The 230,686-nt window shown below is 49.1% G+C and carries 209 protein-coding genes, 7 tRNA genes and 1 pseudogene (1 of these 217 running past the window's edge); 122 read left to right on the top strand and 95 right to left on the bottom strand.

What is annotated here, in order from left to right; translation table 11 throughout:
- The 3 genes from ACTHSX_RS01710 to ACTHSX_RS01700 form a co-directional block, all read left to right on the top strand.
- Positions 1–421 carry the 3' end of a DUF4178 domain-containing protein gene (locus tag ACTHSX_RS01710; RefSeq protein ID WP_440376490.1) on the top strand. It extends 1,274 nt beyond the left edge of the window, so the window shows 421 of its 1,695 coding nt (coding positions 1,275–1,695); its start codon lies beyond the left edge, outside the window; its stop codon occupies positions 419–421.
- Complete coding sequence (speD, locus tag ACTHSX_RS01705) at positions 418–780, top strand: adenosylmethionine decarboxylase (protein WP_293208066.1); 363 nt, start codon at positions 418–420, stop codon at positions 778–780. Before ACTHSX_RS01710 ends, speD begins: the two co-directional genes overlap by 4 nt.
- Positions 781–978: 198 nt before the next feature.
- Positions 979–2,583 (top strand): NAD(P)-binding protein, encoded by a 1,605-nt coding sequence (locus tag ACTHSX_RS01700; protein WP_440376491.1) that lies wholly within the window; start codon positions 979–981, stop codon positions 2,581–2,583.
- A 62-nt stretch (positions 2,584–2,645) separates the two neighbouring features.
- On the opposite strand, the gene ACTHSX_RS01695 is transcribed toward ACTHSX_RS01700, so the two are convergent.
- Together ACTHSX_RS01695 and edd are read right to left on the bottom strand one after the other, a co-directional pair.
- Positions 2,646–3,284: a bifunctional 4-hydroxy-2-oxoglutarate aldolase/2-dehydro-3-deoxy-phosphogluconate aldolase gene (locus ACTHSX_RS01695; protein ID WP_440376492.1), complete on the bottom strand. Its 639-nt coding sequence runs from the start codon at positions 3,282–3,284 to the stop codon at positions 2,646–2,648.
- Positions 3,285–3,374: 90 nt separating this feature from the next.
- The gene (edd, locus tag ACTHSX_RS01690) at positions 3,375–5,210 is read right to left on the bottom strand and encodes a phosphogluconate dehydratase (RefSeq protein WP_440376493.1); all 1,836 of its coding nucleotides are present in this window, start codon (positions 5,208–5,210) and stop codon (positions 3,375–3,377) included.
- A gap of 482 nt (positions 5,211–5,692) precedes the next feature.
- Between edd and zwf the strand changes: the two genes are divergently transcribed.
- The 5 genes from zwf (at position 5,693) to pgi (ending at position 11,571) form a co-directional block, all read left to right on the top strand.
- Positions 5,693–7,138: a glucose-6-phosphate dehydrogenase gene (gene zwf / locus ACTHSX_RS01685; RefSeq protein ID WP_440376494.1), complete on the top strand. Its 1,446-nt coding sequence runs from the start codon at positions 5,693–5,695 to the stop codon at positions 7,136–7,138.
- A gap of 63 nt (positions 7,139–7,201) precedes the next feature.
- Complete coding sequence (gene pgl / locus ACTHSX_RS01680; RefSeq protein WP_440376495.1) at positions 7,202–7,897, top strand: 6-phosphogluconolactonase; 696 nt, start codon at positions 7,202–7,204, stop codon at positions 7,895–7,897.
- Positions 7,878–8,858: a glucokinase gene (locus tag ACTHSX_RS01675; RefSeq protein WP_293214066.1), complete on the top strand. Its 981-nt coding sequence runs from the start codon at positions 7,878–7,880 to the stop codon at positions 8,856–8,858. The genes pgl and ACTHSX_RS01675 overlap by 20 nt, the downstream gene beginning before the upstream one ends.
- Before the next feature lie 77 nt (positions 8,859–8,935).
- Positions 8,936–9,784 (top strand): DNA-binding transcriptional regulator HexR, encoded by an 849-nt coding sequence (gene hexR / locus ACTHSX_RS01670; protein WP_049352085.1) that lies wholly within the window; start codon positions 8,936–8,938, stop codon positions 9,782–9,784.
- 143 nt (positions 9,785–9,927) lie between these two features.
- Positions 9,928–11,571: a glucose-6-phosphate isomerase gene (pgi, locus tag ACTHSX_RS01665; protein ID WP_440376496.1), complete on the top strand. Its 1,644-nt coding sequence runs from the start codon at positions 9,928–9,930 to the stop codon at positions 11,569–11,571.
- Between the two features lie 51 nt (positions 11,572–11,622).
- Here the strand turns inward: pgi and ACTHSX_RS01660 are convergent, their stop codons facing one another.
- The 7 genes from ACTHSX_RS01660 to ACTHSX_RS01630 all read right to left on the bottom strand — a co-directional run bounded on the left by ACTHSX_RS01660 (position 11,623) and on the right by ACTHSX_RS01630 (position 19,753).
- Positions 11,623–12,720 (bottom strand): NnrS family protein, encoded by a 1,098-nt coding sequence (locus ACTHSX_RS01660; protein ID WP_440376497.1) that lies wholly within the window; start codon positions 12,718–12,720, stop codon positions 11,623–11,625.
- Between the two features lie 295 nt (positions 12,721–13,015).
- On the bottom strand, positions 13,016–13,630 hold the full coding sequence (locus tag ACTHSX_RS01655) for a CadD family cadmium resistance transporter (RefSeq protein WP_223168748.1): 615 nt from the start codon (positions 13,628–13,630) through the stop codon (positions 13,016–13,018).
- Between the two features lie 309 nt (positions 13,631–13,939).
- Positions 13,940–14,632, bottom strand: coding sequence for an ATP-binding cassette domain-containing protein (locus ACTHSX_RS01650; protein WP_009310824.1), 693 nt, complete (start codon positions 14,630–14,632; stop codon positions 13,940–13,942).
- The gene (locus tag ACTHSX_RS01645; RefSeq protein ID WP_440376498.1) at positions 14,632–15,429 is read right to left on the bottom strand and encodes an ABC transporter permease; all 798 of its coding nucleotides are present in this window, start codon (positions 15,427–15,429) and stop codon (positions 14,632–14,634) included. Before ACTHSX_RS01645 ends, ACTHSX_RS01650 begins: the two co-directional genes overlap by 1 nt.
- Before the next feature lie 103 nt (positions 15,430–15,532).
- Positions 15,533–16,453 carry an FRG domain-containing protein gene (locus ACTHSX_RS01640; RefSeq protein WP_440376499.1) on the bottom strand — a complete coding sequence of 307 codons (921 nt, stop codon included), beginning with the start codon at positions 16,451–16,453 and terminating at the stop codon, positions 15,533–15,535.
- 345 nt (positions 16,454–16,798) lie between these two features.
- Positions 16,799–17,776 (bottom strand): ABC transporter substrate-binding protein, encoded by a 978-nt coding sequence (locus ACTHSX_RS01635; RefSeq protein ID WP_440373445.1) that lies wholly within the window; start codon positions 17,774–17,776, stop codon positions 16,799–16,801.
- A 57-nt stretch (positions 17,777–17,833) separates the two neighbouring features.
- Complete coding sequence (locus tag ACTHSX_RS01630) at positions 17,834–19,753, bottom strand: TonB-dependent receptor (protein WP_440376500.1); 1,920 nt, start codon at positions 19,751–19,753, stop codon at positions 17,834–17,836.
- A gap of 323 nt (positions 19,754–20,076) precedes the next feature.
- Between ACTHSX_RS01630 and fumC the strand changes: the two genes are divergently transcribed.
- Positions 20,077–21,465 carry a class II fumarate hydratase gene (gene fumC, locus ACTHSX_RS01625; protein ID WP_070607969.1) on the top strand — a complete coding sequence of 463 codons (1,389 nt, stop codon included), beginning with the start codon at positions 20,077–20,079 and terminating at the stop codon, positions 21,463–21,465.
- A 50-nt stretch (positions 21,466–21,515) separates the two neighbouring features.
- On the opposite strand, the gene ACTHSX_RS01620 is transcribed toward fumC, so the two are convergent.
- Together ACTHSX_RS01620 and argH are read right to left on the bottom strand one after the other, a co-directional pair.
- Positions 21,516–22,040 (bottom strand): hypothetical protein, encoded by a 525-nt coding sequence (locus ACTHSX_RS01620; protein WP_440376501.1) that lies wholly within the window; start codon positions 22,038–22,040, stop codon positions 21,516–21,518.
- Positions 22,041–22,208: 168 nt separating this feature from the next.
- The gene (gene argH, locus ACTHSX_RS01615; protein ID WP_049331616.1) at positions 22,209–23,588 is read right to left on the bottom strand and encodes an argininosuccinate lyase; all 1,380 of its coding nucleotides are present in this window, start codon (positions 23,586–23,588) and stop codon (positions 22,209–22,211) included.
- Between the two features lie 93 nt (positions 23,589–23,681).
- Between argH and ACTHSX_RS01610 the strand changes: the two genes are divergently transcribed.
- On the top strand, positions 23,682–24,719 hold the full coding sequence (locus ACTHSX_RS01610; protein WP_049331614.1) for a sensor histidine kinase: 1,038 nt from the start codon (positions 23,682–23,684) through the stop codon (positions 24,717–24,719).
- Between the two features lie 200 nt (positions 24,720–24,919).
- The gene (acnB, locus tag ACTHSX_RS01605) at positions 24,920–27,505 is read left to right on the top strand and encodes a bifunctional aconitate hydratase 2/2-methylisocitrate dehydratase (protein WP_440376502.1); all 2,586 of its coding nucleotides are present in this window, start codon (positions 24,920–24,922) and stop codon (positions 27,503–27,505) included.
- A gap of 183 nt (positions 27,506–27,688) precedes the next feature.
- Here acnB and ACTHSX_RS01600 read toward each other — a convergent pair whose 3' ends face one another.
- Positions 27,689–29,083: a DEAD/DEAH box helicase gene (locus ACTHSX_RS01600; protein ID WP_440376683.1), complete on the bottom strand. Its 1,395-nt coding sequence runs from the start codon at positions 29,081–29,083 to the stop codon at positions 27,689–27,691.
- Positions 29,084–29,511: 428 nt separating this feature from the next.
- On the opposite strand from ACTHSX_RS01600, the gene ACTHSX_RS01595 reads away from it, so the two are divergent.
- A complete protein-coding gene (locus ACTHSX_RS01595) occupies positions 29,512–29,844 on the top strand; it encodes a hypothetical protein (RefSeq protein WP_440376503.1) in 333 nt (110 codons plus the stop codon).
- A 205-nt stretch (positions 29,845–30,049) separates the two neighbouring features.
- Here ACTHSX_RS01595 and clpX read toward each other — a convergent pair whose 3' ends face one another.
- Entirely contained in the window at positions 30,050–31,315 is a 1,266-nt protein-coding gene (clpX, locus tag ACTHSX_RS01590; RefSeq protein WP_440376504.1) for an ATP-dependent Clp protease ATP-binding subunit ClpX, read from the bottom strand.
- 314 nt (positions 31,316–31,629) lie between these two features.
- Here clpX and ACTHSX_RS01585 point away from each other — a divergent pair, with 314 nt between their 5' ends.
- Together ACTHSX_RS01585 and ACTHSX_RS01580 are read left to right on the top strand one after the other, a co-directional pair.
- Positions 31,630–32,538 carry a serine hydrolase gene (locus tag ACTHSX_RS01585; RefSeq protein WP_432761053.1) on the top strand — a complete coding sequence of 303 codons (909 nt, stop codon included), beginning with the start codon at positions 31,630–31,632 and terminating at the stop codon, positions 32,536–32,538.
- Between the two features lie 109 nt (positions 32,539–32,647).
- Complete coding sequence (locus tag ACTHSX_RS01580; protein WP_440376505.1) at positions 32,648–33,421, top strand: M48 family metallopeptidase; 774 nt, start codon at positions 32,648–32,650, stop codon at positions 33,419–33,421.
- A 63-nt stretch (positions 33,422–33,484) separates the two neighbouring features.
- On the opposite strand, the gene ACTHSX_RS01575 is transcribed toward ACTHSX_RS01580, so the two are convergent.
- Positions 33,485–33,979 (bottom strand): DMP19 family protein, encoded by a 495-nt coding sequence (locus tag ACTHSX_RS01575; protein WP_440376506.1) that lies wholly within the window; start codon positions 33,977–33,979, stop codon positions 33,485–33,487.
- Between the two features lie 113 nt (positions 33,980–34,092).
- On the opposite strand from ACTHSX_RS01575, the gene ACTHSX_RS01570 reads away from it, so the two are divergent.
- Together ACTHSX_RS01570 and ACTHSX_RS01565 are read left to right on the top strand one after the other, a co-directional pair.
- Positions 34,093–34,290: a zinc-finger domain-containing protein gene (locus tag ACTHSX_RS01570; protein WP_204788175.1), complete on the top strand. Its 198-nt coding sequence runs from the start codon at positions 34,093–34,095 to the stop codon at positions 34,288–34,290.
- A 3-nt stretch (positions 34,291–34,293) separates the two neighbouring features.
- Entirely contained in the window at positions 34,294–34,650 is a 357-nt protein-coding gene (locus ACTHSX_RS01565; protein WP_440376507.1) for a hypothetical protein, read from the top strand.
- A 6-nt stretch (positions 34,651–34,656) separates the two neighbouring features.
- Here ACTHSX_RS01565 and mutY read toward each other — a convergent pair whose 3' ends face one another.
- On the bottom strand, positions 34,657–35,691 hold the full coding sequence (gene mutY, locus ACTHSX_RS01560) for an A/G-specific adenine glycosylase (RefSeq protein WP_440376508.1): 1,035 nt from the start codon (positions 35,689–35,691) through the stop codon (positions 34,657–34,659).
- Between the two features lie 162 nt (positions 35,692–35,853).
- On the opposite strand from mutY, the gene ACTHSX_RS01555 reads away from it, so the two are divergent.
- Positions 35,854–36,894 (top strand): zinc-dependent alcohol dehydrogenase family protein, encoded by a 1,041-nt coding sequence (locus tag ACTHSX_RS01555; RefSeq protein WP_049335428.1) that lies wholly within the window; start codon positions 35,854–35,856, stop codon positions 36,892–36,894.
- A gap of 69 nt (positions 36,895–36,963) precedes the next feature.
- Here ACTHSX_RS01555 and trmA read toward each other — a convergent pair whose 3' ends face one another.
- The 4 genes from trmA to ACTHSX_RS01535 form a co-directional block, all read right to left on the bottom strand.
- Positions 36,964–38,046 (bottom strand): tRNA (uridine(54)-C5)-methyltransferase TrmA, encoded by a 1,083-nt coding sequence (gene trmA / locus ACTHSX_RS01550; RefSeq protein WP_440376509.1) that lies wholly within the window; start codon positions 38,044–38,046, stop codon positions 36,964–36,966.
- A gap of 117 nt (positions 38,047–38,163) precedes the next feature.
- The gene (pta, locus tag ACTHSX_RS01545; protein ID WP_440376510.1) at positions 38,164–39,666 is read right to left on the bottom strand and encodes a phosphate acetyltransferase; all 1,503 of its coding nucleotides are present in this window, start codon (positions 39,664–39,666) and stop codon (positions 38,164–38,166) included.
- Between the two features lie 475 nt (positions 39,667–40,141).
- Complete coding sequence (locus ACTHSX_RS01540; protein ID WP_004519377.1) at positions 40,142–40,777, bottom strand: DUF805 domain-containing protein; 636 nt, start codon at positions 40,775–40,777, stop codon at positions 40,142–40,144.
- Positions 40,778–40,795: 18 nt separating this feature from the next.
- Positions 40,796–41,104: a hypothetical protein gene (locus tag ACTHSX_RS01535; protein ID WP_003745794.1), complete on the bottom strand. Its 309-nt coding sequence runs from the start codon at positions 41,102–41,104 to the stop codon at positions 40,796–40,798.
- 168 nt (positions 41,105–41,272) lie between these two features.
- On the opposite strand from ACTHSX_RS01535, the gene ACTHSX_RS01530 reads away from it, so the two are divergent.
- Positions 41,273–41,584: a helix-turn-helix domain-containing protein gene (locus ACTHSX_RS01530; RefSeq protein WP_003745796.1), complete on the top strand. Its 312-nt coding sequence runs from the start codon at positions 41,273–41,275 to the stop codon at positions 41,582–41,584.
- 101 nt (positions 41,585–41,685) lie between these two features.
- Here the strand turns inward: ACTHSX_RS01530 and prfA are convergent, their stop codons facing one another.
- The 6 genes from prfA to ACTHSX_RS01500 all read right to left on the bottom strand — a co-directional run bounded on the left by prfA (position 41,686) and on the right by ACTHSX_RS01500 (position 47,424).
- Positions 41,686–42,762, bottom strand: coding sequence for a peptide chain release factor 1 (gene prfA / locus ACTHSX_RS01525; RefSeq protein ID WP_049329850.1), 1,077 nt, complete (start codon positions 42,760–42,762; stop codon positions 41,686–41,688).
- A gap of 155 nt (positions 42,763–42,917) precedes the next feature.
- Positions 42,918–44,186 (bottom strand): Nramp family divalent metal transporter, encoded by a 1,269-nt coding sequence (locus tag ACTHSX_RS01520; RefSeq protein ID WP_440376511.1) that lies wholly within the window; start codon positions 44,184–44,186, stop codon positions 42,918–42,920.
- Positions 44,187–44,472: 286 nt separating this feature from the next.
- Entirely contained in the window at positions 44,473–45,240 is a 768-nt protein-coding gene (locus tag ACTHSX_RS01515; RefSeq protein ID WP_440376512.1) for a TatD family hydrolase, read from the bottom strand.
- A gap of 6 nt (positions 45,241–45,246) precedes the next feature.
- Positions 45,247–45,660 carry a hypothetical protein gene (locus ACTHSX_RS01510; protein ID WP_440376513.1) on the bottom strand — a complete coding sequence of 138 codons (414 nt, stop codon included), beginning with the start codon at positions 45,658–45,660 and terminating at the stop codon, positions 45,247–45,249.
- A gap of 51 nt (positions 45,661–45,711) precedes the next feature.
- Positions 45,712–46,695, bottom strand: coding sequence for an asparaginase (locus ACTHSX_RS01505; protein WP_440376514.1), 984 nt, complete (start codon positions 46,693–46,695; stop codon positions 45,712–45,714).
- 66 nt (positions 46,696–46,761) lie between these two features.
- Positions 46,762–47,424 (bottom strand): DedA family protein, encoded by a 663-nt coding sequence (locus tag ACTHSX_RS01500; protein ID WP_440376515.1) that lies wholly within the window; start codon positions 47,422–47,424, stop codon positions 46,762–46,764.
- A 251-nt stretch (positions 47,425–47,675) separates the two neighbouring features.
- Between ACTHSX_RS01500 and ubiD the strand changes: the two genes are divergently transcribed.
- The gene (gene ubiD, locus ACTHSX_RS01495; protein WP_440376516.1) at positions 47,676–49,154 is read left to right on the top strand and encodes a 4-hydroxy-3-polyprenylbenzoate decarboxylase; all 1,479 of its coding nucleotides are present in this window, start codon (positions 47,676–47,678) and stop codon (positions 49,152–49,154) included.
- Between the two features lie 267 nt (positions 49,155–49,421).
- Here ubiD and ACTHSX_RS01490 read toward each other — a convergent pair whose 3' ends face one another.
- The 4 genes from ACTHSX_RS01490 to nirK form a co-directional block, all read right to left on the bottom strand.
- Positions 49,422–51,515 (bottom strand): AsmA family protein, encoded by a 2,094-nt coding sequence (locus ACTHSX_RS01490; protein WP_440376517.1) that lies wholly within the window; start codon positions 51,513–51,515, stop codon positions 49,422–49,424.
- Between the two features lie 178 nt (positions 51,516–51,693).
- Positions 51,694–51,963, bottom strand: coding sequence for a 30S ribosomal protein S15 (rpsO, locus tag ACTHSX_RS01485; RefSeq protein ID WP_003679932.1), 270 nt, complete (start codon positions 51,961–51,963; stop codon positions 51,694–51,696).
- 210 nt (positions 51,964–52,173) lie between these two features.
- Positions 52,174–52,929, bottom strand: coding sequence for a formylglycine-generating enzyme family protein (locus tag ACTHSX_RS01480; RefSeq protein ID WP_440376518.1), 756 nt, complete (start codon positions 52,927–52,929; stop codon positions 52,174–52,176).
- Positions 52,930–53,102: 173 nt separating this feature from the next.
- Positions 53,103–54,260, bottom strand: coding sequence for a copper-containing nitrite reductase (gene nirK, locus ACTHSX_RS01475; protein WP_440376519.1), 1,158 nt, complete (start codon positions 54,258–54,260; stop codon positions 53,103–53,105).
- A gap of 400 nt (positions 54,261–54,660) precedes the next feature.
- Here nirK and ACTHSX_RS01470 point away from each other — a divergent pair, with 400 nt between their 5' ends.
- From ACTHSX_RS01470 to ACTHSX_RS01460, 3 genes are all read left to right on the top strand, one after another.
- On the top strand, positions 54,661–56,916 hold the full coding sequence (locus tag ACTHSX_RS01470) for a nitric-oxide reductase large subunit (protein ID WP_440376520.1): 2,256 nt from the start codon (positions 54,661–54,663) through the stop codon (positions 56,914–56,916).
- A gap of 95 nt (positions 56,917–57,011) precedes the next feature.
- Positions 57,012–57,911, top strand: coding sequence for a 50S ribosomal protein L3 N(5)-glutamine methyltransferase (gene prmB / locus ACTHSX_RS01465; RefSeq protein ID WP_440376521.1), 900 nt, complete (start codon positions 57,012–57,014; stop codon positions 57,909–57,911).
- Between the two features lie 225 nt (positions 57,912–58,136).
- Positions 58,137–58,874: a toxin-antitoxin system YwqK family antitoxin gene (locus ACTHSX_RS01460; protein WP_003686026.1), complete on the top strand. Its 738-nt coding sequence runs from the start codon at positions 58,137–58,139 to the stop codon at positions 58,872–58,874.
- A 46-nt stretch (positions 58,875–58,920) separates the two neighbouring features.
- Here the strand turns inward: ACTHSX_RS01460 and ACTHSX_RS01455 are convergent, their stop codons facing one another.
- Positions 58,921–59,481: an adenine phosphoribosyltransferase gene (locus ACTHSX_RS01455; RefSeq protein WP_070591027.1), complete on the bottom strand. Its 561-nt coding sequence runs from the start codon at positions 59,479–59,481 to the stop codon at positions 58,921–58,923.
- A gap of 168 nt (positions 59,482–59,649) precedes the next feature.
- Between ACTHSX_RS01455 and gmk the strand changes: the two genes are divergently transcribed.
- From gmk to ACTHSX_RS01440, 3 genes are all read left to right on the top strand, one after another.
- Positions 59,650–60,267, top strand: a complete 618-nt coding sequence (gene gmk, locus ACTHSX_RS01450; protein WP_003686079.1) for a guanylate kinase — start codon at positions 59,650–59,652, stop codon at positions 60,265–60,267.
- 52 nt (positions 60,268–60,319) lie between these two features.
- Complete coding sequence (gene rpoZ / locus ACTHSX_RS01445) at positions 60,320–60,526, top strand: DNA-directed RNA polymerase subunit omega (RefSeq protein ID WP_003682294.1); 207 nt, start codon at positions 60,320–60,322, stop codon at positions 60,524–60,526.
- Between the two features lie 104 nt (positions 60,527–60,630).
- Positions 60,631–62,787 carry a RelA/SpoT family protein gene (locus ACTHSX_RS01440; RefSeq protein WP_440376522.1) on the top strand — a complete coding sequence of 719 codons (2,157 nt, stop codon included), beginning with the start codon at positions 60,631–60,633 and terminating at the stop codon, positions 62,785–62,787.
- A gap of 119 nt (positions 62,788–62,906) precedes the next feature.
- On the opposite strand, the gene ACTHSX_RS01435 is transcribed toward ACTHSX_RS01440, so the two are convergent.
- From ACTHSX_RS01435 to ACTHSX_RS01425, 3 genes are all read right to left on the bottom strand, one after another.
- Entirely contained in the window at positions 62,907–63,068 is a 162-nt protein-coding gene (locus ACTHSX_RS01435) for a hypothetical protein (protein WP_039861975.1), read from the bottom strand.
- A 75-nt stretch (positions 63,069–63,143) separates the two neighbouring features.
- Positions 63,144–63,605 carry a recombination regulator RecX gene (gene recX, locus ACTHSX_RS01430; RefSeq protein ID WP_063076013.1) on the bottom strand — a complete coding sequence of 154 codons (462 nt, stop codon included), beginning with the start codon at positions 63,603–63,605 and terminating at the stop codon, positions 63,144–63,146.
- A gap of 102 nt (positions 63,606–63,707) precedes the next feature.
- Complete coding sequence (locus ACTHSX_RS01425; RefSeq protein WP_311457833.1) at positions 63,708–64,421, bottom strand: phosphoglycolate phosphatase; 714 nt, start codon at positions 64,419–64,421, stop codon at positions 63,708–63,710.
- Positions 64,422–64,842: 421 nt separating this feature from the next.
- Between ACTHSX_RS01425 and ACTHSX_RS01420 the strand changes: the two genes are divergently transcribed.
- The 4 genes from ACTHSX_RS01420 to ACTHSX_RS01405 all read left to right on the top strand — a co-directional run bounded on the left by ACTHSX_RS01420 (position 64,843) and on the right by ACTHSX_RS01405 (position 68,506).
- A complete protein-coding gene (locus ACTHSX_RS01420; RefSeq protein ID WP_039861976.1) occupies positions 64,843–66,108 on the top strand; it encodes a Glu/Leu/Phe/Val family dehydrogenase in 1,266 nt (421 codons plus the stop codon).
- Between the two features lie 160 nt (positions 66,109–66,268).
- Complete coding sequence (locus ACTHSX_RS01415; RefSeq protein WP_049329867.1) at positions 66,269–67,084, top strand: FKBP-type peptidyl-prolyl cis-trans isomerase; 816 nt, start codon at positions 66,269–66,271, stop codon at positions 67,082–67,084.
- Positions 67,085–67,180: 96 nt separating this feature from the next.
- A complete protein-coding gene (purN, locus tag ACTHSX_RS01410) occupies positions 67,181–67,807 on the top strand; it encodes a phosphoribosylglycinamide formyltransferase (protein ID WP_070749076.1) in 627 nt (208 codons plus the stop codon).
- Positions 67,808–67,837: 30 nt separating this feature from the next.
- Positions 67,838–68,506 carry a DUF3108 domain-containing protein gene (locus ACTHSX_RS01405; protein WP_314596784.1) on the top strand — a complete coding sequence of 223 codons (669 nt, stop codon included), beginning with the start codon at positions 67,838–67,840 and terminating at the stop codon, positions 68,504–68,506.
- Between the two features lie 57 nt (positions 68,507–68,563).
- Here the strand turns inward: ACTHSX_RS01405 and ACTHSX_RS01400 are convergent, their stop codons facing one another.
- On the bottom strand, positions 68,564–70,057 hold the full coding sequence (locus ACTHSX_RS01400) for an Rne/Rng family ribonuclease (protein WP_440376523.1): 1,494 nt from the start codon (positions 70,055–70,057) through the stop codon (positions 68,564–68,566).
- A gap of 237 nt (positions 70,058–70,294) precedes the next feature.
- Here ACTHSX_RS01400 and grxC point away from each other — a divergent pair, with 237 nt between their 5' ends.
- From grxC to recG, 3 genes are all read left to right on the top strand, one after another.
- Positions 70,295–70,552, top strand: a complete 258-nt coding sequence (gene grxC / locus ACTHSX_RS01395) for a glutaredoxin 3 (RefSeq protein ID WP_003684090.1) — start codon at positions 70,295–70,297, stop codon at positions 70,550–70,552.
- Between the two features lie 21 nt (positions 70,553–70,573).
- Positions 70,574–71,008: a protein-export chaperone SecB gene (gene secB, locus ACTHSX_RS01390; protein ID WP_003682271.1), complete on the top strand. Its 435-nt coding sequence runs from the start codon at positions 70,574–70,576 to the stop codon at positions 71,006–71,008.
- A 101-nt stretch (positions 71,009–71,109) separates the two neighbouring features.
- On the top strand, positions 71,110–73,149 hold the full coding sequence (gene recG / locus ACTHSX_RS01385) for an ATP-dependent DNA helicase RecG (RefSeq protein WP_440376524.1): 2,040 nt from the start codon (positions 71,110–71,112) through the stop codon (positions 73,147–73,149).
- A gap of 70 nt (positions 73,150–73,219) precedes the next feature.
- Here the strand turns inward: recG and gdhA are convergent, their stop codons facing one another.
- On the bottom strand, positions 73,220–74,554 hold the full coding sequence (gdhA, locus tag ACTHSX_RS01380) for an NADP-specific glutamate dehydrogenase (protein WP_440376525.1): 1,335 nt from the start codon (positions 74,552–74,554) through the stop codon (positions 73,220–73,222).
- Positions 74,555–74,967: 413 nt separating this feature from the next.
- Here gdhA and ACTHSX_RS01375 point away from each other — a divergent pair, with 413 nt between their 5' ends.
- On the top strand, positions 74,968–75,762 hold the full coding sequence (locus ACTHSX_RS01375) for a thymidylate synthase (RefSeq protein ID WP_049348902.1): 795 nt from the start codon (positions 74,968–74,970) through the stop codon (positions 75,760–75,762).
- Positions 75,763–75,821: 59 nt separating this feature from the next.
- Here the strand turns inward: ACTHSX_RS01375 and ACTHSX_RS01370 are convergent, their stop codons facing one another.
- A complete protein-coding gene (locus ACTHSX_RS01370) occupies positions 75,822–77,261 on the bottom strand; it encodes a transferrin-binding protein-like solute binding protein (RefSeq protein WP_440376526.1) in 1,440 nt (479 codons plus the stop codon).
- Positions 77,262–77,623: 362 nt separating this feature from the next.
- Here ACTHSX_RS01370 and smc point away from each other — a divergent pair, with 362 nt between their 5' ends.
- Positions 77,624–81,109 (top strand): chromosome segregation protein SMC, encoded by a 3,486-nt coding sequence (smc, locus tag ACTHSX_RS01365; RefSeq protein WP_440376527.1) that lies wholly within the window; start codon positions 77,624–77,626, stop codon positions 81,107–81,109.
- Between the two features lie 93 nt (positions 81,110–81,202).
- On the opposite strand, the gene ACTHSX_RS01360 is transcribed toward smc, so the two are convergent.
- The 3 genes from ACTHSX_RS01360 to pmbA all read right to left on the bottom strand — a co-directional run bounded on the left by ACTHSX_RS01360 (position 81,203) and on the right by pmbA (position 84,455).
- On the bottom strand, positions 81,203–81,712 hold the full coding sequence (locus ACTHSX_RS01360) for a cold-shock protein (RefSeq protein WP_440376528.1): 510 nt from the start codon (positions 81,710–81,712) through the stop codon (positions 81,203–81,205).
- A 154-nt stretch (positions 81,713–81,866) separates the two neighbouring features.
- A complete protein-coding gene (locus ACTHSX_RS01355) occupies positions 81,867–83,036 on the bottom strand; it encodes a glycosyltransferase (protein WP_440376529.1) in 1,170 nt (389 codons plus the stop codon).
- A gap of 87 nt (positions 83,037–83,123) precedes the next feature.
- Positions 83,124–84,455: a metalloprotease PmbA gene (pmbA, locus tag ACTHSX_RS01350; protein WP_440376530.1), complete on the bottom strand. Its 1,332-nt coding sequence runs from the start codon at positions 84,453–84,455 to the stop codon at positions 83,124–83,126.
- Positions 84,456–84,579: 124 nt separating this feature from the next.
- On the opposite strand from pmbA, the gene yjgA reads away from it, so the two are divergent.
- From yjgA to ACTHSX_RS01330, 4 genes are all read left to right on the top strand, one after another.
- A complete protein-coding gene (gene yjgA / locus ACTHSX_RS01345; protein WP_070645101.1) occupies positions 84,580–85,113 on the top strand; it encodes a ribosome biogenesis factor YjgA in 534 nt (177 codons plus the stop codon).
- Between the two features lie 71 nt (positions 85,114–85,184).
- Positions 85,185–85,895: a hypothetical protein gene (locus ACTHSX_RS01340; protein WP_440376531.1), complete on the top strand. Its 711-nt coding sequence runs from the start codon at positions 85,185–85,187 to the stop codon at positions 85,893–85,895.
- A 102-nt stretch (positions 85,896–85,997) separates the two neighbouring features.
- Positions 85,998–87,698, top strand: a complete 1,701-nt coding sequence (recJ, locus tag ACTHSX_RS01335) for a single-stranded-DNA-specific exonuclease RecJ (RefSeq protein WP_440376532.1) — start codon at positions 85,998–86,000, stop codon at positions 87,696–87,698.
- A gap of 17 nt (positions 87,699–87,715) precedes the next feature.
- Positions 87,716–88,651: a DMT family transporter gene (locus ACTHSX_RS01330; protein WP_440376533.1), complete on the top strand. Its 936-nt coding sequence runs from the start codon at positions 87,716–87,718 to the stop codon at positions 88,649–88,651.
- 94 nt (positions 88,652–88,745) lie between these two features.
- Here the strand turns inward: ACTHSX_RS01330 and ACTHSX_RS01325 are convergent, their stop codons facing one another.
- Positions 88,746–90,227 (bottom strand): aldehyde dehydrogenase family protein, encoded by a 1,482-nt coding sequence (locus ACTHSX_RS01325; protein ID WP_288970965.1) that lies wholly within the window; start codon positions 90,225–90,227, stop codon positions 88,746–88,748.
- 341 nt (positions 90,228–90,568) lie between these two features.
- Here ACTHSX_RS01325 and adhP point away from each other — a divergent pair, with 341 nt between their 5' ends.
- Entirely contained in the window at positions 90,569–91,612 is a 1,044-nt protein-coding gene (gene adhP / locus ACTHSX_RS01320; RefSeq protein WP_440376534.1) for an alcohol dehydrogenase AdhP, read from the top strand.
- A gap of 68 nt (positions 91,613–91,680) precedes the next feature.
- Here adhP and ACTHSX_RS01315 read toward each other — a convergent pair whose 3' ends face one another.
- Positions 91,681–92,604, bottom strand: a complete 924-nt coding sequence (locus tag ACTHSX_RS01315; protein WP_440376535.1) for an RluA family pseudouridine synthase — start codon at positions 92,602–92,604, stop codon at positions 91,681–91,683.
- Positions 92,605–92,813: 209 nt separating this feature from the next.
- Between ACTHSX_RS01315 and ACTHSX_RS01310 the strand changes: the two genes are divergently transcribed.
- Positions 92,814–93,116: a hypothetical protein gene (locus ACTHSX_RS01310; protein WP_440376536.1), complete on the top strand. Its 303-nt coding sequence runs from the start codon at positions 92,814–92,816 to the stop codon at positions 93,114–93,116.
- Between the two features lie 55 nt (positions 93,117–93,171).
- On the opposite strand, the gene ACTHSX_RS01305 is transcribed toward ACTHSX_RS01310, so the two are convergent.
- Entirely contained in the window at positions 93,172–93,678 is a 507-nt protein-coding gene (locus ACTHSX_RS01305; protein ID WP_440376537.1) for a hypothetical protein, read from the bottom strand.
- Positions 93,679–93,935: 257 nt separating this feature from the next.
- On the opposite strand from ACTHSX_RS01305, the gene hisS reads away from it, so the two are divergent.
- The 21 genes from hisS (at position 93,936) to ACTHSX_RS01200 (ending at position 114,288) form a co-directional block, all read left to right on the top strand.
- Complete coding sequence (gene hisS / locus ACTHSX_RS01300) at positions 93,936–95,231, top strand: histidine--tRNA ligase (RefSeq protein ID WP_440376538.1); 1,296 nt, start codon at positions 93,936–93,938, stop codon at positions 95,229–95,231.
- Positions 95,232–95,861, top strand: a complete 630-nt coding sequence (locus ACTHSX_RS01295; protein WP_440363217.1) for a YfgM family protein — start codon at positions 95,232–95,234, stop codon at positions 95,859–95,861.
- Positions 95,862–96,002: 141 nt separating this feature from the next.
- The gene (der, locus tag ACTHSX_RS01290) at positions 96,003–97,460 is read left to right on the top strand and encodes a ribosome biogenesis GTPase Der (RefSeq protein ID WP_049331367.1); all 1,458 of its coding nucleotides are present in this window, start codon (positions 96,003–96,005) and stop codon (positions 97,458–97,460) included.
- Positions 97,461–97,757: 297 nt separating this feature from the next.
- Positions 97,758–98,054, top strand: a complete 297-nt coding sequence (hfq, locus tag ACTHSX_RS01285) for an RNA chaperone Hfq (protein ID WP_036493792.1) — start codon at positions 97,758–97,760, stop codon at positions 98,052–98,054.
- A 78-nt stretch (positions 98,055–98,132) separates the two neighbouring features.
- Entirely contained in the window at positions 98,133–98,702 is a 570-nt protein-coding gene (locus ACTHSX_RS01280) for a tRNA (mnm(5)s(2)U34)-methyltransferase (protein WP_049329895.1), read from the top strand.
- A 55-nt stretch (positions 98,703–98,757) separates the two neighbouring features.
- Entirely contained in the window at positions 98,758–99,132 is a 375-nt protein-coding gene (locus ACTHSX_RS01275) for a SirB2 family protein (RefSeq protein ID WP_003681989.1), read from the top strand.
- Positions 99,133–99,147: 15 nt separating this feature from the next.
- Entirely contained in the window at positions 99,148–99,636 is a 489-nt protein-coding gene (gene folK, locus ACTHSX_RS01270) for a 2-amino-4-hydroxy-6-hydroxymethyldihydropteridine diphosphokinase (protein ID WP_440376539.1), read from the top strand.
- Between the two features lie 96 nt (positions 99,637–99,732).
- Entirely contained in the window at positions 99,733–100,368 is a 636-nt protein-coding gene (locus tag ACTHSX_RS01265) for a deoxynucleoside kinase (protein WP_049350657.1), read from the top strand.
- A 36-nt stretch (positions 100,369–100,404) separates the two neighbouring features.
- On the top strand, positions 100,405–100,848 hold the full coding sequence (locus ACTHSX_RS01260; RefSeq protein ID WP_003683206.1) for a peroxiredoxin: 444 nt from the start codon (positions 100,405–100,407) through the stop codon (positions 100,846–100,848).
- Between the two features lie 74 nt (positions 100,849–100,922).
- Entirely contained in the window at positions 100,923–101,801 is an 879-nt protein-coding gene (gene xerD, locus ACTHSX_RS01255) for a site-specific tyrosine recombinase XerD (RefSeq protein ID WP_440376540.1), read from the top strand.
- Between the two features lie 227 nt (positions 101,802–102,028).
- Positions 102,029–102,229: a (2Fe-2S)-binding protein gene (locus tag ACTHSX_RS01250; protein ID WP_003681978.1), complete on the top strand. Its 201-nt coding sequence runs from the start codon at positions 102,029–102,031 to the stop codon at positions 102,227–102,229.
- A gap of 149 nt (positions 102,230–102,378) precedes the next feature.
- A complete protein-coding gene (locus ACTHSX_RS01245; RefSeq protein ID WP_070461515.1) occupies positions 102,379–102,612 on the top strand; it encodes a glutaredoxin family protein in 234 nt (77 codons plus the stop codon).
- A gap of 69 nt (positions 102,613–102,681) precedes the next feature.
- Positions 102,682–103,290: an SMC-Scp complex subunit ScpB gene (gene scpB, locus ACTHSX_RS01240; protein ID WP_440376541.1), complete on the top strand. Its 609-nt coding sequence runs from the start codon at positions 102,682–102,684 to the stop codon at positions 103,288–103,290.
- A 250-nt stretch (positions 103,291–103,540) separates the two neighbouring features.
- Positions 103,541–105,556 (top strand): BCCT family transporter, encoded by a 2,016-nt coding sequence (locus ACTHSX_RS01235; RefSeq protein ID WP_440376542.1) that lies wholly within the window; start codon positions 103,541–103,543, stop codon positions 105,554–105,556.
- A gap of 199 nt (positions 105,557–105,755) precedes the next feature.
- Positions 105,756–107,417: a DNA repair protein RecN gene (recN, locus tag ACTHSX_RS01230; RefSeq protein ID WP_440376543.1), complete on the top strand. Its 1,662-nt coding sequence runs from the start codon at positions 105,756–105,758 to the stop codon at positions 107,415–107,417.
- A gap of 114 nt (positions 107,418–107,531) precedes the next feature.
- Positions 107,532–108,488: a glutathione synthase gene (gene gshB, locus ACTHSX_RS01225; RefSeq protein ID WP_293203684.1), complete on the top strand. Its 957-nt coding sequence runs from the start codon at positions 107,532–107,534 to the stop codon at positions 108,486–108,488.
- A gap of 68 nt (positions 108,489–108,556) precedes the next feature.
- Entirely contained in the window at positions 108,557–108,940 is a 384-nt protein-coding gene (locus tag ACTHSX_RS01220; protein WP_440376684.1) for a diacylglycerol kinase, read from the top strand.
- A gap of 131 nt (positions 108,941–109,071) precedes the next feature.
- Positions 109,072–109,551, top strand: coding sequence for a copper chaperone PCu(A)C (locus ACTHSX_RS01215; protein WP_314596841.1), 480 nt, complete (start codon positions 109,072–109,074; stop codon positions 109,549–109,551).
- A 126-nt stretch (positions 109,552–109,677) separates the two neighbouring features.
- Positions 109,678–110,781 (top strand): tRNA 2-thiouridine(34) synthase MnmA, encoded by a 1,104-nt coding sequence (gene mnmA / locus ACTHSX_RS01210; protein ID WP_440376544.1) that lies wholly within the window; start codon positions 109,678–109,680, stop codon positions 110,779–110,781.
- A 92-nt stretch (positions 110,782–110,873) separates the two neighbouring features.
- Positions 110,874–112,529 carry an AMP-binding protein gene (locus ACTHSX_RS01205; protein ID WP_440376545.1) on the top strand — a complete coding sequence of 552 codons (1,656 nt, stop codon included), beginning with the start codon at positions 110,874–110,876 and terminating at the stop codon, positions 112,527–112,529.
- Positions 112,530–112,653: 124 nt separating this feature from the next.
- Positions 112,654–114,288 carry a CTP synthase gene (locus ACTHSX_RS01200; protein WP_049348005.1) on the top strand — a complete coding sequence of 545 codons (1,635 nt, stop codon included), beginning with the start codon at positions 112,654–112,656 and terminating at the stop codon, positions 114,286–114,288.
- A 62-nt stretch (positions 114,289–114,350) separates the two neighbouring features.
- Here the strand turns inward: ACTHSX_RS01200 and ACTHSX_RS01195 are convergent, their stop codons facing one another.
- Complete coding sequence (locus ACTHSX_RS01195) at positions 114,351–115,097, bottom strand: carbonic anhydrase (protein WP_440376546.1); 747 nt, start codon at positions 115,095–115,097, stop codon at positions 114,351–114,353.
- 389 nt (positions 115,098–115,486) lie between these two features.
- Here ACTHSX_RS01195 and ACTHSX_RS01190 point away from each other — a divergent pair, with 389 nt between their 5' ends.
- Positions 115,487–116,602 carry a porin gene (locus ACTHSX_RS01190; RefSeq protein WP_440376547.1) on the top strand — a complete coding sequence of 372 codons (1,116 nt, stop codon included), beginning with the start codon at positions 115,487–115,489 and terminating at the stop codon, positions 116,600–116,602.
- Positions 116,603–116,665: 63 nt separating this feature from the next.
- On the opposite strand, the gene ACTHSX_RS01185 is transcribed toward ACTHSX_RS01190, so the two are convergent.
- A complete protein-coding gene (locus ACTHSX_RS01185) occupies positions 116,666–117,277 on the bottom strand; it encodes a CNP1-like family protein (RefSeq protein ID WP_070590962.1) in 612 nt (203 codons plus the stop codon).
- A 109-nt stretch (positions 117,278–117,386) separates the two neighbouring features.
- On the opposite strand from ACTHSX_RS01185, the gene ACTHSX_RS01180 reads away from it, so the two are divergent.
- The 3 genes from ACTHSX_RS01180 (at position 117,387) to pyrC (ending at position 119,351) form a co-directional block, all read left to right on the top strand.
- A complete protein-coding gene (locus ACTHSX_RS01180) occupies positions 117,387–117,611 on the top strand; it encodes a sulfurtransferase TusA family protein (RefSeq protein ID WP_003681929.1) in 225 nt (74 codons plus the stop codon).
- Positions 117,612–117,623: 12 nt separating this feature from the next.
- A complete protein-coding gene (locus tag ACTHSX_RS01175) occupies positions 117,624–118,217 on the top strand; it encodes an NMCC_0638 family (lipo)protein (protein WP_440376548.1) in 594 nt (197 codons plus the stop codon).
- Positions 118,218–118,316: 99 nt separating this feature from the next.
- The gene (gene pyrC, locus ACTHSX_RS01170) at positions 118,317–119,351 is read left to right on the top strand and encodes a dihydroorotase (protein WP_440376549.1); all 1,035 of its coding nucleotides are present in this window, start codon (positions 118,317–118,319) and stop codon (positions 119,349–119,351) included.
- 133 nt (positions 119,352–119,484) lie between these two features.
- On the opposite strand, the gene ACTHSX_RS01165 is transcribed toward pyrC, so the two are convergent.
- Positions 119,485–120,048 (bottom strand): RBBP9/YdeN family alpha/beta hydrolase, encoded by a 564-nt coding sequence (locus ACTHSX_RS01165; protein WP_440376550.1) that lies wholly within the window; start codon positions 120,046–120,048, stop codon positions 119,485–119,487.
- A 234-nt stretch (positions 120,049–120,282) separates the two neighbouring features.
- The gene (cysD, locus tag ACTHSX_RS01160) at positions 120,283–121,224 is read right to left on the bottom strand and encodes a sulfate adenylyltransferase subunit CysD (protein WP_440376685.1); all 942 of its coding nucleotides are present in this window, start codon (positions 121,222–121,224) and stop codon (positions 120,283–120,285) included.
- Positions 121,225–121,413: 189 nt separating this feature from the next.
- Here cysD and trhA point away from each other — a divergent pair, with 189 nt between their 5' ends.
- Entirely contained in the window at positions 121,414–122,040 is a 627-nt protein-coding gene (trhA, locus tag ACTHSX_RS01155; RefSeq protein ID WP_440376551.1) for a PAQR family membrane homeostasis protein TrhA, read from the top strand.
- 58 nt (positions 122,041–122,098) lie between these two features.
- Here the strand turns inward: trhA and ACTHSX_RS01150 are convergent, their stop codons facing one another.
- Positions 122,099–123,529 (bottom strand): alanine/glycine:cation symporter family protein, encoded by a 1,431-nt coding sequence (locus ACTHSX_RS01150; RefSeq protein WP_440376552.1) that lies wholly within the window; start codon positions 123,527–123,529, stop codon positions 122,099–122,101.
- 366 nt (positions 123,530–123,895) lie between these two features.
- On the opposite strand from ACTHSX_RS01150, the gene ACTHSX_RS01145 reads away from it, so the two are divergent.
- On the top strand, positions 123,896–124,624 hold the full coding sequence (locus ACTHSX_RS01145; RefSeq protein ID WP_300481257.1) for a YebC/PmpR family DNA-binding transcriptional regulator: 729 nt from the start codon (positions 123,896–123,898) through the stop codon (positions 124,622–124,624).
- Between the two features lie 60 nt (positions 124,625–124,684).
- Here ACTHSX_RS01145 and ACTHSX_RS01140 read toward each other — a convergent pair whose 3' ends face one another.
- From ACTHSX_RS01140 to tgt, 4 genes are all read right to left on the bottom strand, one after another.
- Positions 124,685–125,176 carry a disulfide bond formation protein B gene (locus ACTHSX_RS01140; protein ID WP_440376553.1) on the bottom strand — a complete coding sequence of 164 codons (492 nt, stop codon included), beginning with the start codon at positions 125,174–125,176 and terminating at the stop codon, positions 124,685–124,687.
- A 205-nt stretch (positions 125,177–125,381) separates the two neighbouring features.
- A complete protein-coding gene (locus tag ACTHSX_RS01135; protein ID WP_049351158.1) occupies positions 125,382–125,780 on the bottom strand; it encodes a c-type cytochrome in 399 nt (132 codons plus the stop codon).
- A gap of 120 nt (positions 125,781–125,900) precedes the next feature.
- Positions 125,901–126,911: a ferrochelatase gene (gene hemH, locus ACTHSX_RS01130; protein WP_440376554.1), complete on the bottom strand. Its 1,011-nt coding sequence runs from the start codon at positions 126,909–126,911 to the stop codon at positions 125,901–125,903.
- Between the two features lie 85 nt (positions 126,912–126,996).
- Positions 126,997–128,112 (bottom strand): tRNA guanosine(34) transglycosylase Tgt, encoded by a 1,116-nt coding sequence (gene tgt, locus ACTHSX_RS01125; protein ID WP_440376555.1) that lies wholly within the window; start codon positions 128,110–128,112, stop codon positions 126,997–126,999.
- Positions 128,113–128,349: 237 nt separating this feature from the next.
- Here tgt and ACTHSX_RS01120 point away from each other — a divergent pair.
- The 12 genes from ACTHSX_RS01120 (at position 128,350) to accD (ending at position 138,843) form a co-directional block, all read left to right on the top strand.
- Positions 128,350–128,426 (top strand) — tRNA-Val (locus ACTHSX_RS01120).
- Between the two features lie 52 nt (positions 128,427–128,478).
- Positions 128,479–130,389 carry a threonine--tRNA ligase gene (thrS, locus tag ACTHSX_RS01115; RefSeq protein WP_440376556.1) on the top strand — a complete coding sequence of 637 codons (1,911 nt, stop codon included), beginning with the start codon at positions 128,479–128,481 and terminating at the stop codon, positions 130,387–130,389.
- Between the two features lie 25 nt (positions 130,390–130,414).
- Positions 130,415–131,026, top strand: a complete 612-nt coding sequence (locus ACTHSX_RS01110) for a hypothetical protein (protein ID WP_440376557.1) — start codon at positions 130,415–130,417, stop codon at positions 131,024–131,026.
- Positions 131,027–131,103: 77 nt separating this feature from the next.
- Positions 131,104–131,625, top strand: a complete 522-nt coding sequence (gene infC, locus ACTHSX_RS01105) for a translation initiation factor IF-3 (RefSeq protein ID WP_308881586.1) — start codon at positions 131,104–131,106, stop codon at positions 131,623–131,625.
- A gap of 143 nt (positions 131,626–131,768) precedes the next feature.
- Complete coding sequence (rpmI, locus tag ACTHSX_RS01100; protein ID WP_003675505.1) at positions 131,769–131,966, top strand: 50S ribosomal protein L35; 198 nt, start codon at positions 131,769–131,771, stop codon at positions 131,964–131,966.
- Between the two features lie 12 nt (positions 131,967–131,978).
- Positions 131,979–132,338, top strand: coding sequence for a 50S ribosomal protein L20 (gene rplT, locus ACTHSX_RS01095; RefSeq protein ID WP_003675502.1), 360 nt, complete (start codon positions 131,979–131,981; stop codon positions 132,336–132,338).
- Between the two features lie 248 nt (positions 132,339–132,586).
- Positions 132,587–133,576 (top strand): phenylalanine--tRNA ligase subunit alpha, encoded by a 990-nt coding sequence (gene pheS / locus ACTHSX_RS01090; protein WP_314596870.1) that lies wholly within the window; start codon positions 132,587–132,589, stop codon positions 133,574–133,576.
- Between the two features lie 102 nt (positions 133,577–133,678).
- Positions 133,679–136,042: a phenylalanine--tRNA ligase subunit beta gene (gene pheT, locus ACTHSX_RS01085; protein ID WP_440376558.1), complete on the top strand. Its 2,364-nt coding sequence runs from the start codon at positions 133,679–133,681 to the stop codon at positions 136,040–136,042.
- 114 nt (positions 136,043–136,156) lie between these two features.
- On the top strand, positions 136,157–136,459 hold the full coding sequence (locus tag ACTHSX_RS01080) for an integration host factor subunit alpha (protein ID WP_003680933.1): 303 nt from the start codon (positions 136,157–136,159) through the stop codon (positions 136,457–136,459).
- The gene (locus ACTHSX_RS01075) at positions 136,443–136,790 is read left to right on the top strand and encodes a hypothetical protein (RefSeq protein WP_440376559.1); all 348 of its coding nucleotides are present in this window, start codon (positions 136,443–136,445) and stop codon (positions 136,788–136,790) included. The genes ACTHSX_RS01080 and ACTHSX_RS01075 overlap by 17 nt, the downstream gene beginning before the upstream one ends.
- 326 nt (positions 136,791–137,116) lie before the next feature.
- Entirely contained in the window at positions 137,117–137,902 is a 786-nt protein-coding gene (gene trpA / locus ACTHSX_RS01070; protein ID WP_070607841.1) for a tryptophan synthase subunit alpha, read from the top strand.
- A gap of 74 nt (positions 137,903–137,976) precedes the next feature.
- Complete coding sequence (gene accD, locus ACTHSX_RS01065) at positions 137,977–138,843, top strand: acetyl-CoA carboxylase, carboxyltransferase subunit beta (RefSeq protein WP_440376560.1); 867 nt, start codon at positions 137,977–137,979, stop codon at positions 138,841–138,843.
- Between the two features lie 65 nt (positions 138,844–138,908).
- On the opposite strand, the gene ACTHSX_RS01060 is transcribed toward accD, so the two are convergent.
- Together ACTHSX_RS01060 and ACTHSX_RS01055 are read right to left on the bottom strand one after the other, a co-directional pair.
- On the bottom strand, positions 138,909–139,355 hold the full coding sequence (locus ACTHSX_RS01060; protein WP_107810836.1) for a hypothetical protein: 447 nt from the start codon (positions 139,353–139,355) through the stop codon (positions 138,909–138,911).
- Complete coding sequence (locus ACTHSX_RS01055; protein WP_107810835.1) at positions 139,355–139,825, bottom strand: hypothetical protein; 471 nt, start codon at positions 139,823–139,825, stop codon at positions 139,355–139,357. Before ACTHSX_RS01055 ends, ACTHSX_RS01060 begins: the two co-directional genes overlap by 1 nt.
- A gap of 134 nt (positions 139,826–139,959) precedes the next feature.
- Between ACTHSX_RS01055 and ACTHSX_RS01050 the strand changes: the two genes are divergently transcribed.
- Complete coding sequence (locus ACTHSX_RS01050; RefSeq protein WP_036491893.1) at positions 139,960–140,340, top strand: helix-turn-helix domain-containing protein; 381 nt, start codon at positions 139,960–139,962, stop codon at positions 140,338–140,340.
- Between the two features lie 295 nt (positions 140,341–140,635).
- Here ACTHSX_RS01050 and ACTHSX_RS01045 read toward each other — a convergent pair whose 3' ends face one another.
- From ACTHSX_RS01045 to ACTHSX_RS01020, 6 genes are all read right to left on the bottom strand, one after another.
- The gene (locus ACTHSX_RS01045; protein WP_036490300.1) at positions 140,636–141,082 is read right to left on the bottom strand and encodes a GatB/YqeY domain-containing protein; all 447 of its coding nucleotides are present in this window, start codon (positions 141,080–141,082) and stop codon (positions 140,636–140,638) included.
- Between the two features lie 102 nt (positions 141,083–141,184).
- Positions 141,185–141,397 (bottom strand): 30S ribosomal protein S21, encoded by a 213-nt coding sequence (gene rpsU / locus ACTHSX_RS01040; protein WP_003680926.1) that lies wholly within the window; start codon positions 141,395–141,397, stop codon positions 141,185–141,187.
- A 277-nt stretch (positions 141,398–141,674) separates the two neighbouring features.
- Complete coding sequence (locus ACTHSX_RS01035) at positions 141,675–143,522, bottom strand: transglycosylase SLT domain-containing protein (RefSeq protein ID WP_440376561.1); 1,848 nt, start codon at positions 143,520–143,522, stop codon at positions 141,675–141,677.
- 178 nt (positions 143,523–143,700) lie between these two features.
- On the bottom strand, positions 143,701–144,168 hold the full coding sequence (locus ACTHSX_RS01030) for an FxsA family protein (RefSeq protein WP_440376562.1): 468 nt from the start codon (positions 144,166–144,168) through the stop codon (positions 143,701–143,703).
- Positions 144,169–144,335: 167 nt separating this feature from the next.
- Positions 144,336–145,850, bottom strand: a complete 1,515-nt coding sequence (locus ACTHSX_RS01025; RefSeq protein WP_440376563.1) for a polyamine aminopropyltransferase — start codon at positions 145,848–145,850, stop codon at positions 144,336–144,338.
- A 127-nt stretch (positions 145,851–145,977) separates the two neighbouring features.
- A complete protein-coding gene (locus tag ACTHSX_RS01020) occupies positions 145,978–147,048 on the bottom strand; it encodes a porin (protein WP_440376564.1) in 1,071 nt (356 codons plus the stop codon).
- 327 nt (positions 147,049–147,375) lie between these two features.
- Here ACTHSX_RS01020 and ACTHSX_RS01015 point away from each other — a divergent pair, with 327 nt between their 5' ends.
- From ACTHSX_RS01015 to ACTHSX_RS00995, 5 genes are all read left to right on the top strand, one after another.
- Positions 147,376–148,995: an ABC transporter substrate-binding protein gene (locus ACTHSX_RS01015; protein WP_440376565.1), complete on the top strand. Its 1,620-nt coding sequence runs from the start codon at positions 147,376–147,378 to the stop codon at positions 148,993–148,995.
- A gap of 75 nt (positions 148,996–149,070) precedes the next feature.
- Complete coding sequence (locus ACTHSX_RS01010) at positions 149,071–150,867, top strand: aminopeptidase P family protein (RefSeq protein WP_440376566.1); 1,797 nt, start codon at positions 149,071–149,073, stop codon at positions 150,865–150,867.
- A 233-nt stretch (positions 150,868–151,100) separates the two neighbouring features.
- Positions 151,101–152,021: an oligopeptide ABC transporter permease OppB gene (oppB, locus tag ACTHSX_RS01005; protein WP_036472303.1), complete on the top strand. Its 921-nt coding sequence runs from the start codon at positions 151,101–151,103 to the stop codon at positions 152,019–152,021.
- A gap of 72 nt (positions 152,022–152,093) precedes the next feature.
- A complete protein-coding gene (oppC, locus tag ACTHSX_RS01000; RefSeq protein ID WP_003683112.1) occupies positions 152,094–153,002 on the top strand; it encodes an oligopeptide ABC transporter permease OppC in 909 nt (302 codons plus the stop codon).
- Between the two features lie 24 nt (positions 153,003–153,026).
- The gene (locus tag ACTHSX_RS00995; RefSeq protein WP_440376567.1) at positions 153,027–154,631 is read left to right on the top strand and encodes an ABC transporter ATP-binding protein; all 1,605 of its coding nucleotides are present in this window, start codon (positions 153,027–153,029) and stop codon (positions 154,629–154,631) included.
- Between the two features lie 84 nt (positions 154,632–154,715).
- On the opposite strand, the gene ACTHSX_RS00990 is transcribed toward ACTHSX_RS00995, so the two are convergent.
- Positions 154,716–155,993 carry an O-acetylhomoserine aminocarboxypropyltransferase/cysteine synthase family protein gene (locus tag ACTHSX_RS00990; protein ID WP_188209121.1) on the bottom strand — a complete coding sequence of 426 codons (1,278 nt, stop codon included), beginning with the start codon at positions 155,991–155,993 and terminating at the stop codon, positions 154,716–154,718.
- Positions 155,994–156,190: 197 nt separating this feature from the next.
- Between ACTHSX_RS00990 and ACTHSX_RS00985 the strand changes: the two are divergent.
- Positions 156,191–156,399, top strand: a pseudogene (locus ACTHSX_RS00985) (IS30 family transposase); the annotation flags it as partial.
- A gap of 246 nt (positions 156,400–156,645) precedes the next feature.
- On the opposite strand, the gene ACTHSX_RS00980 reads toward ACTHSX_RS00985, so the two are convergent.
- Together ACTHSX_RS00980 and yaaA are read right to left on the bottom strand one after the other, a co-directional pair.
- Positions 156,646–156,736 (bottom strand) — tRNA-Ser (locus tag ACTHSX_RS00980).
- A gap of 79 nt (positions 156,737–156,815) precedes the next feature.
- Positions 156,816–157,595 carry a peroxide stress protein YaaA gene (yaaA, locus tag ACTHSX_RS00975; RefSeq protein WP_440376568.1) on the bottom strand — a complete coding sequence of 260 codons (780 nt, stop codon included), beginning with the start codon at positions 157,593–157,595 and terminating at the stop codon, positions 156,816–156,818.
- A 170-nt stretch (positions 157,596–157,765) separates the two neighbouring features.
- On the opposite strand from yaaA, the gene ACTHSX_RS00970 reads away from it, so the two are divergent.
- On the top strand, positions 157,766–158,155 hold the full coding sequence (locus ACTHSX_RS00970) for a RidA family protein (protein WP_440376569.1): 390 nt from the start codon (positions 157,766–157,768) through the stop codon (positions 158,153–158,155).
- Between the two features lie 70 nt (positions 158,156–158,225).
- Positions 158,226–159,056 carry a symmetrical bis(5'-nucleosyl)-tetraphosphatase gene (locus tag ACTHSX_RS00965; RefSeq protein ID WP_063068237.1) on the top strand — a complete coding sequence of 277 codons (831 nt, stop codon included), beginning with the start codon at positions 158,226–158,228 and terminating at the stop codon, positions 159,054–159,056.
- 54 nt (positions 159,057–159,110) lie between these two features.
- Here the strand turns inward: ACTHSX_RS00965 and ACTHSX_RS00960 are convergent, their stop codons facing one another.
- Positions 159,111–160,484, bottom strand: coding sequence for an FAD-binding oxidoreductase (locus ACTHSX_RS00960; protein ID WP_440376686.1), 1,374 nt, complete (start codon positions 160,482–160,484; stop codon positions 159,111–159,113).
- A 95-nt stretch (positions 160,485–160,579) separates the two neighbouring features.
- Positions 160,580–160,834: a hypothetical protein gene (locus ACTHSX_RS00955; protein WP_188209117.1), complete on the bottom strand. Its 255-nt coding sequence runs from the start codon at positions 160,832–160,834 to the stop codon at positions 160,580–160,582.
- A gap of 515 nt (positions 160,835–161,349) precedes the next feature.
- On the opposite strand from ACTHSX_RS00955, the gene ACTHSX_RS00950 reads away from it, so the two are divergent.
- From ACTHSX_RS00950 to ACTHSX_RS00935, 4 genes are all read left to right on the top strand, one after another.
- Positions 161,350–161,832, top strand: a complete 483-nt coding sequence (locus tag ACTHSX_RS00950) for an FKBP-type peptidyl-prolyl cis-trans isomerase (RefSeq protein WP_003683125.1) — start codon at positions 161,350–161,352, stop codon at positions 161,830–161,832.
- Positions 161,833–162,049: 217 nt separating this feature from the next.
- Positions 162,050–166,336 (top strand): 1,4-alpha-glucan branching protein GlgB, encoded by a 4,287-nt coding sequence (glgB, locus tag ACTHSX_RS00945; protein ID WP_440376570.1) that lies wholly within the window; start codon positions 162,050–162,052, stop codon positions 166,334–166,336.
- A gap of 144 nt (positions 166,337–166,480) precedes the next feature.
- Entirely contained in the window at positions 166,481–168,466 is a 1,986-nt protein-coding gene (gene glgX, locus ACTHSX_RS00940) for a glycogen debranching protein GlgX (RefSeq protein ID WP_440376571.1), read from the top strand.
- A gap of 314 nt (positions 168,467–168,780) precedes the next feature.
- Positions 168,781–171,261 (top strand): glycogen/starch/alpha-glucan phosphorylase, encoded by a 2,481-nt coding sequence (locus ACTHSX_RS00935; RefSeq protein ID WP_440376572.1) that lies wholly within the window; start codon positions 168,781–168,783, stop codon positions 171,259–171,261.
- A 129-nt stretch (positions 171,262–171,390) separates the two neighbouring features.
- Here ACTHSX_RS00935 and ACTHSX_RS00930 read toward each other — a convergent pair whose 3' ends face one another.
- The gene (locus tag ACTHSX_RS00930; protein ID WP_440376573.1) at positions 171,391–172,884 is read right to left on the bottom strand and encodes a surface lipoprotein assembly modifier; all 1,494 of its coding nucleotides are present in this window, start codon (positions 172,882–172,884) and stop codon (positions 171,391–171,393) included.
- 3 nt (positions 172,885–172,887) lie between these two features.
- On the opposite strand from ACTHSX_RS00930, the gene ACTHSX_RS00925 reads away from it, so the two are divergent.
- A complete protein-coding gene (locus ACTHSX_RS00925; protein WP_010357722.1) occupies positions 172,888–173,019 on the top strand; it encodes a hypothetical protein in 132 nt (43 codons plus the stop codon).
- Between the two features lie 83 nt (positions 173,020–173,102).
- Here ACTHSX_RS00925 and ACTHSX_RS00920 read toward each other — a convergent pair whose 3' ends face one another.
- The 3 genes from ACTHSX_RS00920 to ribBA form a co-directional block, all read right to left on the bottom strand.
- Positions 173,103–174,062 carry a Slam-dependent surface lipoprotein gene (locus tag ACTHSX_RS00920; protein ID WP_440376574.1) on the bottom strand — a complete coding sequence of 320 codons (960 nt, stop codon included), beginning with the start codon at positions 174,060–174,062 and terminating at the stop codon, positions 173,103–173,105.
- A 280-nt stretch (positions 174,063–174,342) separates the two neighbouring features.
- A complete protein-coding gene (gene tdfG / locus ACTHSX_RS00915; RefSeq protein WP_440376575.1) occupies positions 174,343–177,963 on the bottom strand; it encodes a TonB-dependent receptor TdfG in 3,621 nt (1,206 codons plus the stop codon).
- 253 nt (positions 177,964–178,216) lie between these two features.
- A complete protein-coding gene (ribBA, locus tag ACTHSX_RS00910; protein WP_440376576.1) occupies positions 178,217–179,572 on the bottom strand; it encodes a bifunctional 3,4-dihydroxy-2-butanone-4-phosphate synthase/GTP cyclohydrolase II in 1,356 nt (451 codons plus the stop codon).
- Positions 179,573–179,762: 190 nt separating this feature from the next.
- Here ribBA and ACTHSX_RS00905 point away from each other — a divergent pair, with 190 nt between their 5' ends.
- Together ACTHSX_RS00905 and ACTHSX_RS00900 are read left to right on the top strand one after the other, a co-directional pair.
- Positions 179,763–180,374 carry a DUF4230 domain-containing protein gene (locus ACTHSX_RS00905; protein WP_440376577.1) on the top strand — a complete coding sequence of 204 codons (612 nt, stop codon included), beginning with the start codon at positions 179,763–179,765 and terminating at the stop codon, positions 180,372–180,374.
- 1 nt (position 180,375) lies between these two features.
- Positions 180,376–180,834 carry a GIY-YIG nuclease family protein gene (locus ACTHSX_RS00900; protein ID WP_295846946.1) on the top strand — a complete coding sequence of 153 codons (459 nt, stop codon included), beginning with the start codon at positions 180,376–180,378 and terminating at the stop codon, positions 180,832–180,834.
- Between the two features lie 167 nt (positions 180,835–181,001).
- Here ACTHSX_RS00900 and ACTHSX_RS00895 read toward each other — a convergent pair whose 3' ends face one another.
- A complete protein-coding gene (locus ACTHSX_RS00895) occupies positions 181,002–182,249 on the bottom strand; it encodes an N-acetylmuramoyl-L-alanine amidase (RefSeq protein ID WP_440376578.1) in 1,248 nt (415 codons plus the stop codon).
- Positions 182,237–182,707, bottom strand: coding sequence for a tRNA (adenosine(37)-N6)-threonylcarbamoyltransferase complex ATPase subunit type 1 TsaE (gene tsaE / locus ACTHSX_RS00890; RefSeq protein WP_063076419.1), 471 nt, complete (start codon positions 182,705–182,707; stop codon positions 182,237–182,239). Before tsaE ends, ACTHSX_RS00895 begins: the two co-directional genes overlap by 13 nt.
- Before the next feature lie 171 nt (positions 182,708–182,878).
- Here tsaE and pheA point away from each other — a divergent pair, with 171 nt between their 5' ends.
- The 3 genes from pheA (at position 182,879) to prfH (ending at position 186,139) form a co-directional block, all read left to right on the top strand.
- Positions 182,879–183,967 carry a prephenate dehydratase gene (pheA, locus tag ACTHSX_RS00885; RefSeq protein ID WP_440376579.1) on the top strand — a complete coding sequence of 363 codons (1,089 nt, stop codon included), beginning with the start codon at positions 182,879–182,881 and terminating at the stop codon, positions 183,965–183,967.
- A gap of 397 nt (positions 183,968–184,364) precedes the next feature.
- On the top strand, positions 184,365–185,498 hold the full coding sequence (locus ACTHSX_RS00880; RefSeq protein WP_440376580.1) for an RNA ligase RtcB family protein: 1,134 nt from the start codon (positions 184,365–184,367) through the stop codon (positions 185,496–185,498).
- A gap of 2 nt (positions 185,499–185,500) precedes the next feature.
- Positions 185,501–186,139, top strand: a complete 639-nt coding sequence (prfH, locus tag ACTHSX_RS00875) for a peptide chain release factor H (protein ID WP_440376581.1) — start codon at positions 185,501–185,503, stop codon at positions 186,137–186,139.
- Between the two features lie 84 nt (positions 186,140–186,223).
- Here the strand turns inward: prfH and ACTHSX_RS00870 are convergent, their stop codons facing one another.
- The 6 genes from ACTHSX_RS00870 to ACTHSX_RS00845 all read right to left on the bottom strand — a co-directional run bounded on the left by ACTHSX_RS00870 (position 186,224) and on the right by ACTHSX_RS00845 (position 194,355).
- Positions 186,224–187,453 (bottom strand): HlyD family type I secretion periplasmic adaptor subunit, encoded by a 1,230-nt coding sequence (locus tag ACTHSX_RS00870; protein WP_070607767.1) that lies wholly within the window; start codon positions 187,451–187,453, stop codon positions 186,224–186,226.
- Positions 187,454–187,541: 88 nt separating this feature from the next.
- Positions 187,542–189,758 carry a type I secretion system permease/ATPase gene (locus tag ACTHSX_RS00865; protein ID WP_440376582.1) on the bottom strand — a complete coding sequence of 739 codons (2,217 nt, stop codon included), beginning with the start codon at positions 189,756–189,758 and terminating at the stop codon, positions 187,542–187,544.
- Positions 189,759–189,801: 43 nt separating this feature from the next.
- On the bottom strand, positions 189,802–191,031 hold the full coding sequence (locus ACTHSX_RS00860) for a TolC family protein (RefSeq protein ID WP_440376583.1): 1,230 nt from the start codon (positions 191,029–191,031) through the stop codon (positions 189,802–189,804).
- Between the two features lie 304 nt (positions 191,032–191,335).
- Positions 191,336–192,595 (bottom strand): RsmB/NOP family class I SAM-dependent RNA methyltransferase, encoded by a 1,260-nt coding sequence (locus ACTHSX_RS00855; RefSeq protein ID WP_440376687.1) that lies wholly within the window; start codon positions 192,593–192,595, stop codon positions 191,336–191,338.
- A 35-nt stretch (positions 192,596–192,630) separates the two neighbouring features.
- Positions 192,631–193,500: a DUF1853 family protein gene (locus tag ACTHSX_RS00850; RefSeq protein ID WP_440376584.1), complete on the bottom strand. Its 870-nt coding sequence runs from the start codon at positions 193,498–193,500 to the stop codon at positions 192,631–192,633.
- Positions 193,501–193,539: 39 nt separating this feature from the next.
- On the bottom strand, positions 193,540–194,355 hold the full coding sequence (locus ACTHSX_RS00845) for an RNA methyltransferase (RefSeq protein WP_440376585.1): 816 nt from the start codon (positions 194,353–194,355) through the stop codon (positions 193,540–193,542).
- A gap of 175 nt (positions 194,356–194,530) precedes the next feature.
- Here ACTHSX_RS00845 and ACTHSX_RS00840 point away from each other — a divergent pair, with 175 nt between their 5' ends.
- The 6 genes from ACTHSX_RS00840 (at position 194,531) to ACTHSX_RS00815 (ending at position 199,234) form a co-directional block, all read left to right on the top strand.
- Complete coding sequence (locus ACTHSX_RS00840) at positions 194,531–195,316, top strand: inositol monophosphatase family protein (RefSeq protein WP_188209057.1); 786 nt, start codon at positions 194,531–194,533, stop codon at positions 195,314–195,316.
- A 264-nt stretch (positions 195,317–195,580) separates the two neighbouring features.
- Positions 195,581–196,384 carry a glutamate 5-kinase gene (gene proB / locus ACTHSX_RS00835; RefSeq protein WP_440376586.1) on the top strand — a complete coding sequence of 268 codons (804 nt, stop codon included), beginning with the start codon at positions 195,581–195,583 and terminating at the stop codon, positions 196,382–196,384.
- A 9-nt stretch (positions 196,385–196,393) separates the two neighbouring features.
- Entirely contained in the window at positions 196,394–197,644 is a 1,251-nt protein-coding gene (locus ACTHSX_RS00830; RefSeq protein WP_440376587.1) for a glutamate-5-semialdehyde dehydrogenase, read from the top strand.
- Positions 197,645–197,732: 88 nt separating this feature from the next.
- Positions 197,733–198,044 (top strand): Grx4 family monothiol glutaredoxin, encoded by a 312-nt coding sequence (gene grxD, locus ACTHSX_RS00825; protein ID WP_003681608.1) that lies wholly within the window; start codon positions 197,733–197,735, stop codon positions 198,042–198,044.
- A gap of 148 nt (positions 198,045–198,192) precedes the next feature.
- A complete protein-coding gene (gene upp, locus ACTHSX_RS00820) occupies positions 198,193–198,819 on the top strand; it encodes a uracil phosphoribosyltransferase (RefSeq protein WP_039864255.1) in 627 nt (208 codons plus the stop codon).
- Between the two features lie 97 nt (positions 198,820–198,916).
- Entirely contained in the window at positions 198,917–199,234 is a 318-nt protein-coding gene (locus tag ACTHSX_RS00815; protein WP_440376588.1) for a DUF2322 family protein, read from the top strand.
- A 62-nt stretch (positions 199,235–199,296) separates the two neighbouring features.
- Here ACTHSX_RS00815 and trxA read toward each other — a convergent pair whose 3' ends face one another.
- The 9 genes from trxA to ACTHSX_RS00770 all read right to left on the bottom strand — a co-directional run bounded on the left by trxA (position 199,297) and on the right by ACTHSX_RS00770 (position 207,540).
- A complete protein-coding gene (trxA, locus tag ACTHSX_RS00810; protein WP_440376589.1) occupies positions 199,297–199,629 on the bottom strand; it encodes a thioredoxin TrxA in 333 nt (110 codons plus the stop codon).
- Positions 199,630–199,754: 125 nt separating this feature from the next.
- A complete protein-coding gene (locus ACTHSX_RS00805; protein ID WP_440376590.1) occupies positions 199,755–201,320 on the bottom strand; it encodes an ABC transporter ATP-binding protein in 1,566 nt (521 codons plus the stop codon).
- 81 nt (positions 201,321–201,401) lie between these two features.
- Positions 201,402–202,955, bottom strand: coding sequence for a fatty acid--CoA ligase (locus ACTHSX_RS00800; RefSeq protein WP_440376591.1), 1,554 nt, complete (start codon positions 202,953–202,955; stop codon positions 201,402–201,404).
- A gap of 321 nt (positions 202,956–203,276) precedes the next feature.
- Entirely contained in the window at positions 203,277–204,062 is a 786-nt protein-coding gene (locus tag ACTHSX_RS00795) for a TatD family hydrolase (RefSeq protein WP_070712283.1), read from the bottom strand.
- Between the two features lie 4 nt (positions 204,063–204,066).
- Complete coding sequence (locus ACTHSX_RS00790; protein ID WP_003682949.1) at positions 204,067–204,420, bottom strand: PilZ domain-containing protein; 354 nt, start codon at positions 204,418–204,420, stop codon at positions 204,067–204,069.
- Positions 204,421–204,430: 10 nt separating this feature from the next.
- On the bottom strand, positions 204,431–205,411 hold the full coding sequence (locus tag ACTHSX_RS00785) for a DNA polymerase III subunit delta' (protein ID WP_440376592.1): 981 nt from the start codon (positions 205,409–205,411) through the stop codon (positions 204,431–204,433).
- Positions 205,412–205,733: 322 nt separating this feature from the next.
- The gene (locus tag ACTHSX_RS00780) at positions 205,734–207,050 is read right to left on the bottom strand and encodes an MFS transporter (RefSeq protein WP_107867661.1); all 1,317 of its coding nucleotides are present in this window, start codon (positions 207,048–207,050) and stop codon (positions 205,734–205,736) included.
- Entirely contained in the window at positions 207,047–207,235 is a 189-nt protein-coding gene (gene ccoS, locus ACTHSX_RS00775; protein ID WP_070712280.1) for a cbb3-type cytochrome oxidase assembly protein CcoS, read from the bottom strand. The genes ACTHSX_RS00780 and ccoS overlap by 4 nt, the downstream gene beginning before the upstream one ends.
- The gene (locus ACTHSX_RS00770) at positions 207,235–207,540 is read right to left on the bottom strand and encodes an HLGFF motif protein (protein ID WP_314273196.1); all 306 of its coding nucleotides are present in this window, start codon (positions 207,538–207,540) and stop codon (positions 207,235–207,237) included. Before ACTHSX_RS00770 ends, ccoS begins: the two co-directional genes overlap by 1 nt.
- A gap of 237 nt (positions 207,541–207,777) precedes the next feature.
- Between ACTHSX_RS00770 and ACTHSX_RS00765 the strand changes: the two genes are divergently transcribed.
- Positions 207,778–208,974, top strand: a complete 1,197-nt coding sequence (locus tag ACTHSX_RS00765; RefSeq protein ID WP_314273194.1) for an acetate kinase — start codon at positions 207,778–207,780, stop codon at positions 208,972–208,974.
- 149 nt (positions 208,975–209,123) lie between these two features.
- Here the strand turns inward: ACTHSX_RS00765 and ACTHSX_RS00760 are convergent, their stop codons facing one another.
- On the bottom strand, positions 209,124–211,886 hold the full coding sequence (locus ACTHSX_RS00760) for a TonB-dependent receptor domain-containing protein (RefSeq protein ID WP_440376593.1): 2,763 nt from the start codon (positions 211,884–211,886) through the stop codon (positions 209,124–209,126).
- 385 nt (positions 211,887–212,271) lie between these two features.
- The gene (locus ACTHSX_RS00755; RefSeq protein WP_440376594.1) at positions 212,272–212,733 is read right to left on the bottom strand and encodes a c-type cytochrome; all 462 of its coding nucleotides are present in this window, start codon (positions 212,731–212,733) and stop codon (positions 212,272–212,274) included.
- Positions 212,734–212,865: 132 nt separating this feature from the next.
- Here ACTHSX_RS00755 and ACTHSX_RS00750 point away from each other — a divergent pair, with 132 nt between their 5' ends.
- From ACTHSX_RS00750 to ACTHSX_RS00725, 6 genes are all read left to right on the top strand, one after another.
- Entirely contained in the window at positions 212,866–213,690 is an 825-nt protein-coding gene (locus ACTHSX_RS00750) for an SDR family oxidoreductase (RefSeq protein ID WP_049323551.1), read from the top strand.
- Positions 213,691–213,803: 113 nt separating this feature from the next.
- Positions 213,804–214,277 carry a Fur family transcriptional regulator gene (locus ACTHSX_RS00745; RefSeq protein ID WP_003746077.1) on the top strand — a complete coding sequence of 158 codons (474 nt, stop codon included), beginning with the start codon at positions 213,804–213,806 and terminating at the stop codon, positions 214,275–214,277.
- Positions 214,265–215,194 carry a CobW family GTP-binding protein gene (locus ACTHSX_RS00740; RefSeq protein WP_070838309.1) on the top strand — a complete coding sequence of 310 codons (930 nt, stop codon included), beginning with the start codon at positions 214,265–214,267 and terminating at the stop codon, positions 215,192–215,194. The genes ACTHSX_RS00745 and ACTHSX_RS00740 overlap by 13 nt, the downstream gene beginning before the upstream one ends.
- A 99-nt stretch (positions 215,195–215,293) precedes the next feature.
- Positions 215,294–216,349 carry an ABC transporter permease subunit gene (locus tag ACTHSX_RS00735; RefSeq protein WP_003746080.1) on the top strand — a complete coding sequence of 352 codons (1,056 nt, stop codon included), beginning with the start codon at positions 215,294–215,296 and terminating at the stop codon, positions 216,347–216,349.
- Between the two features lie 36 nt (positions 216,350–216,385).
- Entirely contained in the window at positions 216,386–217,426 is a 1,041-nt protein-coding gene (locus ACTHSX_RS00730; RefSeq protein WP_440376595.1) for an ABC transporter permease, read from the top strand.
- Between the two features lie 110 nt (positions 217,427–217,536).
- On the top strand, positions 217,537–218,217 hold the full coding sequence (locus ACTHSX_RS00725; RefSeq protein WP_440376596.1) for a sulfite exporter TauE/SafE family protein: 681 nt from the start codon (positions 217,537–217,539) through the stop codon (positions 218,215–218,217).
- Positions 218,218–218,303: 86 nt separating this feature from the next.
- Here the strand turns inward: ACTHSX_RS00725 and ACTHSX_RS00720 are convergent, their stop codons facing one another.
- The 3 genes from ACTHSX_RS00720 to xseA form a co-directional block, all read right to left on the bottom strand.
- Positions 218,304–219,113, bottom strand: coding sequence for a sulfite exporter TauE/SafE family protein (locus ACTHSX_RS00720; protein WP_440376597.1), 810 nt, complete (start codon positions 219,111–219,113; stop codon positions 218,304–218,306).
- Position 219,114: 1 nt separating this feature from the next.
- Positions 219,115–219,894: a CDP-diacylglycerol--serine O-phosphatidyltransferase gene (gene pssA, locus ACTHSX_RS00715; RefSeq protein ID WP_440376598.1), complete on the bottom strand. Its 780-nt coding sequence runs from the start codon at positions 219,892–219,894 to the stop codon at positions 219,115–219,117.
- A 123-nt stretch (positions 219,895–220,017) separates the two neighbouring features.
- Positions 220,018–221,367, bottom strand: a complete 1,350-nt coding sequence (xseA, locus tag ACTHSX_RS00710; protein WP_440376599.1) for an exodeoxyribonuclease VII large subunit — start codon at positions 221,365–221,367, stop codon at positions 220,018–220,020.
- A 181-nt stretch (positions 221,368–221,548) separates the two neighbouring features.
- Here xseA and lpxK point away from each other — a divergent pair, with 181 nt between their 5' ends.
- The 11 genes from lpxK to rfaD all read left to right on the top strand — a co-directional run bounded on the left by lpxK (position 221,549) and on the right by rfaD (position 229,877).
- On the top strand, positions 221,549–222,559 hold the full coding sequence (lpxK, locus tag ACTHSX_RS00705; RefSeq protein ID WP_440376600.1) for a tetraacyldisaccharide 4'-kinase: 1,011 nt from the start codon (positions 221,549–221,551) through the stop codon (positions 222,557–222,559).
- Positions 222,560–222,623: 64 nt separating this feature from the next.
- Positions 222,624–223,289 (top strand): DUF2059 domain-containing protein, encoded by a 666-nt coding sequence (locus tag ACTHSX_RS00700; RefSeq protein WP_070712038.1) that lies wholly within the window; start codon positions 222,624–222,626, stop codon positions 223,287–223,289.
- A 46-nt stretch (positions 223,290–223,335) separates the two neighbouring features.
- The gene (locus ACTHSX_RS00695; RefSeq protein WP_440376601.1) at positions 223,336–223,911 is read left to right on the top strand and encodes a DUF2059 domain-containing protein; all 576 of its coding nucleotides are present in this window, start codon (positions 223,336–223,338) and stop codon (positions 223,909–223,911) included.
- A 94-nt stretch (positions 223,912–224,005) separates the two neighbouring features.
- Positions 224,006–224,188, top strand: a complete 183-nt coding sequence (locus ACTHSX_RS00690) for a Trm112 family protein (protein WP_049329252.1) — start codon at positions 224,006–224,008, stop codon at positions 224,186–224,188.
- A complete protein-coding gene (kdsB, locus tag ACTHSX_RS00685; protein ID WP_440376602.1) occupies positions 224,185–224,943 on the top strand; it encodes a 3-deoxy-manno-octulosonate cytidylyltransferase in 759 nt (252 codons plus the stop codon). The genes ACTHSX_RS00690 and kdsB overlap by 4 nt, the downstream gene beginning before the upstream one ends.
- A 21-nt stretch (positions 224,944–224,964) precedes the next feature.
- Positions 224,965–225,483: a 3-deoxy-manno-octulosonate cytidylyltransferase gene (locus ACTHSX_RS00680; protein ID WP_070633413.1), complete on the top strand. Its 519-nt coding sequence runs from the start codon at positions 224,965–224,967 to the stop codon at positions 225,481–225,483.
- Positions 225,484–225,554: 71 nt separating this feature from the next.
- Complete coding sequence (gene adk, locus ACTHSX_RS00675) at positions 225,555–226,202, top strand: adenylate kinase (protein WP_003746105.1); 648 nt, start codon at positions 225,555–225,557, stop codon at positions 226,200–226,202.
- 110 nt (positions 226,203–226,312) lie between these two features.
- Positions 226,313–227,044, top strand: a complete 732-nt coding sequence (gene pyrF / locus ACTHSX_RS00670) for an orotidine-5'-phosphate decarboxylase (protein ID WP_440376603.1) — start codon at positions 226,313–226,315, stop codon at positions 227,042–227,044.
- A gap of 13 nt (positions 227,045–227,057) precedes the next feature.
- Complete coding sequence (locus ACTHSX_RS00665; protein WP_440376604.1) at positions 227,058–227,729, top strand: NAD(P)H-binding protein; 672 nt, start codon at positions 227,058–227,060, stop codon at positions 227,727–227,729.
- Between the two features lie 41 nt (positions 227,730–227,770).
- On the top strand, positions 227,771–228,733 hold the full coding sequence (gene rfaE1 / locus ACTHSX_RS00660; protein ID WP_440376605.1) for a D-glycero-beta-D-manno-heptose-7-phosphate kinase: 963 nt from the start codon (positions 227,771–227,773) through the stop codon (positions 228,731–228,733).
- A 139-nt stretch (positions 228,734–228,872) separates the two neighbouring features.
- The gene (rfaD, locus tag ACTHSX_RS00655) at positions 228,873–229,877 is read left to right on the top strand and encodes an ADP-glyceromanno-heptose 6-epimerase (RefSeq protein WP_049348399.1); all 1,005 of its coding nucleotides are present in this window, start codon (positions 228,873–228,875) and stop codon (positions 229,875–229,877) included.
- A gap of 327 nt (positions 229,878–230,204) precedes the next feature.
- Here the strand turns inward: rfaD and ACTHSX_RS00650 are convergent.
- From ACTHSX_RS00650 to ACTHSX_RS00630, 5 genes are all read right to left on the bottom strand, one after another.
- Positions 230,205–230,294 (bottom strand) — tRNA-Leu (locus ACTHSX_RS00650).
- 21 nt (positions 230,295–230,315) lie between these two features.
- Positions 230,316–230,393, bottom strand: a tRNA-Cys gene (locus ACTHSX_RS00645).
- 10 nt (positions 230,394–230,403) lie between these two features.
- A tRNA-Cys gene (locus tag ACTHSX_RS00640) sits at positions 230,404–230,477 on the bottom strand.
- Between the two features lie 36 nt (positions 230,478–230,513).
- A tRNA-Gly gene (locus tag ACTHSX_RS00635) sits at positions 230,514–230,589 on the bottom strand.
- A gap of 21 nt (positions 230,590–230,610) precedes the next feature.
- Positions 230,611–230,686 (bottom strand) — tRNA-Gly (locus ACTHSX_RS00630).

Below are 230,686 nucleotides of genomic sequence, written 5' to 3'. Positions count from 1 at the left end.
AAGTACCCCCATTGCTTATCGGGAAATTGCGGACGCATTTAATCTGACCAATAAAATATCATCTTACACCGTGAAAATGAGTGCAGATGATATCGATGAAAAATTACGACTTCTGATGATTGCTATTTTGGTTATCGTCAATATTCCGTCATTGTTTATGAATGGCTTCGATATACTGTTCGATATATTTCTTATCGGTTGGGGTGTCTATGCTCTTTTTATAGTTGGACGGAAGAGAGATGAAAATGGCGAACAGAGTATCTCTCGAGTGGGATATGTTATTTGTGCAATGGCTTTGATTGTTTTTATTACGATGATGAATTATGCAGATTTGTCTGATTTGGATGATGACAGTAGCCGAGTTCATTCAGGAGGAAGCTACGGCGGTTATTCAAGCGGCTATTCCGGAGGCCATAAATGACCCATGCCCCCGGTAACCATGGCCTATTGGACTTATATGGCTGCGATGAAGCCATCTTAAAAGATGAAGGCCGTCTGAAAACCGCTTTGGTAGCAGCCGCACAGGCAGCAGAAGCGACTATATTGACCGAACATTTCCACACCTTCAGCGGCGCAGGCGGCGTAACCGGCGTTTTGCTGCTTGCCGAGTCCCATATCAGTATCCATACTTGGCCGGAACACCGTTTTGCTGCTATAGACGCATTTATTTGCGGCGGTATGAAATTGGAAAAAGTGAAGGAAATCTTGTGCAGTGAGTTGGCGGCGGAACGGGTGGATTGGACGGTTGTAAATAGAGGCAGTGATTTGACTTTATTTTAGTTTTATCAGTATTGGCAAGAGAGGCAAAAGTTCAACGCCAAGCATACGCCATTTGATATTTCAGGAGATATTCATTTATTGCTGGTTAAGTGTTATCGGTTCTATAACATGAAGGTATTTGGAAATAATGGGTATCTTACAGAGAAAAGGATGTACGACTTGCTTTCCTAAAAAAATACTGAAAAGCAATAATTTATTATGCTAACCCGCCGTCAATTTCTCAGTTATACCACCGCGCTTGGTGCTGCCTCTGCTTTCTCTTGGCAGACTTACAGATACCTCAACCGCAAACCGCCGGTTTCTATTAACCGTGTCGGCTTGCCGTTGGGGCATTTGTTGCGCGACGGAGAATTGTTGCAAGCGCCGGCTCGTCGTTATGAATGCAATACGCTGATACTCGGCAGCGGTGCGGCGGGTTTGGGGGCGTTGTGGTATTTGGCGAAGCATAATCACCGCGATGTATTATTGGCAGAAGGGTTTGAACGTAATGGCAACAATGCCGCCTATACGTCTTCAGACGGCCTGAAAGCGCCGAGCGGTGCGCATTATTTGGCTTTGCCGTCGAAAGAAAGCGTGTATGTGCGCGAGATGTTGGCGGATTTCGGTATCTTGCAGCCGGACGGCAGCTTTAGGGAAACCGATTTGGTCTATGCGCCCGAATCGCGCCTTTTGTATCAGGATAAATGGCAGGAACATTTATTGCCGAAAGAAGACGCGGATTCCAAACGGTTTTTTGATTTAATAGGCCGTCTGAAACAGGCTTACGGCAATGACGGTAAGAAAATTTTTGCCATTCCGATTGCGCTGTCATCGGTAGATGAGACATGGCGCAAACTAGATAATCTGACGTTCAAACAATGGCTTGAGCAAGAGGGCTACACCTCGCCCGAGCTTTTATGGTATCTCGATTATTGTTGCCGCGACGATTACGGGCAAGGCATAGGGCAAGTTTCTGCCTTTGCCGGACTGCATTATTTTGCCGCCCGCAACAGCGCAGAAACCGTCCTCACTTGGCCCGAAGGTTTGGCACATCTTTCTGAAAGCCTGCGCCGTCATGCCGATTTGCAGGAAGGCTGGCAATGGCCGTCTGAAAGCAGTATCCGTTTGGAGAAACCTGCTTCAGTTAATGCTTCCGCCGTTAAAATCAAACCGCTTTCAGACGGCCGGATTGAAGTGTGGCTGCGTGATAATGCAAAAGGGGGAACCGTTGCCGTCACCGCGCAACACGTTATCTCCGCCATGCCGCTGATGGTTGCCGCTCGCATTATTGAATCTCCCGAACAATTTGGTTTGGACATTCCCGAATACGCGCCATGGCTGGTTTCCAATTTTGAACTGCACAGTTTTCCGAAAGAAAAAAACAACAGCGAACTTGCGTGGGACAACGTGGTTTACGGCAGCCAAGGACTGGGCTATGTTGTTGCGACCAACCAGCTTATCCGGGTTGCCCGCCCCGAACGCACGATTTTTACCGCCTACGCCGCGCTCAACCACGATACGCCACAAGCCGTCCGCCGCCAGCTGCTTGAAGCAAGCGACGAAGAGCTGCTCCAGCTTGCCGCCCAAGATCTGCTTACCGCTTACGGCGAAGGCTTTTGGTGGCACGTTTCCCATGTTGACATTACCGTTCGCGGGCATGGCATGAGCGTGCCGAAACCTGGCTATTTAAGCAATGAGGCTTTATTAAAAATCAGAAATCGAAATTCTGGATTATTATTTGCACACAGTGACTTAAGCAGCTATTCGGTATTTGAAGAGGCTTTGTATTGGGGTGTGGAAGCGGCACGGAAAGTGTTGGCTTAATTGATATAAAAAGGCCGTCTGAAATCATATTCAGACGGCCTTTTTTTAACCTTATAACCTGATTAGGCTTTGGGTTTCAAAGCGGCAGCTTCGCGAGCCAGACGGGTGATGGTATCCCAGTCTTTGTTTTTGATGGCTTCTTTCGGAGTCAGCCATGAGCCGCCGACGCACAAGACATTAGGCAGTGCCAAATACTCGGGTGCAGTTGCCAAGCTGATGCCGCCGGTTGGGCAGAAGCGCACGTCGGCGTAAGGGCCGTACAGGGCTTTGAGCATGGCTTTGCCGCCAACGACTTCGGCAGGGAAGAGTTTGAGTGTGTCGATGCCGTGTTCCAAAGCCAGTTGGACTTCGCCCGGAGTAGCAACGCCGGGAATCAGGGAGATGCCGCTGTTGTGGCTGGCTTTGGCGAGGGATTCGTGCAAACCCGGGCTGATGGCGAAAACTGCGCCTGCATCTTCGACGGCTTTGAGCTGATCGGGGTTGGTAACCGTACCTGCGCCGACGATGGCATTGGGTACTTCTTTGGCAATCAGGCGGATGGCGTCGAGGCCGACAGGGGTGCGCAGGGTGATTTCGAGGGTGGGAATGCCGCCTTCGACAAGGGCATGGGATAAATCGACGGCAGTACTCAAGTCGTCAATCGCCATTACCGGCACAACTGCGCCGGCAGTCAGAATTTCACGAGGGGTCAGTTTAGACATTTTAGGTCTCCGTTGGGGACTGTATCGTAATAGGGTCGTTAACATGGTTTCAGACGGCCTGATTGTTTTAAAAGGCCGTCTGAAAAGGGTTTAGGCGAATTCGCCGCCGAAGCTCATGGCACCGGTTTCTGCGCTGCTGGTCATGCTGCGGAAGTTGGCGAAGAGTTCGCGGCCGCAGCCTTGTTGGTTGGCGCTCAAGTCGATACGTTCGACTTTGCGGGCGTTCCATTCGGCTTCGTTGATCAGGACGTTGAGTTCGCCGGTAACGGAGTCGAAGCGGATCAGGTCGCCGGTACGGATTTTGGCGATGTTGCCGCCCATCAGGGCTTCAGGGGTCATGTGGATGGAAGCCGGAACTTTGCCGGATGCGCCGGACATACGGCCGTCGGTCAGCAGCGCCACTTTGAAGCCGCGGTCTTGCAGAATGCCCAAAGGAGGAGTCAGTTTGTGCAATTCGGGCATACCGTTGGCGCGTGGGCCTTGGTAGCGGACGACGCAGACGAAATCGCGTTCCAACTCGCCGCGCTCAAACGCAGCCAACACTTCGCGTTGGTCGTTGAACACGATGGCGGGCGCTTCGATAATGCGGCAGCCTTCGCGCACGGCGGACACTTTAATCACGCCGCGTCCGATGTTGCCTTTCATCAGGCGCAGACCGCCATCTGGGGAGAACGGGTTGTCGGCTTTACGCAAGATGTCTTCATTGCCGCTGGTTTCAGGGGCTTCACGCCATTCAAGTTTGCCGTCGATGAGGAAAGGCTCTTTGGTGTAGTGGCGCATACCGTGTCCGACGACGGTATCGACATCGTCGTGCAACAGGCCTGCGTCCAACAATTCGCGGATGACGAAAGGCAGGCCGCCGGCCGCGGTAAAGTGGTTCACGTCGGCTTTGCCGTTTGGATACACACGGATCAGCAATGGGATGATGGAGGAAATTTCGTCGAAGTCGTCCCAGTTCAAAATCACGCCTGCGGCGCGCGCCATGGCAACGAGGTGCATGGTGTGGTTGGTCGAACCGCCGGTCGCCATTAGGCCGATCAGGGCGTTGATGAAGGATTTTTCGGTCAACATTTCACCCAAAGGTTTGATGGTGCCGTTTTTAATGCCACGTGCGAGGTGTCCGGCAGCGTAGCGGGTCAGGGCTTCGCGCAGGTCGGTGTAAGGGTGGACGAAGGCGGCGGCAGGCAGGTGCACGCCCATCATTTCCATCATCATTTGGTTGGAGTTGGCGGTACCGTAGAAAGTACAAGTACCCGGGCTGTGGTAAGAGCCCATTTCGCTTTCAAGTAAGGCATCGCGGCCGACTTTACCTTCTGCGAAAAGTTGGCGGGTACGGGCTTTTTCTTTATTGCCGATACCGCTGGACATTGGGCCTGCCGGAACGAAGATGCCTGGAATATGGCCGAAAGACAAAGCGCCGATCATCAAGCCCGGAACGATTTTGTCGCATACGCCCATAAACAGGCTGCCGTCAAACATTTGATGAGACAGACCGATAGCGGTACTCATGGCAATCACGTCGCGGGAGAACAGCGACAATTCCATACCGGCATAGCCTTGGGTAATACCGTCGCACATGGCGGGTGTGCCGCCGGCAACTTGTGCGGTCGCACCGTTTTTCTGCGCTTCGTCTTTGATTTGATCAGGGAAGTCTTTAAACGGCTGGTGTGCGGAAACCATGTCGTTGTAGGCGGTAATGATGCCTAAGTTGGGGACGGTATCCTGAAGCATTTCGATTTTGATGCTTTTGGGCATGGCGGCATAGCCGTGCGCCAAGTTGCTGCAGCCGAGTTGGTTGCGCTCTAAGCGTCCCATCTGTTTGGCACTGCGGATTTTCGCCAGATATTTTTCACGCGTCGGGCGGCTGCGCTCGATGATGCGCTCGGTAATCTCGGCGAGTTTAGGGTGAATAGGAGTGGGGTTCATGTGCTGTCTCCTGGCAAAACGATATGATAGGGATTTTGTTTGCGCGTTTCTGATTTTTGTATTGGGTGTTTTTTCAGACGGCCTGGAGCTGTGGGAATAAATAATGAGTGCCGTCTGAAATGTTGAAGATTTCTCTTCGAAGCGTCTGCGTATTATAGTACAAATTCTGTAATTTTGTTACAAAATAATTCGCTAAGTGGAAGAAATTTGATTTAAATCGAGGTATGGTCAATTCGTAAAATGGTGGGCTGCAAAAGTCATCAAACTTTTATGTTAAATCAAACAATTTGTAAAAATGAGAATGGACAAAATCTGTAGCCATGTGTAGTATTACTACTCACTAGCCCGCTTGTTTGAAATTTTGGTGCAGGCGATTGGTTTTTTACTGCTTATTGCTTAAAGGCTTTTGATTTTAATTGATTTTTATGGATGACGACAGTCCAAAAGTTTTGAAGCAAGCTTCCTCAACGAGAGATGAAACGATGAGTACACAGACAAATTTTGATTTGGTGTTGTTTGGCGCGACCGGCGATTTGGCAATGCGTAAACTTTTGCCTTGCCTGTATCAGGCGCATGTAGCCGGTTTGCTTCATCCCGAAGGTCGTATTTTGGGCGTAAGCCGCAGCGAATTGGATACCGCCGGCTTTTTGGCTAAAGTAGAAACGAATTCTAAAATCCATGTCAAACAAAACTTCTCAGATGAAGCATGGGCATCGTTTATCCAACGTATCGAGTATTTAAAAGTCGATGTTACAGAGAAAGGCGATTTCATTGCCTTGGGCGACTTGGTAAAAGCACGCAAGAATACTGAAAATGTCGTGATCTACCTCTCAACTGCGCCGAAATTCTTTGCACAAGCCTGTGAAAACCTTGCCGAAATCGGTTTGAATGCCGATAACGTGCGCGTGGTTTTGGAAAAACCGTTAGGTACGGACTTGGCCTCTTCCCAACAGATCAATACAGATGTGGCCCGTTATTTCAAAGAAGAACAAATCTATCGTATCGATCATTATTTAGGTAAAGAAAGCCTGCAAAACCTGCTGGCCTTACGTTTTGCCAATGTGATGTTCGAGCCTTTGTGGAACAACAAATATATTGAAAGCGTACAGCTGACCATCGCCGAGCAATTGGGTGTGGAAGAACGCGGCGAGTTTTACGACATTACCGGCGCGTTGCGCGATATGGTGCAAAACCACTTGATGCAAATGCTTTGTATGACTGCGATGGAAGTACCGGCGAGCTTGGATGCCGATGCTGTACGCGACGAGAAAGTGAAAGTCATCAAATCTCTGAAACCGCTGACTATTGAATCCGTTAACGAAAATGTTATTCGCGGCCAATATGTTGCAGCAAACGGCATGAACGGCTATCTAGAAGAAGTCAACGTTCCGCAAGACAGCTTTACTGAAACCTATGTTGCCATCAAAGCCGAAATCGAAAATGAGCGTTGGAAAGGTGTACCTTTCTACCTGCGTACCGGCAAACGCATGGCAGGCAAAGTGGCGGAAATCGTGTTGAATTTCCGTCCGCTGCAAAACCATATTTTTGACAATAGCCAACCTGCGCCGAATCGTTTGGTTATTGAACTACAACCGACCGAATCCGTCCGCCTTTACACTCAAGTGAAAACTCCGGGTGCAGGCAACAAAGTCGAAGTTACACCGATTGGCGTGGACTTGGGCGCAGCCTTAGAGGGCCGCCGCGCCGAGGCTTACGAGCGTCTGCTGCTGGATGTGATTAACGGCAAACTCGCTTTATTCAACCGTCGTGACGAACTCGAAGCCGCTTGGGAATATGTGATGCCGATTTTGGAAAACTGGGCGAACAATACAACGCCTCCACATGCTTACGAAGCCCATTCTTGGGGTCCTGAAGCTGCGCGCGCGCTGTTGGCCCGTGACGGCAACAAGTGGCACGAAGAGCAATAATATTTCTTTCAGACGGCCTTGTTTTCCAACAAAAGGCCGTCTGAAACCATGAAAGGACGAAACATGTTTGTTTGGCACGAACAAGAAAACGCTGCAACTGCCGCGCAAGCTCTCGCCGATGCTGTTGCCGCCGCATTGCAAGCCGCGTTGAATGAGAAAGGCCATGCGGTTTTGGCCGTTTCCGGCGGTCGTTCGCCGATTGCGTTTTTCGAGGCTTTGTCGCAAAAAGATTTAAATTGGCAAAATGTCGGCATTACTTTGGTGGACGAGCGTATCGTCCCGACTACGCATGCTGACAGCAATACAGGCTTGGTACGCGAATATCTACTCAAAAATAACGCGGCCGTTGCCACATGGATTCCTGTTGTTGAAGATGGAAAGTCTGAAACTGAATTACAACCTGAAGTTGTCGTTGCTTACGCATTGAAACATTATAAGCAACCTGATGTGCTGGTGTTGGGCATGGGCGGAGACGGGCATACGGCGTCGTTGTTCCCTCAAGCGCCTCAATTACAGGCCGCAATCAATGAAGATGATGACCCGACATTGATTCATACTACGCCGGTTACCGCGCCGTATGAGCGTGTGAGCATGACTTTGGGTGCGATTGCCAAAACGCCGAATGTATTTTTGGCCATTCAAGGCGCAGAGAAAAAAGCGGTATTCGATAAGGCTGCTGCAAGGGCTGACACCGAATATCCGACCAGTCTGATTCTTAATCACCAAGGAATTAACTGCCATGTCTACTATGCACACTGAGGCTTATCCTCGTTTGGTCGCCGATATCGGCGGTACGAATGCCCGTTTTGCACTTGAAACTGCACCACAGGTCATTGAAAAGGCTGAAGTCTTGCCTTGCAAGGATTACGACACCATCGTCGATGCCGTCAAAACTTATTTGGAACGCGCAGGCAGCCCGAAAGTTTTGCACGCAGCCTTTGCGATTGCCAATCCGATTTTGGGCGACTGGGTGCAGATGACCAACCACCACTGGGCATTCTCCATCGAAACCACCCGTCAGGCTTTGAGTTTCGAAACGTTGATTCTGTTAAACGACTTTACCGCCCAAGCTTTGGCGGTAACACAAACCGATAAGAAAGACTTGATACAAATCGGCGGTCAAAAACCAATCGAATTTGCGCCTAAAGCCGTTATCGGCCCAGGTACCGGTTTGGGTGTCAGCGGTTTAGTGCACAGCGCTGCCGGTTGGGTGGCGTTGGCAGGCGAGGGCGGCCATACCAGCTTCCCGCCGTTTGACGATATGGAAGTGTTGATTTGGCAATACGCTAAAAACAAATACGGTCATGTTTCTGCCGAGCGTTTCTTGAGCGGCGCAGGTTTGAGCCTGATTTATGAAGCATTGGCCAAACGCGACAACATCAAACAATGCCGTCTGAAGCCTTCTGAAATTACCGATAAGGCATTGAGCGGAACATCGCCGATTTGCCGTCAGACTTTGGATATTTTCTGCGCCATGTTGGGTACGGTCGCTTCCAATTTGGCTTTGACTTTGGGCGCGCGCGGCGGCGTGTATTTGTGCGGCGGGATTATCCCGCGCGTGTTGGATTACTTTAAAACGTCTCCATTCCGCAGCCGTTTTGAAAACAAAGGCCGCTTTGAAGCTTATCTTGCCGCCATCCCCGTGTATGTCGTATTGAGCGAATTTCCGGGCATCGTCGGCGCGGCGGCGGCATTAGACAATCATTTAAATAACGTTTAAACACACAAACGGCGGTACAGGGCAAGGTACGAAAATGTACCTTGTCCTGAACGTCAAAGAATCAAAGGGTAGAGTATATGTTAAGCAAAATCAGCGAATCATTGTCCAATCTCTCCGGCGCAGAACGCAAAGTTGCCGAATCTGCGTTGGCCGAGCCAAAATGGTTCGTTCATGCCGCTGTGGCGGAAATCGCCGAGCGTGCATCCGTCAGTCAGCCGACAGTGATCCGTTTCTGCCGCAGTTTGGGTTACAAAGGCTTGCCTGAGTTCAAACTCGCGTTGTCTGCCAGCATCGGTCATGAAGGTATGCCTTACGTTCATGAAGAATTGAACGCCGATGACAACATGAGCAGCGTGGTCGAAAAAGTATTGGGCAATGCCGCAGCCTCCCTTTTGGGCGAGCGCCGCTTCCTGAAAGAGTCCGAGCTGGAAAACGCGATTGCTATTCTGATGCACGCGCGACGCGTTGAGTTTTATGGTGTCGGCAACTCCGGCATCGTTGCCCAAGATGCGCAACACAAATTCTTCCGTTTCGGTATGTCCACCGTCGCCTATGTCGATACGCATACCCAGTTGATGGCGGCTTCCGTATTGACCGAGCAGGATGTGTTGGTGGCGATTTCCAATACCGGCTCATCCATCGAATTGTTGGACGCGGCCAGTATTGCCAAAGAAAACGGCGCAGCCGTTATCGCGCTGACCCGCAATGATTCGCCGTTGGCTCAAATGGCCGACTGCGTATTGAGCATTGCCACTCAGGAAAATGCCGAGCTTTATACGCCTATGGTGTCCCGTCTTCTGCAGCTGGCCGTTATCGACATTCTTGCCATCGGCTTGGCCTTGCGCTTGGGCGACACTGCCAGCACGCAACTGCAAAAAAGTAAAAAAAGCATACATAACAAACACATCGAATACGATAAAGATTGATTCTTCACTGATATATTCAGACGGCCTTAACCCACATCAAGGCCGTCTGAAACCTCAAAAAACGGAAACCACCCCGTTCCCGTTTCAGACGACCTCACGGCCGTTTTCTCAACAAAACTGTCCACTATCCAGGAGAGCATCCGATGAAACACCTTCACGATTTACCAGCTTGGTCAAAATTATGGATACATTTTGACGAAACCAAAGAACAACACATGCGCGAAATGTTCGAACAAGATCCCGAACGTGCCGAACGCTACTGGCTGCAGGTTGGCGGCCTGACTTTGGATTATTCTAAAAACCGTATCAACGACGAAACCATGTCGCTTTTGTTCGAGTTGGCGCGTGAAGCAGGCGTGCCGGAACGGATGCAGCAAATGTTCCACGGCGAAAAAATCAATACGACAGAAAACCGTGCCGTACTCCACGTTGCCCTGCGCAACCGCACCAACGCCCCCATCGTCGTGGATGGCGAGGATGTCATGCCTAAGGTCAACCATGTCCTGCAACGCATGGGCGAGTTCGCGCATGAAGTCCGCAGCGGCAGCTGGTTGGGCTATACCAATCAAGTCATTACCGACGTCGTCAACATCGGTATCGGCGGCTCCGACCTCGGCCCTCTGATGATGTGTACCGCGCTCAAGCCTTTCGGTCATCCGCGCCTGAATATGCACTTCGTCTCTAACGTGGATGGCTCCCAACTGCGCGACGTATTGTCTAAAGTCCACCCTGAAACCACGCTGTTCATCATTGCTTCCAAAACCTTCACCACCCAAGAAACCCTGACCAACGCCCTGACCGCGCGTAAATGGTTCTTGGATCATGCAGGCGATGAAAGCGCCGTAGCCAAACACTTCGTTGCCGTATCGACCAACCAAAAAGCCGTTGCAGAATTCGGTATCGATACCGCCAATATGTTTGAATTCTGGGACTGGGTCGGCGGTCGTTACAGCCTGTGGTCGGCCATCGGCCTGCCGATTATGCTGTACCTCGGTGAAGAAAACTTCATCGAAATGCTCAACGGCGCGCACCTGATGGATCAACACTTCATCAACACCCCGCTCGAGCGCAACCTCCCCGTCATCCTCGCCCTCGTCGGCATCTGGTACATCAACTACTACGGCGGCGGCAGCCACGTTATCGCGCCTTACGACCAACACCTCCACCGACTGCCCAAATTTATCCAGCAGCTTGATATGGAGAGCAACGGCAAACAAGTGACCCTTGACGGTAAAGCTGTCGGTTACGAAACTTCGCCGATTATTTGGGGCGAAACCGGTATCAACGGCCAGCACGCATTCTTCCAACTGCTGCACCAAGGTACGCACATTACGCCGATTGACCTGATTGCCTCCCTTGAAAAACGCAGCAACCTGCGCGGCCACCACGAAATCCTGCTGGCGAACGTTTTTGCCCAAGCCGAAGCCTTTATGCGCGGCAAAACGCCTGACGAAGTACGCGCCGAACTTCAAGCACAAGGCATGGACGAAGCGCGTATTGAAGAGCTGGTTCCGCACAAAACCTTCTCCGGCAACCGTCCGACCAACCTCATCCTCATGGACAAAATCAACCCGCGCAATATGGGCAGCCTGATTGCCATGTACGAACACAAAACCTTCGTTCAAGGCATTATTTGGGGCATCAACAGCTTTGACCAATGGGGCGTAGAGCTCGGCAAACAGTTGGCCAAAACCATTCTTGCCGAATTGACCGGCGAGACCGAAGTGCAAAAACACGACAGCTCGACTACACGCCTGATTAATCTTTATTTGAATGCCAACAAATAAAGCATTTATTTAAAGCAAAGGCCGTCTGAAATTTTCAGACGGCCTTTTGTTTTATTCCGGATCATCCGTAAACGCATTTTCCCGAAATATCGGTACAAACGTGAAAAGATACAGTATGAATACGGCGATGGTCAGAATCGCAGGAACGGTAATGAAAAATATCGGGTTCACATTCATCAAGAAAGCGCGCGAGACGGCAGCCATAAAGAGCAAGGGAACGGCAATGCGGCAGAGTTTCGGGTAGTCGAGTTTGGTAAAGCCGCTGTGCCACAGTCCGGCGGTCAGCCACACCATCATCACGCCACCCATCATGCCGCCGAGGGTAATCAGGTGCAATGGGGTGGAGGAGGGTAGATTTTGCAGTTTCGCCGCGCCTGTCCACAGATAGCCTGCGGCGGCAAAGAGCTGGAGCAGGTAATAAGTGCGGACGTAGTGTTTGCGCAGGAGTTCGTGATGGTGAAGTTCACGCAGCTTGGCGAGCAGGATGAAGCCGACGGCAAGCGCGGTAAAACCGGCGGTTTGCGCCGGCAGCCAAAGTTCGGCGGCGGCGTGCAGGAGCAGGAAGGTGATGGCGATGTTTTTATAGACGACGTTGGGGATGAATACGGGGTCTTTCAGACGGCATTCTTTGAGGGCTTCCGCGCCTAAAAGAATACTGACGCGGACGGATACAAACATGACCGCTGCCATGTTCAGATGTACTTGCGCGCGCAGTAAGTTCAAATCGCCAGTTGCGGCGTAGGCCGTCTGAAAAATAGTAAACGCGGCAAGCAGTATTAAGAGGGCGAAGTTATCAGTGTTGCGGTCGAGCCAAATCAGCCAGGCGCAAAACAGCAGCAATACCAGCCAATAGGCGGCAACGAAAAACGAGGCAGTTTGCGGCGAAAAGGGCAGTATGGCGGATGCGGCGAGCAGTAATGCCGCCATCAAAGTAGCGACAGGTTTCAGACGGCCTTTATAACCCGTCCATTCGAGCATGGCGGCAGTCAGGAAGCCGCCGTATGCCGCAGGAAGCATGAGTTCTAAGAAGATTTGGCGGTGCAAAATGACGGCACCGGGGCTGATGAAAAACACCAACGCGCCGAGTATGGCAAGCACCGCCGCACCGACGAAAAACGGCCGCATGGGGTGGGTGAAAAACTTATTCATGGTTTGGCTTGATTCTGCATGAAGATGCTTTCGGATATGGATTTATTGGGTGGACAGGGTCGTATCTTTTGCCAAAGAGGCAAGCCTGCGGCTTGCTTGCCCTCTCCCTAGCCCTCTCCCACGGGGAGAGGGGATTAAGCTGCCAAACCCGAACATTTTCAGGTTTACCTGCCATCTAATTCCCAATCCTGCGCCCTCTAATTTTCAGCAACCTGATTCCCTCTCCCCGTGGGAGAGGGTTAGGGAGAGGGCAACGAACCGCAAGGTTCGTCAGATACTCAAATGCCCGTATCATTCATATCATTGATATTATTGTTTGAATTGTATTATTTTCAATAATAATAAATAACCCTAAACCAATATAAATAGCAGCCATTATCCAACGACTAAACTTCTCTACAATTTCACCAACACCTGAAATATTAGCCAATCTTTGTGCTGTATATACTAAAACAAAAATCAATATTAAAAATACAAGAAGAGTAACTAATAAGTCGACAAGATCTAAAGTCACAAAGTAAGGAACAAAAAGTCCAATATTATCTGCACCACAACTAGCAACTGTAACCAAAGCAACAATACCGACTAATTTTGACAACCCTTTTTCATCCAATTCTTTTTTAGCTCTTTTTTCGCCCTCACAATCGTCGTAAATAGCAACTTTAATACCTAAGTAAATCGGTATTAAACCTAATAAACCCAACACCCATTTTTCCGGAACATAATGCAAAACAAAAGCTAGAAATAAACTAACTAATATTAAAATTACAGAACCTAAATATTGTCCGATATAAATATCTCGATATTCTTTTCTAGTATTTGCTCTAGCAAAAAATATTAATAGTATTACCAACAAATCTACTGCTGTAGCAATATATAAAACAGCAGCAGTAATCACAGTCGAAAACATAAAGCACCTCATAATGAATCCCCTGCCCCCTTGGCACCACGGCTTTTTCAAAAACCGAATCGCGTTCGGATAACAGATTCGTATCTTTCGCTAAAGAGGCAAGCCTGCGGCTTGCTTACCCTCTCCCTAGCCCTCTCCCACGGGGAGAGGGAATTGGGCTGTCGAGCCTGAACATTTTCAGGTTTACCTGACATTTGATTCTCAATTCTACGGCTCTCTGATTTTGAGAAACCTGATCCCCTTTCCCCGTGGGAGAGGGTTAGGGAGAGGGCAACGAACCGCAAGGTTTGTCAGAAATTTAAATTCCTATCACTCATAATAATGAATCCCCTGAAACTCTCTTGCCACCACGGCTTCTTCAAAAGCCGAATCGCGTTCGGACAGCGGCGTAGGCAGGGTAATCACGTTTTGCACGTTCATGCCCTTAGTGGAAAGCAGCATGATTTCATGGCTCAGGCGTGCGGCTTCGAAGCGGTCGTGCGTTACCAGCATACACGCCATGCCCTGCCGCTCGATTTTTTCCACCAGCATGGCGACCAAAATATCGCGCAAATCGCGGTCCAAACCGACGAACGGCTCGTCCAGCAAGGCAAGGTCGCAGCCGCACAGCAGCAGGCGCAAAAATGCTACCCGTTTCGCCATGCCGCCGGACAATTCGGTCGGATATTTGTTCAAATCGCCCGCAGTCAGCCCGACTTTCGCCGCCAGCGCGATGATTTCGCCTTCATCGGGTTTGTCCATAAAAATAGCGATATTCTGCATCGCGGTCAAGTTTCCCGGCAGGCGGTTTTCCTGAAACAGAAAACCCGTTTTGCGGAAAGTATTGCGTATCGTGCCCGATTTTGGCGTTTCCAAGCCCGCAATCAGCCGCAAAACCGTCGTCTTGCCGCAGCCGCTCGGCCCGAACAAGGCTTTCACTTCACCATGTTGCAAGTTCAAACTGAAATCGCGCACGATGGGGTCGCGGAGAATTTCAAAACGCACGTTTTCAAGACAGAGCATCATCTTCTCCACGGCATAAACAAAATTTCCAAAGGTTTGGTAATCAGGTATTCAAACAGCGACACAAACACGATAACCAGCACCACATAAGCCATCACCGTCGAAGTCTCCAGCATCGCCCTTGCGTCCGCAATCCGCGCGCCCACGCCTTCGCTCGCGCCCAAGAGTTCCGCCATAATCACCACCTTCACCCCCATCGCCACAGCCACGCCGATGCTGGAAATCACATAGCCCGTCAGATGAGGGATATACAGATAACGGATTTTTTTCAGACGGCCTAATTTATAAGCGTCAAACAACTCCTCATGCTGCTTGTTCACGCTCGCCATCCCGACCGCCGCACTCGCAAACGTCAGCGGCGCAACCAATACAATAATGGTAAACAACACGCTCGGATTTCCGAACCCGAACCAAAACAGAGCCATCACTACCCAAATAATCGGCGGCATCGCCAACAAAATCGTAATCACAGGCTTGAGCAACGCCATCGCCGTCTTAAAACTGCCCGCCACCAGCCCCGCCGCCAATCCCGCTACCAGCGCAACCGAAATGCCCACCACCGACCGCCACAGCGAAATCCCGATTTCGTTTTCCTGAAAATGTTTCAATAAATCAAACGACTTTTGAAACACTTCCACCGGCGCAGGCAACATAAACTCGCCGAACACGGCGCTGCCCCACGCCCACAACGCCACCACCACCATCGCCACGCTCAGACCGGCAAAGCCACTCCAAAGGTAGTCGATGATGTAAAACAGCGCAGGCTGCGGTTTACGGATTTTATCGGTTTTAATCATGGTTTAGTTTTTTGGTAGTTATATTTTGGAGAGAATAGGCCGTCTGAAAAGGGAAGGCTGGGTTATGCTGAACATCTTGACTGAATGCAACGGACTAATTTCTTTAGGATGATAGAGATTCCTCTTGACTGGATTTAGATACTTTTTTTTTACAATACTGAGCCAAGATATCTTTTGCCTGAGAGTCTAATTCAGGAAATAGATTTTGATGACTGATCCCAAATGATTTAAGCTCCTTCTGAATATTATCTTTATCTCCCCCATTGATATATATAGGCGTATTTAGAAGAGTTTTTTTCCATTCTTCAGGTACTTTAGAACTAGTACATTTTTCACCATCCATGCCAAAAATGAGAAAACTACCTTGTTGCCGAATAATCCTTGGGTTATTCAGTTTTGCCTTAACGCATACAACACGATTTAAATCAGTGGGGTCTATCTCTGCTAGAAAACCTGGTTTATCTCCTCTAATGTCATGAATAAGCCTAGTAATATCCTTTTTTTTATTGAATTCTTCTATGCTATCATTTTGATCAATTGAGAAATCTGACTTTCTCAAACTGATTGCAGATAAAATTGATACAACATCACTATCATCATATTTTATTTGATCGTTTGGGATGTCTAAAACTACTATTTCACCTTCCTCTTCTGGATCTTTATCTGTAGCAAAGTATAACGCTACCAATATATTCGAGGTTAAGTCTAATAATCTCGTAGAGTATCCATAATGTTGTAATTTAACTAACTTTTCAAATAATGTATCCGATTGATGAAAAGAATCAGGACAATTGGTTAAAGCATCCCTAATAATGTTATCCTCATTTTCTATTAAATATTTAGGATTTCCAGGACTTTTTTCTTGATCTTCTCTGTAGATACTTGGTTTTAATATATATGATTTTTTTGGATGCCCCCTAAAAAAGCGAGTATACCCAGGCTCTGGGGATCCTAATTGTTTTAAAAATTTAGCTAATTCGCTAATTTCTTTAATTTTATTTGTTTCTTTAATTTTATTTGTCATATAAGTGTTCCTTATTCAAGTTAATGTTCGATTATTTATAAATAAATTTTATATATCTATTGAGATATAGATGTTACTAGAGTGTGATTTTTTAGGTAAGATTATGGTATGAGTTTTGATTTTTAGTGTATTTAATAAGAAAAAGTGGGCTTTGTGGTAAATTCTCATATATTATTAATATGTGCTCTCAATAATACTGTATTATTAATTTTGGATAAAGATTTTTAGTTTTATATCAATATTTTCTCTAATCTATTCAGATAATTATATTTTAATAGGCCGTCTGAAAATAGAAGATTGAATATTTACAACTATTCTACACTTTCAGACGGCCTTTCTCCCATTTTAAGCCAAGAAAAATCCGTTATCCGGCAGCTTGCCGCCCAAGAGTTTTGGGTTGAACTGCATCAGGATTTCGTAAAACTTCAAAATCTCGTTCTTCACTTCGCTGCCTTTGGTTACCGTCAGCCGCGCGCCGTCCAAGCCCATGACTAGGGCGGGTTCGGGGGCGGGGAGATAGTTTTTGCCGATTTTCGCCGCGCTTTGGCGGTTGGCCAGTATCCAGTTGAGCGCGTTTTTCAAATCCTGATGGAAGATGTCGAACTGTGCTTTGTGCGCGTGGAAATATTCTTCGTTGGCGATGATGCCCGCCATCGGAATGAGCGGTTTGGTGTCAAACGCCTGTCCCCATGCTTTTACTAAGTCAAAACCACGCACAACGTTTACGCCCATGGTTTTGCCTTTGAGCATGCTGGCTGTTGCCATCGGTTCGGGCAGGATGGCGGCGTGGTAGTCTTTGCTCAAAAACAGTCCGACTGCTTCGGGCGGCGTGGCGGTGTAAGTGATGCCGACTTTGTGCGCGTCGATTTTCAGTTTTTTCAACAAGGCTTGCAGCACGATGTCGGGCATGTCGTTTTTAAACGGCACGAGGATTTTTTTGCCGACCAAATCCTGCGGCGAGGTAATCGCGCTGCCTTTGCACATCAGCTGCGTGATGCCGTTGGTCAAAATATTGACCATGCCGACTTTTTGCCCTTGGTTGCGCAGGTTTACGCCGACATTGCTCGGACTCATCATCACTTTAAATTGTCCGCTCGCCACGCCTGCGCGAAGCTGGTCGGGTGAACGCCAGATTTTCAGCGATACATCCGCCTGTTTTGCCAGCTTGCCTTGCAACGCCGCTACGGCAATGGTTACGCTGGGCATTGCCGGTGCGCCGTACACGGTAAATTGTTCTTTACCGGCAGCCAACAATGAAGGCGAAACGCCTGCTGCTGCCAGCGCGGCGGTCATTTTTAAGAAATCACGTCTTTTCATATCCATTTTTTATCTCCTAATTCTTAATAAGCCAGTGTAGGCATTCTTTCAGACGGCCTGATTTTAAAACGTCGCGTGCAAACTCAACCAATATGTCCTGCCCGGTGCATACACTACGCTGGGTGACAGGGCGAGGACGTGGTCGCCGCTGATGTGTTCGGCGTATTTTTTGTTGAACACGTTGTTCACGCCCAAACGCAAGCCGTATTTGTCTTTGATGTTTACGCCTGCGTACACGTCGGCAACGGTAAAGCCTTTGGCGGCTTCGCGTTTGTCTATGCCCAGACCGCTTGCCGCGTCAAAATCGCCGCGCGTTTGTTTGGCGACAAAGCGTGCTGCCGCGCCGATGTTGTAGCTGCCGTGGGCAAAGTAGTTTTTGTAGTCGGCTTGGACGGCTGCTTCAAACGGACGGATTTGATAGAGCGGCCTGCCGTCGGTTTCGTTGTGTCCGTAGTTGTAGGTGGCTTTGATACCTGCCGCCCAATGCGGATTGAAGTTGTAACGCGCGTAGGCTTGCGCGGTAAATAATCGCGCGTCCACGTTGCGTGTGATGATGCCGCCGCCTTTGGAAGCCGTGCCGCTTTGTCCGTGTGCGCGGTCAAAAATAATCAGGTCTTTAACTTTGTCCGCCACAAGCGTGCCGCCCACGTTCCAGCCCGCGCCTGCCAACGAGTTCATGTAGCCGTTGTAGTAGTCGTTGCGGCTGTCGGCGGTCAGCTTGATGCGGTTGTGTTTTTCGGTTTTCAGCAGGGGATTGCCTGCGATAGCGGCGGCTGGATTTTGGTTCATCAACGCGCCGTTCATGCGGTTTTGCACGATGGCGGCAAGCGAGTTGAAGCGTTCGGTGTTGTCGCCGATTCGTTCTAAGTGAGCAAGGGAGACGCTGTATTTTTGCGTTTCAGACGGTGTGAAATCGTATTTGAGTTCGCTTGAAAAGGCATGACGGCGCACTTTACCATCGAAGTCGTAGCCGTAATGGGTTTTCCAGATTTGTTGCGCTGAGGCGAAGGCGAGATTGCGGTTCATCGGATGGGCAGGTTGCGCCGTATTTTTGCGAACGTCCGCTTCGTTGAGCTCGTAGCTTAAGCCCAAGCCCAGTTTGTGTTGGTCGTCAAACTTGTAAGACAGGGTATCGGCAATGCGCCATCGGTCGAGGTGTACATCGGCGAAACGGTAGCCGTTGAGGAAGTCGCGCATGGCGGTATGGGCGTTGCGCTCGCCGTTTTGGCTGTCGTTGCGGTAGCTGACGGCGGCGGTGTTGTGGAATTTGCCGAAATCCGCATCGTGTTTGAGCGAGAAGTCGTACACTTTGCGGTCAAGTTCTACGAATACTTGCTGCGGCGTGTTGTTTGGGCGCAGGGAATAATTGTCGGCATGGCGTTTGAGTTTGATGACGCCTGCTTCTGCGCTGACCGTATTGCTCAAATCGGCATTGCCCCAACGCGCATTGAGTTTGGCGATGTGGCGTTCGGTGTCCAATGCATCGTTGACGAACTGCGGCTGGCGGTCGTTGTTGATGTCGTCGTGTAGGTAGGTGAGGCGGTATTCCTGATTTTCAGACGGCACGAAACCGAGTACCAAAGCTTGATTAAAACGGCTGTATTTCCAATCGGTCTGATTGCCATCGCCGTCTTTGTAGCCGTTGGCCTTGGTGTGATTGAGGTTGGCTACCCCGTACACATTTGCCCCACGCGCTTGCGCGGTAACGGAATTGTAAAAACTTTTGCCGTAAAAGCCGCTGTTTGCTTTCAGCGGACGGAAGGCTTGGTCTATGTTTTCGGTAACAAAGTAATGATCGCTGCGGTCGGTGCGGTCGAATTGGTTTTCGGGGAAATAGCCTTGTGCGGCGGTTGGTGCAATCGGCTTGGGGGGCGAGAAGGTTTTGACAGGCTGGATTTCATCAGGGTCTGCCAAGGTTTCGGCAAAGCCGTTTGCAGCGGCAAAACTGCTCATTAACAAGCAAATCAAATGGTTTTGTTTCATTGTTTATATCCTGATAATCATTTTTATTTATTATGCTCTTAGAGAGAGGCAAAGTAAAGAAACGATAAAGTGTCTGAAGCCGACAAAACTTTATTGTCGGTAAGGAATGCTTTAGCCTTGAACAGAAGCCGATATAGGCTAAAAACTTTTAGAAGAAGAAAGTGCTAGCGAGGTTTGTATTTGGGTTTTATTTTGCGTTTGTGTTTTCCGTTTATAAAGCAGATAGGCCGTCTGAAAAAATATCTCTCTTTTCAGACGGCCTATTGCTGGTTATAATAATTTTACGAATCATTATTATTTCTATTTTAATGTAGGAGAAACGCATGAGTACCCGTACCGAACACGACACCATGGGCAATGTCGAAGTCCCATCCGAAGCCTATTGGGGCGCGCAGACCCAGCGCAGCCGCAACAATTTCAAAATCGGCGGCGAAACCCTGCCGCAGCCGTTGATTTATGCTTTGGCGCTGGTGAAAAAAGCCGCAGCCGCCACCAATGTTTCCCTCGGCAGGATTAAGCCTGAGCAGGCGGATTTGATTACGCAGGCGGCGGACGACGTGTTGAACGGCAAGCTCGACGGGCAGTTCCCCTTAGTGGTTTGGCAGACCGGCTCCGGCACGCAGTCCAATATGAACATGAACGAAGTGCTGGCAAACCGCGCCAACGAAATCGCCGGTACGGGTTTGGCGGCGTATCAGCCCGTTCATCCCAACGACCATGTGAACCACGCGCAATCGACCAACGACGCATTCCCGACCGCCATCCATGTCGCCGCCGCGATTGAAATCAACCGCCACCTCATTCCCGCCGTCCGCGCCCTGCGCGATACGTTGGACAAAAAAGCCCAAGCCTTCGCCCCTATCGTCAAAATCGGCCGCACACATTTGCAAGACGCAACGCCGCTGACTTTGGGACAAGAGTTTTCCGGCTACGTTTCCCAGCTTGATCACGGTTTAGGCCGTCTGAACGATGCACTTAAAGACTTGTATGAACTCGCTTTGGGCGGCACGGCGGTCGGCACGGGTTTGAACAGCCATCCCGAATACGCCGAAAAAGCCGCCGCCAAACTCGCCGAATTGTCCGGCTTGCCGTTTGTCAGCGCGCCGAACAAATTTGAAGCCTTGGGCGGACGCGATGCCGCCGTTGCTGCTTCGGGTGCATTAAAAACGCTGGCGGCAAGCCTGAACAAAATCGCCAATGACATCCGCTGGTTAGCAAGCGGCCCGCGTTGCGGTCTGGGTGAAATCAAAATCCCCGAAAACGAGCCAGGTTCGTCTATCATGCCGGGCAAAGTCAACCCGACCCAATGCGAAGCAATGACCATGGTGTGCTGCCAAGTGTTCGGCAACGACGTTACCATCGGCATGGCGGGCGCGTCGGGCAATTTCGAGCTGAACGTCTATATGCCCGTTATCGCTTACAACCTCTTGCAATCCATCCGCCTCTTGGGCGATGCGTGCAACAGCTTCAATGAACACTGCGCCGTCGGCATCGAACCCGTACCGGAAAAAATCGACTATTTCCTGCACCATTCCCTGATGTTGGTTACTGCGTTAAACCGTAAAATCGGCTACGAAAACGCCGCCAAAGTTGCCAAAACCGCCTACAAAAACGACAAATCATTGCGCGAAACCGCCATTGAATTGGGCTTGCTGACAGGCGAAGAGTTTGACGAATTGGTCGTTCCTGCCGATATGGTTCATCCGCGTTAAGCTTTAATAATGAAACATGCCGTCTGAAAATGTGTTCAGACGGCATGTTTTTATGCTGCGCTTGTCTTTTTTTCGAATAGGTCAAAAATCATTGGCGTCAGATTGACGACCATTAGAAACATTATTGAGCTCAAAAATGTACGCCAGGCATAATGCCACGCCTCCGTTCTGTCTGCTTGGGGTAGGAGCGATGCGGTATAGCGGTTGTGTAGGGTTTTTGCGGTGTCATTGTTTTCTAGATAGTCCAACGAAAGTACCAATAATTTGCCCGTGTCTTTGTGTTGTAAGAATTTGGCATGTTCAACCCAGATGCCCTGCTTGGTGTGTTCGCATAAAGATTCAATGCCGACGCAAGAGGCCAAGCTGTTTTGGTTGTTTTGCAAAATCGACAGCTCGTTTTTTTCAGCCTGCATGGCTGCGGAGGAGGTTTGATGAAGGTATGCGCTCATACCGTTGCTCTCTATTGCTTGAAAATCATGGAGCTGGCTGAATCCGCCATTTTCCCAGGCGACGAATACGGCATAGCATCCGCAGCATAGGCAGATCATGACCAATTTTAAGACAATGTTTTTCATCCTTGCTCCTTTCGTTTGAATAGGGCGGCAAAGTCAGGAGGCGTGTTTTCTCGTTTGAAGGTAATTTTAGGTTTTATCTGTTTTTATTGTGAGATTGAGTGTAACACGGGTAATCAAAAGGCCGTCTGAAAATTTTCAGACGGCCTTTTATTATGTGTTTAGATGGGGTTAAGCCAACAATTCACGCCAGCGTTTGACTTGGAAACGGACTTGTTCAGGCGCAGTGCCGCCCAAGTGGTTGCGCGCGTTTAAGCTGCCTTCGGGTGTCAGCACGCTGTAAACGTCGTCGGCAATCAAACCGCTGAACCCTTGCAAGACTTCAAGCGGCAATTCGCTCAAATCAACGCCAGCTTCATCGGCATGGCGCACGGCTTGGGCAACGACTTCGTGGCTGTCGCGGAAAGGCATGCCTTTTTTCACCAAGTAATCCGCCAAGTCGGTAGCCGTTGCAAAACCCTGCATTACGGCGGCACGCATATTGTCGGGTTTGACGGTCACGCCGCGCATCATGTCTGCGTAAATGCGCAGGGTGTCGATAAGCGTGTCGGCAGTGTCAAACAGTGGCTCTTTGTCTTCCTGATTATCTTTGTTGTATGCCAAAGGTTGCGATTTCATCAGGGTAACCAGACCGATCAGGTGGCCAATCACGCGACCGGATTTACCGCGCACAAGTTCGGGTACGTCGGGGTTTTTCTTTTGCGGCATGATGGAAGAGCCGGTGCAGAAGCGGTCGGCAATGTCGATAAAGCCGAAACGCGGGCTCATCCACAAAATCAATTCTTCGGAAAGACGGCTCAGATGAACCATAATCAGAGAAGCGGCAGCCGTGAACTCAATGGCAAAATCGCGGTCAGACACGGCATCGAGCGAGTTTTGGCAGATTTGTTCAAAGCCCAGCAGCTCGGCGGTAATTTCGCGTTGAATCGGGTAGGTAGTACCGGCAAGGGCGGCGGCGCCGAGCGGCATACGGTTGACGCGTTTACGGCAGTCGGTCATGCGCTCGAAATCGCGGCCGAGCATTTCAACATAGGCGAGCATGTGATGCCCGAAACTGACCGGCTGGGCAACTTGCAGGTGGGTAAAGCCGGGCATGACGGTTTCGGCGTTTTGTTCCGCCAAATCAACTAAGGCCGTCTGAAGGTTTTGAATCAGGCTTTGAATAACGGTAATTTGATCGCGCAGCCACAGGCGGATGTCGGTAGCGACTTGGTCGTTGCGGCTGCGGCCGGTGTGCAGGCGTTTGCCGGCATCGCCGATTTTGTCGGTGAGGCGGCGTTCGATGTTCATGTGGACATCTTCCAAATCCAGAGACCAGGAAATCGTTCCTTCTTTGATTTCTGCTATAATCTCGGCCATGCCCTGACGGATGGCGGAGAGGTCGTCTTCGCTCAAAACGCCCGACTGTGTCAGCATTTGCGCATGTGCCAGCGAGCCTTGGATGTCCCATTCTGCCAGTCGTTTGTCAAAATCAATCGAGCCGGTATATTTTTTGACCAGCTCGGAAACAGGTTCGTTAAAACGGCCTGACCAGGTTTTGTCCTTGCTCATATCAGCATCCTTAAAATATAAATAAAAAAACAGGGTCTACGTCTTCAATATAGCAGACCCGTCTATACATTATGAAAGAAAACGGTTGAAATCATGTCTATTATACGTCAAATAAACCAGAATTTCGCAGTGCCGGATTTGCGCAATTCCGCGACTTTGGTGCGCCTGCTTATTGTTTTGTTAATCAGTTTGTTTATCTTTCCGTTGATGACGGTATCGGGCGTGCCTTATCCGGAACAGATTTTCCAACATTTTTCATGGGCTTGTCCCGTCATCCTTTTAATTTTACTTAAAGTCTATTTCTTACAGGCATTTGCGCCGTCCCTGCTTCGCTCGCAGTATAGTGTCGTGGTTTCCTACGTCTCCAACCTGCTGATTTTCTTGTTTGTCGATTTAGTGATTTTGAAGACGGAGATTTGGCCGCTGATTCAACACTTCTTCTTGCTGACCTTTTTTTGTTTCAGTTTCATGTACATCGAAGCGGCCCGTCGCAACAGCCTTGCGCCTTCCATTTCCGAAGCCAGATTGAGTGCGTTGACGGCGCGTATCCGTCCGCATTTCTTGTTTAACAGCCTGAATGCCGCCATCAGCTTAATCCGTCTGCGTCCGTATGACGCAGAAACTTTGTTGGAAAATTTGGCTAACCTGTTCCGCGCGCAACTGCGCGACGGTAGTCAAAACAGTACCTTAGGGCAGGAAATCGAGTGGGCGCAGGAATATATTGCCATCGAGCAAATCCGCATGGGACATATGCGTGTACAGGTTATGTGGCAGCATCATGCGCCTGATGATGCGGAAACGCCGCATCTGCTGCTGCAACCGCTTTTGGAAAATGCCGTATTTCACGGTGTCGAATCCATCCACCGTCCAGGGATAATTACGGTATTAACAAAATTGGAAAAATCATCTATTTTCATCAGTATCGAAAATCCGTGCGGAACAGAACCTAACGAAAATACCAAGCCGCATAAAGGCAATTCTATGGCTCTGCGTAATCTGAAAGAGCGCCTGACTTTGATGTATGACACCGACGCGAAAATCAGAAACATCCAATCAGACGGCCTGTTCCGCGTTGAAATCATATTGCCGTACCGTAAAAAATCAGCCGAAGTTTCCCGTCTGTTTGGCTAAAACGCATAGAAGAGGGTGGCTTTAGATAGGTTAAACTATTAACACATTAAATAAAATAGTTTAAATTTATTACATTCAGCAACATAACTGTTCCCATTTTTTGAAAACTGGTCTATGATGCTTAAAAGGATTGTTTACAATCTTTAATTGCAAATCATTTGCAACTGCCCAGAAGAAAAAACAGAAAAAGGAACAAAGAGATGTTAGAAGCCTATCGTAAAGCCGCCGCCGAGCGCGTCGCCCTTGGTATTCCCCCCCTTCCTCTGACTGCTCAGCAGACTGCTGATTTGGTTGAACTGCTGAAAAATCCACCTGCCGGTGAAGGTGAGTTCTTGGTTGAGCTGTTGGCTCACCGCGTACCACCCGGTGTGGACGATGCCGCCAAAGTTAAAGCCTCATTTTTGGCTGCCGTTGCCGAAGGCAGCGCATCCAGTCCGCTGATTTCCCCTGAGTATGCTACCGAGCTGTTGGGTACCATGCTTGGCGGTTACAACATTCATGCACTCATCGAACTCTTGGATAACGACAAACTTGCGCCTATCGCTGCAAATGGTCTGAAACACACTCTGTTGATGTTTGACTCTTTCCACGATGTTCAAGAAAAAGCCGAAAAAGGCAACAAATACGCGCAAGAAGTATTGCAATCTTGGGCAGATGCCGAATGGTTCACTTCTCGCGCCAAAGTTCCAGAAAAAATCACTGTTACCGTCTTCAAAGTCGACGGCGAAACCAATACAGACGACCTCTCTCCTGCACCTGATGCATGGAGCCGTCCTGATATCCCTCTGCACGCGCTGGCGATGTTGAAAAACCCGCGCGACGGTATCAATCCCGACAAACCGGGTGAAGTTGGTCCGATTAAATTGTTGGAAGAACTCAAAGCCAAAGGCCATCCCGTTGCCTATGTCGGTGACGTGGTCGGTACCGGCTCTTCTCGTAAATCCGCGACAAACTCCGTCATTTGGCATACCGGCGAAGACATCCCGTTCGTACCGAACAAACGCTTCGGCGGCGTCTGCTTGGGTGGCAAAATTGCGCCGATTTTCTTCAACACTCAAGAAGACTCCGGCGCATTGCCGATTGAAGTCGATGTATCTGCTCTGAAAATGGGCGATGTCGTCGATATCCTGCCTTATGAAGGCAAAATCGTGAAAAACGGCGAAACTGTTGCCGAGTTCAGCCTGAAATCTCAAGTATTGCTGGACGAAGTGCAAGCCGGTGGCCGTATCAACCTGATTATCGGTCGCGGTTTGACTGCCAAAGCGCGCGAAGCACTGAAACTGCCTGCTTCTACCGAATTCCGTCTGCCTCAAGCGCCTGCTGAAAGCAAAGCCGGTTTCACCTTGGCCCAAAAAATGGTTGGTCGCGCCTGCGGTCTGCCGGAAGGCAAAGGCGTGCGTCCGGGTACTTACTGCGAACCACGCATGACTACTGTCGGCTCGCAAGACACTACCGGCCCGATGACTCGCGATGAATTGAAAGACTTAGCTTGCTTGGGCTTCTCAGCAGATATGGTAATGCAGTCTTTCTGTCACACTGCCGCTTATCCGAAACCTGTCGATGTCAGAACCCATAAAGAATTGCCTGCCTTCATCTCGACCCGTGGCGGTGTATCCCTGCGTCCGGGTGACGGCGTGATTCACTCATGGCTCAACCGTCTGCTGTTGCCTGATACAGTCGGTACCGGCGGCGACAGCCACACCCGTTTCCCTATCGGTATTTCTTTCCCTGCAGGTTCGGGCTTGGTTGCTTTCGCAGCAGCCACAGGCGTAATGCCGCTCGATATGCCTGAGTCCGTATTGGTACGTTTCAGCGGCAAACTGCAACCGGGCGTAACCCTGCGCGATTTGGTAAATGCAATTCCGTTGTACGCGATTAAGCAAGGTTTGCTGACTGTTGCCAAAGCCGGTAAGAAAAACATCTTCTCCGGTCGCATCCTCGAAATCGAAGGTCTGCCTGATTTGAAAGTGGAACAAGCCTTTGAATTGACTGACGCGTCTGCCGAACGTTCTGCTGCAGGCTGTACCGTGAAGCTCAACAAAGAGCCGATTATCGAGTACATGAAATCTAATATTGTGTTGATGAAAAACATGATTGCCGACGGCTATCAAGATTCGCGCACTTTGGAACGCCGTATCAAAGCCATGGAAGCATGGTTGGCAAATCCTGAATTGCTCGAAGCGGATAAAGATGCCGAATACGCCGCCGTGATTGAAATCAACATGGACGACATTAAAGAGCCGATTATTGCTTGCCCGAACGACCCTGACGACGTGTGCTTCATGTCTGAACGCTCCGGCACCAAAATCGACGAAGTGTTCATCGGTTCTTGTATGACCAACATCGGCCACTTCCGCGCCGCCTCCAAACTCTTGGAAGGCAAGAGCGACATCCCGGTACGTCTGTGGATGGCACCGCCGACCAAAATGGATGCGAAAGAGTTGTCTGACGAAGGTCACTACGGTGTACTCGGCCGTGCAGGCGCGCGTATGGAAATGCCGGGTTGCTCATTGTGTATGGGTAACCAAGCGCAAGTACACGAAGGCGCAACCGTCATGTCCACTTCTACCCGTAACTTCCCGAACCGCTTGGGTAAAAACACCTTTGTTTACCTCGGCTCGGCTGAGTTGGCGGCAATCTGTTCCAAACTGGGTAAAATCCCGACTGTTGAAGAATACCAAGCCAATATCGGCATCATCAATGAGCAGGGCGACCAAATCTACCGCTACATGAACTTCAATGAAATCGACAGCTACAACGAAGTAGCCGAGAAAGTGAATGTTTAATATAGCAAGGTAAACCGATTTTCAGACGACCTTAAATAATAAAGGCCGTCTGAAACGGAAAAATAAAGGGCGTGTTCATCACGTCCTTTTTATTTTTAGTTCAATAAAAGGCCGTCTGAAAGATAAGTTTCAGACGGCCTTTGCTTAGGATAAATAATCAGAAAACCGATTAATCAGTGTTGTTTACTTTACGCCAAAACCAGGTTGGAGCAGGGCGCAAGGCTGACGCTCGTGACGGCTGCGGCGTGTTCTGCCGGCAATTTTACCGCAGACAATACCCGGATCGTTTTTCTCTTCTACTTTTTTCGAGTTTTTGTCTGATTTATTCGCGTATTCGTTGCGTTTGTTTCTGTCATCGCGACGAGAGCGGCTATCGTTGTGCTGAACCGGTTGCGCTTCGGCTTCATCTTGATTGTCATTGCCCCACCAATGCGGCTCAAAGCCTTCGATGCGTTCCACATTCAAATCGCTGCCGATCAGCTCTTTAATGGCTTCAAACATTTTCTGTTCGGTTTTATCCATTAAGGAAATGGCAACGCCGTCGGCACCGGCCCGGCCGGTACGTCCGATGCGGTGGACGTAGTCTTCAGGTTGGGTTGGCAGCTCGTAGTTGATGACGAAAGGCAACTCGGCAATATCCAAGCCGCGCGCGGCAACGTCGGTGGCAACCAAAACGCGCAATGTACCTTCTTTAAAGGCGTTGAGGGTTTCCAGTCGGCTTTGTTGGGATTTGTCTCCGTGGATGGATTGCGCGGCAATGTTGCGACGAACGAGGTCTCGGGTAACTTGATCGACGCTTTGTTTGGTTTTGCAGAATACAATGACTTGATTCATATGCAAATCAACAATCAGACGTTCGAGCAGGTTGCGTTTTTTGAGTGCATCAACGGCAATGATGTGTTGCTCGACATTGGCGTTGGTGGTATTTTGCGCAGCCACTTCAACCATTTCGGGCGTGTGCATAAAATCTTGCGCAAGCTTGCGGATAGGCGGTGAGAAAGTGGCGGAGAAAAGCAGGGTTTGTCGCTGTTTGGGCAACATCTGCATGATTTTACGGATATCGTCGATAAAACCCATATCAAGCATACGGTCGGCTTCGTCGAGTACGACGATTTCAACTTTGTTTAAATTGATGTTTTTTTGTTTAACGTGGTCGAGCAGTCGGCCAACCGTAGCGACAACGATTTCGCAACCGGCGCGCAAGTCGGCAGTTTGTTTGTCCATATTGACGCCGCCAAAGAGGACGGTATGGCGTAAAGGAAGATTCTTAATGTATGCCTGCACGTTTTGATCGATTTGATCGGCCAGTTCGCGGGTCGGGGTCAATACTAACATGCGGACAGGATGCATGGCAGGGGAGGTGCTGGATGTGGCGTAGCGTTTCAGACGTTCGAGGCTGGGCAGCATAAAGGCGGCGGTTTTACCTGTGCCGGTTTGTGCTGCGGCCAAAAGATCGTGTCCTGCCAAGGCTTTAGGAATCGCTGCGGCTTGAATAGGCGTCGGGTTTTCATAACCCTGATCGGTGAGGGCAGAGACCAATTCGCTGCCTAAACCGAGTGAAGAGAAAGGATTCATGATGGTGGCTTTCTGTTCAGACGGCCTTTTGAATGATAGGCCGTCTGAAAAATCTGATTCTGAAATGGACAAACCGCAGTATGATGTTGATTCTGCGGTTTGAAAAAATGGGGAGCGGAATAATCCGTCAAGTAGTCCATTATGCCATAAAAAGAGGGACTCCCCAAATGATGGTTGCGGCTAGGAACAGCCATGTTTTGATATTTTTACAGTTCAAAAACAGAAAAATTTACTGGTCTGCAAGGTTTTGAGTTTATTAGGAATTAAGCATTTGTCTTAACGTCAATAGAATTAATTTATCAAAAACTTACAGGTTGAAATGAAACTAAATTGTACTCACGTACTCAATATTGAGGTGCAGAGCTTGTTTTGTAGCCTGTATCTCCCGTTTAACGGTAAACCATAAAATCAAAATTTAGGAATATACAATTATGAAAACTTTATTGATCGCTCTTGCAACCGGTAGCCTGATGTTGGCAGCTTGTTCTTCTTCTAAACCTGAAGAAGCGGCAGCGCCACGCATCACTGTTGAAGAAGCAATGACTCAATGCCAACAAGCATCTGGTGAAAATGCTGACCGTGCTGTATTTGATGCCTGCATGAAAGACAAAGGCTATCAACGTACCGCTGAATCAGCTGCCTCCGAGCCTGCTGCATCTGAGCCTGTAGCTGCTCCTGAAACTGCTGCTTCTGAAGTTGCGGTTTCTGAACCAGCCGCCAAAGCTGCCCCTGCTAAAAAAGCTGTTAAGAAAGCAAAAAAATAAGCTTCATAAAATTCAAGGAAGTCACCCTCATCAATACTCCGGATGAAGACAGACTTAGAGCAACTTGAAAACAAAGGCCGTCTGAGTATATTTCAGACGGCCTTTGTTTTTTATGTATAAGACCATTATTCAAAGATATGCTTTTGGTTTTATTAAGAAAATAAAAAAGACGTGTAACGGGTACACGTCTTTTTAGGGAATGGCCTTATTGCTTATATTCGCTGCCGTCTTCACGGAAAAGTTTTGGCTGTTCGCCTTTTTCCACGACCTCTTTATTGATGACGACTTTTGCTACGCCTTTCAAATCTGGCAGGGTGTACATGGTGTCCAAGAGGCAGCGTTCGACGATAGAGCGCAGGCCGCGCGCACCGGTTTTACGTTCCATCGCCAGTTTGGCGATGCTGCGCAAGGCGTCTTCTTCAAATTCAAGACTGACATCTTCCATTGCAAACAAGGTTTGATATTGTTTGACCAAGGCGTTTTTCGGTTCGGTCAAAATGTTGACCAAAGCATCTTCGTCCAATTCTGCCAATGTGGCAATCACGGGCAGACGGCCGATAAGCTCGGGAATCAAACCGAATTTAATCAAGTCTTCAGGCTCGACTGTTTCAAACAGGGCTGAAATATCGGCGTTTTCATCTTTGCTGTGTACCGCCGCACCAAAGCCGATACCGCCTTTTTCAGTGCGTTGGCGGATGACTTTTTCCAAGCCGGCAAATGCGCCGCCGCAGATAAAGAGGATGTTGGTGGTATCAACGTTGATGAATTCTTGGTTCGGATGTTTGCGGCCGCCTTGAGGGGGAACGCTGGCTACCGTGCCTTCAATCAGTTTCAGCAAGGCTTGTTGCACGCCTTCGCCAGATACGTCGCGCGTGATCGACGGATTGTCGCTTTTGCGTGAAATTTTATCGATTTCATCGATATAAACGATGCCGCGCTGGGCTTTTTCAACGTCAAAATCACATTTGCCCAAAAGTTTGGTAATGATTTGTTCGACGTCTTCACCGACATAACCCGCTTCGGTCAAAGTTGTGGCATCCGCCATGACAAAAGGTACATCCAGTTTGCGCGCCAAAGATTGCGCCAACAGGGTTTTACCTGAGCCGGTAGGGCCGATGAGCAGGATGTTGGATTTGGACAATTCAACCTTGCCCTCTGCTTTTGGGTGGCGCAGGCGTTTGTAGTGGTTGTAAACCGATACTGCCAACGCTTTTTTTGCGTGTTCCTGACCGATAACGTGGTCGTTGAGGTTGGCAACGATTTCGGCAGGGGTAGGCAGTTTTTTCTCGGCGTTTTCTTCTTTCGCTTTGGCAAGCTCGTTTTCAATCTCGCTGGATTCGTTGTCTTGCAGCATTATGCCGCAAGTTTCTACACATTCGTTGCAGATGAAGGCGTGTTCGCCTTCGATCAGATTTTTAACGTCGTTTTCGGACTTCCCGCAGAATGAACAGGTGCGTTTTTCTTCAGACATAATAATTTCTTCGTATGGTTGTATGGAGGCTGTGTTGTAAAGGGGGAACAGATATTTCGGGCGTATTGCCGGATTGAGGGAATGCCTCTGACAAAGGAGCCTAAGTATAATGACTATCTTGTGTTTTTTCAAATCAGAGCAGGCATTGCGCCGTATCGTCTAAGAAACAGATGCGGGCGCTGGATTTGAATATCTCGCAAACAAACGCAAAGTTTTCTCAACTCGCTTTACAATTAGCGAAAAATTTAACAGAATGTTGAATTAAATGTATTTTTTCTGAATTGGCAGATATGAAATTCTATAAAACTTTAGGAATGGTATGGACAGGTGTGGCATTGGCCTTTGCTTCTGCACCTGCTGTTGCCGATGATATGGATGTATTGGGACAATTTTTGGAGCAAAATTTCCCAGTGCAAAATGATCCGATGGAAGCTTTTGCGTTGAGTCATGCCGACCAAGTCGAAGCTCAAGCCGCTTTGGCAGGTCCTCTGCTGTCTTCGCAATCTGCTTTGATTTTCAATAATAAAACTGGTGAAGTGCTGTATCAGAAAAACCCTGATCGTGTCATGCCGATTGCCTCTATTTCCAAATTGATGAGCGCGATGGTGGTGTTGGATGCGCATCTCGATATGAACGAGCCTATCACGATTACCGAGGCTGAGATTGACCGTTTGAAAGGTACGGGCAGCCGTTTGAGCATCGGCACGACGCTGACACGCGGCGAACTGTTGCACCTGAGCCTGATGAGCAGTGAAAACCGTGCCACGCATGCGCTGGGCCGTACCTATCCGGGCGGTATGAGCGCGTTTGTTGCGGCCATGAATGCCAAAGCACAAAGCCTGGGTATGACCAGTAGCCGTTTCTATGAGCCTACCGGTTTGAATTTCCAAAACGTTTCCACTGCACGCGATTTGAACCGCATGGTTGCAGCAGCCAGCAAGTATCCGCTGATCCGCAAAAATTCTACTTCAAATTACGGCTCGGTTTGGACGACAAACGGCCGTCAAAATTACAAAAACTCTAATGCTTTGGTGCGTGAGGGCAGCTGGAATATCGAATTGCAGAAAACAGGCTATATTCGTGAAGCAGGACGTTCTATGGTGGTTAAGGCCAATGTACAGAATCAGCCGATTACCATTGTGTTGCTCAACTCTCCGTCTTCCACAACTCGCGTGAACGATGCGCGTAAGATTGAGTCTTGGATGTTGCAGCGCCGTTCTTAAAATATGACGCTTAAAGGCCGTCTGAAACCGTTCAGACGGCCTTTTGTGTAAAGTGTATTAAATTTGGGTACAATGTCGTTACATTAACTTAAAAATACAGAGAGAAAACATGTTGAAAAAATGGAATAAAAAATATTGGGCCGGCATGGGCGTGATTTTGGCGTTGACCGGCTGTACTTCTGTAGCGGATATGGTTGGCTATGATACTGCGACTTTGAATGAAGATGCTGCCAAAAGTTACTCACAAGTCATTCAAAACGCGCGTGGTCAAAAAGCTTTGGATGTTTCATCTCCAACTGCTCAACGCGTTCAACGCGTGTTTGTACGTCTGCGTCCTCATGCTGAGCGCGCCAACAAAACCGGCGTGCCTTTCAACTGGCAGATGAACGTTATCCGCAGTGATGAAATGAACGCATGGGCAATGCCAGGCGGTAAAATGGCCGTGTACACCGGTATAGTAGAGAAATTGAAGCTGACGGATGATGAAATTGCCGCCGTTGTCGGCCATGAAATGACCCATGCTCTGTTGGAACACAGCAAAAAAGCTTTGGGCGGACAAGTATTGACCGGCTTGGGCGGTTCGATTTTGGCCAGTTCAACCGGTGTGGATGGTGATTTGGTCGGCTTGGGTGCAGATTTGTTGGCGACCAAACCGTTCTCACGCCATCAGGAAAGCGAAGCGGATGCCGGCGGTGTGCGTTTGATGGCTGAAGCAGGCTACAATCCTGAGGCTGCGGTAAGCGTGTGGGAAAAAATGAACAAAGTACAGGGCGGCAGCTCATTGTCTATTTTGTCGACTCACCCGACCAATCAGGCGCGTATCAATGCAATCCGCAAAATGTTGCCTGAAGTAATGCCGATTTATCAGAAAAACAAACATTAATTCGATGTATTGATGATTTTGCCGGTTTGAACAGATGATTCAAACCAGCAAAGTTTTATGGTTTCAGTCTGACAGTTTGGCAAATTTATCCCAATTTGCCTGAACGTAGGCTGCCGCAGTTTCCAAGTCTTCGTCGGCAACGTCATAATAATCGCCGTCAAGCTCTTCAAAATCGGGAAAAGCTTTGCGGATTTCATCGAAATCTCTTTGCTCATCTGCCATTTTTTCAATGGCTTCGCCGTGTTTTTCGTACAGGGCTTTGGCTTTGTCTAAGATTTTCGGTATCGGTTTGATGCGCCAGCGGCGCAGACTGTCGGCAACCGGATTGCCGAAGATGTATTCTCCGTATCCTGAAGCGATAAGCTGTACGAAGCCGCCTTCTTGAACCTGGCTGTCGAGGTAGCAAAGGGCGGTCAATGTATGCTGTTCGTCGTTGAGGCCGGACATGTCCTCGTCGCCTGTCTGTTCGGTGTGATCCAAATAGGCTGCGCTGAGTGTATAAAGAAATGAAGCGGAATCGGAAGTATCGAAATCTTGAAGGCGGAGCAGGGCGGTCATAATCATCAAAGGCCGTCTGAAAAAAGTGATTATATAATGTTTTCAGTCTGAACCTAGCGGCCGTTTTGCTTTACAATATCGGAAGATAAGAAAACATAGTGAGGAACCAAACCATGAGTACACAGTCTGAAAAAAACCTTGTAGTCATCAAGCCGCAGGATTTGCCGCTACATTGCTCCGGCCCTAATCATGAAACATGGAACGGCCATCCGCGTGTGTTCTTGCCGATTCAGTCCAACAGTGAGATTGAATGCCCGTATTGCGGCACTTATTACCGTCTTGATGGCGAGATTCCGCATCACCATTACTGATCTATGCCTATGTTGAACAAAATCATCTGCGCTTTGTGCGTGAGTTTGTGCGCTGCGTGCGGCTCGTATAAGGCCGTGCGTCCTGACGTGCCGTTACCGGTCATTGCACAAGCGCAGACGTATTCTGTCCGTTATCAATCCGCACAAGGTCGGACGATTACTGCAATTTATATCAACAGCCACAGTCCGATGATGGTTGAGCTGCGTGAAGGCAATACAGTTGAGAAACTGGTGCAAGTCCGCTTGCGGAGTCAGGGCGTCGAGTACGCCAATCCAAGTTCGCGTTGGCAGATTGGCGATGGATTTGCCGTATTGATTCGCGGCGGAAAAGAAGTTGTATTTAAAGAGATTGTGGAATAAGGCGGTTTAGCCTTTTGCCAAATATTTGATTAAAGGTTTGGGCAAACCATAATCCGCCAAATGTTCCAATGATACCCAAAGGCCGTCTGAAAGATGTTCAGACGGCCTTTGTTGCGTCTGAAAAGGGGTAATTATCAATAAGCGGTGGGTCAGGCGGTGGGTAAACGTGGTTTGTTCTTCAAGGCCGTCTGAAACAATGCCGAAGCGTTCGGCGTAAGCATACAAATCGTCTAATTTTTCAAAACAGGGGACGCAATACAGACCGCCCCAAATGCCTTTGGCAGGGCGTTTTTCAAGCAATAATGCGCCGTCAGTGTTATGAATAATCAGCCAGTAAAGCGGTAGGGTTTGCACTTCGGGAGCAGTTTTTTTGCGGGGCAACTCGTCAATGCGGTTTTGTTTTCTTGCTTCGCAGATGTCTGCCATTGGGCATTGATGACACAAAGGTTTTGTCCGTTTGCAGACGGTTGCACCCAAATCCATCAGCCCTTGTGTATAGGCAGGCATATCGGCATTTTCAGACGGCATCAGGCTTTCGGCAAGCGTCCAAAGCGAGTTTTCAAATTTTTTGTCTTGCGGATTGCCGTCTTGGGCAAAGACACGGCAGAGAACGCGTTTGACGTTGCCGTCTAAGATGGTTTCGCGTCGGTTGAAAGCAAAGGCAGAAATAGCGGCGGCGGTACTTCTGCCTACGCCACAGAGCGTTTCCAAGTCTTTGCGCTCGGATGGAAAGATACTGCCGAATTGTCCGACGACTTGTTGCGCTGCTTTGTGCAGGTTGCGTGCTCGGCTGTAATAGCCCAAGCCTGCCCACAAGGATAAAACCTCGTCTTGCGGCGCGGCGGCAAGCGATTGCACGGTCGGGAATTTGGCTAAGAAACGCGGATAGTAGTCCAATACGGTAGCAACCTGCGTTTGTTGGAGCATGATTTCTGAAAGCCAGACAGAATAAGGATCTTTGACCTGCCAAGGCAGGTTGTGACGGCCGTGTTGGCGCTGCCAATTGATGAGTCGTCGAGCGAAGGATGTGGGAGTGTTCATTAATATTTACTTTTTAATTATTTATTTTTAAAACAATATGTTATACTATAACATATGAAATAATAATCAGAATTGACTTATCTGATGTAGGGGTATATAAATATAGTTAACGTGGATTTACGCGGTATTGTTAAAATTTATTAACCCCTCAAGGAGATTCACATGAAAGCAATGGTTTATCATGGCGCAAACGACATTCGTTTCGAAGAAAAACCTCGCCCTCAAATTATCGATCCGACCGATGCAGTCGTCAAAATCGTTAAAACCACGATTTGCGGTACTGACTTGGGTATTTGGAAGGGTAAAAACCCTGAAGTTGCCGACGGTCGTATTCTCGGTCATGAGGGCATCGGTATTGTAGAAGAAGTCGGCGATGCTGTAAAAAACATCAAAGTCGGTGATAAAGTCATTATTTCATGTGTCAGCAAATGCTGTACTTGCGACAACTGTAAAATCCAACTTTATTCACACTGCCGCAACGGCGGTTGGATCTTGGGCTATATGATTGACGGTACTCAGGCCGAATACGTCCGTACGCCTTATGCAGATAACAGCTTGGTTCCGCTGCCTGACAACGTCAACGAAGAAGTTGCCCTGCTGTTGAGCGATGCCTTGCCGACCGCCCACGAAATCGGCGTGCAATATGGTGATGTGAAACCTGGCGATACCGTATTCATTGCAGGTGCCGGCCCTGTCGGTATGTCTGCGTTGCTGACTGCGCAACTGTATAGCCCTGCCGCCATCATCGTTTGCGATATGGACGAAAACCGCTTGAAACTGGCGAAAGAATTGGGCGCGACCCATACCATCAACCCTGCTTCCGGCGATGTGAGCAAGCAAGTTGCCGCTATTGTCGGCGAAGACGGCGTAGATTGCGCCATCGAAGCGGTCGGTATTCCTGCGACTTGGAATATGTGCCAAGACATCGTGAAACCCGGTGGCCATATCGCTGTGGTTGGTGTACATGGTCAATCCGTTGATTTCAAACTGGAAAAATTGTGGATCAAAAACCTTGCCATCACTACCGGCCTGGTTAACGCCAATACCACCGAAATGCTGATGAAAGCCATTTCCAGCAGCTCAGTGGATTACACCAAAATGATGACCCACCATTTCAAATTCAGCGAATTGGAAAAAGCTTACGATGTATTCAAGCATGCTGCTGAAAACCAAGCCATGAAAGTGGTTTTGGAAGCGGATTGATTTGAAAATCGCTTAATATGCCGTTAATTAAAGGCCGTCTGAACATTCAGACGGCCTTTTTGTATGATTTTATTTTTTCTTCAACCAAACGCCGCTTTCGATATGGTGGGTAAATGGGAATTGGTCGAACAGGGCGGCGCGTTCGATGGTATGGGTTTGACAGAGCGTATCAAGATTGGTGCGCAGGGTCTCAGGATTGCAGGAAATATAGAGGACGTTGTCGAATCGGGCAACCAATTTGAGCGTCTCATCATCAACACCGGCGCGTGGAGGATCAACGAAAATAGTTGAAAAATCATAGTTTTTCAAGTCGATGCCTTGTTCTTGCAGGCGGCGGAATTCACGGTTTTGCGTGTAGGCTTCGGTAAATTCTTCCGCGGACAGGCGGGCGATTTTAAGATTGGTAATTTGGTTGGCTTCAATATTCCATTGGGCGGCATTGACGGAAGTTTTAGAAATTTCGGTTGCCAACACTTGATTGAAATGTTGCGAAAGCGGCAGGGTGAAATTGCCGTTGCCGCAGTACAACTCAAGCAGGTCTTTGCCTAAGTTTTGCGCAGCATCACACGCCCAAGTCAGCATTTTTTGGCATACTTGGGCATTGGGTTGTGTAAAGCTGCCCTCGATTTGACGATAGCGGAAGGTCTTGCCGTTGACTTCTAATGCTTCGGTCACAAAATCTTGGCTTAATACGATTTTTTGTCCGCGGCTGCGGCCGATAATGTGGATGCCCAAATTGTGCTCCAGCTCTTGTGCGGATTGTTGCCATGCTTCGTTCAGCTTCTTGTGGTAAATCATGGTAACCAGCATTTCGCCGCTTAAAGTGGACAAAAATTCGACGGCGTACCAGCGGTTTTTCAGCTCGGGATGATTGGACGCGGCTTCGATCAGTTTCGGCATCAAGGCATTGATGGATTCGGATGCGGCAGGAAATTGGTCGCAACGAATCAGGCTTGCCCCGCTTGCCTTTTGTCCGCGTTCAAACATAGCGTAAAACATTTCTCCGCCCTCATGCCAGATACGGAACTCGGCACGCATCCTGTAATGCTGTTCCGGAGATTCAAAGACTTCGATTTCAGGGAAATCCAGTCCTTGGAAAAGTTGCTGAAGATATTGCTTTTTGTCGGCTAGTTGTTGCTGGTAGGCAGTCATTGGGGCAGTCTTTCGGAAAATAATGGCGAATTATAATATAGTTGGCGCAAAGATACGAAAGGCCGTCTGAAACATCGGTTTCAGACGGCCTTTGATTTTAACGCATCAGCTTGTCAATCAGCCTTGCATTTGTTTGGCTTGAACGGCAGTCAGGGCGATGGTGAAGACGATGTCTTCAATCAATGCGCCGCGGGACAAGTCGTTAACCGGTTTACGCAAACCTTGCAACAACGGGCCTACGCTCAGGACGTTGGCGCTACGTTGTACGGCTTTGTAAGTACAGTTGCCGGTATTGAGGTCTGGGAAAATCAGGACAGTTGCCTGACCAGCGACAGCGCTGCCCGGAGCTTTGGATTGGCCGATAGATGGAACGGTGGCCGCATCGTATTGCAACGGACCTTCGATGGCCAAATCAGGGCGTTTTTCGTTCGCCAGTTTGGTGGCTTCGATCACTGCATCGACATCAGGGCCGCTGCCTGAGCTGATGGTAGAGTAGGAAATCATGGCTACTTTTGGATCGATACCGAAAGCTTTGGCGCTGTCGGCAGATTGGATGGCGATGTCGGCCAGTTGTTCCGGAGTTGGGTTCGGATTAACCGCGCAGTCGGCAAATGCCAAAACTTGGTTAGGCAGCAACATGAAGAATACGCTGGATACAAGGCTTGCACCCGGGGCGGTTTTAATCAGTTGCAGGGCAGGGCGGATGGTGTTGGCAGTAGTGTGGACTGCACCGGAAACCAAACCGTCTACGTCGTTTTGAGCCATCATCATGGTGCCGAGTACGACGGTATCTTGCAGCTGTTTGCGTGCGTCTTCAGGAGTCAGGCCTTTGGATTTACGCAATTCGCACATCGGCTCGATGTATTGCTCAACCAAAGAAGCAGGATCGATGATTTCCAAAGAATCAGGCAGGTTGATGCCGCGTTCTTTCGCTACGGCCTCAACTTCTTCGCGGGTCGCCAACAGTACGCAACGGGCGATGCCTTTTTCGTGGCAGATAGCGGCAGCGGCGACGGTGCGTGGTTCTGCGCCTTCAGGCAGAACGATGCGCATATCGGCTTTGCGTGCGAAATCGATCAGGTTGTAACGGAATTGTGCTGGAGACAGGCGTTTGGCTTCGCGTTTGGCCAAAGCGGATACGTCTTGCAGTTTGTCGCTGGAGCCGAAGAAAGTCAGGCCGGTTTGCTCGGCAACTTGTGCGCCTAAAGCAGCGGCTGCGCCATCAATGATAAAGCCTTCCAATAAGCCTGGAGAGTTGGTGTAGAGCTGTTTGGCGAGGTTTAATTGTTGGGCGACGGCGGCTGCGTCGGTGTTGTCGGATTTCAGCGCCAATACAACACCAGCGTCCAAAGACAGCGCCAATTCGACGTTTTTGCCTGCCAAGAACAATTTGTCCGCATCAGGAGTGATGCCTTCGATAACGAGGTTATCTGCATTCAATGCTGCAACTTTACCGACAAGCGCGTCAAACCAGTCGTCGCTCTTGCCTTGAGCCAACAGGGCTTCTGTAGTGGAGTCAACGGCTTGGAAAACTTGCGCATTCAATGCCGCTGCAAATGCTTTTGCCGCTGCATCGGCGCTCAGGCCGGTAGATACCGGTGCGATCAGGATTTTTGCCATTTTGTGTCCTCTCTTTCGGTGATTGTAGAAGGGTGTTGCTGTTGTGCAGCTGGTGCTGCATTTTATCACTTTGGGATAACATATACACGGTCATATTGACATATGTCATCAGGCCGTCTGAAAAGTATAAACGCAATGGACCAAATCCATCAATCCCCCATTGCCGCCAAAAGCTCGGCTTGATGCTCGGCAATCAGGGCATCATGATTTTCTCTAAAAGTATCAGTTTACATATTTACTCAAAATAAATATTTTTTAATTTTAAAAAAGATCGCACTATTTTAAATATACTGTTCATAGGGGAAATTCTGGTATTCAGGTAATTTAGAAATGGAGATCAGTGATTGAAGGTTAAGTCATAATTTTTGGAAGTATTAGAGTATCAGTAAAATAGAAATGAGTAAGACAAAGTTTGATTAATTCATTGGGAAAGGCTATCTGAAATTTTTGTTTCAGATGGCCTTACTCTAGAAGGTTAGTTTTCAGGCATACTACCCCATTGATTATCCCCATTGAAGGATGGTTGGCACATCAAAACAATTAGCCAGATTGGGCCAATAATAGGAATAAGTATAATGAGAAACCACCAACCTGATTTTCCTATATCATGGAGACGGCGAATAACGACAGATAAAGATGGAATAATTACAGCTAGAGCAAATAGGTAATATAGGAGGAAGAAAATATCTCCAAGACTTCTGCTAATTTCAGACATTATTATTGCGACAATAAAAATGGAAAAATCTGCAATTATTCTAAAGAGTGTATATCCCCAAAATTCTCGTTTGGATGCTCTCCCTGAAAATTGTGCATAACGTTTAGATAGCGTTTCCAAAAATAAGGCAAACAGTGATAATTGTCCATTTTCATTTCTGGATTGCGCCACAGTATTGAATGCATTTACGACATTATTAGATGAACTGCTATTTAGTGCCTTGTAAATACCAATAGCCTGACCATCTCCATTAATATCAAAATCAACATTCATGCCTCGAGTAGGAATGTTTTGTTCTTTCCATTCTTCGCTTTTAAATGGATAACGCTTACCATCCTCCCCGTTGATCAGACCACCACCGTTTTGAATTGAAAAGTCTAAAATTTGTCCCTTCATTTGTATCACTCCTAATATTTAATTAATTTCTAAGTAGAAACTACTTTTATCTTTATTCTGCCATTTGATTGAGTAAGTGATGTTTTCACTTCCTTTTGTTGTGGTCAATTTGGCAGAACATACTCTTATTTCGGCATCATGATTAACGGCAGTTTCTTCCACATCATCCAATGAAACAAATTGACCTAAAAGAAATGAGCGTTGGTTAATGATTTTTTTAACCAAATCTTCTGCATCACTTGAACCGCATGAAGGTAAGCCCCCCATACAACCAGTTAATAACATCACTGGTAAAATCCCAGCAAAGAGATAGTGTTTAATTTTCATTTGGTCACCTCAAGATTTAAAGTTTCATAAAAATAGAAAAGTACAGTAAAACTGTATGAAGTATTGCATTTAAGTATTTTTATGTCAAGAAGTACAGCAATACAATTTTAATTGAATCTATTTCTCTCTAATATCTTTTGCATGAATATAAGTCGTGCAATTAGATTTTTGAGAAAACAAAAAGGTTGGACACAGCAGCAACTTGCTGATTTTGCAAATACTTCGAAAAGTAATATCTCCAATCTTGAGAATGGTAATCAAGGATACAGTGAGGCTATCTTAAAATATCTTGCTGATGCATTGGGATGCCGTGTTTCGTCTATTTTTCTGCTAGCAGAATACTTGGAAAGACAGCAAAACAATACATTAAAGGATTTAGAAGAAATGCCGGTCGAACTGATTTTTTTACAACTTCCTGAACCTTTACAACAGTCTTTTAAATTATTGATGATCCAGACTTTGGAGCAAATCTCAAAATAAATACTGTTTTATAGGTTTGTTTGTTTTTAAATAAAAGCCGTCTGAAATTTACATTTCAGACGGCTTTTATATTGGTAATGATGATCAGAGTGAGGCAAATATCAATCCCCCATGGCCGCCAAAAGCTCGGCTTGATGCTCGGCAATCAGGGCATTGGTGATTTCTTCCAAATCGCCGTCCATCACAAAATCCAGTTTGTGCAGGGTAAGGTTGATGCGGTGGTCGGTCACGCGGCCTTGCGGGTAGTTGTAGGTGCGGATGCGTTCGCTGCGGTCGCCGCTGCCGATCAGGGATTTGCGTTCGGCGGCTTCTTTGGCTTGGGCTTCACGTTTTTGTGCATCGTTTAAGCGGGCGGCGAGGACTTTCATCGCCTGCGCCTTGTTGGCGTGTTGGCTGCGGCCGTCTTGGCATTCGACTACCATGCCTGTCGGTAAGTGGGTAATGCGGACGGCGGAGTCGGTTTTGTTGATGTGCTGACCGCCCGCGCCGGATGCGCGGAAGGTGTCGATGCGCAGGTCGGCCGGATTCAGTTCAATGTCTTCGAGTTCGTCCGCTTCGGGCATGACGGCGACGGTACAGGCGGAGGTGTGGATACGGCCTTGGCTTTCGGTGGCAGGAACGCGTTGTACGCGGTGACCACCCGATTCAAATTTCAGACGGCTGTATGCGCCCAAGCCGATAATGCGGGCGATAACTTCTTTATAGCCGCCCAACTCGCTTTCGTTGGCGGACACGATTTCAACCTGCCAGCGGTTGCGCTCGGCGTAGCGGCTGTACATACGCAGTAAATCGCCTGCAAACAGCGCGGCTTCGTCGCCACCGGTACCGGCGCGCACTTCAATAAAGATGTTTTTGTCGTCATCGGCATCTTTTGGCAACAGCAGTTTTTGCAATTCGGTATCGAGTTCGTCGATTTTGGCTTTTGCCGCTTCGATTTCTTCGGCGGCAAAGTCTTTCATTTCAGGGTCGGACAGCATTTCTTCGGCATCTGCCAAGTCGCTTTGCGCCAGCTGATAGTTTTGGAAGACTTCGACGACGGGGGTCAGTTCGGCGTGTTCGCGTGTGAGTTTACGGTAATTGTCCATGTCGGACGTGGCTTCAGGCTGACCGAGTAGGTGCGTGACTTCTTCCAGTCGGTCGCTGAGTTGTTGTAGTTTTTCTAAGATAGACGGCTTCATAAGTTTTCCAAAATACGGATGCCGTCGGGTGGTCTGCAACGGCGAAATAAGGAGTCATTATAATGGGTTTGAATGAAAATTCAAAAAGATATGATTGATTGTAAAGGCCGTCTGAAACCTGTTTTTAAGTTTCAGACGGCCTTTTTTATATGGGCTTATTTAGGCGCAGCCAAGATGCCTGTTTGGTTCAGTAGGAACAAAACGGTAAAGCCGGTCAAATAAATCAAACCGATAATGGCGAGGAAGTTCATGCCCATGGTCAGTTTGTGGCGTTTGTCGCCTTTCACGAGGCGGTAGTTCAACCAAGCGAACACAGGGGCGGCAACGAAAGCAGTAATCATAGCGAATTTGAGCAGCTCGGCCATCGCGCTGTTGAACCAGAAAATCACGGCCAAGCCTGAGCCTGCAACCCAGACGTTCCAAGCAAACAGTTCGACGTTGCCGGTTTTATCTTTACCGCGCAACAGGCGTACCGGTTCGGCAATCGCGCGCGCGTAGCCGTCCACTACGGTAATGGTGGTGCCGTACATACAGGCAAAGGCGATAAATGCTACCAGCGGACGCGACCAGTCGCCGATGGTAACGGCGTACATATTAATCAGTTGGCCAACATATTTGCCGCCCGCCATTTGCACTTCCTCGCCGTTGCCGTATTGTACATATGCACCCAAGGCGAGGAAAACGACCGCCAAAATCGCGCTGGTAATGTAGCCGACGTTGAAGTCAAAAATGCCGTCGCGGTAGCTGGAAGGGTTGATGCGTTGTTTTTCGGTAACCCACAAAGAGTTGATGGCGGAAATTTCAATCGGTGCAGGCATCCAGCCCATCAGCGCGATGAGGAAGCCCAAGCCTGCCAGTGTCCACGGGGTCGGCTCGATAAAGTCGGGTTTCATCTGCATGCCGCGAGACATGGCCACGGCTGCTGCGGCGACGGTGGCAATGGTCAGGCTGACGATGATGATTTTGGAAACGTTGTCCAACGCTTTATAGCGGCCGCTTGCCAAAATCAGCAGGCAGGAAGCCATGATTAGGGCGGAAACTATGCCGGTATCGAGAGTCAGTGATGGGATTGCCATTTTGACGATGGCGGCGGTAACGATGGCGACCGCGCCGGCATTAATCGTTGCCGATGCAATACACAAAATCAAAAATACCCACAAATAAACGCGGCTTTTTTCGGCATAGCCTTCAATCAGGCTTTTGCCCGTGTCCAGCGTGTAATGTGCGCTGAAACGGAAAAATGGGTATTTGAACAGGTTGGTTAAAATAATGATTAGCGCAAGCTGCCAGCCGTAAAGCGCACCTGCCTGCGTGGAGGCAATCAGGTGTGAGCCACCGACCGCTGCCGAAGCCATCATGATGCCCGGGCCGAGGGCATTAATTTTGCTCTGCCAGGTAGAGGAGTGTGTATGTTGTTCTGCCATAAGTATTTTCCGCCTGTTCAGACGGCCTTATTATCAAAAAAAAGCATATTTTAACGTAAATAAAAAGTTTGCCCAATAATATGGGTAATACTTTTTATCAATCAAAGGAAAAATACGGTTTTAAAAAGCTGAAATAGGAGAATTAGCGATATTTTGTGCCAAAAACATTTTTTCAGACGGCCTTGTATCGCTTTTTATTCATGAATATGGGGTAGGGGAGGCAGAGTGTGTCGGTTTGGAAACGAAATGGCAGTGCAAGGCTTTTTGATGCCTTAAGGTCGGCATATTAAGGGGAAGTATGGAGCAGGGAATCCACGTTTTGCTCGGTTATTTCAGACAGTTGCGCCAGCGGTACGCCGCGCAGTTCGGCAGCAATTTCGGCGATACGGCGGATGTTGGCTGGTGTATTGGTTTCGTGGCCGAGCATAAAAGGGCTGTCGGTTTCGAGAACAAAATCCGTGTCGTTTAAAGCTTGTAAGGCAACGCGGACTTTTTTGGCATTCGGGTTGAGCAGCAACGATCCTATGCCGATTTTGAAGCCGAGTTTCACCAAAATCCGCGCTTCTTCTACGCTGCCGGAGAAGGCGTGGACGATACCACCTTGTGTGAAACCGGTGGTTTTGACGGCGGTGGCAATGGCGGCGGTGGCTTTCAGATTATGGATAATGACGCGGCGATTGAGGTTTTGGGCGAGGATGAGTTGGCGGATAAAGACGTCGGTCTGCGTGCCGCGTTGGGCTTGGGTTTGCTCTTTGCCATAAAAATCCAAGCCGATTTCGCCAACCCATGCTTGCGGATGCCGGATCAATTCGGACTCTAACTCTTGGAATGCCGCTTCGTTGAGGCCGTCTGAAAACCACGGATGAATGCCCAAAGCGATATGGATGTTTTCAGACGGCCTCTCCAACTGCGCAACTGCCTGCCAATCATTTGGAGATGTAGCCGGTACGATAAAACGCGCTACGCCGACGGCTTGCGCTTCGGCAAGTACGGCAGGCAGCGTGTCGGCAAGCTTAGGATCGGCAAGATGGCAGTGAGTGTCGGTAAAAGTCATGTAAGATTAGTACTTGAACCAATGAATAAAGTTTTTAATAGGCTGAACATGAGGAAAAAGAGGGTAAATTAATACAATTATGTAAAATACAAAACCAATCCACATTATTGGTGCTTTGAGAAGCATGCCGCGTGAGTATTGTCGTTCTATTATTTTTTTATTTTCAATAGCTTCTTTATTAGATGTCTCACTGGCAAGTGCTCTAAGAGCAATAAGAGAATATGGCATTTTCGAAACTTGGAATAGGAAAAATATCCATAAAGGTAGTGCAAGTAAATTTATTTTCCAAGGGCTTGGAAATTGTAATGCAGTCACAGTTTGCATAAATAATCCCATTCCCAAAGTAAAATTTAAGAATTTAAAAATGCTTTTAGTTTCAGCCTCAAATTCTTTTGAGGTTAGTAATGATTGAGGTTTCATTTGTTTCTCTATTTAGCTGAGTATTTGGCTATTATGAAAATATTGTGAAATTCAAATTAATTTTATAGTTTCCAATATTTCTTCTATCTTATCCGCATTCCAGTCATGAGATACGGCGAGGGTCATCAGCGCAGTGGCAGTTTCGAGATTGCATTTGCCGCCGTTGATGATACCTGCCTGACGCAAAGCATCGCCTTGGGCATAGACGGCGGCGGCGCAACCTTGCGGCACTTGGCTGATGTTGAGCAGCAATTTGCCTTGTTGCGTAAAGGCTTGGACGGCTCGGACAAACGCATCGTTGCTCGGCGCATTGCCGTGGCCGTAGCTTTGCAGGATTAGGGCTTGGGCGGAAAGTTGGGGCAGGCCGTCTGAAAGTTCTTGTGCGGCATAACCGGGAATCAGCGTGCGGACGGAAACTTTTGCTTCAGGATTTGGAAGACGCGGTTTGAGGCCGTCTGAATGTTCGGTCAGGGCGGTACGGATATTGTGCCAACCTTTGTTTTCCTCCCATTCGGCGAGTGCGCCAAAATGCAGGTTGTCAAAACCTGCGGCGGTTTCGGTGCTGACCTTGCTGCTGCCGACGGCTGGGAAGAGCTTGCCGTTAAAGGCAATCGCCACTTGTTTGAGTTTGAGCGAGAAAGAAGAAACGGCGGTAGCAAGGTTGCGCGGCGCATCGCTGTTGGCGGCATCGTAAGGCCATTGCGAGCCGGTCAGGATAACGGGTTTGTCCAAACCTTGCAGCGAAAGGGCGAAGAGGTTGGCGGTGTACGCCATGGTATCCGTGCCGTGCAGCACTAAAATGCCGTCATAGTCAGGCAGCTTGGCGATAATAAGTTCCAACCAGTCGCGTTGGTTTTGCAGCGTTACTGCGGAAGAATCGATGAGCGGCTGGCAAACGTGCCATTCGAAATCAAGGCTGTCTGAAAAGGGGGCAAGGGCTTTATCGACGAGGGCGGTGTCGGGACGTAGGCCGGCGCTGCTTTGGGTCATGCCGATGGTGCCGCCGGTGTAGAGGACGAAGATTTTTTGTTTCATGGTGTTTTGGGTCAATGATAGAGGCCGTCTGAAAGCGGAAAAATGTTTCAGACGGCCTGGAATGGTTTATTGATTGGCTTGTTTTTTGGCTTTTTCAGCGCATTTTTCGTGTAATTTTTCACGGAAGAAGGTATGGCGGCGGTGTTTTCTCCACCAAATCCAGCCGACAATGACTGCGCCGATGCCCAGTACGGTAAAGATACCTGATTGCAGGCTATGCATTTTTTTCATCAGCCAGTCGGTATTGCGTGCGCCGTATTCGCCCAGATAAATCCAAACCGGAACGGAAATCAGCGCGGCCAAGCCGTCCATCAGGATAAAGCGCAGGTAGGAAACCTTACGGCTGATGCCAGCGGTCACGAAAACGGCAGTACGCAGGCCGGGCAGGAAACGGGCGACGAATAAAACCCAGTTACCGTATTTGTCGAATTTTTCCTGTACTTGGGCATAGCGTTTGGGCGTCATCACGCGCGCAATCGGTTTGAATTTAAGGATTTTTTGTCCCCAAATCCGGCCGGCCGCAAACATAAAGCCGTCGCCTACCAATACGCCGAGCATGCCGACGGCAAACATAATATGCGAGTTGGTATAACCCAGGCCGGAAATCACACCGCCGGTTACCAGTGTCAAATCTTCAGGAATCGGCACGCCGAAGCCGCAAATAACCAAAACGAAAAACACGGCCGCATAGCCGTATTCAACGAAAAAAGATTCTAAAATTGCAAACATGGCCGCCGTCCCACGATAAATATGGATTGATGATTGGATTAAGTTGGAATTTTACCAAAGATAAGGCCGTCTGAAAGCAATCACAAGCAGATATTGTTTAAATTTGACGGTAGTTTGCAAAAAAAAACTCGAAATTCGGACGTGGAAAGTTGGGATTTGAACAGATTTGGCAGGTACAATAGCTGCTGGTTTATCTTTCAAACCCGAAATGGAAGTCTGTTTTCAGACGGCCTGTTCAGGAAAATGAAATCATGAAATACAGAGATTTGCGAGAATTTATCGCCGGATTGGAAGCTGATGGCAAACTCAAGCGCATTCAGCATCCGGTGTCGCCGCATTTGGAAATGACCGAAATTGCCGACCGCGTGCTGCGTGCCGAAGGGCCGGCGTTGTTGTTTGAAAACCCGATTAAGCCTGACGGTACGCGTTATGATTATCCCGTGTTGGCGAACCTGTTCGGCACGCCCGAACGTGTGGCGCTGGGCATGGGTGCGGACAGTGTGTCCAAGCTGCGCGAAATCGGGCAGACGCTGGCGTACCTGAAAGAACCCGAACCGCCTAAAGGCATTAAAGACGCGTTTTCCAAACTGCCGCTGTTGAAAGATATTTGGAGCATGGCGCCGAACGTGGTGAAAAATGCGCCGTGTCAGGAAATCGTGTGGGAAGGTGAAGACGTTGATTTGTATAAACTTCCGATTCAGCATTGCTGGCCGGAAGACGTTGCGCCGCTGGTAACGTGGGGCTTGACTGTCACACGCGGTCCGCACAAAAAACGCCAAAATCTCGGCATTTACCGCCAACAATTAATCGGCAAAAACAAGCTGATTATGCGCTGGCTGTCGCATCGCGGCGGCGCGTTGGATTATCAGGAATTCCGAAAACTCAATCCCGATACGCCGTATCCCGTCGCCGTCGTACTCGGTTGCGACCCTGCCACCATTTTGGGCGCTGTAACGCCTGTTCCCGATACTTTGAGCGAATACCAGTTTGCCGGACTACTGCGCGGTTCGCGGACGGAGCTGGTGAAATGTATCGGCAACGATTTGCAAGTGCCTGCCCGTGCAGAAATCGTGTTGGAAGGCGTGATTCATCCGAACGAAACCGCGTTGGAAGGCCCATACGGCGACCACACCGGCTATTACAATGAGCAGGACCATTTCCCCGTGTTTACGGTCGAACGCATCACCATGCGTGAAAACCCGATTTACCATTCCACCTACACAGGCAAACCGCCCGATGAACCTGCCGTTTTGGGCGTGGCGTTGAACGAAGTGTTCGTACCGCTCTTGCAAAAGCAGTTCCCCGAAATCACCGATTTCTACCTGCCGCCCGAAGGCTGCTCCTACCGCATGGCGGTGGTCAGCATGAAAAAACAGTACGCCGGACATGCCAAGCGCGTGATGATGGGTTGCTGGTCGTTCCTGCGCCAGTTTATGTACACTAAATTCATCATCGTGGTTGATGACGATGTGGACGTGCGCGATTGGAAAGAAGTCATCTGGGCGGTAACCACGCGCATGGACCCTGTACGCGACACTGTTTTGGTAGAAAATACGCCCATCGATTATCTCGACTTCGCCAGCCCTGTCAGCGGACTCGGCGGCAAAATGGGTTTGGATGCGACCAACAAATGGCCGGGTGAAACCGACCGCGAATGGGGGCGTGTGATCAAAAAAGACCCTGCCGTTACGGCCAAAATCGATGAGATTTGGGAGCGTTTGGGTTTGTAGATGTCGGATTTATTGGAATTTCTACTGCAAATATTGATGGAAATGATTTGGTCTATGTTTGAGGGTACGGTAGAAATATTGAGGCTCGATTGGAGAAAAAGAAAACTCTCCAAAAAAGGCTTGATAATGTTGGCGATATGGTTTGCCATCATTGTTGCACTGATTGTGTATATGGTCATTCCTCAGTAAACATCTTTATCTGACAATGTATCTGTTAAAAGGCCGTCTGAAACTTTTTGGGTTTCAGACGGCCTTTGACTTGAAAACCTAGCGCGGTTTGAGCCACTTCCATTGTTCTTGTATGGTTTCTTGCAGGGCTTTTTGTTTTTCTGCAGGCGTGTTCATGCCATTGGTCAAACGGCTGTAGTCGAGGGTAATGGAAGGGTTTTGTACGGTTCCGCCGATTTTTAGGGGAATCGGTTTGTTTTTAGGTTGCAGCACGTTGCTGATAAGCAGATTTTCCGATAGCTTTTGGGTATTCAAATCGGTATAGCCGCTGCTGACAACGTGCAGGCTGTCGGAAAACAGTTCGGTGTTGATGTGATGGCTGATGCCTTTCTCGATTTCGCTATTGAGGGTGAAATGATGGAAAGGGGTTTTGAGGTTGCTGTTGTCGATTTTTTCCGAAGAGATGCCGTTTTTCAGAATGCTGTCCATATCAATACCGTGCCATGCACCGTTTGTGATATCGAGGAGCAGGCTGCCGTTTAGGGCTTGTATCATTTGGGTGCGGTCGTTGCCGGTGGTTTTAATGTCGATAACGGCGTCGCCGCTGCCGCTGAAGCTGTGGAAGCCGAACAGGTCTTGCAGCAGCGGCTGAATTTGTATGCCTTTTGCGTTTTGCTGAAGGTGGTAGGAAGCAGGTTGGGTCGCCGCAATACTCAGGCCGCCCTCAGTTTTGCCGCCATAAAGCCCGGCTTTGAAACGGTGTAGGGCGATATGTTCTTTATCGGCGGTGAGCAGGGATTCGATGTTTTCTAATTGCAGGCCGGCAGTTTGAATGCTGCCGATTTGGAGATTGGCCTCAATGTCGGGCAACCAGGATTTGGCCAGCAGGGAAGGAAGATTCAGCGATGGCTGGGTTTTCAGATCTTCCAAGTAAGGGGTCAGGTTGAGTTTTTGTAAGGCGATACCGGCGTCAAGGTGTGGACGAGGTTGGGCATCGCGTTGGTATTTAAAGGCCAAGGCGAGGGCTTGTCTGTCAAATGCGCCTTTCAGACGGCCTTCCCATGTATTGAGGCTGAAATTGGCCTGTCCTTCAAGGGTGCTGATAAATCGGGGGCGGGGAAGGCGGTTGATGGTGTCTTGCAGGGTGCTGAGGTGCAGTTTGGGCGCATCGATGCCTTTGCCTTTTTGCCAAACCAACGGGCTGGAAAAGGTAAAGTTGGTTTGGAGGCGGTCGTTTTTATGGCTGCCTTTGATTTCAAAATTGGCGGCGGTCAAAACGGTTGGATAGAGGTTGGTTTTGTCCAGTTTGAATGAACCGTCCCATTGGTTGTTTTCACTGCCGGCGGTCAATGCGCCGTTGAGTGTGTTGAGGTGCAAATAACCGTTTTTGAATTGCAAGAGGGGAGAACGTGCATTGATATGCAAGTTTTGATAGTCGCTTTCGGCTTGCAGATTAAAGTCGCGGAAAAGGGCGGTTTGGTTTTGCCAATTAAGGCTACCTGCGATTTGGGCATCCAGCTTGTTTTTGAGTAATACGGTTTGCAGGTTTAATTTGAGGGCGGGAACGCTCCAGCCGGCATCATCTTGTACAAGATGGCCGACGCCTTGCCAACTGATGGGGTTGCCTATGTTTTTCAGTGTGCCACTGATATCGAATGGACGGCCGTCTGAATCGGCTCTGCGCAGGGAAAATTGAAGATCGTTTAAGGCAATATCTTGTTCTTTATTGTGATAGCGGATGCTGCCGTTATTGATGATGATGCGGTTAAGCTGGAAGCTTTCTTTTGATGCATGGTTTTGTTGCAGGCAGGCAGGCAGGTGGTTCTTGGGACCCAGCCTCAGAGACGGATTGGAAAGAATCCATTTTTCAAGAATGGGGGCGTCTGACCATAGGCTGCTCCAGCCAAAACCCATTTTGGATTCGGCAATGTTCAGCGTCGGAGTGTCTGGTTCGGAAGATGAAAGGCTTAGGTCTTTTAAAATAAGCGTAGGGCGCGGCAGCCATTTTCTGCTGATATTGGCATTGTATTTGACTTGGCAGCCATGGGCAGAAAAGTTTTTCTGTATGAATGCGTCGATGTTTTCTGTATTGAATATGCGGAACATTAAGGCACTCAAGACCGCCGCGAGGCATAAAAGCACGGCAATGCTGAAAACCAGGGTTTTCAGCCAAAATTTTCCTGAGTGCAACATGGAATGAACAGACAATTCAGATTCTCGCTTTGATGGGAGCTTTAAGGAGTGATTGGAAATTTAAGCCTTGCTGCTTAAGCGTGTGGAAGTATAACACAGAGCGTGGGCCTATGTTTCAGACGACATCGGTATGTTAATAAAAAACACCGCCCGAAGGCGGTGTTGATTTAAGCATAAATTATTTACGCAAACCCAGGCGGGTAATCAGTGTACGGTAAGTATCAGGCTGAGTACGACGCAGGTAAGACAACAGGCGACGACGTTGGCTAACCATTTTCAACAGGCCACGACGGCTGTGGTGGTCTTTAGGGTTGGCTTTGAAGTGAGGAGTCAGGTCGTTGATGCGGAAAGTCAACAGAGCGACTTGTACTTCAGAAGAGCCGGTATCGCCTTCTTTGCGTTGGAAATCTTTAACAATTTGTGCTTTTTGTTCTACGGTCAATGCCATGATGGATAACTCCGAAAATAAAAGAACCTTTCCAGGTTCGGACAAGTTTGCCAAGCCGAACGACCTAAGCAAACTCCTAAGTGCCTTTTTATAAAGACGGGCGGATTATGCCACAATTTGTCTTTGTGCGCTATATCTTTTCAGACGGCCAAAAAAAGCGGCGATACCTTTCAGTACCGCCAAAGCTGCTTTGGTGATAAAAACTAAACTTTATTTGCTCGCGCAGCGGAAGCCCAAGTTATTTAAAACATATTTGGACTGCAGGCTGGTGCGGATGCCGTAGCGTAAGAATGCCGCATAGTTGGACGGGTCGCTTGAGCCCACGGATGCGCCGCTACAGAACATTTGTGTGTTGGACGAGCCGGCAGAGAGTTGGCTGCTGTTGAAGTCTTCAGTCCATTCCCAAATCAGGCCGTGCATATCGTATACGCCCCAGTAGTTGGGTTTGTTTTTACCGATGTCGTGCAGGCCGTTGCGGCCGCCGTCTGCATACCAGTCTAAGATGGTACGGTTGTAGCCAGGCTCGGAAGAGCCGTCTTTTTGAGTGGCAGAAGCCAAGCCTGCAAATTCCCATTCGTCAATAGTCGGCAGGCGTTTGCCTTTGGAAACGCAGTAGGCATTCGCGGCGAACCATGAAACATTGGTTACCGGATGTTTGAGTTCGCTGGCTTTAGGTGCAAAACTGTTGCTGCCGTTTTTCACCCAATGTTTCAGGTAAGCTTTTTCAGCGTGTTTGGAACTGATTTTGTCTTTTTGCCATTGTGGATGTGTTTTTACAAATTCGGCAAATTCGGCATTGGTTACTGGATATTTGTCAAGCTGGAAGGGTTTGACTTTAATAAGGGAAGTGTCTTTTTTGAGATAGAGGGGACGATAGCTGCCTCCTTCGATTTTTACCATTTCGGCAGCAAATGTATTGCCGCAGATTAAGGCACAGCCTAAGAGGAGGAGTCGTATGAGTTTCATGGTACGCCCTTATTATCGATTGAAACAGGAAATTTATTTTTTAGATAGCCTAATCATAACAAGGCCGTCTGAAAAATCAATCTGTCTGATTGAACAGGAAGACTAATCGTGATGGAAGCCACTGCAGCTCTAAAGAGTAGGGCAGCAGTGGCTTGGCGTATTAAACCGAGAGATTATTTAGCGGCTTCAGAAGCACCAGACGCAGCTGCTGGAGCAGAAGCGGCAGCACCGGCAGGTTGGTAAGCGGTGTCGCTCAGTTTTTTGGTCATGATTTCAGGGTTTTCATCACCCTCAACTTTCAATTGACCCAAAGCACCTTTGTTGAACGCACGGAAGATAGAGTGGTCAACCAAAGTATAGCTGCCCGGGATGTCGGCTTTGAATTCAACGATAACGGCACCACCGGCAGGAATAACTGTGCTTTGTACGTTTTCGTTAATCAGTTTACCACCTTCAACATATACTTTGTCGAAGATTTCGCCGATAACGTGGAAAGAAGATACCAAGTTAGGACCACCGTTACCAACGTACATACGAACGGTTTCACCAGCTTTAGCTTTCAGAGCGTTGTCGCCGGCGATAGAGCCTACGTGACCGTTGAATACAACGTATTCAGGTTGTTCAGCAATCGCTTTATCCATATCGAAAGGTTGCAGGCCTTGAGCACCTTTTTTACCTTTAGTATAGAAGTCACCTTGTACGATGTAGAACTCTTTGTCCACTTTAGGCAGGCCTTCTTTAGGTTCAACCAAGATCAAACCGTACATACCGTTGGCGATGTGCATACCTACAGGAGCAACGGCACAGTGGTAGATGTACAAACCAGCTTGCAGTGCTTTGAAGCTGAAGGTAGAAGTATGGCCAGGAGCAGTAAAGCTAGCTTCTGCACCACCGCCTTGACCGGTTGCAGCGTGGAAGTCAACGTTATGAGGAACGGTAGAAGAAGGATTGTTAGAGAATTCAACTTCAACAGTATCGCCTTCGCGTACACGGATCATTTGACCTGGAACGTCGCCGTTGAATGTCCAGTAGTGGTACTCAACACCGTCTTCCATGGTCATGGTTTTTTCAACGGTTTCCATTTTAACGCGTACTTTAGCCGGATGATCGCGATCAGTTGGAGGTGGAACTTCCGGAGCGTGAGTCATGATAGCATCGATTACAGGCAGTTCTGAAGAAGGAGTCTCGGCAGCAGCTTGTGAGTCGGAAGCAGCAGGAGCTTCAGCAGAAGCGGGAGCAGCTGGAGTTTCAGCAGGTTTAGCAGCTTGCTCGCCGCATGCGGCCAGTGCAAATACAGAAGCGATAAGTGCGGCTAAGGTTTGGCGTTTCATGTTTAAAGTTTCCTTATAGTAAGAAAAGTAAGATCCTGATAGGATGGTTTGAAATTTTGTATGATTATGTAGGCGCTTGTTTGGTCATATTTTGATGTAAATCAAATTGTTCAGGGAATATGAATCTTTTAATCCCTAAATACTCCTTTAGAAGTATAAAAAAATACATCGAAAAGTTTATTTTTGTGTGAAAATGTTAGCGAAAACTTAACACAAAATACGATAAAGGAGGGTTTGTATAAGCAAATGGGAATCAATATCATATAAGTTAATGGTTTTAAAGGAATATTATTGACAAAATATTTCTTTACTTATTAAATCGTGATACAATCTTTAACATTCATATTTGATGAATTAATACCACCCAACCACTTTTTACCAAAATTAAGGAGTACTTAAAATGGGACAGTACAAGAAGCTTTGGTACTTGCTGTTTGCCGTGCTGGCAGTATGCTTTACCATTCTTGGTTATATGGGTAGCGAAGTCTATAAAAAGGCTCCGCCATACCCTGAACAAGTCGTTTCTGCATCCGGCAAAGTCTTGATGACCAAAGACGATATTTTGGCAGGTCAATCTGCATGGCAAACTACCGGCGGTATGGAAGTCGGCTCTGTATTGGGTCACGGTGCATACCAAGCTCCGGACTGGACTGCCGACTGGCTGCACCGCGAGCTGGTTGCATGGTTGGATCTGACTGCGCAAGAAACTTACGGCAAAAAATTTGACGAAGTTTCTCCTGAAGAACAAGCTGTTCTGAAAACACGTTTGGCTGACGAATACCGCAACCAAAGCCGTGTTAAGGAAGATGGTTCTGTCGTTGTCAGCGAAACCCGTGTGAAAGCGATCGAAAGCATCCTGCCTTACTACCACGGTGTGTACAGCGACGATCCTAAGTTCCAAACCACTCGTGAACACTTTGCAATGAAAAACAATACATTGCCAAGCCCAGAAGCGCGTGAAAAACTGTTCAACTTCTTCTTCTGGACTTCTTGGTCTGCTTCGACCAACCGTCCTGACGAGAACTTCACTTACACCAACAACTGGCCGCACGAGCCTTTGATCAACAACGTACCGACTACTGAAAACTACATGTGGTCTTTCACCAGCGTGGTATTGTTGCTGATGGGTATCGGCTTGCTGATGTGGGGTTACTCTTTCTTGACCAAACATGAAGAGGTTGAAGTACCTACTGAAGATCCTATCTCTAAAGTACAACTGACTCCTTCTCAAAAAGCGTTGGGTAAATATGTATTCCTGACTGTTGCGCTGTTTGTCGTACAAGTACTGTTGGGTGGTTTGACCGCTCACTATACTGTCGAAGGTCAAGGCTTCTACGGTATCGATACCGCACTGGGCTTTGAAATGGCCGACTGGTTCCCATATGCACTGACCCGTACTTGGCACATCCAATCCGCTATTTTCTGGATTGCAACCGGCTTCCTGACAGCAGGTCTGTTCTTGGCTCCGATTGTGAACGGCGGTAAAGATCCTAAATTCCAACGTGCCGGTGTGAACTTCCTGTACATCGCCCTGTTCATCGTAGTCGGCGGTTCTTACGCAGGTAACTTCTTTGCTTTGACTCACATCATTCCACCTGAGCTGAACTTCTGGTTCGGTCACCAAGGTTACGAATACTTGGATTTGGGTCGTTTCTGGCAACTTCTGCTGATGGTCGGCTTGCTGTTGTGGCTGTTCTTGATGTTGCGTTGCACCGTCTCTGCCTTTAAAGAAAAAGGTACAGACAAAAACCTGTTGGCTATCTTCGTAGCTTCTATGGTCGGTGTGGGTGTGTTCTATGCTCCCGGTCTGTTCTACGGTGAGAAATCTCCAATCGCTGTGATGGAATACTGGCGTTGGTGGGTGGTTCACCTGTGGGTAGAAGGCTTCTTCGAAGTGTTCGCTACTGCCGCTTTCGCATTCATCTTCTACAACATGGGCTTTGTCCGTCGTAGTACTGCTACTGCTTCTACTCTGGCTGCTGCCGCCATCTTTATGTTGGGCGGTATCCCAGGTACATTGCACCACTTGTACTTCTCTGGCTCTACCTCCGCTTCTATGGCAATCGGTGCATGTTTCTCCGCTTTAGAAGTTGTGCCTTTGGTTCTGCTGGGTCGTGAAGCTTACGAACACTGGTCTTACCAACACCTGTCCGACTGGGCGAAACGTCTGCGTTGGCCTCTGATGTGCTTCGTAGCAGTTGCCTTCTGGAACATGATCGGTGCCGGCGTATTCGGCTTCCTGATTAACCCGCCGATTTCCTTGTTCTACATCCAAGGTCTGAACACTACTGCAGTTCACGCTCACGCGGCTCTGTTCGGTGTGTACGGTTTCTTGGCTCTGGGCTTCGTATTGCTGGTTGCACGCTACCTGAAACCTAATGTTCAATTTGACGACAAACTGATGACTTGGGGCTTCTGGCTGCTGAACAGCGGTCTGGTCGGTATGATTGCCATCAGCCTGTTGCCGGTCGGCGTGATTCAAGCTTACGCTTCTATCACTCATGGTCTGTGGTATGCGCGTAGCGAAGAATTCCTGCAAATGGAAATCTTGGATACCCTGCGTTGGGTTCGTACCGCTGCTGACTTGATCTTCATCGGTGGTGCTGTCTGCGTTGCTATCCAAGCTACCAAAATCGTATTCAGCCGCGATAAATAATCTTAAGCTGAATTAAATCGAAGGCCGTCTGAAAAGTTTTCAGACGGCCTTTCTGTTATAATTTCAATATTCTTAAATTGACAAGACAAAACATTATGTTCAACCAAGCTGCTCAAGAACTGACCACTGTTCGCGATTTATTGCGTTTCGCCGTCAGCCGTTTTAATGATGCCGGACTGTTTTTCGGACACGGAAGTGATAATGCCCATGACGAGGCAGCCTATCTGATTTTGCATACTTTGAACCTGCCTTTGGATACGTTGGAACCTTATTTGGATGCCAAATTGTTGCAAAGTGAGAAGGAAGAAGTACTGTCGATTATCGAACGTCGCGCAGTTGAGCATATTCCTGCAGCGTATCTGACGCATCAGGCATGGCAGGGTGAGTTTGATTTTTATGTCGATGAGCGTGTTATTGTACCTCGTTCTTTTATTTACGAATTGCTTGGCGACGGTATCCGTCCTTGGATTGAACACGATGAATTGGTGCATCGAGCTTTGGATTTGTGTACCGGTAGCGGCTGTTTGGCCATTCAAATGGCGCATCACTATCCCGATGCACAAATCGATGCCGTTGATTTAAGCTTGGATGCGCTGGAAGTAGCCGCGATCAATATCGAAGATTATGGCTTGGAAGACCGTATCAGCTTGGTGCATACCGATTTGTTTGAAGGTCTAGATGAAACCTACGACTTAATTGTTTCCAATCCACCTTATGTCGATGCGGAATCAGTGGAAGCGTTGCCTGATGAATACCTGCATGAGCCGGAATTGGCTTTGGGCAGTGGCGAAGATGGTTTGGACGCTACACGTCAAATCATTCTGCAAGCGGCAAAATATCTGAATCCGAAAGGTGTATTGTTGGTTGAAATCGGTCACAACCGTGAGGTATTGGAAGCGGCTTATCCCGAATTACCGTTTACTTGGTTGGAAACCAGCAGTGGCGATGGGTTTGTATTCTTGTTGACTCGCGAGCAATTATTGGGTGAAGAATAGTTTATTTTGATATAAATAAAACAAAGGCCGTCTGAAAAAGTTTCAGACGGCCTTTGTTTTATAAAAATTTTAATATTTTAAGAAAATACAAATGCCTATGGTATGCCGAATATGAAATCCAAGCAGGCTTTGAAACTATGGCTTATAATATTCATCATAGTTTCTAACGTCAGTGAATTTTTATTACTGACTTTTTGTAGAACATATACTGCCAAACTCCATATTATGAATAATTATTTAAAATCAGGCCTGTTGGCTGCTGCTTTGTTCAGTATGCCCGTTGCCGCCTTTGCCCAGCAACATACCGTTTATTTCAATCAAAACGGTAAACTGACGGCGACCATGCCTTCGGTTGCTTATGTCCGCCAATACAAGATTGAGGCAGGCAAGGCGCAGGTGCAGGATTTTTACTATCCATCGATGAAGAAATATTCTGATCCTTATGAAGTACCTGCCGGTCAGATTAAGGTTTTTGTGCCGGCGTTGGATAACGGTACGCTGACCCTGTGGCATTTCAACGGTCAGAAAAAGATGGTTGGCAGCTATCGCAACGGCAAACCGCATGGCGAATGGGTTAACTGGTATCCAAACGGCAAAAAATCTGCGGTAATGCCTTATCAAAATGGTCTGAGTGAGGGTGTGGGTTCCCGCTATTACCGAAATGGTGTGAAAGAAAGCGAAATCCAATTTAAGCACGATAAAGCCAATGGTCATTGGAAACAATGGTATTCAGACGGCAGCCCAAAAACCGAAATGATGATGAGCAATGATAAACCGACGGAGATCATCAGTTGGGATGAAAATGGCCGCATCGTGTCTGAATTGAGTATTCGCAACGGTAAACGCAGCGGCATTATTTTGGATTGGTATGATGATGGTGCGAAGAAATCTGAGTTGGTTTATAAAGACGACCAGTTGGTGAAAAAAACTTTTTGGGATACAGACGGATACGTTCTCGAATAATTTTGATCATAAAAAACCGCAGGCTGATCAGCTTGCGGTTTTTTTATTACATACAGCCTTTGTTTTGGCATAGGGTAAATAACGGTGCGCCGCTTTCACGGATTTTTTTGCCGCCGTCCAAGTCGGTAAATTCCAAAATGGCAGCTGCTTCGATTACTTTACCCCCCAGTTTGCGGATCAGCTCGACACCTGCCAGCATTGTGCCGCCGGTTGCCACCAAATCATCTACCAACAAAACGCGCGCGCCCGGTTTGATGGCGTCGGTATGGATTTCTACCGTTGCTTCACCATATTCCAAAGCGTAACTTTGAGAAACCGTATCAAACGGCAGTTTGCCTTTTTTGCGGATGGGGATAAAGCCGACGTTTAGCTGATAGGCCAAAGCCGCACCAATGATGAAGCCGCGCGCATCCAAGCCCGCCACGACATCAACTTTCTGCCCCATATAGCGGTAAACCAGTAAATCGACCAGCAGGCGGAAATATTCTGCGCTTTGCAAAACGGGAGTAATGTCATGAAACAAAATCCCTTTTTGCGGCCAGTTTTCAATTTTACGGATTTTGTCCGCCAAAGCCTCTACGCCCATTACTTCAGGATGAATCAACATCTCGACATTCCGAAATCAAAAAGTTTTTAACACGATATTGTAGCGGTCATATGCGGACTTGCCAAATTAATCGATACAATAGCCAAATTTTGCAACATACCGTCTGAAATTACGAGAAACATTGTGTTGTGTTATAATTTACAGATACATACCATCGGCTGAACCACCATGCAAAATCATAAAAAAGGCAATATTTACATTATTTCTGCCGCTTCCGGCACAGGTAAAACAACCTTGGTGTCGCGCCTGTTGAAAAATCATGACGACATCCGTGTTTCCATTTCTCATACTACGCGCCAGCCGCGTGAGGGTGAGGCACATGGTGTGCATTACCACTTTGTTCCCAAAGAAGAATTTGAATCACTGATTGAGCAAAGAGCCTTTTTGGAACACGCCAATGTGTTCGGCAATTATTACGGCACCAGCATTGCCGGCGTGAATTCGTTGAGCGAAGAGGGCTATGACGTAATTTTGGAAATTGATGTGCAAGGTGCGGCGCAAGTGCGTAAATCGTTGCCTGAGGCCAGCAGCATTTTTATCCTGCCGCCTTCCTTTGAAGTTTTAGCGCAACGTCTGATCGGCCGTGGTACAGACAGCGAAGAAGTTATTCAAACACGCCTTTCAAAAGCCCGTCATGAGATTGAGCAATCCGTTTTGTTCGATTATGTCGTTGTGAATGACGATTTGGATCGTGCCGAAGCCGATTTGTTCCACATTATTAAAGCAGGCCGTCTGAAAAAATCCTCTCAACAGGGATTTATCTCAAACCTGTTGGAAAATTCCTAAAAAACAGCGAAAATAACCGTTTATTTGAAACTTAGAAAGAAAGCAAGCAAACATGGCCCGTATTACTACTGAAGACTGCACAGGTAAAATCCCTAACCACTTCGACCTTACCCTCGTTGCCGCCCGTCGCGCACGCCAGCTCGAAAACGGCAACACGCCTTTGGTTGACGACATCCGCAACAACAAACCAACCGTTACCGCCCTGCGCGAAATCGCGGCCGGACAAATCGGAACAGAGCTGCTGACTCGCAACAAATAAACCAACCGGCAAACCGATAAAACCGCCGCGCGGACTGTATCGGTGCGATATCACAACCGATACAGTCTGACGGCTTAAAAATAGCCATAAAAGGCCGTCTGAAAATGCCAGCCCCACTGCCTACCGCCCCCTATGATCCGTTGACAGCAGAAGCGCGCGAGCTTTTGTTTCGCACCGCATCCTATCTCAATACCAACGAGCAGGCCGAGCTTGAAAGAGCCGTTGCCTACGCTTTCCACGCCCATGACGGACAAACCCGTAAAAGCGGCGAACCCTACATCACCCATCCTCTTGCCGTTGCCACGCAGCTTGCGATTTGGCACATGGATGTTCAAGGCCTCTGCGCGGGTGTTATGCATGATGTATTGGAAGATACGGGTGTGACCAAAGTCGAAATGGCGGCAGAATTCGGCGATACCATTGCCGAAATGGTAGACGGCCTCTCCAAGCTGGAAAAACTCAAATTTGAAGATCATGCCGAGCATCAGGCGGAAAGTTTCCGCAAGCTTATCCTCGCCATGACTAAAGACGTGCGCGTCATCGTCGTCAAACTTGCCGACCGATTGCACAATATGCGCACCCTTGGCTCTATGCGTCCGGAAAAACGCCGCCGCATCGCCAAAGAAACCCTCGAAATCTATGCTCAAATCGCCAACCGCATTGGCCTGAACAATGCGTATCAAGAGCTTCAAGACCTATCGTTCCAAAACCTCCACCCAAGACGCTACGAAACCCTGAAAAAAGCCATGGACAACAGCCGTAAAAATCGCCGCGATGTTGTCGGCAAAGTGTTGCGTGCATTCAGTCAGCGTTTGGTTGGTGTCAATATTGAAGCCAAAATCAAAGGCCGCGAGAAAAACTTATACAGCATCCATCAAAAAATGCTGGCTAAAAAACTGCGTTTTGCCGAAGTGATGGATATCTACGGCTTTCGGGTCATCGTAAACAACATTCCTGCCTGTTATGCCGCGTTGGGCGCATTGCATAATTTATACCACCCAAAGCCCGGCCGTTTCAAAGACTATATCGCCATTCCGAAAAGCAACGGTTATCAAAGCCTGCATACGACCTTGGTCGGCCCTTACGGTTTGCCGATCGAAGTGCAAATCCGTACGCGTGAAATGGACGCTGTGGCTGAGGGCGGTATTGCCGGCCATTGGATTTACAAATCCGGTAAAAATACTCCAGACCAAGCCGTCCTCCATATGAACCGATGGATGAAAAATATTCTTGACCTGCAGGCCAGCAGCTCAAATGCCATCGAATTTTTGGAGCATGTCAAAGTCGATTTGTTCCCTAACGAAGTCTATATCGTTACCCCGAAAGGCGATATCCTTACCTTGCCTAAAGGTGCGACGCCGATTGACTTTGCCTATGCAGTTCATACCAATATCGGTCATAAAACCGTCGCCGCGCGTATCAATAACGTCATGATGCCGTTGCGAACCAAGCTGAAAACCGGCGATACGGTAGAAATCATTACTTCCGAGCACGCCAAGCCTAATGTGGCATGGCTGAACTTTACTGTTTCCAGCCGTGCGCGCAGCGCCATCCGCCAATACATTAAAAATCTGAATCGTCACGATGCCGTTGTTTTGGGTGAAAACCTGCTGCAAAAAGCTTTATCCAGCCTGTTGCCGAAAGACGTCCTGCTTTCAGACGACCTCAAAGAAAAATACCTTGCCGATTTGAATACCAAACAAACCTCGTTTGAAGAGGTTCTTTACAATGTCGGTATGGGGCATACTTTGCCGGTACATGTTGCCATGCATATTGCCGAGTTGGCAGGCCAACATTTTGGCAGCGCGGTCAAACTCAGCCCGATCAAAGTTAACGATCAGGAAACCGGCCGGATTCATTTTGCCGAATGTTGCCATCCGATTCCCGGCGATGCAATCCGCGCCTTATTGGTCAAAGACAAGGGTATGATTATCCACCGAGATACCTGTCAAACTTTGGTCAAAGCCGATCCGGAAGAGCAACTGGATGCGGGCTGGGACAGTTTGCGCAATCAAACGTATCGCACCATCCTCAACGTCAAATCCGAAGATGCGCATGGTTTGCTTGCCTCAATGGCGCAAGCGATTTCCAATTCCGGTGCGGACATCGAATCTGTCGATACGCCAACCAAAGCGCAAGCAGGAACGGAAGGTTTTGTAGAATTTAAATTCACAATTAAAGTCAAAGACTTGGATCAGGTTAATCAGATTATTCATGCAATGCATGCCAATCCAAATATCCGCAAAGTGATTCGAGGATAATCTTGTTATAAGCAAAGGCCGTCTGAAAGTGTTTTCAGACGGCCTTTTTGATGCTTACAAATAAAAGCTGTTGGCTTTTTTATAAGAGGGGTTATGGCTTTTTTGTAATTGGATTGGGTTTAACTCAACCAAAAACGGAAAACCAAGAAGAAAACCAAGGCCAAAACGCCGGCCCAAACCAGCAACATAAATCCGGCTACTGCCTGACCCAAGCGGTAAACAGGATTTTTGCGTTCGTCTTCGAGTAGGGGATTAGGTGTATCGTGCGGTTTGTCGGACATGATGAAGCTCTGATTGAATTATTGAATAAAAGCGTAAGGGTACGCCGATAGAAGCAAAGATTCAAGTGGGAATGATTATTGATAGAAGTCTTCGTCTTCATTCCACGCCGTTTTTAAGGCCGTCTGAATGGTGTCGGCACTAAAGCCACGATAGGCAAGGAAACGCGCTTGTTTTTGTTTTTCTTTCAAATCTTGGGCTTCCTGCTTGAATTTTTTACGCAAGACGGAAATGGCGGTTTGCAGCTCGTCCTCCCTGTCGGGTAAGAATTCCCGACAGTCGTCTGCATCGATACCTTGTTGCGCCAAGGCTTGCTTGAGGCGGAGCGTGCCGTAACGGTTGCTCTTACTGTGAATATAGGCTTCTGCATAACGTTGGTCAGATTGCCAATTTCGTTCGGCAAATTCGTCCAAAACCTTTTCCAACTCTTCTTCGCTTTCAGCGTGTGGAGCCAGTTTGCGTTTCAAGCTGACACGGCTGACTTCCTGACGGGAAAGAATATCCAAGGCGCGGGCGCGTAAAGTTTTGGGAGGTTTCATGGGGATATGGAAGGGGGAGGGATTTTAACTACATTGAATTACATTTTCAGACGGCCTGATTGGGTGAAAGAACCGAAAAGGCCGTCTGAAAATAAAGTTGAATTATTCTTCGTCTTTGTTTTTTTGCGGTTGCAGATTTTCGTAGATTTCAGGCAGGGCGCGAATCAACAAATCAGGTTTGGTCGCTTTGTCTTGAGAGAGCAAGGTCATGTCGCCGTAGCCGAATGTTACGCCGACGCTGAAGCAACCGGCCGCTTTGGCGGCAATAATGTCATTTTTAGAGTCGCCCACCATCAGCATATTGGCAACGTCGATGCCCAAAACTTCGGTCGCATGTTGAAGCGGCAATGGACTGGGTTTTTTCTCAGTCAGGCTGTCGCCGCCAAGAACCAAGCTGAAGTAGCCATCGAGATTAAGCTGTTTCAGCAATTCAGCAGCCAGAATTTCATTTTTGTTGGTAATGACAACCAATGGAATACCCAAGGACTTGAGCAGGCCGAGACCGGCTTCGGTTTCAGGGTAGGGGCGGGTAAAGTCGCTCAAGTGCTCGCGATAATATTTCATAAAGAACACAAAGCCTTTTTCCCAGATTTCAGGGTCGGCTTCTTTTTCACGATCATTGGTAATGACGCGATGAACCAACTTGCTGATGCCGTCGCCGACATAACTTTCAACCGTTTGGGTGGGTAAAACAGGTAAACCCAAGTGCGCACACATGGCTTGGGCTGCTGCGGCCAAATCGGGAACGGAATCACATAAGGTACCGTCCAAATCAAAGGCAACGGCTTGGACGTGTTCTAAAGCAGCAGTGGTCATTGAGTAACTTTCTGTCATATTATTTAAGCGGTTATTTTAACATTGTTTGCCTGATTTGCCGATGTTTTGCCGATTCTTTAAAAAGATGTTTGTTTAAATTGTTAACAATTTTTGCTGGTGTAAGACTGTCAGCCTATTGGGAATGTGAAAGGGATTTTGTCGACAAAAAGGGTGGTTTGGTAGGTATTAAAAAACAAAGGGTTTGTGTGTTTTTTTGAATGGTTTGATAAGCATTTATACTAGGCCGTCTGAAAATTTTTTGGTTGGTGTGCCGATATTTTCAGACGACCTCAAACTAAATTCATATATAAATGAATAGATTCGCTTTTTATCGACTACACGCTATTACATTTTTGTCCGTTTTTGTATATAGTAACGTGTATGGCTCTCGTCTAATCATATGTATGAAAAGGAAAAATACATGTCCGCATCTGCTGTAAAAGAAACGCTGAATCCGTTTGAAATTGCGCAAAAACAAGTGAAAACTGCCTGCGACCGTCTGAATGCCGACCCAGCAGTATTTGAAATCTTGAAAAAGCCGCAACGTGTTTTGGAAGTCAACTTCCCTGTCAAACTCGACAACGGTACAGTAGAAAACTTCACCGGCTACCGTTCACAACACAATAATGCCGTCGGCCCTTACAAAGGCGGCGTGCGTTTCCATCCTAATGTGAATATGGACGAGGTTAAAGCCCTGTCTATCTGGATGACCATCAAATGCTGCGTGGCCGGTATTCCTTACGGCGGCGGTAAAGGCGGTATTACTTTGGATCCGCGTAACTATTCCGAAGCAGAATTGGAACGTATCGCCCGCGCTTATTCCGAAGCCATTTCTCCGCTGATCGGTGAGAAAATCGATATTCCTGCCCCTGATGTGAACACCAACGGCAAAATCATGTCTTGGATGGTTGATGCCTATGAAAACGTCGTGAAACATTCTGCACCGGGCGTGTTTACCGGCAAACCGGTTGAGTTTGGCGGTTCCTTGGCGCGTACCGAAGCCACCGGTTACGGCGTAAACTTCGCCGCCGTCCAAGCTTTGGAAAAACTGGGCAAAGACGTGAAGGGTGCTACTTACGCCATTCAAGGTTTCGGTAATGTGGGCTACCACACCGGTTACTATGCACACAAAGCCGGTGCGAAAATCGTTGCCGTATCTACTGTTGACGTTGCCATCTACAACGAAAACGGCTTGGATATGGAAGCAATCATCAAAGAATTCCAAACCAAAGGTTTCATCACCAACGAAGCCGGCTACGGCAAAGAAATCAGCAACGCCGAACTTTTGGCTCTGGAAGTGGACGTACTCGCCCCTTGCGCGCTGGAAAACCAACTGACTTCTGAAAACGCCGGTAAAGTCCGCGCGAAAATCGTGGTTGAAGGCGCAAACGGCCCGACCACTCCAGAAGCCGACGTTATCCTGCGTCAAAACGGCGTATTGGTTGTTCCTGATATTTTGGCAAACTGCGGCGGCGTGGTGGTATCCTATTTTGAATGGGTACAAAACCTGCAAGGCTACTACTGGGAGTTTGACGAAGTTCAAGAGAAAGAAACCGTTGTCCTGCGTCGTGCGTTCCGCGATATTTGGAACTTGGCTCAAGAATACGATGTCGACCTGCGTACTGCTTCTTACATGATGAGTATCCGTCGTGTTGAAAAAGCAATGAAACTGCGCGGCTGGTATTAATCGTTTGATCGATAGCTAAGAGTAGGCCGTCTGAAACCTGTTTTCAGACGGCCTTAATGTTTTTGATAAGCGCTTTTACAAATTTTAATCCACCTTGATTCCATTTCATTCAAACTCAGCTATAATCCCTTTTTTTGACCTTTCCAGAAAAGACATAATCATGAACAAAACTTTCAAATTCAGCGCATTGGCTTTGTCTGCTTTGTTGGCACTGACTGCTTGCAACCAAAAAGACACTGCCGCTAAAGACGCCCCTGCTGCTTCCGCAGCTTCAAATGCGGCTGCAGATGCTTCTGCCATCGGTTCTACTGCCCAACAAGCCAGCTACGCAATGGGTGTGGACATCGGCCGTTCATTGAAACAAATGAAAGACCAAGGTACGGAAATCGATTTGAAAGTCTTCACCGAAGCCATGGAAGCCATGTTTGAAGGTAAAGAAGTCAAAATGACTGAAGCCCAAGCTCAGGAAGTGATGATGAAATTCCTGCAAGAGCAACAAGAAAAAGCTACTGCCAAACGTGCTGAAGATGCCAAAGTAAACTTGGAAAAAGGCGAAGCGTTCTTGAAAGAGAACGCGACTAAAGAAGGCGTGAAAACCAGCGCTTCCGGTCTGCAATACAAAATCACCAAAGAAGGCGAAGGCAAAAAACCGACTAAAGACGACGTCGTTACCGTTGAATACGAAGGCCGTCTGATTGATGGTACCGTATTTGACAGCAGCAAAGCCAACGGCGGCCCTGTAAGCTTCCCTGTAAGCCAAGTGATTCCAGGTTGGACTGAAGGTATCCAGCTCTTGAAAGAAGGCGGCGAAGCAACATTCTACATCCCGGCCAAATTGGCTTACCGCGAAGTTGGTGCCGGCGATAAAATCGGCCCGAACGCTACTTTGGTATTCGACGTGAAACTGGTTAAAGTCGGCGCGCCTGATGCTGCTGCACAACAACCTGTACAAGTTGACGTACAAAAAGTTCAATAATCCGAATCAAGGCTTACGCCCTTAAACAACGGATAAAAGGCCGTCTGAAAAATTCCGTTTCAGACGGCCTTTTATCTAAACAAACAAGGAATTGTGATGAAAAATATCGTCATCCTTATTTCCGGACGCGGCAGCAATATGCAGGCGATTGTGAATGCCAATATTCCCGATGCCAACATTGCAGCCGTATTGAGCAACAGCGAGACCGCAGCCGGATTGGCATGGGCGGCAGAGCGCGGTATTGCCACTGACAGTTTGAACCATAAAAACTTTGACTCGCGTCTGGCATTTGATCAGGCTATGATGGAAAAAATCGATGCCTATCAGCCCGATTTGGTTGTATTGGCGGGCTTTATGCGCATTTTGACTCCGGAATTCTGCGCACATTATGAAAACCGCCTGATAAACATCCATCCGTCCATCCTGCCTTCCTTTACCGGTTTGCACACCCACGAACGCGCATTGGAAGCAGGTTGTCGAGTGGCAGGCTGCACCATCCATTTCGTGACGCCCGAGCTGGATTGCGGCCCAATTATTTCACAAGGCATTGTTCCTATTTTGGACGGCGATACCGCTGACGATGTTGCCGCACGCGTGCTGACGGTTGAACACCAGCTTTTCCCGCAAGCCGTTGCCGACTTTGTTGCAGGCCGTCTGAAAATCGAAGGCAACCGCGTTTTGAATGCACAACGCAATGCCGCCGGTCAAAGCCTGTTGGCTTAATTAAAACACCATACACACAAGGAAAACATCATGAATCCGATTAAAACAACCCTGCTGACACTTTCCCTGCTCACTGCCTCTATCGGCGCACAAGCCGCTGAATTGCCGCAATCTGCCGTTTTGCAATACTCAGGCAGCTACGGTATTCCTGCGACCATGACCTTCACCCGCAGCGGCAACCAATACAAAATCGTCTCTACCATTAAAGTACCGCTTTACAATATCCGCTTTGAATCTGGCGGCAGCATCAACGGCACAATCTTGAATCCGTCTTACTACAAAGATGTACGCGGCGGTAAATTGTATGCCGAGGCCAAATTCTCCGGCGGCAACATCACTTACGGCAAAGCAGGTGATTTGAAAACCGAAAAATCCGGCCCTGCTATGGACTTGTTCACTTTGGCATGGCAACTGGCCGCCAATGATGTGCGCCTGCCGTCAGGTTTGAAAATTACCAACGGTAAAAAACTGTATACCGTCGGCAGCATGAACAAAATCGGTAGTGAAAGCTATAAACTGAATGGCGGTACAACGCCTGTGAGCAAATATCGCGTCCGCCGCGGCGACGATACCGTTACTTACTCTTTTGCTTCCGATATCGACAATATCCCTGCGCAAATCAGCTATACCGATGACGGCAAAACCTACAACCTGAAACTGACTTCCGTCAAAATCAACGGTAAAGTAGTGAAACCGTAATCTTTATTTACTCAAACAAGAAGGCCGTCTGAAAAGTTTTCAGACGGCCTTTTATCTTTACAGCAACACGATATCGTATTGTTCCTGCGTGTAGGCGGTTTCGACTGCCAGCGAAATCGGTTTGCCGATAAAGTCTATCAACATCGCTAGCGATTGGGACTCTTCGTCTAGGAACAAGTCGATGACATTCGGAGCGGCCAAAATGCGGAAGGCTTGGACATCGTAGCGGCGCGCTTCGCGGACGATTTCGCGTTGGATTTCGTAGCACACGGTTTGCGGCGTTTTCAGACGGCCTCGGCCTTGGCAGGAAGGGCAGGGTTCGCAGAGGATTTGGCTTAAGTTTTCACGCGAACGTTTGCGGGTCAGTTCGACAAGACCCAGGCTGGTAAAGCCGTTGAGGGTGACGCGGGTGCGGTCGAAGGCGAGGGCTTTGGCAAGCTCTTGCAGGACGGCTTCGCGGTGGATTTCCTGCGCCATATCGATGAAGTCGATGATGATGATGCCGCCGAGATTACGCAGGCGAAGTTCGCGGGCGATGGTGTGGCAGGCTTCGAGGTTGGTGCGGAAGATGGTTTCATCAAAATTGCGCGCGCCGACAAAGCCGCCGGTGTTGACATCGATGGTGGTCATGGCTTCGGTGGACTCGATGATGAGGTAGCTGCCAAAGTTGAGGTTGACGCGCGGTTGCAGGGCGCGGGCGATTTCCTGCTCGATGTTGTGGGTTTCAAATAGGGGCCGTTCGCCTTTGAACAGCTCGATTTTGCCCAATGCACCTTGAACGTATTGTTCGGCAAACTGGGTCATGCGGCGGTGGTTTTCAGTCGAGTCGACCAGGATTTTGTGCGTATCAAGGCTGAACATATCGCGCAATACGCGCAGGCTCAAAGGCAAATCTTGATAGAGCAGGGTTTCAGGCGGCTGAATTTTTGCCTGTTTTTGAATGTGTTCCCACACTTTGGTCAGATAGTTGATGTCTGATTGCAGTTGGGCATCGGAAGCGTTTTCGGCGTTGGTGCGGATGATGTAGCCGTGGCAGGCGTTTTCGGGCAGCAGGTTGTTGAGGCGCTCCCTCAGGTTGCTGCGTTCGGCATCGTCTTCAATGCGTTGGGAAATGCCGATGTGGTCTTCTTGCGGAAGATGGACGAGGAAACGGCCGGCCAGCGAGATTTGGGTGGACAGGCGTGCGCCTTTGGTGTTGATGGGGTCTTTGATGACCTGAACCAAGACAGACTGACCTTCAAAGAGCATGTGTTCGATGCGTTGGGTTTCGTCCGGATTGCGGCGTTGTTCGAGGACGTCGACGATATGCAAAAACGCGGCGCGTTCCAAGCCGATATCGATAAACGCGCTTTGCATGCCGGGAAGGACGCGTTTGACGACGCCCAAATAAATATTGCCGACCAAGCTGTGGCCGCTGTTGCGCTCGATGTGCAGCTCGCAGATATTGTTCTCTTCCAAAACGGCCACACGCGTTTCTTGCGGCGTAATGTTGACGAGGACGGTTTCGGGCGGACGCACGGCGTCCTTGGGGATGGGAATTCCTGAAAGCATGGGGATACCTGATTTTGAATAGAAAAACTTTTGCGATGTGTTCTTCTCAAAAAAACAAATGGCAAAAGTCATTCTGCGAAAGCGCTTATCATACTTTAATTATGGTTTTTCCGCATCTGCACAAATGTTTATGGTTAAGAGGCCGTCTGAATGTTTTTTACAACCGTACGGCGGGAACACTTGTAAAATAGCACCTATGCCCATATAGTCATGAACATTGGTATTTTGGAAGAAATCATGCAAACCGTTACTGTTTATACCGGTCCATATTGCCCGTACTGCACCATGGCGAAAAGGCTGTTGCAGGCGGTGGGTGTGAAAGAAATCAACGAAATCCGCATCGACGGCAATCCGGAAGTTTTTGCCGAAATGCAGCAGCTTTCCGGCCAGCGCAGTGTGCCGCAGATTTTTATCGGCGATACCCATGTCGGTGGCTTTACCGATTTGTACCGCTTGCAGCAGGAAGGCAAGTTGGACGAATTACTGAATCCTTAACCCTTAACTTAGGAAAATAAAATGAGCGAAGAATTGCAACCCGTATTCAGCGTTGAGCGTCTGTATGTAAAAGACTTGTCTTTGGAAGTGCCTCACGCACCACAAATCTTCTTGGAACAAGGCGAGCCTGAAGTGGATATGCGCGTTTCTACCGGCAACACCAAACTGGAAGACGGCTTCTACAGCGTTGACGTTACCGTTACCGTGACTGCCAAACTGAACGAAGAGCGCACCATGTTCTTGAACGAAGTTACCCAAAGCGGCATCTTCCGTCTGGAAAACATTCCAGAAGAAGACGTACAACTGCTGTTGGGCGTTGCTTGTCCGAATATCCTGTTCCCTTACGCACGCGAAGCCATTTCCAATAGCGTAACCCGCGCCGGCTTCCCACCTGTACTGCTTGCTCCGATCAACTTTGAAGCAATCTACCAAGAACAACAGGGAGCTAACGCTTAATCGCGTTATACCTAAATTAAGGCCGTCTGAAACATTGCGTTCAGACGGCCTTTTTGTTTTCGGATAAAATACAGCAAACTTTCAATCAGCTGCCTTTTAAGATGACGCCCGAAACCCAAAAACAGCTCAAAATCACCGATGTTTCCGCCAAGAAACTCGAAAAACTCAACCTCCATACCGCATGGGATTTGGTGTTGCACCTGCCGTTGCGTTACGAGGACGAGACGCACATCATGCCGATTAAGGATGCGCCGATCGGCGTGCCGTGTCAGGTTGAGGGCGAAGTCATTCATCAGGAAGTAACTTTTAAGCCGCGCAAGCAGTTGATTGTCCAAATCGTCGATGGTTCCGGCAGCGTCCTTTTTCTGCGCTTCATCCACTTTTACGCCAGCAACCAGAAACAGATGGCAGTCGGCAAACGCATCCGCGCCGTGGGCGAAATCAAGCATGGGTTTCACGGCGACGAGATGATTCACCCTAAAATCCGCGATGCCGAAAACAGCGGTTTGGCAGAAAGCCTCACGCCGATTTATCCGACCGTAAACGGTTTAAATCAACCCACTTTGCGCCGTATTATTCAGACGGCCTTGGACGTTACGCCGCTGCACGACACCTTACCCGATGCTTTATTAGGCCGTCTGAAATTGCCGCACCTTGCCGAAAGCCTACGCCTTTTGCATTCACCGCCGCCGAGTTTTACCATCCATCAGCTTTCCGACGGCGCGCTCCCTGCATGGCAACGGCTCAAATTTGACGAACTTTTGGCACAACAACTTTCCATGCGCTTGGCACGGCAGAAGCGCGTCAGCGGCTCGGCCACGGCATTGGGCGGCGACGGCACATTGACTCAAGCCTTGCGCCACGCTTTGCCGTTTGCCCTGACTGATGCGCAAGAAAGAGTTGTTTCCGAAATCTGCCGCGATATGGCGCAAACCCATCCCATGCACCGCCTGCTGCAAGGCGATGTCGGCAGCGGCAAAACCATTGTGGCTGCTTTGTCCGCGCTGACCGCCATTGAATCCGGCGCGCAGGTGGCTGTAATGGCGCCGACCGAAATCCTTGCCGAACAGCATTTCATCAAGTTCAAACAATGGCTTGAGCCTTTAGGCCTTGAGGTTGTTTGGCTTTCCGGTAGCCAGCGCAAAAAAGCCAAAGACGAAGCCAAAGCCAAACTGGCTGACGGCTCTGCCAAAATCGCTGTCGGCACGCACGCCCTGTTTTCAGACGACGTCGAGTTTCAAAATCTCGGCTTGGTGATTGTGGACGAACAACACCGCTTCGGCGTCGCTCAACGCCTTGCCCTTAAAAATAAAGGGTGCGATGTTCACCAGCTGATGATGTCCGCCACGCCCATCCCGCGCACGCTCGCCATGAGTTTCTTCGCCGACTTAGACGTGTCTGTTATCGACGAATTGCCACCCGGTCGCACCCCGATTAAAACCCGCCTCGTCAACAACGTCCGCCGCGCCGAAGTCGAAGGCTTCGTCCTTAATATTTGTCGCAAAGGGCAGCAGGCATACTGGGTCTGCCCGCTGATTGAAGAAAGCGAAACCCTGCAACTGCAAACCGCCACCGAAACCCTAGAGCAGCTTCAGGCAGCCTTGCCCGAACTCAGCATCGGCTTGGTACACGGGCGCATGAAAGCCGCCGAAAAAGCCGAAGTCATGGCAGAATTTGCCGCAGGTCGTCTGAACGTCTTGGTTGCCACCACCGTTATCGAAGTCGGCGTAGATGTGCCCAACGCCGCCCTGATGGTCATCGAACACGCCGAGCGCATGGGCTTAGCGCAGCTGCACCAATTACGCGGACGGGTAGGGCGTGGCGCGGCAGAAAGCGTGTGCGTCCTCCTGTTTGCCGAACCCTTGAGCGAACTCGCCAAAGCGCGACTGAAAGTCATCTACGAACACACCGACGGCTTTGAAATCGCCCGCCAAGACCTCAACATCCGCGGCCCCGGCGAATTTCTCGGTGCGCGTCAAAGCGGCGTTCCCATGCTGCGCTTCGCCAACCTTGAAGAAGACTTACACCTTTTAGAACAAGCGCGCGAAATCGCCCCTTTGTTGATTGAACAAAACCCCGAAATCGTCGAAGCGCATTTGGCAAGATGGCTTTCCAGCAGGGAAGGTTATTTGGGCGTATAAGGTTTGCTTTAAAAGAAAAAGGCCGTCTGAAATATTTCAGACGGCCTTTTGATTTGCGTTGATGCAGCTTTTAGAAACCTTGCGCCAACATGGCATCGGCAACTTTGACGAAACCGGCAATGTTCGCACCATTGACGTAGTTTACTGTGTCGCCGACTTTACCGTATTTCAGGCAGGATTCGTGGATGTTGTGCATGATGTCAAACAGGCGGCTGTCCACTTCTTCGCGTGTCCAAGACAGGCGGATGGCGTTTTGACTCATTTCCAAACCTGAAGTCGCTACGCCGCCGGCGTTAGAGGCTTTGCCCGGAGCGTAGAGGATGCCGGCTTTGATAAATTGTTCGACTGCGCCCAAAGTTGACGGCATGTTCGCACCTTCGGCAACTACATAGCAACCGTTTGCCAGCAGGATTTTGGCGGCATCTGCATCCAATTCGTTTTGGGTGGCGCAAGGCAGGGCGACTTCGGCCGCAATGTTCCACGGTTTTTGGTTTTCAAAGTATTGCAGGCCTTGTTCTTTGGCGTAAGTGGCCACACGTTCGCGGCGCACTTCTTTCAGCTCGATCAAAGCGGCCAGTTGCGCTTCGGTCATACCGCTGTCAGGGAAGAGGACAAAGCCATTGGAGTCGGAAACGGTCAATACTTTTGCACCTAGTTGGATGGCTTTTTCGGCAGCGTATTGCGCCACGTTGCCGGAGCCGGAAATCAACACGCGTTTGCCTTCGATGCTGTCGTTGCGGGTTTCCAACATGGCTTGGGCAAAATACACGCAGCCGTAGCCGGTAGCTTCAGGGCGAATCAGGCTGCCGCCCCATTCGAGGCCTTTACCGGTCAGGACGGAAGCAAATTCGTTGCGGATTTTTTTGTATTGGCCGAACAGATAGCCGATTTCGCGGCCGCCTACGCCGATATCGCCGGCAGGGACGTCGGTGTCGGCGCCGATGTGGCGGTAGAGTTCGGTCATAAAGGCTTGGCAGAAGCGCATTACTTCGGCATCGGATTTGCCTTTAGGATCAAAGTCGGAACCGCCTTTGCCACCGCCCATAGGCAGGGTGGTCAGCGCATTTTTGAAGACTTGTTCAAAAGCGAGGAATTTCAACACGCCTAAATCGACGGTAGGGTGGAAACGCAAGCCGCCTTTGTAAGGGCCGATGGCGGAATTCATTTGAATGCGGTAGCCGCGGTTGACTTGGACTTGGCCTTTGTCGTCCATCCAAGTGACGCGGAACATAATCACACGCTCCGGTTCAACAATACGCTCAAGCAGGCTTTGTTGGGTGTATTTCGGGTTTTTCGCCAAAAACGGATCCAAACTCATGAACACTTCTTCAACAGCTTGATGGAAGGGTTCTTGGTTGGGGTTGCGTTGTTTGAGATTGGTAAATAGAGTGTTCAGGTCGGTCATTTTTCTACTCCTATTAAGTGAGATGTTTCAATATTTATATTTTGAAATATAGCTGTAAAAATTTTACTTGCCAAGAAAAATTTTACCCAGATTGTTGACATTATTTTTTTACCAATTTATAAAAATAGAATTATATTTTAAATTTAATTAAAAATATCTAAAAATATTTCATAAAATATGTTCTATTAAAAATAAAATACTAAGTAATTAAACTAGAAAATGTTGAAAAATTTTTTGTAAAAATTTAATTCAGCTCAAAATTTGTGTAAATTAGCGCTAAATTGTCAACATTGTTAATGAGTGTACTACGCGAATATGGGGAAGGTCGCCCCATTGAAGACAGGGAGGCAGGCCGTCTGAAAATTCGGTACAATACACACGAAATTCCCACAACACATACACTAAGGAAACACATGAAAGCCTATCACGACCTTATGCGCCATGTTCTCGACAATGGTATCGACAAATCCGACCGTACCGGCACCGGTACACGTTCCGTGTTCGGTTACCAAATGCGTTTTGATTTGAGTGAAGGCTTTCCGCTGTTGACCACCAAAAAACTGCATCTGCGCTCGATTATTCATGAGTTGCTTTGGTTTCTTAAAGGCGATACCAACATCAAATACCTGAAAGACAACAACGTTTCCATTTGGGACGAATGGGCGGATGAAAACGGCGATTTGGGCCCGGTTTACGGCTACCAATGGCGCAGCTGGCCTGCACCCGACGGCCGCCATATCGACCAAATTGCCAATGTGGTGGAACAAATCAAAAAAAATCCCGACTCGCGCCGTCTGATTGTATCGGCATGGAATCCGGCTTTGGTCGACGAAATGGCCTTGCCGCCTTGCCACGCGCTGTTTCAGTTTTACGTTGCCAACGGCAAACTATCCTGCCAGCTTTACCAACGCAGCGCCGATATTTTCCTTGGCGTGCCGTTCAACATCGCCAGCTACGCATTGTTGACCATGATGATGGCGCAAGTATGCGGCTTAGAAGCCGGTGAATTTATCCATACGTTTGGCGATGCGCATTTGTACAGCAACCATATCGAGCAGGCCCAACTGCAATTAAGCCGCGATTTCCGAAGCCTGCCGACCATGAAAATCAACCCTGAAGTCAAAGACTTGTTTGCCTTCAAATTTGAAGACTTCGAGTTGGAAGGTTATGACCCGCATCCGCACATCAAAGCAGCCGTATCGGTGTAATCCAAGTTGAAAATAAAAAGGCCGTCTGAAACTTCAGACGGCCTTTTGTTTAGGCAGGTTTATTGACGTTTCGCGCCATAGCCACCGATTAAGTGTTCGGTTGCATCTTTGTTTTTCAAGCCGTAAGTGCCGCCGATTTCTGCAGCATTGGGGCCGTAGAATTTGCCGTTCAGGTTGCCGCTTAACTTGTTATCGGTCGTGTTGACTTTACCGGAGAAGAGGTTGCCGTCTTTCCAGCTTGCCGTACCTTTGAAATCGTAGTTTTTATCTGCTTCAGATACGCGCTTACCATTTTCCAAAGTATGGAAGTGTGAGTTTGACGTTTCAAAACGGACACCTTTGAGGCCGAAATCAACGATAGCCATGACATTGGAAGTCAACTGACGATTGTTCTTGTCGGTAACCACATAGGCAGTGGAAATACCTTTGTAGGTGGCTGTACCTTTTGCAGGCAGGGTAGTGAAGACAGTTTCATCACCCAAGCTTTGGTAGCCTTGGTATACATGTCCTTTAGGGTCGGTGTAATGCGCGAAGGTTTGATATGTCCAGCCGGCCGCAGAAGGATCATGCAACACAATTTTGGTGCCGTCATCAAAATTGATGACATAGACACCGTCGAATTGTTTGTCAAAAACTAAGCCGTTTTTATCGGTACGGAAGTAGGCTAACTTATTGCTGTCAATTTTATTAAAGGTTGCCAGACCAGTGCGATGTTGCAGATTTTTTTGGTATAAAGAGTCTAATTCTTCAATTTTAGCTTTAATTTCCTTTATTTTGTCATGATCAACTTGACCAGACTCTGTGTTTTGTTCTTTTTTTAGATTTTCTTTTTCAGCTTCTAATTTCTTATAAAGTTCAACAATACGTTCATCCAAAGTTGATTTGCCGTATGCGAATTCGGTATTTTTCTCTTTGCCTGTTTGTTCGCTGACATCAGTTTGAGTATTGCCTTTTGAATATACTTTGGCAATAACAGAAGCATAACTTGTCCATGTAGGTTGGGTTGCGCTGCCATTGCTGGTTTTGTTAAACAATACAACGCCGTCCATTTTGACTTCATCATTGCTGTTAAAGTCAATAGAACTGATCAGGCCATTTTGGTTGCGATCTTGATTGTCTGTTTGGAACATTTTGCCTGTGGCATCTTTGCGGATTTGTACGTTAGGATTGGATTGCTGCGCACCTTTGGAGGAGATGAAATGTGTGTGCAAAGGCTGGCTAACGTTGGCTGGATCGATTGGAGCTTCATCGGTCAGTTCGGCAAGGTTGTCGGCACGGTTGGTGAGCGTAGTAGACGGCGCTTTCTGAGTGTTGGCATTGCTGTTGTTATTGGCAGAATTGCCATTGTTGCCAGCAGAATTGCCGGTATTATTGGTAGGAGTCGCGCCGGTGCTTAAAGCAGATGAACCGCCGCCTCCGCCACCACCGCATGCGGACAAAATGGCTGCGCTGACGGCTGTAAAAACGATGGTTTTAAGTTTGGTTTGGATGTTTGACATGAGATTCCCTATATAGTTATTCGCTTGATGAAAAGGTCGGAGAGATCGTTTATCTGATTTTTAAACCTTTAATTTCCGATAATAACCATAAATCATAAAAAAATAAACAGTTTGTTTGCATTTCTGTACAAAAATTAATCAAAGGTAAGGTGGTTGGGTGGGTATTTTTTTAGTTAATTGTTTTATATGAATTTATTTTAAATATTTTAGTGGGTTCGATAGCTGGCCTGTTTCTTTTTAACAAACTTTTCAGACGGCCTTTTGAAGATAAAAAAGCAGTCGGACTTTATGGATGCTTTTCTCTCAACGGATAAGCGTATTTCCGTTAAAATACGCCTTCTTTTCAGATTCGAAACATTGCCATGCGCCTTACCCACATCAAACTCTCCGGCTTCAAATCTTTTACCGACCCGACCACAATTCATGTGCCGGGGCAGCTTGTTGCGGTTATCGGGCCGAACGGCTGCGGCAAGTCGAATGTGATTGACGCGGTGCGCTGGGTGTTGGGCGAGGCTTCGGCGAAGCAGCTTCGCGGCGAGAGTATGCAGGACGTGATTTTTAACGGTGCGGCGACGCGCCGTCCTGCGCCGAGGGCTTCGGTGGAGCTGGTGTTTGACAACAGCGACCACAGTTTGCAAGGGGCGTGGGGGCAGTATGCCGAGGTGAGCATCAAGCGGCAGCTGACGCGTCAGGGCGAATCGACTTATTTCATCAATAATCAGACCGTGCGCCGCCGCGACATTACCGATTTATTTTTGGGTACGGGCGTGGGCGCGCGCGGTTATGCCGTTATCGAACAGGGGATGATTTCGCGCATCATCGAAGCGCGGCCGGAGGAGTTACGCGCCTATATCGAGGAGGCGGCGGGCGTGTCCAAATATAAGGAACGCCGCAAGGAGACGGAAGGTCGTCTGAAAGACACGCGCGAGCATTTGCAGCGTTTGGGCGATTTGCAGAACGAGTTGGCGCGTCAGGTGGAAAAGCTGGAAAAACAAGCGGAAACTGCCGAACGCTACAAATCACTGACCGCGCAGTTGAACCGCCAGCAGGATTTGCTCGATTACGCCCAATGGCAGCAATCGCTTGCCGCCGCCGACAAGGCGACCGCGCAGCATCAGTCTTTGCAGGCGCAGCAGGACGAAACCGCCGCGCAGGTTCAGGCGTTAAACGACGAAGTACACGCCTTGCAGACCGCCGAGCAGTCGCAGCAGCAGGCGGTACATGAATTGAGCAACAAACGCGGCGTGTTGCGCGAGCAGATTGCCCGTTTGGAAGAACAAATCCGCCATCAGCAAAACCTGCACCAACGCATCGAACGCGACAAGCAGGCGGCGCAGGCGCAGTTGCAACGCATCCATCAAGAGCAGCAGCAAATCCGCGTCAAGCTGGAAGAAAACGAGTTATACGTCGAAGAAAAGCAAACCGAATTGGCGGAGTGGGCGATGCAGGTTGCCGAACACGAAGAGAGTCTGCCCGAATTGGAAGAAGCCCAAGCCACGCTTAACGCCGCCTTCCAAACCCAGCAGGACGAGGCAAACCGCATCCGCCGCGAACTGGCGTTGAAGCAGCAGCAGCTTGCCCATGCCGAACAAATTGTTGCCAAGCACGAAGAGCGCAAAGGTCGTCTGAAACAGGAAAACCAAGCCCTGAACCTGCCCGACGAAGCGGAAACCGCCGCCGCGCAGGAAGCCGCCGCCTTGTTGCAAAGCCAGCAAGAGCATTACGAAGAACAAATCATCGCCGCCGAAGAAGCCTTGCATGCCGCCCGCGAGGCGTTTCAGACGGCCTCAAACCGCTTCCAAAGCCTGAAGCAGCAACACATTACCTTGCAGGCGCAGCAGCAGGCGTTGTCGCAAATCCTGTCGCAACAGCAGGAAGCCGCCGACTTCTGGCAGGTAACCGACCACGCCGCCGCGCCGCAACTGTGGCAACACATCACCGCGCCCGCCGAGTGGCAGCACGCCTTGTCCGTCATCCTTGCCGAACGTCTGCACGCCCGTAGCGTGCCGCACGGCTTCGTTCCCCCTACGCCTTTGCCGCAGGGACAGGCGGCATGGCTTTCAGACGATCTTTCCGGCGGCATCAAAAAATCCCTGCCCGTACAAGCACTGTTGAACCAAATCCAAGCGCAGCCGCCGTTTCAGACGGCATTGCACCACTGGCTCGACGGCGTATTGTGCGCGCCCGATTTGAGCTACGCCCTCGCGCATCAAAGCGATTTGGGCACGCATCAAATCTGGCTCACGCCCGAAGGCCATCAGGTTGATAAAGTCAGCGTCCTGCTCTATGCCAAACTTGAGCAGGAAAGCCTGATTGCCCAAAAAGCACGCCTTGACGGCATCGTGTCCGAATTGGACAACCTCGCCCCCGAACTCTCCGCCGCCGAAGCCGCGTTCAAACAGGCGGAAGCCGCCGTGCGCTCGTCCGAAGTGCAGCACAAAAACCTGATGCAGCAGCAACAGCAGCACACGCGCCAATACAGCCAGGCGCAGCAACGCGCCGCCGAACTTCTGGCGCGTACCAACCAAGGGCAAATCCGCCGCGAACACATCGCCCGTGAACTGGCGCAGTTGGCAGAAGAGCAGACCGTGTTGCAACATACTTCAGACGGCCTTGCAGACGACATCGTTACCTTGCAAGAGGCCGCCGCTGAACTCGAACACCAGCAGCAAACCACCGCACACAGCCGCCAAGAGCAGCAAGGCCGTCTGAAACAGGCGCAGCTTGCCCTGTTGGAAGCCAACCGCCAATACGGGCTGGCCGAAGTCGCCGTCCACAAACTCAACCAGCAAAAACAAAACTACCAACAGCAAATCGCCCGACTCGAACAGCAAACCCTAGACTGGCAGGAACGCCAGCAAGAGCTTGCCCTCGCCTATGAAACCGAGTTCCAAAACGACGAGCAGCACATCAAGCTCGACGAGCTGACCGAAGCCGTGCACACGCTGGACGGAGAATACATCGCCGTGCAGGAAAAACTCGCGCAGATTCAGGAGCAGGGCAGGGAGCAATACGCCCGCGTACAAACCCTGCAAACCAAGCTGCCGCAGCTTCAGGCCGCCACCCAAACCGCCCTGTTGCAGCAGCAGGAAGCCCTGATCAATGCCAAACGCTACCATCAAAACCTGACCGAACGCGCCGCCGATTTGGACGTACTCGAAGCGTTGGCGAAAGAATCGCCGAAAGTATTGAACAGCAGCATCGGCAGCCTCACCCAGCAAATCGAAGCCCTCGGCGCCGTCAACCTCGCTGCCCTGCAAGAACTCGAAGAAGCGCGCGAACGCGACGGCTACTACCGCAGCCAAAGCGAAGACGTGCAGGCCGCCATCGCACTTTTGGAAGAAGCCATCGCCCAAATCGACGACAAAACCAAAGCGCGTTTCAAAGAAACCTTCGACGCCGTCAACGGCAAAGTCCAAACCTTCTTCCCCTCCCTGTTCGGTGGCGGCGAAGCCACACTCAAAATGATAGGCGACGACCTCCTGACCGCCGGCGTATCCATCATGGCGCGCCCGCCCGGCAAGAAAAACAGCACCATCCACCTCCTCTCCGGCGGCGAAAAAGCCCTCACCGCCATGAGCCTCGTGTTCGCCCTGTTCAGCCTCAACCCCGCCCCCTTCTGCCTTCTGGACGAAGTCGACGCTCCGCTGGACGATGCCAACACCTCGCGTTTCTGCAACCTGGTCAAAGAAATGTCGGCGCAAACCCAGTTCCTCTACATCTCCCACAACCGCCTGACCATGGAAATGGCGGAGCAGCTCGTCGGCGTAACCATGCAGGAAAAAGGCGTATCGCGCGTTGTGGCTGTGGACATCAAACAAGCGTTGGAAATGGCTGAGCCGAATTGAGATAAGAACAAAGGCCGTCTGAAAGAATGAGGAAGAAATCTATAATTTCATCTTCCCATTTTTTCAGACGGCCTTTTTGTATTGGATAAAGCGTTATTGTTTTGAAGTATTATCTTTGGCACGTTGAGGCTGTCCCGGGCGTTGGTTGCTGCCGTTGACGGCATCGCGCCATGCTTTGCGTTCGGCTTCGATTTTGGCGGCTACTTCGTGAACCATGGTTTCTTGTTTTTTGACGACAGGCTCTTCCGGTGTGTTGTCGGAAAAGTGGAGGCCGTACCACAAGACGGCGAAAATACTGCAGACGAAGATAACGGCAATCAGGCCGACGATGGCTTGTTTGCCGGCGAGGGGTTTTTCGGGGGGAGGGACGAGGACATCGAAGCAGTCGGCGCAATCGAGGGCGAAGCAGACGTTTTCGGCCTCTTTGCGGCCGCGTCGGCCTTCTGTGATGTTGAAGGAGATGTGTTGCCCTTCGGCCGGAAGGCGGGTAAGGGTGGTGAAGGCGGCAAGGGCAAGAAAGATTTCTTGGCCTGTGTCTTCTATGGTAGCGGCACCGAAGCCGCGTTTGCTGTTCCAGCGAGTAATCGTTCCGTAATAGCGCATAATGTATGTGGGGATATTATTATAAGTAACAGTTTTTCCTTGGACTGATTTTAAATCAAAAAGTTTAGTTATTGTCTTAATTTTACACTAGATTTGTCTTGTTGGAAGCAGGCAGGCCGTCTGAAGGATTTCAGACGGCCTGTATGGTTTATGCCTACTTATTAAGCACTTTTTGGAAGGTGTCGATCAGGTGTTGCGCAATGGCACGGCTGCCAAATTGTTGCAGGCAATCTTGGCGCAAACGGACGGAATCGTATTGTGCATGGGTTTCGTAGAGGGTGAGCAATGCTTTGGTCAGTTCCGGTATGTTTTCGATTGGCACCAGCAGGCCGTTGTCGGAAGTGACGATGGATTCGGGGCCGCCGCAGCGTGTGGCGATAACGGGTAAACCTTGAGACAGTGCTTCGATATAGACGACACCGAAGGTCTCGGTACGGCTGGCGAGGACGAAGGCGTTGCTGTGGCGCATAAGGTCTAGGGTTTGGTCGGTGGTCAATGCGCCGGTAAAGGTAACAGCGTGGTTGATGCCCAAGTCGCTTGCCAGTTGTTTCAGACGGCCTTCTTCTGCGCCGCCACCGCCGATTTTGAGTTTGAGCTGCGGATAGGTTTTGAGTGCTTCTGCAAAAGCAGGCAGGAGCAGGTCGTGGCCTTTGAGGTGGCGCAGGTGGGAGACGCTGCAGAAGGTAAAGTCTTGATTGTTTTTTTCGGGGAACTCGAAATCCTGTTCAAAATTGCCGCCCAGCATATTGGGTAGGTATTGCCAGTCTGTACCAGCGTAGGTTTTTTCGAGAATGCGGCAGAAATCACGGCTGACGGCGAACCGTGCCGCGCTGTGGCGCACGGCTTCGTGCATGGACGGCCATTGGTTTTTGCGGACAAGGCCGCGTGAAATGGCACTGCTGTGTTCGGTAATCACATAGGGAATGCCGTATTTTTTGAAGATGGCACAGGCCAAAATGCCGGCGTAGTTGACGCAATGGGCGTGAATTACGTCGGGTTTGCCGTTGTCAGCGATATAGGCTTCAAAAGCTTTCATGCCTGCGTTGACCCAGCGGATGCGGTCGATATCGACAACCGGACAGCGCGGGAAGAAATACATGCTGTCATAGGCGTAAGTGTTGAGTCCGCCTTGCTGATGGCGGCGCAGGCCGTAGAAGCGCGAGAAGATGGTTTTCGGCTGGCTTCTTAAGTAGCGGAACATGGGCACGACCATGCCGATTTTCATGCCTTCGCGTTGCAGGGCTTGGGCTTGGAGGCGGAAAAAGATTCCGTCCACGTCGGTTTCGGAAGAAGGATACCAAGAGGGGATAACGACAATATGCATGATGTGTTTTTTATGGAAGTAGATAACGGCGAGGCCGTCTGAAAAGAAAAGATATCTTTCAGACGGCCTTTTGTATATTTAGTTCAATCAGTTGCCGGCAACCGTCATTTTTGAAACCAAGATGGAGCCGATTTGGTTGGACGAACGGCGTAATGCGTCGTCTGCCACGCCGGTGATGTCGCAGTACATGTCCTGCAAGCGTCCGGCAATGGTGATTTCCTGAACCGGATAGGCAATGACGCCGTTTTCCACCCAAAAACCGGCCGCGCCACGCGAGTAGTCGCCGGTAATGCCGTTGACGCCTTGTCCCATCAATTCGGTAACCAGCAAACCTGTTCCCATTTCTTTCAACAGGTCGGCCTGCGTGGCGTGGGTGTGGTTCAGATACAGATTGTGCGCGCCGCCGGCGTTGCCTGTTGTCTGCATGCCGAGTTTTTTCGCGCTGTAACTGCTGAGGAAATAGCCTTCGATGATGCCGTCTTTTACCACAAAACGAGGCTGCGTGGCCACGCCTTCGGCATCGAAATAAGTGCTGCGGAACGAGCGCAGGATATGCGGTTCTTCACGAAGGCTGAGAAACTTGGGCAGCACCTGTTTGCCGATGCTGTCAATCAGGAAGCTGCTTTGGCGGTAGAGCGCGCCGCCGCTGAGTGCGCCGATAAGGTGGCCGATTAAGCCGACGGCGACAGTGGTGTCGAACAGTACGGGATAGCTGCCGGTCGGAACGCTGCGGCTGTTCAGACGGCGTAAAGTCCGTTCGGCTGCGGTTTGGCCGATGAGCTCGGGCGCGTCCATGTCTTCGTGACGGCAGGAAGAATCGTACCAATAGTCGCGCTGCATGCCATGCTCGTCGCTGGCGACCACGCTGCAAGAAATGCTGTGGTGCGTGCTTTGCTGGTGTGCGGCAAAGCCGTGGGTGTTGCCGTAAACGTATTGGTAATGGCCGGTATGAACCGATGCGCCTTCGGAATTTTCAATGCGTTTGTCCGATGACAGCGCGGCCTGTTCGCATTGTTTGGCCAAATCGATGGCGGATTCGGTACTCAAATCCCATTCGTGGTAGCGGTCGAGGTCGCCGATATGGGTTGCCATTAAGGCAGCATCGGCAAGGCCGGCGCAATCGTCTTCGGCGGTATAGCGTGCAATATCGATGGCGGCTTTGACCGTATCTTGCAGGGCGCGTTCGGAAAAGTCGGCAGTGCTGGCGCGGCCTTTGCGTTGGCCGACATAGACCGTAATGTCTAAAGATTTATCTTGTTGGAACTCGATTTGTTCGATTTCGCCCAAGCGTACGCTGACGCTTTGACCGAGCGACTCGCTGAAATCGGCTTCGGCCGCGGTGGCGCCGGATTGTTTGGCCAAATCCAGCGTGTGTCCGCACAAGCGCAACAGCTCGTCCGGTGTGTGGTTAAACAGCATAAAAAGGTTTCCTGACAGGGTTTTGCGGCATTTTAACCGTTTCAGACGGCCTCTGCAAAAATCGCACGGAAAGGCCGTCTGAAAACTGATAAAATAGGCAGATTCAGAAAATCAGGGAAACACAATGTTTGAACAAGAAGACGAGTGGGTCAGCAAAACCCAAATGAAAAAGCAGATGAACGATTTGCAGGCTTTGGGTATGGAATTGACCAAGCTCTCCAGCGATACGCTGAAAAAAATCGGCTTGGACGAAGAGCTGTTCGAGGCGATTGCCACCTATAAAAAAATCACGTCCAACAGCGCGCTCAAACGCCAAGCCCAATTTATCGGCCGCCTGATGCGCGATACAGACCCTGCGCCCATCGAAGCCTATTTGGCCAAACTTCGCGGCGACAATACGGCGCACAATGCCTTTTTGCAACGCGTCGAGCAGGCGCGTACCCGACTGTTGGCAGATGATGGCGCGATTACCCAATTTATGGCAGATTTTCCGCAAGCCGATGCCGGTAAATTGCGCACCTTAATCCGCAACACCAAAAAAGAGCAGGAGCAAAACAAACCGCCGAAAAACTTCCGCGCGCTGTTCCAAGAAATTAAAGCAGTGATGGAGGCCGGTCAATCCGATGCTTCAGAAGAAGGGCAGGATTGGGAGGAATAAACCTTAAGGCCGTCTGAAAACCGATTGCAGGTTTCAGACGGCCTGTATCGTAATACCGAAGGAGGATGACCATGAAATTTCGCCACTCTGTAACTGCCTTGCTGATTGGTGTATTGACCCTCAATGGATGTACTAACGATCTTTGGGAAAGAAATAGCCCGTTCCAGCAAACCACAACCGAAAAAACCGTCGCCAAAGACAATATTCACGCATTTGGCGTGGTTGCCAAAGACAATACGCAACTGGAAACAGGCAGCTTGGTCATGATGGGTGGAAAATATTGGTTTGTCGTTAATCCTAAAGATTCGGCCAAGTTGAAGGCGGTTTTGGATGCTAAGCTGAGCAAACGATTTCAAATGGTTCAGCAAAACCCAAGATATGTGTATGAAGCTTTGCCTGTTGAATTGAAATCCCCTGAAGCGCAAACTTTTCGCTCGAATTTCTGCCTGCGTTACGATACTCAAAAAGCTGCCGAGATTGCCAAGTTAAAACAGCTGGCGTTCAAGCCGGTCGAACTCGATGACAAAACTGTCTACACACGGTGTATTTCTACCGAAGGTCATTATTATGCGACGCCGAAAAATGTTGCCGAAGACCGCCGTTTTGACACTGCCGTTCCGGTCAGAATTTATTATACGGAAACCAAAAAAAGCACCGACGTTCGGAAGTTGACAGGGAATATCCTGAAAACGCCATTTACATTGGCTTTGGACGCAGTCGGCGTAGTGATAGCAGGCTCATATGTCGTGATCGGTGAAATTATCGATGCTTCACGCAAATAATATCCAAGGCCGTCTGAAAACAGATTGCAGGTTTCAGACGGCCTCCTCCTTAAAATAAATGCTTAAAAAAATTAATTTTCTCTCTATTTAATCCCACACACCATGTCCGTCAAAATCCAAACACGTTCCATTAATCCGACTGTTTTTAACGACTTGCTTACTGCCGGTACCGATCCTTTGATTGCGCGGCTGTGTGCTGCGCGTGATGTGCAAAGTCCGGCCGAGTTGGACGACAAACTTGCTGCACTTTTGCCGTATCAAACGCTGACAAACTGCGAAGCCGCCGCCGGTCGTTTGGCGGATGCGATTGAGCGTCAGGAAAAAATCCTGATTGTCGCCGATTACGATGCCGACGGTGCGACCGCTTGCTCCGTTGGTATGAGCGGTTTGGCGGCGATGGGGGCGAAAGTGGATTTCCTTGTGCCCAACCGCTTTGAGCACGGCTACGGCTTAACGCCCGAGCTGGCTGAAATCGCGGCAGAGCAAGGTGTGGATTTATTGGTAACGGTGGATAACGGTATCGCCAGCATTGCAGGCGTGGCGCGTGCGCAGGAGTTGGGTTTGGATGTGATTGTTACCGACCACCATCTGCCTGCCGAGACTGTACCCGACTGCATCATCGTCAATCCGAACCAAAAAGGCTGCGGTTTCCAAAGCAAAAGCTTGGCGGGCGTGGGCGTGATTTTTTATGTATTGATGGCTTTGCGTGCCGAACTGCGCCGCCGCAATTATTTTTCAGACGGCCTAAAAGAGCCGAATCTGGGCGACCTTTTGGATTTGGTCGCACTCGGTACCGTTGCCGACGTCGTCACTCTAGACCACAACAACCGTATCCTCGTGTCTCAAGGTTTGAAACGGATGCGTTTGGGCAAAATGCGTCCCGGTATCCGCGCCTTGTTTGAAGTGGCGCGACGGGATTGGCGCAAGGCTCAGCCTTTTGATATGGGCTTTGCGTTGGGACCGCGTATCAACGCGGCCGGACGGCTGGACGATATGTCGGTCGGCATTGCCTGTCTATTGGCGCAAGATGATGCCGAAGCGCAGGAACTGGCGGCTCAGTTAAACAACCTCAATATCGAGCGTCGCGAAATCGAGCAGTCTATGCTGCAAGACGCGCTGAATGCTTTTCCTGAAACCCTACCTCCAGGGCAGACGACGTTGGTGGCGTATCGCGACGACTTCCATCAAGGCGTGGTCGGCATTGTTGCCAGCCGCCTCAAAGACCGTTTTTATCGTCCGACCATCGTGTTTGCGCCTGCCGACAACGGCGAAGTGCGCGGTTCGGGACGCTCCATTCCCAATTTGCACCTGCGCGATGCTTTGGACTTGGTGTCAAAACGCCATCCCGATTTGATTTTGAAATTCGGCGGACACGCGATGGCGGCGGGTTTGAGCATACTCGAACACAATATTCCCGCATTTCAGACGGCCTTTGAAGAAGCCGTGCGCGAGATAGTGTGCGAAGACGATTTGTCGCAAACCTATATTACCGACGGCAGCCTGCCTGCCCGCGATATTACGCTGGAACAGGCGCAGAACCTTGCCCGCCACGTTTGGGGGCAGGGCTTCGCGCCGCCGAGTTTTACCGACGAATTTCACGTCATCCGCCAGCAGCCTTTGGGCGCGGAGGGCAAACACAAAAAAGTCTGGCTGCAAAAAGACGGCTACGAATTTGAAGCCATGTTCTGGCGTTGTAGCGAAGACATTCCCGAATACATCCGCACGGTGTACCGCCCCGTTGCCAACGAATGGCGGAATAATCTCGAATTGCAGCTTTATATCGACTACTGGGAAGCCGCGTAAATAAAGGCCGTCTGAAGATGAAGAAACAAAAAACTTGGCTCGGCTTTTCATTGGCGCTGCTTGCCACCATGACTTGGGGATCGCTGCCGGTCATCGCCCAACAGGCCTTAAAAGCCGTCGATGCGCCCACGCTGGTGTGGATACGCTTTTTAGTGGCTTCGCTGGTGTTGTTTGCGTTGTTGGGGCTGACCGGCAAGCTGCCGAGGCCGTCTGAATTTTCCAAGCAAACTTTATTTTTATTGGTGTTGGGCATTATCGGCATTTCCGCTAACTTCGTGCTTGTTGCCATGGGTTTGCACTATATTTCGCCGACAACCACGCAGGTGTTGTGGCAACTCTCGCCCTTTACCATGATTTTGGTCGGCGTAGGCGTGTTTAAAGAAGCCTTTACGCACTGGCAAAAAATCGGCTTGATGCTTTTGCTGACGGGTTTGGCCATGTTTTTCAACGACAAATTCGGCGAACTTTTCAGCTTGGGCAGCTACGCGGTCGGAGTGATGATGGCGGCTTCGGGCAGCATGATTTGGGTGTGCTACGGCGTGGCGCAAAAACTTCTGTCCAAACATTTCAATTCGCAACAAATCCTGCTCATGATTTATTTTTGCAGCAGCTTTGTTTTCCTGCCGTTTGCTGAACCGTCACAAATCGCCCATATCGGCAATCCGTTTTTATGGGGCTGCTTTATCTATTGCTGCTTGAACACGCTGATCGGCTACGGTTCATTCGGCGAAGCACTCAATCATTGGGACGCTTCAAAAGTCAGTATCGTCACCACGCTGATTCCTGTATTCACCATGATATTTTCCACCATCGGCCATCATCTTGCCCCCGATTATTTTGCCGCTTCGGATATGAATATCGTCAGCTATGTGGGTGCCATGGTGGTTGTGGCCGGAGCCTTGCTGGCTGTGGCCGGAGAGAAAGTAATGGGGCTTTTTTTGAGAAAGATATGAAGCTTTATTAAGAAACAGAATAAAGCAAGGCCGTCTGAAACAGGTTTCAGACGGCCTTTATATTTTCTAAATCAGATTACTGTGAATCGCCGAATCAATAGAAGCCTTCGCGTTCTTCACGGGTGCTGATGTAGATGTTTTTCACTTGGGTGTAGGCGGCGAGCATCATTTTGTGGGTTTCGCGGCCGATACCTGAAGTTTTGTAGCCGCCAAACGGCGCACCGGCAGGCAGGCGGTTGTAGCAGTTTACCCAAACGCGGCCGGTTTCCAGTGCGTTGGAAACGCGCAGGCAGCGGTTGATGTCGGTACTCCACACTGCGCCGCCCAAGCCGTATTCGCTGTCGTTGGCCATTTTGATGACTTCTTCTTCGGTTTTGAATTTAATCACGGTGGCAACCGGGCCGAAGATTTCTTCTTGGGCAACACGGGCTTCGTTGCTGCTGGCTTCAATCAAAGTAGGCTCGACAAATTCGCCTTTGCCCAATTCGCCTTCGATTTTTTTACCGCCGGTAATAATGCGGCAACCTTCCTGTTCGCCGATTTTGACGTATTTCAAAATGGTCTCGAGTTGACCGGCATTGACTTGCGAACCCATTTGGGTGTCGTCTTCCCAAGGCAGGCCGACTTTGATTTTTTTGAATTCTTCAGCCAAAGCATTGACGAATTTGTCGTAAATGCCTTCTTGTACAAAAATGCGCGAACCGGCGCAGCACACTTGGCCTTGGTTGAACAAAATACCTTTTTGCGCGCCTTCGAGGGCTTTGTCGAAAGGCATATCGTCGAAGAAGATGTTGGCAGATTTGCCGCCCAATTCCAAAGTGGACGGAATCAGCAATTCGGCGGCGGCGATACCGACGCGGCGGCCGACTTCGGTTGAGCCGGTAAAGGCCAGTTTGTTGAAGCCTTTGTGGTGCAGCATGTATTCGCCGGATTTGGAACCGCGGCCGGTAATCACGTTTAACACGCCTTTAGGCAGCAAGTGGTTGATTTTTTGAGCGAGGGACAACAGGCTCAATGAAGTGCTGGAAGAAGGGTGGATGACGATGGTACAACCTGCGGCCAATGCCGGAGCGATTTTCCATGCGGCCATCAAGAATGGGAAGTTCCAAGGAATGATTTGGCCGACAACGCCGATCGGTTCACGCAAAACGATGGACAGGTCTTCGGCATCAAGTTGGGTCGCAGTGCCTTCTTCGCCGCGGATCACGCTGGCGAAATAGCGGAAATGGTCGGAAGCCAGCGGGATGTCAGCGGCGCGGGTTTCGCGGATGGGTTTGCCGTTGTCCAAGGTTTCTTGCAGGGCGAACAATTCGGCGTTTTCGTCAATCACATCGGCGATTTTGTTCAAAATGGCCGCGCGTTCGGCAGTCGTGGTTTTGCGCCATGTTTTGAACGCTTCTTGCGCAGCGGCTACAGCAGCATCGACATCGGCATCGGTTGCGTCTGTGAACTTGGCCAACTCATCGCCATTGGCAGGGTTGTAAGAGGATAAAAGTTTGCCTTCGCTACCTTTTGTCCATTCGCCGTTGATCAAAAGGCCGTATTCTTTATCAAACACATTTAAATCTTTTGCCATAATGCTGTCTCCTTAATGAATGGGAATAGGTGTTTCAACACCATGAAAAATAGCTTATGCTTTTTTCTTTTTAAGTTCAAGTACTAAAAATGAGGATATTCTCAAAATTTACATTTGCAATGTTGTCTCATGTAGCAGGCCGTCTGAAAAATAAAGGATTTAATTGAAATAAAAGTGCATTTGTTAATATATTTAAAGATTTATAGGGCTTAAATAGATTTTGTTATGGTATAACATTATAACCCATTGTTTTAAAAAAGATTATGGGTTGACGGCTTAAGATATGGGGAGTATTCTCATTCATAGCTGAATAGTTTTTCAACACCCTAGGAGACTCTCTCATGAAAATGCATGCTGTGGTAGTAAATAAAGATGTAGCAGGTGATGTAGAAGTTGTTGAACGCGAACTGCGTCCGTTGGAATACGGCGAGGCGTTGGTGGAAGTTGAGTATTGCGGCGTGTGCCACACCGACTTGCACGTTGCGGCGGGCGATTACGGCGACAAACCGGGTCGCGTGTTGGGACACGAAGGCATCGGTTTGGTTAAAGAAGTTGCCGACGGTGTGAAAAATCTGAAAGTTGGCGACCGTGTCAGTATCGCATGGCTGTTCCAAAGCTGCGGTTCTTGCGAATACTGCAATACCGGCCGCGAAACCTTGTGCCGCTCTGTATTGAACGCAGGCTATACTGCCGACGGCGGTATGGCGACCCACTGTATCGTCGATGCGGACTACGCTGTTAAAGTACCCGACGGTCTTGACCCTGCGCAAGCTTCGAGCATTACTTGTGCTGGTGTGACCACTTATAAAGCGATCAAAGTTTCCGGCGTTCGTCCGGGTCAATGGATTGCGATTTACGGCGCAGGTGGTTTGGGTAACTTGGCAGTTCAATACGCGAAAAAAGTATTCGGCACACACGTTGTCGCCATCGACATCAACGATGAAAAACTGGCATTCGCTAAAGAAAGCGGCGCTGATTTAGTCATCAACGCCGCCAAAGAAGACGCTGCCAAAGTGATCCAAGAAAAAACCGGCGGCGCACACGCAGCCGTTGTTACCGCCGTATCCGCCGCCGCGTTCAACTCCGCTGTGGACTGCGTCCGTGCAGGCGGCCGCGTCGTTGCCATTGGTCTGCCGCCCGAATCTATGGATCTGTCCATCCCGCGTCTGGTCTTGGACGGCATCGAAGTGGTCGGCTCTCTGGTCGGTACCCGCAAAGATTTGGAAGAAGCATTCCAATTCGGCGCAGAAGGTTTGGTTGTGCCTAAAGTTGAATTGCGTGCTTTGGATGAAGCGCCTGCCATCTTCCAAGAAATGCGGGAAGGTAAAATTACCGGCCGTATGGTGATTGATATGAATAAAGAGTGCAGCTGCATTCATCACTAATCAAATGATTCCGTGACAAAAGGCCGTCTGAACAATTTCAGACGGCCTTTTTTATTGGATTGAATAACTTAAAGCGTAAAGCTACTTTCAAATACGCGGATTTCTTTGCTGACAGGATCGGTAAACTCTATTCTTTTGGCCAAAAGTTTTAAAGGTTTGTCGTAGTCTTCATCACCAGCTGCCAATGGGGTAGGGTAAAGCGCATCGTTCATCAGCGGCATATTCAAACTCATCATATGCACGCGGAGCTGGTGTTTCTTTCCGGTATGCGGCGTGAGGCGGTAGAGGCTGAATGCGCCGCGGTTTTCGATAAGCTCGATGGTCGTGTGGGCGTTGGGTTCGCCTTCCGTTTCCCGCGTGAGAAAGAATTTTTCGCCTCGTTCCATTCGTGACGAAATATCCAGCGGATAGTCCAAATCCGTCCGCGTCGGCGCCACCGCTTCATAGGTTTTTTGGACGGTTTTTTCTTGGAACATGGTCTGATAATCGCGACGCGTGGCAGGGTTGAGCGAAAGCAGCATAACGCCTGCCGTATCTTTATCCAAGCGATGAATCGGCGTAATGTCTTCAACATTCAAATGCTGCAATTCCGGCCGCAAACGCAGGCGCGTGAGCAGGGTTTCCCGCAAAAACCTGCCGCTGGGGATGACGGGCAGAAAATGCGGTTTGTCCACCACAATCAAATGCTCGTCAATATGCAAAATCTTTTCTTCAAACGGAATACGCGGCTCACTCTCACGGCTGGTTTCACGGTAATAAAACATCGTCTTGCCGGGCTCGAACAAGGTATTCTCATCAAACGGCACGCTATCCGCGCCCACCACAAAACCGCTGTTCAGCCGCCGCCGCCAGTTTTCTTCGCCGACAAAGGGAAAATGGGCGCATAAAAAATGCAGCAGCGGCAAGCCGTAAAACTGCTTTTCATGCGGCAAAACCAAGTAGCTGGGTTTGACGCCGTCTAAAAGGGGTAGGGGATTGGTACGTTTTTTCATGCGGCGGATTGTACTCGGTTTTTAGGATTTTTTCAGACGGCCTTGTTTATATGGAAAATAAACTTCTAATAACGGATATGTAGTGATGCAGGTTTTGTGCTTAAATAGATTCTTCAAGCGACTAGAGAAACTGGTTTTGTTTGAACTTGCTTTTGTGGCATGAATTAAAGAAATGATAAAGAAGCAATTTTTGAGAAAAGGAGAATATTATGTATAGAAAAATCAGTATAATCATCATGTTATCCGCATTTTCCGTATCCACTATGACGGGAGGGGAAGTTCGGCTTGGCAAGAGTAAGGCATACGATAATGAGTATGAACTTGTGGTAGGGCATGAAGTCAATGAAGAAGTTTCACAATTAAATCAGGACGAGTATGCCGCACATCCAATACGCAACGATAGCGGCGTCATGCAGTCAGGAAAAGCGGCTTCAGGCAGACAAGCTGTTTCCCAATACGGAAAACCTAATTTGCCGCCTGTACGCTTAAATCCGCATCCTTCACGACCTTGATTTCAAAATCAAAGGGCTGCTCCATTTGTTTGGGCAGCCCTTTTGTTTTGTCGGCTCACTCACATTTTTGTTTACGCAAAACAAGTTTGTAATCGGTTTTGATGCTGGTTTGATCGCCAATCATCTTAAAATCATCTATCAAACAACGGTTTTCTGTACATTTCAACATGAAATCTGCACCGACCCTATGGCCGTTAAATTGTTTAAATGTTGCCCGGACGGTATGGGGAGAAGTGACTTTGACTTGCAAGGTTTTATGGAAGTTATCAGGATGATCCTGACCAAAGCCCAAGTAGTAATGTATCGGCATGTCACATCCCATCTCCATATCGGGTTGCTTACGGATATTTGTGTCGAATTTATTGAATTGTCGGATGATTTTTTGTAGTTCAGGCGTGGTAACACGATTGTTTTCAGAGCCTAAATCCACTTTAGACAGATAAACCTTTTTGACTAAATCTATTTTCGTTTGATTGTTTGTAGCGTTATTTGCAGCCATCGCTTGGGAGGGGAAGATGGTGGTTAATAAGCCGATAATAAAAAGAGAGCGTAGTGTTTTCATGATGTGCATAGGGACGGGATGAAAAGAATCCAAGTATAACGGCATTGAATCTATATTGAATATGTTTCTAAGAAATTTAAGTTGAAAAGTAGGGGAGGGATTGGAATCATTGAATGTGATTCTGCAATCTACTTTATAGGCCGTCTGAATGCGAAAACCGATTTTCAGACGGCCTTTTGATTTGTTCTCAACCTCACAAACCCTTAAAAATCAGCTATAATGTCCAACTATTTGATTTTCGCTTATCCCATATTGAAATGGCACAAAAAATTCAATCTGTAAAAGGTATGAACGACCTTTTACCTGTCGAACAAAAAGATTTCAAACTGACGGCTGCGTTTTGGCAGGCGTTTGAAGATACGGTCGGCCGTTGGACACGCGCTTACGGCTATCAGCAAATCCGTACGCCGGTTGTCGAGCAAACCGGTTTGTTTGTCCGCTCCATCGGTGAGGAAACCGATGTGGTCGGCAAGGAAATGTACACCTTCTCTGATTCAAACGATTCCTTGAGTTTGAGCCTGCGCCCTGAAGGTACGGCTTCTTGTCTGCGTGCGGTGGTCGAACATAACCTTCTGTACAACAGCCCGCAAAAGCTGTGGTATATGGGGCCGATGTTCCGCCGCGAGCGTCCGCAAAAAGGCCGTTATCGTCAGTTCCATCAGGTCGGTATCGAGGCTTTGGGTTTTGAAGGACCGGATATTGATGCGGAAATCATCGCGATGTCTGCCGACTTATGGGAAAAATTGGGTATTCGTGAATACCTGACTTTGGAAATCAACAGCTTGGGCAACCGTGAGGAACGCGCGGCACACCGTGCGGCATTGGTTGAATATTTGACCCGTTATGAGGCGCAATTGGATGAAGACAGCAAACGCCGTCTGAAAACCAATCCTTTGCGCGTTTTGGATACGAAAAATCCTGATTTGCAGGAAATCTGCAACGCGGCGCCACGTCTGGTGGATTATTTGGGCGAGGCTTCGCAAAACCACTATGCACGCTTCAAGGCGATGTTGGACGGTTTGGGTATTCAATATATTGAAAATCCGCGCTTGGTCCGTGGTTTGGATTACTACAATCAGACGGTTTTTGAGTGGACGACCGACAAACTTGGTGCGCAGGCGACTGTGTGCGGTGGTGGCCGTTACGATGGTTTGATTGAAGAGCTTGGCGGTAAGCCTGCGCCGTCTATCGGCTTTGCGATGGGTATTGAGCGCCTGCTGCTTTTGGTGAGCGAATACGGCTCGCTGGAAGTGAATGCTGCGCCTGATGTCTATGCAATGCACCAAGGCGAAGGTGCGGACTTGCAGGTGATGAAATACGCGCAAGCCTTGCGCGCCCAAGGTTTCAATGTGATGCAGCATTCCGGCTATCAGAGCCTGAAAGCGCAAATGAAAAAAGCAGACAACAGTGGCGCACGCTTTGCGCTGATTGTGGCTCAGGATGAGCTGGCAAACGGTACGGTTACCCTGAAAGATATGCAGGGTAAACACGAACAACAAACCGTTGCCGCCGCTGATTTGACAGACACTTTACAACAATGGAAGAACGCATAAATGGCAGCCCATTTGGAAGAACAACAAGAGTTAGACAACTTTAAATATTTTTGGAAACGCATCGGCCGTTGGATCTTTGCCTTGCTGATCGTGGCGGCTTTGGGGTATTTGGGTTACACCATTTACCAAGGCCAAAAAGCTTCAAAAGATCAGGAAGCAGCAGCCGTATTGGCGCAAATGGTGGAAAAGGCGCAGCAAAAAACCGACCCTAAAGCCATCAACGCTGATTTGGCCGAATTGCAAAAAAACTATCCTGATTCTATTTCGACAGCCCAAGCCACTTTGATGGTGGCAGCAACCGAGTTTGATGCCGGCCGTTATGATGTGGCGGAAGGTCATTTGAATTGGGTGCTGAAAAACCAAAACGCACCGCTGGTTCAAGCTTTGGCGGCGCAGCGTTTGGGCGTTGTCCTGTTGCAGCAGAAAAAATACGATGCCGCCATCAATGCCCTGAATACTCAGGTTGAGGCTGACTTCGAGCCTTTGATGTTGGAAACCAAAGGCGATGTTTACGTTGCCCAAAATAAAACCAAAGAAGCCGTACAAAGTTACGAAGCTGCTTTGAGCAAAATGCCGCAAACCGCAGTAGGCCGCGAATTGCTGCAAATGAAAATCGACAGCTTGAAATAAGTTTGTTTGAAATCAAGGCCGTCTGAAGTTGCAATGACTTTTCAGACGACCTACACTTATCCTTATCAACCGTGTTTTTAAAACACCTGCTTGTGTTCCGCTCCCGTTTTTAGGCGGCACTTGACACAGAAAGACTCAATCATGAAACCAACCATCGCGCTTGTCGGCCGCCCCAATGTCGGCAAATCTACTTTATTCAACCGTTTGACGCGCACCAAAGACGCGCTTGTGCATGACTTGCCTGGACTGACGCGTGACCGACATTACGGTCATGGCAAAGTCGGCAGCAAACCTTATTTGGTCATCGATACAGGCGGTTTTGAGCCGGTTGTGGACAGCGGCATTTTGCACGAAATGGCAAAACAAACCTTGCAGGCTGTCGATGAAGCTGATGCAGTGGTGTTTTTGGTGGACGGACGTACCGGCTTAACCCCGCAAGACAAAATCATTGCCGACCGTTTGCGCCAAAGTCCGCGTCCCGTTTATTTGGCGGTGAATAAAGGCGAGGGCGGCAATAGGGCCGTGCTTGCCGCCGAGTTCTACGAACTTGCCCTGGGCGACCCTTATGTTATTTCAGGTGCGCATGGCGATGGTGTGTATTATCTGATTGAAGATATTTTGGAAACCTTCCCCGAGCCTGAAAAGGAAGAGGAAGAAGCGAAACATCCTGTTTTTGCTGTAATCGGCCGTCCCAATGTCGGTAAATCGACCTTGGTAAACGCCATTCTCGGCGAAGAGCGTGTGATTGCCTTCGATATGGCGGGCACGACACGCGACAGTATCCATATTGATTTTGAACGTGAAGGCAAACCGTTTACCATCATCGATACCGCAGGTGTGCGCCGTCGCGGCAAAGTGGATGAAGCGGTGGAAAAGTTCTCCGTTATCAAAGCCATGCAGGCTGTTGAGGCGGCAAACGTTGCCGTCTTGGTATTGGACGCTCAACAAGATATCGCCGACCAAGATGCGACGATTGCGGGTTTTGCTTTGGAAGCAGGTCGTGCCTTGGTGGTGGCGGTCAATAAATGGGACGGCATCAGTGAAGAGCGCCGCGAGCAAGTGAAACGCGATATCAACCGCAAACTATATTTCCTTGATTTTGCTAAGTTTCACTTTATTTCTGCATTGAAAGAGCGCGGTATAGACGGTTTGTTTGAAAGCATTCAGGCTGCCTATAATGCGGCGATGATTAAGATGCCGACGCCGAAAATCACGCGCGTATTGCAAAGCGCGATTGAGCGTCAACAGCCGCCGCGTGCTGGCTTAGTGCGTCCGAAAATGCGTTATGCCCACCAAGGCGGCATGAATCCGCCGGTGATTGTGGTACACGGCAATTCGCTGCACGCGATTTCAGACAGCTATACGCGCTATCTGACCCAAACATTCCGCAAAGCCTTCAATCTGCAAGGTACGCCGCTCAGAATTCAATACAATGTTTCAGAAAACCCATATGAAAATGCGGAAGACAAACCGAAGAAAAAACCGCTGCGCCGTGTCAGCTTGAGCAACCGGATTGAGAAACGCGAAGGCCGCAAGGAAGAGAAAAACCGCTTCAAGAAGAAAACCAAAGTCAGCGTGAAAAAACAATTTAGCAAATAAGCACAAAGGCCGTCTGAATAATTTCAGACGGCCTTTTTTAATGAAAAACAGTTTATTAGAATTTTAAGGCATATTTTCGATAGGGTTTGCCGAATTTAAAAAAAACATCAAATTTGGATTTGGGATTGTTGTGAATATGGAAATGAAACAGTTGGTTTGTCGGGAAGTTCCCTTATTGCTGGATTTCTAAACGGTGTGATAGAAAAAAATAGTTGGTAATTTATCCTATTCGGGGCTACAATCCCATCAAACGCCGATTTTGGCGTCTTTACAATCATAATAATGGAGCTCAAGAATATGACAGCTAAAGGACAAATGTTACAAGATCCTTTTTTGAATGCGTTGCGTAAAGAGCACGTTCCGGTTTCAATCTACTTGGTAAACGGCATCAAGCTGCAAGGTCAAGTGGAATCATTCGACCAGTACGTTGTTCTGCTGCGTAATACTTCCGTCACTCAAATGGTTTACAAACACGCTATCTCAACAATCGTTCCTGCACGCGCAGTCAGCCTGCAACACGAAAACAAACAACCTCAAGCCGCTGCCGCAGCTGCTCCGGTTCAAGTTGAGACTGTGCAACAACCTGCCGAATAAATGATGTAACGCATTCCTGTTTTTCAATACCTTACCGCTTTTGCGGTAGGGTATTTTTATTTTCAGACGACCTTTATCATGCTGCTTGAAAACATTCTTCCCTTTGCCCACTCCCTGTTACGACAAGCCTTAAAAGCAGGCGGCCGCGCTTTGGATGCGACGGCCGGAAACGGGCATGATACTTTGCTGTTGGCGCAATTGGTTGGAGAAACGGGTAGGGTATGGGCGTTTGATGTGCAATCTAAAGCACTGGCGCAGACTCAAGGCCGTCTGAAAGAAAACGGCGTAGATGGCCGGGTAGCCCTGATACATGACGGCCATGAAAACCTTTTATCTTATATCGACGAGCCTTTAGATGCCGCAGTATTTAATTTCGGTTGGCTGCCGGGTGGCGATAAAAGCTGTACGACTGAGGCGGCAAGCAGCATCCGTGCGCTGACGGATACTTTGGGTTTGCTGAAAGAGGGCGGGCTTGCCGTAGCGGTATTGTATCCGGGACATGAAGCCGGCCGAATAGAGGCTGAGGCGATTGTGCAATGGGCGGAAACTTTGCCGCAGGAAGCATTTGCCGTGTTACGCTATGGCTTTGTCAACCGCCGCAATGCGCCTCCCTATCTGCTGGCGATTGAAAAGTTGCGTCAGAAATAGATGTTTGCGGTAAAATAGCTGCTTTGTTTTTCAACCTTTAACATAAGAAACTGCCATGCAATATCTGTTTGTAAAATACAGCCATCAGATTTTCGTTGCCATTACCATCCTGTTGTTCAACATCCGTTTTTTCCTGCTTTGGCGTCATCCTGAGAAGCCGTTGGCAGGCATTTGGAAAGCCATGCCGCATTTGAACGACACCATGTTGCTGTTTACCGGCTTGTGGCTGATGAAGATTACCCATTTTTCGCCGTTTAATGCGCCGTGGCTCGGCATGAAAATCCTGCTGTTGCTGGTTTATATTGTGTTGGGCATGATTATGATGCGTTCGCGTCCGCGTTCGCCGAAGTTCTATATCGTCTACGTTTTGGCCATGTCGTGTGTTGCCACGATTGTTTTCCTTGCCAAAACCAAAACGCTGCCGTTTTAAAAGAGGCCGTCTGAAATGTATCCGCATTTTGCCGTTATTGCTTTGGGCAGCAATCTTGCCAATCCTGCTGAACAGGTTCGCGCCGCTTTGGCCGAATTGGCCGCGCATCCGCATATCCGGCTCGAAAAAACATCTTCCCTGTATCTGACTGCGCCGGTCGGCTATGATGATCAGCCCGATTTTGTGAACGCGGTTTGTGCAGTGAAGACTTCATTGGACGGCGTGGCTTTGTTGGCAGAGTTAAACCGCATCGAGGCCGAATTCGGGCGCGAACGTACTTTCCGTAATGCGCCGCGTACTTTGGATTTGGATGTTATCGATTTTGACGGTATCCGCAGCGATGACACGCATCTGACTTTGCCGCATCCACGCGCGCATGAGCGCAGTTTCGTTATGTTACCGCTGGCCGAAATCCTTCCGGATTTCGAGTTGGGCGAGCATGGCCGTGCGGCTGATTTGGCTCAGGCTTTGGGCGGGCAGGGTATTCGCCTGTTGAAAGAGTAAGGGCCGTCTGAAAACGGACTAAAACAAGAAAGGGCGTGTTGGACACGCCTTTTTTGCTATAAAATATTGTTGGGAAACACATTACAAAGAGTTACTATGAATCCTCGTTATATTGTTGTCGAAGGCGCCATCGGTAGCGGCAAGACCGCTTTGAGCCGCCGCTTGGCAGAGCATTTCAGCGCGTTGCTGTTGTCGGAGAATCCGGATCACAATCCGTTTCTCATGAAGTTTTACAGCAATGTTTCCAATAATGGCTTGGCTGCCGAGCTTTTCTTCCTGACGCGCCGCGCTGAAAGCGTGAATATTATTGAAGAACAATGCGCGCAAGGCGGAATGGTTGTAGCTGATTTTTTGCCGGAAAAAGACCGTATTTTTACGCCTATCGTTTTGAATGATGACGAGCAGCAGCTTTTTGCTGATATGAAGCAACGTATTCTGCCGCAATACGCAGAGCCCGATGTGGTGATTTATCTGCAAACCGCCGTCGAAAACAACCGCAAACGCCTGCAAAAACGTCACGAAGGCATTATCAGCTTGTTCCCCGAAGGCTATTTGGGACGGGTGCATGACGAATACAGCCATTTCTTCCATTTGTATCAAAGCGCGCCTTTGCTGACAGTCAATGCCGATGAGTTGGATTTGGCCGGCAATGACGACCACTTCCAGCTTTTGTTGCGCGCATTGGAAGATTTTCAAGGTACGCGCAGTTATTTGAATTTAAGCGAAAAATAAACGCAGGCTAGGTTTAGGCCGTCTGAAAGGAATAATATGTCAAAATATCAATTCACACTCCCATCTTCTTCCGGCAGCGATTTTAACTCCGCCGAACATTTGCCGTTGGTTGTCTATTTTTATCCTAAAGACAGCACGCCCGGCTGTACCACCGAAGGCTTGGATTTCAATGCCCGATTGGAGCAATTCAAAGCATTGGGCTATACCGTTGTCGGTATTTCGCGTGACGGTGTCAAATCGCATCAGAATTTCTGCGCCAAACAAGGCTTCCAGTTTGAGTTATTGAGCGACAAAGAAGAAACCGTCTGCAAACTGTTTGACGTGATTAAGCTGAAAAAGCTTTACGGCAAAGAATCTCTCGGTATCGAGCGCAGCACCTTTGTGTTGGACGAAAACGGCGAAATCGCCCATGAATGGCGCAAAGTCAAAGTGGCCGGACACGCGCAGGAAGTGTTGGATACAATTTCTCAAGCCTCTTAATAGGCTTTGAAAACCTAAGGCCGTCTGAACGGATGTAAAGTCATGCCGTTCAGACGGCCTTTCAATACAGTTTGATGAATATGGACGATTTAATAGACAAGCTGCTTGAATCCCTTTGGTTGCAAGACAGGCTCAGCCACAATACGCTGCAAAGTTACCGCCGTGATTTGGTCAAAGTCGCAGCGCGGTTGGCCGAGGGCGGGCAGGATTGGTTGAGTGCCGATGAGTTTGCCCTGTCTGATGCCGTATATGCGGAGGGAGAAAAAAGCACGTCCCAAGCGCGGGCATTGTCGGCTTGCAAGCGTATGTACGGCTGGTTGGAAGAAACGGGCCAAAGAGCAGACAATCCCACCCGTTTTCTCAAGGCGCCGAAATCGGAACGCAAACTGCCCACGCTGATTACCGAAGCCCAAATCGACGCATTGCTGGCTGCACCGGATGTGGAAACGCCGCACGGACTGCGTGACAAAGCCTTGCTTGAAGTCATGTATGCAACAGGCTTGCGCGTGACCGAAGCCGTTAAATTGACGCTCAGCGATATCGATTTACATCGCGGCAGTATCCGCACCATAGGCAAGGGCGACAAATTGCGCCTGGTTCCGCTGGGACAGGAAGCGGCATATTGGGTGGAGCGCTATTGCAACGAATCGCGTCCGTTGTTGCTGAAAAACAAAATCTGTGACGAAGTGTTTGTCAGCCAGAAACGCAGCGGCATCAGCCGTCAGCTTGCATGGATGATAGTCAAAGAATATGCCGAAGCGGCTGGTATTGTTTCGCTCAGCCCGCACGGCTTGCGCCATGCTTTTGCCACGCATTTGGTCAATCACGGCGTCGATTTGCGTTCAGTCCAGATGATGTTGGGACATTCCGATATCAATACCACGCAGATTTATACCCATGTTGCCAATATCCGTTTGAAAAACATGGTCGATGAACACCATTCCCGTTCATAAATAAAGGCGGCATCTCGAAGATGCCGCTTTTTGTTATTGAGGCCCTCTGAAAGGTTATCAAACTTTAAAATTATAAAATATCAATCAAAATATAAAATTTCATAGAAAAATTTCAAAGCAAAAGGGCTGTGCCAATATTGCAATGCAAACCGTTTTTATTTATATTTACGTTCAAGAATAAATCCTACTCTCAATTACAGAGGGTAACAAAATAATTGGAGCACATCATGTTCGTATGCATCTGCAATGCCATTACTGACCACGACATCAAAGAGACCATCGCCGCCGGTGCAACCACCATGAGCGATTTGCAGGCTCAATTAGGCGTGGCGACTTGTTGCGGTTGCTGCGGTGAATTGGCTGCATCGTTTTTAACTGCAAGCAGTGCCCAAAATACTGTGACTGCCGGTATCAACGTTCAGTCTTAATTTTAGAATACACATAAAGGCCGTCTGAAGGCGTGACAGAAATCCTTGATTTCGTTTCGCGCATGTTCAGACGGCCTTTGTCATGCCTGTATGGTTTGGAAGCATTTTGCTATACAATGGCCGCTTTTGTCCCTCCGAGAGTAACCTCCATGAAACTGACCTTGATGTTTCGGGAATATTGCAGCCTGTGCCACAAAATGCGCGAACAATTAAAGCCTTATCAGGAGCAGTTTGGATTTGAGCTGGATATTGTCGATGTTGATGCCGATCCGGTTTTAGAAGAAAAGTACAATGAGCTGGTGCCTGTTTTGCTGGATGGCGATACCGAAATCTGCCATTGGTTTTTGGACGAAGAAAAACTGAAAGCGCATTTGAGCGCGTAACAAATCATTGACCATATTGTCTTTCAGACGGCCTTTGGCTGTTTATGCCGTCTGAACATTGATTTTATTATGACTGAAAAACTTTCTCCCGATGCGCTGATTGAAGCGGCGCTGTTGACGCAAGTCGAACCCTTAAACGAAAAAGCCATGCGCGAATTGTGCGTGCCGCCGTTGTCGCAAGACAAGTTGATTGATGTGTTGGCGCAACTGAAGGCCCGTTGGCAGGGTAGGGCTTTGCAACTGGTGCATACCCATGAGGGTTGGCGCTTCCAAATCGCCCAAACCGCATTTGAACGACTGGGCAGCCTGCAAGAGCAGCGCGCGCCGCGTTATTCTCGCGCCGTAATGGAAACGCTGGCGATTATTGCCTATCAGCAACCGGTAACGCGTGGCGATATCGAAGGCATACGCGGCGTGGCGGTGTCGCAAAATGTAATGCAAACCTTGCAGGATAGGGGCTGGATTGAAGTCATCGGCCACCGTGATTCTGTCGGCCGTCCGGCTTTGTGGGCGACAACGGCAACATTCTTAAGTGATTTGCGGTTGGAAAGTTTGGAAGAATTGCCGCCGCTGACTGAATTGGGCGAGCTGGTGTTGCCTGATTTGATGGAAACGCCGCCGACAGGCGATGAGGAGGCTGAAGAAGCAGTAGAATCAGGAAGCAGACTGATTAACTGATTTGAATGTAAAGGCCGTCTGAAACAATCGTGTTTCAGACGGCCTTTATTGTTGTATAACATCATAATTTTAAATATAATTTTCATCTATTTTGATAACTTATTGATTTTGTGATATAATTTAAAAATTATTAGAATAAATATCTCTCATTCTGTAATAGTTTGAGAAGGCATACGGAAACGTTTCCCTCTTTATCAATCGGCAGCCCGTTTGTTCTTCAAATATGCGCTGTATCAACTACGGAACCGATATGAAATTCAAACAATTCATTCAAAACAAATCTTCTTTCAACCCAAGCGTGGTCGGTATTACGCTTTTCTTCGTCCTTTTGCTTTTGTCAGCTGCTTTGGTTTGGCCTCAAAATACTGAGGCTTTGTTAAATGCCATGAAGCAGTTTATCTTTCAAAATGTCAGCTGGTTTTATATTCTGACTTTCTCTGTATTCCTTATTTTCTTATTGGCGCTTCCCATCAGCAGCTTCGGCAGTATCAGGCTGGGTACAAACGAGGACGAACCTGAGTTTTCGTTTTTATCATGGCTGGCCATGCTGTTTGCAGCCGGTATGGGCGTGGGCTTGATGTTTTTCGGGGTGGCCGAGCCTTTATCGCATTTCTCTTCCCCGATTGCCAAAGGCAATGCGCAAGAGGCGATTCTGCATACGGTGTTCCACTGGGGGATTCATGCCTGGGCAATCTACGGAATCATTGCGCTTGCCTTGGCGTATTTCGGTTTCCGCTATAAATTGCCGCTGGCGTTGCGCTCCTGCTTTTATCCGATTTTAAAAGACAAAATCAACGGCAAAATGGGCGATGCCATCGATGTGATGGCTTTGATTGCGACTTTGTTCGGTATTATCACAACCTTGGGATTTGGCGCGGCACAAATGGGTTCCGGTTTGTTGAAGATGGGCTGGGTGCAGGACAACAGCTATGTCTTGCAGGTCGGCATTATCGTTGTTGTGATGGCGATTGCCATATTTTCCGCGACTTCGGGTGTGGGAAAGGGCGTCAAAATTTTGAGTGAAACCAACTTGGTATTGGCACTGGCTTTGATGCTGTTTGTCTTGCTGAGCATGCCGACGACGTATTTGATTTTTGCATTCAGCGACAATTTGGGCACTTATTTGAGCAACTTCGTTTCGTTCAGCTTCAAGTCATATACCTACGAGCCTGAGCATACAAAATGGTTTACCGGCTGGACGGTGCTGTATTGGGCTTGGTGGTGTTCGTGGTCGCCTTTTGTCGGTTTGTTCATTGCCCGAATTTCGCGAGGCAGAACCATCCGCGAATTTATTTTTGGCGTATTGGCAGTGCCTAGCCTGATGAGTATTTTGTGGTTTACCGTATTTGGTAATTCGGCCTTGTGGCTGGACACGCATGTGGCAAACGGCGCCTTGTCTGCCTTGACTAACGAGCCTGAAAAACTGTTGTTTGCCTTTTTGAATTATTTGCCGTGGCCGGTTGTCAGCAGCTTGGTAGCATTGCTGGTGATTTCGCTGTTTTTTATCACTTCTGCCGACTCGGGCATTTATGTGCTGAACAATATTGCTTCGCGCGATAAAGGGCTGGCTTCGCCCAAGTGGCAATCGGTTATGTGGGGCGTGTTGATTTCGGCTGTGGCTATTGTGTTGCTGGGCGCCGGCGGTTTGCCTATCTTGCAAACCATGACCCTGATTGCGTCTCTGCCGTTTGCGGTGTTGATGATTTTTATGATGGTTTCTTTGTGGAAAGCCCTGAACAACGATGCCAACTATTTTGCAACCGCCGTCAATCCGAGCAGTATTTTCTGGTCGGGCGATCATTGGAGGGAACGCCTTGGCCAAATGATGAATCAGACGCAGGAAGTCGATATCATCAAATTTATGAAAAATACGGCGCTTCCGGCAATGCAGGAATTGAAAAACGAATTGACCGAAAAATACAATATGGACGTAGAAATCCGTTGCCTGTTGCAACAGGATGAGCCGTCGGTGGAGCTGGTGGTGCATAAAGGGACGGTAAGGGATTTTGTCTATGGGATTAAATCCGTAAAGCGGGAAATTACCGACCAGTTGATTCGTGAAGACAGCCTGCCTCATTTCAAATATGCAGCAACGTTCATACCGTTGACGTATTTTTCGGATGGGCGCGATGGATACGATGTGCAATATATGACGCAAAAAGAATTGATTGCCGATATGCTCAAGCAGTATGAGCGTTATCTGAACCTGCTTGCCGGAGTGGGGCAGGAATTGATGGGGCATGAACAAGTAGAGCTGGCAGAGTAAAGCAAATTTAGGCCGTCTGAAAATGTAGCAATATTCAGACGGCCTTTTTATTGTCTGCTTAAAAAATAATTTGTTTAAAATAAATATCTTAGATAAATTATAAGAAAAATCTAATTTAAACTATAAAAAATCTTAGTTATAATCAGTTTATCTAAAGCTATTCCGCATGGGTGCGGGTAATTTACTAAGGAATACTGCAATGCTGTTGGCACTTTCTTTGCGTGATTTTGTCATTGTTGAAAACCTGAATCTTGATTTTCAAAACGGCTTTACCGTATTGACGGGCGAGACCGGCGCAGGCAAATCGATTACTCTGGATGCGATTGGCCTGTTGTTGGGCGATAAGGCCGATTACAGCCAAGTGCGCAGCGGCGCCAAAGAAGCGCAGTTGTCGGCTTTGTTCGACATCAGCGGTTTGCCCGAACTGAAAGCGCAGCTGCAGGAGCAAGGCCTTTTGGAAGAAGATGCCGAAGAGCTCAGCATCCGCCGTATTATCGATGCCAAGGGTAAAAGCCGCAGTTATATCAATAATCAGGCTGCAACATTGGCGCAGCTGAAAGCCATCGGCGAGCAGTTAATCGATATTCACGGCCAAAATGCCCATCATTCGCTAAATCAAGAGTCTGCGCAACGCGAGTTGTTGGATGCATTTGCCGGCAGCAAAGAGCAGGCAGAAACGGTCAAACAACTTTATCAAAATTGGGTCAATGCAAAAAAAGCCCTGCAAGAAGCACAAGAGCAGGCAGAAACCATGGCCATCGAGCGCGAGCGTTTGGAATGGCAGTTTAATGAATTGAACCAATTGGAACTCAAACCGAACGAATGGGAAACCTTAAGCCAAAGCCACGACAGCCTGGCGCATTCGGCCGAATTGCTGCAAACCGCCGAGCAGGTGGGCGACAGCATAGACGGAGACAACGGCATCCAACGTCAAATCTACCAATGCCAAAAACTGCTGGGCAATCTGCAAAACATTGAGCCGCGCTTTGCCGAGAGCCTGAATATGTTGGCAAGTATTGAAGCCGAGTTGGGTGAAATCAGTGCCAATATGCGCGATGTAGCCGGTCGCAGCGATATCGATCCTAATGAATTGGCCGCACAAGAAAGCCGTATGGGCGAATTGATGAGTATGGCGCGCAAATACCGCATTGAGCCGGAAGAGTTGCCGCAAAAGTTGGCAGAAATCGATGAGCGCCTGCAAAACCTGCAAGCGGCTGCCGATTTGGAAGCCTTGGAAAATACAGTCGCACGCAATCTTGCCGAATACCATGAAGCTGCGCATATTCTCTCCGCCATGCGTCATCAGGCAGCCGGTCGTTTGGGCGAAGAGACCACCGAGCATATGCAGCATTTGGCCATGAAAGGCGCACGTTTTGACATCGTCTTGTTGCCGTCTTCGCCGACAGCACATGGGCTGGAACAAGTGCAATTCCAAGTGGCGGCGAATAAAGGTAATCCGTCCCGTCCTTTGAATAAAGTGGCTTCCGGCGGCGAATTGGCGCGTATCAGCTTGGCTTTGCAAGTGGTTGCCAGCCAATACACGCAAGTGCCGACATTAATTTTCGACGAAGTGGATACCGGTATTGGTGGCGGCGTTGCTGAAATGGTCGGTAAAGCTTTGCGTGCCTTAGGTAAAAAACATCAAGTCCTGGCGGTAACCCATCTTCCTCAAGTCGCCTCTTGCGGTGAAAACCATTGGCAGGTTCGCAAGCATAGTGAAGGCGAACAAACCGTCAGCGAAATCAGCGTCTTGAACCATCATCAGCGTATTGAGGAAATCGCGCGTATGCTGGGCGGTGAAATCATTACCGATATCACACGCAGCCATGCCGCCGAACTCTTGCATTTGGCAGCCGCCTAAAAGCCTCAAGGCCGTCTGAAAATAGGATTCAGACGGCCTTTTCTATATTGTGCCACCTTTCAGGCAGGCAGAATACAAGGTATGATTATATCGTCTGTTTACAAGGAAATTTTGATGAAAGTCCTGTTTATCGCCGATCCGATGGCAAGTTTTAAAACCTATAAAGACACTACTTACGCCATGATGCGTGAAATGGCAAAGCGCGGTTGGCAGCTTTTTCATACCTTGAGCGGAGAATTGTCCGTCCGTGAAGGCTTGGTAGTGGCTCAGGCCGCGGCATTTGAGTTTGTCGGCGCGAAGAATGATGACGATCATGAATGGTTTAAAGCAGAGGCAAAAGTTCAGACGGCCTTAAAAGATTTCGATGCGGTCATTATGCGCACTGATCCGCCGTTTGATATGCAATATCTGTACGCGACCCAGTTTTTGACGTTGGCAGAGCAGCAGGGTGCAAAAGTATTTAACAGCGGACAAGCAATGCGTGATTTCAATGAGAAATTGGCGATTTTGAACTTCAGCCAGTTTACCGCGCCGACTTTGGTTACCACACGTTCCGCCGATGTCCGTGCCTTTTTGAAAGAACACGGCGACATCATCATCAAACCGTTGGACGGCATGGGTGGTATGGGCATTTTCCGTCTGACCGAATCCGACCCCAATATCGGCAGTATCCTTGAAACCCTGATGCAGCTTGATTCACGCACCATCATGGCGCAACGTTATATTCCTGAAATCGTACATGGCGACAAGCGCATTCTGATTATCGGCGGGGAAGTTGTTCCGTATGCTTTGGCGCGTATTCCGCAAAACGGCGAAACGCGCGGCAACTTGGCTGCCGGCGGCCGCGGTGTGGCGCAGGAGTTGAGCGAGCGCGACCGTGAGATTGCAGAAACCCTTGCGCCTGAATTGAAGCGTCGCGGTATTTTGCTTGCCGGTTTGGATGTCATCGGCAGCAATCTAACCGAAGTTAACGTAACCAGCCCGACCGGCTTCCAAGAAATCATGAAGCAAAAAGATTTCGACGTTGCCGCCATGTTCGCAGATGCCGTGGCATCTTGGGCAAAACAATAAATCCAAAGGCCGTCTGAAAATTGATCCGAGCGTTTCTTCTCAGACGGCCTTTTTATGTTGAGAATATGATGAAACCATCTTCCTATGCATCTGAAAAAAAAGGAAAAAACGGTATCAAGCGCATCATCAATGCGTTTGGTTATTCCAAAGACGGGCTGGCTGCCGCGTACCGTTATGAAAGCGCATTTCGCCAAGTTTTTTGGTTGAACCTGATTTTAATTGTCTTGGCTTTGTTCCTTGATTTCGGCTCGGTCACCAAAATGGTGCTTGTTGTCGCATCGTTTATTTCACTGATTACCGAATTGTTTAATACCGCCATCGAAGCAGCCGTTGACCATACCTCTACTGAAAAACACGAGCTGGCCAAGCGTGCCAAAGATGCCGGTTCGGCCGCGCAACTGATGGCTTTGTTAATGTTATTTATTGTTTGGATTATTGCATTAACTGCTTAGAAATGTGGTAATATGGTAATTCATTAGGATTAGATAGTATTAGTTAATCTATATCAAAGTTTTCAGACGGCCTTCGGTTGTAAGATGAAAGCCGTATATCCCAGCCATGTGGCAAACATAAGGAGCAAAACATGAAAAAATTAATGGCAACCCTGATTCTGGCAGGCTTGGCAACTTCCGTATCTGCAGCCGGTATCCATATTGAAGACGGTTGGGCCCGTGCTACCGTTGAAGGTATGAAAATGGGTGGCGCATTCATGAAAATCCAAAACGATGAAGCCAAACAAGACTTCTTGGTAGGCGGCAGCAGCCCTGTTGCCGAACGTGTTGAAGTACACACTCACGTGAACGACAACGGCGTTATGCGTATGCGCGAAGTTAAAGGCGGCGTGCCTTTGGCTGCAAAAGGCGTAACCGAGCTGAAACCAGGTAGCTACCACGTGATGTTCATGGGTCTGAAAAAACCGCTGAAAGAAGGCGAAAAAGTACCTGTAACCCTGAAATTCAAAAACGCGAAACCTCAAACTGTCGAGCTGGAAGTGAAAACTGCACCGCAATCCGGCATGGATCACGGTCACGGCCATGGTCACGGTGGCGCGCATCAGCACTAATTGCTTGAATTTGCATATAAAGGCCGTCTGAAAGTCATTGGGCTTTCAGACGGCCTTTTCTGTCGTTAAATCAAAATGTGCTAAAATCATGCTTTAAGAAATGCATTTGAAACCCACATTCCCCTCATGAATACTACCAACACACCAACAAACATCATCGTCGGCCTTTCCGGCGGCGTCGATTCATCCGTTACCGCAGCCCTGCTCAAACAGCAAGGCCATCAAATCAGCGGCGTATTCATGCAGAACTGGGAAGATGACGACAACGACGAATATTGCAGCATCAAACAAGACTCCTTTGATGCCATTGCCGTTGCCGATATCATCGGAATCGATATCGACATCGTCAATTTTGCCGCGCAATATAAAGACAATGTATTTGCCTATTTCCTCAAAGAATACAGCGCAGGCCGCACGCCGAATCCGGATGTCTTGTGCAATGCCGAAATCAAATTCAAATGCTTTTTGGACTACGCCATCGAGCAGGGTGCCGATACCATTGCCACCGGACACTATGCCCGCAAAGAAGTTCGCAACGGCGTGCATTACCTGCTCAAAGGCTTGGATCAAAATAAAGACCAAAGCTATTTCCTGTACCGTCTCAAGCCTTTCCAACTCGAGCGCTCGATTTTCCCATTGGGCGAGTTGGAGAAGCCTGAAGTCCGCCGTCTTGCCGAAGAATTCAAATTACCAACCGCAACCAAAAAAGACAGTACCGGCATCTGCTTTATCGGCGAGCGCCCGTTCCGCGAGTTTTTGCAAAAATACCTGCCGACCAATAATGGCAAAATGGTGACCCCTGAAAGCAAAGTAGTTGGCGAACACGTCGGCTTGATGTTTTACACGCTGGGCCAACGTAAAGGCTTGGGCATCGGCGGCGCAGGCGAGCCGTGGTTTGTTGCGGCCAAGGATTTGACCAAAAACGAACTGATTGTCGTACAAGGCCATGACCATCCTTTGCTTTATACGCAAAGCCTGGTTATGAACGATTTGAGTTTCACATTGCCCGAACGCCCGAAAGAAGGCCGCTATACCTGCAAAACGCGCTACCGTATGGCTGACGCGCCTTGTACGTTGCGTTACTTGGATGATGAAACCATCGAGCTTGTCTTTGATGAGCTGCAATGGGCGGTAACGCCCGGCCAATCTGCGGTACTGTACGACGGCGATGTGTGCTTGGGCGGCGGCATCATCATGTCCACCGACAAGCCTGTCATTATTACTGCTTAACACAAGGGCCGTCTGAAAACGAAGCGGCGGATTAAATCAAGCCTTTCAGACGGCCTCCATTCTAAAAACGACTAAAACAAAGACTGATCAACATGGAAAAACTCTGGCTCAAAAGCTACGAACAAGGCGTCAATGCCGAAATCGACATCACACAATACAGCTCCATCAGCGACGTATTCCGTCAAAGCGTCGAAAAATTCGCGGACAAACCGGCTTTTCAAAACATGGGCAAAACGCTGACTTATGCTGAAGTGGGCAAGTTGGCGACCGATTTTGCATCTTATCTGCAAAACGTATTGAAACTGCCGCGCGGTGAGCGCGTGGCAATTATGATGCCGAACGTTTTGCAGTATCCGATTGCGCTTTTCGGTATTTTGCAGGCTGGTTTGGTGGCAGTGAATACCAATCCGCTTTATACGCCGCGCGAATTGGAGCATCAGTTGAAAGACAGCGGCGCTACCACGATTGTCGTGCTGGAAAACTTTGCCAATACGCTGGAGCTGGTGTTGCCGCGTACGCAAATCAAACATGTAATTGTCGCGTCGGTCGGCGAGATGTTCGGCATGATTAAAGGCGCGTTGATGAACTTCATCATCCGCAAAGTGAAAAAAATGGTGCCGGAATACCGCATTCCCAATACCGTGACTTTTCAGACGGCATTGAAGCAAGGTGCAGCAAATACGTTCAAACCAGTCGAGTTGACACGCGATGACACAGCCTTGCTGCAATATACAGGCGGCACGACCGGTTTGGCGAAAGGCGCTGTCCTCAGTCACGGCAATATCTGCGCCAATATGTTGCAGGCAAAAGAATGGATTAGAAACAGCCTGCGCGAAGGCGAAGAAACGGTTATTGCCGCGTTGCCGCTTTATCATATCTTTGCCTTGACGGTAAACCTGATGATTTTTGCGAATACCGGTTCCAAAATCATCTTGATTACCAACCCGCGCGACATGAAGAGGTTTATCGGCGAATTGAAAAAAGAGCCGATCAGCGTGTTCATCGGTGTGAATACCCTGTTTAATGCGATGGTCAACCGCCCGGATTTTGCCGAAGTCGATTTTTCCCGTTTGAAGCTGACTTTGGGCGGCGGTATGGCAACGCAAAAAGCCGTGGCGGAAAAATGGAAAAAAATCACCGGTACGCCGATTGTGGAAGCTTACGGTTTGACCGAAGCCAGCCCGGGCGTATGTTGCAATCCTTTGAATATCGAGGCTTACAGCGGCGGTATCGGTTTGCCGGTTCCTTCGACCGAAGTCGAATTACGCGATGCGGACGGTAAAGAAGTGCCTATCGGACAGCCGGGCGAATTGTGGGTGCGCGGCCCGCAAGTGATGAAAGGCTATTGGAACCGTCCGGAAGAAACTGCCAAAGCAATCGATGCACGCGGCTTTTTGGAGACCGGCGACATTGCTGTAATGGATGAAAAAGGCTGGTTGAAGCTGGTTGACCGCAAAAAAGATTTGATTGTGGTATCCGGTTTCAATGTGTATCCGAACGAAATCGAAGAAGTGGTTGCCGGCAATGACAAAGTCTTGGAAGTCGCCTGTATCGGCGTGAAAAGTGAGAAAACCGGCGAAGCGATTAAAGTCTTCGTTGTGTGCAAAGACCCGTCTTTAACTAAGGAAGAGTTGATCGATTTCTGCCGCAAAGAACTGACGGCTTATAAAGTGCCGAAAGACATCGAATTCCGCGACGAGTTGCCAAAATCCAACGTTGGCAAAATCCTGCGCCGCGAGCTTCGCTGATACATAAAATCAGTATGATAAGGCCGTCTGAAAACACTATTTTCAGACGGCCTGAAGCTTTCGCCGTTTGCCAGAATATGCTGCTTCAAGTTAAAATCACACATTCCAACATGGGTATCACATCATGACTAAATTTATTTTCGTAACCGGCGGCGTTGTATCTTCTTTGGGTAAAGGTATCGCCGCCGCTTCTATTGCTACTATTCTCGAGTCGCGTGGCTTGAACGTGACCATGCTTAAGCTCGACCCGTATATCAACGTTGACCCGGGTACCATGAGCCCGTTTCAACACGGCGAAGTATTCGTGACCGATGACGGCGCGGAAACCGACCTCGACCTCGGTCACTATGAGCGTTTCATCAACGCCACCATGACCCGCCGCAACAGCTTCAGTACCGGTCAAGTCTATGAAAACGTGATTGCCAAAGAGCGCCGCGGCGACTATTTGGGCGGTACCGTACAAGTGATTCCGCATATTACCGATGAAATCAAACGCCGTATCCATGAGGGCGCAGCCGGTTATGATGTGGCGATTGTCGAAATCGGCGGTACAGTCGGCGATATCGAATCGTTGCCATTCTTGGAAGCCATCCGCCAAATGCGCAGCCAGCTCGGCCGCAACAATACATTGTTTGCCCATCTGAGCTATGTTCCTTACATTGCCGCTGCAGGCGAAATCAAAACCAAACCGACCCAGCATACCGTTAAAGAAATGTTGAGCATCGGTTTGCAACCGGACATCCTGATCTGCCGTATGGACAGAGAAATGCCTGCGGACGAGCGCCGTAAGATTGCATTGTTCTGTAACGTTGAAGAACGCGCCATCGTGGGCAGCTACGATGTGGACAGCATTTACGAATGCCCGGAAATGCTGCACAACCAAGGTATCGATAGCATCATTACCGAGCAGCTCCAACTGAATGTCAAACAAGCTGATTTGACCGAATGGAAGAAAATCGTTCACGCGATTCAAAATCCGAAACACACCGTCAAAATCGCGATGGTCGGCAAATACGTTGATTTGACCGAGTCCTACAAATCGCTGATCGAAGCCCTGAAACACGCCGGTATTCATACTGAAACCGACGTACAAATTACCTTTGTTGACAGCGAAAGCATCGAGAAGAGCAATGGCGACGTTTCCATGCTCAAAGACATGGACGCGATTTTGGTGCCGGGCGGTTTCGGTTCACGCGGCGTAGAAGGCAAAATTGCCGCCGTACGCTATGCGCGTGAAAACAACGTACCATACTTGGGCATCTGCCTGGGCATGCAAATTGCCCTGATTGAGTACGCCCGCGACGTGGCAGGCTTGAAAGGTGCGAACTCTACCGAGTTTGACTTGAAATGCGCCGCGCCGGTCGTTGCCCTGATTGATGAATGGCAAACTGCAGACGGCAGCGTCGAAACCCGTGACGAGTCTGCCGATTTGGGCGGCACCATGCGTCTGGGTGCGCAAGAAGTTGACCTCAAACCGGGCAGCCTTGCTGCAAAAATCTACGGCAGCGAACATATCCGCGAACGCCATCGCCACCGCTACGAGGTCAACAACAATTATGTTCCTCAGTTGGAAAAAGCCGGTTTGGTCATCGGCGGCGTATCCGCAGGCCGAGAGCGTTTGGTTGAAACCATCGAATTGCCGAATCATCCTTGGTTCTTCGCGTGTCAGTTCCATCCGGAATTTACTTCCAATCCGCGCAAAGGCCATCCTTTGTTCAGCGCGTTTGTGAAAGCCGCGTTGGGTAACAAAAAAGCCTGATTGATGTGATTGAAAAAGCACCCGTTTCCGGGTGCTTTTTTGTTTTCAGACGGCCTTAGAAGTTATTTGTCTTCATTGACTTCGCGGTCGTTTAAAGGTTGTACGGGACGGTTGTTTTCGCCGCCGATAATGTCGCGCATAGCTTTAAACTGCGCCGCATTTGCCTGAACCGGAGTTTTTAAGACAACCCAAGTAACGTTTTCGCTGCAAGGCGGCGTTGTCAGCGAGCCTTTCAGTTGGAAGGACTTGCTATCTTTAGGCAGCAGGGCTTGGATATTCAAGTTTTTCAACGTTACGGATTCGCCTGCTTTCAGTTTTTTGGCTGTGAGTGCGGATAAGGCAGGATTGTTTTTGCCCGGTTTAAATACAGAGCCGATTACTGCCAAAGTACCGTCTTCGGCTTGATGGACGAAATGCGCTTCCATTGGGAAATGTTTGCCTTTGAAAGTATGTTCGCTCGGCGTATGGAAGTGGAATTGTTTGAAGGTATAGGTTTTACCGTTGATCACGATGGTTTGAGCCTTGCCTTGCGGTGTGGCTTGAAGGGTATGGCCGTTATTTTCTACTTTGTAATCGGCAACGTTGTAACGGTATGCCAGTTGTTTGCCTTTTACTGCTTTTGTTGTGGAGAAGTCTACTGGAGATTGCTGTTTGCCTGTTTTGCAGACAGCAAAGTCTTCACTCAAATCGCCCCAGTGTGCAGCATCGTTTTCACCTGTGTAAGACCAATGTGCATGATGGGTTTCGGCGGATACCGTTGCAGTAGAGACAGCCATTAGCAAAGATAAAAAGAGATGTTTGTTCAACATAAGGGCTCCTGTTTATTTATATTAGGTAAAAAAGAAATATTTATACCAAATAAATTATTGATATAAAAAAGCTTATTCAAAAGAAGAAAGTTAATGATAGTGGCAATTTGGGAATATTAGGTTGATATATGGCAAACATTTATCAAGCAATCATTTTTGATTAAATGATTACAATAATAGGGATGATTGTCCTTGCCATGACTTTGAATGGGAGAGGCCGTCTGAAATTTTTTTCAGACGGCCTATTTTATTTGAAAATGTTGTAAAAAGTCTAAACTCTAATGAATAAAAGTGTCTATCAAAATGAAAGTAGTTGTTTGTATCGTTGGAAAACATTAATATTGCTAAACGTGTTTTCACGAGATTTTAACTTTGTTTTGGAGAGAATAATGAAAAAATCGATTATCGCTTTGGTTATTGCTGGTTTGCCGCTGGCTGCCTCTGCAGAAGTGATTCTGTATGGTCAAATCAAAAGCAGCGTGACCGTTGGTCAAGTAAAAATCAAAGGTGACGCAGGTTCTGAAACCAGCTCTACCGCAACCAGCATCAATGACAATACCTCCCGTATCGGTTTTAAAGGTAGCGAGAACTTGGGCGGCGATTTGAAAGCCATCTGGCAAGTTGAACAAAAAACGGCCATTACCGGCGGTTCACAAGGTTTTGCCACTCGTGATTCCTTCATCGGTTTGCAAGGTAAATTCGGTAAGGTCCGTGCCGGTAAACTCAGCAATATGCTGAATGAAATGGATACCATCGATCCATGGATGTACAAAACCAATGCCGCAGGCTTGGGTATCTTTACCCGTACCGGCAACCGCAATGCTGCTGTACGCTACGACAGCCCGGATTTTGGCGGATTCAAATTCAACGTGTCTTACGCACCTCGCGACAACCGCAATCCTTCAGATAAATACACGCACACCCAAGCGGCTAAGGACCAATACACCGGCGGCGTGAGCTTCTCTAAAAACGGCTTTACTGCCAATGCGGCTTACGGCCACTATAACGGCGCGTACACCGACAATTCTGGCAAAGTCAAAGCGGCACAAATCGCCAAAGTTGAAACTTATTACGACAAAGACAATCTCTTTGTCGGCGGCGGCGTACACTATGCCAAAGGTCATGAGACAGCCAATGAATATTTAGGCTATTTCACCGATGGTTTTAATGAGTACAAGGGTAGTGACATCACTGCCGATTCAGGCAAATCTGAAGCCGTGAAAGTGGTTGATGCAGCGGTAACTGTCGGTTACAAATTGGGTAATGTCACCCCACGCATTACTTACGCACACGGCTGGCCTGCTAAGGGCGTGAACAGCGGCGAGAAATTGGTGGATAAATTCAACCAAGTCGTTGTCGGCGGCCAATACACTTTCAGTAAACGCACAGGCGTAGTTGCCCAACTGGCGTATCTGAAAGTCGGCAACAGAACCCGCCTGACTGCTGCCAATAAAGGCGGCATTGAACAAAAAGCTGCTTCTGTGGGCCTGTATCACAAATTCTAAGCCTTCTTGAAAGACAAGGCCGTCTGAAAAATTTCAGACGGCCTTTTTGTTGATTAAAGCAGTTTATTTGTCGTGGTTGGTCAGCGTTGTACCGTGACGGCCGCCGCGTTCTTTCAAACGTTGTACCAAGCCTTCGACCGTTGTCGGCATACCGTCGATACAGAATGCCTGATACAGGGCGGTATGCAGGGCGTCATTGCGGCTGAACGCATTGCCGATCAGCTTCCAATCGCCTTTGCGCGGCTCAATCCAGCGGTGGTTTACTGTGTCGCCGTAAGCGAATACTTTGTAAGACGAACGCTTGTCGTTGCTGTAAGTAAAGGATGTGCGGGCGCAATAGAGGCCTTCGACGGAGAGGTTGTCGTAGCCTTTGTCGGAGCGCACGTTTAAGATGTAGCGGATGCTGTTGTCCGGCGCAGGCATAATTTGCAGGCTGCTGAGCAGGATTTTGGGCTGCTTGCCGTAGGTTTCGTTGACATAGAGGTCGAACCAATCGCCCGATTGGGTATCGGGCAGGGGCGGCAACTCGGCTTTATGTTCTTTAAACTCGCGTGCGGCAACTTCTTCAGGGCTTTCCTGATAACGCGTGTTGGTCAGCGTATCCTTTTGGCTGAAACCCAAAGCAAATGCTTGAGTCGCGGCAAGGCTGAGAGCGAGAAGGGCAAAACGGCGCATAGACAGCTCCAAAGTGAAAAATGGCTTTATTTTATGGGCTTACAGGGTGGGGTGCAAGTAAGTGCGGTATAATTGACGTTAATTCTGATTAATATGACGAGTTTTCATCATGAATACACAAACTCTGGATGTCATCGGTTTGAAATGTCCGTTGCCGATTTTGCGTGCCAAAAAAGCTTTGGCGCAAATGCAGGAAGGCGAAGTGCTGACCGTATTGGCCACCGATGGCGGCGCTCCCGGCGATTTTGAAGCGTTTTGCCGTCAGACCGGGCATGTTTTGTTGGAATCGAGTGAAGCCGACGGCGTGTTCAAGCTGGTGTTGAAGCACAAATAAAGGCCGTCTGAAATGTCTAAAGCCGTCGCGTTGTCTGCCGCTGTATTGGCTGTCTGCCTGAGTGCATGCGGCAATGAAGGCGTTTCGCCGCAGAACGCTGCTGATTATGCCCAAAATGTAACCGACTTGTTCCGCCAAAGCTGCGTGGCCGCAGACGGCGATGTCGCCCTTGTCGGCGAGTTTGCCAATGCCAACAAACTGGTTTTATTGTCGAAAAAAGATATTGCCGATTTGCCTGCCGGAATGATGGATTTGGAGGCATTAAGCATTTGGAAGAAAACGGAAAACGGCGTAGATTATTATTTGAGCCTGACTGAAGACAGTTGCAGCGTGCGCACGGCTAAAGCCGACGACCATCTGATTTTCAAACAATTTTTGGCTTTGGCAGAAAATCCGCCGCAAGGTTTGAACGCTGAATTGCGTGCCGATAATTTGGCGGAAACCCCGTTGCCTATGCGTCAGATTTCCTACGCATGGCGCGCGTCCGGCAGTCCGAAAGAAACCTTGCTGACCGTTAAAACAACGTCGTCCGAGCATTTTCCGGTACAGGCTGTTTTTTATTTGACCCATCATTCTTACGACAATAAGGCCGCCGTTTTGCCTTAAGCCGGTTGACGATTGAAAAACATCAAATTGCTAGAAACCGTTACCGCCAAATAAAGGCCGTCTGAAACATTATCAAACCAAACCACTCGAAAGTAAGCTATGCAAACCCTGACCATCATCCGCCCCGACGATATGCACTTACACCTGCGCGACGGCGACGCGCTCAAAGCCGTTGTCCCGTACACCGCCCGACAAATGGGCCGCGCGGTTATCATGCCCAACCTGAAGCCGCCCGTCGTCAGCGTTGCCGATGCCCAAGCATACAAAGAGCGCATTATGGCCGCCCTGCCAGAAGGCAGCGCCTTCCAGCCGTTGATGACGCTTTATTTGACCGACAATGCCACTCTCGAACTCGTGCGTGAAGCCAAGGCTGCCGGTATCGTGGCTTTCAAACTTTATCCAGCAGGCGCGACCACCAATTCCGATTCCGGCGTGACCGACTTGTTCAAACTGATTCCCGTGTTGGAGGAAATGGCGAAACAGGGCATTTTGTTCTTGGTTCACGGCGAAGTGACCGATCCTGAAATTGATATTTTTGACCGCGAGGCCGCCTTTATCGAGCGCGTGATGAAGCCGGTTTTGGCGCAAGTGCCCAACCTCAAAGTTGTGTTTGAACACATCACCACTGCTGAGGCAGCCCGACTGGTATTGGAAGCCGGCGATAATGTTGCCGCGTCTGTGACGCCGCAACACTTGCTGCTCAACCGTAACGACCTTTTGGTTGGCGGCGTGCGCCCTCATCATTTCTGCCTGCCCGTACTCAAGCGCGAAACCCACCGTCAGGCTTTGGTTGCCGCCGTTACCGGCGATAAGGCGCACAAATTCTTCCTTGGTACGGACTCTGCGCCACATGCCAAGACTGCCAAAGAAAATGCTTGCGGTTGTGCCGGTATGTTCAGCGCAATGACTGCCATCGAGCTTTATGCCGAAGTGTTTGAGAAAGCAGGCGCGTTGGGCAAACTGGAAGCCTTTGCTTCTAAAAACGGCCCACGTTTCTACGGTCTGCCTGAAAATTCCGATACCATCACATTGGTCAAACAAACGCAAACCGTTCCTGCCAGCGTACCTTACGGCGATGGCGAGCTTGTGCCAATGAGGGCCGGTGGTGAGATTGAATGGACGGTGCGATATTAAATTTGCCGTCAATAAGGCATAAAAAGAAACAACCTGCTTGAAAGGGCAGGTTGTTTTTTATTGTCGTTCAGACGGCCTGTTATGGGGAGGGAGGACAGACAAGGCCGTCTGAAAACCGGATTATTGTGTGTGTTTAGTCGGTCAACATGGGTTTCAGCACTTCCCAAGCCTGCGGCAGTTGGGTAAAGCCGTCTGAAGCCATCAAATGGCCGCCTTCGGGGATATGGGTAACAGGGCTTTTGAGTTTGGCCGCCATGTCCAAAGTCAGTTCGGGCGGAACATGGGTGTCGTTGTCGGAAACCAGGCAGTGTTTGGGCATGTCGATTTTGCGCAGGATGTCGAAATCGGGGGACGCTGCTTTAATGTAGGCATCAAGCGCGGGTAGGGGCGGCAGTGTATCGGCAAAACCGGCGGCAAGCAGCAGGCCGCCGATTTTTTGCGGCTGTTGACGGCTGAGGAAGTGAAGGAGGGTAATGCAACCGAGGCTGTGGCCGACTAGGAAGGTATGGGCATCGGGCTTGCCGATGTGCTGGTCAAGGGTAAATTGCCACGCGGTCGTGCTTGGTTTGTCGGGATTGGGCATGGCGAGGGAGATTGCTTGTGCGCCGGTGCTTTTGATTTGGGCGCAAAGCCAGTCAAACCAGTTGTCGTGCGGATTGCCTTCAAAGCCATGTACGATATAAACGCGTCGATTCATGTGTCTCCTCCTTCAGACGGCCTGAGATTTTTGTCTAAATCTCTGCCTGTAAGCGTTTATTATACCATGTTTGTTTATGTTTTATTGTTTGCCGCTTTGTCAGGATGATTGATTAAGCTTTTGTTGTTAAATGATATTTGCAAGAATAATAAAGCAAACAACACGGCAGTGGCGGATGGCTTTGCCGTGTTGTTCGGGTTTGAAATATATATATGGGTCGTCTGAAAAACAGGTTTAGAAATAGCCTTGTTTTTTGCGCTCCTCCATTGCCGCTTCCGATACGCGGTCGTCCATGCGCGTGGCGCTGCGTTCGGAAATGGTTGCGGCGGCGGTTTCGGCAATGATGTCTTCCGGTGTGGCGGCAGTGCTGGCAACCGGGCAGGTGCAGGAAATATCGCCGACGGTGCGGAAGCGGACATCGCGGATTTGGGCAATTTCGCCTTCGCGTTTTGGGGTCAACGGGGTAACGGGAACGAGCAGGCCGTTTCGTTCGACAACTTCGCGTTTGTGGGTGTAATAAATCGGCGGCAGGGCGAGCTTTTCGCGTGCGATGTATTGCCAGATGTCCAATTCCGTCCAGTTGGAAATCGGGAAAACGCGCATGTTTTCGCCTTGGAACAGGCGCGTATTGTAGAGCGACCATAATTCGGGACGTTGGTTTTTGGGATCCCATTGGCCGAACTCGTCGCGGAAAGAGAAGATGCGTTCTTTGGCACGCGCTTTCTCTTCATCGCGGCGTGCGCCGCCCATCAGTGCATCAAAGCCTTGTTCTTCAATGGTTTCAACCAGTGTAACGGCTTGGGCGGCGTTGCGCGAATCGGTTTCGCGGCGCAAGACGACGCTGCCTTTGCGGATGGATTCTTCTACGCTGCCGACCACAAGTTGTACGCCGGTACGCGCGACCGTATCATCGCGGAAACGGATGACTTCGGGGTAGTTGTGGCCGGTATCGACATGCAGGAGTTTGAACGGCAGCTTCAGCGGACGGCCTTCGATTTGGAAGGCTTTGACGGCAAGCGCCAGCAATACGACGGAGTCTTTGCCGCCGGAAAACAGCAGGGCCGGATTTTGAGCATTGGCAATCACTTCGCGGATGATGTAGATAGACTCGGCTTCGAGCCAGTCGAGGTGGTGGTTTTGGATAGACATTTTTTCTCTCTTTGCAACCTTGGCGATAGCCGATACTTTAGTGAGGCCGTCTGAAAAAGGGAAAGAATGGTTTGTTTGTTGCAAAGATGTTTTTGTTATATTGCAGGGTCGTGTTTTTCAGACGGCCTTTGCGCTTTAACTTATTTTTAAACCGATTTCTCTGACGAAGCGCCTGTCTTGGCGTACACTTTGGTCTTTTATAAATGAGAATGGTTTATGTATCACGGCGAGAGATTTAATGCGTACAGCCATTTGGCCGGTTTCTTGTTGGCAGTGGCGGCCTTGGTGCTGATGCTGGTGAAAGCGGTGGAATCGGCGGACGGCTATCGGATTGCCGGTGCACTGACTTACGGAGTCTGCCTGCTGCTCCTGTATTTGGGTTCAACCTTATACCACAGTATTCCGCAGCCGAAGGCCAAGGCGATTTTGCAAAAGGTCGATCATTGTATGATTTATCTTTTGATTGCAGGCAGCTATACGCCGTTTACGCTGATTACCCTTCACGGCGGCTGGGGCTGGTCGCTTTTCGGCGTGTCGTGGGGACTGGCTTTGCTGGGCATTGTTCAGGAGCTGACGATTGGGCGCAAAAGCGAGAAGCGGCTGCTGTCGATGGTGATTTATGTGTTGATGGGCTGGTTGATTGTGGTGGCGGTGTGGCCGCTGATACAGTCGCTTTCGGCCGGCGGGTTGTTTTGGCTGGTGTTGGGCGGCATATTGTATAGCGTGGGGATTTATTGGTTTATCAACGATACGAAAATCCGCCACGGCCACGGTATCTGGCACTTGTTTGTCTTGGCAGGCAGTTTGACGCAATTTATCAGCATTTATTTTTATGTGTTGTAGATTCAGACGGCCTGAAATAAAAAACCTCTCAGTTTGACTGAGAGGTTTTTGTTTGTCGTTAACCTGGGTTTTTGTCGTGGAATTCGTGGAATTCATAGTTGTAGGTCAACTCTTTGCCGGCTTTGGTTTGCGCCAAATAATCGTCGTAAACCGCACGGATTTCCTTACGCAGCAGGAAGAGGGCGATTAAGTTCGGCAAGACCATAAAGCCGTTGAACATATCGGACATACTCCAAACCAAATCCACTTTACCCAAGGTACCCAATACGATGGCCACCAAAACCAGTGCGCGGTAGATACCCAAGTGTTTGCCGCGGAACAGGAAGCGGATATTGGATTCGCCGAAGTAGTACCAGCCGATGATGGTGGTAAAGGCGAAGAAGGTCAGACAGATGGCGAGCAGTTGCGAACCGAAACCCGGGAAGGCCTTGTTAAAAGCCAGTTGGGTAACCGCAGCGCCGGTTTCGCCGGACAAGTTGGCGTCGGTCAGCAGGATAATCAGCGCGGTTGCCGTGCAGACCATCAGCGTATCGATAAAGATACCGATAAACGCGGCCATACCTTGTTGCACAGGGTGTTTGACGTTAGCGGTTGCATGAGCGTGCGGGGTCGAACCCATACCGGCTTCATTGGAAAACAGGCCGCGTGCCACACCGAAGCGGACTGCCTCGCGCATACCGATACCGGCCGCACCGCCCAATACCGCTTCAGGATTGAAGGCGGCGACAAAAATATTGTGGAACATCGGGATGATGTGGTCGGAGAATTTGAACAAAATAATCACGGCACACAAGATGTAAATCACCGCCATAAACGGCACGACAAATTGCGCGATACCGGCAATGCGGTTGATGCCGCCGATGATAATCAGGCCGGCGAATACCGCCAAAGCAATACCGACAGCTATCGGAGGAATATCGAAAGCCAAATTCATGGCCGAAGCGATAGAGTTGGATTGGGTCGCGTTACCGATGAAACCCAGCGCGATAATCAAGGCAATAGAGAAAAAGCCGGACAGGAAACGCGCCGCGCCACGGCCGATTTTCGGAGTCAGGCCGTGCGTAATGTAAAACGCAGGGCCGCCGATGTATTTGCCGTGGCTGACCACGCGGTATTTTTGCGCCAAAACGGCTTCTGCAAAAATGGTAGACATGCCCAAAATGGCAGACAACCACATCCAAAAAATGGCACCCGGGCCACCGGCGGTAATCGCAGTAGCGACGCCGGCAACGTTACCGGTACCGATTTGCGCGGAAATCGCCACGGCAAGCGCTTGAAATTGAGACAGGGATTTGCCTTCGTGGTCTTTGTCTTTTTTGCTGAACAAGCCGCCGAAAACGGATTTGAAACCCGTCCCCAATTTGGTTATTTGCGGCGCGCCCAAGTACAGGGTAAAAAACAGGCCGATACCGATTAAGGCATAAATCAGCAGGTAGTCCCAAAGAATCTGATTGACTGCACCCACCAGAGCAGACAATATTTCTTCCATAATAAAACCTTTAATAAAAACAATAAAAATAAAATGATACGGGTAACTACCCCCTCTCATTTTTCATGGTTGGCAACATCGGCGAGCAGGCCGTTTTGCCATTCGATACCGGTTAAGTTGTTAACAATTTTAACCGATTTTGTCATCATACCGTAAACCTTCGTGAATTAAAACGAAAAACTGACAAAGGTTTGCCGCAAATGTGCTTCTTTATTTAAAAAAGGTTTCTTTGTTTTCAGACGGCCTTTTTTTTGCAAATATTCGGGCCGTCTGAATATTTTGGCTAAAGGCAACTTATGATAAAATGCACGCCTTACAAATGAAGCAAATTCCGCCTCAACGCGTGAAAAAACGAAAGGAATCAATATGGCAGGCCATAGTAAGTGGGCAAATATCCAACACAAAAAAGCCCGACAAGATGCCAAACGCGGCAAAATCTTCACCCGTCTGATTAAAGAAATTACCGTTGCTGCCCGCATGGGCGGCGGTGACCCCGGCGCGAACCCGCGCCTGCGCCTGGCTTTGGAAAAAGCCGCTGAAAACAATATGCCTAAAGACAACGTGCAACGTGCCATCGATAAAGGTACGGGCAATCTGGAAGGTGTGGAATACATCGAGTTGCGTTACGAAGGCTACGGCATCGGCGGCGCGGCTTTGATGGTGGACTGTCTGACCGACAACAAAACCCGTACCGTTGCCGATGTGCGTCACGCGTTCACTAAAAACGGCGGTAACTTGGGTACCGACGGCTGCGTAGCGTTCAACTTCGTTCATCAAGGCTATTTGGTGTTTGAACCGGGCGTTGACGAGGATGCGCTGATGGAAGCAGCTTTGGAAGCCGGTGCGGAAGACGTCATCACCAACGACGACGGTTCCATCGAAGTGGTTACCGCGCCGAACGACTGGGCCGGTGTGAAATCGGCTTTGGAGGCGGCAGGTTATAAATCTGTTGACGGTGACGTTACCATGCGCGCCCAAAACGAAACCGAGTTGAGCGGCGAAGATGCGGTTAAGATGCAAAAACTGATTGACGCATTGGAAGATTTGGACGACGTACAAGACGTTTACACTTCTGCCGTGTTGAATCTGGACTAAACAGTTTAAAGAACAAAAGGCCGTCTGAAATTTCAGACGGCCTTTTTATATCGAAACCAATTAGATTTTTCTGGTTTTCAACCAAGCCCAAAGCAGCAGCAATACGACAAAGCTGAAATACAAAATACTCCACACCGGCAGGGCGACGCCGAATAGATAGTCCGGCTCGGCGCAGTTGCCAAAGCCGCGGACGATGGGTTCAAACCAATCGAACAAAGGCCAGTCGCGCAGGCGGAAGGTCCAAGGTGCGCCGCAAGAAGGGGCGGTGCCGGGCGGCAGGCTTTGCAGCCAAATTTGATAGGCGGCGACACCTGCGCCGTAAACGGCCGGAGCGGCAATCAACAATGCCGAGAGCGAGCGGGCAAATTTGGAAGATTGAGAACTGAATGCCGTAACAATGGCCAACAGCCCGACAGCCAATACGCACAAGCGTTGCAGGATGCACAATACGCACGGGTTCATGCCCAAAACGTATTGGGAAATAAAGGAGCCGCAGGTGGCAAATATGGAGAGGACGACTAGAAATAAAACAGTCTTGCGGAAAAAGTTCATAACATAAAACCTTTCAGACGGCCTGGACGCAAAACAGCCGATAAATAATGTTTACTTTAACACAAAACGCATATGCTTTTTTTGGTTTGACGGTTTTTTGCGTATGTTTGTTGATGTTGCGTAACCATAAATATGGAAACAAAAATGTGTTCCGTATCGAAAAGGCCGTCTGAAATGTTCAGACGGCCTTTAGGGGAGAGACGTTTTATTTTTTCCCGTGAGATTTTTTGACATCTGCTTCAGTAATCGTACCGCCGCCATTATTAAAGGCGTTCATGATGTAAGTGGCAACGGCGGCGACATCGGCATCGTTGATGGCGGTAGCAGGCATGAAGCCGTTGTAGGATTTGCCGTTTACTTTAATCGGGCCGTTGATGCCTTTGGTCATGCTTTGCAACAGGGCTTGCGGTTTTTTATTGATATAGTCGGACTGGAATAAAGGCGGGAACATGGCACCCCGGCCTTCGCCTTTTTTACCGTGGCAGGCGGCGCAGTTGGTTTCGTAAATTTTTTGTCCTTTGCTTATCAGTGAGGCATCAGCGGCAAAAGCAGTTGGGAGGCTGAGTGCGGTCAGAAGGAGCAGGATAGGGCGGAGTGCAGTCATGATGTGTTCCTTTTTGAGTGGTGTTTTTGATGGCCACACGCTTGGTTTGCGTTTTAATGGCTTGATGATAACGCTAAAGGCCGTCTGAAAGTAGATTTTTCAGACGGCCTTTGGTTTAGGTCAAATCCAGCCTTGCAGATTGGCCCGACTTAATTGTGCAAGTGCGGCAATCCAGTTGGCGGAATCGTTGAGGCAGGGGATGTAACGGTATTCTTTGCCGCCGGCGGCGTGGAATTGTTCGCGTCCCATAATGGCGATTTCTTCCATGGTTTCGAGGCAGTCGGCCAGGAAGCCGGGGCAGAATACATCGAGTTTGGTTGTGCCTTGTTTCGGAAGCTGATCAAACAGGGCTTGTGTGCTGGGCTTGACCCATTGGGATTTGCCAAACTGGCTTTGGAAAGAAACGATGTATTCTTGTTCGGACAAGCCCAATGCCTGCGCCAACAGCTTGGCAGTATGGTGGCACTCGTCAGGATAGGGGTCGCCGTCGTCGTGATGCTTTTGCGGAATACCGTGGAAACTCAACATCAGTTTTTCGCTGCGTCCGTTTTGAGCCCAATAGGCTTCAATATGCTGCTTCATGGCTTGAATATAGGCGGCATCGTCGTAATAACGGGAGACGGTGCGGACGCTCATTTGGTTGCGTTGCAGCAATAACTCTTGAAACACTTTGTCCAAAGCCGCCCCGGTAGAAGAACCGGCATATTGCGGATAGAGCGGGATGACCAGCAATTTGCCCACACCTTGGGCTTTGAGTTCCGCCAAAACATCGGCAACGCTTGGATTGCCGTAAGTCATGGCATGACGGACGATGACATCGGGTAAATGTTTGGCCAGGGCTTCTGCTTGGCGGTGTGTGTAAACCTCAAGCGGCGAACCTTCTTTAAACCAAACTTTTTCATAGGCATGCGCGCTTTTTTTCGGGCGAAAAGTCAATACCAAGCCGCGCAATATCGGTTGCCATAAGAGCTTGGGCAGTTCGACAACGCGTTGATCGGACAGAAATTCTTTCAAGTAAGGCTTGACTGCGGCAGCAGTGGGTGCGTCAGGCGTGCCGAGGTTGAGCAGCAGGACGGCGGTACGGTTTTGTGCGGTGTAGGCTAAGGGCGGTTCGGTATGGAAACGGGACATGATTGTGCTTTATTAATTAAGAATATTGAGGCCGTCTGAAAAGCAGTTTGAATTAAAATCTGATTTCAGACGGCCTTTAAAAGGATTAATCCACACCGCGGGCGCGGTTTTCATGGAATTGCGCCTGCCAATCGGCAAATTTGCCTTGCTCGATGGCTTCGCGCATTTCTGCCATGATGACTTGGTAGAAGTGCAGGTTGTGGATGGTGTTGAGCTGTGCGCCCAAGATTTCGCCGACTCGGTGCAGATGGTGCAGGTAGGAGCGGCTGAAATTCTGACAGGCGTAGCAGGTGCAACTTTCGTCAATCGGACGTTTGTCGAGCTTGTGTTTGGCGTTTTTGATTTTCAAATCGCCAAAACGGGTAAACAGCCAGCCGTTACGCGCATTGCGGGTGGGCATAACGCAGTCGAACATGTCCACGCCGTGTGCCACGCCGTACACCAAATCTTCAGGCGTGCCGACGCCCATCAAGTAATGTGGTTTGTGTTCCGGCAGGATAGGGCCGACAGCGCGCAACATGCGGTACATTTCGGGCTTGGGTTCGCCAACGGACAAGCCGCCGATGGCCAAGCCGGGGAAGTCGAGCTCTTCCAAACCTTTCAGCGATTCTTCGCGCAAATCTTCATACATCGCGCCTTGTACAATGCCAAACAGCGCATTCGGGTTTTTCAGGTCTTCAAAAGCCTTTTTGCTTCGTTCCGCCCAGCGCAGGCTCATTTGCAGCGATTTTTGCGCTTGGCTGTGCGTTGCTTCGCCAGGGGTGCACTCGTCCAACTGCATTACGATGTCGGAATTCAATACGGTTTGGATTTTCATCGACACTTCTGGCGAGAGGAACAGTTTGTCTCCGTTGATCGGGCTTTGGAATGTACAGCCTTCTTCGGTCAGCTTACGCATATCAGATAACGAAAACACTTGAAAACCGCCCGAGTCGGTCAAAATCGGCTTATCCCAGCCGATAAATTCGTGCAGGCCGCCGAATTGTTCGATGACTTCCAAACCTGGGCGCAGCCACAGATGGTAAGTGTTGCCTAAGATGATTTGCGCTTTGATGTCATGCAGGTTTTGCGGGCTCATTGCTTTGACCGAACCATATGTGCCGACAGGCATAAATACCGGCGTTTCGATTTTGCCGTGGTTCAGTTCCAAAGTGCCGCGTCGGGCATGACCGTCTTTTTTGTGTAAGGTAAATTTGAGCATAGTAATAATAGATTGGACGTTCGCGTGTGTGCGAAATGAAAGGGCAGATTATAAAGGATTTTTCGTTGGTTGACGGCGGGATTTTATCTCAGTCAAAACAATGCTTCAGACGGCCTGAATGATAGAGGAAATAAAAAATGAGGTATAAATCAAACAAAAATATTCAGGCCGTCTGAAAAGTATTTACAGATGCTTGCAAAAGGGAACACGCTTCGTTACAATAAGCGACTTAGATGAAGGCACATAGCTCAGTTGGTTAGAGCACCACCTTGACATGGTGGGGGTCGTTGGTTCGAGTCCAATTGTGCCTACCAAATTTCCATAACGGCTTTATGCCGTTATTTTTTAATGTTTTGGAGCTTTCTGATGTTGAACATTACCTTGCCGGACGGTTCGGTCCGCCAATATGAATCACCCGTTACCGTGGCGCAAATTGCAGCGTCTATCGGTGCAGGTTTGGCAAAGGCAACGGTAGCGGGCAAGGTTAATGGTAAATTGGTGGATGCTTGCGATCCGATTACCGAAGATGCCCACGTTCAAATCATTACGCCTAAAGACAAAGAAGGTGTGGAAATTATCCGCCACTCCTGCGCGCACTTGGTCGGTCATGCGGTCAAGCAGCTCTACCCAGATGCCAAAATGGTTATCGGCCCGGTCATTGAAGACGGGTTCTATTACGATATCGCAACTGAAAAACCATTTACGCCTGATGATGTAGCCGCCATCGAAGCGCGCATGAAAGAGTTGATTGCACAAGACTATGACGTCATTAAAGTGATGACGCCTCGTGCAGAAACCATCAAAATTTTCCAAGATCGCGGCGAAGAGTACAAATTGCGTCTGATTGAAGACATGCCTGAAGTGGAAGCAATGGGTATGTATCATCATCAAGAATACGTCGATATGTGCCGCGGTCCTCACGTTCCCAATACTCGTTTCTTGAAAAACTTTAAGCTGACCAAACTAGCAGGCGCATACTGGCGCGGCGACAGCAATAATGAAATGTTGCAACGTATTTACGGTACGGCTTGGGCAAGTAAAGACGAATTGAAAGCCTATATCCAACGCATCGAGGAAGCAGAAAAACGCGACCACCGTAAGCTGGGTAAACAATTGGATTTATTCCACCTGCAAGATGAAGCACCGGGCATGGTGTTCTGGCATCCTAAAGGCTGGGCTTTGTGGCAAGTGATTGAGCAGCATATGCGTAAAGAGCTGAATGCTGCTGGTTATAAAGAGGTGAAAACACCTCAGATTATGGATAAAACCTTCTGGGAAAAATCCGGCCACTGGGAAAACTATAAAGACAATATGTTCGTGACCAGTTCCGAAAAACGCGAATACGCGGTTAAACCGATGAACTGTCCGGGTCATGTGCAAATTTTCAATAACGGCTTGCGCTCATATCGCGATTTACCAATGCGTTTGGCTGAGTTCGGTTCTTGCCACCGCAATGAACTAAGCGGTGCATTGCATGGTCTGATGCGTGTTCGCGGTTTTGTGCAAGATGATGCGCATATCTTCTGTACCGAAGATCAAATCGTTGATGAAGCACGTGCATTCAATGAATTGCTGGTTCGCATTTACAAACAATTCGGCTTCCATGATGTTGCTGTGAAGTTGTCCCTCCGCCCTGAACAACGTGCAGGTTCTGACGAAGTTTGGGATAAAGCCGAACAAGGCCTGCGTGATGCATTGACCGCTTGCAGCGTAGAGTGGGAAGAATTGCCTGGCGAAGGTGCATTCTATGGTCCTAAGATTGAGTACCATGTCAAAGATGCCTTGGGTCGCTCTTGGCAGTGCGGTACCCTGCAGTTGGACTTCGTATTGCCGGAGCGTTTGAATGCAGAATATGTAACTGAAAACAACGACCGTGCGCGTCCTGTAATGTTGCACCGTGCTATTTTGGGCTCATTGGAGCGCTTCATCGGTATTCTGATTGAAAACCATGCAGGCTCGTTCCCATTGTGGCTTGCGCCGGTTCAAATGGTGATTATGAATATCACCGAGAACCAAGCAGATTATTGTCGCGAGGTGGCTGCCAAATTGCAGGCAGCGGGCTTCCGTGTCGAATTGGATTTGCGTAACGAAAAAATCGGTTACAAAATCCGCGACAACAGCCAATACCGTTTCCCTTATCAAATCGTTGTCGGCGATAAAGAGAAACAAGAAAACAAAGTTGCGGTACGCCGCAAAGCAGAAGACTTGGGTTCTTTGAATATCGATGATTTCATTGCACAATTGCAAATTGAAATTAAAGAGGCGCTAAGTAATTGACTATATTTATGTAAGGAATGTTAAGATGGGTTTTCTATCTGATTTAGCTGGTGCTGCCTTATATGGTGCAGTTGATAGCTTTTTGAATAGTAAGAATTATAAGTCATTCACTGACTCTGAATTAATTACTGAACTGGCAAATTCACAAAATCATAATGATATAAAAGAAATAATCTCTATCTTAAATACTCGGGGATATGATAAGGCTACAATAAAACAAATCTTAAATTATCCAAACAGGAACTTTCTACTGCACGAAATAGAAACCTATATAGAGCGTTATTCTAATAATGAAAACAGTGAACTTCGTGATTTTATAATTGAACTACTTGTCGGAAATAATCAAGACGATTTAGCAAAAGTTTTAGCAGTAACGGTATATCTACAGAGAAACAATGTAAAGTCACGAGATTTAGAGGAATATGCTGACGAAGTGTTTGATCAAGTAAAAAATAGAGATAATAAGGTATATTTTGTTAGCAATGATAAAGTTATTGCTGACTTCTTCAGCTCTTTAGCTGGTGATGATAAAAGTAGCGCCGAACAAGCACTTAACATACTAGGTGATCGAGGATATAGTTGTTTTGAAATTGAAGATATGCTTGAGGGTTTTTATAGAAAGCATATTGATAATTAACATAATTTGATGTTTTAGTTAAAATTAACAGTACTCAACTAGGTTGAGATATTTTACTATTATTTATAAGGAGTATCATCATCGCTCAAGAACGCGAAGCACGAATCAATGGTGAAATTACCGTTAAAGAAGTGCGATTAATCAGTGAGTCAGGCGATCAGCTTGGTGTCGTTTCAGTTCGTGAAGCTCTGGCTATGGCCGAAGAGCAAGATGTCGATTTGGTAGAAATTTCCCCAACTGCCAAACCACCCGTATGCAAACTGATGGATTACGGTAAATATAAATACCAACAAGCCAAGAAGCGCGACGAAGCCAAGAAAAACCAAAAGCAGGTACAGATCAAGGAAATTAAATTCCGTCCGGGTACTGATGAAGGCGACTATCAAATCAAGATGCGCAACATTAACCGTTTCCTTGCCGATGGTGACAAAGTCAAAGTGACATTGCGTTTCCGCGGTCGTGAGATGGCCCACCAACAATTGGGCGCCCAACTACTTGAACGCGTAAAAGAAGAGTTGGCTGAGGTGGCACAAATCGAGTCCTTCCCTAAAATGGAAGGCCGACAAATGGTAATGATGATTGCGCCTAAGAAAAAATAAAGCTATAATACAAGGCTTATTTCGATTGCCGCTCGGAATAAGGTTTAATTAGCGGCAAAAACCGTGGTATTTTGGGTTCCAAGTGTTTGAAATTTATTTCAAAACCCCCTTATACCTTATCTAATAACGAATGGAGTTTTCCAATGCCTAAAATGAAAACCAAGTCTAGCGCGAAAAAACGCTTTAAAGTACTGGGTAACGGTGGTGTAAAACGCGGTCATGCGTTCAAAAGTCACATCCTGACCAAAAAAACCACTAAAACTAAACGTCAATTGCGCGGCACCGCTATGGTGGATTCACGTGATTTGGCTTCTGTTGCTAAAATGTTGCCCTACGCTTAAGGAGTTTAGAATATGCCACGCGTAAAACGCGGTGTTACCGCTCGTGCTCGTCACCAAAAAGTCTTCGCGTTAGCCAAAGGCTACCGCGGTCGTCGTAAAAACGTTTACCGTGTTGCCAAACAAGCGGTAATGAAAGCCGGTCAATACGCATACCGTGACCGTCGCCAACGCAAACGTCAATTCCGTCAACTGTGGATCGTTCGTATCAACGCAGGAGCTCGTGAAAATGGTCTGTCTTACAGCAAATTCATGAACGGCCTGAAACGCGCTGCTATCGAAATCGACCGCAAAGTATTGGCTGATTTGGCTGTATTCGACAAAGCTGCATTTGCACAATTGGTTGAAAAAGCTAAAGCTGCTTTGGCTGCTTAATTCGATAAGATTATTTAAAAAGGAAGCTTATGCTTCCTTTTTTCTTTTCTAAAAGAAACTCTATGTAGTTGATTTTCTTTCTTTAAACTCTATTTTTTTATACTGATTTGCGATAAAATAGGCCACTCTTATCAAACGGATTGGCCGCAATAAGACAAAAGGCCGTCTGAACGGGTTTGCAATCAAATCCAACAGACGGCTTTGTTGTTTCAGGCGGCCTGCCATCAACAAACAGACGATAAACCACCATGGAAAATGTAAACCGTATCGTTGCAGAAGGTATTGCCGCTATTGAAGCCGCGCAAGACTTCAATGCCTTAGAACAAATTAAAGCACGCTATCTTGGTAAAACCGGCGAATTGACCGGACTTTTGAAAACTTTAGGTCAAATGTCTCCTGAAGAGCGTAAAACCATAGGCGCGCACATCAACGAATGCAAAAATCAGTTTCAGATGGCCTTTAATGCCAAACGCGATGCCCTAAATGAAGCTAAGCTGCAAGCCCAATTGGCTGCAGAAGCCTTAGATATTACTTTGCCGGGCCGTGCGCAAGAACATGGCGGTTTGCATCCAGTTACTTTGACTTTGCAACGCGTGGTTGAGCTGTTTCACGGTATGGGTTTTGAAGTAGCGGACGGCCCTGAAATCGAAGACGATTTCCATAATTTCCAAGCCTTGAATATTCCTGCAAATCACCCAGCGCGTGCGATGCAAGATACGTTCTACGTTGAAAACGGCGACGTTTTGCGCACACACACTTCGCCTATTCAAATCCGCTATATGCTCGACAAAAAAGAGCCGCCTATCCGTATTATTGCTCCCGGCCGCGTTTACCGCGTGGACAGTGATGCCACTCACTCGCCTATGTTCCATCAGGCCGAAGGTTTGTGGGTAGAAGAGGATGTGACTTTTGCCGACTTGAAAGCTGTGTTTACTGACTTTATCCGTCGCTTCTTTGAGCGCGATGACCTGCAAGTGCGTTTCCGTCCGTCTTTCTTTCCATTTACCGAGCCTTCTGCCGAAATCGACATCATGGGTGAAAACGGCAAATGGTTGGAAGTAGGCGGTTGCGGTATGGTACATCCTAACGTGTTGAAAAACGTCAATATCGACCCTGAAAAATATACCGGTTTCGCTTTTGGTATTGGCCTCGACCGCTTTGCCATGTTGCGCTACAACGTCAATGATTTGCGCTTGTTCTTTGATAACGATTTGAACTTCTTGAAGCAGTTTAAATAAATTTCAGATGGTCTTTGATAGGCCGTCTGAAAAGTGAATAGATATTACTGATTTCGTCTGATAAAAATTTGTTTCAGACGGCCTGATAGTAGAGAAAATAATATGCAATTTCCTTATTCATGGCTGAAAACCCAAGCCAATCCTGATCTTTCTGCCGATAAACTGGAACATCTTTTGACCATGGCCGGTTTGGAAGTGGAAGAAATCGATACTGCCGCCCCTGCTTTCAGCGGTGTGGTTGTTGCCGAAGTAAAATCCGTTGAAAAACATCCTGATGCAGACCGTTTGAACGTTACCCAAGTTGATGCGGGTACGGGCGAGTTGGTGCAGATTGTTTGTGGTGCGCCGAATGTCAAGCCGGGTATTAAAGTGCCGTGTTCGTTGCCGGGTGCCGTTTTACCGGGTAACTTTAAAATTAAGCCGACTAAAATGCGTGGTGTGCCATCAAACGGTATGCTGTGTTCGACCAATGAACTGGGTTTGCCTGATGATGGTGTAGACGGTCTGCACATTCTGCCTGAAGATGCGCCTGTCGGTACCAATATCCGCGAATACTTGGATTTGGACGATACGCTGTTTACGTTGAAAATTACGCCTAACCGTGCTGATTGCTTGAGTGTTAAGGGCATTGCGCGTGAGGTTTCTGCGTTGACTCAATGTGCGTTTACGCCTGTTGAAATTCAGACGGCCTCTATCGGCAGTGAGAAAAAACAGGCTGTCCGTATTGATGCACCGGCTGACTGCGGTCGTTTTGTCAGCCGCGTTATTGAAAATGTTAATGCGAAAGCGGCTACTCCGGATTGGATGAAACAACGTTTGGAACGCAGCGGTATCCGCAGCATTTCCGCATTAGTGGACATCGGCAACTATGTCATGCTGGAAATCGGTCAGCCTATGCATGTTTTCGATGCGGATAAGCTGTCAGGCAATTTGATTGTCCGCCGTGCTCAAAATGGCGAGACTTTGGCGTGCCTGAATGAGAAGACGGTTACTTTGGCTGACAATACACTGGTGGTCGCTGATGAAAAAGGTGCGTTGAGCTTGGCCGGCTTGATGGGCGGCGAGGCAAGCGCGGTTTCAGACGACACGCAAAATATCGTGCTGGAAGCGGCTTGGTTTACTCCGGAGAGTATTGCCGGTAAATCCCGTCAATACGGTTTTGGCTCGGATTCTTCTTTCCGTTTTGAGCGTGGCGTGGATTACCGCTTGCAAGCTGATGCCATTGAGCGTGCTACCGAATTGGTGTTGCAGATTTGCGGTGGTGCAGCTGGTGAAATGGTTGAGGCACAAGGAAAATTGCCTGAGGCAAAACAGGTTGAATTGCGTTTAGGCCGTCTGAAAACGGTATTGGGCGTTGAAATTCCTGCCGAGCAAGTCGAAATTATCTTGCAACACTTGGGTTTGCAGCCTGAGAAAACCGCAGAAGGCTTCCGTGTTACTTCTCCTAGCTTCCGTTTCGATATCGAAATCGAAGCCGATTTGATTGAAGAAATTGGCCGCGTTTACGGTTATGAAAATATTCCTGACGACTATACTTCAGGCCGTCTGAAAATGTTGGCATTGCCTGAAACCAAACGCCCGCGCTTTGCAGTTTATAACGAAATGGCGGCTCGCGGTTACCGCGAAGTGGTCAGCTATGCGTTTGTGGATGAGCAATGGGAGAAAGACTTTGCTGCCAATACCAATCCTATCCGTCTGCAAAATCCGTTGGCGGCGCAGTATGCCGTTATGCGTTCTACGCTTATCGGCGGTTTGGTGGAAGTTTTGCAAAACAATTTGAACCGTAAGCAAAACCGTGTACGCGTATTTGAAATTGCCCGCGTGTTCAGCAAAGATTCGGCTGATCAATTTGTTCAAAACGAACGTATCGGCGGTTTGTGGTATGGCTCCGTGCTGCCTGAGCAATGGGGAGAAAAAACACGCAACGTGGATTTCTACGATATGAAAGCCGATGTTGAGAGCCTTTTGAAAAACAAAGAAGTATCCTTTGTTAAGACCGAACATCCGGCATTGCATCCTGGACGCGCCGCCAATATTGTTTCAGACGGCCGAGTAGTTGGTTTTGTTGGCGAGTTGCATCCGAAATGGCTGCAAAAATATGATTTGCCGCAAGCGCCGCTGGTATTTGAAATCGATATGGATGCGGTATTGGGTCGTGAGAAAACCCGTTATCAGTCCGTATCCAAATTCCAACCTGCACGCCGAGATTTGGCATTTGTAATGCCTGAAGCTGTGACGCATGATGATTTGTTAAATGCCCTGAAAGCGGCGGCGAACAAGCTGGTTCAAGAAATCAGAGTGTTTGACGTTTACCGCGGTACGGGCGTGCCTGAAGGCATGAAGAGCGTTGCCGTCAAAATCATTTTGCAAGATATGGAAAACACGCTGACAGATGAAGTCATCGAGCCTTTGGTTGCGAAAATGATTAAAGCGGCAGCCGAAAAAGATGCACAGCTTCGCGCTTAACATAAGATAAAAGTTGTCGCTAAAAATCGCCAATAATATTTGATTTTTTGGTGAGGACTTGATTTTTAAAAGAATTTTGGTAATAATTGCACCAGTTTGAATGAAGGTAAACACATGACACTAACTAAAGCAGAATTGGCTGATATTTTGGTCGACAAAGTCAGCAACGTCACCAAGAATGATGCCAAAGAAATCGTCGAGCTCTTTTTTGAAGAAATCCGTAGCACTTTGGCGCGTGGTGAAGAAATTAAAATTTCCGGTTTCGGTAATTTCCAATTGCGCGATAAACCTCAACGCCCAGGCCGTAACCCTAAAACAGGCGAAGAAGTGCCGATTACCGCACGCCGTGTGGTAACTTTCCATGCCAGTCAAAAACTCAAAGGCATGGTGGAGCATTACTATGACAAACAACAATAATCCGGTTATTCCTGCCAAGCGTTATTTTACGTTGGATGAGATGTGCCAATTGGTGCAAATCAGTCCGGCTCAGTTTGCCCAATGGCAACATGAGAATAATGTTGTAATTGGATACGGTGGCGATCGATATACGCGCTCAGATGTAATTAAGTTGTTGAAACTGAAAGATACGTTTGAACCATATATCGATACGTTCAGCCGTGGCGCTTTGGATGTAAACGGCAATCCTGCCGCCAATGCAGAAGAAGTCCGTTATGGTCTGATGCAGGTTTTGTCTGATTTGGAGCGTCATCTGGGTCCTGAACAACAAAATCACCATGTCGAGCTATAATCAATAAGGAAATTCTGATCAAAAGTGCGAAGGCATACAAAGATTTGCATAATTGATTCTAATAAAGGCTGTTTGAATGATTTTCAGACGGCCTTTATTGTTTTATATTGCTTTCAAAATATCAGAATCTTGATTGCAAATGATTCTATGAAATAGCCGTAAATGTTATACTTAGCCTCTTGTTTGCCGATTGGGAAGAAACAGTCATTAGATAATGCGGATAGATGCCGCCTTTTCATGGCAAACTGAGGTTTTTAAAACAAATGTAACGGCAGAATAAACAGGCTGCCGGACAATATTCAAATCGATGAAATGGATAGCAGAAAATGAGCAGAATCCAACAAACTTTCTCAGCGCTCAATGGCGCAAAAGCACTGATTCCTTATATTACGGTGGGTGATCCCAGCCTTGAGACAACCTTGGCATTGATGCATAGCCTGGTGGCTAATGGTGCTGATATTTTGGAACTGGGTGTGCCGTTTTCTGACCCGATGGCAGATGGCCCGACTATTCAACGTGCGGCTGAAAGGGCGTTGGCAAATCATGTTTCTTTGCGCGACGTATTGGAAACAGTACGCTTGTTCCGCCAAACCAATGATAAAACGCCGGTTGTCTTGATGGGCTATTTGAACCCAGTACATAAAATGGGCTATCAGGCATTTGCGCAAGTGGCTGCCGAAGCAGGCGTAGATGGCGTGTTGACCGTGGATTCTCCGGTAGAAACCATTGCTCCTTTGCATGAGTCGTTGAAAGCGCAAGGTATTGATTGTATTTTCCTTATTGCGCCGACAACAACTGAAGAGCGTATTCAAACGATTGCCAAAGTAGCCGGTGGCTTTGTGTATTATGTATCGCTCAAAGGTGTAACCGGTGCGGCAAGTTTGGATACTGAAGAAGTTTCGCGTAAAATAGAGCTTTTGCGCAAATATATTGATATTCCGATCGGTGTCGGCTTCGGCATTAATAATGCGGAGAGTGCGCGTAAGATTGGCGCGGTAGCGGATGCCGTTATTGTCGGCAGCCGTATCGTCAAAGAGATTGAAAGCCACGCAGGTAGCGAGGCTGAGGCGGTAGGCGTGTTGGTTAAAGAGTTGAAAGACGCGATTCGCTAAATTTTTTATTCCATTATTTCAGACGGCCTTACATTCAACAGGCCGTCTGAATTCTGAATTCCAAGGAGTCATTCATGAGCTGGCTAGATAAAATTCTTCCTCCGAAAATTAAAAACCGAAGCAGTTCGTCCAGCGTCCCTGAAGGCCTGTGGCACAAATGTCCGTCTTGTTCGGCAACGGTTTACTCAACCGAGTTGAAACAAAACAGCGAAGTCTGCCCGAAATGTAATCATCACAATCCGCTTTCTGCGCGCGAACGTTTGGACCTGCTTTTGGATGAAGAAGGTCGTGAAGAGATTGCAGCCAATATTAAGCCAACAGACCCGCTGAAATTTAAAGACAGCAAAAAATATCCGGATCGCCTCGCGGCTGCGCGTAAAGCAACCGGCGAAGACGATGCATTGGTTGTTATGAAAGGCACCATGAATGGCCTGCCTGTCGTTGTGGCTGCGTTTGAATTCCGTTTTATCGGCGGCTCTATGGGCTCGGTCGTGGGCGAGCGTTTCGTTCAGGGTGTACGTCGTGCCGTTGCAGATAATTGTTCGTTTATTTGCGTGGCGGCTTCCGGTGGTGCGCGTATGCAGGAAGGGGTCAACTCTTTGATGCAGATGACGAAGACCAGCGCGGCTTTGCATTTGCTGACTGAAAAACGTCTGCCGTTTATTTCCGTATTGACCGACCCGACCATGGGCGGCGTGTCTGCCAGCTTTGCCTTCTTGGGTGATGTGGTTTTAGCAGAACCGAATGCGCTGATCGGTTTTGCCGGTCCGCGCGTTATCGAGCAGACTGTACGCGAAACCTTGCCGGAAGGTTTTCAACGTGCAGAATTCTTGTTAGAGAAGGGCGCAATCGACCAAATCGTCGATCGCCGTTCCATGAAAAAACGTATCAGCGATTTGATTACTTTGTTGCGTCATGAAGGTAAAGTAACCGCTGCTTGATTAGTACAATAAGAAAGGTCGTCTGAAAAAATTCATTCAGACGACCTATTAATTAACTTACAAATTCAAATAATATCAAAACCACATCTGTTTATATATTCATTGACTGGAGATATTTCTTGCGATACCGTTGGAGGGCATATTGTTACAATTTTTGCAAAATTTACATCATCAGAAGTAACAAATAAACTACCTCCTAAATTATTGGATTTTTTTGGTATCGGTATAAGTACATATACTCCATCAATTAGTATCAGAAATTTATGAGCTATTTCCGTTTGATTATATTTAACAATATATTTGACTTTATAAACCGGTTTTTTACCCGATATATTATCAAACGGGGTAGAAGGAAGCCAATCCTCATAAAAATCTTCGAAATTCGAATCGCGCTCAATCCTTAAATTGACATCAAAATGATAAACAAACAGCCCTGAATCCTCACTTCTTTGCCACTCGTCCGGGTTGGAGTTTTTCAAAACCTCATCAATGGCGTCTAGTGTATTAATCATTACCAAATACCTTCTTCTTTAAATTTAGTAGTTAAATGTTCCAAGAGTAGAGGCCAACCACGGTTAAAGAAACGACATTCTTCAATAAACTGAGCAGGATTAAAACCTTTATCATAGCTATAGCCAATGTTAGCTAAAAAAACGTACTTATCTAAATCTTCTAGACCATCAATGTGGCATCGGAACAAAAAACCTTCGTTCATTTTATTTATAAGATTCAAAATAAAGAGTTCATTAGTCTTAAATTCATTATAGTCGCCTAAAATAGTGCCGGCCCATATACTCAATCGTTGGTTTTTGGTATTAAGTGTAACCCTCAAAGTATCAGCATCTGGGCTTAAAACTATGCGCCATTCAAATAGATTCGAATCGGGAGTATTTTCTGTTGCCTTAATATCAATATAGGCATTTCTGAAAATATTTGTTATTTTCTGACTGGTAACGAATTCTGGGTCAATCAGTTCATACATATTATTTCCTTTCTATAAACCACCTGCATACAAGGCGTATTAACGGTACGCGTTACATGATAGAATATTGAAAAAAATCGAACCACCAACAAATTTTCCAATGACCCACCCAAAAAGTATTTGGAGCGGAAACTATGCAAATCAATGAAAAAGTCAAAAAAGTTCGTGAACTGAGTAATCTTACCCAAGAAGAAATGGCTTCCCAATTGAACATGTCGACCAACGGCTATGCGAAAATTGAACAGGGAAAAACAAGACTGAATATTCCAATGTTAGAACGAATTGCTGCCATATTGGGTATTAATTTGACAGAGTTACTGAATATTAATGATAAAAACTTGGTTTGCCTAATTAGTGAAAACAGTCAGAATAGCAGTAATTACTATGCCAACGAAACAACCATAGAGTTAGAAAAATTACAGCTCATATTGAATCACAAAGATGAACTGTTACTGCAAAAAGATCGTGAAATTGAGGCATTGAAATTAGCACTATCCGCCTTTAGAAACACATAATTTTCTTTCAAACTAATTGTATAAGCCGTCTGAAAATTTTTAGACGGCTTCATAATAATAAGCTGAGACCTTTGCAAAAAAGCCCTTCCCACGACAGCCGAAAACCTGTGTTTGGATTTCGGCTGTCGGGAAAAAAGGAATTTTGCAAAGGTCTCGGCTTGTGCGGTTTGCTGGAAGAAGGTACTCATGAAAAATCCCCTAAATGTCTTTGTGGGAATTTAGGGGATTTTGAGGAATTTTGCAAAGGTCTCAGGCCGTCTGAAAATCATATTTCAGACGGCCTTTTGTTTGACGATTAGGCAGTCAATGCGGCTTTCAAAACCTTGTTGACTTCACCCATATCGGCTTTGCCGGCCAGACGGGTTTTCAATACCCCCATGACTTTGCCCATATCGGCCATGCCTGATGCACCGGTTTCTGCAACAGCTGCTTCCACGGCAGTTTTGATTTCTTCTGCGGACATCATTTGCGGCAGGTAGCGGTTGAGGATTTCGATTTCCGCGTTTTCTTTGTCAGCCAAATCTTGGCGGCCGGCTTCGGTATAGATTTTGGCGCTGTCTTTGCGCTGTTTCACCATTTTGGTCAGAATGGAGATGACTTTGGCGTCATCGGCCTCAGTACGCTCGTCTACTTCAAATTGTTTGATAGCGGCATTAATCAGGCGGATGGTGCTTAAAGACACTTGGTCTTTGGCACGCATGGCGGTTTTCATGTCTTCGGTTAATTGTGTTTTTAGGCTCATAATGTTCTCACTTTATATCAATAAAAAGATGCCGTCTGAAAAACAAAACACACCGCAAAGCTGCCCTTGCGGTGTGTCGTTTATCACAGGGCAGGCCTGTAATTAGTACATTTTAGGAGGCAGTTGTTGGCTGCGCAGACGTTTTTGCAGACGTTTTGCTGCAGCAGCTTTTTTGCGTTTGCGTTCGGTAGTTGGTTTTTCGTACGCTTCACGGGCGCGCAGTTCGGTCAACAGACCGGTTTTTTCTACGGCGCGTTTGAAACGACGCATGGCAACTTCAAATGGTTCATTCTCTTTAACACGAATAGCTGGCATTTTATTTCCTTTAAATTTTGTTCAATCAAACCGTTTTAAGAAATAGGGGACGGCTTGTCATAATGGGGTAGTTGTTGTATCGCTGGTTTGCCGAGGGCAGGGCGGGATACGCGCCGTGATGTAAACATCACCTCCTAACAAGTCGGCTTTTGCCGTGCAAGTGACCTTTTCGGTCAGAAACAATCGGGCGATTATCTTATAAACCCGATAGTCTGTCAAGATTGCAGGCCGTCTGAACGTTTGATTCTGTCTCACTTTTCAGACGGCCTATTGGGTATCAATAGCGGCCGGGAACCGTACCCATACGTTGTTTCAACGAAGTTTGCGGTTCGTTGAACAATGATGCGTAATAAGTCGCGTTGGTCATGACTTTTTTCACATAGTCGCGGGTTTCGGTGAATGGGATGGTCTCGGCATAGATGGCACCTTCCAAAGGCGAAGAGGCCTGCCAGTTGCGGGCACGACCGGGGCCGGCATTGTAGCCTGCGGTGGCCATTACTTCGTTATTTTGCAGGCGGCGTTTGGCATCTGCCATGTACCAAGTACCCATGCGGATGTTGCCGTCCATGGTGTAGAGTTCGCTGCTGCTCATGCCGATTTTTCCGGCGATTTCGCGGGCGGTCGCAGGCATTACTTGCATCAGGCCTTGCGCGCCGACGCTGGATTGCGCGCCCATGACAAAGCGGCTCTCTTGGCGAATCAAACCGTAAACCCATGCTGGGTCAACGCCTGCCTGTGCGGCATAGCGGACGGTCAGGTCTTTAAACGGAGAGAGGTAGCGCAGCTTGTAGTTGAGTTTGTGGTCGGTACGGTCTGCGCTGTTGATTGCCATGTCGTAGAACTGGTTGTCAAAAGCGACTTGTGCGGCAGTCAGCAGGTTGTCTTCATTGAAGTCGCGGGTGGCAAAACGCCATTCTGCCTGTGCCTGACGGCGCATTTTGGAGTCGCCGTTGCTTTGGCTGTTTTTAAACAAAACCAATGCGCGTTTGATGGCACCGTCTTCGCTCATGCGGCGGACGTCTCTGGCATCGGCATCGGAAACGTTGTTGCGTGTATTGATGCGGCGGCCCAATTCTTCACCTGCCATTACGGCGTAGAAATTGCGGCCGGAAGCGGCGGCTTTTTCGTACATTTCTTTGGCTTGGCTGCTTTTGCCTTGTGCGGCAAAGCTGCGGCCCAGCCAATATTGCCATGTCGGGTCTTTTTGCAGTTTTTCAGGCATATGCTGAATTACGCTTGCCAATTCGTCCCAACGTTGCAGGCGCAAAGCGGCGCGTGCGTACCATTCCAATTGCTCGTCGGTCAGTTGCTTGCGGTCGGAAACGCGGCCGTAGTAGCTCAAAGCAGTCGGCATGTTTTGGCTTTGTGCATGGTAGTGGCCCAATACGCCCCATGCGAAGCTGCGTTGTTCGCGGCTGAGGCCGGGTTCCATGTCGGACAGGGTGGCGGCGGCAGAAGCGGATTTGCGTGCATCTTTGCCGATTACGCTCAACAGGCTGTATTCGGTCGCACCTTGCGCGCTACCTTCAAACGGACTGCCCAATGCGGCGGCGAGATTGCGTGCATCCGTGGTTTGGCTGTTGCTCAACAAGCCGCGCACGCGACGCCATGCGTCGTTGGTGTTCAGACGGCCCGAAGCTGCCGCGCTTTCAACCAAGCGGGTACAGCCGGCAGGCAGTTTGCCGGTCACACGAACCAGCTCGGCGGCTTTGCTGTAATTGCCGCTGCTCAAATCGGCATAACATTGCACTTCTTGTGCGACGCCGGCGGCGTTCAATTTGCCGAATTCTTGACGGAATAAATCCCATTGGCCGCGCGCGCCCAAGGTTTTCAACCATTCGTTGCGGACGTTTTCAGCCATTGCGCTGTCGCTGGCTTGGGATAAAAATTGTTGTACCCAAGCATCGTCACCGCGTTTGGCGGCATCGATGGCGCTTTGGTATTGGCTGTAATCGGACAGGACTTTGGATTCGCTGTCGGCGCGGCGTGAAGGAATAGAAGTGGATTTAGGCTGAACGACGCTTTCGGTTTTCGAAGCAGTCGGTGTGTTTTGGGTGGCGCATGCCGATAAAACAGCGGCGGTAATCAAGCTGAGGGAGAGAGGGAAAAGACGTTGAACGTTCATTGGGTACCGTGTCGTTTTTAGAATCAAAATAGCTGCTTATTTTAAATGATTTATGCGGAATAACCGAATTACAAACCGATATTTACATTTTTAAAGCCCGGAAATGACTAAGGCCGTCTGAAATATGAAACACTTTTGAGGTATTCCTATTTCAGACGGCCTGTTATGAAGGAAGTCATCAATCGGGTTTGTGTTCGATATAGTCTTGCGGTTTGTCGGCTTTGCTGGTGCGCGTAACCGTATATTCGCCTTCGATAATGTCTTCATTATCTTTAGCGGAACTGTAAGTCTGACGGCTTTGGAAAGACTGCGTAGAAGAAACGGCCGCATTGCCTTTAAACGGAATCAGCAAGAGCAGGGCAACGGTGGTTGAAATAAAGCCGGGGCTGAGTAGGAAAACCGCGGCGGCAGTATAGCGAATCGGCCACAGCATCTGATAGAGGGAAATGTTTTGTCCGCTGCGGACGGCTGCGCCTGCGAGCAATAAGCCGGAGATACCGGTATGGCGCAGCATGAAGATACCGCCGATAAAGCTGAGGGCCATCAAAAACAGCGTCCAACCGCCGCCAAGCCAGTCGGCAACCCAGACGATGGACATGATTTCCAAAAAGATTAAAACCAAAAAACCGATTCCAAAATACTGCATAAGTGTTTGTTCCTTCATTCAACGGATAGTGTCGATTGTGTTCTATCTAGATAAAGATAAACCTTATTTTTTCAAGCAAATGCTGTGTGAAAAAGGGTAAACGGGCGATGAGGTCGTCTGAACGGAGATAAAAAGAGGGCAGATGTTTCAGACGGCCTTTAGATATTCTATCGCATCACATTGTTCCAATCACTTTCAAAATAACTGACGAGAATTTGGTTGTTCAAATAATTTGCTTCAACCTTGCGCCTTGCCATATCGGGCGGAAAACGGAACATTTCGGCAACGGTCTGGGCATTAAGATAGCGGGTGGGTACGTCGAATTTTTGCGGAATGGGGAAGTTTTGGTCAAACCCTGCCAACACAAATCCCCATTCGCCAAAGGAAGGGACGTAAACATGATAGGGCGCAGTATTCAACTTGGCCGCTTCGAGGGTGGCAACGACCGACCAGTAGGCATTGGGTGCGAAATAAGGCGAAGTCGATTGCACAACAATCTTACCCTGCGGCTCAAGATGGCGGGCCACGAGGCGGTACATGGGGACGGAGTAGAGTTTGCCCAGCGAGAAATTGGACGGGTCGGGCAGGTCGATGATGATAACGTCGAATTTTTCAGACGACCCTTCCAGCCATTTGGCGGCATCATCGTTAATAACGTGCATTTTGGGATGGGACAGCGAACCTTGGTTGAGCGCGCTCAAGGTGGCGGAGGTTTTAAAAGTAGCGGTCATGTCGGGGTCGAGATCGACCAAAGTAACATTTTTGACCTGCGGATATTTCAAGACTTCGCGTGCCGCCAATCCATCGCCGCCGCCGAGAATCAGGATGCGTTCGGCATTGGGGACCATCTGCATGGCAGGCAGGACGAGTGCTTCATGGTAACGGGCTTCGTCGCGTGAGGAGAATTGCAGGTTGCCGTTGATATAGAGGCGGGTGTCGTCTTTCCAGCGTGTAACGACGAGCCGTTGGTAGGGAGAATGGCTTTGATAGACGACGGGATCGCCGAAATAGCTTTGTTCGGCTTTGAAAGAGATACGGTCGGCATAGGCAAAGAGTGTAATGAGCGCGGTCAATACGATAAACGCACGTGTACGGATTGCGTGATAGCGGGGTAGTTCGGCTTTAAATACGCGTGCAGTCAGATAGGCGACGGCGGCGTTGAAAATGCCAAATAACAAGGCGGAACGCGCCATACCGAGTTTAGGGGCGAGCAGAAGCGGAAACAACAGAGAGACGGCGAGTGCGCCCAAGTAGTCGAAGGTCAATACTTTGGAAACGAGTTCTTTAAATTCCGCCCCTTTTTGGTTTAACACGCGCATGACCAAAGGAATTTCCATGCCGACAACCATGCCGACAATCAGTACAAAAGCGTAGAGCAGGGTGCGGAACGGGGCGGCGGATAAACCGAAGGCCACAAATAATGCCAGCGCGGAAATGCCGCCGATGATGCCGACCAGAAGTTCGATTTCGATAAAGCGGTGCAACACGTCTTTATCTTTGATATATTGGGTCAAGTGGGCGCCGATACCCATTGAAAACAGATAAAGCCCGATGACGGAGGAAAACTGCAAAATACTGTCGCCCAAAAGATAGCTTGCGAGCGCGGCGATGATGAGCTCGTAAGCGAGGCCGCAGCTGGCGACGATAAAAACGGAGATGATGAGGGTGCGGTGGACGTTCATGATGACGTTTTTGTGGCTTGAGTGTGGGCAATGTAATGATTTTTAAGGTGGGCTGCAAGTTTAATTATAGGATGTAGAAAAGGCCGTCTGAACAAATTGTTTCAGACGGCCTTTAATTTGTCAGGCATTAATAGCGGTGTTTGAATACCATGCCCACTGCGTAAGAAGATTTTTTCGGCAAATCTGCATCGTATTTCGGATTGACGTTTTCTTTCAACCAGCCGGCGCCGAGTGTGGCGGTCGTCCGTTTGGAGAAGCTGTAATCGGTGCTGACGGCGACGTGTTTGTAGTCTTCGCCGATAGAGCTTTTACCGTAGGCGAAGCCGATTTGAGGTTTGAAATTGCCTACCTTGTATGAACCGGACACCATAAATTCTTTGGTGTTGTTGATTTCTTTGTCGTAAGAACCGGCTACATTGCCTGCCGCATCTTTCCATACGCCCCAGCAGCTGAAGCCGTCGCAAGTATTTTTGGCGTATTGGAACGCGGCATCGACGGAGATTTTGTCTTTGCTGTATCCGGCCATGAAAGCGTGGGCTTGAAAGTCTTTGGTTTCGGTCGGAGAGTCGTTGGGTGCGTACTCGGCAGCGTAGTGGGCGTTAAAGCCGTTGCTTGGGTGGTAGTAGTCCATCCCCCAGCCGAAGACCCAGTCGCCGTCACGTTTTTTGTCCGGATTCCAGTCGTTGTTGTTGCGTGCGGCATTGGAACCTGGGGAAACGTTGAATTTGAATTGGAAACCGTTTTTCCAAGGCGACTCATAAGCCATGGAAACGCGGCGTTGGCCGAATCGGGAAATTTTGCCGAACTCCAGAATCGAGCTGTTGGTGTCGAACGGGTTCAGATAAATGCTGTTCATGGGTGTACTGATGTAGCCCATTTTGACGGTGCCAAGGTTTTTGTAGCTGTTGAGCGCGACGTATGAGTCGGCAGTGCCCCAGCCGCCCCAGCGGTCGGAATCGAAGTAAATAAAGGAGCCAAGTTGCCATTTCAGCCATAAGTCGTTGTTGAGTCGTACTTCATCGGAGAGATAAAGACTGGAACTTTTATCGGAAATGGTTGTATTGGTTACGCCGGTTTTATTGTTGTGTTCGACCTCGGTCATAATGTATATGGTACCGCTCATTTTAGGTTCGGCGTGGGCGGCACTTATGGAAGAGCCGATGAGGGCAGTGGCAACAAAACAAGATAACTTATTCATTTTGTTCTCCTTTTATGTCTTTTTCTTAGTTGGGGATGGGGTATTCGGATAATCTTATTTGACAAATTATAAAAAATCAATACATTTGTAACTTATCGTAGGATAAATTGAAAAATAGTTTTCAGTTACGTATTTTTGTGTTAATTTGCCAACAATCTTGGATGGCTCACTATTATTTCGATGGAATATGTGGTTTAAAACACTATTTTTATGACTTGAAATAGATGATTTAACTACATTGGAAAAATTCTAACTAAATGTAGACGAGTGTAGTTTGAATAATCAGGCCGTCTGAAAAAGAAGAATACCCAAAAGAAGGAATGAAATATGGCCGGAAAAACCTATCCGCTGTTGGCTGCATCATTGGCTGCCGCATTTGCGTTGTCGGCGTGCAGCCGCGATGTCAAGCCTGCCCCTGAGTTTAAACGTACCGATTATGAGCGCGTGGTGGTCAGCAACGGCGTCGAGCCGGGTACGCTGGATCCGCAGATGAGCGGCGATATGGCGGCCGGTGCGATTATCCGTCAGTTGATGGATGGTTTGGTCGGTACGGATGCCGAAGGCAAAACCATTCCTGCTTTGGCAGAAAAATGGGAGAGCGAGGGCGAGCGTGTTTGGACCTTCCATCTGCGTGATGCCAAATGGAGCAATGGTGATCCGATTACTGCCGAAGATTTTGTATACAGCTTCCGCCGTCTTGCCGATCCGGCTACCGGCGCACCTTTCGGCAGCTATTTGGTCGATGCCCAAGTGGAAAATGCGGAAGATATATTAAACGGCAAAGCCAAGCCTGAAACATTGGGCGTCAAGGCGTTGGACGCGAAGACCCTGCAATTTACGCTGATTGCGCCCGTGCCTTATTTCCCCGATATGCTGATTCAGCAATTCACTTTTCCGGTTCACCGTGCCACTGTCGAAAAATACGGCAATAAGTGGACGCAGCCCGGTCATTACGTTTCCAGTGGCGCTTATCTGTTAACGGATTGGAAAGTCAACAGCCACATCAATATGGAACGCAATCCCAATTATTACGATAAAGACAAAGTGGCCATTCCGAAGGCGGTTTTCCTTTCCGGCAGTGGCGAGTACAACCGTTATCGCGCCAATGAAATTGATGTGACTTACGGTATTCCCAGTGATCAGGTCAAAGTGGCGGATATTGAGTTTCCGGGACAAGTGAAACGTACAACTTCTTTGTGCAGCTGGTATTTGGAGCCGAACCACGAAGCGGCGCCGTTTAACGATCCGCGCGTCCGCAAGGCACTCAATATGCTGACGCGCCGCGACATCGTCGTCAAAGTGGGCGGTCGTGGCGATACACCTGCGTTCCAATTGACGCCGCCGCAAATGCAGGGCGTGATTCCTGTTTATCCGGAGTGGAAAGAGTGGACGCCTGAAAAACGCATCGAAACCGCGCGCAAACTCTTGAATGAAGCAGGCTACAACGATGACCATCCGCTTGAGTTCGATATCTTGTACAGCACCAGCGAAGCGTCTAAAAAACAAATTACTGCCGTGCAGTCGGTGTGGAAAGCCGCCATTCCGTTTATCCGTCCGACTTTGTCCAACGAGGAATGGAAAACTTATTTGGATACGCGCGCGCAAGGCAATTTCAAGGTTTCGTTCAGCGGCTGGTGTTCCGATTTCAACGATCCGGCGGGTATGCTCAATATCTTGAAATCCAACAACTCAAACAATGCATTCCGCTACAAAAGCGTGGCGTTTGATACATTTATGAACAATACGCTGAAAGATGGTGTCAGCAAGGAAGCACGTAGCCAGCTCTATGCCGATGCGGAGAAGCAGCTTCAAGAAGACGCTGCACTGATTCCGCTGTATCATCAGGTTGAAGTGCGTATGGTCAAACCTGATATCATCGGCTATTCCGACAAAGACCCTTTGCGGAACTATACAGTGAAGAGCTGGTCGTTCGCACCGAAAAAATAGATTGATTATAGACAGTACAAGTTTTCAGACGGCCTTGATGACAGAGGCCGTCTGAAACAACAGGAGACATAACACATGAAATCTGTACAACAACGTTTGTCCGCTTTACGCGAAGCCATGAAAAAACATGGCGTGGACGCGTTTGTCATTCCTTCCGCCGATCCGCACCTTTCCGAATACCTGCCCGAGCATTGGCAGGCGCGCCGCGATTTTTCCGGCTTTACCGGTTCGGCCGGCACTTTGGTGGTAACCGCCGATAAAGCAGGCGTGTGGACGGACAGCCGCTATTGGGAACAGGCCGGACAACAGCTTGCGCCAAACGGCATCGAGCTGCAAAAAATGGGTGTTGATGCGCCTTATACCGAATGGTTGGCACAAAATCTGCCCGAGGGCGCAGTGGTCGGCGCACCTGCCGATATGTTCGCACTCAGCGGCGAGCGCGGTTTGAAACAGGCACTTGCCGCCAAAAACATCCGCCTCGAATATCCTGAAACCTTGTTGGACGAAGTGTGGGACGACCGTCCTGCATTGCCGACTCCGGAAATCTACGTTCACCATCCCGACTATGTTTCCGAAACTGCAGCCGAAAAACTGGCCCGTATCCGTGCGGCCATGAAAGAGCAGGGCGCAGATGCGCATTTGGTTTCTTCTTTGGACGACATCGCTTGGATTACCAATCTGCGCGGCGATGATGTTCCGTTCAACCCCGTGTTCTTGTCCCATCTGTTTATCAGCCAAGACAAAGCCGTATTGTTTACCGATGCAGGCCGTCTGAAAGCCGAATCTGCCGAAGCTTTGAAAGCGGCAGATTTTGAAGTATTGCCTTATGCGCAAGCGGCGGACTATTTGGCAAGTGTTAAGGGCGCATTGCTGATTGATCCGAACAAAACTGCTGTCGGCACTTTGCGCCGCCTGCCTGAAGACGTCCGTTTGATTGAAGCCATCCACCCAAGCACATTCTTCAAATCAGTCAAATCCGATGCCGACATCGCCCATATCCGCAATACCATGGCGGAAGACGGCGCGGCATTGTGCGGCTTCTTTGCCGAGTTTGAACAAATCTTGGCAGACGGTGGCGAATTGAGCGAGCTGGACATCGACGGCATGCTCTATAAACACCGCAGCCAACGTCCCGGCTTTATTTCGCCAAGTTTCGACACCATCGCCGGCTACAATGCCAATGCTGCCTTGCCTCATTACAGCGCGACACCGGAAAACAACAGCAAAATCAAAGGCGACGGTATGCTGCTGATTGACTCCGGCGGTCAATACTGGGGCGGTACGACCGACATCACGCGCGTGGTGCCTGTCGGCAATCCGAGTGCGGCCATGAAACGCGATTACACTTTGGTGTTAAAAGCGCATATTTCTCTGGCGGAAACCATTTTCCCAGAAAACATCAAAGGCCCGATGATTGATGCCATCTGCCGTAAATCACTCTGGCAGGCACAATGCGATTACGGTCACGGTACAGGTCATGGCGTGGGCTATTTCCTCAATGTGCATGAAGGTCCGCAAAGCATTGCCGTTGCCGCTGTGCCGCAACCGCATCACGCGATGAAGTCAGGCATGCTGACTTCCAACGAGCCGGGTCTTTACCGTCCGGGCAAATGGGGCATCCGTATCGAAAGCCTGGTAATCAACCGTCCGGTTGAAAACCCTGAGGAAACCGAGTTCGGCAAATTCCTGTATTTCGAAACCGTTACCCTCTGCCCAATCGATACGCGCCTGATTGATACCAAACTGATGACCGGCAGCGAAATCGAATGGCTGAACCAATATCACGCCGAAGTGCGCCGCCGTCTTGAGCCTTTGACAGAAGGCGCGGCCAAAGCATGGCTGATTGAACGCACCGAACCTTTGGCGCGTTAACGTGAAAGGCCGTCTGAAACGGCGGATACAAAGTTTCAGACGGCCTTATAACAACAATTATCTAAAAATTAAAAAAACCTTACCCGACTCCGAATAAAAACAATAACCCGGTCGGAATAGAGAGAGAAACCGGCGCGGCGACGTTACAGACGCCTGCTGCCATTCATCCGATTTCCGCTTCAGGTCAGCTTTGTTTTCACGAGTCCGGTATGTTCAGACAGGACAGCCTGATTATGTTGAAATTCATCATCAAACGGATATGTGCTTCCATCCCGACCATGCTGGTGTTGATTACCGTATCGTTTTTCCTGATGCGGCTCGCACCGGGCAGTCCGTTCACAGGTGAACGCAATTTGCCGCCTGCGGTCATGGCCAACATCGAAGCCAAATACCACCTCAATGACCCGATGTACCTCCAATATTTCCACTACCTCAAGCAGTTGGCGCAGGGGGATTTGGGACCGTCGTTCAAATATAAAGATTTCAGCGTTAATGAGTTGCTTGCCCAATCCCTGCCGGTATCGGCAGAACTTGGCTTCTACGCCTTTTTGATTGCCGCCATCTTCGGCATGTTTATCGGCATCATCGCCGCCTTAAAACAAAACAGCTGGCTGGATTATTCGCTGATGAGTGGTGCGATGACCGGTATCGTCGTTCCCAGTTTTGTGATGGCGCCGGTATTGGTGCTGGTGTTTGCCGTCAGATTGCAATGGCTGCCTGCGGGCGGCTGGAACGATGGCGCACTGATGAATTTGATTCTGCCTGTCGTTACTTTGTCCATCGGTTATGTGTCCAGTATCGCGCGGATTACGCGCGGCGCGATGATTGAAGTATTGAACAGCCCCTTTATCCGCACGGCACGCGCCAAAGGCCTGCCCATGAGCCGCATCATCCTGCGCCATGCGCTGCGTCCCGCCATGTTGCCGATTGTTTCTTTCTTAGGCCCGGCATTCGTCGGCATCATTACCGGCTCCATTGTGATTGAAAACGTGTTCGGTATTCCCGGCGTCGGACAATTGTTTGTCAACGGCGCGCTCAACCGCGACTACGGCATGATTTTGGGTTTGACGATTTTGGTCGGCATCATGACCATTTTGTTTAACGCCATCCTCGATATTCTGTATGCCATTATTGACCCGAAAATCCGTTATTAATCCCATTTGCGCAAAGGCCGTCTGAAATGTTCAGACGGCTTGAAGAAAGAATAAAAAGCGAGAGAGAACATTATGTTATTCAAAAAGAAGCAGACTCAGGCCCTCGCAGAGGCAGCAGAATACGCCCAAGTACACGGCAAAAGCCTGTGGAGCGACGCATGGCGGCGTTTTAAACAGAACAAAGCGGCAGTGTACAGCATTATCATCCTGTTGCTGATCAGTATTTTTGTGATTGTGGCACCATGGATTGTCCGCTACACCTATGACTTCACCGACTGGGATAATATGCAGATTCCGCCGTCCTTTTCTACCCATCACTATCTGGGTACGGATTTGCTCGGCCGCGATTTGCTGTCGCGTGCGGCAACCGGCGGACGTATTTCCTTGCTGGTCGGTGTGGCCGGCGCATTGGTGGCTGTTGTCATCGGTACGCTTTATGGCGCGATTGCCGGCTTTATCGGCGGTAAGCTCGATTCGTTGATGATGCGCTTTTTGGAAATTTTGAACGCGTTTCCGTTTATGTTTTTCGTGATTCTGCTGACCACGTTCTTCGGCCGCAACCTGCTTTTGATTTTTGCCGCCGTAGGTTTGGTGTCTTGGCTGGACGTGGCGCGTATCGTGCGCGGTCAAACCTTGAGCTTGAAGCATAAAGAGTTTGTCGAAGCGGCGCGTGTGAGCGGCGTGGCGAAACGTAAAATCGTAACGCGCCATATTATTCCGAATGTTTTGGGCGTGGTGATGGTGTATGCCTCTTTGCTGGTGCCGGGCATGATTATGTTTGAATCCTTCTTGAGCTTCTTGGGCTTGGGCGTGCAAGAGCCGATGACCAGTTGGGGTTCGATGTTGCAAGAAGGCGCGATTTCGATGGAAGCCGCACCTTGGCAGCTGCTTGTGCCGAGTTTCTTCTTGGTAACCACTTTGTTCTGTTTCAACTTTATCGGCGACGGCCTGCGCGATGCGCTCGACCCGAAAGACCGCTAAACCACAACCAAAAGGATAATCAAAATGACAAAACAGTTACTGGTTGTAGAAAATCTGGACATCAATTTTGAATTGCATGAAAAGAACGTGCACGCCGTGCGTAATGTCAGCTTTAAAGTGGCAGAGGGCGAAACATTGGCTTTGGTCGGCGAGTCCGGTTCGGGCAAGTCTGTAACGTCTATGTCCGTTATGCGCCTGCTGCCTGAGAAATTTGCCCGTTATGGCAAAGATTCGCGCATTACTTTTGATGGTATTTCCATTTTAGATGCCGATGAGAAAACCCTGCGTGATTTGCGCGGCAACCGCATCAGCGTGATTTTCCAAGAGCCGATGACCTCGCTCAATCCATTTATGCGTATCGGTGCGCAACTGATTGAAGCGGCGCGTGTGCACAATAAAAAGCTTGACCGCAAAGAAGCAGGGCAGAAGGCATTGGCATTGTTGGAACGTGTGGGCATTAAAGAAGCCGAACGCCGCATGAAGCAATATCCACACGAGTTTTCCGGCGGCCAGCTGCAACGCATTATGATTGCCATGGCGCTCATCAATGAACCTGACTTGCTGATTGCCGACGAACCGACCACCGCTTTGGATGTAACCATTCAAGCCGAGATTCTCGATTTGCTCCACGATTTGCAACAGCAAATGGGCATGGCGATTATCTTCATTACCCACGATTTGGGTTTGGCAGAACACTATTCCAAAACTGTCTGCGTCATGCGTAACGGCGAAATTGTCGAGCGCGGCAAAATCAAAGAAGTATTTGCCCATCCGAAACACGAATATACCGCCGAACTCATCAATGCCATTCCCAAAGGCATGAAAGAGCCGGAAGAAAACAACGCCGGTGTGTTAATCGATGCCGATAATGTCAATGTTTCTTTCGTATTGAAGCAAAACTTTTTCGGCAAGCCGCTCAAAACGTTTGACGCCGTCAAAGGCATCAGCCTCAAAATTAAAGAAGGCGAAACATTGGGCGTCGTCGGCGAGTCCGGTTCCGGCAAATCCACGTTGGGCAAAGCCGTAATGCAGATGCTGCCCTATACGGGACATATCTCCTTTGAAGGCAAAGACCTGAAAAACTATACCGCCGAAGAAGCACGCCGTCTGAAATCGCAACGGCAAATTGTGTTCCAAGATCCGTTTGGTTCGCTTTCCCCGCGCTTGACCGTTGGCGAAATTATTGGCGAAGGTTTGACGGTTCATCATCCTGAAATGACCAAAAAAGAACGTATCCAACGCGTTTTGGAAGTCATGAAGGAAGTGTCCCTGCCGCTTGACGCGCTCAACCGTTATCCGCATGAATTCTCCGGCGGCCAGCGTCAGCGTATCGCTATTGCGCGCGCCGTTATCCTGCGCCCGAAATTCATCCTTTTGGACGAGCCGACCTCTGCACTTGACCGCTCCGTACAATCCAAAGTGGTCGAACTTTTGCGCGATTTGCAGAAGAAATACGGCCTGACTTATATGTTCATCAGTCATGATTTGTCTGTCGTGCGCGCCGTCAGCGATAATGTGATTGTGATGAAGCAGGGCGAAATGGTTGAGTATGGTAGCGCGGATCAGATTTTCCACCATCCGCAAAACGATTACACCAAACGTTTGATTAACGCCGCGTTTGATTTGTAGAAAAGGAAAAGGCCGTCTGAAAAGAAGTTTTCAGACGGCCTTTTTAAGCGGAGGCTTTTTTCATCTAATTAGTGCTGCTATTGCCTATGCCTGTGCGGCATCCAATGCCTGCGCCAAGTCGGCAAGCAAATCGTCGATATGCTCGATACCAACGCTCAGGCGTACCATGTCAGGGCTGACGCCCGCTGCGGCGAGTTCGGTATCGTCAAGCTGGCGGTGGGTCGTTGTAGCGGGATGGGTAGCAAGCGATTTGGCATCGCCGATATTCACCAAGCGTAAGAAGAGTTGCAGTGCGTCGATAAATTTTGCACCGGCTTCGCGTCCGCCTTTAATGCCGAAACTCAGCAAACCGGAGGCTTTGCCGCCGTAGTCGCGGTCGATTAAGTTTTTGTACGGGCTGTCAGGCAAGGCAGGATAGTTTACCCATTCGACCTTCGGGTGTTTCTTTAAGAATTCGGCTACTTTCAAGGCGTTTTCACAATGACGCTCCATGCGCAGGGCGAGAGTTTCCAAGCCTTGCAGCAGTAAAAATGCGCTGTGCGGCGACAGGGCGGCACCGGTATTACGCAATGGGACGACACGGGCACGGGCGATGTAGGCTGCCGCACCAAAATGTTCGCAGTAGTTTACGCCGTGGTAAGACGGATCAGGCTGATTGAAGTTTTTTTCAAAACGCGGATTGCCTGCCCATTGGAATTTACCGCTGTCGATAATGGCACCGCCAATCGTTGTGCCGTGGCCGCCGATGTATTTAGTCAAGGATTGGATAACGATGTCGGCGCCGTGCTCGATCGGGCGAAATAATGTGGGCGTAGCGACGGTATTATCTACCATTAAAGGCAGCCCTTGAGCGTGCGCGGCTTGGGCAAATGCTGGAATATCGACGACATTGATGGCGGGATTGCCGATAGATTCGCAATACACCAGTTTGGTGCGGCTGTCGGTATTGGCGGCGATTTCTTCGGGTTTGGCCGGATCGATAAAGCGTACTTCTATGCCTTGGCGCGGCAGGCTGTGGGCAAAGAAATTATATGTGCCGCCGTAGAGGGTTTTGGTTGCGATGATGTTGTCGCCTGCTTCAACCAAAGTTTGAACGGCATAGGTAATTGCAGCCATACCGCTGGCGACAGCCAATGCGGCGATACCTCCTTCCAAACGGGCAACGCGTTCTTCCAGAACGGCAGTGGTCGGATTCATGATTCGGGTGTAGATATTGCCCGCAACCTCAAGGTTGAACAAGTCTGCGCCGTGTTGCGTGTTGTCGAAAGTGTAGGAAGTGGTTTGGTAAATGGGGACAGCAGCGGATTTGGTAGTCGGTTCGGATTGATAGCCTGCATGCAGGGCAATGGTTTCCCGTTTCATTTAAATATCCTTGTAGCGATTACATAATGATAAATAGAGGCCAGCAGATTCGGATTTGAAGGGCAAACTTTCCATAATGGAAAAGTTTGGATGCAGCAACATACGGTCTTTCCTACAAGAAAGATTACCATGAACTACACGCAACTGACCCAAGAAGAACGATACCACATTCAAGACCTGTCCTGCCACCACACCCCTATCGAATGACACCCCATCACGCTACCATTTGCCGCGACCTCCTCCAAGATAAAAGTAACGGCGGCACTCTGTGGCAACATCTCAGAATATGCAGCAAATCCCACTGCAAACGATACGGTGGCACATGACTCTGAAATAAAATGTACAATCGCGGCGGCATGGAAAATGCCTCTCCATTGTCGAGCAAAAATTCTGCATTGGTGATGGGTAGGAAGATACCATTGAGGGTAAAGATCAGAAAAGCGAATATCTATGCAAAATTCCCCCAAATCCCTAAATGTCTGGGTGGGACTTTAGGGGTTTGGGGGATTTTTCAAAGGTATTAGGCTGTCTGAAACTGCGTTATAGAAAGTTTCAGACGGCCCTTGGGTATTCTTTGGGTTTGAAAATAAAAAAAAGACTTGAATCATCAAGTCTTGTATTTCATTTTCATTAGATAAAAAAATATCAAGAATGGCGGAAGCGGTGAGATTCGAACTCACGGAGGGCTATCAACCCTCGACGGTTTTCAAGACCGTTGCATTAAACCGCTCTGCCACGCTTCCATTCTTGAAGCCGTAATATTAATGGAACTTACGGCCTTTGCCAAGAGGTATTTTAGAAAAAATATCTAGGATTCTGTTTTTATTTAGATTGTTCTTCGCGTATGAATACCCATTCGGCTTCGTTTGAAGCTGCCTCATTGAATGAATAGCCTTCGTAGTCGAAATTTTTGAGCATTTCAGGCTCGGTAATGCCGTGTTCTGCCGCGTAGCGCACCATCAAACCGCGCGCACGCTTGGCGTAGAAGCTGATAATTTTGTATTTGCCGTTTTTCTCGTCTTTAAAAATCGGCGTAATCAGGCGTGCGTTGAGTTTTTTGGCGTTGACGGATTTGAAATATTCTTGTGAGGCGAGGTTGATTAAGACGTCGCTGCCGGCTTGCTTCAGTGTTTGGTTGAGCAGGTCGGTGATTTTATCGCCCCAAAATTCGTAGAGGTTTTTGCCGCGTGAGTTGGCAAAGACCGTGCCCATTTCCAAGCGGTAGGGCTGCATCAAGTCGAGCGGGCGCAGTACGCCGTATAAGCCGGAGAGCAGGCGGACGTGTTGTTGCAGGTAGTCGATTTGCTCCGGCTTGAGTGTATCGGCGGCAATGCCTTCATAAACGTCGCCGTTGAACATAAATACGGCCTGTTTGGCGTTTTCCGGCGTAAATGGCGTGTGCCATACGGCATTGCGTTCTGCGTTGAGCAGGGCGATTTTGTCGGAAACATGCATCAGCTCGGCGATTTGTTGAGGGGCAAGCTGGCGCAATTCCTGCATCAGGATTTCTGCTTCGGACAGAAGGTCGGGCTGGGTAAAGCTGCTGACGGGGGAGGGGTCTTTTTCGTTGAGGTTTTTGGCTGGGGATAAGACAAAAAACATAATAATTTCGGCTTTGAAATGAATAATGTGTGGAATTGTAGGTTTAAAATCGGGGAAGAACAAGACGGGCTAAACGCATTAATTGAATGCTTTTATTGAAACGTATTTCTGTTGAAAGTAAAATTCAAAGCTTCCACCTGATTCTGACATTTCTACTTGAGGAGAATATCATGTCTAAAACCATTATCCATACCGACAAAGCCCCTGCCGCGATTGGCGCATACAGCCAAGCAGTACGCGCAGGCGATACGGTTTATATGAGCGGTCAGATTCCTTTGGATCCGGCTACGATGACTGTGGTCGGCAATGGCGATTTCCGCGCTGAAGCAGTACAAGTATTTAAAAACCTGCAAGCTGTAGCCGAAGCAGCAGGCGGTTCTTTGAACGATATCGTCAAACTCAATGCTTATTTGACCGATTTGGCCAACTTTGCCGTATTCAATGAAGTGATGGCAGAATTTATCGGACAACCTTTCCCTGCACGTGCGGCGGTTGGCGTGGCCAGCCTGCCTAAAGGTGTTCAGGTTGAAGCAGAGGCAGTATTGGTTTTAAATGCATAATTGATGTTTTCAGACGGCCTGGGCTGGGCTTGAGGCCGTCTGAAAATAAGAACAACGGAAAACAATAATAATGGCACATTACGCAATCGGAGACATTCAAGGCTGTTTTGACGAGCTGACTTTGTTGCTTGCCAAAATCGGCTTTAATCATGGTACGGATACTCTTTGGCTGGTCGGCGATATTGTCAATCGCGGCCCGAAGTCATTGGAAACCCTGAAATTTGCCAAAGAGCATGATAGCAGCGTGCAAATGGTTTTGGGCAATCATGATTTACATCTTTTGGCAGTCGGTTGCGGTGAAGGAACGCTCAAGCGCAGTGATACGGTTGAGCCGATTTTGACCCATCCCGATAGTCATGCCATGCTGGACTGGCTGCGTCATCAGCCGCTTTTGGTGCGCGGCGACAGACATGTGATGGTGCATGCCGGTATTTTGCCGCAATGGTCGGTTGATAAGGCCGAAAGCCTTGCCCGTGAAGCTGAGGATGAATTGCAAGGTAAAAAATACAGGAAATTTTTTGGCAAAATGTACGGCAACAAGCCGACCGAGTGGACGGATGATTTGACAGGCTATGAGCGCCTACGCATGATTATCAACGTCTTTACCCGTATGCGTGCGCTGACGTACAAAGGCGAATTGGATTATGAATATAAATCCACTCTGAAAAAAATGCCGCTTTACCTGCGCCCTTGGTTTAAAGCGCCCGATAGGCAGAATTTGGATTATATTACCGTGTTCGGACATTGGTCGTCATTGGGCTACGTTAATACCGATCAGGTTATCGCTTTGGATACCGGCGCGTTGTGGGGCGGAGAGCTGACAGCAGTCAATTTGGATACCAATGAAGTGATACAGGTACCGTCCTTGGGCGGACTGGATTGGAAAACGGCATTGAAATAGTTTGGATAAGATAAAAGGCCGTCTGAAATGTTTCAGACGGCCTTTTTGTATTGGTTAATCCAAAGAAGGCAGGAGTTTGTCCGGATTCATAATGCCATAAGGGTCAAGCTGATTTTTGATGGCATGCATCAGGATGAGTTCGGCCTGCGTACGCACACGGGGCAGCCAATGTTTTTTGATGATGCCTACGCCGTGTTCTGCGGCAATCGTACCGTGGCAGGCAAGAATGTTTTCATAAACAATGGTATTGACGGCGTCTTCGTATTGGTAGGCTTCGTTGCTCAATACGTTGGGCAGGAAGGTATTGTAATGCAGGCTGCCGTCGCCTAAATGTCCGAAGCAGACAATTTGTATGCCCGGAAAGCGGGTTTCCAAGGCAGGGGCGCATTGGCGGATAAAGGCGGCCACTTGGGCGATAGGGACGGCAATGTCGTGTTTGATGCTGGTGCCAAGTTTGCGTTGGGAGGCGGAAATATTTTCACGCAAGGTCCATAAGTCGGAGCGCTCTTGCTCGGATTGCGCCAAAATGCTGTTTTCCCATCCGTTTTGATAGAGAAATTCGGCAAGCTTTTCATCCAGTCCGGCATCAGGAACGGAATCTGCAAGTTCTATCAAAATATGCCATTCCGCATCAGCAGGCTTTTTGAGTTGGCTGAATTCCGAAGATAAATCGAGGGCAAAGCGGCTGATCAGCTCGAAGCTGGTCAAGCGCTCGGCAAAATGGCCTTGCACCTCAGTTAAAAGCGAGACGGCGGATTCAATATCGTCTAAACCTACCCATGCGGTCGCTTTGGTTTTGGGCTGGGCAAAGAGTTTGAGTGTGGCGGCGGTAATGATGCCTAATGTTCCTTCGCTGCCGATAAAAAGATGGCGCAAGTCGTAGCCGGTCGTGTTTTTGTGCAGGGGTTGAAGGTGGGAAACCAGTTCGCCGTTTGGTAAAACGACTTCCAAACCCAATACCAAATCACGCATGCTGCCGTAACGCAAGACATTCAAACCGCCGGCATTACAGGCGATATTGCCGCCGATTTGGCAAGAGCCTTCGCTGGCAAGGCTGAGCGGAAACAGTCGTCCGGCTTCGGTTGCCGCCTTTTGAGCATTCTGCAAAATCACGCCTGCTTCAATCGTCATGCTGTTGTCGGCAAGGTTGATATCGCGGATGCGGTTTAGCTTGGAGAGGTTTAGTAGTACGCCTTCGGTGGTTACCGTTGCGCCGCATAATCCGGTATTGCCGCCTTGCGGGGTTACGCGGATGCGGTTTTCAAAACAGAAACGCATGATTTTCTGCACGCTCTCGACGGAGTTCGGCTGTAAGACAATATCCGGCGAAGAAACAAAACGGCGGCGTTGGTCGTTTAACAAGGCCGGAGTGGCTTCGATGATTTCAGAGGCGGAAAGAAACTCAGTAAAACGGTCGTGAAGGTGCATGGCAGTCAGGCGGAAAAGTCGGGAAGGGGAGTGTGAGAAATGTAAAAAAGCAGGATACACAATGGTATCCTGCTTTTCTTATATTCAAAAGAATATTATTTAGCAGCTTCAGAAGCAGCAGAAGCAGCGGCTTCAGTAGCAGATGCAGCAGCTTCAGTAGCAGAAGCAGCGGCTTCAGTAGCTTCGGTAGCAGCAGAAGCAGCGGCTTCAGTAGCAGATGCAGCAGCTTCAGTAGCAGATGCAGCGGCTTCAGAAGCAGCAGAAGCGGCAGTTTCAGCAGCTTTATCAGCACCGCCACAAGCGGCCAAAGCTAAAGACAACAAAGCAGCAGCGAACAGAGATTTTTTCATTTTTGAGGACCTTTTTTAAATCGATTTAAACATTTAAACTAAAAATAGCCGTCGAACGGCCTGTACAATAGAAATTCATTGCTGAATTTTCGTTATTATGCCCCACGGGGTAGGCCAATGCAACGTTGCTTAACTGTTTGCGGACTAAAATCAATACAAAATTAGCGAAAATAATGTAAATCAGGGAGGCAGGTAAAAAATCATCTAAAAATATTCATAATTAATGAACTTTTAAAAAGTTGTTTATATTCAATAATTTGATTATTTTTAACTGTTGTTGGTTTTAAGGATTTAGAATGTTTTTGCGTTTGGGAAAATTTTTGTAATTTAGCAACTTTGTGTTGTGAAAAAGCAACTTTTATGGATTGGAATCATTCAATTTGGTTTTTTATATGGGCTTTTTTGGTTTTGTTGTGTTTGCCAAAAGTATTTGTTTAAGGTAAACCGATTGTTGAGTTACAGCTGTGATAGAATAGCCTGAACTTGACTTTTAAATATTGATTAAGGACGACATGATGTCTATTGTTAAAAATTCCGTAGTTTCCCTGCATTATGAAATGTACGATGCAAACAACCAGCTGTTGGACAAAACCGAAGAGCCGATTGCTTACCTGCATGGCGGTTATGACGGTATTTTCCCTTTGGTGGAAGAAGCGTTGCACGGCAAAAATGTAGGCGATACCGTTGAAGTGGCTTTGTCGCCTGATGATGCTTTCGGCGAGCAAGATCCTGAGCTGGTGCGTATTGAAGATGTAAGCGTGTTCCCTGTCGAAGTTGAAGTCGGCATGATGTTTGAAGCCGATGATCCGGAAACAGGCGATGTATTGATTTATCGTGTAACCGATGTTGCCGACGGTAAAGCCGTAGTGGATGGCAACCATCCTTTGGCCGGTATGAAAGTATTGTTCAAGGCGACCGTTGAAGGTGTGCGCGATGCGACCGAGGAAGAAATTGCCCACGGCCACGTACATGGCCCGCACGGTCATCACCACCACTAATCAGGCTTGAAGCATGATAAAGGCCGTCTGAAAAGGAATGAAACCTTCCTTTTCAGACGGCTTTTAAGTTTTTACAAGACAGATAAATAGGAAATTTTGGCGCAGGTCAAATCAAACAGGGAAATATGGATTTTGTTAGAGACTACAATAAATTACATATAACGGTGCGACACAATCTGTATTAAGATTCAGATATTGGTAAAACAGGCAGAATGCAATGAGTGAAACATTGGAGCAGCAGGCTGTAGCGGCCGGTATTGATTTAGGCTACCACGACATCAACGGGACATATCATGCGACCAAACCTGAAGTTTTGGAATCGATCGTTGCTATTTTGGACAAAAGCAAACCGGATTCAGACGGCCTTTATCTGAATACGATGGTCGCGCATGAAAACGGCGAAGAATCTTTACAGATGCCGTCTGAATTTCATGGTGCGGAAGCGGTCGTATTGATTGATGAGGCGGATGAGTGCCAGAGCTTGACTTTATATCCGGGCGACAACGATACGCTTTGGATTAAGCTGCCCCGACTGGCTTGCGGTTATTACACGTTGTCTGCCGAGACCGGCGGCGGATGTCGCCTTGTACGCCTGATTGTTGCGCCTGAATCGGTTTACCAACCCAAACTGCTTGCTAATGGTGGTCGGATGAATGGTTTGACCATGCATTTGTACAGCCTGCGTTCCGAGCGTAACTGGGGCATAGGCGACTTTACCGATTTGCTGAACCTGATGAAATATGTGGCAGAGAAAAAGCTGGATTTTGTCGGTATCAACCCTTTGCACGCCTTGTTTACCAGCAAGCCTGCCTTTGCCAGCCCGTATAGCCCTTCTTCGCGCGAATGGCTTAATCCGATTTACTTGGATATCGAGAAAGTCGGGGCGTTTACTTATAACGAGCAACTGAAAAACTGGCTGGCACAACCAAAAATCCGTCAGCGTATTGCCGCTTTGCGTGTTACGGAAACGGTGACTTATACGGCGGTTTGGGCATGCAAATGTGATGCGCTGCATATGGCGTTTAACGCGTTTGAACAAGATACTTGCGAAGCTGCGGCAAATGAACGCGCTGCATTTGAAGCATTTGTTACGGAAAAAGGCAAAGCTTTGCAGGGCTTCGGTTTGTTTGAGGCTTTGAACCAGTATTACAGCCGTCCCGGACAAGTGGGTTGGCAGTCATGGCCGTCTGAATTTCATCAGCCTGATGGTGAAGCAGTAGAAAAATTCGCGCGCAGCCATGAACGTGAAATCCGTTTTTATATGTGGCTGCAATGGCTTTGCGCGGAGCAGTTGCAAGAAGTTAACAAAGCCGCTGCCGAATATGGTGTCAAACTCGGTATTTACGGTGATTTGGCGGTCGGCGTGGCGCGAGGCAGCGCGGATACTTGGTTAAACCGCCAAGATTATTGTATGGACGTATCGGTCGGTGCGCCGCCCGATCCTTTAGGGCCGACAGGGCAGAATTGGGATTTGCCGCCGCTTAATCCGTTGATGTTGAAGCATACGGGCTATGAAAAATTTGCTCATCTGTTGCGCGAAAACATGCGTCTGTATGGCGTATTGCGGATTGACCATGTAATGGCATTGTGTCGTTTGTGGTGGGTTTTAAACGATAAAACAGCAGATTTCGGCGCGTATGTGCATTACGATGCCGAAGTGACTTTTGCCATTTTGGCATTGGAAAGCCAGCGCAACCGTTGCGTCATCATCGGCGAGGACTTGGGAACGGTACCCGATCAAGCGCGTTATCTGCTCAACCGTTATCAAGTGTTTTCCTACAAAGTGATGTATTTCAGCAAGGGCTGGAATGGTTTCCAATTACCTGAAGAATACCCCGAGCAGGCGATTACGGTCATCAGTACCCACGATGTCGCGCCCTTGGCAGGTTATTGGATAGGCAAAGATTTGGATACGATGTTCAAACTCGGTACTTTGCCTGATGCAGCCGCTTTTCAGACGGCCTTGGATGAACGCGAACACGATAAAGCCGATTTGCTGGATAAATTGAAAGAAACCGGCTGTCTAGGTGCAGACGTACAAATGCCGGCAAAAGCCGATGAAACCTTGCTGGCGGCTTTGCACAAATACGGTGCATTGAGCCGCAGCAAGCTTTACGCCGTACAACTGGAAAACTTGCTGGGCGTCATTGACAATTTGAATGTCCCCGGCGTAACGGACGGCTATTCGAACTGGGCGCAAAAAATGCCGGTTTCTTTGGAAGATTTCCCACAACACCGCCTCATGGGCGGCCAACTTGCCATTATTGACGAGGTACGCATGAAAACAAACAGCCAAATCAAGACTTATCATGAACTTGACCAAATCGAGCGCGATACGGTCGAAAGCCTGTTTCTTGCCACCCACAGCGACTTGTTCGCTTATCTGGGACGACACCGCCTTGCAGAGGGCGATGAAGTGGTGCGTGTTTTGATTCCCGGCGCTGTAAGCGTGGATATTGTGAACCGCCGCAGCGGCGAACTCATCGTGCCGTCTGAAAAAATTGATGAACGTGGTTTCTTTGTGGCTGTTTTGCCCGATGATGCGCCCGATTACGCTTTGAGTATCCGTTATACCGAAGATTCCGAGCCTGTGATTGAAGAAGACCCTTATCATTTCAGCTCTGCATTGCAAGACATGGATTCCTGGCTGTTGGCCGAAGGCAAGCACCTGCGTCCTTATGAGATTTTAGGTGCGCATTTTGCCGAGTTGGACGGCGTGAAGGGCGTACGCTTTGCCGTCTGGGCGCCAAATGCGCAACGCGTTTCCGTTATCGGCGAGTTCAATAACTGGGATGGCCGCCGCCATGTGATGCGTTTCCATCGCGACAACGGCATTTGGGACATCTTTATTCCGGCAGTTAAACTTAATGCCCTTTACAAATTTGAAATCCGCGATGCCAACGGCAATGTGCGCGAAAAAGCCGACCCGTATGCTTTCGGTGCGGAACTGCGCCCGACCACGGCATCTATCGTGCGCGGTTTGCCTGGCGAAGTGGAAGAACCGGCTTTCCGCGCCCGTGCCAACGCCATTGATGCGCCGATCAGCATTTATGAAGTGCATTTGGGTTCATGGAAACGCAATCCGGAAAACAATTTCTGGCTGACTTACGAAGATCTGGCCAGAGAGTTGGTGGCATACGTCAAAGACATGGGCTTTACCCATATCGAGTTCCTGCCCGTGTCCGAATACCCGTTTGACGGCTCTTGGGGCTATCAGGCAACCGGTTTGTATGCGCCGACCAGCCGTTTCGGTTCGCCGGAAGAATTGCGCGCCCTGATTAAAGCTGCACACGATGCAGGCATCAGCGTTATCCTCGACTGGGTGGTCGGACACTTCCCGACCGACGATCACGGCCTGGCCAAGTTTGACGGCACCGCATTGTATGAACACGCCGACCCGCGCGAAGGCTATCACCAAGACTGGAACACCCTGATTTACAACTTCGGCAGAAACGAAGTGAAAAACTTCCTGCAAGGCAATGCCCTATATTGGATAGAACGTTTCGGCTTTGATGGTATCCGCGTTGACGCGGTTGCTTCGATGATTTACCGCAACTATTCGCGCAAAGACGGCGAGTGGATTCCGAACCAATACGGCGGCCATGAAAACCTTGAAGCCATCGCTTTCCTGCGCGATACCAACACCATGTTGAAAGAGGAAGTTCCGGCTGCAACTGAAATCGCCGAAGAATCCACATCATTTGCCAATGTAACCCGCCAAGAAGGTTTGAACTTCAGCTTTAAATGGAATATGGGCTGGATGAACGATACTTTGCGTTACATGATGGAAGACCCCATCAACCGCAAATACCATCACAACAAAATGACCTTCGGCATGATGTACCAGTACAGCGAAAACTTTGTCCTGCCGCTTTCACACGATGAAGTCGTGCACGGCAAACGCTCGCTGCTCGGACGTATGCCCGGCGACTGCTGGCAACAATTTGCCAACCTGCGCGCCTACTACGGCTTTATGTACGGCTTCCCCGGCAAAAAACTCTTGTTTATGGGCAGCGAGTTTGCACAAGGCCGAGAGTGGAACTACAACGAAGGACTGGATTGGTTCCTGCTGGAGCAAGAGGGCGGCTGGCACAAAGGCGTACAAGACTTCGTACGCGAGTTGAACCATGTCTATAAAGACACTGCACCGCTTTACCAATTGGACCAATGGCCTGAAGGCTTTGAATGGCTGGTTGCCGATGACGGCGACAATTCCGTATTTGTCTTCGAGCGCCGCGACCGCGAAGGCAACCGCGTTATCGTGATCAGCAACTTCACGCCTGTGGTGCGCGAAGGCTACCGCTTTGGTGTGAATTCTGCCGGTGAATACCGCGAAATCCTCAATTCAGACGACCTGCATTACAAAGGCAGCGGCGTTTCTGCCGGCGCAGCGGTGGAGACAGAAGAAGTTTGGTCGCATGGCAAACCAAATTCCCTGTCTGTTACCGTACCGCCGTTGGCAACCGTTTACCTGTATCAGGCGGCAGTCAAAGACGAAGCGTAAATCAACTTTGAGGGTGGCATCGTGCCTGCCTAATTAGCTGAAAATTAAAAGATAGTGACATAAATATGACTCAAGGCCGTCTGAAAGATTTTCAGACGGCCTTATATTGGACACGAAACCAAATACATACCAAGGAATCATTCTATGACTGCCAAATCATGGCATATCGAGGAAGGCAAGCCTTATCCCATGGGCGCGACCCTGACAAGCAAGGGCGCGAATTTCACCTTGTTTTCCATCAATGCCGAAAAGGTCGAATTGTGTCTGTTTGATAAAGATAAAGAAACCCGTTTGGAGATGCCTTCGCGGCGCGGTTCGGTATTTTACGGATTTGTGCCGGACGTTAAGGCAGGGCAGCGATACGGTTTTCGCGTGTATGGACGTGAAAACGCAGAATACGGCTCATGTTTTAATCCCAACAAATTGCTGATTGACCCGTATTCCAAAAAAATTGACGGCAAACCAAGCTACCGTACCGCCGAAGAAATGGCATGGTTCAGGCCGGAAGATGAACGCGACAATGCCGCCGTTGCGCCGAAAAGCGTCGTGATCGGACGCAGCCGATTTAATTGGGCCAAAGATTGCCGTCCGGAAATACCGTGGGGCAAAACCGTTATTTATGAAGCCCATGTCAAAGGGTTTACCAAGCAGTTTCCCGATTTGAAGTACGCAGGCACTTATAAGGCCTTGAGTGATAAACGGGTTTTGGCCTATCTGCAAGAGTTGGGGGTGACGACGGTCGAGCTGTTGCCGATTCATTATCATCTGGACGAATACCATCTTCAGCAGATGGGTTTGAGCAATTATTGGGGCTACAACACTTACTCCCATTTTGCCGTCGAGCCGTCTTATGCCGATAATCCCGAGCGTGCGGCGGCAGAGTTTAAACAGGTGGTCAAAGCCTTGCATCAGGCGGGTTTGGAAGTGATTTTGGATGTCGTGTACAACCACACGGCAGAACAGGACGACAAAGGCCCGATGCTGTGTCAGCGCGGTATCGACAACACTTTATGGTATTGGCACACCTCTTATGGCAGCTATGAGAACTGGTCAGGTTGCGGCAATACGCTCAATATTGTCCGTCGCGACGTTACCCGTTGGGCGGCAGACAGCCTGCGCTATTGGGCTGAAGAGTTTCATGTTGACGGCTTCCGTTTCGACTTGGGAACCGTATTGGGACGCGAACCTGATTTCCAATCGTATGGCCGTTTTTTCCAAGTCCTGTATCAGGACCCGGTTTTGGCCGGTCTGAAGCTGATTGTCGAAGCATGGGATATCGGCGAGGGCGGTTATCACTTGGGCAATTTCCCGCAACCTTTTGCTGAATGGAACGGCCGTTTCCGCGATGATATGCGCGCGTTTTGGTCATGGGAAAGCGGTAATTTGGGCGCATTTGCCGAACGCTTGGCGGGGTCGTCCGATATTTTCAACCACAGCGGCCGCCGTCCGTCTGCCAGCATCAACTTCATTACCGCACACGACGGCTTCACTCTGCACGATTTGGTCAGCTACAACGAAAAACACAACGAAGCGAATGGTGAAAACAACCGCGACGGGCATAATGAAAACATCAGCTACAACCACGGCGTAGAAGGCGAAACCGATGATGAAGAGGTTTTGCTCAACCGTGAATACACTTCCAAAGCGCTGCTTGCCTCTTTATTTTTATCCAACGGTACGCCCATGCTGTTGGCAGGCGATGAATTCGGCAACAGTCAGCAAGGCAACAACAACAGCTACTGCCAAGATAATCCGATTACATGGTTGGATTGGCAAAATGAGTCTCATGCGTTGCAAGATTACACTCAAGAGCTAATACGCATCCGCAGCCAAATCAAGCTGCTGACAGATGATTGCTGGTGGGAAAAAGAGCGCGTGCAATGGCTCAATGCCGACAGCAGCCCGATGACCGAATATTGTTGGCACAACAGGGGCAGTAAGGCGATTCAGATTGTTTTGGACGACGAGTGGCTGCTGTTGGTGAATGCCAAACGTAGTCGTCAGTTATTTAACCTGCCTCAAGGTAATTGGGAAATTTCTTGCGTACCATCAGAGAAATTAAATTACGAAGAATCAGGGAAATGTGTTGTTGAACATATGGGGATTTGGATTTTACATAAAACAAATTAAATGAGAATTAAACTATTGTTTGATTAACTCTTTGATATATTGTTGGTACTTGTTCATTTTGGGCTTTGTGGTATAAATCGGAAATGCCGATAAGATGATTAATGGTTTGGTTGTTAATCAAATGTTTTATAAAGAAAAAAATATCCTTTTTTAAAATCTTTCCGCTATAATTCCCTTATTGTGTAACAAACCTACGCGTCATTCCTTTCAGACGGCCTGTTGCCGTTGTCAGGCTGTCTGAAAACCGAGTTTCGTTGTTTTTAATAAAACCATCAGGCGCGTTGTCCAGTGCCTCACGCTAGAGAAAGGCTTCCATGGCTAAGAAAAAACTCCCCATCTCCGGTTACGATTATGTAATGCCTAAACCGGACGCCGAAACCATCCGTAAGTCCATCGTTTATAAGCTGATTTTCATCTTGGGCGTAGATCCGAAGGAGGCAACTTCACACCAATGGCTCAACGCTGCCATGCTTGCCGCGCGTGACCTGATTGCGGAAGATTTCCTCAAAACACGCCGCGCCCACATCGACAACAGCAAACGCATGGTTTATTACCTATCTATGGAATTCCTGCTCGGCCGTTCGTTTGTCAACGCGCTGATTAACGAAGGCGTTTACGCCGAATTTGAAGAGGCCTTCAAGCAACTGGGCAAAGAATTTGCCGATGTCTGCGAACAAGAAGAAGATCCAGGCTTGGGTAACGGCGGTTTAGGCCGTCTGGCTGCCTGCTTCCTCGACTCTTTGGCAACCCTGCGCATTCCGGCCATGGGCTACGGCATCCGTTACCAATACGGTATGTTCAAACAAGAAATCGTGGATGGGCAACAAGTCGAAAAACCCGATTTGTGGCTTGACCAAGATTTGGCATGGCAGTTTGCCCGTCCGAACAAACAATATTCCATCCGTTTCGGCGGTCACGTGTTGAACTTGGGCGATAAAAAAGAATGGCAGCCGAGCGAAGAAATTTCCGCTTGGGCATACGATGAAATCATTCCTGGCTATGGCGGCGAATGTGCCAACCCATTGCGCTTGTGGACTGCACATGCAGGCAACCTGTTCGACCTTGCCGACTTCAACCGAGGCGACTATGCCTCTGCCGTTCGCGCACAAAACAGCGACGAAAACATCTCACGCGTTCTGTATCCGAACGACTCTACCGAATCCGGCCGCGAATTGCGCTTGAAACAAGAATACTTCTTGGTTTCCGCTTCCGTTCAAGACATAGTCGCCCGTCACAAATGCCGTTTCCCAAGCATCCGTACTTTGGCAGACGAAGTCGCCATCCACTTGAACGACACCCATCCGGTGCTCGCCATTCCAGAATTGATGCGCATCCTGATTGATGAAGAGGGCATCGCATGGACTGAAGCATGGAATATGTGCTGTAAGATTTTCTCTTACACCAACCACACATTGATGAGCGAAGCCTTGGAAACCTGGCAGGTTGACCTGATGGGTCGTTTGCTACCGCGCCACTTGGACATCATCTTTGAAATCAACGCCTACTTCCTCAATGCCTTACGCGCCATCGGCAACTTCGACGACGACTTTGTCCGCCGTGTATCCATCATTGACGAAACCCACGGCCGCCGCGTCCGCATGGCATGGCTTGCCGTGATCGGTTCGCACAAAGTCAACGGCGTGGCAAAAATCCACTCCGATTTGATGACCACATCCATCTTTGCCGACTTTGCCAAAATATTCCCGGAACGCTTTACCAATGTAACCAACGGCGTAACCCCGCGCCGCTGGATCAACATCGCCAACCCGGGCTTGACCAAATTCTTGGACAAACATCTGGGCGACGAAGACTGGCGTTTGCATTTGGACAACCTTGCCAAGCTCAACGACAAAGTGGACGATGCCTCCGTACAGGCAGAATTCGGCGAAGTGAAAAAAGCCGCCAAAGAGCGCCTTGCCAAATACATCGAAACCGAGCTGGGCATCAAAGTTAATACCGATGCACTTTTCGACATCCAAATCAAACGTATCCACGAGTACAAACGTCAAGCATTGAACGTGATGCACATCGTTGACCGCTACAACAAAATCTTGGAAAACCCGGATTTCGATTGGCAGCCGCGCGTGTTTATCTTTGCCGGTAAAGCCGCATCCGCCTATTACATGGCGAAGAAAATCATCCGTCTGATTAACGACGTTGCCAAAGTCATCAACAACGACACCCGTATCCGCGACCTGATTAAAGTCGTTTACATCCCGAACTACAGCGTCAGCCTTGCCCAAATCATCATTCCTGCCGCCGATTTGCACGAACAAATCTCACTGGCAGGTACAGAAGCATCCGGTACCAGCAACATGAAATTTGCCCTCAACGGCGCAATCTGTATGGGTACACTGGACGGCGCGAACGTTGAGATTTTGGAAAAAGTCGGCGCGGACAACTGCTATATCTTCGGTAACACCGTAGAACAAGTCGAAGAAATCCGCCACAACGGCTACGACCCGTTGAGCTATATCGAGCGAGACAGCGACCTGCGCCGCGTCGTCAACCAGATCAGCCAAGGCACTTTCTCTCCGGAAGAGCCAAACCGCTACAACGACGTGTTGCAACCATACGGCGACTTCTATCAACTGATGGCCGATTTCCGCAGCTATATCGACACGCAATACAAAGCGGACGAACACTACCGCAACGTATCCGCATGGCGCAAATCAGCCTTGATCAACATCGCCAACATGGGCTTCTTCTCATCCGACCGCTCCATCGCCGACTACTGTCGCGATATTTGGTATATCAAACCATTGAGCGAAAAAGAACTGCCCGGCAAAAATTAAGCGTTGAGCAGATAGAGAAAGCCGATACATCGGAAAGGTGTATCGGCTTTTTTCAGACGGCATGATATAGAAAGGAGTAAAACAGTATGGTTGTATCGCTGTTTTAGCGTATTTCTAAATGACTCAATTTTAAAATCGATATTTAAAATTTAGTAACCATTCATTCTGACGGTAGCGGTAATGTGCTGTATTGCTATGGGAGATTGAGCGTCTGAAACGAAACTCAGGGTACACGCCTTTAAGGTTCCACTGCGGAAAGCCCACAGCGGCTATCATTATGTATTGATTGTCGCGCCGCCGTCTGTTGTCGCTGACAAAACTTGCCGCGTCATAAAGACTGCGGCGGTGAAGCAGGATGGCGTTGAGGTAAGTACCGCTTGAAAAAAAACTATACGCTCCCAGCCGTGTTGTATATTCCTTGCTGGAAGAAGATTTTTCGGGATAGGCTTTGCGTGTTGCATCAAAGTTGGCGAACAGGCCGCTTTTCGACGTGAGAGAAAATTCTGTCCCCACGCCCAGTTCGTATTGTTTGTAGTCGGCAAAATAATCTTTGCTTTGTCCGCCGTATCCGGTCTTTTTCGCTCCGGCACGGGCATTGACACGCCAGCGCGGGGAGAGTGTGCGCGACCAGTCGGCATCCACACCCCATGCGCGGTAGTGGGTGTGGCGGTTGCGGAAGTCGTATTCGAAATAGGGCAGCAGGGAAAAGGAGGAGCGTGTGTCGGCATAGGCATATCCCGCGTACAGCGAACTGTTGTGATAGCTGTAATCCGGCATGGCTGTCGAATCTTTGTCTTTTTCCGTGTAGTGGTTGCCGTACAGTACACCGCGCACCTGTACACCGTGATGCCCTTTGAGCGGGATGGTTTTTTCGGAGGTCGCGCTATAGGATGAGAAGGTCGAATCCGTTGGTGCGGGCAGGGTGCGCTCCATCAGGCACATGCCTGAGATTTCCCACACGCATTGGTTGATGCCGTTGCCTTGGTTTACATTGCTATTGTAGCCGTAGCCGAGGCTGATTTGGCCGTGCCAGCGGCGGCGTTTGCTTAGTTCGGACAGGTAGTTTTCCACGATGGGGTGAGTTTCAGCAGGAATATCCGTTTTCAGAACTTTCTCAAACGCGGCGGCGGACTCTTTGTTTTGGTTGTCTTCGGCATAAAACCGCCCCGCTTCGAGCAGAAGGCGGGGGTTGTCGGGTTCGGCTTCCAAGGCCGTCTGAAAACTGTTCCTTGCCGCGCGGAAATTCCCTTCGTCCCGTTTTTGTAGCGCATCGGCCAAATGAATCAGCGCGGGTTTGTGCCGGGGCAGTTTGGCGTAGCGGGCGGCGAACTGCCGCACCTTGTGCCACTGCCGCGCGTTGAGGGCGTGGTAAATCGCGCTTTCCAGTTCTTCCGCCGTATCGCCGACTTGGTAGACTGTACCGTCTATCATGATGTAGCCGTCGTTTTCCCTCACTTCCCCGCGTGCCTGCTCCGTATCCAGCCAACCGCTTTCGCGGTATTGCTGCGTTTGGCGGCTGCCCTCGTCCAGCAGGCGGCGGCGTTCGTCCGCGGCATCGTCGGACGGGGCGGCAAGGCAGACCGTACAGAGCGGCAGGAAAAGCAGGCAGAGGCGGTGGTTCATGGGATGGGGTCCTTTGGGCAGGGAGGCCGTCTGAAAGAAGTAAAAACAGAAATTCCGCAAGGCAATGCAGGTTTGCACGGCACTTCGGAAACAGGTCAGCCGCAGTATATTTATGCCTACTGCGGCTGCGGTTAAAAAACGGCGGTTTTCCTGATTGCGGGAACGGACGGCCAAACGCCGAAAACACCGGCATTCCCTAATCGCGTAAGCGGGCAAGGTTATTTTTTCGCGCCGCCGAAGGCTACGTCGTCGCCTTTGTTGTTGTCAGTCCCGCGAGTGGCATAGCCTGCCATGGCTGCCGCGCCATTGCCGTAGAATTGTCCGGTAATGCCTTCGTTATTGCGACCTGGTATGCTGTCGAATGTACCTTTTGAATTGTTAATTTCGACACCATTAAAGCTCAAATCCTTATCGCCTGTGCGTTTCAGTGCGCCGCTCATAGAACCTTTGTCACCCGTACCGAATGTGGCTTTGATTTCACCGGTATAGAAATCGTTTTTGCCCGGCGTGTGCTTGTTGATACCGACAACGTTATAGGTAACCGCAGTCAAGTTTCTGGTGTTTTTAGTCGGATTCTCACCCACAAACCAAACCGTGCGGTTGCCGTCGTTCATATTTAAATCCGTGCTGTTGGCGATCTGATTGCTGTTGCCTTTGCGCGGCGCCCATTCGCCGAAGAAGACATTGGTTGCCGCCGTCGGCACTTTGGCAAAAGTCATGCCGCCGAATTTCGGTGCAATCGGTAACTTGGGGTCGGCCATTTGGCGTACGCTGAACACCTCGGTGTTGTTGGCGCGTTTTTCATACCACACTTGGGCGAGTTTGGTTTTCGAGAACCAGCCCGCAATCGGGTTGATGTCGCCGGGTTGCAGGTATCTCGGATTGGCCGCACCGTTTACATTGGCGTTCTGATTGCCGCCGTTGATAGGCGCATTGCCGTATTTGTTGCGGATGCGCTGCGCGGGTCCGGCTTCGAGGTTGATGGAATTGGACAGGCCGTTGCCTTTGCCTGTGCTGACTTTGATGCCCGCCGCACCTGCACCGAAGGGCAGAGGATCGGATTCGGCAGCTTGAATTAATTGTTTTTGACTTGAATCTCCACCTTCAACTTTTACTGCATAAGCAGAGCCGAAGGCGGCGGTCAGAAGGACGGCGAGGGTTAATTGTGATGCTTTCATGATTTTTCCTTTCAAAGAAAAGATATGGTGGATACCGCTGTTTTGTCTTCAGCGGCAAGGTATATCGGGTGTTACCGATAGGGCGCATATTAATATAAATAAAAATATAAATCTAATTAAAACTCATTATCAAATACAAAGTGCGGATTGCATTTGTCAATATTTTATTTTTAATATCATTGCATTATCATCTAAGAAATACAAATATTATAGTAAAGGGAACAGGCTGTAGCCGACGGGCAGATTCCTGCCCATCGGCTGCATAGGATACAGTCAAGCCTTAAAACTTACCCTTGATGCCTAAGGTAACAGTCCTGCCCGGGCCGGGGACCGGGGTGTTGGACATCGGGTCTAGATAATAGCGGTTGGCAAGGTTGGTAACGCCGAAATTCAAGTCTATATGTTTCCCTATGCGGTAGCGGGCATAGGCATCCAAAAGGGTGGTGGCATGCCAGCCGTAGGGTTGGCCGTTGCGCTCATACACCTGCCCCACGCCGTCGGCAATCAGCTTGTCGTAGTTTTTCCGCTCCGCCTTGCTGTGATGGATGGCGCGCATGCCCAATTCCAGTTTTTCGTTGAAGAAGCGCGTGCCGACATCGAGGGTAAGCGAATATTTCGGCTGCAGGGACTGGAAGAAGCGGCTGAGGCCGAAGCCACCTTCGAGGCATTCGGGTACGCGTTGGTAGTAATAGTCGAATTTGAAGGCGATGCCCTTGTCGCACACCATATGTTTCAAGCGGTAAGTGCCACCGAAGGAGGCAAAGAAGCGGCCGCTGTCGAGGCGGCTTTGCAGCTCCACCCCCTTGCTGATTGCCTTGTCGTATTGGATCATGCCGCCGTCCATATTCGAGGTGTCGATTTGGTTTTTGATTTTATTGCTGTAGTAGGTGAGGCGGAGGTCGCCTTGGCGCAGTTTGGCGAAATGCGGGGCGAAATTGAAATTGTAGCCGACTTCCCAGTTGGTGCTTTTTTCCGGCTTCAGGCTGTATTCGGCCACGGTCTTGCTGCCGTACAGCCCGCCGCTGCCGGTGGAAGCGGTCAGTTCGTAAAGGCTGGGGAAGCGGCTCATGCGGGCATAGCGGGCGAAGAGGCGGTGGTTGTCGGCAAGATCGTAGCTGACCGACAGCATGGGCGACCAGGAATGCGCGCGCTGTTCCTGCGGCATGCGCCAGCGGTCGGCTTCGCCGAATGGATGGGGTATCCACGCGGTATTATTATAGTCGTGACTTACCCTTTGATCCGGAGACGGATAGGAGCTGCCCGTATACTCATTAACCAGCCTATCACTGTTTTTGCCGACAGGCGAACCCGGGATATAGCGGCGGTAGCGGCCTATTTTGCCTTGTGGGTTGTTTACCATTTCACGGTACATTTCCGGAGTAATCTGTATTTTATCGGTATCGAATTTACCCGCGACCATCGGGATAATCTGCTTACGGCGCAGGATATAAAGTGCGTCTTTATCTTTATCGGCTTTACTTTTCATGGTAAGGCTGCCGTCCGCTTTGCCGTAAATACGGGTACGGTAAAAAGCATCATCGGAGACGTCGTCTTCGACCTGATCGAAATCATAGCCGTTCTTTTCGGCAAAGCGGCGGCTTAACTGCTTATACTCGTCGCTCTGCTTATCCATTTGATCCCAAAAATTGCGGTTGTAAGTCCGCCGCAAACCGTCTAATAAGCGCAAGTCTTCTTCATCCGCCAATTCGTAATACGGCATTAGCAGGCCGGTAACATAGCTGTCCGAACCCAGGCCGTACTGATACCAGGGGTTGCGTGCGGCACGCTGCCGCGCCAGTTCGATATTGCGCCCTTTAAAGTTCTGATAGCGCACGCCCGCCTGTATGTTCAGGCGGGAAGTCGGTTTCCAGTCGAAGACCAGGTTCGCGCCCCATTCGCGCTTTTTCGCCGACTGCGGGCCGCCCAAGGCCGCCATGCGGGTCAGTACGCCGAAAGTATTCATCAAATCATTGCTGTCGGCGGTATCGGTGCGTTCTTCCAGCGTTTCGCGCTGGTAGTCGGCGGCAAGGGTGAGGCTGAGTTTGTCGGAAAGACGGAAGCGGTTGCTGAGGTTGAAGCCGTTGCGGACGACGTCGGTACGCTGCCGCGCGCCGGGAACGATGATGCGGTCGGGATGTTCGATGTAGTAGCGTTCCTGATTCAGCTTTTGCTTCAGTTCGGCCAGGTTCATCAGCTTGCCGATTTGGTTGGTCTGGTCGGTCATCACATTTTTATCGGCGGGCGTGATGGCGTAGTAGCCGCCCGTATGCCCCATCCAGCGGTCGGTAATCGCACGGTTGTTTTCATCGTGTTCTGCCAGCTTGCGGGCGATTTTGTCGGGCGAGTCTTCTATCATGCGCAGCACTTCTTCATGGGTTCGCGCCGAACCGTAGGTGTTCGACGCCATCGCGCTTTCGCAGCTTTCCCCCCGCAGGTTAGGCGAGGGCTGTTTGCGTATGTTGCACCAATACCAAAGGTCGTACTCATAGTCGGGCGTAATGACGCCGACGACGGGGCCGCCGCTCTGATGGCGGTTGCTGTCGGTCTTCACCCGCCACATATCGGCTTGAAGGTCTATCCATTTGTTGTTTTGCGGTTTCCATTCGTAGCCGATTTTGTAGGTTTTGCTGTCGATTTTCGTGCCTATGCCCGGTGCCTGCTGCGCGGGTTCGTCTAGGGATTGTTCGGCGAAACCGAGTATCCATGCCGTTATCAGGGGATTGATTTCGCCGAAGCCGATTTTGTTGTCCATATATTGCAGGCTGATTTTTTGGTTGCTTGGCAGATACCAGTTGTTTTTCAGCAGCAGGGTTTTGGTGTCGGTGTGGCTGTTCATGATTTCTTCGCCCGGCCTGAACAGGACGGCCATATTCGGCACCAGGCTGGCGGAAGATTTGCAGAGCATGTCTTTTTCCCGCCATGATTTGTCAGGATACTGGTCGTAACAGGCATCCGCACCGTAAATGGGGTTGTTGAGGTAGCTCTGATAACCGCGTTTGCCCGCGTAGTAGTTGCCTTTTTGGCGGTGGCTGTATGCGGCAAGGCCGTCTGTAATGTCGGTTTTGAAGGCGGCGGACAACATCAGCTGCCTGTCGTCTTTGAAGTTGGTGTGGCTTTTGCCGCCCGCATACTTCGTACCTGCTATGCCTTCGTCCAACAACAGGGCGGTGGGGGAAGGTTTGCCGGTATAGCCGGTCAATACATCGGGCATACCCGATACCCCGTCCGCTGTAGCGCCTATGGGCGAGAGGGTGCGGTAGTCGTGGCCTAAGAATTGGCGCAAGTCGTTTTTCTGCGCCACGGTGTTGCCGGAAAACTCGGTTTTGACTTCGATTCCCCAGTTTTTGCCTTCGGGGATGATGTCGGCGGGTTCGATGGTGCGGATGGACATCGCGCCGCCGACACCCGATTTCACGCCGCGCGTCATGGCGGGGCTTTTTTCCACGGCTATGCTGCGGAACAGGGCGGGGTCGAGATAGTTGCGGTCGCCCACACCGTAGTTGTTGAGCCAGACATCGACCGTTTGTTCTGTGCCGTCCAGTGTTACGGGGATGCGGCCTTTGCCGGTGATGCCGCGTATGTTGGGCGTAATCGCGCCGCCTGTGGTGCGGGTGTTCATGTTGTACACGCCGTTTAGGCCTTTGAGTACGTCGCCGGCGGATTGGACGCGGTAGCGTTCGAGGTATTCTTTGCCGACATAGGCGTTGGAGACGTTTTTGTAATACACGTCGTCCGCGCCTTTTTGGTCGTTGGTACGTTTGCCACTGACAACAACGGTATCCAATTCCTGGTATTGTTCTGGTCGAGCTGAGGTTTCGATGGTATTGGCAACGGTTAATGTACTGAATGCGCTGGCAAGGCTGAGAATGATTATTTTGGGTTTGGGAGTAAAAGCAGACATAGTTTCTCTTTGTTAAGAACTTAATATAATAGGTTAAAATACTCTTTTATATAAAAAATATAAAATTTTTAAATATTATTAATATTTATATAATAATTGATTATTCTTATCATTATTGAAATAATTTAATAAATAGTCGTTTTTATCATAATTTTATTGGATAATATTCAGATAAATAGAGAGATGAAAAGGCCGTCTGAAAATTTTCAGACGGCCTTTTGTTTCATTTGCTTTGAGAATCAATCAAGCAAGATTATTTTTCAGCTTCTTCAAAGCCGACGACTTCAAAGCCGACGACTTCGAGGCCGAAGCCGGTGAGGCCGGTGAAGGAGGAAGGCTGGCCGAGGACGCGTAGTTTTTTGACGTTGAGGCCGGCGAGAATTTGTGCGCCTATGCCGTAGCTTTTACTGTCCCATTTGTAGGCTTGGTTTGCGCCTTTGGGCAGGGTGCGGTCGAGCAGGGTGGCACCGTCTTCGGTACGGTGCAGGAGGATGACTACGCCGCTTTCGGCTTGTTGGATGCGCTCAAGGGCTTTGGGCAATGACCAGGAATGGCGCGGGTTAGCTTGGATGAAGTCCATCACGGTGAAGGGTTCGTGGACGCGGACGAGGGTTTCTTCGTCGGCGGTTGGTGTGCCTTTGACGAGGGCGAGGTGGGTTTCGCCGGAGAGTTTGTCGACGTAAACGTGTTGTTGGAACTCGCCCCACGGGGTTTGTACGGGTGCGTTACCCATGTCTTCGAGCAGGCTTTCGGTACGGCTGCGGTATTCGATGAGGTCGGTAATAGTGCCGATTTTGAGATTGTGTTCTTCGGCGAACTTCATCAGTTCGGGCATGCGCGCCATGGTGCCGTCGTCGTTGATGATTTCGCAGATGACGGCGGCGGGAATCAGGCCATTCATTTGTGCCAGGTCAACGCCGGCTTCTGTGTGTCCTGCGCGGACGAGTACGCCGCCTTTTTGGGCGCGCAGTGGGAAGATGTGGCCGGGTTGGACGATGTCTTCTGGTTTGGCGGATGGGGAAACGGCGGTTTGAATGGTCAGGGCGCGATCGGCGGCGGAGATGCCGGTGGTAATGCCGTGGGCGGCTTCGATGGAGACGGTAAAGTTGGTGCCATATTGCGCGCCGTTTTTCTGGGTCATCATGGGCAGGCCGAGTTTTTCGACCATTTCGCCGTCCATCGGCAGGCAGACCAAGCCGCGTGCGTTTTTGATCATGAAGTTGATGGCTTCAGGGGTGACGAATTGGGCGGCCATCAGCAAGTCGCCTTCGTTTTCGCGGTCTTCGGCATCGGTGATGATGACCATTTTGCCGGCTTTGATGTCTGCTAGGATTTCGGGGATGGTGGAGATGTGGGACATGGTATTTCTTTCTTGGCTGATGGTGGGGGCGTGGCGGTCTTGGTGGTCTTGATCCAGCCACATGTCAGGCATATTGGCTGCCTGCTCGATTTTTCGGGCTTTTTTCTCGCCGAAAGATTTGTTTTTCAGCAGGGCGGACAGCTCGCCTTGGTTGATGGCGATGGCTTGGGCAAACTTGGTCTGCTGGCCGTTGTGGTGTTGTGTTATCCATTGCCGCAGGTTGTGGCGGCGCAGGTCGGTGGTGTTCATGATGAGATGAAATTGAATTGTGTGTAATGAATTGTAGTCTTGTCTTTACCAAAAGGCAAACTTTGTTTGTTGAGATTTTGTTATTACTTTTTAGTAATGAAATTTATTGTTTCAGACGGCCTGGGTAGGGCTTGAAATTGACGGTTTTGGGAGAATATGGGGAATGTTCTGATGATTATTTTAACGGGGGATGTTTGAAATGAAAATGCTTGGGCGCGGATTGGTCGTGCTGGTGTTGTGTGCGCTGACGGCTTCAGGCGGCTGGTTTTATGCCTTGCATGGTCAGAACGAAGAACATCAGGTTTTATCCCGTGAAGGGGTTTTGATGCAGATTAAGCAGATGAACCGCTTGGAAAGTACGGCATTTTATATCGATACGATTATCCGTACGGAGAAAAAAGGGGATTGGCGAAGGCTGTGGCAGGATTCACAAAGCGGTATTTTTATTGTGCGCGGTAAGGTGTTGGCCGGTTTGGATTTGGATAAGTTAGGCGCGGACAATGTTAATATTGTGGATGACAAGGTGTTGATCAGCCTGCCGGCGGTGGAAATCTTGAGTGTGGATTTGGAAAATATCGAAGTGTACGATATTCAGACCGGCTCGTTTAATTTGCTGCCTATGGATAAGTCGGTATTTAAGACGGTGCAGGAAGAGGCGAAACGGCAGGTATTGCAAAGCGCGTGCAAGGCTGAGATTTTGGAACATGCCAACCGTCAGGCGCAAACGCAGTTGGAAAACCTGTTTGCATTGACGCAGACGAAGGTGTCGGTGTATCCGGCTGCGGTAGGGAAGTGCGGTTAATATGCGTTATCTTGACCGATTGATTGAACATTGTATACAAGCAAAAAAGCTTGTGCCTGACCGTACCTTTGAATTTACAACGTTGGAACAATTGCCCAGTCATGGATGCTTTATTTATGTTATTCAACAGATTGAAGGCGACATTAATACAACTTTTCAGCAATTTCAAAATTTTCGCTTACTTAAAACACATGCCTGCGCAAAATTAAATCGCCCAAGTCAGGTTCTATACGTAGGGTCTTCACGCCACAGTATTCGGAATAGATTGGCACAGCATTTGGGCTTCGGGCATAAAAGTACCTATGCATTGCATTTAAATCAATGGTATCAAGGCCAATATAAAATAACGATTCATCAATATGCCGATACACTTCCCGCTGATGTGCTGCAATTGATTGAAGACGATCTTGCTGATCAATTACAGCCGGCATTTGGTAAATCAGGTGCCAACAATAAATAGCACGCATATGAGTGTAGAACATGTAATAGCAAAGATTGACAGGGTTTGGCTCAATTGTTATTTTGCCGCCATTCTCCCATTTTGCTGTATTGTTCATACCAATAGATTACTTGAAAAGATAAGGCCGTCTGAAAAATTTTCAGACGGCCTTTGTTTCATCAAGCCATTTAACCGCGTTGTAAAACGGCGGTATTGATGTATTTTTGAATACCGGTGGCAATGGCTTGGGCGCATTGCTGGCGGAAGGACTCGCTGCCGAGCAGCCGCTCTTCGGTAGGGTTGGAGAGGAAGGCGGTTTCCACCAAAATGGACGGAACATCCGGCGCGCGGAGGACGGCGAAGTTGGCTTCGTCAACGCGGCCTTTGTGCAACTGGTTGAGTTTGCCCAATTCGGTCAAGACGGAATGGCCGAGCTTGCGGCTGTCGCGCAGGGTCGCAGTTTGGGTCATGTCTAAAATGGCATTGTCGACGTTGCGGTTGCCGCTGGTTTGTACACCGCCGATGGCATCGGCATTGTTTTGGGTTTGTGCAAGGAATTTTGCCGCCGAGCTGGTCGCGCCTTTGGTATTGAGCATGTACACGCCGGTACCGCGAGCAGACGGGCTGGTAAAGGCATCGGCGTGGATGGATACGAATACATCAGCATTGCGCGCACGGCCTTTGGCAACGCGTACGCCCAATGGGATAAAGATGTCTTCGTTGCGCGTCATGAATACGTTGTAACCCAAGGCTTCGAGGCGTTTTTTGGTTTCGCGTGCGATGGAGAGTACGACGTTTTTCTCTTTGAGGCCGCTCGGGCCGATTGCGCCGGGGTCTTCGCCGCCATGGCCGGGATCGATCATAATCACAGGACGGCGGTTGCCGCCGCTGCCGCGATTGCTTTTAGGTGCAGGGGTGTCGTATGCGATATTGGTATTCGGACGTTGTTTGGGGATATTGCCGTTGAGCAAGGCCATCATCGGGTCGTTAGCATCTGTGCCGTGCGGATAAAGGTCGATAACCAAGCGGTTTCTGAAGTTGCCGACAGGGGCGAGTGCGAAGACTTGCGGATGGGTGCTTTGTTTGAGGTCGATGACGATACGCACGGTGTTGGGCGTATTTTGACCGGCGCGAATGCTGCGGATAAAAGGGTCGTTAGACAGCACTTTGCTGGAAATGCCTTGCAGGACGCTGTTGATTTCCGCACCTTGAATATCCACGACCAACCGGCTGGGGTTGTCCAACATAAAATGTTGGTATTTCATCGAGTGGTTGCTCTCAAGGGTGACGCGTGTGTAGGCGTGCGCCGGCCAAATGCGGACGGCAAGGAATTGCGCAGGAGAGGCCGGTTTGGCCAATGCGGCACCAACGGGCGTGAGGGTGAGAAATAGTCCTGTGCCTTGACGGAGAATGTGTCTTCTAGTTAATTTGACCATGATTCTAAACTTTTTCGGCCTTGGTTTGTGTGGGCGGAAAAGGTGCAGGTTCTGCCCTTATCGGTGTACGTCAATGTAATGGTAATGTCTGCCGGAGGCGTGAATTCCCCGCCTTGCTGCGGCCATTCGATGAGGCAGATGCTGTCAGGCGCAAACAATTCGTCCAAACCGGCATCTTCCCATTCCTCGGGCATGGTAAAGCGGTAGAGGTCGAAATGGTGGAGGGTGAATGTATCCAGCGGATAAGATTCGACAATGGTGTAAGTCGGGCTTTTGACTGCGCCCGTATGTCCAAGTCCGCGCAAAATCCCGCGTGTCAGCGTGGTTTTGCCTGCACCCAGCCCGCCTTCAAGATAGATGGTCAGCGGAGCGGAAAGCTGCTTGCTCCATTCTTCACCCAGTTTCAGGGTTGCTTCTTCATCGGGCAGAAAACGGGTGTACAGTCCGTTTGAGTGCATGGAATAGGCCTTGTCGTTCAAAAGGCTTAATTATGATGGAATTGGCGGCGTTTGCAAACCTGATAGACGATAAAGTTAGATAAAGATAGTGTTGAGGCCGTCTGAAAACGGAATTCAGACGGCCTTTAATGTTAAAATGAAAATATCTCCCACAAAATTGCGAGACAGCTTATGCCTTTATCCATAGACGAACAATTATTGCCGCACCGCAATGCCATCGACAGCATCGATGCGGAAATCCTCCGTTTGCTCAACGAGCGCGCCGGGCATGCGCATGCTATCGGCGAATTGAAAGGGACAGGCGCGGTGTACCGTCCTGAGCGGGAAGTGGCCGTTTTGCGCCGGATTCAGGATTTGAACCGCGGCCCTTTGCCGGATGAATCGGTCACCCGGCTGTTTCGTGAGATTATGAGCGAATGTTTGGCAGTGGAGCGTCCGTTGACGATTGCCTATTTGGGCCCGATGGGAACATTCACCCAACAAGCCGCCATCAAACATTTCGGCCACGCCGCACACACCATGGCGTGTACCACCATCGACAACTGCTTCAAACAAGTTGAAACGCGCCAAGCCGATTATTTGGTGGCGCCGGTGGAAAACTCGACCGAAGGCTCGGTGGGCCGCACTTTGGATTTGTTGGCTGTAACCGCTTTAAAAGCCTGCGGCGAAGTGGTTGTCCGCATTCATCACAACCTGCTGCGTAAAGACAGCCATGAAATCGGCGGCATTACCAAAGTTTTCGCCCATGCCCAAGCCTTGGCGCAATGCAATGACTGGCTTGGCCGCAACCTGCCCAATGCCGAACGTATCGCCGTAGCCAGCAATGCTGAAGCAGCGCGTTTGGTTGCCGAATCTGACAGCCCGAATGTGGCCGCCGTTGCTGGACGTATCGCCGCGGAAATTTATCAGTTGAGCTTTGTCGCCGAGTGTATCGAAGACGAGCCGAACAACACCACGCGCTTCTTGGTGATGGGCCATCAAGAAACCGGCCGCAGCGGCAACGACAAAACTTCTTTGGTCGTATCTGCGCCCAACCGTGCCGGTGCCGTTACTTCTTTGTTGCAACCCTTCACCGAGTTGGGCATTTCCATGACCAAATTTGAAAGCCGCCCAAGCAAATCGGTTTTGTGGGAATACCTGTTCTTCATCGATATCGAAGGCCACCAAAGCGATGAAAATGTCCAAAAAGCCTTGCAGCTTTTGGGCGAACGCGCTTCCTTCGTGAAAGTTGTCGGCTCTTATCCGACCGTTGTTTTGTAAGGATTATTGGGTATTGAAGGCCGTCTGAAAAGTTTTCAGACGGCCTAAATTATGATCTCAATAGTTGCCATTTATGCAACATTATTGGCAGATTGATGTCAGTAAGTTTGCATGATTGGAAATGAACCTTCTATAATCCGAACGTTTTTAATATTTTCATGCAAAGAAAGGAGCAAGCCATGACACGCAATACTTCAATCTGCTCAATCACATTCTTTGCAGCCCAAGCGTCGGTCTGACTTTCGGATAACGCTTTTCGCATTCCATGTCGCCCGCTTCGGGCTGCTTTCCCTACGATTATCGGCTAGAAACCAGGCCGTCTGAACATTTCGCAGACGGTAGATACCTATTGTCATCTGTTGACGGTTTCTATCCGTTTTAAAGAAAGCATAAACACATGGGCAATTATCCCCATCATATTCAAATTATTGCCGATTCAAATACATGGATTGAAGGCAACGCTGTCGCACAGCTCGAAACCACCGCCCGATTACCGCATATGCTGCGCGTTGCCGGAATGCCGGATTTACACGCCGGGCGCGGTTATCCGGTTGGCGCGGCATTTTTCAGCGACCGTCATTTTTATCCTGCCCTGATTGGGAACGACATCGGTTGCGGCATGGCGTTTTGGCAGACCGATTTACGCGCAGCCAAACTCAAACCGGCCAAACTCGCCAAAGAGCTGGGCAATATCGATATGCCGTTGGATAAAGACGAACAGGTCGATTTGCTAGGTGACGCTGTCGATATGCGTCAGTTTTCAGACGGTCTTGCCGTGGGTACGATTGGCGGCGGCAACCATTTTGCCGAGTTGCAAACCGTTGATACCGTTTATCGCGCCGATCTGCTTCCGCCTAATTTTGATGAAAACCATCTGCAACTGTTGGTGCATAGCGGTTCGCGCGGATTGGGTCAACAGATTTTGCAACGCCATATTGCCGCCTTTGGGCATCAAGGTTTGGCGGAAGAGGGCGAAGCGGCGGCAGCCTATCTTGCCGAACACCAAACAGCCCTTGAATTTGCCAGCCTTAACCGCCGTTTGATTGCGGCCAGAATGCTCGACCGTTGGTGCGCAGAAGGAACATGCCTGCTCGATGTCCATCATAATTTTTTGGAACAAACTAAGATTGACGGCACAACCGGTTGGCTGCACCGAAAAGGCGCAACGCCCACCGATAAAGGCTTGGTCATGATACCCGGCTCACGCGGCGATTACAGCTATCTGGTCCGACCTGCAGAAGACTGCCAAATTTCGTTGAACACATTGGCGCACGGCGCAGGTCGGAAATGGCAGCGCGGCGAATGCAAAGGCAGGCTGTCGCATAAATATACTGCTGACAGCCTGCGCCAGACCGAATTTGGCAGCGTAGTCGTTTGTCAGGATAAGGCACTGATTTTTGAAGAAGCGCCGCAGGCTTATAAAAGCATCGACAGTGTTATTGCCGCCATGAAAAACGCCGGTTTGATTGAATTGGTCGCGCGGTTCAAGCCTGTTTTGACTTATAAAACCGGCGGCGAGTGTGGAGCGTAAAGATGAAACAGAATACACCAGCGATTTATCTGCAAATTTCCACCGCGCAAGGGCCCGCAGAGTGCCGTATATTTGCCCGTTTCGTCTTAGGTAAATTACTTGCCGAAGCTCAAGCAAAAGGCATTGATGCCGAACTTGTTACCGAAACCGCCGATATGTACGGAATTTTGTCGGCAACACTCAAGCTGGAAGGGCAGAAAGCCGAAAGTTTGGCGCAAACTTGGCAGGGGACGCTCCAATGGATATGCCCCAGCCCTGTCCGTCCGAAACATCCGCGCAAAAATTGGTATATAGGGGTTTTCCGCTTGCCCGATATGCCGCAGATGTATGAAATGCCGTCTGAAAACGGAATCGAGTTTCAAACCTGTCGTTCGGGCGGCAAGGGTGGGCAACACGTCAATAAAACCGAAAGCGCCGTCCGCGCTACCCATAAAGAAAGCGGCATTTCCGTGCGGGTCGAGAGCGAGCGCAGCCAGCACGCCAATAAAAAATTGGCGGTCATGTTATTGGCGCAAAAGCTGGCGGAGCATCATGCCGGACAGGCAGGAAATTTTGCGCAGGAGCAGCACGCGCAACTCTATCAAGTTGAGCGCGGCAATCCGAAAAGGACGTTTGTCGGAGCGACGTTTAAGGAGAAGTAATTTGCCTGCCGGATAAGTAGGCATTTAAAACATAAACTAAAGGCCGTCTGAAAACTTTCAGACGGCCTTTTATCGGTTTATCGATTAGCGTTCGCTTAACGCTTGTTTCATACGTGTGATCGGTTTGATCAGGTATTGGAAGATGGTTTTTTCACCGGTTTTGATGTCCACCGTTGCAACCATGCCCGGAATAATCGGCATAGGTTTGCCGTTTTTGTCTTTCAGGGAGTTGTTTTCGGTTTGGACGAGAACACGGTAATAGACTTGGTTCGGGTCGAGTTTCAAGTCATTGGCACGGTTTTGCATGGAGTTGCTGACGGTATCAGCACCGACGAGGGTAACCTTGCCTTCCAAACCGCCGTAGATGGAGTAGTCGTAGGCGCTGACTTTAACCAATGCAGGTTGGCCTGCGCGGATAAAGGCGATGTCTTGCGGGCGGATATAGGCTTCGACCAGCAGTTTGTCGTCAACCGGGACGATTTGCATAATGTCTTCGCCTGCGTTCACAACGCCGCCGATGGTGGTAACTTTTATGCCTTTGACGATGCCGCGCATAGGCGCGCGGATTTGCGAGCGTTCAACCGGGTCAGCACGCATGGCAACGTTTTCTTTGGATTGCGCCAGCTCGGATTCGGCTTGCAAGAGTTCGTTGTTGGCATCGGCTTTGTAGCGGTTGCGGCGTTCGGAGATTTGGGTGGCCAAGTCTGCGGAATCGCGGCGCATTCTTAAAAGTTCGACTTCGGAAACCACACCTTCGGCAACCATAGGCGCAGTAATGGCGATTTCGCGGTCAAGTGCGGCCTTGCTTTGGGAAAGGCCGCTGACGGCGTCGGTCATGGCTTGACGGCGTGCTTTGTAGGCGGCAATTTCGCGACGGCGAAGCTCAGGGCCCACGCTGTCAGGGAAGGATAGCTTGGTGCCGTAAGCTTCGGCTTTAAGTCGGGCAACGGTGGCTTCGAGGTTTTCGACTTTGGCTTCGCTTTCACGCAAAACGGCGGAGCTGCGTGTGTCGTCGAGTTTCATCAGAATCTGATCTTTCTCGACCATATCGCCTTCTTTAACCATGATTTCGGTTACGATGCCGGGGTCGAGGCTTTGGATGACTTGCTCACGGCTGCTGGGAATGATATTGCCGTTGCCGCGGGTCACTTCTTCGACAGGGCTGTTGTATGCCCAGACGACGAAGACAACCAAGAAAAGGAAGAATAGGATGATGACCCAAAATTGGCCGCTGTGTTTTTCTTTTTGAAGGGCGGCATTGAGGTCGTTGATGAGGTGTAGGTCTTTGGATTTGACGTTGTTTTCGCGGCTCATAATCGTGTATCTTTATTGTGTTTGGTGGATTGTAACCATTAGGGCAGGCCGTCTGAAAGAGTAAGTAGGTTTCAGACGGCCTTTTGCTTTATTGTGCTGCAGATTGAGGGGCGGCGGCAGCTTGTTGTTGCTGCTGTTTGACTGCAGCAGCTTGTTGCTGTTGTTGTTTGACGTTGGCTGCTTTGGCCTGTTCGTTTTGCATGAGTTTTTGCAATACCAGGTCACGCGGGCCGTCCATCACGACTTTACCATTATCCATCACAATGATGCGGTTGACGATTTGCAGCACTTGCGGACGGTGCGTCACTAAAAGCATGGTACGGTTGCGACCCCATTGGGCAATGGCATTGAGTGCCATACGTTCGGTAGCTTGGTCCAGACTGGTGGTCGGCTCGTCCAGCAAGACGACTTTCGGGTTGCGCAAGGTCATGCGTGCCAGGGCGATGATTTGTTTTTGACCGCCGGACAAGCCCAAACCGTCTTCACCCAAAGGCATATCCAAACCGCGCGGATGGTTGCGGATGATTTTGTCGAGGCCGAAGCGGTTGAGTGCAGTCAGTAAGTCTTGGTCGGTAGAGTAGCTGCCGGTGCGCGCCAAGTCCATGTTTTCACGCAATGTGCCGAGGAACAGGCGTGGCGATTGGCTTAACAGCAGGACTTGATCGCGCAGGAAATTGGGGTCAAGCTGGCGCATATCGACGCCGTCAAGGGTAACGTTGCCTTTTTCAGTGTCGTACAGACCGCTGGCCAGTTTGAGCATGGTGCTTTTACCGCTGCCGATACGGCCCAAAATACCGACTTTTTCGCCCGGTTTGATGGTCAGGCGCAAATCTTCGACAGCGCTGTTGTTGTCGGCTTGATATTTGAACGATACGTTTTCAAAGGTAATACTGCCTTGAACGTTGTCCAAAGTAATGTATTTGCGTTCCGGATTACGCTCGATAGGGCGGGTAACGATGTCGTTGACGCCTTTGAGGGCAAGTTTGGCCTGTTGGAAGCGGGTAGCCAAACCGGCAATTTGTGCCAATGGTGCCAAGGCGCGGCCGGACAGAATCACGGAGGCAATCAATGCACCCATGGTAATACGTTCCGCATGGTTGTCGGCATGAATCAAATAGGTACCGACAACGACCAAGAAGACGGTATTGAGCTGCTGCATGGCAACGGCGAAGTTGACCATGAAGTTGCTGGTGTCTTTGACTTTGATGGAAGAAGCGGAAGTTTTGGCGGTGTATTCGTCCCAACGTTGTTGCGCCCAAGATGTGGCGTTGTTGGTTTTCAGGGTTTCGATGCCTTCGATGGCTTCAACGGCAAGGCCGGAGCGTTGCGAACCTTCTTTCATCGATTCGTTGATGTGGCGAGAGAGCGGGCGTTGTACGACAAAACCGACAATCACGACAATCGGAATGATGGTTAAGGGAACAAGTGCCAGTTTGCCGCCGACCATGGAAATCACGAAGATAAACAGCAACAGGAAAGGCAAGTCGACAATAGTCAACAAGCTGGCACTGGTCATAAACTCGCGCACGGCTTCAAATTCGCGCAAATTGCTGGCGTATGAACCGGAAGAAGCTGGACGGTCTGCCAGACGCAATGCCATCACGCGGCGGAACAGGGCGGAGCTGATGATCAGGTCGGCTTTTTTGCCGGCAATGTCGGTCAAATGACCGCGAATCATCTTGGCGGCAAATTCAAACAAAATCGCCAAGACCACGCCGATGCTCAATACCCACAAGGTTTCATAGGCTTGGTTGGGAATCACGCGGTCGTACACGTTCATCACATACAGGGAGCTGACGAGCGCAAGGAAGTTGATGATAATGGTGGCCAAAATGACTTGGTAGTAGTAGCTGCGGAAACGCCAAATAACTTTCCAAAACCATGCTTTGGGCAAATGGTATTCAGGCAGCTCTGAGCGCATATCGGTAGCCATTTTGGGTTTGATAAACCAGCAGTAGCCCAAATACAGGCCGGAGAGCTGTTCGTGGCTGAGTTCCTGTTCCAAACCGTCTACTTGGCGGATATGGTATTTGCGCTCTTGTCCTGAACCTTCGATTTTGGTGATGACCGCGGCCTCTTCGTTGTGCAGGATAATCATGACCGGCACGGCGAGCGAGGGAATATCTTCCAGATTGCGTTTGGATAAGGTGTTTTCAAAGCCGTGGCTGCGCAGGACTTCGACCAGCGAGTGATAGTTGACCTTGAGCTTTTTGTCGCGCACGACTTCGGCGGACAAAGCGGCTTCGGATACGGGCGCACCCAAAAGGCGGGTCACTAAAACGATATGTTCAATGATGGCTTTCATATTTTTTCGCGTAATGTTTTTGGTTTAACCGGCGGATATGGCTTTATTTTTGTGCCAAACCGACCCAAGCGGAAATCTTGGCCTGGGTATTTAAATAGTCGAGCGCCGCATCGCGGAAATCGTTGCGGGCGGCGACGTAATCCTGCTCGATGGAGGATAACTCGCTGTATGCGCTCAAAACGTCGGTCAGCGTACGTCGGGCGATTTTAAACTGCAATTCGTACACTTTGATGACTTCTTTTTGGGCGGCGATATGTTGCGCCGTCAGCGCGGTACGCTGTTCGCTTTCCTGCATATCGATGGCGGAAGTTTGAACGCGTTCGTTCATGTCGCGCAGGATTTGTTCGGACTTGGCTTCTGCGGCAATCAATGATTTGGCATTGCGTTCCACATTGTGTCGTGCGGCAATATCCAACACATTCCATGCAACGTTTAAATAAAGCTGTTTGGTATTGCGCGTTGCACTGCCTTCCAAATTGAGGGCAGGCAGGCGTTCGGCTTTGGAAGCGTCTAAATCGGCACGGACGCTGTCGCGCTCGGCCAATTGCGCCTGATAGGACGGATTGTTATTGCGGTTGGGATTGTTGAAGCGTTCGCTGATGGATTTCGCGGTGTCGTTTTTAAACGGATCTTCCAAATCGTTGGCAGTCAGCTGGCGCGAGGTATAGCGGGACAGGCGGCTCAGTGCCAAATCCATGGTGCGGCGTTGTTGGGCAATGATGTTTGCCACTTGCAGTTGGCGCGCGCGCGCTTCAATCAGTTCGGAACGGCGGCCGGCATCATATTTGACGATGGTATCCAAGTCTTTTAAGAGCTTGTTGTGGCGCGCCAAAGTCTGTTCGTTGAGGATTAGGGTTTCTTTTGCACGCAATGCGCTCAGATAGAGGCGGCCGATATCGCTGCCCAGCTGCTCTTGGCTTTCGGTGTATTTGTGTTGATAGTATTCTTCGCGGCTGCGGTCGCGGCGGACGGCGGCTTCAATCGCACCCCATGAGTAGATGTTCACGCTGCCGCGCACGCCAACACCGTCTTCCATGTCGTTGCTGGAATATTTATTGTGTTGCGCCAGCACTTTCGTGCCGGTCAGGGTCACGACAGGATAATGGCGCGCACGCGTGGCTTTGGTCGTGCTTTGTGCAGCCTCCTGAGTGGCTTTGGCTTCACGCACAATCGGATCGCTGATTAAAGCGTCCCTGAGGATGTCTTGCAGGCTGTATGCAGAGGCCGTCTGAAACGGCAACAGACAGCAGGCGACGGCAACGGCCGATGACAATAAACGGGGCTTTGTGGGGGAAGAATAAATATGCGACATGATTTTAAACCAAATAATTTATATATTATCATTGTCCGTATCGGGTTTCGCCTGAGGCATGACCGGGCGAATTTTGAACGAGAACACATACATTTACAAAGCATAAAGCATTTTTTCCAGCTTTTCACAATATTCTGATAAAAGGTCGAGATACATGCCTTAAAGTATATTATTGCAGAGCGCGACTATCGTATCTAATGATTTTAATGTAAAAAATCTATCAAAAAGGCCGTCTGAAAGGATTTCAGATGGCCTTTTTTCAACTTTAATCCTTGCGTTGCAATACAGCGGCAAAAAAGCCGTCGGTTTGGTGTTCTCCAGAGTTGAGGCGCAGGTATTTTCCGGTATCCAAATCGACCTTCAGGCTTTGCAGCAGTTCGGCGCAGTTGACGAGTTCAAATTCGGGATGTTCGGACAGGAAACGTTCGACTTGCAACTCGTTTTCTTCCGGCAACACGCTGCAGGTGGCATACACCAAGCGGCCTTGCGGTTTCACCAGTTTGGAGGCGGCATCGAGGATGCTGTGTTGCTGTTCCAAAAGGTTGGCCACGGTCTCGTCGGATTGGCGGTATTTGAGGTCGGGGTTGCGGCGTAAAGTACCCAAACCGGAGCAGGGGGCATCCACCAACACACGGTCGGCTTTGCCTGCCAGTCGGGCAATACGGGTATCGTGTTCGCTGCTGATGCGTTCGGGGTGGATGTTGGTCAGTCCGGCTCGGGTCATGCGCGGTTTGAGGTTGGCAAGGCGTTTTTCGGCGATGTCGAAGGCATAGATTCTGCCTTTGTTGGCCATTTGCGCGCCGACAGCCAAGGTTTTACCGCCGGCACCGGCACAGAAATCGACAATGATTTCGCCACGTTTTGCGCCCACCAATAAGGCAAGCAGCTGGCTGCCTTCGTCTTGGACTTCCAGCGTACCGTCCAAAAACAGTTCGTGTTTGTTAAGCGCGATTTTGTTTTTCAGACGGATACCCCAAGGCGAATAAGGGGTTGCCTCTGCATCGGCACTTTCGGCTTGCAACAATGGCAATACTTTGTCGCGTTTACCTTTCAAGGTATTGACGCGGATATCGAGCGGGGCAGGTTGGTTGATGCTGCGGCCGAAGGCGAGGATTTCTTCTTCGCTCCAATGCTGTTGCAGTTGTTCCACCAGCCATTGCGGCAATTCTGCGGCGGTATTCAGGCCGTCTGAAAACTCGGTTTTACGGGCTTTCAAATTACCAAGAAACTCTGTTTCTTCTTCATCAAGCAGGTCTTTGATTTGGCTGATGTTGGTGCTTCTACCGAGAACCAGTGCGGCGAGTGCGGCTTTGCGCGGCTGCGCGTGCGGACGGCGCAGGGCGGTACTGATTTTTTGATAGTGGCGCAGCGCGGCAAAGGCAGTTTCGGCGATTTCGTGGCGGTCTTGGCGGCCGAGCTTTTTGTGTTCGCGGAAATAGGCGGAGAGGACGGCATCGGAAGGCTGTTTGAAAGTCAGCATTTCAGCCAAAACTTTGGCGGTATGGTCGAGTTGTGCGGCGTTCATAATGTAATGGGTTCTCTTAAAGTTGGTAAATGGTTTCAGACGGCCTTCATGATGCGTTCGATTTCGTGCCAAAAGCCGTCCGGCCGTAATTCCAAAACGGCAATCAAGCCTTGGTCGATACGGCGGATTTCGGTTGCGTTTAATGTTTCGGTTTCGGCGACACGCGCAGGTGCAAGATAAGCCATGCGGTCGAGCAGATGGTAGCGGGCTTCTTGGCGTTCAAACCCGTATTCCGCCCAATCTTGAATATAGACGCCGCGCCAGCCGTATGGATTAAGCGGCGGCTCAAAAGCATGGAAACCGTGTGGAAAAAATCCGATGCCGCGCACGATGGAAGCAGGAAGCAGATTTTCCGACAGGCCTTGTGCGGTTAAGGTTGCTTTGCCTTGCGGCGTATGCAGCAGCTGGGATTGCTGCACCAGTTTGGTGGCTTTGTCTGTCAGCGTGTCTTTAGGATTGAGGCCGCGCAGGTTTTGTACTTGGTCTCCGCCGTAGTATTTACACGCCAGCTCGATGTGGTAGGGCTTTTGATTAAGCGAAACGACAAAATCCGCAGCCCCCAAAGTTTGGCCGTCTGAAAAAACGGGTAGATTGTAGGCGTGCAGTTTGGCATGCGGCGAGTTGGCAAACCAAAAAGCCAACAGCTCTTCGGCATAAATGCCGAGACGGTGGCCGAACGGGGTGCGTTGGGCGAGATGTTTCTTCAGCGGCGCGGGATCGGCGTCCAATGCCAAAAGGTAACGGAAACCGTGTTCCCCCAATAGTTCGCGTACGCTCAATTCGCAACCGCTTTGCCACAAAGGCGGCGCAGTCAGCAGCGAGGCAAGGTCGCGGACGGGTTGGCTGGTGAGTTTCCACCATAATGCGTCTAGGGCGTAATTCATGCTTATCCGAATATCAGTCATGCCGTCTGAAAGGCTGGATATGTTTTCAGACGGCCTTAATCAGTCTTTTTTGTTCATACGGTGGCTGACGGTATTGAAAAAACCGCGCAGGATATCGATGTCTTCGGTTTGCGTGTTGGCGCGTCCGAACAGGCTCTGCATACGGCGCATCAGGCGCTCGCCGTTGCGGCGGTTGAAAAAGCCGATGTCGTTCATCACACTTTCCATGTGGGCAACCATGCCTTTGATTTGCTCGTGGGTCGCGGTGTGGTCTTCTTGTTTCAGGTGGGTCATGGGCGAATCAGTTTGGCTGAAGATTTCATAACACACGACCTGCACGGCTTGGGCAAGGTTGAGCGAGAAATAGTCGGGATTGCCGTTGATGGTCATCAGTCGGTTGCAGGCTTGGACTTCTTCGATGCTCAAGCCGAAAGTCTCGTTACCAAAAACCAGCGCCACTTTCTCGCCACGGTTGGCGGCCTGCAGTAATTCGGGTACCAAATCGCGCGGCGTTTGCAGCGGCGCGGTGATTTCGCGGCGGCGGCTGGTCAGGGCGCAGGCGATGGTGGTATCGGCAAGGGCTTCGTCCAAAGAAGCGGCAATGGTGGCATTTTCCAAAACGTCTGCCGCGCCGGAAGCGAGGATGAAACTTTCTTCCGGTAATTTAAACGATTGTGGATGCTCCGGATCGAATACGGGCGGATTTTCCGTCATCGGCGTTGCCATCAGATTGGGGGCGACGATGGTTAGTTTGTGCAGGCCCATTGTTTTCATGGCGCGCGCGGCGGAACCGATATTGGCAGGATGGCTGGTGCGCGTGAGGATGATGCGGATGTTGTCCAGATAAGCGGGCAGGGCGGGTTTTTCGGAAGTCATGTTTTGTTTTCTGTTTGTACGGGAATCAGGTATAATGCGCCATCTTTTTGTTTTCAGACGGCCTTTTTCCATGCCGTCTGAAATGTTCTTTAACAGCATCGGAAACGATTAACAGCCTCTTGTGTGCCTTATTCGGCGCATTAGGGCGTATTTTACCTGAATTAGGAAGAAAACCATGAATCCGTTTTTAAATACCGCTTTCAAAGCCGCCCGTAAAGCAGGGCAAATGATGATTCGCGCCGCCGGCAATTTGGATGCCGTCAAAGTAGACAGCAAAGCATTCAACGACTTCGTTTCCGATGTTGACCGCAGCTCCGAGATGATTTTGGTGGAAGCGCTCAAAGAAGCCTATCCGCATCACAAAATCACTTGCGAAGAAGGCGGCTCCCACGGTAAAGCCACCGCCGAGTATGAATGGATTATCGACCCGCTCGACGGCACAACCAACTTCCTTCACGGCCATCCTCAATACGCTATCTCTATGGCACTCCTGCACAAAGGCGTATTGCAAGAAGCTTTGGTGTACGCACCTGAGCGCAACGACGTGTACATGGCCTCCCGCGGCAAAGGCGCGTTGCTCAATGACCGCCGTATCCGCGTTTCCAACCGCATCGAATTGAACCGCTGCCTGATCGGTACCGGCTTCCCTGTTGTCGATCAAAGCATGATGGACAAGTATCTGGCGATTTTGAAAGACTTCTTGGCAAAAACCGCCGGCGGCCGTCGTGAAGGCGCGGCTTCTTTGGATTTGTGTGCCGTTGCGGCCGGCCGTTTGGACGGCTTTTTCGAGTTTAACCTCAAACCTTGGGATATTGCCGCCGGTGCATTGATTGTCCAAGAAGCAGGCGGTATCGTTACCGATATGTCCGGGGATGAAGGCTGGTTGGAAAGCGGTGATATCGTTGCGGCCAATCCTAAAGTGTTGGCGCAAATGCTGAAAATTATTGCTGATCACCAATAAGCGTTTATAGGGAACGGTCTGTTTTTCTCGTGGCAGGTCGGATTCTCAATAATCGGAAAAAGGCCGTCTGAAACCTGAAATAGGGTTTTAGACGGCCTTTTATTTTGTTGTTAACGGATTCGGATAAAAGCTGAAAATACAGCTTTTAAAGGAAGCGTTTTTTAATTTTGTCTGTATTTTCTATTGCTTCGCAGTTATGATGTAGATACGTTTGGCTGAAATAATGCCGCATGCAATCATAAAAATAGAAAGTAGAGGAGAATAATGAAACGAGATTTTGAAACAGTAAAACGCATTGTCATTAAGATTGGAACCAGTTCTTTGGTGTTGCCAAACGGCAAAATCAATTTGGCAAAAATCGACCAACTGGCCTTTGTTATTTCCAGCTTGGTTAGTAAGGGCAAAGAAATTGTACTGGTGTCTTCCGGCGCAATGGGCTTTGGGCTGAATGTCCTCAACATGGAAAAACGTCCGGCGGAAATGGCGCAGCAGCAGGCTGTTTCCAGCGTCGGCCAAGTGGCCATGATGAGCCTTTACTCGCAGATTTTTTCCCATTATCGGATGACGGTATCGCAAATCCTGCTGACGCGTGATGTGGTCGAATATCCGGAAAGTTTGGCAAACGTTACCAATGCTTTTGAATCCCTGCTTTCCATCGGCGTCATTCCTATTGTCAATGAGAACGATGCGGTCAGCGTGGACGAGATGGACCATGCGACCAAATTTGGCGATAACGACCGTTTATCGGCAATCGTGGCGAAAATCGTTAAAGCCGATTTGCTGATTATGTTGTCCGATATTGACGGTTTGTTTGATAAAAATCCGGCTGTTCACGCTGATGCCAAGCTGCGTAGCCATGTTGCCGATATTACCGAAGAAATTATTGCTTCTGCCGGCGGCTCGGGCAGTAAGTTTGGTACGGGCGGCATGTTCAGTAAGATTAAGAGCGCGCAGATGATGTTTGAACATCACGGCCAGATGGTGTTGATGAACAGCGCCAATCCGCGCGATATTCTTCAGGTTTTAGATGGCGCGCCTATCGGAACGTGGTTTGCACAAGAGAAATAGGGAGGTTGGATGAGCTATATCGAACAGTTGGGCAAGAATGCCCAAAAAGCCAGCAAAACGTTAATCAGCTTGGGAAGTGTAGAAAAAAACAATCTGCTGCGTCAGGTTGCGGCGGCGTTGGTTGAACAGGCTGAGATGATTTTGGCGGAAAATGCCCGCGATTTGGCCGCTGCAAAAGAAAACGGCATTTCGGACATTATGCTCGACAGGCTGCGCTTGAATCATGAACGCATCAAAGGCATTGCGGAAGGCGTTGAGCAGATTGCCGATTTGCAGGACCCGATTGGGCAGGTTGTCCGCGGCTATACCAATTTGGACGGTTTGAAGATTGTTCAAAAACGCGTGCCTTTGGGCGTGGTTGCCATGATTTTTGAAAGCCGCCCGAATGTTTCAGTCGATGCATTTTCTCTGGCCCTTAAAACCGGCAATGCCATTATTTTGCGCGGCGGTCGCGATGCCATCCATTCCAATACCGCATTGATTGCCGTTATCAGGCAGACTTTGGTAAAAGCGGGAATGGATGCCGATGTGGTGCAGCTTGTTGAGGATACCAGTCATGTCGCCGCCGAGGAATTGATGCAGGCAGTCGATTATATTGATGTACTGATTCCGCGCGGCGGCGCGCGCTTGATTCAGACGGTAAAAGAGAAATCGAAAGTTCCCGTCATTGAAACCGGAGTCGGTAATTGCCATATTTATGTGGATGACAGTGCCGATTTGGAGATGGCGGTCGATATCGTCGTGAACGCCAAAACGCAACGTCCGAGCGTGTGCAATGCCGCGGAGTCTTTGGTTGTCCACGAAAAGATAGCGGAAGCGTTTTTGCCGAAACTGGAAGAAGCCGTTGCCAAAGTGCATCCGGTCGAATTTAGAGCCGATCAGGAAGCACTGTGTATGTTTAAAAATGCTGTTTTGGCAACCGAGGAAGATTACAGTACCGAGTTTCTTGACTATATTATGTCGGTCAAGACAGTGAAATCGGTGGAAGAAGCCGTCGATTGGATTAACGGCCACACGACGCATCACTCGGAAGCGATTGTGACCCAAAGCATTGCCCATGCCGAGTTTTTCCAAGAAAGTATTGATGCGGCGGCGGTTTATGTCAATGCGTCCACTCGGTTTACCGACGGCTTTGTTTTCGGATTGGGCGCGGAAATCGGTATTTCCACCCAAAAAATGCACGCCCGTGGCCCGATGGGTTTGGAAGCGCTGACTTCGACCAAGTTCTACATCAACGGCAACGGTCAGATCCGACGTTGATAAACGCCCCTCAACTTCATCAATTTGCGTATAATGGCGGGAAATTTGATTTTTCCCGAACAACCGATTTAGTAAAAAGGAACACACCATGTCCTCTATCCACGATCAAATCAAAGAAGTCGTTACCACACACCGCGTCGTATTGTTCATGAAAGGCACGAAGCAATTCCCGCAATGCGGCTTCTCTTCCCGTGCCGTACAAATCCTGAATGCGGCAGGTTGCACCGACTATGTAACTGTCAACGTATTGGAAAACGATGCTGTACGCCAAGGCATTAAAGAATACAGCGACTGGCCGACCATTCCTCAACTGTACGTTAACGGCGAATTTGTCGGCGGCTCCGACATTCTGATGGAAATGTACGAAGCCGGCGAACTGCAAGAATTGCTGAAAGCTTAATTATCCACAATATTCCGTAATGTAAAATTGTTGACAAAGGCCGTCTGAAACCCTGATTCAGACGGCCTTTCGCACGAAACATACCCTTTCCGCCATTCGTGAAAAAAAGTATAATTCACTCCGTCAACGAAACTCGGAAATACAGAAAATGAACGTTACCGTCATCAATCATCCCCTCGTCCGCCACAAACTGACTTTGATGCGCGAGGCAGAATGCAGTACCTACAAATTCCGCACGCTCACTACCGAGCTGGCACGCCTGATGGCGTACGAAGCCAGCCGCGACTTTGAAACCGAAAAATACATCATCGACGGTTGGTGTGGCTCCATCGAAGGCGACCGCATCAAAGGCAAAACCTTGACCGTTGTCCCTATTTTGCGTGCCGGTTTGGGTATGCTTGACGGCGTACTCGACCTGATTCCTACCGCTAAAATCAGCGTTGTCGGCTTGCAGCGTGATGAAGAAACGCTGAAACCGGTTTCTTACTTTGAAAAATTCGTTGACAGCATGGCCGAGCGTCCCGCCCTGATTATCGACCCGATGTTGGCGACCGGCGGCTCTATGGTTGCGACCATCGACTTGCTGAAAGCCAAAGGTTGTAGCAATATCAAAGCATTGGTATTGGTTGCCGCTCCGGAAGGCGTGAAAGCCGTCAATGACGCGCATCCTGATGTAACCATCTACACTGCCGCGCTCGACAGCCACTTGAACGAACACGGCTACATCATCCCAGGCTTGGGCGATGCCGGCGATAAGATTTTCGGTACACGTTAATTGAAATGTTTAAGGCCGTCTGAAAAGTGTCAAACATCAACTTTCAGACGGCCTTGTTATATGGTTTGCTTTAAAACCCACATCAGAAAGGACAATCATGAGCTTCCAAGATAATCTGGCCACCATGCCTACCATCGACCATTTGAGCGGCTTGGATATTCTCAATAAAGAGGGCAATGTGGTTCATCACATTCCCAATGCGCCCGGCAAACAAGGCTCGCTCAAGCTTTACCATGCTTTGGCGCAAGAGTTTGACGGCAAGCTGGACGCAGCGGCGGCAGAACGCGGCCTAGCATGGTTTGCCGAACATGTTGCCGATGCCGAAGCCAATCCGGGCAAACATCCGAATATTGATTTGCTGTTTAAAGTGAAGGCTGACAATATCAGCCTGACTTTGAAACCATTGGTTGCTTAATAAATACAAAAAAAAGGCCGTCTGAAAATAATTTCAGACGGCCTTTTTATATGCTTAAAACCTTAAGCGATAGAAGCTTCAATGAATGCAGTCAGTTGACCTTTAGCCAATGCACCGACTTTGGTTGCAACGTTTTTGCCGTTTTTGAACACCATTAGGGTAGGGATGCCGCGAACGCCGAATTTGGCAGGAGTGGCTTCATTTTCGTCGATGTTGATTTTAACGACCTTCAGACGGCCTTGGAATTCGGTGGCGATGTCGTCCAAGATTGGGGCAATCATTCTGCAAGGGCCGCACCATGGTGCCCAAAAGTCCAGCAGTACAGGTACGTCGGATTTCAAAACGTCTTGTTCGAAGCTGGCATCGCTGGTATGGATAATCAATTCGCTGCTCATGTTATTTCCTTTTGAATCGGGATTAATAAAGATGTTGTTCAGAATAGTGGCAGACAGGGAAAATTTCAAGTGCCGCCACCCGGTAATAGTTTTTTTGAAATGCGTCTATCGTAATCCTTAAAGATTCAGACGGCCTCTTGAACCATATGGCCGGAGTGGGCAATCAAATGGCGCGTATAGTCGCTGCTTGGATTGGCAAACACATTTTCGCATTCGCCTTCTTCAACGATTTTGCCGTCTTTCAACACCATCACGCGGTGGGAAATGGCGCGGATCACGGCGAGGTCGTGGCTGATGATGATGAAGGCGAGGCCGTATTCTTTTTGCAGGCTGCTGAGCAATTCAAGGATTTGTTGTTGCCATTGGACATCAAGCGCGCTGGTTGGTTCGTCCAATACGAGGATTTTCGGGCGGACAATGATGGCGCGGGCGATGGCGAGGCGTTGGCGCTGGCCACCGGAGAATGCGTGCGGATAGCGTTCGAGTGCATCTTCGGGCAGGCCGACTTGTTTGAGGACTTCTTCGACGCGGCGGCGCATTTCTTCGCGCGGCATACTAGGCTCGTGAACGCGCAAGGCTTCGGAAACGGTATCAAAGACGTTCATACGTGGATTAAATGCGCCGAATGGGTCTTGGAACACCATTTGGATTTCGCGGCGTAATTCGTGTCGCCATGGCTCGCCGTTGATGTTCAGGCTGCCTTCGGAATCGATAAGGTGCATAACGGCTTTCGCCAGCGTGGTTTTGCCGCAACCACTTTCGCCAATGATGCCTAAGGTTTCGCCGGATTTTAGGTCGAAAGAAATGGGGTTGAGAATGGTTTTGTCGCGTTTTTTAAACCAGCCGTCTGATTCTTTGATGGAGAAGGCGATTTGTTCGGCCTTGAGTACGGTGGCTGGGTTTGCAGGTAAAGGAGCCACTTTGCGCATTGTGCCGGCGTTGAGCAACATTTTGGTGTATTCGTGCTGCGGATTGGCGAAGACTTCAGCTGCTTTGCCGGTTTCGAGTATACGGCCGTTGCGCATAACGGCGACATCGTCGGCAAAACGGCGCACAAGGTTCAAGTCGTGCGTAATGTAGAGCATGGTCATGCCGTGTTCTTCCTGCAGGCGTGAGAGTAGGTCGAGGATTTGGGCTTGAACGGCAACGTCCAAAGCGGTGGTCGGTTCGTCGGCAATCAGGAGCTTGGGCTGGGCTGATACGGCCATGGCAATCATGGCGCGTTGGCGTTGGCCGCCGGAAAGTTGGAAAGGGTAGGCCTGAGCTTTTTGCTCGGGCTGGTGGATGCCGGTTTCGTCCAGGAGTTCGATAGCGCGCGCCCATGCCTGTTTTTTATCCAAACCCAAATGCAGGGACAGGACTTCGGCGATTTGTTCGCCGACACGCATCACGGGGTTGAGGGCGGTCATGGGTTCTTGAAACACCATGCCGATTTCGCGGCCGCGCAGTTTTTGTAGGGCGCGTTCGGGCTGGGTCAGCAGATCGGTTCCGCAATATTTCAGACTGCCTTCAAAAGTAACCATCGGATTCAGGCGCATAATGCCTTGCGACAATACGGTTTTGCCGCTGCCACTCTCGCCGACCAATGCCAGTTTGCGGCCGGGTTGCAAGGTCAGGTTGATATCGTGCAGGACTTGCTTGCTCGGAAAGGAGCCATTTAGGTTTTCGATTTCGAGTATAGGTGTAGTCATGGTCGTGGCCGTCTGAAAAGTTTGTTGATGACAGATTTTCAGACGGCCTGCATGAATCAAGGGGCCGTCTGAAACAGCGGTTTAGTCTTGAAACTGTTCTTTGAGTTTGCGTTTTAATACTTTGCCGGTGGCATTGCGCGGCAGCTCGTCTTGGAAGATGACTTGTTTGGGGATTTTAAAGTTTGCCAACAGGCCGCGCAGGTGGCTGCGGACTTCGGCTTCTTCCAGTTTCATGCCTTCTTTGAGTTGGATAAAGGCAATGATTTCTTCATCGGCGTATTGGTCTCTCACGCCGATTACGGCAGTGGCTTCCACAGCTTCGAGTTTGTAAATGGCTTCCTCGATTTCACGCGGATAGACGTTTTGGCCTTTGGAGATAATCAGGTCTTTTTTGCGGTCGACGATGAAGATAAAGCCGTCTTCGTCTATGGTGACGAAGTCTCCGGTTTTCAGCCAACCGTTGACAATGGTTTCATCTGTGGCGTCAGGCATATTGAGGTAGCCTTGCATGACCGAGCCGCCTTTGATGATGAGTTCGCCCACTTCGCCGCGCGGCACTTCGACCAATTCGTCATCGACGGCTTTCACGGTCAGGCCGGGCAGGGCGACGCCGACGCTGGCGGTTTTTTGGCGTTCGGGTGTATTGACGGCCACAACGGGCGAGCATTCGCTCAAGCCGTAGCCTTCCAGCAATTTGGCGCGCGGGAATTTGGCTTTAAAGTCGTCGATGGTTTGTCCGGACAGAGGCGCACCGCCGCTAATAAACAGACGGACGCGGTTGAACCATCTGAAATACCAAGGGATTTTAGTTTTGCTCATGGCGGTGTAAATGGCCGGTACGCCGAGGAAAATGGTAGCGCGTTTGAGTAAAACCTGTTTCAACACGTTGGAGAACGGGAAGACGGATTTGACCAAAATAATCGAGCAGGCTTGATATATCGGCAGCAAAACCATGGCGGTCAGCGTAAAGCTGTGGAACATGGGCAAGAAGACGACGAAGCGGTCTTTTTGCGAAATTTGGAAAATTTGTTCGATGCCTGAAAGGTTGGAAAACAGGTTGCTGTAACTGATTAATGCGCCTTTTGGGTGGCCGGTTGTGCCGGAGGTGTAGATAATGTGCGCCAAATCGTTGGCAGACGGCTGACGGCTCAGATTCGGTTTGCCGGGGAATGTTCGCGCGGCATCGAAATAGCTGTCATCACTACTGGCAGCTTTGGTTTCGCCAATCCAGATGATTTTATTGACTTTGGTTTTGGCTTTGATGTTTTTGAGTTCTTTGGCCAACGGCGCGGAGGCAAACATGAAGCGTGCGCCGCAGTCATTGAGGATGTAGGAAAATTCTTCGCTTTTCAAAAAGACGTTGAGTGGGACGGCTACCGCGCCGATGGAAGTAATGGCGAAATAGGCGGCAATAAATTCGGGAGAATTGGAAACGACAAGGGCAACCCTGTCGCCATATTGTACGCCTTCGTGTTGCAGATAGGCGGCGACGGTTTCTACTTCGCGTTTGAGGGAGGAATAGCTGATTTTTTCTTTGTCGTTGAAAATGACTGTGCCTTTACCGTTTTTTTGGCAGGCTGCAGTCAGCATAGCGTAAAAATTAGGGTGGGTGTGCATTTCGGAGTTTGTGTCCATATTGTGTCGATTGATGTACGGTTTCGATGAACCGTTTATTTCGAAGGATAGGTTTTACATCCTATCGGTAAAATAAGCAAGAGGCCGTCTGAAAATACTTTCAGACGGCCTTGCGCTTTGCTGGGCTTAGGAAAGCAATATTTTGAATTTAAACTTATTTATTCTGTTGATGGGAATATTCCCATTCTTCAAAAGTCTGCCGTTCGGAAGATAGCGCAAGCCGATTGCGTTTCTGTCTCAAGCCATTTTGAGTTTACCGTTGAGTTTGAGGCAGAATCCTGATGACGGATTGGCAGAGCCAATGTTTAGAGACTTTGAGACCTAGCCATTGTTCAGACGGCCATCGGGTACTTTCTTAAACAGGCGATAGAAATTGTCGCTGGTGTTTTGTGCCAATGTTTCTAAACTCTCGCCGCGTAGATTGGCTAAGAACTCGGCTGTATAGCGGACGTAGGAAGGCTCGTTTTGTTTGCCGCGTTTGGGAACCGGCGCGAGGAAAGGCGCATCGGTTTCTACCAAGATTCTATCGGCAGGGACGTATTTGGCGGCTTCCTGTATCAGCGGCGCGTTTTTAAACGTCACAATGCCGGAGAAGGAGATGTACATGCCTAAATCCAAAGCGGCTTTGGCAAAGGCGATGTCTTCAGAGAAGCAGTGAATCACGCCGGAATTAGTATGGCATTCTTTCAAAATCCGCAATGTGTCTTCGGCCGCATCGCGCGTGTGGACGATAACGGGCAGGCCGCTTTCGTTGGCGGCTTGGATGTGGTCGGCAAAGCGTTGATGCTGCCATGACAAATCGCCTTTGCACCAGTAATAGTCCAAGCCGGTTTCGCCGATACCGACGATTTTGGGATGTTTGGCCGCTTCTACCATTTCGGCAATGGTAAATTCTTCTGCTTCTTGGCTGTCGGGATGTATGCCGATGGTGCAGTAGATGTGGTCGTTTGCCTGAGCAATGTCGAAGACTTCGGCAAAACTTTGTTTGCTGACGCTGATGGCAAGCGCCTGTTTGACGCTTTGCGCTTCCATATTGGCAAAGACTTCGGGCAGGCGGTCTTTTAAGCCGTCAAAGTTGAGATGGCAATGTGAATCGATTAAATACATGGTATTACAGGGTAAAAGTAGTGCGGTCGCTGCGCAGGCGCGGGCCAAGCTCGGCTTCGATCAGGTTTTTTGCCTGCAGGCAGCTTTCGTGTTCGGAGAATGCAAGACCTACGCCTTTGGGGCGGTGGGCCGAAGTGCGCGCCGGATTGATCCAAACGACTTTGGTTGGCAGGAAGCGTTTGGGATAGTCGGCGATTTCCACGGCCAAGAGAATGTCTTCGCCTAGGGAGAATACGTCATCGGTCGGTACGAACAGGCCGCCGTGTTCTAAAAACGGCATATAGCAGTTGTACAACAAATTGGGGTCTTTGAGTTGCAAAGCCAACATCTTCGCCGGAATGTCTTTTTTATTCATCATTGATTACCTGTTAGGGTTTGTTTTGCCAAAAATCCAAATATTCGATAAGCAGATACTCAAGCTGCATTTTAACACTCAAGGTATGGTATCCGTAAGGGTTGAGCGCGTTCAGACGGCCCAATAGGGCAAATAGCTTGCGTGAATCGGTTTTAGAGGCCGTCTGAAGCAGAGCTTGGGCATGGTGTGGATAATAAAGCGGCGCCATGCTTTGTTGTGCCAAGCCGACATCCATCAGCCACTTTTGCAGCCAGTCGATGAAAACGGCCAGCGGTTGCTTTTGTTTGTCGAACGCGGCGGCGTAGTCGAGTATGGCCAACAGGCGCGGGGCAGTCAGCAGCGTCAGCAACTCTTCGCGCAATGCGTCCAATTCGGGAGCAGGTGTGAATAAAGGCGCGCCGCTGTGGAATGCCAACAAGGCTTTGGCATTTTCCACGCCCTGTTGACGCAGATATGCCGCAGCCTGCTCATGGGTAGGCGAGGGCAGCACCATCTGGCGGCAACGGCTTTTGATGGTAGGCAGGAGTTTGTCGCGCGCATGGGTAATGAGTAGGAAAACGACATGTTGCGGCGGCTCTTCCAAAGCTTTTAACAAACCGTTTGCCGCCTGTGTGTTCATGCTTTCAGCCGGATGCACCAATACCACGCGCAGGCCGCCGCGGACAGCGGTCAGGTAAATGTTTTCCACAATATCGCGCACGGCATCGATTTTGATTTGCAGGAGTTTGCGTCCTGTTGCCTCGCCTTCGGGAATTTCCGGCGTGAGTTCGTAAAAGTCGGGATGGGTGTTTTGGCTGAACAAATGACACGAAGCGCACTCGCCGCAGGGTTCATGACCGGACTTGGGCGATTCGCACAGCAATGCCTGCGCGACAAAGCGGGCAAACTCGGTTTTGCCGGTATTTTCTTTGCCGGTAAACAGCCAGGCGTTGGGACGGTTTTGCCAATGGGCGGCGAGCTGTTGCCATTGGGTTTCATGCCATGGATAAATCATATCGTTTGGGAACTATAAGGTAGGTGGTTATTATACTCTCAGGCCGTCTGAAAAAGGTTTCAGACGGCCTTTAATAAACTGCCTAAAAATTAATCAAGTATCGTCTTTCTTTGAAATATCAATTATTAAGCTTACTTATTCACAGCCTTTGCACACGCTTGTTTGGGGAAAATGTGCATTTTGTTTGGCGGTAAAGTGGTGCTTAAAATTTAGGCAGATATGTTTTTTAATGTTAAATCAGACAGTAATCTGATTTATGCACAAGCTGTCCACGAGATTGAACAGTGAAAATGTGCATGGTGGGGATACATTTCAGACGGCCTTATTTGCTGATTTTCAACAAAGCGGTCAAATCCCCGATAAATTTCGGTTCCCGTTTGATGAGGTAAACAATCAACGGAAGATTACCCACGGCAACAATCAAATACAGCAGTGTAATGCTGTCGAACAACATCAGCAAAACCGCGCTCAAAATGGCAGCCGACACCATAAATACGCCGTTGATGATGTTGTTGGCGGCGACGGCGTGGGCGCGGAAGGTTTCGCTGCTGGCAGTTTGCAGCCAAGTGTAGAGCGGTACGGAGAAGAAGCCGCCGAAAAAGCCGATGGCCGACATGACGAGCATAATCGGATACGCTTTAGCTTGCGATAAAAACCAAATAATGCCGTTTAATTCGGTAAAGCGTTGGCCTTGGGTCAGCCACACCAGCAATAATCCACAGACCGTTAGCCCCAGAGTGCCGATGGTAACCAAGCCCAAAATCAGGCGTTCGTGGCTGAGTTTGGCGCATAATACCGAGCCGATGGCGATACCGATGGAGAACAGCGCCAACATCAGGTTGAACACATTATCGTTGCCGCCCAAATGGATTTGCGTGAACGTCGGCAGTTGGGTGGTATAAACCGAGCCGATAAACCAAAACCATGAAATACCGATGATGGACGTGAATACGGGACGATTGGCTGCCGCTTTACGAATCAGTGAATTCGTGCCTTTGATGATGTTCCATTCGATTTTTGTGTCCGGCATTTTAGCGGGTACAGACGGCATAAACAGGCTGGTCATCGTGCCGCCGATGGCGACCAATAACACCAAACCGCCAACAATATACGGCGGAACGCCTGCGACTGCCGTGCCCAAAATTTGGCCGAGCAAGATAGCGATAAACGTACCCGATTCAATCAGGCTGTTGCCCATAATCAGCTCTTTGTCGTTGAGGTAATCGGGCAAAATGGCATATTTCAGCGGGCCGAACAAAGTCGATTGCGTGCCCATGCAAAACAGGCAGATTAAAAGCAAAGGCGCGGATTGGATGTAGAAGCCATACGCCGCCACTGCCATGATGATGATTTCCAACAGCTTGATCCAACGTGCCAAAACGGCTTTATCGAATTTGTTGCTTAGCTGCCCTGAGAGCGCGGAAAACAGGAAGTAGGGCAGGATAAACAGCATTGCGCCCAAGTTCAGCATTTGGCTGGGCGGCAGCAAGTCATTTTTGCCTAAACCGTAAAAACTGATCATCACGAATAATGCGGTTTTGAATACATTATCATTAAACGCACCCAAAAACTGCGTCCCAAAGAGCGGCGCAAAACGGCGGGTCGTGTGGAAATTCAGATTGTCTTTTTTAAGGCTCATTGTTTGGATTCTTTGTTTTCGTCTTTTTCGATCAGTTTTTCAGTGGAGTCGTCGTCCATCAAAATGCGGTGCGCAGGTCCTTCAAGGTCGTCAAACTGTCCGTTTTTACCCGACCACCAGAAAAACCAGCCGATAATAAAGGCCAAAATAATGCTGATGGGGACAAGGATAAACATACTTTCCATTACATCGCTCCGGTCAAATCTGTCAGGATAAAGGTTTTACCGCTGATGGTCAGGTATTCGTTGCGTAACGCACCGATATTTTTATCATCAAAAAACAATTCGATACGGTCTTTAACTACGCGCCAGTATTGCGGGATATCGGTTTGCTCAAAAGGCGATAATACAGCCGCTTCGGCTGCATCTCCGTTTTGCAGCTTGATTGCGAAGCGTCCGCTTTGCGGCGGATTTTGTGATTCATCGTCTGCCAACATAATAAAAAATCCGGCGTGTTCGCCGTCTTGAGTGTGGATACTGAAATAATGCATATCGGGGAAATCTTCAAATCTGCCGTCATTTTTTCAGACGGCCTAAAATAAAATTCCGTCCATTTTACATCAAATATTAAGTCAAGCAGCCGATTACATTTTTTGTTAGAATACGACGTTTACTTTGTTAATCTGTTCAGACCGCTACCCACTACGTCCCACAAGGGGTGCAACATAGCCGGAGCAGCAGTCAGGCCCCGACAAAAAATGCCGTCTGAAACCTCAAGGAGCATAAAAATGACACAAAAGTTAATCTTGGTTTTGAACTGCGGCAGCTCTTCCCTCAAGGGTGCCGTATTGGACAACGACAGCGGCGAAGTATTGTTGAGCTGCCTGGCAGAAAAACTCAATCTGCCTGATGCCTTCATTACCTTCAAATTCAACGGTGAAAAACGCAAAGTCGATCTTTCTGCCAAACCTGACCATACCGGTGCTGTTGAAGCCCTGATGGAAGAACTGAAAGCGCATGACCTCGACAGCCGTATCGGCGCCATCGGCCACCGTGTCGTCAGCGGCGGCGAATTGTACAAAGAATCTATTTTGGTTGACGACGAAGTCATTGCCGGTATTGAAAAATGCATTCCGCTTGCTCCTTTGCACAACCCTGCCCACCTTTTGGGCCTGCGTGCTGCACAAACCATTTTCAAAGGTCTGCCGAACGTTGTCGTATTCGACACCGCCTTCCATCAAACCATGCCTGAACACGCTTACAAATATGCTGTTCCACATGAATTGTATGAAAAATACGGCTTGCGCCGTTACGGTGCGCACGGTACCAGCTACCGCTTCGTTTCTGACGAAACTGCACGCTTCCTCGGCAAAGACAAAAAAGACCTGCGCATGGTTATTGCCCACCTGGGTAACGGCGCATCCATTACCGCCGTTGCCAACGGCCAATCTCAAGACACCAGCATGGGCCTGACTCCGTTGGAAGGCTTGGTAATGGGCACCCGCAGCGGCGATATCGACCCTGCCGTTTTCAGTTTCTTGGCTGAAAACGCCAACATGACCATTTCCCAAATTACCGAAATGCTGAACAAAAAATCCGGCCTGCTCGGTATCTCCGGTTTGTCCAACGACTGCCGTACCATTGAAGAAGAAGCTGCCAAAGGTCATCCGGGCGCCAAACTGGCTCTGGAAATGTTTATCTACCGCTTGGCTAAATACATCGGCAGCATGACAGTAGCGGCAGGCGGTTTGGACGCATTGGTCTTCACCGGCGGTATCGGTGAAAACTCCGACATCATCCGCGAACGCGTATTGGGCTACTTGGGCTTCCTCGGTCTGCACATTGACCAAGAAGCCAACCTGAAAGCCCGCTTCGGCAATGCCGGTGTAATTACCACTGCCGACAGCAAAGCTGTTGCCGTTGTGATTCCTACCAACGAAGAATTGATGATTGCACACGATACTGCCCGTCTGAGCGGCCTGTAATCCGTCATTATTAAAAACCTGCCCGCAAGGGCAGGTTTTTTGTTGTGTATAGATGAAGAAAATTTTGAGAATATATTGAAAAAAGCCGGTAAACATTATGTTTGCCGGCTTTTTAATCAGTTCAATATTAAGAATGCTGATAGATAGGTTTAGAACTTATAACTGATGGTAAACAGCAAAGTCCTGCCTCGTGCGTAGTTGTTCAAAACGGAGCGTGTCGTGCCGCCATATTTGCCATTGCATAAACCGTTGGCATCACATTCGACTTCCTCATCATCTAAACCGCCTTTTCTTTCAAATACGCTGAAATAGCGCTGGGTTGCGGCATCGTTTGCGGCATCCAAAGGATCGACATAGCGTTTATTGAACGCATTTTGAATGTCAAAACGAAGGATAAGGTTTTTCTTCGGTTCATAATTGGCATAGAAATCAAAAATCATCGGCTGTCTGTTGATGCTTTCTGTTTTTTTGATCACCCTTCTGCCCATTTGATGTGAAGAGTAGGTATTGGCACCGGTTGTACCGTCAACAAATTCTTCCTCAGTCGTCGCCCGTGTACTTTTGCCGTAATAGCGCATAATGCCGCCGATGGTCAATTTATTGCCCAACCATCGGGACCCTAATTCAAACCGCCCGTAATCTCGGGGCAAGCGGGAAATTTTGCTTAAGCCGTAACCTTGTTTAATTTGGTCTTCTTTAGAAGAATTACGGGGCGATTCGCTGGCATCGCTATAATTGGTCGGCTGGTTGGTTCTTTGATATGCGTAAGACAGGGTGGTAAAAAAGCGGCCGAAATCGTAGTTCATTTCCACTTCCAAACCGTTTTTATGGACAGGTTTGGCATAGTTTCGATGTTGGATAGAGTATTGCAGGCCGGTACTGGTTACCCAGCTGGGTGCTTTATCCAAATCCCACCATTTGCCATAAACATTGTGGATATAGTTGTTTATCCTGCTGCGATAGGCGACCAGTTTAAAACCCAATACATCGTCCGGCTTGAAAATCCCTTTTTTGAAGGTATTGAAGCCTATTTGGTAAGTATTGGCCTGTTCCGGTTTAAGGGCGGTATTGACGCCTGAGTCGCCGATTTGTGAAAAATACATTTCTTGAATATTTGGCATTCTATGCGTACGCGAATAGCTGATAAACGGCATAAAGTAGTCGTTGACATTGATGTTTAATGCCACCGAATGGTTTACCGCATGCTTTTTACCGGATTTGGTATAAACAGGTTCGTAAAGGTCGCAGCTTGGCGTGCAATGCTGTTTATAAATTTCAGAATCTTCTCCAAATGCTTTTTTAAAGTCTTCTTGGGTATTGAAGTAGTCGGTATATTCGCCCTTGTAGCGGTAATTGACCATATTGGCGCTGTAATTCAGTTGATAAATGCCTTTTTTTAAGGACGTATCAAAATAGAACGTATTGAATTTTTGCTGGCCTGAAGGTTGCAATATGGTTGATTTCTGAGGAAATATTCCTTTGTCGCCTTTGAAGCGGCCTAAAAAGCTGTACAGGCCGGCATCTTGATCCGGGCCGTCGTAAAACAGACTCAGCTCTTCCGGAAAGCGGTTTTTACTGTATTGGTTTTTAAAGAAATTGAAACCGACGGTAGCTTTTAAATCTGTTTTTTGGGGAAGTTTGAAAGAAAAGCTGTTGTTGATATCCAAAAGATTGGCTGTGTTTTTGGTTTCCAAATAATCAAGCAGTCCCCATCCTGAAAAACGTGAGTTTTTCGGATATTTTTGTTTTCCCAGATTATGGGCGGCCAACACGTTTAAATCGACATAATCGCCAATGTTTAAGTTGTAATTGGCTTGGTAGTTGCGGTTTTCTACTTTGCGGCTGCCGATACGGTTGTTCATGGTACGAAGCTGAAGGTCCAGCTTGTTGTTGTCGTTTTCGTATTCCACTTTGACCAAATGGCTGTTTGAGCGTTGTTGCAGGCTGGTCGGGTCGATTGGAGTCAGGTCCCATTGCGGTGCCAAATTCTCTTTCCAGCTTCTTTCCAAATCATCGACATAATCTCTTTGCAAAACTTCAGGATCGTTATATTTTTTGGAGAAAGGGTAGTCCCAATAGCTTTTACCGACCGCATTGCGCTTGGAAAAGTCACGAACCCAGAGATTTTGTTCGTGGTCGAATTTCAATAAGTTGCTCTCAAAATATTCTTGTTTTTTACGGTCCAAATATTCTTCGCCAAAATTGCCAATACGCTGACCGCCGCCGCCCACTTTATAGTTTTGCTCGACATTACGGTGGCTGTAACCATATAACGCACCAAGGCGCGCACCGCTGTCAAACCATTTTTGTACCGCTCCGGTTGCCATAAAATTGCTTTTGGTGCTGTTTGTGCCGGTCAATCCTTTGGTCAAGAGGCCGAAGGTATTGTTTCCGTGTACCACATCGTCTACCCGTAAAGTACGGAAATTGGCTGTACCGGATAAGGTATTGATGCCGTTGGCACCTGTGAAACTGCCTTTGGTTACATCCACGCCGGCAATGAAATTGGGATCCAGTGCCGTACCGAATTGCGAGGAGCTGCCGCTGCGTCCGGCATCGGCAGAAGTGGAATAGAAGGTTTGGGTGACGCCGTCAACCATCGTATTGACACGTCCCAAACCGCTATCGCCACGGATATTGACCGCCAATACCCCCGATCCCTTGTCTTGTTGGGTGAAGACGCCGGGCATGCTCCGAACGATGGTATCGATGTTTTCGCTGGATTGATAAACGCGTTCACGCGAACTTTTGGCTTGGCCTTCGGTAAAAACTTTTTTCTCTTTGGCAATGTGTTTGCCTTTGACTTGAATTTCATCAAGCTCTTGAGTTGAAACCTCTTCTTCTGCGTGTGCGATACTTGTTATAGCCAGTAAAGATAATGTTAGTAGATTTAATTTGAAATTCGGATTCATGATAGTTACCTCAGAAACGAAGCTGCTACTGTATAACATATTATTAAACTTTACAAATATTTTGATAATGGTTTTTATTTGTTAAAAAATAAAGCAGATTCTTGTTTCAGGAGATAATCCACCCGCATATGATTCATCTGGCTGAAAAGATAAAGCAGGTCTGAATTTGAATTGGGTTGGTCGAGAAGAAGGAAGATTTAATTGAATTTAAACAGCCGGAAGAAGAAAATTTGATTGCGATATGTGAATTGAGCCGTCGGTTTCAAATGAAACCGATAAAAAACATGAAATGCAAAATATAAAGTTAATATAGAAAGATTTGAAGTCAGTTGAAGAAAAGGCCGTCTGAAAATGATATTTCAGACGGCCTTTATTGTTTTAAGCCTTATTCCGGACCGCGGAATGTATCGTGGCAGGATTTGCAGGTTGCACCGGTTTCGCCGTAAGCGGCTTTGATTTCTTCGAGCTTACCGGTTTGGGCGGCGGCGTTGAGTTTCTCAACCGCAGCGACGAATTTTTCTTCTTCGGCTTTGAATTTTGCTGTGTCTGTCCAGATGGCAGGCAGGGCGCGGCCGTTGCCTTGAGGGTCGGATTCAAACAGGGTGAACGGTTTTTTGCTGTTTTCGGCAAAAGTGGCTGCAGCTTGTTTGAATTTCTCAACGTCGTAAGGCTCTTCGTCTTTGACCATTTTGCCCATGCGGGTAAACTCGGGCATCATGGATTTGAACGCGGCAGTGCGGTCTTCGGAAATTGGGCCTTTAGGCTGGGAAGGCGCACCGCTGCCGTCGCAGGCGGAAAGCGTAAGCGCCACTGTTGCCAAAGCAACAGGGAGAAAACGGGTTTTCATATGGAGTGTGTCCTATTGTGATGATATGATTATCGTTAAATTTAGAATCAGCCGGCCAAACGCTCAGGCCGTCTGATAAGGCGTTATCATACCTTAAACCCAAGTCTGAAACGAGTATAGAAAGGAAACGATATGGCAATTTTGATTACCGGGGCATCGGCGGGATTCGGCGCGGCAATGTGCCGCACCTTTGTTGCGGCAGGCTATCATGTCATTGGCGCAGCACGGCGCGAAGACAAATTGCAGCAGTTGGCTGAGGAATTGGGCGAGCAGTTTTACCCTTTGGAAATGGATGTTTCGCGCACGGAGTCGATTCAAAACGCTTTGAACAGTCTGCCCGAACATTTGTCCGAAATCGATTGCCTGATCAACAACGCCGGTTTGGCTTTGGGTTTGGATTCTGCCGATAAAGCCGATTTTGGCGATTGGGAAACCATGATTCAAACCAATATCATCGGCCTGACTTTTCTGACCCGCCAGATTTTGCCGCAAATGGTTGCGCGCAAACAGGGCTACATCATCAATTTGGGTTCGATTGCCGGCAGTTATGCTTATCCCGGCAGTAATGTCTATGGCGCGACCAAGGCTTTTGTGCGCCAATTCAGCATGAACCTGCGCGCCGAATTGGCAGACAAAAACATCCGCATTACCAATATCGAACCGGGCTTGTGCGGCGATACTGAGTTTTCCAACGTCCGTTTCAAAGGCGACGACCAGCGTGCGGCCGAGGTTTATGAGAATGTCGAGTTTATCCAGCCGCAAGATATTGCCGATACCGCTTTGTGGCTCTATCAGCGTCCGGCGCGGATGAACGTCAATTCCATCGAAATCATGCCGGTTGCCCAGACCTTTGCAGGCATGAAAGTTTACCGCGATGAGCCTGCTCCGGCGAAGGAAGAAACGTTTGAAAAACAAAGCATGTCTTTGTTTGGAAAAATTAAATCTTGGTTTAAGTAATCGGCATCAGGCCGTCTGAACTTTTCAGACGGCCTCTTTGTTATCTGAAATTGAGTAAACACGCTATAATGTAATTTTTTATTAACAAGGCCGTCTGAAAGGCTGTTTCAGTTATGAACGCAATCAAACAAAAAATCTTAGAACAAGCGCAGCGCGATGGCGTGCAGGTAACCGCATTACGCGAGCAAGTGCTTGATATTGTTTTGAAACAAAGCGGCGTGATTAAAGCCTACAACGTTCTGTCGCAGATGCAGCAGCAAAGCGAGGGTGTGGTTGCGCCGCCGACGGCCTACCGCGCCCTTGATTTTTGGGCGGAACAGGGCGTTTTGCACAAAGTGGCGGCGGTCAACGGCTATATTTTGTGCAGCCACGCGCAGCACGAGTGCAACGACCATTGCCACGACCACGAAGAGACAGAGGCGCACCACAGCGCGTTTATTTTGGTTTGCACCGAATGCGGTACGGCGGATGAGCAGACTTTGAGCCAAGAATGGGCGGCCTTGCGTGCAGGCGTGGCTGAAACCGGTTTCTCATTAAAAGAAGAACATGTTGTTTTAACAGGAATTTGTAAAAAATGTCAGAAGTAAAAAAGACCAAAGTCCACCTGATTTCAGGCTTTCTCGGAACAGGCAAAACCACTGCACTTAAAAGTCTGATGGCGCAAAAAGACCCGAATGAAAAATGGGTCATCATCGTCAATGAATTTGGCGAAATCGGCATTGACGGCGCTGTCTTGAGCGACAACGGCATTCCCGTGGCCGAAATCGCCGGCGGCTGTTTGTGTTGTACTGCCGGTGCGCAAATGGGGACGACCGTACAAAAAATGCTGCGCGATGCCCAACCCGACCGCTTGATGATTGAAGCCAGCGGCCTGGCACACGCCGCCAGCGTTATTGACGAACTGAAAGCCAAACCGCTCGACAGCATGCTGGAAATCGGCGCCGTCTTTACCGTCGTCGATCCGCGCCAGTTTATTAATCCCGATTACGCGCAACAAGCATTGTATAAAGACCAAATCGGCATTTGCGACGTATTGGTCGCCAGCAAAACCGACTTGTGCACGCCGGAGCAACTGGCCGAATTTCATGATAAAGCGGCCAAACTGTTCCCGCCCAAAGCCAAAGTGGTTGAAGTCCAAAATGCGCAGCTCGACATCCAGTGGCTTGATATTCCCGTGGTCGAAAAATCACGTTACCGCCTCAAAGCCCTGCCGGACAACACCATGGGCTTCCAGTCGCAAGGCTTTACTTTCCCTGCCGGACGCGATTTCGATGGTGAAAAATTGACCGATTTCTTTAACGACCTGCCTAAATTCACAGACGGCCTCGTCCGTGCCAAAGGCGTGTTCCAAGTGCTTGGTACTTGGGTATGGCTCAACTGGGTGGACGGACAATGGGGCGCAAATCAGGTTTCATGGCGTCGCGACTCGCGCTTCGAGCTGATTGCCAAATCCTTTGACGCGGATTTGATTGAGAAAAAATTGCTGGAGGCTTTGGAGAAGTAAATCATCGTCCAAACGCTTATTAATCCGTTACGATAATGCCGTCTGAAGCAAGCGGTTTCAGACGGCCTTCAAATCAAAAAAATAGAGGAACACTTAACCATGTGGCGTTATATCTTTCATCGTTTGCTCCTTTTGATTCCCACGCTGTTGGGGATTTTGGCGATTACTTTCGCCGTGATTCAGTTTGTTCCCGGCGGCCCGGTGGAACAGATGGTTCAGCAGCTGACGCAGGGCGCGGTTGGCGGCGAGACGGCGGGACACAGTATGCCCGGAACTTTGGCCAAAAACGGCAACCGCATCAGTGCGGAGGATTTGGCCGCGCTGAATGCTTTATACGGTTTCGACAAGCCGCCTTTGACGCGTTTTGCCGATATGGTATGGAAATTCGCCCGTTTTGATTTGGGCGAGAGCTTTTTCCATCACCAAACTGTGTTTGAATTGGTGAAAGAGAAAATGCCGGTATCGATGAGTTTGGGTTTGTGGACGTTTTTCCTGACTTATTTGATATGTATTCCGTTGGGTATTGCCAAGGCGGTCAGGGATGGCAGCCGTTTCGATACGATTACGGGTATGATCATTTTGGTCGGCTATACCGTACCGCCGTTTGTCTTGGGCTTGGTGTTGCTGGTGTTGTTTGGCGGCGGCAGCTTTTTTGCCTGGTTTCCGCAGGGCGGTTTGGTCGGCGATGATTTCGATACGCTCTCTTGGGCAGGCAAAGTCAAAGATTATTTGTGGCATATGGCTTTGCCGATTACCGCTTCGGTGGCAGGCAACTTGGCGGTGATGACCGTATTGACGAAAAATGTGTTCCTTGAAGAAATCCGCCGTCAATATGTATATACCGCGCGAGCCAAGGGTTTGCCTGAGAAGCAGATTTTGTGGAAGCATATTTTTCGCAACGCTATGATTCCTCTGATTACCGGTTTCCCGGCCGCATTTATCGGCGCATTCTTTACCGGAAGCCTGTTGATTGAAACGTTGTTCTCGTTGGACGGGTTGGGTTTGTTGTCTTACGAGGCAGTGATGAAACGCGATTATCCTGTCGTAATGGGTACGCTGTATGTGTTCACGCTGATGGGGTTGTTGGCTAAATTGGTGTCGGATATTTCGTATTCGTGGGTCGATCCGCGCATTCACTTTGGCGGACAGAAATAAGGCCGTCTGAAAATATCTTCAATCCATTATTAAAGAATGTTTCGAACCATGAAAAAGAAAAAATCTACTTCAAACACTACTTGGCAAGCCTTTAAGCAGCATAAGCGCGGTTGGTTGGCTTTGCGGATTTTGGCCGTTTTGTTTGTCATCACGTTGCTTGCGCCTTTGTGGAGCAACGACAAACCTTTGTGGATACGCTATCAGGGCGAGTATTTCTTCCCCTTGGTAAACGAATACAACGAAACCGCATTTGGCGGTGATTTCGATACGCCGGCGGATTATCTTGATCCGCTTATCCGTCACAACATTACTTCAGACGGCAATTTTGCCCTTTACCTGCCCAATCCTTATGATGCCGATACCTTGAACGATTTTGATACGGCACCCGATCCGGCCAAACCGTCCGAACGGCATATCTTGGGAACGGACGACCGCGGCCGCGACCTGTTGGCGCGCTTGGTTTACGGTTTCCGCGATTCGCTGCTGTTTGCCTTGGTGTTGACCGTGGTAACTACCGTAATCGGCGTGGTTGCAGGCGCGGTGCAGGGTTATTTCGGCGGTAAAACCGACCTTCTGATGCAGCGTTTTATCGAGGTTTGGGGCGGTATGCCGGAGTTGTACCTCCTGATTATCCTGTCTTCGTTCTTTAATCCGGGGCTGTTGATTTTGCTGGTGTTGCTGTCGCTTTTCGGCTGGATGGGCTTGTCCGACTATGTCCGCGCAGAGTTTTTGAAAAACCGTCAGACCGATTATGTTTTGGCGGCGCGCGCGATGGGCGTGGGCAACCGTGAAATCATGTGGCGCCATATCCTGCCCAACAGCTTGACGCCGGTATTGGCCTTCCTGCCTTTCCGTATTTCCGGTGCGGTACTCGCCCTAACCAGTTTGGACTTCTTAGGCTTGGGCGTACCTGCCTCACAGGCAAGTTTGGGTGAGTTGCTGGCGCAAGGCAAAGACAACTTGGACGCGTGGTGGATCGGTCTGTCTGCCGTTGCTACGCTGACGGTAATGCTGCTTTTGCTGGTCATGATCGGCGAAGGTTTGCGTCAGGCATTTGACGTACGCGCACGCAGTTAATTGCTTTTCTAAAGCGTGAAGAGGGTGGGCAGAAAAGCCCGTCCTGCATTCTTAGGGCCGTCTGAAAAGTTTCAGACGGCCTCATCCATTCGTTTGAATCATTAAAAACCATGAATCAAGAAATCACATTTCTTACTCTTTTTCTGCTCGGCTTTTTTGGCGGAACGCATTGCGTCGGCATGTGCGGCGGATTGAGCAGCGCATTTGCTTTGCAGCTGCCGCCACATTTAAACCGAATCGGGCTGATTGTATTGTTGAACTTGGGGCGCATCAGCAGTTATGTTGTCATTGGCCTGTTGGTCGGTTTGGTCGGGCAGGTCGGCATTTCCTTGGACGATACGCGCGCGGTTCAAAACGGTTTGTATATTGCCGCCAATGTTTTGCTGCTTTTGCTTGGTCTGTATCTTGCCGGTATTTCGACTGCTGCAACCAAAATCGAAGGCATCGGCAAACCGATATGGAAACGCCTGAATCCTTTGTTAAACAAATTGCTGCCGATTAAATCGGTGCCTGCCTGTTTCGGAGTAGGCGTGCTTTGGGGCTGGCTGCCTTGCGGTTTGGTGTACAGCGCGTCTTTGTATGCCTTGGGCAGCGGCAATGCTTTGCATGGCGGGCTGTATATGCTGGCGTTTGCCTTGGGAACCTTGCCGAACCTGCTTGCGATGGGCATATTTGCAGCGCAGTTGAAAACCTTTCTGCAGAAACGTATGGTTCGTTTGTGCGCCGGATTGTTGGTGGCGGGATGGGCGATATGGCGCTTGACCGTATTTGCGATGGGGCAAATCGGGTAAGGTAAAAAGGTTTTATTTAGTTTGTTGTTTTGCAATCAAAAAGGCCGTCTGAAAGATTTTCAGACGGCCTTTTTTACAAGAAAGATTTAATGTATCAAATTCCAAGCCATCTTGGCGGCAATCAGCAGCAACATAATGCCGAAGGTGATTTTGAGTTTTCGGGCGGGCAGCTTGTGCGCCGTCTTTACGCCGAGCGGAGCAAAGAGGATGGTAGCAATGCTCAATATGGCCACGGCCGGAAGATAGATAAAGCCTGCCGCGCCTTCAGGCAGGTTGGCAATATGCAAACCGTTGGCAAAATAGCCGATGGTGCCGGCAATCGCAATCGGCCATGCCAGACCTGAAGATGTGCCGATGGCACGGTGCGCCGGAAAGTTGCAATACAGTAGAAATGGAACGGATAGCGAACCGCCGCCGATACCGACCCAGCTTGAAGCAGCCCCAAAAAGCGTGCCGACGGCTGTCAGGCCGGGGAGGGTAGGCAGGGTGCGTGAAGGTTTGGGTTTGGAATCGCGTAGGGTTTTGAGTGCGATAAAGGCAAGAAATGCAATAAAGAAAACCTGCAAAGCCAGCGTCGGCATATATTTTGCCGACACCGCGCCGAGGAGTACGCCGAGTATCATGCCCGGCGTCATCCGGCGGACGGTCGCCCAATCGATGGCATGCTTTTTATGTTGGGCGTACATGCTGGAGAAGGTGGTAAATACCATTACGGCGAAGGAAGTGCCGATGGCAAGGTGCTGGGCATAGGGGTGGCCGCCTATGCCTTGCAGTTGTAACGCCCATAAGACGACGGGAACAATTAACGTGCCACCACCTACGCCGAATAGTCCGGCAATAAAGCCCGCCGCACTGCCGACGGCGAGTAGGGCAAGGATGATGTCCCAAGACCACATTTCAGACGGCCTTGTCGTGTTTGTGAGTTTTGTGGCGTTTTTTAAACCAACGGATTGCTGCCATCACATAACCGGACAGGCTGTAACCGAGGAAGAATAAGAAGAGGACGAGCGAAGGCTCCCAATTGATGAGCAGCAATACCAACACGGCCAACACCATGCCCATAAACGGCACTTGGCGGCGGATATTGATTTCTTTGAAGCTCCAAAACGGAATCTGCACAACCATGGAAATACCGGCAAACAGGGTAATGCCCAATGCCCACCAATGCACGCCGGGGAAGCGTTCGATGCTGTGGTTGACCCAAATCAGGCCGACAATCAATGCAGCGGCGGTCGGGCTTGGAACGCCGATAAACCAGCGTTTGTCGACTTTGCCGATGAGTGTGTTGAACAGCGCCAAACGCAGGGCGGCGCAGGCGCAGTAGATAAAGGCGACGGAATAACCGATTTTGCCAAACTGCCAAAGTTGCCATTTGTAGGCAATCAGGGCAGGCGCCACGCCGAAGCTGACCATATCGGCAAGGCTGTCGAGCTGTTCGCCGAACGCGCTTTGGCTGTTGGTTAAACGGGCAACGCGTCCGTCCATGCCGTCGAGCAGCATGGAAAGGAAAACTGCAATCGCCGCCGTTTCATAACGTCCGTGCATGGACTGGGTAATGGCGAAGAACGCGCAAAACAGTGCGGCGATGGTAAAGGAATTGGGCAGCAGGTAAATGCTGTTTTTGCGGATGGAGTTGCGTGGAGGAATCGGATTTTCTGTATTTTGTGCGTTGTCCATAATGTTTCCGTATATGCTGCGTGTGCAGATGAGGCATTATACCGCATTGGTTGGTTAAGGATTTTTAAAAGGCAGACATAGTTTCACTTTATCAGCATAAAGTTTCAGACGGCCTTTATTTTGTCAGTCAAACAACTCGCCTTGTGCCTGCTCTTTGGTCACGCGTACGTCGGTTTCGCCGTCGGCAAAAGTGATGTGCAGTTTCTGTCCTTGTTTCAACGTATCGGCATTGCGGATGACTTGTCCGCGTGTGTTTTTGACGACCGAAAAACCACGCTCCAAAATATGCTGAGGCGATACGGCCTCGAGCAATGCGGCTTGGGCGGTCAGGCTTTGACGGCGGTGGACAAGCAGCTGGCGGAAGGAGTGCGACAGGGCCGTCTGAAAGCGGTCGATATTGTTTTTGTAAACGGAAACATCAGGACGGCAATGTTTCAAGGTTTGGGTTTGGCGTTCAAAACGGGCGGTGTGGGCGCGGAGGTTTTGCGTCATCGAATAAGACAGCATTTGCGCAAGCTTGCTGATTGAGGCACGCTGTCCGTCAAGTTTTTGGCGCGGATGACGGATTTGTCGCGCCAGCCAGTCGAGTTTTTGGCTGGCATCGAAATAGCGTTGTTCCAAAACGGTTTTCAGACGGCCTTGCGCTTGGGCGAGGCGGTGTAGCGATTCTTGGCGGTTGGGGCTGACCAGCTCTGCCGCACCGGTTGGTGTCGGTGCGCGCACGTCGGCAACAAAATCGGCGAGCGTGAAATCGGTTTCGTGGCCTACGCCGCTGACGACGGGAATCGCGCAGGCTTCGATGGCGCGTACGACCGGCTCTTCATTAAATGCCCACAAGTCTTCAATGCTGCCGCCGCCGCGACAGACAATCAGCACATCACACTCGGCGCGTAGCGAAGCGGTTTTAATCGCTTGGGCAATTTGCAACTCGCTGCCTGTGCCTTGTACGGGCGTCGGATAAACGATAACGGGAATTTCGGGCGCTCGGCGGTTTAAGGTGGTCACGACATCGCGCAAAGCCGCCGCCGCCAGGCTGGTGACGATGCCGATACATTGCGGACGGGCAGGCAACGGTTTTTTGCGTTCCGCTGAAAATGCGCCTTCCGCCTGCAATTGCGCTTTCAATCGTTCATAGGCTTCGTAAAGCTGCCCCAAACCTTTGAGCCGCACCTCATTTACGGTAATCTGAAATTCGCCCCGCGCTTCATAAATGCTGATTTTTCCTGATACTTCGATATGGTCGCCTTCTTTTAAAGGCTTCGCCAAACGCATGGCCGCACCCTTGAACATCGCGCAACGTACCTGCGCGCGGCTGTCTTTGAGCGAGAAATAATAATGTCCGCTGGCGGCACGGGTCAGGTTGGATACTTCACCGGCAATCCATAAGCCTGCGAGATGGTCTTCCAGCAAGGCTTTGGCGAGGGCGTTGAGTTCGGATACGGAAATGGAGGAGGGCGCGAAAAGTTCGGACATTGCGAAACAGGAAAAATTTGGGAAAGCTGAATTATAAGGGTTTTAGAGCGATTCGTTGTATTCGTTTTCATGAAACTTGCGCCCTTTGTTTTAATATTATCAAAGCCGCATGTTCAGACGGCCTTGTCTGGGTGGGCTTGTGTTATATTATCGTTTGATTTTCGCCTCAAAAGCCGTGCGTATGCCCAAACTCCACCAAATTATCGAAAGCCATTGGCAATCCCCCAATCCGTTTCTGTCTTTGCTGTTAAAACCACTGTCCAGGCTGTTTGCCAAAGTTGCGGCGAAACGGCGCGATGATTTTGTTTCAGGCCGTCTGAAAAGCGAAAAATTGCCAGTGCCTATGGTGGTGGTCGGCAATATTCATGCAGGCGGAACAGGGAAAACGCCGATAGTCGCCGCGTTGGTATCGGGTTTGCAGGAAAAGGGCGTTAAGGTCGGCATCATCAGCCGAGGTTACGGGCGCAAGAGCAAGGCGGTTCATGTATTGAATACAGCCAGCAGTGCTGCAGATGCAGGCGACGAGCCTTTATTGCTGTTTCGCCAAACCGGTGTGCCGACGGCGGTAGGCAGCAGCCGTGCAGAAGCAGGCAGGGCGTTGCTTGCGGCGCATCCGGAGCTTGAATTGATTGTGGCCGACGACGGCTTGCAACATTATGCCTTGCAACGCGATATGGAAATTGCTGTCTTTCCGGCGGCAGATACAAGACGCACCAATTTGGATTTACTGCCCAACGGCAGCTTGCGCGAACCTTTGTCTCGGTTGGCTTCCGTTGATGCGGTCGTCGTCAGCGGGGGGCAAGCAGATGCGGCATTTAGGCCGTCTGAAAATATGTTTGCCAGCCATATTGAAACAGGGCAGATTTACCGTTTGAACAGGCCGTCTGAAAAATTGGATTTGGCGGGTTTGGGAAATCAAACCGTCGCCGCCGTTGCCGGTATCGCCAAGCCGGAGCGTTTTTTTGATTCACTGCGGAATATGGGCATCACATTGAGTCAAACCGTCGCGCTGCCCGACCATGCCGACATTGCAGCGGCAGATTTGCCGAATATAGATGTGGTGATTATCACGGAAAAGGATGCGGTCAAATTTTCAGACGGCCACAGCCTGAATCATGTGTGGGTCTTGCCTGTTTATGCGATAATCGAACCTGATTTGGCGGAGTTTGTATCCGCGAATGTTTCAATCTAAATGCTTATAGATGTTTCACAGATGTTTTAAAGATGGTCTTCAAACTACGCGATAGGAGTAAATCATGAAGTTAAAATATTTGTTGGTCGCTTGCGCAGCTTTATTTGTATCCACTCAAAGCCTGGCTGCTAAACCAAGTGATGAATCTGCAATGAAATGGTTGGAGATTCAAGGGATAAGCAATAATTATAGCGAGAAAGTACAACGTTCTTTGGAGATGGTAAATAAAGAGGATAATGAGCGCTTGTTAACGATGACGCCCAAAGCTCAAAAAGCGCAGATGAAGGCGGTCATCAGTCGTTATATGAAAAATATGCAAGATGATTTGAGCCGCCCTGAGTTGAAAAAACAATGGTTGGATGAAGAAAAGCGTGCCGTACAGAAAGTATTTACACAAGAAGAAGTCGATGTGCTCAACCGCTTTTTCTCTTCCCCTCGGGGCAAGGGTATTTTGAAAAAAGTCAATCATCTCAGACAGCATGGCGGAGATATTGATAATGTGCTGAGCCAAGCAGACGTGGACAGCATGGCAAAATTGTTTGAGCATGGGGCCGGTAAGTCTGCATTTGAAAAGATGGAACGTTTCGATAAATTGAATGATGAGATTGTTAAAAAGACAATGAGCAACAACTATATCAACGCAAGCAGGAAATATACGCCCGCTTTTGAGGCGCAAACGCGTGATATTTTGTGTAAGGGCAATAAACATTCTTCGGAATGTGCCAAATAATTTTCCGACTATCTGAAAATATTTTTTTATTGAAAAGGAGAAAAAAATGAAACTGAAAACCTTATTATTGCCCTTCGCCATGCTGGCCTTGTGTGCCAATGCGTTTGCCGCTCCGCCCAGTGATGCGTCGCTGGAGCGTTTATATCAAGTACAGAAGATGGATACTCTGTTGGATCAGACCTTCCAAAGTGTCGAGGGTATTGTGCTCTCTGATCCGAAGATACAGAATTTTTTGAAAAATGCGCCGGAAGACAAACGTCCGCAGTTGGAAGCAGTCTTAAAGAAATATACAACTCAATTGATTGCTGCAATTAATACACCGCAAGTGCGTGCCCAATTACATAAAGCGACTTTGGACGGTATAAAGACGGTTTATACCCAGGAAGAAGTCAATGCATTGATTGACTTTTATGGTACGACAGTAGGGCAATCGATACTCGATAAAATGCCACGCTATCTTGAGGCAACGATGGGCCCGATGATAAACATCATTAATGAAAAATATGAAAAATCAGGTTATAACAAAGACTTAACTCGAGAAATTCAGCAGATTATGTGTGGCGGCAAAAATCCTGACCAAGTCTGTACGCGGCAAGCAAAGAAAACGGCACGGAAAAAATGATGTCGCTTGAGGCCGTCTGAAAACAAGCGTAGCAAGTTTCGCCAAAACGAGCAAAGTGATTTTCGCTAAAACCATCAAACCCGAAAGAAACCCCATGGAAAAAAAATTCTTAGACATCCTCGTTTGTCCTGTGACCAAAGGCAAACTCGAATATCATCAAGACAAACAGGAATTGTGGAGCCGTCAGGCGAAGCTGGCTTATCCTATTCGTGACGGCATCCCTTATATGTTGGAAAACGAAGCGCGCCCGTTGAGCGAAGAGGAACTGAAAGCATGACCGAATTTGTCGTATTGATTCCGGCGCGGTTGGATTCTTCACGTCTGCCGGGTAAGGCTTTGGCCGATATTCACGGTAAACCGATGGTTGTGCGTGTCGCCGAACAAGCGGCGAAAAGCAAGGCCGCGCGTGTTGTCGTTGCCACCGACCATCCCGATATTCAGACGGCCTGTCAGGCGTATGGTGTCGAAGTGGTCATGACTTCCAATCAACACGAAAGCGGTACAACGCGCCTTGCCGAAGCGGCCAATACGCTGAAACTGCCGCAGCATCTGATTGTTGTGAACGTACAAGGTGACGAGCCTTTAATCGATCCCGAACTTATCAACCGTACAGCCGAAGTTTTGGTTGAAAACAATGTGCAAATGGCAACTGCCGCCCACGAATTGCACGATTTTGACGAGTTTATGAATCCTAACGTCGTCAAAGTCGTCCTTGATAAAAACCGCAACGCCATCTATTTCAGCCGCGCCCCGATTCCTTATCCGCGCGATATGATGCGTGCCGAAAAACGCGAATTACCTTCCGAAACAGCCGTTTTGCGCCACATCGGCATTTATGCCTATCGTGCAGGCTTTCTGCAACGCTATTCGGAAATGGATGTTTCTCCTTTGGAAACCATCGAATCGCTGGAACAGTTGCGCGTCCTGTGGCACGGTTATCCGATTGCTGTTGAAATCACCCAAGAAGCGCCTGCTGCAGGTGTGGATACGCAGGAAGATTTGGACAGAGTACGTGTTGCGTTTAAAGCTTAAGGCCGTCTGAAAGGAAAAGACATGAATGATTTCCGCCATTTGAGCCGTGAAGAACAAAAATTGCTTGCCGACGTGGCGAAGCTGGTAAGAGAAGACGAGCAAGAATTCAACTATGACATGCTGAAAATAGAAGCGCCGGAGCAGGCCAGCGGCGAGTTTTGGTTCCGCATGGCAGAAATGCTCAGCACTTTGCCGCCCAACCAGTCGTTGGACTTGCGTATGAACGGCGGACGTTTGACCGTTGCCGTATCGATTTTGTCGGTATTGCTGCAAGATAATCCGGATATTCCGCAGCTTTGGGCACAAAAAATCATTGCGCTCAACTATTTGGCTCATGGTCATCAAACCCGTGCAATCGGTTTGGCGCAGCAGCCTGACAAAGCGGCCGAAGCCAATGAGGAAGAATATTTGGCGAAAGCCTTATCGCAAAACTTGCTTTCCACTTTGAAAGACGCGATAGAGCGATTCCCTGAAGACTCCTGGTTTATCGAAATGCGCGACGATGCATGGAAGCATTTCGGCCCGAAAGAGGCCGTCTGAAGTTTTGAACGATAAACACAAGCCGTGTAAAATTATCTGAACATTAAATCCGTCAACCAAAAGGACTCATCATGAAAGTATTATTGTTGGGCGCGCCAGGCGCCGGCAAAGGCACACAGGCTCAATTCATCACTGCTGCATTCGGCATTCCTCAAATCTCTACCGGCGATATGCTCCGCGCAGCTATCAAAGCAGGCACTCCGCTGGGTTTGGAAGCAAAAAAAATCATTGATGAAGGCGGTTTGGTACGCGACGACATCATCATCGGTATGGTCAAAGAGCGCATTGCCCAAGACGACTGCAAAAACGGTTTCCTGTTTGACGGTTTCCCACGTACATTGGCACAAGCCGAAGCCATGGTTGAAGCTGGTGTGGATTTGGATGCCGTGGTTGAAATCGATGTACCTGACAGCGTGATTGTCGACCGCATGAGCGGCCGCCGCGTGCACTTGGCTTCCGGCCGCACCTACCACGTTACCTACAATCCGCCTAAAGTCGAAGGCAAAGACGACGTAACTGGCGAAGATTTGATTCAACGCGACGACGACAAAGAAGAAACCGTGAAAAAACGCCTTGCCGTTTACCATGAGCAAACTGAAGTTTTGGTTGATTTCTACAGCAAGCTGGAAGGCGAACACGCGCCGAAATATATCAAAGTTGACGGCACCCAAGCAGTAGAAGCCGTGAAAGCCGAAGTATTGAAAGGTTTGGGCAAATAAGTTTTGCCAAAGTAAAATCATAAGGCCGTCTGAAAAAATACTTTCAGACGGCCTTTTGTGTACAAAAGCTGTTAAAATCGAAGCTATAACCGTTTATCCGCAGGCATCTTATGAATCCCTTGATCTCCGACTTCCAAACTCAGCAACAACGTACTCCCGTCATCGTCGCCCTCGATTTTGCCAACGAAAAAGATACGCTCGGATTTGTCCGCAATCTTGACCCGACACTGTGTCAAATCAAAATCGGCAAAGAGCTGTTTACCGCAACCGGCCGCAATTTGGCAGAAAGCTTAATCAATCAAGGTTTCAAACTTTTCCTCGATTTGAAATACCACGATATTCCCCACACAGTCGCTCAGGCCTGTAAAGTTGCCGCTGATATGGGCGTTTGGATGGTCGATATGCACGCCTCTGGTGGCCGCCGTATGATGGAAGCCGCAGCAGAAGCCGTTGCCGGATATCAAACCAAACCTCTCCTAATCGGCGTAACCGTGTTGACCAGCATGGAACAAAGCGATTTGGCGGAAATCGGTTTGAATATCGCTCCCGAAGAGCAAGTTATCCGCTTGGCAAAACTGACACAAAGCTCAGGTTTGGACGGCGTGGTATGTTCCGCTCAAGAAGCCGCGCCGCTGCGCCGTGAATTGGGACAGAATTTTGTCTTGGTTACGCCGGGTATCCGCTTGGACGTTGCAGGCAATAATGACGACCAACGCCGTATTATGACACCAGCCGAAGCATTGGCTGCCGGTTCAACCTATTTGGTCATGGGTCGTCCGGTAACCAAAGCTGCCGATCCGGTAGCCGTATTGCGTGAAGTCAATCGGGTGGCAAACGTTTAAGGCCGTCTGAAGTATGAAGGCGATTGTAATTGGTGCGACAGGCGCAACAGGAAAATCCTTGTTGCCTCTGCTTGCAGCCAGTTCAGAGGTTGAGTCTATCGACTGTTTTGGTCGCAGACATCCTGATTTTACCCACCAAAAGCTAAATAGCCATCAGATTGATTTTGCTCAGCCTGATAATTGGCGCGAAGAAGTGCAGGGCGATGTATTGTTTGCCTGCTTGGGAACAACTCTGAAAGCGGCTGGCAGTAAAGAAGCGCAATGGGCAATCGATTATGAGGCAAATCTTGAATTTGCCAAAGCCGCACGAGAAAACAGCGTGCATACTTTGGTTTTGGTTTCCGCGTCCGGCGCCAATGCCGCTTCGCGCCTGTTTTATCAACGAATGAAGGGTGAATTGGAACAAGCAATCATTGCTTTAAATTTTCCGCGCCTCATCATTTTCCGCCCGCCCTTATTGATTCGTCCGAACAGCGACCGATTGGGTGAGAAAATTGCCGAACGGATTTTGCATGGATTCAACCGCATCGGCATGCTGAAAAGCCAACGTCCGCTTGCTGTCGAAAAATTGGCACAAGCCATGCTGAAAGCAGCGTTGTTGTCATCTCATGAACAGGCGTCGTACTCGAAAAAACATATGCAGGTATATGAGCCTCAAGATATTTTTAGGCTGTTAGATCAATAATCTGATAACAAGCCTTACACAGAGATTTTAATGGAGCCAGTATGGTAACCAAGTTCCAACAAGAAACCCTCAAATCCCGTTTTGCACAAGCCAAAGTCCTTGTTGTCGGCGATGTAATGCTCGACCGCTATTGGTTTGGCGACGTGTCCCGTATTTCACCCGAAGCCCCCGTGCCGGTGGCGAAAATCGGACGTATCGACCAACGGGCGGGCGGTGCGGCGAACGTCGCGCGCAACATCGCTTCGTTGGGCGGTAAAGCAGGGCTGTTGTCCGTGACCGGCGATGATGAAGCTGCTGATGCGTTGGACGCATTGATGGTACAAGACGGCGTTTCTTCCTATCTGATGCGCGACAAACAAATTGCGACCACTGTCAAATTACGCGTTGTTGCCCGCAACCAGCAGCTTATCCGACTTGATTTTGAAGAATCACCTCATCGTGAGGTGTTGGAACAAATCAAACATCAATATCGAGAAGTGTTGCCTGAATACGATGCCATTATTTTTTCAGACTATGGTAAAGGCGGTTTGTCACATATTTCCGATATGATCGATTGGGCGAAACAGGCCGGTAAACCCGTTTTAATCGACCCCAAAGGTGATGATTACGAAAAATATGCCGGCGCTACGCTGATTACGCCTAATCGTGCAGAATTGAAAGAAGTGGTGGGCAGTTGGAAAAACGAAAACGATTTGACCGAAAAAGCCCAAAACCTGCGCCGTCATCTCGACTTGACCGCGATTTTGTTGACCCGAAGCGAAGAGGGGATGACCTTGTTTAATGAGGGCGAGCCGATTTATCAGCCTACACGGGCCCAAGAAGTCTATGATGTATCCGGTGCGGGAGATACCGTTATTGCCGGAGTGGGCTTGGGTTTAGCCGCTGGTTATACCATGCCCGAAGCCATGCACCTTGCTAATACAGCGGCAGGTGTTGTCGTGGCGAAACTTGGTACGGCAGTTTGCTCGTTTGCCGAATTGACTAAGGCATTGGAAGAGCAGTAATTGCTGTTTCAGACGGCCTTAAAACCTAAAGGCCGTCTGAAAATACAGTTGGAAAATAATCCGGACAGACAAGTTTTTATTTTCAGACGGCATGATTTCTTCAAGGCCGTCTGAAAAATCAAAATAAAGGAAACTCATTATGACCATTATCGTAACAGGCGCGGCCGGCTTTATCGGCAGCAACATCGTCAAAGCACTTAACCAACGCGGTATTACCGACATTGTTGCCGTCGACAATCTGAGCAAAGGCGAAAAATTTAAAAACCTTGCCGAGTGTGAAATTGCCCATTATCTCGATAAACACGAATTTATCCGTCAAGTGCGCGGACATCTTCTGCCTTACGACGACATAGAAGCCGTTTTCCATCAAGGCGCATGTTCCGATACTATGAATCATGACGGTCTTTACATGATGGACAACAACTATCAGTACACGCTCGATCTCTTGGACTGGTGTCAGGATGAACGTATTCCGTTCCTTTATGCTTCCAGTGCTGCAGTGTACGGCAAGGGCGAAATCTTCCGCGAAGAGCGCGAATTGGAAAAACCGCTCAATGTATATGGCTACTCTAAATTCTTGTTTGACCAAGTATTGCGTCGTCGTATGAAAGAAGGTTTGACCGCCCAAGTCGTTGGCTTCCGCTACTTCAATGTTTACGGACAACAGGAGCAACACAAAGGCCGTATGGCATCAGTTGCCTTCCATCATTTTCACCAATACCGCGAACATGGCTATGTCAACCTGTTTGGTGCAAATGACGGCTACGGCAATGGCGAGCAAACACGCGATTTTGTCAGCGTAGAAGACGTGGCCAAAGTTAATCTTTACTTCTTCGACCATCCCGAGCTTTCAGGCATCTTCAATCTCGGTACAGGTCGTAGCCAACAGTTTAACGAGCTTGCCGCCGCAACCGTCAATGCCTGCCGTGCAGCTGAAGGCAAGCCTGAAATGAGTTTGAAAGAGTTGGTTGAAGAAGAACTTATCCGTTATATCCCATTCCCAGATGCACTCAAAGGCAAATATCAGAGCTTTACTCAAGCGGATATTACCAAGCTGCGCGAAGCCGGGTATAAAGAAGAATTCTTGGATGTAAAACAAGGCGTCAGCCGTTACGTTAAATGGATGCTGGAGAACTTGGTTTAATCCCTTTTGCTTAAATGAAGAAAGGCCGTCTGAAAAAGGATTTTCAGACGGCCTCATCATTTTGGGAGATTTTAAAATTAGAAATTTGTTTTTCTTCCATGAAAATTGAAATAGCGTTTTTTTCAAACTAAGGTTTCATTAGGGTAGAAGTGTATCTGCTGGAGTATTTGTAAAAGCTGTTGAGGTACCTAGATGTGAATAGATAGAATGAGATGGTACTATATCTAGTAAAATAAAAATGACTGGAAGTTTTTAGTCTATTTATGTTTTTTAATTGATGGTTTGAGATTGGAATAGACAAAAAAATAACCGCTTAAAAGCGGTAAATGGTGCCCGGAGCCGGAATCGAACCGGCACGGCCGGTTTAGGGCCGACGGATTTTAAGTCCGTTGTGTCTACCTATTTCACCACCCGGGCGTAGACAATAAATTGAGAGATTGGAGGCGGGGGCGCGGATTTGAACCGGCCTATATAAGGGTTGCACCCCTTATAGCATAAACACTCTGCCACCCCGCCATGAAATGGATGGAGGCGAGAGTCGGAATCGAACCGGCGTAGACGGATTTGCAATCCGCTGCATAACCACTTTGCTATCTCGCCAAATAAACTACTTTGGAGTGTCTGTAGTATTGGAACTGGAGCGGGAAACGAGTCTCGAACTCGCGACCTCAACCTTGGCAAGGTTGCGCTCTACCAACTGAGCTATTCCCGCGTATTCGGATGCATGATTTAATGGAGCGGGAAACGAGTCTCGAACTCGCGACCTCAACCTTGGCAAGGTTGCGCTCTACCAACTGAGCTATTCCCGC

This window comes from Neisseria sp. P0014.S002 (assembly GCF_051958295.1).
In the GTDB taxonomy this organism is placed as follows: Bacteria; Pseudomonadota; Gammaproteobacteria; order Burkholderiales; family Neisseriaceae; genus Neisseria; species Neisseria flavescens_B.
This window is presented reverse-complemented; position numbering and strand designations above follow the sequence as displayed.

Excerpts from the sequence above, each read along its gene's own strand:
- speD (WP_293208066.1), top strand. The coding sequence starts at position 418 with ATGACCCATGCCCCCGGTAACCATGGCCTATTGGACTTATATGGCTGC.
- ACTHSX_RS01700 (WP_440376491.1), top strand. The coding sequence starts at position 979 with ATGCTAACCCGCCGTCAATTTCTCAGTTATACCACCGCGCTTGGTGCT.
- ACTHSX_RS01695 (WP_440376492.1), bottom strand. The coding sequence starts at position 3,284 with ATGTCTAAACTGACCCCTCGTGAAATTCTGACTGCCGGCGCAGTTGTG.
- edd (WP_440376493.1), bottom strand. The coding sequence starts at position 5,210 with ATGAACCCCACTCCTATTCACCCTAAACTCGCCGAGATTACCGAGCGC.
- zwf (WP_440376494.1), top strand. The coding sequence starts at position 5,693 with ATGAGTACACAGACAAATTTTGATTTGGTGTTGTTTGGCGCGACCGGC.
- pgl (WP_440376495.1), top strand. The coding sequence starts at position 7,202 with ATGTTTGTTTGGCACGAACAAGAAAACGCTGCAACTGCCGCGCAAGCT.
- ACTHSX_RS01675 (WP_293214066.1), top strand. The coding sequence starts at position 7,878 with ATGTCTACTATGCACACTGAGGCTTATCCTCGTTTGGTCGCCGATATC.
- hexR (WP_049352085.1), top strand. The coding sequence starts at position 8,936 with ATGTTAAGCAAAATCAGCGAATCATTGTCCAATCTCTCCGGCGCAGAA.
- pgi (WP_440376496.1), top strand. The coding sequence starts at position 9,928 with ATGAAACACCTTCACGATTTACCAGCTTGGTCAAAATTATGGATACAT.
- ACTHSX_RS01660 (WP_440376497.1), bottom strand. The coding sequence starts at position 12,720 with ATGAATAAGTTTTTCACCCACCCCATGCGGCCGTTTTTCGTCGGTGCG.
- ACTHSX_RS01655 (WP_223168748.1), bottom strand. The coding sequence starts at position 13,630 with ATGTTTTCGACTGTGATTACTGCTGCTGTTTTATATATTGCTACAGCA.
- ACTHSX_RS01650 (WP_009310824.1), bottom strand. The coding sequence starts at position 14,632 with ATGCTCTGTCTTGAAAACGTGCGTTTTGAAATTCTCCGCGACCCCATC.
- ACTHSX_RS01645 (WP_440376498.1), bottom strand. The coding sequence starts at position 15,429 with ATGATTAAAACCGATAAAATCCGTAAACCGCAGCCTGCGCTGTTTTAC.
- ACTHSX_RS01640 (WP_440376499.1), bottom strand. The coding sequence starts at position 16,453 with ATGACAAATAAAATTAAAGAAACAAATAAAATTAAAGAAATTAGCGAA.
- ACTHSX_RS01635 (WP_440373445.1), bottom strand. The coding sequence starts at position 17,776 with ATGGATATGAAAAGACGTGATTTCTTAAAAATGACCGCCGCGCTGGCA.
- ACTHSX_RS01630 (WP_440376500.1), bottom strand. The coding sequence starts at position 19,753 with ATGAAACAAAACCATTTGATTTGCTTGTTAATGAGCAGTTTTGCCGCT.
- fumC (WP_070607969.1), top strand. The coding sequence starts at position 20,077 with ATGAGTACCCGTACCGAACACGACACCATGGGCAATGTCGAAGTCCCA.
- ACTHSX_RS01620 (WP_440376501.1), bottom strand. The coding sequence starts at position 22,040 with ATGAAAAACATTGTCTTAAAATTGGTCATGATCTGCCTATGCTGCGGA.
- argH (WP_049331616.1), bottom strand. The coding sequence starts at position 23,588 with ATGAGCAAGGACAAAACCTGGTCAGGCCGTTTTAACGAACCTGTTTCC.
- ACTHSX_RS01610 (WP_049331614.1), top strand. The coding sequence starts at position 23,682 with ATGTCTATTATACGTCAAATAAACCAGAATTTCGCAGTGCCGGATTTG.
- acnB (WP_440376502.1), top strand. The coding sequence starts at position 24,920 with ATGTTAGAAGCCTATCGTAAAGCCGCCGCCGAGCGCGTCGCCCTTGGT.
- ACTHSX_RS01595 (WP_440376503.1), top strand. The coding sequence starts at position 29,512 with ATGAAAACTTTATTGATCGCTCTTGCAACCGGTAGCCTGATGTTGGCA.
- clpX (WP_440376504.1), bottom strand. The coding sequence starts at position 31,315 with ATGTCTGAAGAAAAACGCACCTGTTCATTCTGCGGGAAGTCCGAAAAC.
- ACTHSX_RS01585 (WP_432761053.1), top strand. The coding sequence starts at position 31,630 with ATGGTATGGACAGGTGTGGCATTGGCCTTTGCTTCTGCACCTGCTGTT.
- ACTHSX_RS01580 (WP_440376505.1), top strand. The coding sequence starts at position 32,648 with ATGTTGAAAAAATGGAATAAAAAATATTGGGCCGGCATGGGCGTGATT.
- ACTHSX_RS01575 (WP_440376506.1), bottom strand. The coding sequence starts at position 33,979 with ATGACCGCCCTGCTCCGCCTTCAAGATTTCGATACTTCCGATTCCGCT.
- ACTHSX_RS01570 (WP_204788175.1), top strand. The coding sequence starts at position 34,093 with ATGAGTACACAGTCTGAAAAAAACCTTGTAGTCATCAAGCCGCAGGAT.
- ACTHSX_RS01565 (WP_440376507.1), top strand. The coding sequence starts at position 34,294 with ATGCCTATGTTGAACAAAATCATCTGCGCTTTGTGCGTGAGTTTGTGC.
- mutY (WP_440376508.1), bottom strand. The coding sequence starts at position 35,691 with ATGAACACTCCCACATCCTTCGCTCGACGACTCATCAATTGGCAGCGC.
- ACTHSX_RS01555 (WP_049335428.1), top strand. The coding sequence starts at position 35,854 with ATGAAAGCAATGGTTTATCATGGCGCAAACGACATTCGTTTCGAAGAA.
- trmA (WP_440376509.1), bottom strand. The coding sequence starts at position 38,046 with ATGACTGCCTACCAGCAACAACTAGCCGACAAAAAGCAATATCTTCAG.
- pta (WP_440376510.1), bottom strand. The coding sequence starts at position 39,666 with ATGGCAAAAATCCTGATCGCACCGGTATCTACCGGCCTGAGCGCCGAT.
- ACTHSX_RS01540 (WP_004519377.1), bottom strand. The coding sequence starts at position 40,777 with ATGAAGGGACAAATTTTAGACTTTTCAATTCAAAACGGTGGTGGTCTG.
- ACTHSX_RS01535 (WP_003745794.1), bottom strand. The coding sequence starts at position 41,104 with ATGAAAATTAAACACTATCTCTTTGCTGGGATTTTACCAGTGATGTTA.
- prfA (WP_049329850.1), bottom strand. The coding sequence starts at position 42,762 with ATGAAGCCGTCTATCTTAGAAAAACTACAACAACTCAGCGACCGACTG.
- ACTHSX_RS01520 (WP_440376511.1), bottom strand. The coding sequence starts at position 44,186 with ATGGCAGAACAACATACACACTCCTCTACCTGGCAGAGCAAAATTAAT.
- ACTHSX_RS01515 (WP_440376512.1), bottom strand. The coding sequence starts at position 45,240 with ATGACTTTTACCGACACTCACTGCCATCTTGCCGATCCTAAGCTTGCC.
- ACTHSX_RS01510 (WP_440376513.1), bottom strand. The coding sequence starts at position 45,660 with ATGAAACCTCAATCATTACTAACCTCAAAAGAATTTGAGGCTGAAACT.
- ACTHSX_RS01505 (WP_440376514.1), bottom strand. The coding sequence starts at position 46,695 with ATGAAACAAAAAATCTTCGTCCTCTACACCGGCGGCACCATCGGCATG.
- ACTHSX_RS01500 (WP_440376515.1), bottom strand. The coding sequence starts at position 47,424 with ATGTTTGCAATTTTAGAATCTTTTTTCGTTGAATACGGCTATGCGGCC.
- ubiD (WP_440376516.1), top strand. The coding sequence starts at position 47,676 with ATGAAATACAGAGATTTGCGAGAATTTATCGCCGGATTGGAAGCTGAT.
- ACTHSX_RS01490 (WP_440376517.1), bottom strand. The coding sequence starts at position 51,515 with ATGTTGCACTCAGGAAAATTTTGGCTGAAAACCCTGGTTTTCAGCATT.
- rpsO (WP_003679932.1), bottom strand. The coding sequence starts at position 51,963 with ATGGCATTGACCGTAGAACAAAAAGCACAAATTGTTAAAGATTTCCAA.
- ACTHSX_RS01480 (WP_440376518.1), bottom strand. The coding sequence starts at position 52,929 with ATGAAACTCATACGACTCCTCCTCTTAGGCTGTGCCTTAATCTGCGGC.
- nirK (WP_440376519.1), bottom strand. The coding sequence starts at position 54,260 with ATGAAACGCCAAACCTTAGCCGCACTTATCGCTTCTGTATTTGCACTG.
- ACTHSX_RS01470 (WP_440376520.1), top strand. The coding sequence starts at position 54,661 with ATGGGACAGTACAAGAAGCTTTGGTACTTGCTGTTTGCCGTGCTGGCA.
- prmB (WP_440376521.1), top strand. The coding sequence starts at position 57,012 with ATGTTCAACCAAGCTGCTCAAGAACTGACCACTGTTCGCGATTTATTG.
- ACTHSX_RS01460 (WP_003686026.1), top strand. The coding sequence starts at position 58,137 with ATGAATAATTATTTAAAATCAGGCCTGTTGGCTGCTGCTTTGTTCAGT.
- ACTHSX_RS01455 (WP_070591027.1), bottom strand. The coding sequence starts at position 59,481 with ATGTTGATTCATCCTGAAGTAATGGGCGTAGAGGCTTTGGCGGACAAA.
- gmk (WP_003686079.1), top strand. The coding sequence starts at position 59,650 with ATGCAAAATCATAAAAAAGGCAATATTTACATTATTTCTGCCGCTTCC.
- rpoZ (WP_003682294.1), top strand. The coding sequence starts at position 60,320 with ATGGCCCGTATTACTACTGAAGACTGCACAGGTAAAATCCCTAACCAC.
- ACTHSX_RS01440 (WP_440376522.1), top strand. The coding sequence starts at position 60,631 with ATGCCAGCCCCACTGCCTACCGCCCCCTATGATCCGTTGACAGCAGAA.
- ACTHSX_RS01435 (WP_039861975.1), bottom strand. The coding sequence starts at position 63,068 with ATGTCCGACAAACCGCACGATACACCTAATCCCCTACTCGAAGACGAA.
- recX (WP_063076013.1), bottom strand. The coding sequence starts at position 63,605 with ATGAAACCTCCCAAAACTTTACGCGCCCGCGCCTTGGATATTCTTTCC.
- ACTHSX_RS01425 (WP_311457833.1), bottom strand. The coding sequence starts at position 64,421 with ATGACCACTGCTGCTTTAGAACACGTCCAAGCCGTTGCCTTTGATTTG.
- ACTHSX_RS01420 (WP_039861976.1), top strand. The coding sequence starts at position 64,843 with ATGTCCGCATCTGCTGTAAAAGAAACGCTGAATCCGTTTGAAATTGCG.
- ACTHSX_RS01415 (WP_049329867.1), top strand. The coding sequence starts at position 66,269 with ATGAACAAAACTTTCAAATTCAGCGCATTGGCTTTGTCTGCTTTGTTG.
- purN (WP_070749076.1), top strand. The coding sequence starts at position 67,181 with ATGAAAAATATCGTCATCCTTATTTCCGGACGCGGCAGCAATATGCAG.
- ACTHSX_RS01405 (WP_314596784.1), top strand. The coding sequence starts at position 67,838 with ATGAATCCGATTAAAACAACCCTGCTGACACTTTCCCTGCTCACTGCC.
- ACTHSX_RS01400 (WP_440376523.1), bottom strand. The coding sequence starts at position 70,057 with ATGCTTTCAGGAATTCCCATCCCCAAGGACGCCGTGCGTCCGCCCGAA.
- grxC (WP_003684090.1), top strand. The coding sequence starts at position 70,295 with ATGCAAACCGTTACTGTTTATACCGGTCCATATTGCCCGTACTGCACC.
- secB (WP_003682271.1), top strand. The coding sequence starts at position 70,574 with ATGAGCGAAGAATTGCAACCCGTATTCAGCGTTGAGCGTCTGTATGTA.
- recG (WP_440376524.1), top strand. The coding sequence starts at position 71,110 with ATGACGCCCGAAACCCAAAAACAGCTCAAAATCACCGATGTTTCCGCC.
- gdhA (WP_440376525.1), bottom strand. The coding sequence starts at position 74,554 with ATGACCGACCTGAACACTCTATTTACCAATCTCAAACAACGCAACCCC.
- ACTHSX_RS01375 (WP_049348902.1), top strand. The coding sequence starts at position 74,968 with ATGAAAGCCTATCACGACCTTATGCGCCATGTTCTCGACAATGGTATC.
- ACTHSX_RS01370 (WP_440376526.1), bottom strand. The coding sequence starts at position 77,261 with ATGTCAAACATCCAAACCAAACTTAAAACCATCGTTTTTACAGCCGTC.
- smc (WP_440376527.1), top strand. The coding sequence starts at position 77,624 with ATGCGCCTTACCCACATCAAACTCTCCGGCTTCAAATCTTTTACCGAC.
- ACTHSX_RS01360 (WP_440376528.1), bottom strand. The coding sequence starts at position 81,712 with ATGCGCTATTACGGAACGATTACTCGCTGGAACAGCAAACGCGGCTTC.
- ACTHSX_RS01355 (WP_440376529.1), bottom strand. The coding sequence starts at position 83,036 with ATGCATATTGTCGTTATCCCCTCTTGGTATCCTTCTTCCGAAACCGAC.
- pmbA (WP_440376530.1), bottom strand. The coding sequence starts at position 84,455 with ATGCTGTTTAACCACACACCGGACGAGCTGTTGCGCTTGTGCGGACAC.
- yjgA (WP_070645101.1), top strand. The coding sequence starts at position 84,580 with ATGTTTGAACAAGAAGACGAGTGGGTCAGCAAAACCCAAATGAAAAAG.
- ACTHSX_RS01340 (WP_440376531.1), top strand. The coding sequence starts at position 85,185 with ATGAAATTTCGCCACTCTGTAACTGCCTTGCTGATTGGTGTATTGACC.
- recJ (WP_440376532.1), top strand. The coding sequence starts at position 85,998 with ATGTCCGTCAAAATCCAAACACGTTCCATTAATCCGACTGTTTTTAAC.
- ACTHSX_RS01330 (WP_440376533.1), top strand. The coding sequence starts at position 87,716 with ATGAAGAAACAAAAAACTTGGCTCGGCTTTTCATTGGCGCTGCTTGCC.
- ACTHSX_RS01325 (WP_288970965.1), bottom strand. The coding sequence starts at position 90,227 with ATGGCAAAAGATTTAAATGTGTTTGATAAAGAATACGGCCTTTTGATC.
- adhP (WP_440376534.1), top strand. The coding sequence starts at position 90,569 with ATGAAAATGCATGCTGTGGTAGTAAATAAAGATGTAGCAGGTGATGTA.
- ACTHSX_RS01315 (WP_440376535.1), bottom strand. The coding sequence starts at position 92,604 with ATGAAAAAACGTACCAATCCCCTACCCCTTTTAGACGGCGTCAAACCC.
- ACTHSX_RS01310 (WP_440376536.1), top strand. The coding sequence starts at position 92,814 with ATGTATAGAAAAATCAGTATAATCATCATGTTATCCGCATTTTCCGTA.
- ACTHSX_RS01305 (WP_440376537.1), bottom strand. The coding sequence starts at position 93,678 with ATGAAAACACTACGCTCTCTTTTTATTATCGGCTTATTAACCACCATC.
- hisS (WP_440376538.1), top strand. The coding sequence starts at position 93,936 with ATGGCACAAAAAATTCAATCTGTAAAAGGTATGAACGACCTTTTACCT.
- ACTHSX_RS01295 (WP_440363217.1), top strand. The coding sequence starts at position 95,232 with ATGGCAGCCCATTTGGAAGAACAACAAGAGTTAGACAACTTTAAATAT.
- der (WP_049331367.1), top strand. The coding sequence starts at position 96,003 with ATGAAACCAACCATCGCGCTTGTCGGCCGCCCCAATGTCGGCAAATCT.
- hfq (WP_036493792.1), top strand. The coding sequence starts at position 97,758 with ATGACAGCTAAAGGACAAATGTTACAAGATCCTTTTTTGAATGCGTTG.
- ACTHSX_RS01280 (WP_049329895.1), top strand. The coding sequence starts at position 98,133 with ATGCTGCTTGAAAACATTCTTCCCTTTGCCCACTCCCTGTTACGACAA.
- ACTHSX_RS01275 (WP_003681989.1), top strand. The coding sequence starts at position 98,758 with ATGCAATATCTGTTTGTAAAATACAGCCATCAGATTTTCGTTGCCATT.
- folK (WP_440376539.1), top strand. The coding sequence starts at position 99,148 with ATGTATCCGCATTTTGCCGTTATTGCTTTGGGCAGCAATCTTGCCAAT.
- ACTHSX_RS01265 (WP_049350657.1), top strand. The coding sequence starts at position 99,733 with ATGAATCCTCGTTATATTGTTGTCGAAGGCGCCATCGGTAGCGGCAAG.
- ACTHSX_RS01260 (WP_003683206.1), top strand. The coding sequence starts at position 100,405 with ATGTCAAAATATCAATTCACACTCCCATCTTCTTCCGGCAGCGATTTT.
- xerD (WP_440376540.1), top strand. The coding sequence starts at position 100,923 with ATGAATATGGACGATTTAATAGACAAGCTGCTTGAATCCCTTTGGTTG.
- ACTHSX_RS01250 (WP_003681978.1), top strand. The coding sequence starts at position 102,029 with ATGTTCGTATGCATCTGCAATGCCATTACTGACCACGACATCAAAGAG.
- ACTHSX_RS01245 (WP_070461515.1), top strand. The coding sequence starts at position 102,379 with ATGAAACTGACCTTGATGTTTCGGGAATATTGCAGCCTGTGCCACAAA.
- scpB (WP_440376541.1), top strand. The coding sequence starts at position 102,682 with ATGACTGAAAAACTTTCTCCCGATGCGCTGATTGAAGCGGCGCTGTTG.
- ACTHSX_RS01235 (WP_440376542.1), top strand. The coding sequence starts at position 103,541 with ATGAAATTCAAACAATTCATTCAAAACAAATCTTCTTTCAACCCAAGC.
- recN (WP_440376543.1), top strand. The coding sequence starts at position 105,756 with ATGCTGTTGGCACTTTCTTTGCGTGATTTTGTCATTGTTGAAAACCTG.
- gshB (WP_293203684.1), top strand. The coding sequence starts at position 107,532 with ATGAAAGTCCTGTTTATCGCCGATCCGATGGCAAGTTTTAAAACCTAT.
- ACTHSX_RS01220 (WP_440376684.1), top strand. The coding sequence starts at position 108,557 with ATGAAACCATCTTCCTATGCATCTGAAAAAAAAGGAAAAAACGGTATC.
- ACTHSX_RS01215 (WP_314596841.1), top strand. The coding sequence starts at position 109,072 with ATGAAAAAATTAATGGCAACCCTGATTCTGGCAGGCTTGGCAACTTCC.
- mnmA (WP_440376544.1), top strand. The coding sequence starts at position 109,678 with ATGAATACTACCAACACACCAACAAACATCATCGTCGGCCTTTCCGGC.
- ACTHSX_RS01205 (WP_440376545.1), top strand. The coding sequence starts at position 110,874 with ATGGAAAAACTCTGGCTCAAAAGCTACGAACAAGGCGTCAATGCCGAA.
- ACTHSX_RS01200 (WP_049348005.1), top strand. The coding sequence starts at position 112,654 with ATGACTAAATTTATTTTCGTAACCGGCGGCGTTGTATCTTCTTTGGGT.
- ACTHSX_RS01195 (WP_440376546.1), bottom strand. The coding sequence starts at position 115,097 with ATGTTGAACAAACATCTCTTTTTATCTTTGCTAATGGCTGTCTCTACT.
- ACTHSX_RS01190 (WP_440376547.1), top strand. The coding sequence starts at position 115,487 with ATGAAAAAATCGATTATCGCTTTGGTTATTGCTGGTTTGCCGCTGGCT.
- ACTHSX_RS01185 (WP_070590962.1), bottom strand. The coding sequence starts at position 117,277 with ATGCGCCGTTTTGCCCTTCTCGCTCTCAGCCTTGCCGCGACTCAAGCA.
- ACTHSX_RS01180 (WP_003681929.1), top strand. The coding sequence starts at position 117,387 with ATGAATACACAAACTCTGGATGTCATCGGTTTGAAATGTCCGTTGCCG.
- ACTHSX_RS01175 (WP_440376548.1), top strand. The coding sequence starts at position 117,624 with ATGTCTAAAGCCGTCGCGTTGTCTGCCGCTGTATTGGCTGTCTGCCTG.
- pyrC (WP_440376549.1), top strand. The coding sequence starts at position 118,317 with ATGCAAACCCTGACCATCATCCGCCCCGACGATATGCACTTACACCTG.
- ACTHSX_RS01165 (WP_440376550.1), bottom strand. The coding sequence starts at position 120,048 with ATGAATCGACGCGTTTATATCGTACATGGCTTTGAAGGCAATCCGCAC.
- trhA (WP_440376551.1), top strand. The coding sequence starts at position 121,414 with ATGTATCACGGCGAGAGATTTAATGCGTACAGCCATTTGGCCGGTTTC.
- ACTHSX_RS01150 (WP_440376552.1), bottom strand. The coding sequence starts at position 123,529 with ATGGAAGAAATATTGTCTGCTCTGGTGGGTGCAGTCAATCAGATTCTT.
- ACTHSX_RS01145 (WP_300481257.1), top strand. The coding sequence starts at position 123,896 with ATGGCAGGCCATAGTAAGTGGGCAAATATCCAACACAAAAAAGCCCGA.
- ACTHSX_RS01140 (WP_440376553.1), bottom strand. The coding sequence starts at position 125,176 with ATGAACTTTTTCCGCAAGACTGTTTTATTTCTAGTCGTCCTCTCCATA.
- ACTHSX_RS01135 (WP_049351158.1), bottom strand. The coding sequence starts at position 125,780 with ATGACTGCACTCCGCCCTATCCTGCTCCTTCTGACCGCACTCAGCCTC.
- hemH (WP_440376554.1), bottom strand. The coding sequence starts at position 126,911 with ATGTCCCGTTTCCATACCGAACCGCCCTTAGCCTACACCGCACAAAAC.
- tgt (WP_440376555.1), bottom strand. The coding sequence starts at position 128,112 with ATGCTCAAATTTACCTTACACAAAAAAGACGGTCATGCCCGACGCGGC.
- thrS (WP_440376556.1), top strand. The coding sequence starts at position 128,479 with ATGTTGAACATTACCTTGCCGGACGGTTCGGTCCGCCAATATGAATCA.
- ACTHSX_RS01110 (WP_440376557.1), top strand. The coding sequence starts at position 130,415 with ATGGGTTTTCTATCTGATTTAGCTGGTGCTGCCTTATATGGTGCAGTT.
- rpmI (WP_003675505.1), top strand. The coding sequence starts at position 131,769 with ATGCCTAAAATGAAAACCAAGTCTAGCGCGAAAAAACGCTTTAAAGTA.
- rplT (WP_003675502.1), top strand. The coding sequence starts at position 131,979 with ATGCCACGCGTAAAACGCGGTGTTACCGCTCGTGCTCGTCACCAAAAA.
- pheS (WP_314596870.1), top strand. The coding sequence starts at position 132,587 with ATGGAAAATGTAAACCGTATCGTTGCAGAAGGTATTGCCGCTATTGAA.
- pheT (WP_440376558.1), top strand. The coding sequence starts at position 133,679 with ATGCAATTTCCTTATTCATGGCTGAAAACCCAAGCCAATCCTGATCTT.
- ACTHSX_RS01080 (WP_003680933.1), top strand. The coding sequence starts at position 136,157 with ATGACACTAACTAAAGCAGAATTGGCTGATATTTTGGTCGACAAAGTC.
- ACTHSX_RS01075 (WP_440376559.1), top strand. The coding sequence starts at position 136,443 with ATGACAAACAACAATAATCCGGTTATTCCTGCCAAGCGTTATTTTACG.
- trpA (WP_070607841.1), top strand. The coding sequence starts at position 137,117 with ATGAGCAGAATCCAACAAACTTTCTCAGCGCTCAATGGCGCAAAAGCA.
- accD (WP_440376560.1), top strand. The coding sequence starts at position 137,977 with ATGAGCTGGCTAGATAAAATTCTTCCTCCGAAAATTAAAAACCGAAGC.
- ACTHSX_RS01060 (WP_107810836.1), bottom strand. The coding sequence starts at position 139,355 with ATGATTAATACACTAGACGCCATTGATGAGGTTTTGAAAAACTCCAAC.
- ACTHSX_RS01055 (WP_107810835.1), bottom strand. The coding sequence starts at position 139,825 with ATGTATGAACTGATTGACCCAGAATTCGTTACCAGTCAGAAAATAACA.
- ACTHSX_RS01050 (WP_036491893.1), top strand. The coding sequence starts at position 139,960 with ATGCAAATCAATGAAAAAGTCAAAAAAGTTCGTGAACTGAGTAATCTT.
- ACTHSX_RS01045 (WP_036490300.1), bottom strand. The coding sequence starts at position 141,082 with ATGAGCCTAAAAACACAATTAACCGAAGACATGAAAACCGCCATGCGT.
- rpsU (WP_003680926.1), bottom strand. The coding sequence starts at position 141,397 with ATGCCAGCTATTCGTGTTAAAGAGAATGAACCATTTGAAGTTGCCATG.
- ACTHSX_RS01035 (WP_440376561.1), bottom strand. The coding sequence starts at position 143,522 with ATGAACGTTCAACGTCTTTTCCCTCTCTCCCTCAGCTTGATTACCGCC.
- ACTHSX_RS01030 (WP_440376562.1), bottom strand. The coding sequence starts at position 144,168 with ATGCAGTATTTTGGAATCGGTTTTTTGGTTTTAATCTTTTTGGAAATC.
- ACTHSX_RS01025 (WP_440376563.1), bottom strand. The coding sequence starts at position 145,850 with ATGAACGTCCACCGCACCCTCATCATCTCCGTTTTTATCGTCGCCAGC.
- ACTHSX_RS01020 (WP_440376564.1), bottom strand. The coding sequence starts at position 147,048 with ATGAATAAGTTATCTTGTTTTGTTGCCACTGCCCTCATCGGCTCTTCC.
- ACTHSX_RS01015 (WP_440376565.1), top strand. The coding sequence starts at position 147,376 with ATGGCCGGAAAAACCTATCCGCTGTTGGCTGCATCATTGGCTGCCGCA.
- ACTHSX_RS01010 (WP_440376566.1), top strand. The coding sequence starts at position 149,071 with ATGAAATCTGTACAACAACGTTTGTCCGCTTTACGCGAAGCCATGAAA.
- oppB (WP_036472303.1), top strand. The coding sequence starts at position 151,101 with ATGTTGAAATTCATCATCAAACGGATATGTGCTTCCATCCCGACCATG.
- oppC (WP_003683112.1), top strand. The coding sequence starts at position 152,094 with ATGTTATTCAAAAAGAAGCAGACTCAGGCCCTCGCAGAGGCAGCAGAA.
- ACTHSX_RS00995 (WP_440376567.1), top strand. The coding sequence starts at position 153,027 with ATGACAAAACAGTTACTGGTTGTAGAAAATCTGGACATCAATTTTGAA.
- ACTHSX_RS00990 (WP_188209121.1), bottom strand. The coding sequence starts at position 155,993 with ATGAAACGGGAAACCATTGCCCTGCATGCAGGCTATCAATCCGAACCG.
- yaaA (WP_440376568.1), bottom strand. The coding sequence starts at position 157,595 with ATGTTTTTTGTCTTATCCCCAGCCAAAAACCTCAACGAAAAAGACCCC.
- ACTHSX_RS00970 (WP_440376569.1), top strand. The coding sequence starts at position 157,766 with ATGTCTAAAACCATTATCCATACCGACAAAGCCCCTGCCGCGATTGGC.
- ACTHSX_RS00965 (WP_063068237.1), top strand. The coding sequence starts at position 158,226 with ATGGCACATTACGCAATCGGAGACATTCAAGGCTGTTTTGACGAGCTG.
- ACTHSX_RS00960 (WP_440376686.1), bottom strand. The coding sequence starts at position 160,484 with ATGCACCTTCACGACCGTTTTACTGAGTTTCTTTCCGCCTCTGAAATC.
- ACTHSX_RS00955 (WP_188209117.1), bottom strand. The coding sequence starts at position 160,834 with ATGAAAAAATCTCTGTTCGCTGCTGCTTTGTTGTCTTTAGCTTTGGCC.
- ACTHSX_RS00950 (WP_003683125.1), top strand. The coding sequence starts at position 161,350 with ATGTCTATTGTTAAAAATTCCGTAGTTTCCCTGCATTATGAAATGTAC.
- glgB (WP_440376570.1), top strand. The coding sequence starts at position 162,050 with ATGAGTGAAACATTGGAGCAGCAGGCTGTAGCGGCCGGTATTGATTTA.
- glgX (WP_440376571.1), top strand. The coding sequence starts at position 166,481 with ATGACTGCCAAATCATGGCATATCGAGGAAGGCAAGCCTTATCCCATG.
- ACTHSX_RS00935 (WP_440376572.1), top strand. The coding sequence starts at position 168,781 with ATGGCTAAGAAAAAACTCCCCATCTCCGGTTACGATTATGTAATGCCT.
- ACTHSX_RS00930 (WP_440376573.1), bottom strand. The coding sequence starts at position 172,884 with ATGAACCACCGCCTCTGCCTGCTTTTCCTGCCGCTCTGTACGGTCTGC.
- ACTHSX_RS00925 (WP_010357722.1), top strand. The coding sequence starts at position 172,888 with ATGGGGTCCTTTGGGCAGGGAGGCCGTCTGAAAGAAGTAAAAACAGAA.
- ACTHSX_RS00920 (WP_440376574.1), bottom strand. The coding sequence starts at position 174,062 with ATGAAAGCATCACAATTAACCCTCGCCGTCCTTCTGACCGCCGCCTTC.
- tdfG (WP_440376575.1), bottom strand. The coding sequence starts at position 177,963 with ATGTCTGCTTTTACTCCCAAACCCAAAATAATCATTCTCAGCCTTGCC.
- ribBA (WP_440376576.1), bottom strand. The coding sequence starts at position 179,572 with ATGAACACCACCGACCTGCGCCGCCACAACCTGCGGCAATGGATAACA.
- ACTHSX_RS00905 (WP_440376577.1), top strand. The coding sequence starts at position 179,763 with ATGTTTGAAATGAAAATGCTTGGGCGCGGATTGGTCGTGCTGGTGTTG.
- ACTHSX_RS00900 (WP_295846946.1), top strand. The coding sequence starts at position 180,376 with ATGCGTTATCTTGACCGATTGATTGAACATTGTATACAAGCAAAAAAG.
- ACTHSX_RS00895 (WP_440376578.1), bottom strand. The coding sequence starts at position 182,249 with ATGGTCAAATTAACTAGAAGACACATTCTCCGTCAAGGCACAGGACTA.
- tsaE (WP_063076419.1), bottom strand. The coding sequence starts at position 182,707 with ATGCACTCAAACGGACTGTACACCCGTTTTCTGCCCGATGAAGAAGCA.
- pheA (WP_440376579.1), top strand. The coding sequence starts at position 182,879 with ATGCCTTTATCCATAGACGAACAATTATTGCCGCACCGCAATGCCATC.
- ACTHSX_RS00880 (WP_440376580.1), top strand. The coding sequence starts at position 184,365 with ATGGGCAATTATCCCCATCATATTCAAATTATTGCCGATTCAAATACA.
- prfH (WP_440376581.1), top strand. The coding sequence starts at position 185,501 with ATGAAACAGAATACACCAGCGATTTATCTGCAAATTTCCACCGCGCAA.
- ACTHSX_RS00870 (WP_070607767.1), bottom strand. The coding sequence starts at position 187,453 with ATGAGCCGCGAAAACAACGTCAAATCCAAAGACCTACACCTCATCAAC.
- ACTHSX_RS00865 (WP_440376582.1), bottom strand. The coding sequence starts at position 189,758 with ATGAAAGCCATCATTGAACATATCGTTTTAGTGACCCGCCTTTTGGGT.
- ACTHSX_RS00855 (WP_440376687.1), bottom strand. The coding sequence starts at position 192,595 with ATGAACGCCGCACAACTCGACCATACCGCCAAAGTTTTGGCTGAAATG.
- ACTHSX_RS00850 (WP_440376584.1), bottom strand. The coding sequence starts at position 193,500 with ATGACTGATATTCGGATAAGCATGAATTACGCCCTAGACGCATTATGG.
- ACTHSX_RS00845 (WP_440376585.1), bottom strand. The coding sequence starts at position 194,355 with ATGACTTCCGAAAAACCCGCCCTGCCCGCTTATCTGGACAACATCCGC.
- ACTHSX_RS00840 (WP_188209057.1), top strand. The coding sequence starts at position 194,531 with ATGAATCCGTTTTTAAATACCGCTTTCAAAGCCGCCCGTAAAGCAGGG.
- proB (WP_440376586.1), top strand. The coding sequence starts at position 195,581 with ATGAAACGAGATTTTGAAACAGTAAAACGCATTGTCATTAAGATTGGA.
- ACTHSX_RS00830 (WP_440376587.1), top strand. The coding sequence starts at position 196,394 with ATGAGCTATATCGAACAGTTGGGCAAGAATGCCCAAAAAGCCAGCAAA.
- grxD (WP_003681608.1), top strand. The coding sequence starts at position 197,733 with ATGTCCTCTATCCACGATCAAATCAAAGAAGTCGTTACCACACACCGC.
- upp (WP_039864255.1), top strand. The coding sequence starts at position 198,193 with ATGAACGTTACCGTCATCAATCATCCCCTCGTCCGCCACAAACTGACT.
- ACTHSX_RS00815 (WP_440376588.1), top strand. The coding sequence starts at position 198,917 with ATGAGCTTCCAAGATAATCTGGCCACCATGCCTACCATCGACCATTTG.
- trxA (WP_440376589.1), bottom strand. The coding sequence starts at position 199,629 with ATGAGCAGCGAATTGATTATCCATACCAGCGATGCCAGCTTCGAACAA.
- ACTHSX_RS00805 (WP_440376590.1), bottom strand. The coding sequence starts at position 201,320 with ATGACTACACCTATACTCGAAATCGAAAACCTAAATGGCTCCTTTCCG.
- ACTHSX_RS00800 (WP_440376591.1), bottom strand. The coding sequence starts at position 202,955 with ATGGACACAAACTCCGAAATGCACACCCACCCTAATTTTTACGCTATG.
- ACTHSX_RS00795 (WP_070712283.1), bottom strand. The coding sequence starts at position 204,062 with ATGTATTTAATCGATTCACATTGCCATCTCAACTTTGACGGCTTAAAA.
- ACTHSX_RS00790 (WP_003682949.1), bottom strand. The coding sequence starts at position 204,420 with ATGATGAATAAAAAAGACATTCCGGCGAAGATGTTGGCTTTGCAACTC.
- ACTHSX_RS00785 (WP_440376592.1), bottom strand. The coding sequence starts at position 205,411 with ATGATTTATCCATGGCATGAAACCCAATGGCAACAGCTCGCCGCCCAT.
- ACTHSX_RS00780 (WP_107867661.1), bottom strand. The coding sequence starts at position 207,050 with ATGAGCCTTAAAAAAGACAATCTGAATTTCCACACGACCCGCCGTTTT.
- ccoS (WP_070712280.1), bottom strand. The coding sequence starts at position 207,235 with ATGGAAAGTATGTTTATCCTTGTCCCCATCAGCATTATTTTGGCCTTT.
- ACTHSX_RS00770 (WP_314273196.1), bottom strand. The coding sequence starts at position 207,540 with ATGCATTATTTCAGTATCCACACTCAAGACGGCGAACACGCCGGATTT.
- ACTHSX_RS00765 (WP_314273194.1), top strand. The coding sequence starts at position 207,778 with ATGACACAAAAGTTAATCTTGGTTTTGAACTGCGGCAGCTCTTCCCTC.
- ACTHSX_RS00760 (WP_440376593.1), bottom strand. The coding sequence starts at position 211,886 with ATGAATCCGAATTTCAAATTAAATCTACTAACATTATCTTTACTGGCT.
- ACTHSX_RS00755 (WP_440376594.1), bottom strand. The coding sequence starts at position 212,733 with ATGAAAACCCGTTTTCTCCCTGTTGCTTTGGCAACAGTGGCGCTTACG.
- ACTHSX_RS00750 (WP_049323551.1), top strand. The coding sequence starts at position 212,866 with ATGGCAATTTTGATTACCGGGGCATCGGCGGGATTCGGCGCGGCAATG.
- ACTHSX_RS00745 (WP_003746077.1), top strand. The coding sequence starts at position 213,804 with ATGAACGCAATCAAACAAAAAATCTTAGAACAAGCGCAGCGCGATGGC.
- ACTHSX_RS00740 (WP_070838309.1), top strand. The coding sequence starts at position 214,265 with ATGTCAGAAGTAAAAAAGACCAAAGTCCACCTGATTTCAGGCTTTCTC.
- ACTHSX_RS00735 (WP_003746080.1), top strand. The coding sequence starts at position 215,294 with ATGTGGCGTTATATCTTTCATCGTTTGCTCCTTTTGATTCCCACGCTG.
- ACTHSX_RS00730 (WP_440376595.1), top strand. The coding sequence starts at position 216,386 with ATGTTTCGAACCATGAAAAAGAAAAAATCTACTTCAAACACTACTTGG.
- ACTHSX_RS00725 (WP_440376596.1), top strand. The coding sequence starts at position 217,537 with ATGAATCAAGAAATCACATTTCTTACTCTTTTTCTGCTCGGCTTTTTT.
- ACTHSX_RS00720 (WP_440376597.1), bottom strand. The coding sequence starts at position 219,113 with ATGTGGTCTTGGGACATCATCCTTGCCCTACTCGCCGTCGGCAGTGCG.
- pssA (WP_440376598.1), bottom strand. The coding sequence starts at position 219,894 with ATGGACAACGCACAAAATACAGAAAATCCGATTCCTCCACGCAACTCC.
- xseA (WP_440376599.1), bottom strand. The coding sequence starts at position 221,367 with ATGTCCGAACTTTTCGCGCCCTCCTCCATTTCCGTATCCGAACTCAAC.
- lpxK (WP_440376600.1), top strand. The coding sequence starts at position 221,549 with ATGCCCAAACTCCACCAAATTATCGAAAGCCATTGGCAATCCCCCAAT.
- ACTHSX_RS00700 (WP_070712038.1), top strand. The coding sequence starts at position 222,624 with ATGAAGTTAAAATATTTGTTGGTCGCTTGCGCAGCTTTATTTGTATCC.
- ACTHSX_RS00695 (WP_440376601.1), top strand. The coding sequence starts at position 223,336 with ATGAAACTGAAAACCTTATTATTGCCCTTCGCCATGCTGGCCTTGTGT.
- ACTHSX_RS00690 (WP_049329252.1), top strand. The coding sequence starts at position 224,006 with ATGGAAAAAAAATTCTTAGACATCCTCGTTTGTCCTGTGACCAAAGGC.
- kdsB (WP_440376602.1), top strand. The coding sequence starts at position 224,185 with ATGACCGAATTTGTCGTATTGATTCCGGCGCGGTTGGATTCTTCACGT.
- ACTHSX_RS00680 (WP_070633413.1), top strand. The coding sequence starts at position 224,965 with ATGAATGATTTCCGCCATTTGAGCCGTGAAGAACAAAAATTGCTTGCC.
- adk (WP_003746105.1), top strand. The coding sequence starts at position 225,555 with ATGAAAGTATTATTGTTGGGCGCGCCAGGCGCCGGCAAAGGCACACAG.
- pyrF (WP_440376603.1), top strand. The coding sequence starts at position 226,313 with ATGAATCCCTTGATCTCCGACTTCCAAACTCAGCAACAACGTACTCCC.
- ACTHSX_RS00665 (WP_440376604.1), top strand. The coding sequence starts at position 227,058 with ATGAAGGCGATTGTAATTGGTGCGACAGGCGCAACAGGAAAATCCTTG.
- rfaE1 (WP_440376605.1), top strand. The coding sequence starts at position 227,771 with ATGGTAACCAAGTTCCAACAAGAAACCCTCAAATCCCGTTTTGCACAA.
- rfaD (WP_049348399.1), top strand. The coding sequence starts at position 228,873 with ATGACCATTATCGTAACAGGCGCGGCCGGCTTTATCGGCAGCAACATC.